This window comes from Streptomyces sp. NPDC018263 (genome assembly GCF_055562575.1).
Genome location: NZ_JBVHFA010000006.1, coordinates 1 through 227,171, shown reverse-complemented (window position 1 = coordinate 227,171; position 227,171 = coordinate 1). Strand labels below are relative to the sequence as shown.

The window sequence follows — 227,171 nt, the reverse complement described above, 5'->3', positions numbered from 1 at the left end:
CGACATGGCCCAGGTGCAGGGACTCGATCAGGGCCGCCATCGTGGGCAGGCCGAAGTGCGCCGGGAGGGTGCGGGCCAGCTCGGTCGGACCGCCCCGGCCGTCCGCCGCGCGGGCCGCGTGCCAGAGGGCCTCCTCGGCCAGGCCCCAGCCGCCGCCCCAGTCCCCGGAGATCCGGCCGAGCGCCGGGAAGCGTGCCGTACGGCCGTCGGGGCGCATGCCGACGCAGTTGATGCCGGCGCCGCACACCACGGCCACGCCCCGCGGCTCGGCAACCCCGGCGCGCAGGACGGCGAAGGTGTCGTTGCGCACCGCCACCGACGCGCCCCACGCCCGCGCGGTCACCGCCGCCGCCAACTCCTCCTCCTCCACCGGGAGATCGGCGTTGGCCAGACAGGCCGAGACGTGCGAGACGGACGAGATCCCCGCCCCGGCCAGCGCCCGTTCCACCGGCTCGGCCAGCGCCTCCATCGCCCGGTCCACGCCCACCGTCGGGGGCCGGAAGCCGCCGCCGCGTGCCGTGGCCAGCACTTCACCGGCCGCGTCGACCACGGCCACGTCGGTCTTGCTGTTGCCCGCGTCGACGGCGAGGACGGTCCCGGTCAGGCCCACGCCAGGTGCTCCCGGTTGTGCGCGAGCAGGAGGTCGGTGAGCGTCTCGGCGTACGCGTACTGGCCCACCAGCGGATGCGCCAGCAGCGCCCGGAACACCCGGTCCCGGCCGCCGCGCAGGGCCGCGTCCAGCGCGAGTTCCTCGTACGCCGTCACGTTCGCCATCAGCCCCGCGAACAGCGGGTCGACGCCCGGCACCGGGAGCGGCTTCGCCCCGGCCGGGCCCACCGCGGCGGGCACCTCGATCACCGCGTCGTCGGGGAGGAACGGCAGCGTGCCGCTGTTGACCGTGTTCACCACCTGGTACGGGCTGCCCCCGCCGCCCAGCAGGGCCGCCGCCACGTCCACGGCCGCCTCCGAGTAGAAGGCCCCGCCGCGCCGGGCCAGCAGCGCGGGCTTCTCGTCCAGCGCCGGGTCGGCGTACATCGCCAGCAGCTCCCGCTCCAGCGCCGCGACCTCGGCCGCCCGCGAGGGCTTCACCCGCTGCTCGCCCACCACCTCGTCGTGCAGGTAGTAGTAGCGCAGGTAGTACGACGGGATCGCGCCCAGCCGCTCCAGCAGCGGGCGCGGCAGCCGCAGGTCGGCGGCGACGGCGTCGCCGTGCTCGGCCAGCAGGCGGGGGAGCACGTCCTCGCCGCCGGGGCCGCCGAGGCGTACGGCGGTCTCCCAGGTGAGGTGGTTGAGGCCGACGTGGTCGAGGTGGACCTCGCCCGGCTCGGTGCCGAGCAGCGCGGCGAACTTCCGCTGGAGGCCGATCGCCACGTTGCACAGGCCGACCGCGCGGTGGCCCTCCTTCAGGAGGGCGCGGGTGACGATGCCGACCGGGTTGGTGAAGTCGATGATCCACGCGTCCGGGCTGGCCCGCCGGACCCGCTCCGCGATGTCCAGCACCACCGGCACCGTGCGCAGCGCCTTGGCGAGGCCGCCCGCGCCGGTCGTCTCCTGGCCCAGGCATCCGCACTCCAGCGGCCAGGTCTCGTCCCGCTCGCGCGCCGCCTGCCCGCCCACCCGGAGCTGGAGCAGCACGGCGTCCGCGTCCGCCACCCCGGCGTCCAGGTCGGAGGTGGTGACCACCCGGCCGGGATGCCCCTGCCGGGCGAAGATGCGGCGGGCCAGTGCGCCCACCAGCTCCAGCCGGTCCGCCGCCGGGTCCACCAGCACCAGCTCGGTCACCGGCAGTGTGTCCCGCAGCCGGGCGAAGCCATCGACGAGTTCCGGGGTGTAGGTCGAACCTCCGCCGACCACGGTCAGTCTCACGGGCGACTCTCCCTCGCGTACGACGGGCTCCTCGGCCAGCAGGAACCTAGGGCCTGTCTTCCGGATCCTGCCGGGGTCGCGGGGTCTGGCACGCACATCTGCGGCGTTGTCGTCACTCGCCGACGCTCCGCGTCGACTCCCTCCTCCGCCTTGCATCTGCACGCACCAGACCCCGCTCGGGTCAGCCTAGACGGCGCCGTCTCCCCGATCCGGCCTGATCCGGAAGACAGGCCCAGGCGCAGGCGGGAGAGTCCGTCAACGAAGCGAGCCCCCGCGGTTCGTACCGCGGGGGCTCGCTCGGGGGGTCGCTACTTCACCGGGGGCTTCGGCGTGGTGAGCGGGTTGGTGGCCAGCGACTGCGGGGAGGTGGCGTTGTTGAACGCCGAGGGCGCCGCCACGCTCGCCGAGGGGTCGGGGGTCTCGTCCTCCAGGGGAGCGGCCGTGGCACCGCCGACGATCGGGATGCTCGCCCGGTCGAAGGCTCGCTTGATCCGCCAGCGCAGCTCGCGCTCGACCGACACCGACTTGCCCGGCATGGTCTTGGCGGAGACCCGGATGACCATGGAGTCGATCAGCACGCTGTCCAGGCCCAGCACCTCGATCGGGCTCCAGAGCAGCTCGTTCCACGGCTCCTCCTTGCCCATCTTCTCGGCGACCTCGTCCAGCACCGACTTGACCTTGTCCAGGTCCTCGTCGGCGCGGACGGTGACGTCCACGCCCGCCGTGGCCCAGCCCTGGGAGAGGTTGCCGATGCGCTTGACCTCGCCGTTGCGGACGTACCAGATCTCGCCGTTGTCGCCGCGCAGCTTGGTCACGCGGAGGCCGACCTCGACCACCTCGCCGGTCGCGACCCCGGCGTCGACGGTGTCGCCGACGCCGTACTGGTCCTCGATGATCATGAAGACGCCGGACAGGAAGTCGGTGACCAGGTTCCGGGCGCCGAAACCGATCGCCACACCGGCGACACCGGCCGAGGCGAGCAGCGGGGCCAGGTTGATCTTGAAGGTGGAGAGCACCATCAGGGCGGCCGTGCCGAGGATGACGAAGGAGGCCACCGAGCGCAGGACCGAGCCGATGGCCGCCGAGCGCTGACGGCGCCGCTCGTTGTTGACCAGCAGGCCGCCCAGCGCGGTGTGGTCCACCGCCTGCACGGTGCGGTTCATCCGCTCGATCAGCTTGGTGATGGCCCGGCGCACCACGGCGCGCAGCGCGACGGCGATGACCACGATCAGCAGGATCTGCAGGCCCATCGCCAGCCAGGTCGACCAGTTCTGCTCGACCCAGCTCGCCGCGTTCGCCGCGTTCTCCTGGGCGTCCTGGAGCGAGGGCACGGCCGGGTCCGAGCCCGATGGCGAGGGAGACGGCGAGACTCCGGCGGCCAGCAGGGCGACGGGCAGGGACACGGCGGGTACCTCCATGGTGCTGCGATCCGCGCCGGCGGGGGCGGCCAAGGTCACGGAAAGGTCACCGGGCGGACGGAACCACCACACTAACGGGGCATCGCGCACCCATTCGCCGCTTCTCCGGAGGCTCCCTGCCCCGCCCGCGCCTGAACAGGCCCTGCGGACCGGACGGTGCCGCTCATGTGGTCGAAAACACTTCGAGCCCGTTACCGGCACATGGTGGCGCTCGGAGCAGGCATGAGGGGAGACTGAACCAGATCGTCCCGGCGCGAGCCACGCGCCGCCGACGCCCAAGGAGGCCCCTGTGCCGCATGTCCTGGTCCTCAACGCGTCGTACGAGCCCCTCGGCGTCGTACCGCTCCGCCGCGCGCTCGTCCTCGTCCTGGAGAACAAGGCCGTCTCCCTCGAGGAATCGGGCGCCTTTCTGCACAGCGCGTCCGTCACAGTCCCCGCACCCAGCGTGGTCCGGCTCAAGCGTTTCGTGCGGGTTCCCTACCGGGGGCCCGTTCCACTGACCCGGCGCGCGCTGTTCGCGCGGGACGGGGGCCGGTGCGCGTACTGCGGTGGCGTCGCAACCAGCGTCGACCACGTCATCCCGCGCTCACGCGGGGGCAAGCACGTCTGGGACAACGTGGTGGCCTCCTGCCGCCGCTGCAACCACGTCAAGGCCGACCGCCACCTGGTCGAACTCGGCTGGCGCCTGCGCCATCAGCCCGCCCCGCCCACGGGCCTCGCCTGGCGCATCATCGGCACCGGCCACCGCGACCCCCGCTGGCTCCCGTACCTCCAGCCGTACGGCGCGGAGGCCGCCCTGGCCCGGATCGACGGGATCTCGGCGTGACGGCCCGGGTGACGCGATGAGCGGGACGCAGAGCGCGGGGGCCCTTCCGGCGGGCTGGCCGGAAGGCGCCTGGCCGCCCGGCACCCGGGTGCGGGTGATCAAGGACCCCGACTGGGACGGCCCGTACCCGGTGGAGTTCTCCGGCACGATCACCGCGACGCGGCTCCCCTTCCCGGTGCGCGGCGGCCGAGGCCGCGACGGTGAGCTGGTCTACATGGTGCGTTTCGACGAGCCACAGCCCGACAGCCACGGTCTCGGCCCCTACCGGGGCGGCGAGGTCTGGAGCCGTCACCTGGTCACGGAGAACCCCGCCTGACCCGCACGAGGCCCGCCCCGCCTGCGGACGGCTCGGTCACGGCACCCGAATACCCTCCGGCCGGGAGCCTCGGACCGCGTACAGGACGGTGCCCGCCGCGAAGGCCGTCATGGCGGCCGCCCAGGCGGCCGGCTGGGCACCCGGCTGCACCGGCCAGGCCCAGAGGGCGGCCGCCCGGCCGTGCGCGCCGGAGGAGGCCAGGTAGACGGCGGACACGTAGCCGAAGGCGGGGAGCCAGCTCAGCCGGGCTCCGAGGACCACGGCGGCGAGGGCGACGAGGCCCACGCAGCCCAGGATGTTGCGGATCATCGCCGGGGGCCCGAAGGTCTCCGTGTGCCCGGCGACGACCGGTGTCAGCAGCGCCGAGGCGAGCGCGGTCAGGGCGAGGAGATGAGCCAGCCGCCGGGGCCACCAGGGGCGTACCGCCGTACGGTCCAGTTCGTCGCAGTCGCTGCGCAGGCTCGTGCCGATCACGGCGGTGGCCAGCAGCGGGGCCAGCGCGACGACGGGCACCCGGCGGTAGGGGTCCAGGTACGCGTCCAGGGCCCCGGCCGCCCATACGGCGAAGCCGGTGGTCACGGCGAGGGCGGCCAGGGTCAGGGGGAGGGCGCGGGAGCGGGCGTAGAGCGCGAGAGCGGGGTTCACAGGGACGGCACCGCCTTGTCGTCGCAGGAGTTCCGGGCAGTGAAGTAGGCGGAGAGCCAGGCACGGCGCCGCTCCTCGTCCATGTCGGCCAGCTTCGCCCGGGCGGCCCGGTGGGCGCGCCGTTGGGCGGCCGGCGCGAGGGCGTCGAAGTGGCGTTGCCGGGGGTTCGGCGCCAGATACGCCTCCACGGCGTCGTCCGCGAGTATCCGTCCGGGCCCGTCGCCGCACTCGCCGCGCAGGGACATCACCGCCTCCCACGCGTACTGCTCCGGATCGGTCAGTCGCCCCCGGACGACCGACCAGCCGAAGGGTGCCGGCGTCGGCAGCGGGGCCGCGTCGGCACTCTCGGATTCCTGGTCCGACCAGCGCGCGGGGAGGCCGTGCACGCCGCGCAGCTTTCCGGTGACCCCGGACAGGGCAGCGCGGACCTCGGGGAGCAGCCCGGAGTAGCGGGCGTTGACGCAGATGACCGGCGCGGTGGAGGTGTCGCACACCTGGCGGTGGGTGAGCGGGTCCGGCCGCCACGGGCCGTGCCCGGTGGACAGGAGCAGCGCGGCGGCCAGAGCGACGGCCAGCGGCAGCAGGGCGGTCGCCCGGCGCCGGGCCGCCTGGGCCAGGGTGAGGGCCAGGGCGAGGCCGAGCGTCCAGAGGGCCATCGCCAGGGGCTGCCACCACAGCGGCAGCACATTCGCGGCCAGGTACGACGCCGGATCGAGCGCCCACCCCTGACCGGCGGCCAGACCCAGGCCCACGTACCCGGCCACGCCCAGCAGGGGGGCCGCGAGCGGGGTGGACACGTCCCGGCCGACCAGATGCCCGGCCGGCGCGGCGGCGGCCAGGGCGGCGGCGTCCCCCGGCACCAGAGTGAGACGGGGGCTGTCGCCCACGGAGTACGCCCAGGTGGCGAGGGAGGCGGCGGTCACCGCCACGAGGTAGCCGGTGGCCACCCACAACGCCACCGGCAGGGCGGAGGCCAGCAGCCGGGTGAGCGGCGGGCGGACGGCGGTGCCCCACAGCTCCTCGGTACGACGGCGTCGCTCGCGGCCGCCCTGCCAGCAGCCGGCCGCGGCGGCCAGGGGCATGCCGATCAGCAGGGAGTGGTGGAGCTGCGCGGCGGTCTCCGCCCAGCCGCCCTGCCAGGTGTCGGCCGACGCGGTGAGCAGGACCGAGAGGACCAGCAGGACGGCGGCACCGGCCCAGGGGGCGAAACCCCGGAAGACCTCGGGGCGCAAGGGATGAGCGGTCATCGCACGGTCTCCCGTCCGGGGGTGGCCCGGTGGGCCCGCAGCGCCGCCGTGTAGCCGCGCTCGATCGGGTGGTCGCCGGGGCCGTCCGAGGTCTCGCCGAGCCCGGTCAGGGAGGCGGGCGTGCCCCGGTACGCGATCCGGCCCCCGTCCAGCAGGGTGACCTCCGTACAGGCGGCGGCGACGTCCTCCACCAGGTGGGTGGAGACCACCACCGTGGCCGAGGTGCCGAGTTCGCGGAGCAGTTCGCGGAACTCCACCCGCTGCTCGGGGTCGAGACCGGCGGTGGGTTCGTCCAGCAGCAGCACGCTCGGGTCGTTGACGACGGCCTGGGCGATGCCGACCCGGCGGACCATGCCCCCGGACAGCGTCCGCATCTTCGCGTCGGCCCGGTCCGCGAGGCCGACCCGCCGCACGGCGCGGTCCACGGCGGCCGGAACCCGGTCGGCCGGGACCTCCTTCAGCCAGGCCACGTAGGTCACGAACTCCCGCACGGTGAAGGCCGGGTAGTAGCCGAACTCCTGCGGGAGATAGCCGAGTCGGCGCCGTATCTCGGAGCGCTCGCGCGGGTCGGCGCTGTCCCGGCCGAGCAGCTCCACCCGGCCGGCCGAGGGGCGGCCCACGGTGGCGAGCACCCGGATCAGCGAGGTCTTCCCGGCACCGTTCGGCCCGAGCAGACCGTGGACGCCGGTGCCCAGCTCCAGATCGACGGAGTCGAGGGCGACGGTTCTGCGATGCCGGACGCACAGCCCGGTGACGCGGAGGGACAAGGGGACTCCTGGGAGAGGGGGTTCAGTGGGTGCGGTCGTACGCCGTGCGGCGGGCCGCAAGCAGCAGGGCGCTCAGGGCGACCGCCGCCGCCCACGCGGACTGGGCCGGGGCGCCGTCGAGGCAGCGGGCCAGCCGGGCGCCGATCTCGCCCGGCGACGGCGCGAGCACCGCGCACAGCCAGCCGCCCGCCGTCACGGCGGACGCGGTGCGGAAGCCGGTGAGCGGGCCCAGCGCCAGGGTGGCCAGCGTCAGCGCCAGCCCCGGCAGCAGCCACGCGGCGGCGGCCGGGACGCCGGAGGCGGGCAGCAGCAGCCCGGTGAGGGTCAGCACCGGCAGGCTCACCGCGAGCACGGCCGCCGTACGGGTCAGGGCCAGCCGGAGCCCGCCGCCGGGTGTGGAGGCGGCCAGCTCGTGCAGCGGGTCGGCGTGCGGGCCGTAGGACAGCGCGACCCCGGCCACCGGCACCACCGGGGCGAGCGCCAGCAGCAGCGTCCGCGCCTCCGGCCCGCCCCGGAACTGGCCCAGCAGCAGCGCGGCCCCGGCCACCCCCAGCAGCGCCACCGACCAGGCGCCGCGCACGGCCGGACCGGCGGCCCACAGCAGCCGGGCGAGCCGGGACACCCGCACCTCCGGTACGGCGGAGGCCAGCACGGAGGCCCGTACGTCCGTCAGCACCGCCCCCGCCGCAGTGCGCCGTACGGCCGCCGAGACGCGGGACGTGCAGCCCGCGCAGGACTCCAGGTGCTTCTCCAGGGACCAGGCGTCCGGCTCCGGCAGGGAGCCGTCGGCGTACCGGGCCGCCTGGGCCTCGCTCGCGTGCCACTGCCTGCTCATGCCGGGCCTCCCAGCGGGGACGGGTTCAACTGGGCCAGCGCGGCCCGCAGTTCGGTACGGGCGCGCCGGGCGCGGGACTTGACCGTGCCCTCGGGTATGCCGAGCAGCCGGGCCGTCTCGCGGGTGGTCAGGCCGTCGACCACGGTCGCGCGCAGCACCTCGCGCAGCTCGGGGGAGATCCGGTCCAGGGCGGTGCCGACATCGCCGTACTCCAGCCCGGCCAGCACCCGGTCCTCGGCGGACGGCACGGCGGCCGGCTCCGGCTCCGGCGCGGCCCGCGTGCTGCGCTCCTGGGCGCGGCGGGCGTCGATCAGACGGCGGGCCGCGATCGTCCACAGCCAGCCGCCCGCCTCCGCGCCCCGGTGCCCGGCGGCCGAGCGCCACACCGTGACGAAGGTGTCCTGGAGCACCTCCCGGACCACCTCCGGGTCGGCGCAGCGCCGGGCCAGCCGGGCGTGCAGCCAGCCCGCGTGCCGGTCGTACAGGTCGGCGAGCGCGGCCTGGTCGCCCGCCGCGACGGCCCTGAGCAGGGCGCCGTCGTCCTTCTCCCGGTGGGCCCCCATGGGGCGGAACAGTCTCACACCCCCTCTATCGCCCCGCCCCCGAGCGGTGGATCACTCTCGTGTGCGGGCGTGGCATTCGTGTCGCTGGGTAGGGCTGGGTAATCCGGCAAAACGCACCCGCCCCCGTGACCAAGGAGGCTCTCGTGGCCGCAGCGGTTCACCTGTTCCTGCCCGCCCAGTGGAAACCCGAGGCGGAGACGCCCGCCGACCGCGCGTTCAGCGCGGAGAGCGCCTGTGTGGAGGCGCCGCTGACCAGCGAGCCGCCGCTGCCCGGCACCGAGCCGCTGACCAGCGAGCCCCCGCTCGCCGACACCGTCCCGCTCACCGGTGACGCCGACCCCGTCCCGGTCCGCTTCGGCCCGGCCGAGTAGATGGCCGCGGCGCTGGACGACGACGAGCTGCGCGCGCTCGCGGAGCTGCACGGCGTAGCCACCTCCTACAGCCCCTCCCCGGAGATCATCGTCGCGGTGCCCGCCCCCGCCGTGATCGCCGCCCTGGCCGCCCTGGACGTCGACGCGAGCACCTCGGACGCCGTCCGTACCGCGCTCGCCGAGCGGGAGCGCGAGCTGCGGGAGCGGCTGCTGCCGCCCACCGTGGTCCGCTGGACCGGCCGGGCCGCCGCCGGCACCCCCGCCCTCCCGGACCCCTTCGACGTCCTGCCGCCCGGCACCCGGCTGGAGATCGACACCGAGCAGGGCGAGCGGCACACCTCCCTCGACGGCCTCCCCACCGGCGTCCACCACGTCACCGCCACCGCCCCCGACGGACGCACCGGCCACGCCCACCTCATCGTCGCCCCCGAGCGCCTGCCCGCCCCCACGGGCCGCTCCTACGGCCTGCTCGCCCAGCTCTACTCCGTGCTCTCGCACCGCTCCTGGGGCATGGGCGACCTCGGGGACCTCGCCGAGCTGGCCGCCTGGGCCGGGCGGACCCACGGCGCGGGATTCGTGCAGGTCAACCCGTTGCACGCGGCAGTGCCCGGCGCCCCCACCGACCCCTCCCCGTACCGCCCGTCCTCCCGCCGCTTCCCCGACCCGGTGCACCTGCGCGTCGAGGACGTCCCGGAGTATTCCTACGCCGAGCTGAACCCCCGGCTGCGCGAGCGGGCCGAGCGGCTGCGCGCCGACGTGCTCGACAAGGGCGCCCTCATCGACCGCGACGCGGTGTGGGAGCTGAAGCGCCAGGCGCTGGAACAGGTCGTACGGGTCCCGCTCGGCCCCGGCCGGCAGGCCGCGTACGACGCGTTCCGCGCGGAGGAGGGCCAGGCGCTGGAGGACCACGCCACCTGGTACGCGCTGGCCGAGGAGCACGGCCCCGACTGGCGGACCTGGCCCGAGCCGCTGCGCGACCCCCGCTCGGCGGAGACCGCGCGCGCCCGCGCCCGCCTCGCCGACCGGGTCGAGTTCCACACCCGCCTCGCCTGGCTCACCGACGGCCAGCTCCGCGCCGCCCAGCGGGCCGCGACGGAGGCCGGGATGCCGATCGGGATCGTGCACGACCTCGCGGTCGGCGTGCACCCGGTCGGCGCCGACGCCTGGTCCCAGCAGGACCACTTCGCCGCCGGGATGTCGGTCGGCGCCCCGCCCGACGCCTTCAACGCGCGCGGCCAGGACTGGGGCCTGCCGCCCTGGCGCCCCGACCGGCTCGCGGAGTCCGGCCACCTCCCGTACCGGCTGCTGCTGCGCGCCCTGTTCCGGTACGCGGGCGCGCTGCGCATCGACCACGTCATGGGCCTGTTCCGGCTCTGGTGGGTGCCCGAGGGCAGCCCGCCCACGGACGGCACCTACGTCCGCTACGACGCCGAGGCGATGCTCGCCCTGCTCGCGCTGGAGGCGTCCCGCGCGGGCGCGCTGGTGATCGGGGAGGACCTGGGCACCGTCGAGCCCGGCGTACGCGAGACGCTCCAGCGGCGCGGGGTGCTGGGCACCTCCGTGCTGTGGTTCGAGCGGGACTGGACCGGCGACGGCCGCCCGCTGCCCCCGGAGAGCTGGCGCGAGGACTGCCTGGCCACCGCGACCACCCACGACCTGCCGCCCACGGCCGCCCGGCTCACCGGGGAGCACGTCGACCTGCGCGAGAAGCTCGGCCTGCTGGTCAAGTCCGGCGCGGACGAGCGGGCGGACGCGGTCGCGGACACCGCCGAGTGGCTGGCCCTGCTCGGCAGCCTCGGCCTGCTGGACGCCCCGGCCGCCGGGCCGCCCGGCAGCGACGAGGAGGCCGAGATCCAGGGCTTCCACCGGTTCCTGCTGCGCACCCCGGCCCGGCTGGTCGGCGTCTGGCTCCCGGACGGCGTCGGGGACCGGCGCCCGCAGAACGTGCCCGGCACCTGGGACCAGTACCCGAACTGGCGCCTGCCGGTGTCCGACCCCCAGGGGCGGCCGGTACCGCTGGAGGAGCTGACGGCGTCCCCGAGGCTCGGTGCGCTGCTCGCGGCGGTGCGGGCGGGGCTGGGGCACAGCGGACCCTGAGGGGCCGTCGTGGCCGCGCGTACGGCACCCCGGACGCGCGGCCGGTACGGCGGTTCGCTAACTTGGGGAGCGTGGACAAGAAGAACGCCCTGCGCGCCGGAGCCCTGGCGGCCGGCACGACGCTGATGATGCTGCTCATGTCGTCCCCCGCGCTCGCGCTCAGCCGCGACGACGGCGACGACCCCGGCCCCGGTCTCTCCGCCTGGGAGACCATCGGCCTCTACGTGCTGATCCCGTTGGGCCTGTTCGTCGTCATCGCCGGTCTGGTGATGGTGCTGGACAAGTCGCGGTCGGCCTCGTCCAAGAGCTGACGGACCCCACGGTCCCGACCGCCGGGGGCGCCGGTCCTCCCGCCTCGCGCGGGGCTGGACGGCGCCCCCGGCGTACTTGTTTCCCCGTTCCCCCGAGGAGCCGCGGATGGCAGGCACCGACGGCGTCGTCGTAGTGGGCTGCGGCCCGACCGGACTGCTCCTCGCCGGTGACCTGGCCGAGGCGGGCATCCCGGTCACCGTGCTGGAGAAGCGGCCGCCCGGCATCAGCAACCTCACCCGCGCCTTCGCGCTGCACGCCCGCACGCTGGAGCAGCTCGACATGCGGGGCCTCGCCGACGAACTCGAGTCCCTCGGCCACCCGATGACCCGGCTCGGCCTCTTCGACGGACTCACCCTCGACCTCTCCGACCTCCCCACCCGCTTCCCGCACGTCCTGGTGATCCCGCAGTACGAGGTCGAACGGGTGCTTCAGCGGCGGGCGCGGGAGGCGGGCGCCGAGTTCGTCCACGAGGCCGAGGTGACCGCGCTGACCCAGGACGCGTCCGGCGTGACGGTCCTCGGGCGGGGCATGGAGCCGCTGCGGGCCTCGTACGTCGTCGGGGCGGACGGGATGCGGAGCGCGGTACGGGAGGCGGTGGGCCTTCCCTTCCCCGGACGCTCCGTCATCCGCTCGGTCGTCCTCGCGGACGTACGCCTCCTGGAGGACCCGCCGGGCCTGCTCACCGCGGGCACGACGGGGGACGCCTTCGCGTTGTTGATCCCCTTCGGCGACGGCTACCACCGGGTCGTCGGCTGGCGGCGCTCCCACGACGTGCCCGACGACGCCCCGCTCGACCTCGCCGAGATCCAGGACATCGTCCGCGCCGCCCTCGGCCGGGACTACGGCATGCGCGACCCCCGCTGGCTGTCCCGCTTCCACAGCGACGAACGCCAGGCCCCTTCGTACCGCGTGGGCCGCGTCTTCCTCGCCGGCGACGCCGCCCACGTCCACTCCCCGGCAGGCGGCCAGGGCATGAACACGGGCCTCCAGGACGCGGCGAACCTGAGCTGGAAACTGGCCGCGGTCCTGAACGGCCGCGCGGACGCGTCCCTCCTGGACACGTACGACACCGAACGCCACCCGGTGGGCCGCACCGTCCTCCGCAGCAGCGGCACCCTGATCCGCCTGGCGATGGCGAACCGCCCCTGGACGCGGGCACTCAGATCCGCTCTGGCGACACTGGTCACCCACGTCCCCGCCCTGCGCCGCAGGGCCCTCCACCAGGTAACGGGCCTCGCCTACTCCTACGGCCCCGGCCCCCTGACCGGCAAACGAGCCCCCGACATCCCCCTACCGGGCAACACCCGCCTCTACGAAGCCCTACGCCCGGGCAACTTCGTCCTGCTGACCCAGACCCCCTACGAGGACACGACCCGCCCCCACCTCACCACCTCGGAGTGGGCGGGCCCGCAAACCCTCCTGATCCGCCCGGACGGCCACATCGCCTGGGCGGGGAAGTCCCCGTCGTCAACGGAACTGGAAAAGGCCCTACTTACCCACGTGGGCCCACCGGATCATCCGACCCGAATCTCATAACGAAGCCGCTGCCGACTACCGGGCATCACGATGAGGTCGGCCTGCACGGCCAGGTCCCGCTCATCGAAGGTGGCCCTGCTCAATCGCAACACAGGCTCGTGCTCCCCCAGCCGCAGCGCCTCCCGCTCCTCCGAAGAGGGCATCCCCGCGGCGACGTCCTCCCGCACCCGAACCCCCCGATGCCCCAGCTCGGCCAGCACCCGCACCGCCCCACCGGGAATCTTCCCCCGCCCGGCAAGAGGGGTCCCCCGAGCGATGGCGACGGGATAGTAGCTGTCGGTCAACTCGCAGGCGGCACCGTCCAGCTCGATCACCCGCCGCCGTACGACCACGACCTCCCCGACCCCCACCCCCAGCATCCCTGCAACCTCCTCCGAGGCCCCCACCTCCCCGGCGAACACGATCCGCTGACTCCCCTTTCCCCCCTTGGCCGCAGCCTCAGCCGCCCAGACATCCCCCTGCGCGGACGCCTGCGGGGTCAGATACGGCATCGACGTACTGGTCCAGGTGCTGTCGCTCACTGTGCCTCCCAAAAAAAGGGGGCGCCCGGCACAGTGCCGGGCGCCCCTCTCCACTGCCGGCCGGTTACGCCGAAGCCGCGTCCGCCCGCTGGGCCCTCAACGCCCGCTCCACGCCCGCGCGGGACTCGGAGATCAGGCGGCGGAGGGCCGGGGTGGGGTCTACGGACGTGAGCCACGCGTCCGTCTTGCGGAGCGTCTCCTCGGAGACCTGGACCGACGGGTACAGGCCGACCGCGATCTGCTGGGCCATTTCGTGGGAGCGGGAGTCCCAGGCCGCCTTGACGGAGTCGAAGTAGCGGTCGGTGTAGGGCGCGAGGAGTTCGCGCTGGTCGGTCTGGACGAAGCCGCCGATGACCGCTTCCTGGACGGCGTTGGGGAGCTTGTCGGACTCCACGACCGAGGCCCATGCCTCGGCCTTCGCCTCGGCGGTGGGGCGGGCCGCGCGGGCGGTGGCCGCGTGGCGTTCGCCGGCGGCGGTGCGGTCGCGCTCGTACTCGGCGGCGATCTCCGCCTCGTCGAAGCGGCCGACCGCGGCGAGGCGCTCCACGAACGCCCAGCGCAGCTCGGTGTCGACGGCGAGGCCCTCGACCGTCTGCGAGCCGTCGAGCAGTGCCTCCAGCAGGTCGAGCTGCTCCGGCGTACGGGCCGTCGCCGCGAACGCGCGGGCCCAGGCGAGCTGGTGGTCGCTGCCCGGCTCGGCCGTGCGCAGGTGCGCCAGCGTCGCCTCGGTCCAGCGGGTCAGCAGGGCCTCGCGGGCCGCCGGGTCGGCGTACAGGTCGATCGCCAGCTTGGCCTGCCGGTGCAGGGACTGCACGACACCGATGTCGGACTCCTTGCCGATGCCGGACAGCACCAGCGAGAGGTAGTCACGGGTGGCCAGCTCGCCGTCCCGCGTCATGTCCCAGGCGGAGGCCCAGCTCAGCGCGCGCGGCAGCGACTCCGCGAAGTCGCCGAGGTGCTCGGTGACGACCGCGAGGGACTCCTCGTCCATGCGGACCTTCGCGTACGACAGGTCGTCGTCGTTGAGCAGGATCACGGCCGGCCGGCGGACGCCGGTCAGCTCGGGCACGGCCGTCAGCTCGCCGTCCACATCCAGCTCGACCCGCTTCACCCGGACCAGCTTGCCCGCCTCGTCCAGGTCGTACAGGCCGATCGCGATGCGGTGCGGACGCAGCGTCGGCTCGCCCTTGGCGCCCACGGGGAGCGCGGGGGCCTCCTGGCGGACCGCGAAGGAGGTGATCACACCGTCCGCGTCGGTCTCCAGCTCGGGACGGAGGACGTTGATCCCCGCCGTCTCCAGCCACGCCTTGGACCAGGTCTTCAAGTCGCGCCCGGAGGTCTCCTCCAGCGCGCCCAGCAGATCCGACAGCCGCGTGTTGCCGAACGCGTGCCGCTTGAAGTACGCCTGCACGCCCCGGAAGAACTCGTCCTCACCGACGTACGCCACGAGCTGCTTCAGCACCGAGGCGCCCTTGGCGTAGGTGATGCCGTCGAAGTTGACCAGGACGTCGTCCAGGTCCCGGATCTCGGCCATGATCGGGTGCGTGGAGGGGAGCTGGTCCTGGCGGTACGCCCACGTCTTCATCGAGTTGGCGAACGTCGTCCACGCGTGCGGCCAGCGCGAGCCGGGCGCCGACGCCTGGCAGGCGATGGAGGTGAAGGTGGCGAACGACTCGTTCAGCCACAGGTCGTTCCACCACTCCATGGTGACCAGGTCGCCGAACCACATGTGCGCCAGCTCGTGCAGGATCGTCTCCGCGCGCACCTCGTACGCCGCGTCGGTCACCTTGGACCGGAAGACGTACTGGTCGCGGATGGTCACCGCGCCCGCGTTCTCCATCGCGCCCGCGTTGAACTCCGGCACGAAGAGCTGGTCGTACTTCTCGAACGGGTACGCGTAGTCGAACTTCTCCTGGAACCAGTCGAAGCCCTGCCGGGTGACCTCGAAGATCGCGTCGGAGTCGAGGTGTTCGGCGAGCGAGGGCCGGCAGTAGATGCCGAGCGGCACGGACTGCCCGTCCCTCTCGTACACGCTGTGCACCGAGTGGTACGGGCCCACGATCAGCGCGGTGATGTACGTCGAGATGCGCGGGGTCGGCGCGAACGCCCAGACGTTGTCCTTGGGCTCCGGCGTCGGGGAGTTGGAGATCACCGTCCAGCCCTCGGGCGCGGTCACCGTGAACCGGAACGTCGCCTTGAGGTCCGGCTGCTCGAAGTTGGCGAACACCCGCCGCGCGTCCGGCACCTCGAACTGCGTGTACAGGTAAGCCTGCTCGTCGACCGGGTCCACGAACCGGTGCAGACCCTCACCGGTGTTGGTGTACGCGCAGTCGGCCACCACCCGCAGGATGTTGCGGCCCTGGAGCAGACCGGGCAGCGCGATCCGGGACTCCTTGAAGACCTCCGCCGGGTCCAGCGCGTCCCCGTTCAGCGTCACCTCGCGTACGGCCGGTGCCACCAGGTCGATGAAGGACTCGGCGCCGGACTCGGCCACGTCGAAGCGGACCGTGGTGACGGACCGGAAGGTGCCCCCCTCCTGCGCGCCGGAGAGGTCGAGATCGATCTCGTACGAGTCGACGCTGAGCAGGTCGGCCCGCTGCTGCGCCTCTTCCCGAGTCAGGTTTGTGCCAGGCACGCGGTCATCTCCTCGTTATGTGTGGGTTGCGCCATCCTTCCACGAGAGATCCGCGAACGCGATGTCCTTGTCCCGCCGGTCACGGGGCCTTCGCGGGACCAGCCTGGGACGCATGACGACACACGCCACGACCCTTCACACCGCGCGCGCCGTCGCGGCACCGGTCCTCGCGGAACTGCGCGCCTCGGACGACGCCGGACGCCCACCGACCGCCGTCACCGACCTGGAAGGCGGCGCCCCGCTGCGCTGCTGTCTGCGCCGGAGCGAGCCGGGGGAGCGCATCGCCCTCGTCTCCTACGCGCCCCTGCGCCGCTGGGCGTTGGACACCGGCGCGGAACCGGGGGCGTACGACGAACAGGGCCCGGTGTTCATCCACGCCGACCCCTGCGGCGGACCGGCGCCCGGGGACGACCGCCCCTTCACGGACGCCCACCGCGTCCTGCGCCGCTACTCCCACGACGGCCGCATCCTCGGTGGCCGCCTGGTCACCCCGGCCGAGGACTTCGAGGCCGCCCTGAGCGAGGCGTTCACCGACCCGGAGGTGGCGCTGGTGCACATCAGGGCGGTGGAGTACGGCTGCTTCCTGTACGAGGTGCGCAGGCCGTGAAAAAAGGGGGGCGGGCCGCAGATCGGCACGCCCCCCCGGAGGCGGACTCAGCTCTTCAGCTCGGCCGCCACCAGCTCCGCGATCTGCACCGCGTTCAGCGCGGCACCCTTGCGGAGGTTGTCGTTGGAGATGAACAGCGCGAGGCCGTGCTCCACCGTCTCGTCGGCACGGATGCGGCCCACGTACGACGGGTCCTGGCCGGCCGCCTGGAGCGGGGTCGGGATCTCGGACAGGGCGACACCCGGCGCCTGCGCCAGCAGCTCGGTCGCGCGCTCGACGGAGAGGGGACGGGCGAAGCGGGCGTTGACCTGGAGGGAGTGGCCGGAGAAGACGGGCACGCGCACACAGGTGCCGGAGACCTTCAGCCCGGGGATCTCCAGGATCTTGCGGGACTCGTTGCGGAGCTTCTGCTCCTCGTCGGTCTCGCCCAGGCCGTCGTCCACGATGGAACCGGCCAGCGGGAGCACGTTGAAGGCGATCGGGCGCTTGTAGACGCCCGGCTCGGGGAAGTCCACCGCGTCGCCGTCGTGGGTCAGCTTGTCGGCGTCGGCGACGACCTTCTGCGCCTGCCCGTGCAGCTCGGCCACGCCCGCGAGCCCTGAGCCGGAGACCGCCTGGTAGGTGGCGACGACCAGCGCCTCGAGACCGGCCTCGTCGTGCAGCGGGCGCAGCACCGGCATCGCGGCCATCGTGGTGCAGTTCGGGTTGGCGATGATGCCCTTGGGGCGGTCCGCGATGGCGTGCGGGTTCACCTCGGAGACCACCAGGGGCACCTCGGGGTCCCGGCGCCAGGCCGAGGAGTTGTCGATCACGACCGGGCCCTGCGCGGCGACCTTCTCCGCGAGCGCCTTGGAGGTGGCGCCGCCGGCCGAGAAGAGCACGATGTCGAGGCCGGAGTAGTCGGCGGCCGAGGCGTCCTCCACCGTCACACCGTCCAGCACGGTCCCGGCCGAGCGGGCGGAGGCGAACAGGCGCAGCTCGGTGACCGGGAAGTCCCGCTCCTTGAGGATCTTGCGCATGACCGTGCCGACCTGACCGGTGGCTCCGACGATTCCGACCCTCACGACGACTCCCTCTGTCTGTCCCAGTACCGGGTCACTTGCTTGACCGGCACTTTTCCATCATGCGGCCGACACAGGGCCGCGTGTCCAATCCTTTGTACGGGTGTGCCCGATGTGAGGGACACCCGTACCCGGCGGACGGTTCCGGACCTGCGGTCCCGCGCGGGGGGCGGCCGCAGAAGTTCCCTCCCCCGGACCCGCCGGCCGCAAGCCGTGCTGTCCGGTCCCTGCCCGTCCGGCCCACCGCCATACGGAGGTGTGACGTACGCCGCACACGCCGAAGGGGCGGGCGCCCACCAGGACGCCCGCCCCCTCGGTCACCGCGTCACACCGCTACGGCGTGACGCTGCCGATCTGCACACTCGCCGTGCCCGCGACCGTGCCGCGCGCGTTCACGAGCTGGACGCGGCCGAAGAACTCGCGGCCGGCCGGGGCCTCGGCGGCGGCCGTGACCTGGGCGGTCACCGTGGTGGAAGCGCCCGTGGCGAGCTTCACCGGGGCCGAGCCGTCGACCGTGACCGCGCCGAGGGTGTCGGAGAAGAACACGTCCCGGTAGTCGTAGTCGGTGGAACCGGCCGGGACGGCGTAGCCCACGACCTCGACCGTGTACGTGCCCGCGGCGGGGGACGGGACGGAGACCGCCTCCTCCGAGTCGCCGTCGGCGGACTGGCCGACCAGCTTGCCCGCGGCGTCGTAGACCGCGAGGTCGAGGTCGGCGGCCGGGTCCGAGACCTTGCCGATGGCCACGTCCAGCGACTTGGCGCCGGCCGGGACGTCGACCGTGGTGGTCGCGGTCTCGCCCTCCTTGATCGCCGGGCGGGCGGCCTTCGCGGAGCCGAGCGGGCCGCCGACCAGCTTGCCGTCGAGCGCGGCGTACTTGTTGGTGACCTTCCAGGACGCGGTGGCCGGGACGCCCGCCTTGGCCTCGGGCACGGTCACGGTCTCCGGGTCGAAGACCGCGCCGAGCACGGAGACGTCCAGCTTGTAGGGGTTGTCCAGCAGGGGAGAGGTGCGGCGCGCCTCGACCTCGACCTCCCAGACACCGGCCTGCGGGTCGGCGTAGGAGCGCACGTCCGGCTTGCAGCCGTTGCCGTCGAGGTAGTTGTTGTAGCAGTACGGGGTGCTGGTGTTGTCGACCGGCGTTCCGTAGGGGTGGATGGCGATGAACCGGGTCTGGCTGCCGGACTTCAGGCCGCCGATGGCCACCTCCAGCGACTTGGCGCCCTCGGGCACGGTCAGGAAGTACGACCGGGTGCTGTTGCGCTGCACCGAGGAGGAGAAGGAGCGGGTGTAGTCCACCGGGCTCGCCACCACGACCGTGGTGAGGATCTGCTTGTCGACGCCCACGGTCAGCGGGTCGTCCACGCGCAGGATCGCGCTCTTGAGCCCGGCCGACTTCGGCGCGGCCTCCACCTTGACGGTGACCGGCTGGTTCAGCGGCAGCTTCACCAGCGGGCTGCCGACGACGCGGTAGGTGTGCTCCGGGTCGTTGGCGAAGCTCAGCAGGTGCCAGACCGCGCGGTCGGCGCCGGTGGTGCGGGTGACCGTGACCTCGTACGTCTTGCGCTGGCCGGACTTCAGGCCGCCCTCGCGGTCGTAGAGGCCGGTGCCGAAGCCGGGGGTCTTCAGGGCGTCGTCGATCGCGGTGTCGACCGGGGCCTTCACCGTGTACTCGTGCGCCGAGGCGCCGAGGCGGATCGCGGTCCAGGCGTCCACCACGTCGATCAGGCCGGAGCCCTCCTCGTACGCCTGCGCGCCCTTGATGTGGTGCGCGGTCGAGGTGAGCGCGGTGCGCAGCACGGCCGGGGTGAGGTCGATGTTCTTCTGCTTGGCGGCACTGAGCAGCAGGGCGCTCGCGCCGGCCGCCTGCGGGGAGGCCATCGAGGTGCCCTGGAGCATCGAGTAGCCGGCGGGCAGGGTGTAGCCCGCCTCGGCGACCGGGGAGCCGGGCAGCCAGGTCTGGGTGGTGTTGATCGCGGCGCCGGGCGCCGTGATGGTCGGCGTGAAGCCGCCGTCCTCACGCGGGCCGCGCGAGGAGAACGGCATCAGGGCGTACGGGGTTTCCACCGCCGAGCCGTAGTTCGCCGCCCAGGTCTCCTTGGAGATGGCGGCGCCGACCGAGATCACCTTGTCGGCGAGGCCGGGGTCGCCGATGGTGTTGGCGCCGGGGCCGGAGTTGCCGGCCGAGATGACGAGCTGGACGCCGTAGGTGTCGATGAGCCGGGTGTACAGCGCGGCGCGGGCGTTGTTGCCGTCGTTCAGCGCCGGCAGACCGCCGATGGACATGTTGACGATGTCCACGCCCCGGTTGGTCACCAGGTCGATCATGCCCTCGGTGAGGGCGACGTTGGTGCAGCCCCCGGACCAGGTGCAGGCGCGCGAGGAGACGATCTTGGCGCCGGGCGCGGCACCGTTCATCTTCCCGCCGAACAGCCCGTTGGCCGCGGTGATGCCCGCGACATGCGTGCCGTGCTCGGACTCGATGACACCGATGTTGACGTAGTCGGCCTTGGCGCCCGAGGAGTTGTAGACGACGTCCTTGCGGATCTCGACCACGAACGGGATGCGCTCGACGACGTCCGTCTTCGGGTCGTCGGTGCCGAAGTAGCCGATCTGGTAGCCGTCCTTGTACGGCTTCATCGGCGCGTTGTTCGTGAAGTCCAGGTCGTCGTCGGTGTCGACGCGGACCGTGCCGGTGGCCGGGTCGTACAGCACGCCCCAGGCGTCGGTGGTGTCACCGTCGCGGTTGAGGTCGCCCTTCATGTCGCCGCCGGTGGTGGCGGACTCGTACAGGTAGTTGAACCTGTACGCGCCGGCCGGGGCCGTGAAGGTCTGCGCGCTCGCGCCGGAGCCGACGGAGAAGTACGGGCCGGAGACCGCCGCGGTCATCCGCCGCCAGGTGCCGTCGCCGTCGCTCACCGGGTCGGTGGCGGTGACCCAGTCCACGATCTTGCGCTCACCGGTGGTGGTCTTCTGGAGCGCCGGGTGGCCGAGGTCCACCCCGGAGTCCAGGATGCCGATGGTGACCCCGCGCCCGTCCGCCTTGGGATGGTCCTCGACGAAGTCGACGGCACCGGTCTCGAAGGACGGGTTGTACGGGTTCTTCGCCGGGGTCTTGTCGCCGGGCGCCGGGTAAGCGGCGGCCGTACGGGCGTTCCCGGCGTCCTTCGCGGTGTCCGCGCCCGGCGCCGGGTCGTCCAGCGGGATCTCCTGGCGCAGGTCGATCGCCTGCACCGAGGACAGCTTGGCCGCGGCGGCGATGACCGAGTCCGCCTTGGCGGTCGGGACGGTGGCGCGGACGTAGCCGACCTTGTCGAAGGTGCGGCCCACGGTGCCGGCGGCGTCGAGCTGGGAGGCGACCTGCTCGGTGGAGCCCGGCGCGGTGGCGATCATCATCGTGACGCTCTTGGCGCCGTCCGCCTTGGCCTCCGCGAGCCGGTCGGCGTCGTCCGCGCCGAGCTTGCGGGGCGCGGGCTTGGCGCCGGGGTCGGCGGCCTGGGCGGGCGGCGCTTCGGCGGCCAGCGCCATCGGCACGGGGCCGGCCGCGCAGAGGGCGGCGACCACACCGGCGGCCAGCGTCAGGCGCGCCAGGCGTCTCGGGCCGGGTATCGGGTCACGGTCGGGGGAGTGGGTCATCGCATCCCTTAGTCGGTGAGGGTTGTCCGCGAGGTCCGTTGCCGGACCAGCGCAGCCTTTCCCAAGCGACCGGTTTTTGGGGTTCGTTGACCGAATCGAGATCCATGTATGGGGAAAACCCGCGATGCGATGTGTGCGGTTGGGGACCGAATAAGACCGAATTCACTCGGTTCCCGCGCGGGCCGCGCTAACGTCCCGACATGCGACGCAAGTTGAGGGTGGCGGCCTACGCCGTGTGTGTCCGCGACGGCCGGCTCCTGCTCGCCCGCTCACCCGCGCGGGGCGGCGGCCACGAGTGGGTACTGCCGGGCGGCGGCGCCGAGTTCGGCGAGGACCCGTACGACACCGTGCGCCGCGAGGTGACCGAGGAGACCGGCTACCGGGTGGAGGTGACCGACCTGCTCGGCGTCGACACCAACCGGGCGGTGCTCCCCGGCCGCTTCCCCGCCCGCGCCGTCGACCACCACGGCATACGGCTGCTCTACGCCGCGCGCGTCACGGGCGGCGAACTCCGCCACGAGGTGGGCGGCTCCACCGACCTCGCCGCCTGGCACGATCTGGCCGCCGTGCCGGAGCTGACCCGTGTCTCCCTGATCGACACCGCCCTCGGCCTGTGGCGCGAACGGCCGCCCACCGGCCGCCTGGACGCGCTGGGCGAGCCCGGCTAGCGGGGCAGTACCACCACGTACGCGGCCGGGTCGCGGTCCCCGGCGGCCATCAGGGCCGTGCGGACCACCGCGGCCTGCTGCTCGGCGGACTCCCGCAGCTTCCTCGGGGTGATGTGGACGACCGTGATGCCGAGCCGCTCCAGGTGCTCGCGCTTGCGGGCGTACTCCGACCAGGTCGCGTCCTCGTCCTGGCGCGGGGCGCGGGTGTCCAGCTCGACGGCGACCGCCTGCTCGGGCCAGTAGGCGTCCAGGCCGCCCAGATGGGGGCCGCCGGGCAGGCGCAGGTCGACGTTCCACACCGGGTCGGGGAGCCCGTACCCGGTGACCATCCGGTACAGCCGGTCCTCGGCGGCCGCGCGGCCCTCGGCCACCAGCGAGTCCACCGCCTCCACCACATGGGCCCGGCCCATCAGCCTGGCCTCGGTCAGCTCCCGCACCAGCGCGGCCGGATCGCAGTGTCCGTCGCGCACCGCCTCGGCCAGCAGCCGCCGTACCGTGTCCGCGTCCGTCAGGTGGGCCACCGCGTCCGCCACCGCCCGCGCGACCGGCGCCACCGGCAGGCCCGCGACCGGCCGGGCCGCCGGGAGGTCGGAGGTGCGCACCACGCGCACATACCCGGTCGAGCGCAGCCGGCGCAGCCTCGGGACCAGGACGTCGACGCGCTCCAGCGAGAGCAGCGGGGGAGCGGACGGCAGACCGTGCAGGGCGAGGGCGGCGAGGCCGGTGAGCATCGCCTCGGCGTAGGTCCCCCGGTGCGGGTCGCCCGCGCCCGGCTGGGCGGGCACACCGGGCGTCGACTCGCGGGAGGCGTACAGCAGCGCGCCGTGCAGGCGCTCCTCGCTCGTGGGCGACCCGGAGTGCAGCAGGACCACGTTGGGCAGCAGCAGCCGCCAGGGGCCGTCGGTGCGGCACCGCTCGTTCAGCTCGGCCGTCGTCACCCCGTGGGTGCGCAACTGGGCGGCGGTGAGGACCCGGCGGTGGACCTCGGTCAGGTGGCGGAGGGGGCGGGGGGAGAGCGGGGTGTCGTGCGTCATGGCTCTGGAATGCCCTACTTCCGGCCCACCCGTAACCGCTGTTACACGGCCGTCGAAAAATGCGGACAACACGGCACTAAAGGACGAGTGTTCGGATGCCGAGTAGGCGGCGAAAACCCCTGGTCCGATCGGGGTGGACCAGGGGTTACGGGCCGCCGTGCCCGGATTCCGTAACGGTCACCGGGCGCCGAAGCTCAGGCCAAAGATCAGGCGCCGGCGTCGCACTCCTGTGCGCGCAACGCCCGTGCCAGGTCGTCCCGCGCCTCCAGCACCAGCCGCCGCAGCGCCGGGGCCGCGTCCGCGTGCCCGGCCAGCCACGCGTCCGTCGCCGCCAGCGTCTCCGGGCGGTCCTGGTGGGCCGGGAACAGGCCGTTGACGATGTGCATGGCGATCTGGATCGACCGCTCCCGCCACACCCGCTCCAGCACCGCGAAGTACTTCTCCGCGTACGGCGCCGTCAGCTCCTGCTGGCCCGGCCGGTCGAAGCCCGAGAGGGTCGCCTCCACCAGCGCGTTGGACAGCGCGTCCGACTCCACGACCTGCGCCCACGCCTGCGCCTTGACCGCCGCCGAGGGCCGGGCGGCCAGGCAGCGCACCTGGTGCCGCTTGCCCGAGGCGGTGTCGTCGCGGGCCAGTTCGGCCGCGAGCACCTCCTCGTCGGCCACCCCGTGCGCGGCGAGCGGCTCCAGGAACGCCCAGCGCAGCTCCTGGTCCACGGTGAGGCCCTCGACCGTCTCGGTGCCGTCCAGCAGGTCCTTCAGCAGGGCGAGGTCGGCGGCGCCGGTGGCGACCGTGGCGAAGAAGCGCGCCCAGGCCAACTGCGCCTCACCGCCCGGCTCGGCCGCCCGCAGCTCCTTCAGCGCGCCCTGCGCCAGCAGTTCGCCGCCCGTGGCCCGCCACTCGGGGGCCGCGTACCGCTCCAGAGCGGTGCCGGCCCAGGCGTGCAGCATCTGGAGCACGCCGATGTCGGACTCCCGGCCCGCGAACCGCAGCACCAGCGCCACGAACTCCCGCGCGGGCAGCAGCCCGTCCCGCGTCAGGTTCCACAGCGCCGACCAGCACAGGGCGCGGGCCAGGGGGTCGGCCAGGTCACCGAGGTGGTCGCGGAGGGTGGCGAGCGAGGTCTCGTCGAAACGGATCTTGCAGTAGGTGAGGTCGTCGTCGTTGACCAGCACCAGGTCGGGCGCCTCGGCGCCGGCCAGCTCCGGCAGCACCGTGCGCGGGCCCTCGACGTCGGCCTCGACGCTCCGGTACCGCTCCAGCGCGCCTGACTCGCCCAGCCGGTACAGACCCACCCGCACCCGGTGCGGGCGCAGCTCGGGGTGGGACTCGGGGGCCTCCTGGAGCACGGTCAGCTCGTCGATCCGGCCCTCGTCGTCCAGCAGCACCTGCGGAGTGAGGGAGTTGACCCCGGCCGTCTGGAGCCAGGCCGCCGACCACGCCGTCATGTCCCGGCCGCTGGTCTCGCCCAGCACCGACAGCAGGTCCGCCAACCGGGTGTTGCCGTAGGCGTGCCGCTTGAAGTAGCGCCGGGCGCCCTCCAGGAAGGCGTCCTGGCCGACGTAGGCCACCAGTTGCTTGAGGACGGAGGCGCCCTTGGCGTAGGTGATGCCGTCGAAGTTGAGCTTGGCGTCCTGGAGGTCGCGGATGTCGGCGGTGATCGGGTGCGTGGAGGGGAGCTGGTCCGCGCGGTACGCCCACGCCTTGCGGCGGTTGGCGAACGTCGTCCACGCGTCCTTGAAGCGGGTCGCGCCCACGCTGCCGAAGGTGCCCATGAAGTCCGCGAAGGACTCCTTCAGCCACAGGTCGTCCCACCAGACCATGGTGACCAGGTCGCCGAACCACATGTGCGCCATCTCGTGCAGGATGACGTTCGCCCGCGCCTCGTACGACGCCTGCGTGACCCTGCCCCGGAAGATGTACTCCTCCCGGAAGGTCACCAGTCCGGGGTTCTCCATCGCGCCGAGGTTGTACTCCGGCACGAACGCCTGGTCGTACTTCCCGAAGGGGTACGGGTAGTCGAAGTTCTCGTGGAAGAAGTCCAGCCCCTGCTTGGTGATCAGGAAGATGTCGTCGGCGTCGAAGTAGGGCGCCAGGCCCTTGCGGCACATCGCCCCGAGCGGGATCTCCAGCTTGGACCCGTCCTCCAGCACGCGCTCGTAGGAGTCGGTCACATAGTGGTACGGGCCCGCCACCACGCAGGTGATGTACGTGGAGATCGGCTTGGTCTCCGCGAACCGCCAGACCCCGTCGGTGAGTTCACCGGCGCCGTTGCTCCACACCGTCCAGCCCTCGGGCGCGCGGACCTCGAAGCGGAAGGGCGCCTTGAGGTCGGGCTGCTCGAAGCCCGCGAACACCCGCCGGGAGTCGGCCGGTTCGTACTGCGTGTAGAGGTAGACCTCGCCGTCCTCGGGGTCCACGAAGCGGTGGAGCCCCTCGCCGGTGCGGGAGTAGGCGCACTGCGCGTCCACGACCAGCTCGTTGTCGGCGGCCAGGTCCTCCAGCGTGATCCGGGCGCCGTCGAACACCTCGCCCGGGTCGAGGTCGCGGCCGTTGAGCGACACCGCGGTCACGCCCGGCGCGATCAGGTCGGCGAAGCTCGTCGCGCCCGGCTCGGCGCAGCGGAAGCGGATCGTGGTCACCGAGCGGAAGGTCCGCGGCTCGCCGTCGGTCTCGCCCACGGCGGAGCGCAGGTCCAGCGCCACGTCGTACCCGTCGACGGACAGCAGGGCGGCCCGCTCACGGGCCTCGTCGCGGGACAGATTCTCACCGGGCACGGGCGGCACTCCCTTGTGGTCGCATGACTCAGGCACTGAACGGCACGATCCTGCCATGCGGCCCTGACCGGCGGCATCGGGGAATTGCGCGGCCGAAGGCGCTGTTGCCGCTGGGAAAGACCTTCTCGCGAGGAGAGACATGTCCGAGACCGCGACCACGTCGGGCAAGACCCCGGTGGACTTCTGGTTCGACCCGCTCTGCCCCTGGGCCTGGATGACCTCCCGCTGGGTGCTGGAGGTGGAGAAGGTCCGGGACATCGAGGTGCGCTGGCACATCATGAGCCTCGCCGTCCTCAACGAGGACCGCATCGACGAGCTGCCCGAGGAGTACCGGGAGATGCTCGCCACCAAGGCGTGGCAGCCGGTCCGGGTGGTCACCGCCGCCTGGCAGAAGCACGGCGCGGACGTGCTCGGCCCGCTGTACACCGCGCTCGGCACCCGTATCCACAACGAGGGCGAGGGTCCGAGCCGCGAGGCCGTCGTGGGCGCGCTCGCCGAGGTCGGCCTGCCCGCCGACCTGATCGACTACTTCGACCAGACCGACTTCGAGTTCGACGCCGAGCTGCGCGCCTCCCACAAGGAGGGCATCGAGAAGGTCGGCCAGGACGTGGGCACCCCGGTCATCGCGGTCCCCGGCCCGGACGGCGAGCAGATCGCCTTCTTCGGCCCGGTCGTCACCCCGGCGCCCAAGGGCGAGGAGGCGGCCCGCCTGTGGGACGGCACCCTCGCGGTCGCCTCGGTGCCGGGCTTCTACGAGCTGAAGCGCACCCGCACGGCCGGCCCGGACTTCAGCAACCTCTAGCCGTCGCGCAGCCGTCGCGTGAAGAAGCCCCCCGGTGAGTCACGTCCTCACCGGGGGGCTTCCTTCATCCGCCCGCCGGGTGAAGGTTGAGAAGACGATCACGAGGCGGGACGCTCACAGAACTTCAGGGGGCGAGCAGCAGCACGTCCGCGCGGGACTTGGCGGCCGTGTAGCGCCGGGCCACGTCCTGCCAGTTCACGACCTGCCACATCGCCTCGATGAAGTCGACCTTCTGGTTCTTGTACTGGAGGTAGAAGGCGTGCTCCCAGGCGTCGAAGACCAGCACCGGGGTGGAGCCCTGGCCGACGTTGCCCTGGTGGTCGTAGACCTGCTCCACGATCAGCCGCCCGCTCAGCGGCTCGTACGCCAGCACGCCCCAGCCGGAGCCCTGGGTGGTGGCCGACGCCTTGGTCAACTGGGCCTTGAAGGCCGCGAACGAACCGAACGACTCCTTGATCGCGTCCGCCAGCTCACCCACGCCGTCCCGCTCCAGCGGCTCACCGCCGCCGTCCTTCGGGCCGGTCATGTTCTGCCAGTAGATGCTGTGCAGGATGTGCCCGGACAGGTGGAAGGCGAGGTTCTTCTCCAGCCCGTTCACCGAGCCCCAGGCGTCCTTGTCCCGCGCCTCGGCGAGCTGCTCCAGGGTGTCGTTGGCGCCCTTCACATAGGCCGCGTGGTGCTTGTCGTGGTGCAGCTCGATGATCTCGGGGCTGATGACGGGCGCGAGCGCGGCGTAGTCGTAGGGCAGTTCGGGCAGCGTGTAGACGGACATGGACGGGTCCCCTCCGAGCCTTATTGCAACTTACTTGCAACTACACGCTAGCAACAAAAAGCTGCCCGCGGGCAAGGGGGTACGCGAAAGCCCCCACGTGTCGGGCACGTGGGGGCCTACGTCAGGGGGGCTCAGCCGCGGGCGCGCGCCCGCTGCCAGACGTAACCGCCCGCCGCCAGGGCCAGGGTCAGGCCGCCGGTGGAGTAGAGCTGGACGCGGGTGCCGGGCTGCTGGGCCATCAGGACCAGGATCACCACCATGCCGAGCAGCGCGGCCCAGGTCAGCCACGGGAACGCCCACATCCGCACGGCGGGCGCCGGGTCACCGGCGCGCTCGGCGCGGCGGCGCAGCAGGAGCTGGGAGGCGCCGACGAACATCCAGACCACCAGGATGACCGCGCCGATCATGTTCAGCAGCCACATGAACACGTCGTCCGGGCGCCAGTAGCTCAGCAGCACACAGCCGAAGCCGAACACCGACGAGACCAGCACCGCGATCCGGGGCACCCCGCCGGACACCTTCGCCAGCACCCTCGGGCCGAGACCCCGCTGGACCAGGGAGTGCAGCATGCGCGAGGAGCCGTAGATGTTGGCGTTCATCGCGGAGAGCAGGGCGGCCAGCACCACGACGTCCATCACGCGGCCGGCGCCGGGGATGCCGAGGCTGTCCAGGGTGGCGACGTACGGGCCGCGCTCCACGACCTCCTTGGAGTCCCACGGCACGAGGGTGACCACGACGGCCATCGAGCCGATGTAGAACAGCGCGATCCGCCACATCGTGGTGCGCACCGCGTCCGCCACACCCCGCACCGGGTCCTCGGACTCGGCGGCCGCGATGGTCACCGTCTCCAGACCGCCGTACGCGAACACCGACGCGAGCAGGCCGAGGACCAGGCCCTCGCCGCCGCCCGGCAGAAAGTCGGTGAGGTGGGAGGCGCCGGGGGAGTGGGTGCCGGGCAGCACGCCCGCGATGGCCAGCACGCCCAGCAGCAGGAACGCGCAGATCGCGGCGACCTTCAGGGCGGCGAACCAGAACTCGAACTCGCCGAAGTTCTTCACCGCGGTCAGATTGGCGCCGCAGAAGATCAGCATGAACAGCGCGACCCAGGCCCACTGCGGGGTCCCCGGCAGCCAGCCGCTGACGATCTTCCCGGCGCCGATGCCCTCCAGGCCGACCACCGTGCACTGCATGACCCAGAACGACCAGCCGACCGTGAACCCGGCCCACGGCCCGATCGCCCGCTCGGCGTGCGCGGAGAACGAACCGGAGGAGGGGTACGCCGAGGACAGCTCGCCCAGCATCCGCATCACCAGCAGGACCAGCAGGCCGGAGAGGGTGTAGGCGACGACGATGGACGGTCCCGCCGCGGCGATGCCGGCGCCGGAGCCGACGAACAGCCCCGCGCCGATCACCCCGCCGAGCGCGATCATGGACAGGTGGCGCTGTTTGAGGCCGGAGGAGAGCGGGACGCCCTGCTTCTGCTCCTGGGGCGCTTGCGTGGTGGTGCTGGGCATCGGCGCGGCTCGTCCAGTGCGGTAGGTGGGTAAAAACTCCCCCAGTCTGGGCGAAGCCGGCCGGACCCCATGATGGGTGTCCGGTATGCGGACAGTCCACTTACGGAATGCTTACGTCCGCTTACCGGGCGGCGGGGCGCCCGGTGACCGGAGTCACGCCGTTCCCGGTGTAAGCCGCATCCTTTGTGTGAAGCCCACCAAGCCCCTGTTCACGCCTTTGTCGAGCACAGACGGTGATCGGCGCGTGCGGGCCGGTATAGCGTCACGGTGTTGTCCCCTGCCCCTGTTCCTGCCCCTGCCCACAGACCCGCGGAGTCCCCATGAGCACCGCCAGCGTCACCGCTCGGCCCGGCGCCGTCCTCGCCGACCTCCTTCCCTCCTCGCGCGTGCGCGACGCCGCCCTCGTGCTCGGGGGCGCGGCGCTCACCGGTCTCGCCGCCCAGATCGCGGTGCCGGTGCCCGGCTCCCCGGTGCCGGTGACGGGACAGACCTTCGCCGCGCTGCTGGTCGGCACCACGCTCGGCGCCCGCCGGGGCGTCGCCGCCCTCGCGCTGTACGCCGCCGCGGGCCTCGCCGGTGTGCCGTGGTTCGCCCAGGGCGGCTCCGGCACCTCCGTCTCCTTCGGCTACGTCATCGGCATGCTCCTCGCCGCCGCGGCCGTAGGCGCCCTGGCCCGCCGGGGCGCGGACCGCTCCCCGCTCCGCATGGCCGGCACGATGCTCCTCGGCGAGGCGATCATCTACGCGGTGGGCGTCCCCTACCTGGCCTTCGCGGCCCACATGTCCGCCACGGCGGCCATCGCGGCGGGCCTGACCCCCTTCCTCATCGGCGACGCCCTGAAGGCGGCCCTGGCGATGGGCGCGATGCCCACGGCATGGAAGCTGCTGAAGCGCTGACTCCAGGCATGGAAAAAGCCCCAGGACCTGTGCTGGTCCTGGGGCTTTTTCCGTGGGTCAGCGCGCGCCGGCGCCGAAGCGGGTGCCGGCGGCCGGGAGGCCACCGGTTCCGGGCTGGTACGCCGTGACCGCGGCGGAGGTGCCGCCGGCGGTCACGTTGGACAGCGGCAGCGCGTACAGGGCGCCGTAGCTGCTGGGACCGTACGGCATGCCGACGTACAGCTTGGTGCCGGTGAACCAGATGCTGGAGCCCAGCTTCTGGTTGGCGCCCGGGGTGCCGGGGATGCCGGCGCTGTCACCGACCTGAATCCAGCGGTCGCTCGCGCCCGGCGCACCGAGCAGGGGGAACGTCTGGACGGCGCCGGCGGCGGCGGCCGAGCCCACGGCCTCGCCGGTGATGCCGACGGCGAGCCTCATCGTCGCGGCGGTGCCGACCGCGCGGGGCGCGGTGTTGGTGACGGCCAGGGTGGAACCGAACCGGTCGCCGGCCTCGGCGCCACCGGCGACATCGTCGGTGCTGGTGCCCGCGTCGATCTCGTTGAGCTGGGTGAAGGTGCCCGCGGCCTTGACCTGGAAGACGATCGCGTTACCGGCGTCGGCCTTGTTCGCCCCGTCGATGGTCAGGTCCTCGCCGGGTGAGCCGATCACGAGGAGCGAGTCGGTGGCCGCGGCGGAACCGGACGGCCGGTAGGGGGCCAGGGCGATGGAGTTGCCGAACAGGTCCCCGGCCTCGGCGCCACCGGCGACCGTGTCGAGGTCCTGGTCCAGTCCGAACCGGCCGGTCGGGCGGCCCTCGGAGTTCAGGGTGTGGGAGAGGACGACGACGTTGCCCGCGTCCTGGTCGCCGCCGATGACGTCGTTGGGCGCGCCGACGGCGATGAAGTTCGGGTCGGCGGCTACGACGCTGCCGAACCGGTCACCCGCCTCCACCCCGCCCGGGACACCGGTGCTGTCCTGGTCGAAGGCGATGTTGGTGGTGCCGTGGACGTAGAAGACCGAACCCGCGTCCGCGACGGTGCCGAGGTCCTCGCCCGGGTTGCCGATCACGATGTAGGGCTCGCCCGCGGCCGTGGTGCCCGCGGCCAGGGCCTTGCCCATGGCGTCACCGGTCTCGGCCGTGCTGGCCAGGAGCGATCCGGTGCCGGCGCCCTGCTCGAAGTGGGTGTCCTTGGTGGCACCCGTGCCGATGCCGCCCGACGCGCCGTGCAGCACGTCGACCATGCCCGCGTCCGTCGCGGTGCCCAGGTCCTCGCCCGGGGTGCCCACCACGAGGTCGGTGCAGCCGTCCTCGTCGTAGTCGACGGTCGCGATGGCGGTGCCGAACCCGTCGCTGGGCTCGGAGCCGCCCGACACCCAGTCCAGGTCCTGGTTGACCTCGGTGGTGCCCTTGCCGCCGCCGTAGACGATGCGGACCAGACCGGCCTTGGCGTCCCCGCCGACACTCGCCTCGGGGTCCGCGATGGCGATGTCCTCGACGCCGTCACAGTTGAAGTCGGTGATCCGGGTCGCGTTGACCTTCGAGCCGACCCAGCTCGCCAGGTCGTCGACCCGGGTGCTGACGCCGTCGGTGCGCGTCTCGGTGCTGTCGATGCCGAAGCAACCGCCCTGGTAGGAGCGGCTGCTCAGCGCGACGAGCGCAGGCTGGCCGGTGGTGCGGACCAGCGGGCCGCCGGTGTCGCCGGCGCAGAGGGAGACGCCGTTCTTGCCGGTGACGGCGGCGGTGGTGGCGTCGGTGGCGCCCACGGTGAACGTGCCCGTGTGCAGCTTCAGCGGCGCCCACTCGTCCTGCGTGCGGCCGTAGCCGGCGGCCTGCAGGTCCTCTCCCGTGGTGGCGGCCGTGGTGGCCAGCGGGAGGGGGGCCACGGAGGTGACGGGACGGCTCAGACGGGCCAGGACCACGTCGCGGTCCGTGCGGGGCACCAGCTCGACGACGTTGCGGACGACACCCTGAGTGGTGGTCAGGTCGGTGCGGCCGATGGTGGCGGTGGTCTTCAGCGCGGGCGCGCCGGCCGGCACGCTGAGGCCGGCCGCCGGGTCACTGACGAAGCAACTCGCCGCGGTGAGCAGCCACTCGGTGTCGACGAGCACGCCGGAGCAGGCGCGGGTGCCGTTGCCGATGTCCAGGCGGGCGGTGTAGCCGTAGGACGTGTCGGAGGGCACGGTGCCGGTGACGGCCTGGGCCGGGGCGGCGCTCAGGACGAAGGGTGCCGCGACAAGAGCGGCGGCCAGCGCGGCGAGCCGTACTGGTCTGGTGTTTCGGGTGGCCATGTTTTCCCTTTTACGGGGTCTGCGGGTCCGGGTGCGCGCCGGAGAGCAGAGCCGGCTGATGGAGGACGTGTGCGGAGGGTCAGGCGGAGGTGCGGATCTCCACGAGCATGAACTCGCGGCCCTGCTCGTCCGCGCTCTCGCCCACCGGCGTCCAACTGTTCTTGTCGATGTCGTAGGACTGCTCCTCGGTGCCGACCGTCATGTCGACCTGGGCCGAGTAGTCGTTGCCCTTGATGCCGTAGACCGAGGGAATCTCCAGCGTCAGCCAGCCGGAGTTGCCGGTGACCCGGAAGCAGACCTTGTCCTTGCTGCGCGCCCAGACCTCCATGAGGCCGGGCTGGCTGTCGCACGGGGCGAGCACGATGTGCCCGTCACCCCGCTTGAGGGTGATGCCCTGCTCCGCGAGGATCTTGTCGGCCTGGGGGTAGTTGAAGTCTTCGACGGCGGAGCCGGGTGCGGTGCCGGCGACGGGGGTGATCGACCCGGTGTCCGTGCCGGCGTGTGCGCCGCTCACGGCCAGCCAGGCCAGAGCGCCGGCCGCCGCGGCGCCCAGAGCGCGCCGCACGAGTCTTGTCCGCCTCGGCTGCTGTCGAAGTGCGGTACGTGCCTTCATCACAGTCCTAGTCGTCGGTTCCGGTGATTGGCCCGGAACGTGGAATGACAGCGGGAAGTGAAGGCGCCGTCCGGCCGGAGGTGCAACCCACGGAATTGCAAAATTCCGTCGGCTTCCCTGCGTGCGGAAAACGCTTTGCGTGCGTGCATACGCGAGATCCCCCCGGATCGGCGGCCTTCAATGGCCGCGGAAATAAAAGTCCAAAGAGTTCGTCATTCGCTTTGTCGTGCACGGACGGAAGCGGGCGACAAGATCCTTGGCCGGGTCATGGAACCGCATCATCCGGTCTTTGTCCAGCTTCAGACATACCGTCAAAACGGCACATAGGGCGGCAGTTGCCTGTGTACTGGCTCACGGTTGTGTGCAGATCCGGTCGACCTCGTGCGAGGGGCGGAGGGGAGGGTGGCGAAAAAGTGACGTATCGAATTGCCCGGATTGGCGGGCCTGGAAGTTCTGCTGGGGATTTTGATCGGTATCACCGTCTTTGCTGCCGTCGATCTTCTGGATTCGGTAAACGAACTCGGTCTCTCGTATGAATTCGCAAGTGCTCGTGTGATTCTTGGGCGCCGATTGGACCGCAGGGTTGTGAGTTGCCCGTGGGGGGTCCATCCAAGGGTGAGAAATGGAGACGTGGTCAGCAGATGAGCGTGAAGCAGTGGAGCCGGCGGAATTTCCTTCGCTCGGTCGTCGGTGGGGGCACCGCGATGGTGGCGGTCTCCGCCCTCGGATTCGACCTCGTCTCGGCCGCGCCCGCGCTGGCGGCCGACGATCCCGACGCGAGCACGCTGCCGGACACGGACAGAGCGAAGGTCGTGCAGGCGTGGCAGACGGGGGGCACGGCCACCCGTGACGCGGCCGCCCGGGCCCTCGTCGGCACCGACGCCGACATCCAGGATTTCCTGGCCAACGTGCTGCCGGGCAAGGTGGCCGAGGACAACCGCGTCGCCGTGATGAAGGCCATCGGGTGGGGCGGCATCGGCGTACGCGCAGCGGCGATCACCGCGCTGGCGGGCACCGACGCGGACGTGCGAGCCTTCCTCGACTCCGGTTTCCAGGCGCCCCTGAACGACGACAAGCGGGTCGCCGTCCTGACGCTGATGAACAACGGCGGCAAGGCGGTGCAGACCGCCGCCCAGAACGCGCTGAACGCCGGTACCACCGAGGCGCTGGACACGTTCCTCGCACAGGGCCAGTACACCGCCCGCCAGGAGGACGAGCGGTTCACCGTCCTGCAGATCCTCGCCACGGCCGGGCCCGAGGTGAAGACGACCGGGCAGCGCGCGCTCAACGGCACGGTGGACGACGTCCACGAGTGGCTCAAGACGGGCCAGCACGTCTCCCGTGCCCGGGACCTGGAGACGCTCACCGTCACCCAGCTCGTCAACGTGGTCAAGTGGGCCGGGGCCCAGGCCCGGAGGGAGACGGACGCCGCCAAGGAGGCGTCGGAACGGGCGCAGGAAGCCGCGGCGCAGGCCAAGGCGGCCGCTCAGAAGGCGGCGGCCGAGGCCGAGGCGGCGAAGGCGGACGTACTGAAGTCCGGTGCGGCGGCGAACCGGGCGGCGGAGGCCGCCAAGGGAGCGGCGGAGGCCGCCCGCGTCGCCATCGGAGCCTCCAACACCGCGGTGTCCGCCGCGCGTAACGCCGCGTCGGCGGCGTCGGCCGCCGCTGCCGCCGCCGCGGCAGCGGGACAGGCGGCCGCGAGGGCCTACAACGCCGCCACCGCCGCGTCCAAGGACGCGAGCAAGGCGAACGACGCCAAGAACGCGGCGGTCGCCGCCCGTAACGCCGCGGCCAGTGCCCGCAAGATCGCTGATGTCACCGATGCCGCGAAGAACGCCGCGGCGCAGGCGAAGGCCGCCGGTAACGCCGCCGCGGCGACCGCCCAGGATGCGGCCGCCGCCGCCAGCGCCGCGGCGGCGGCAGCCGTCTCCGCCGGCGCGGCCACCGCCCAGGCGAACCGCGCGAAGGCCGCCGCCGCCACCGCGAACGCCGCCGCGGCCCAGGCCACCGCTGCCGCGAACCGCGCGGCGAGCCTCGCCGACACGGCGGCCACGGCCGCCGGTCAGGCACGCGACGCGGCCAGGGCCGCCGCCGATCACGCCGACGCCGCCGCGGACGCGGCCGACGACGCGGCGGCGCACGCGGGTGAGGCGCTCGACTACGCCAACAAGTCCACCCAGCACGCGAACGCCGCGATCGCGGCCGCCAACCTCGCCTCGCAGTCGGTGGAGAACGCCCGGAACGTGGAGCAGGCGGCCCGGGACGCCGAGGCCGCCAAGATCGCGGGCGACCAGGACCAGGGCATCGACCAGGCCAAGCTGCTGGCCGCGGACGAACAGCTCCGCCTCGACCAGCAGTTGACGACGCTCACGGAGTCCCAGCGCACCACCCAGGAGACCAAGGACCTGCTCGCCCAGGCCAAGACGGCGTACGACAGCGGCGATCACCCGACCGCCGTCGTGCACGGCCGCAAGGCGGCGATGAACCTGCTCTCCAGCCAGGGCACCTGGACGCGCTCCTCGGCGGAGTTCGCCCTGTCCGGCGGCGACAGCGACGTCCTGGCGTGGCTGGACGCGGACCGGCAACTGGCCCAGGATCAGGACGACCGCGAGACCGTGCTGGGCCTGGCACAGGTCGGCTCGGTGACGGTGGCCGACGCCTGCCTGGCGACGCTGCGGCAGAACGACCCCGCTGTCGTACGGACGTTCCTCACCAAGGACATCATCGACATCCAGGCCGATGACTACCGCGCAGCCGTTCTCCGCACCATGAACGGGGCCGGACCGGCCGTCACCGCCGCGGGCAACGCCGCTCTGAACGACGGCAGCATGCAGGCCCTGCGGGACTTCGTCCTCGGGGGCTTCCGCACGGCTCAGTTCGAGGACGACCGGGTCGCCACTCTCTCGATCATGAACGGTGCCGGCGCCAACGTCACGGCCGGCGGCCAGGTGGTCATGCAGGGTGCCTCCTGGATGCGGCGCGAGTTCGTGCACCGCATCCAGCACAAGGCCGCCCAACTGGACCATGACACCGCCACCCACGTGGCGGCCGTCCTCGCCGCCATCGCGAACGCGGCGCACATCGCAGCGAAGGCCCAGCAGGACGCGGCGACGGCCAGCCAGGCAGCGGCCCTGGCCCGCAACGCGGCGGCGGAAGCGGCCGACTGGGCCCAGAAGGCGCAGGACTCGGCGGATCAGGCCGCCGATTACGCCCAGGAAGCCCTGGCCAACGCCAACGACGCGGACCAGTCCGCCGCCGCGGCGGCGGCGTCGGCCACGAAGGCGGCCAACGCGGCTGCCACCGCACGGGGCGCCGCCCGCCAGGCCAATTACTACGCGAACCAGGCCGTGGCGTCCGCCCGCGTGGCTGTGGCCTCCTCGGACAGCGCCCAGGCATCGGCCGCCAGCGCTCGTCAGTCCAAGCTCGACGCGCAAGCGGACGCCGACACCGCCGCCAAGGCGGCCAGCGACGCGACGGCGATCGCATACGAGAAGCGCCGGCAGGAGCAGATAGCCAAGGCGGCGGAGGCGAAGCAGAAGGCTCTCGACGCCCAGGAGAGCGGCGTCAACCCCGCGGACACCTCGGAGAACGACCGCATCGACGCCCCCGGCAAGGACGAGCAGGACAAGGAGGAGATGCGGGAGTTCGCCGAGGCCCTGCACTGGGTCAGCTTCGGCCTCGGTGTCGCCTCGGCCGCATGCCTCCTCATCCCGGGCGCCGAGGAGCTGTCACTGCCTCTGGGAATGGCCTCGGTGGCGGTCATAGGTATCCAGGCCGGCATCTACGCGTACACCGACGGGTTCGGCAGCAGCAAGTTCCAGGCTGCCGCCGGGACCTTCGCGCTCGGTGTGCTCACCGAAGGCATGAGCGCCCCGATCGAGGCGGCTGCGGAAGGCACGAAGGTGATCGCCTCGGCCGTCGGCACCAAGCTGGTCACGCCGATCGTCGAGTGGTTCGAGGACTGACGGGTCCGGTTGACCTGCGGCTGTGAAAGTGTCTGACTGCGCGGGCCGGTCGTGCCGCGCGGCCAGGCGGTTCGTCCAAGGAGTGTTTGCTGTGGATTCGGATGTGCTGCCGGTGGTGGTGTGGTGGGCTGCCGCCGTGGTGGCGGCGATCGTCTATCTGGCCGTGTACCCGCGGTTGATGCCGACGCCGAAGACGACACGGTCGGTCCTGGTGGGGCCCTTGATGATCGGTGTGCTGGTGGCGGTCTTCTACGCCAGGGACTGCCGCGACGCTCCGGCGTACCTGGGGGCGTTCACCGGGGTGATGATCGGTCTTCCGCTGGCCATCGCCGGTCAGCACAAGAGCCTGGTCCCTCGGGTCGTGGCCCGGGAGGCGGGTGTGCCGAAAGACGATCTGCCGTCTCTTCCCGTGTCCTTGAAGATCAGGATCCTCGTCACTCTGCCGTTCATGACCTGCCTGGGGATCTGGCTCGGTATACGGTCCGGCGGATGATCAGTCGGCGACACCGCACAACGTGAGACGCGACACCGCACAACGGAAGCACGACGGAAGCACCACGGAAGAGGGGAGGAAGCCCGCACCGGGCCTCCTCCCCTCTCACGTGTCTCGCCGCGTCAGCGCGACCGTCAGCCGACCGCCACCTCGTCCGCCTGCTCCTCCGCCACCGCCGGAGCCTTCCGCCCGGCGGCGACCTTCTCCTTGACCAGAGCGGTGACGATCACCACCGCGGCCACGCCGAGGGACAGCAGCACGGTCGTACGGCCACTGCTCTCGCCCTCCGTGTCGGTCAGCATGTAGCCGAGGACGAAGAGGATCATCGCGGCCGTGGCCCACGTCAGGTACGGGTACAGCCACATCTTCACGACGAGCTTCTCCGGCGCCTCCCGCTGGATGATCTTCCGCATCCGGAGCTGCGAGAAGCAGATGACCAGCCAGACGAAGAGCGCGACCGCGCCGCTGGAGTTGACCAGGAAGAGGAAGACCGAGTCGGGGAACTTGTAGTTGAAGAACACCGCGACGAAGCCGAACAGCACCGAGGACAGGATCGCGGCCATCGGCACACCGCGGGAGTTGGTCTTCGCGAACATCTTCGGCGCGTCACCCCGCTCACCGAGCGAGAACGCCATGCGGGACGCGGTGTACAGACCCGAGTTCAGACAGGACAGCACCGAGGTCAGCACGATGAAGTTCATGATCTCACCGGCGTGCGCGATACCGAGGGAGTTCAGCGCGGCGACGTAGGAACCGTCGGTCTTGATCGACGGGTCGTTCCACGGCAGCAGCGAGACCACGACGAGGATCGAGCCCAGGTAGAACACCGCGATGCGCCAGATGATGCTGTTGGTCGACTTGGTGACCGCACGCTGCGGGTTCTCCGACTCACCGGCCGCCAGCGTGGCGATCTCGGAGCCCATGAAGGAGAAGACGACCAGCAGCACACCGGTGAGGATCGCGCCCGGCCCGTGCGGCAGGAAGCCCCCGTGCGCGGTCAGGTTGGACAGGCTCGCCTTGTCGCTGTGGACACCCGGCAGCACACCGAAGATCGCCAGCAGGCCGACCACGATGAACGCGCCGATCGCGACGACCTTGATCCCGGCGAACCAGAACTCGAACTCACCGTAGGAGCCCACCGAGACCAGGTTGGTGGCCGTGAGCACCAGCATCACGATCAGCGCCCAGCCCCACTGCGGGACGGCCGGTATCCAGCCCTCCAGGATCTTGGCGCCGGCCGTCGCCTCGACGGCGAGCACCACGACCCAGAAGAACCAGTACAGCCAGCCGATGGAGAACCCGGCCCAGCGGCCGAGCGCACGGTCGGCGTGCGCGGAGAACGACCCGGAGGTCGGGTTCGCGGCGGACATCTCGCCGAGCATCCGCATCACGAGGACGACGAGCGTGCCGACGAGGGCGTAGGACAGCAGGATGCCGGGGCCCGCCGTGGCGATACCCGTGCTGGAGCCGACGAAAAGGCCGGCACCGATCACACCTCCGATGGCGATCATCGAAAGGTGGCGGTTCTTGAGACCTGCTTGCAGCCCGGAACCATGGGACATGGAGGGAATTCCTTTGCGCCAGGTGGAGCGGTTCCCGTACCGACGCCGAAACAGTCGTACGGCGTCGTACGGGGTCTCGCACGAGCGGTGTACGAGGCGGTCCAGTGAATCTGAGGGGAACGAAATCGGGAACCTCTGAATCCGGATTGTTACTTGAGGTTTCCTTGAGGTTCTATGGCCTGTCTCACATATCTCCGATCGAACCCGGAGCTGCTGCCCGGAATCGGGCGTGACACACTCGGTCCATGCGCGTGTATCTCGGCTCCGACCATGCGGGCTACGAACTCAAGAACCACCTCGTCGAGTGGCTGAAGGCGGCGGGGCACGAGCCCGTCGACTGCGGGCCGCACATCTACGACGCCCAGGACGACTACCCGCCCTTCTGCCTCCGGGCGGCTGAGCGCACGGTGGCCGACCCCGGCTCCCTCGGCGTCGTCATCGGCGGCTCCGGCAACGGCGAGCAGATCGCCGCGAACAAGGTCAAGGGGGTGCGCGCCGTCCTCGCCTGGAGCGAGGCGACCGCCGCACTCGGCCGCGAGCACAACGACGCCAACGTCATCGCCGTCGGCGCCCGGCAGCACACCGAGGACGAGGCGACCAAGTTCGTCGAGATCTTCCTGAACACCCCGTTCACCGGCGAGGAGCGCCACGCCCGCCGCATCGACATGCTGACGGAGTACGAGAACACCGGCGACCTCCCGCCCATCCCGGCACACCACCCCCAGCAGTAACGCCTTGCCGCCCCCGCCGTGCCGATACGGCGGGGGCCCCTGTCATCCCAGGAAGGACCCGGCCGTGCCGGAAGGGCACACGATCCACCGGCTGGCGCGGGACTACGCCGAGCGCTTCGCCGGCACCGCCCCGCTGGTGACCAGCCCGCAGGGCAAGTTCGCCGACGCCGCCGAGCTGCTGACCGGCGCCGGGCTGACCACCACCGACGCCCACGGCAAGCACCTCTTCCTCGGCTTCCGCGACAGCGACTGGGTCCACATCCACCTCGGCCTCTTCGGCAAGGTCGCCTTCGGCCCGGCCCCCGCGCCCCCGCCCACCGACACCGTCCGCCTCCGCCTGGCCAACGACACCGGGTACGTCGACCTGCGCGGCCCCACCACGTGCGCGCTGATCACCGACGCCGAGAAGAGCGCCGTCCACGACCGCCTCGGCCCCGACCCGCTGCGCCCCGACGCCGACCCGGCCGCCGCCTGGGAGCGGATCAGGCGCAGCCGCACCTCGGTCGCCGCCCTGCTGATGGACCAGAAGGTCATCGCCGGCGTCGGCAACGTCTACCGCGCCGAGGTCCTCTTCCGGCACGGCATCGACCCCTACCGCGCCGGCCGCGACCTCACCCGGTCCGAGTGGGACGCGATCTGGGCCGACCTGGTGGCGCTGATGCGCGAGGGCGTACGCCTGGGCCGCATCGACACCGTCCGCCCCGAGCACACCCCCGACGCGATGGGCCGCCCGCCCCGCGTCGACGACCACGGCGGCGAGGTCTACGTCTACCGCCGGGCCACCCTGCCCTGTCACGTCTGCGGCTCCGAGATCCGTACCGCCGGCCTCGCCGCCCGCAACCTCTTCTGGTGCCCGGCCTGCCAGCTCCGCTGACCTCGTGCGCCCCGTGCGCCTCCGTGAACCGGTCGTGCGCCCCGTTCTGTCCTGCGGGTAAGCGCAGCCTGCCGCCCGGAAGGGCCGGGAATTTCCGCCGGGTGGCAGCGCGGACGGCCTCCCGTGCCGTTCACTGTGTACTCGGACCGCGTGGTCGAAACGCGAAGTGAGCCCCGCACGGGGGACAAGTGGGACCTCCCGTGCCATGCGGCCGGCTGGATGGATAGGGTCCCGAACTGATGGCAGCAGGACGAGAACGGCGCGCGAAGGCCGAGACGTTCACGGCCCGGTGGAAGATGGAGTGGCACCGGGTCCGCGTCGCGCTGCGCAGAAGCGCGGTCGACTACTTCCGCGGCGACGGCCCCGACTGGATCGCCCTGGTCGGCCTGCTCCTCACCATTCCCGCGCTCATGGCCCTCACACTGGCCAACTCCGTCTGGTGCTCCCCGGCCACCCTGGTCATCCCGATCGTCGCGGGCGGCCTGGTACTGCGCCCCGCCAGCCTGCTCGGCCTGTACGCCACGGCCGCCGCCGCCCTCATCGTGGAGTCGGTGCGGCTCGGCCCGTACACCGAGGGCCCCTCCAGGGTCACCCCCGGCATCGTGCTGGTCGTCGCCGCCTGCGGGTTCTTCGGGCTGCTGACCGCGCAGTTCCGCAGCCGGGTCGGCGTGCCCTGGCGGCGCGGCGGCACCATGCTCTTCGACCTGCGCGAACGCATCCGCGCCCAGAGCGAGTTGCCCAAGCTGCCCAGGGGCTGGCACCACGAGATGGCCCTGCGTCCGGCGGGCGGCCAGTCCTTCTCCGGTGACTTCGTCGTCGCCGCCCGCACCAACGGCGGCCGCACCCTGGAGGTCGTCCTCACCGACGTCTCCGGCAAGGGCATGGACGCCGGTTCCCGCGCCCTGCTGCTGTCCGGTGCCTTCGGCGGCCTGCTCGGCTCGCTGCCCCCGCACTCCTTCCTGCCCGCCGCCAACGGCTACCTGCTCCGCCAGGACTGGGACGAGGGCTTCGCCACCTCCATCCACCTGGTGCTCGACCTCGACTCCGGCGACTACGAGCTGTACTCCGCGGGCCACCCGCCGGGCCTCCAGCTCAGCGCGGGCACCGGCCGCTGGGAGGAGAAGGCCGCCGAGGGCCCGCTCCTCGGGGTGTACGACGGGGGGCAGTTCGACTCCACCAAGGGCACCCTGCGCCCCGGAGACGTCCTGATGCTCTTCACCGACGGCCTGGTGGAAGCCAGTGACCGGGACATCGCCGAGGGCATCGACCGCCTCACCGGCGAGGCCGACCGCTATGTCGCCGGCGGCTTCCACGGCGCCGCCTGGCACCTCATCGAGGCCGTCGCCAAGGACGTCAACGACGACCGCGCGCTGCTGCTGATCTGCCGCGAGGCGTCCGCGCCCGTCCGCTGAAACCCCGGTGCGAGACTGGGCCGATGACTGCGCTCACCCTGGCCCAGGTCGAGGACCTCGCCCGCCGCGCCCACGCCGGCCAGACCGACAAGGCGGGCCGCCCGTACGCCGAACACCTCGCGGCCGTCGCCGAGGGCGTCCGGGTACGCGGCGGTGACGAGGAGCAGATCGCGGCGGCCTGGCTGCACGACGCCGTCGAGGACGACGCGCTCACCGAGGAGTGGCTCGCCGGCGCCGCCCTCACCCCGCGCACCAAGGCCATCGTGCTGGCCCTGACCAAGCGCCCCGGCGAGCCGCCCGAGGAGTACGCCCGCCGCATCCTCGACACCCCGGGCGCCGCCCTGGTCAAGCACGCCGACCTCGCCCACAACGCCGACCCGGCCCGTCTCGCGGTACTGGACGAGCCGACCCGAACGCGACTGGCCGAGAAGTACACGCGGATGCGCGCACTGCTCGGCCAGGTCTGAGAGGGTCGGCGCTACACGCCGGCCTTCTCCCGTACGGGCTGCTTCTGCCCGCCGTGTTGACGCTCCCGCGCCTGCTGGGCGGGGTCCTGCCTGAACGCCCACTCCATCTTCGGCTCCATCACGCACCGGAACACCCGCCGCACCGGAGCCGTGCACAGCAGCGTGACGACGGTGACCGCGAACGAGGTCACCAGCAGCGCGCCGAGCGGGCTGTGCAGCCAGTGGGCGTCGTACCAGCCGTCCCAGCGGGTGTACTTGAGGACGAAGCCGTGCAGGAGATAGCCGCAGATCGTCCCCGCACCCAGCGAGGTGAACCACATCCGGCGCCCTGGCACCCAGGCCAGGAAGCAGGCCGTCAGCACCACCGAGCAGGCGAACAGGGCCAGCGTCATCAGCGGGCCGGTCCACCACGGGGCGCCCATCTCCTGGGCGGCGTCCCGGCGGTAGAACCAGCCGAAGTCGATGTGCGGCACCACCAGCCACGCCACGGCCAGCGCGCCCGCGACGACCGGCACCGAGGCGACGCGCATCGCGCGGCTGCGCACCATCCGGAAGTGCTCGGGCTTCAGGCACAGCCCCAGCACGAAGCACGGCAGGAACTGCAACAGCCGCTGGAAGTCCAGGTCGTTGCTGATCGCGGGGGAGACGGTCGCCAGCATGGCGATCGCGAGGGCCAGCGGCAGCGGCCACCGCACGACCTTCCACAGCGGGGTCGTCAGCCGCCACACGAACAGCGCCACCAGAAACCAGGACAGGAAGTACGGGTCGAGCAGGGTGATCCCGGTCTCGCCGTCCTGGCCGAAGTGGTCGCGGAAGAGGGAGTAGACCGTCTCGAAGACGACGTACGGCACCGCGACGCCGGTGATCAGCCGCTTCAGCCGGTCCGGGCGCATGTCGAAACTGCGCGAGAAGTAGCCGGAGATGATGATGAACGCCGGCATGTGGAAGGTGTACACGAAGATGTACAGCGATCGGAGGATGCGGCTGTCGGCGTACAGCGCCTCCCATGAGTGCCCCATCGCCACCAGCACGATCGCCAGGTATTTGGCGTTGTCGAAGAACGAGTCGCGCTGCTTGGCGGATCTCTCCGGCACCGGCTGGACAGCCGGGAGCGTCGGCGCGCGGGTCTGACCGGGGGACGGGGAGGCGTCGAACATCTCAGGCACCCTAGCCTCGCGTGTGGGAGTCCGTAAAACCATCGAGGTCATTCACGTTTATCGACTCCGGATACCCGGGAAATCGCGCAACTTACCTGCGGGACCGGGGTGATGACGGGCACAATAGAGCGGTTCTTTGCCCCTCGATGTACCGATTCATCCCTCCGAATCGGGTCATGGCCGACCGGTCCCCGCTCAATTCGAATTACCCGTCCCGACGGCCCGCGCGGCGATGTGTGGGTATGGAAATGATGTTGGGCAATTACCGTCGCCATAGCCCCTGATGAGGCATCGAATTGGCGGCCGGGACGACCCCCGTGCCGGGACGGGTGGCCGACGATGTGTCACTAGCCGCATACAGAGGGCTGGTTGGTGGCACGATGGTTCTGGCGGAGGTGTGCTGCACGGTGCCTCCAGGCCGGGAGAGCGAACCGACCGAGGGTGTGATCAGTTGTGGCCATTTCACTGTCCGTGGTGCTGCTGTTGGCGATCATCCTGGTGGTGTTGATGCGGGGAGGGAACATCAAGGCCGGCCCGGCCATCGTGGCGATCCTCTTCGGCTTCTTCCTCGCCTCCACCGGGATGGCGCCCTCCATCAGCCGCTTCCTCAACTCGATAGCGGAGATGGTCAACTCCATCAGCTTCTGAGGCGGCGCGAAACGACTCAGGGGCCCGGCGCCGCCGTGAACGGCGGCCGGGCCCCTGAGCCATGAAGAGCGGGCGACGGGAATCGAACCCGCGTAGCTAGTTTGGAAGACTAGGGCTCTACCATTGAGCTACGCCCGCGAGAGCGCGCCACGCGTCGGTGACCGCGGCACTGGAGGCATCCTAGCTGAGCCCCCGGCGTGCGGGCCAACCTGGTGCGGCGACGCGCCCGGCCGGGGCATGTACCCTACGACTCGCACCAGACGGGGTGTGGCGCAGCTTGGTAGCGCGTCCGCTTTGGGAGCGGAAGGCCGTGGGTTCAAATCCCGCCACCCCGACCACTGGCTCACGGTGTCGTGAAGATCGCCTTTTGGGGCGCTGACCGGCTGCGGTTACTATGCAAGCTGCGCGCCCGTGTGTCCGGCCTCATGGCCTGCTACTTCCTCCGGGCGGCTATCCGCCGGGGCTGTCTGGCTCCGGCAGAACCCAAGATGTCAGCCACAAGGAGACCGAACCGTGAAGAGCGCCGTGGAGACCCTGAACCCGACTCGGGTTCGGCTCACTGTCGAGGTGCCCTTCGAGGAGCTCAAGGACAGCCTCGACGCGGCGTACCAGAAGATCAACCAGCAGGTCACGGTGAAGGGCTTCCGCAAGGGCAAGATCCCGGCCCGGGTCATCGACCAGCGGTTCGGTCGTGGTGCGGTGCTCGAGGAGGCCGTCAACGACGCGCTCCCGAAGTTCTACACCGAGGCGGTCAACGAGGCCGAGCTGACCCCGCTGGGCCAGCCCGAGGTCGACATCACCGAGCTGAAGGACGGCGAGACGCTGAACTTCACCGCCGAGGTCGACATCCGCCCGACCCTGGAGATCCCGGACTACTCCGGCATCGAGGTCGAGGTCGACGCCATCGAGGTCAGCGACGAGGACGTCGAGAAGTCGGTCGAGCAGCTCCGTGAGCGCTTCGCCTCCACCTCCCCGGTCGAGCGTGCCGCCGAGGACGGCGACGTCGTGACGATCGACCTGGAGGCCAAGGTCGACGGCGAGGTGCTGGAGGACGGCGTCGCCAGCGGCGTGTCCTACACCATCGGCTCCGGCGAGCTGCTCGACGGCATCGACGAGGCCGTCAAGGGCCTGTCCGCCGGCGAGGAGGCCACCTTCACCTCCGAGCTGAAGGGCGGCTCCGCCGCCGGCCGCGAGGCCGAGGTCACCGTCAAGGTCACCCAGGTCGCCGCCCGCGAACTGCCCGAGCTGGACGACGACTTCGCGCAGCTCGCGTCCGAGTTCGACACCCTGGACGAGCTGAAGGCCGACAGCACCAAGCGGCTGGCCAGCATGAAGCAGTACGACCAGGCCACCCAGGCCCAGGAGCGCGTGCTCGACAAGCTCCTCGAGCTGGTCGAGGTCCCCGTCCCCGAGAAGCTCCTCGAGGACGAGGTCAACACCCGCAAGCACAACCTGGAGCACCACCAGCTCGGCCAGATGGGCCTGACCCTCGACAAGTACCTGGAGATCCAGGGCAAGACCGCCGAGGAGTTCGACACCGAGACCCGTGAGGCCGCGGTCAAGGGCATCAAGACCCAGTTCGTCCTCGACGAGCTGGTGAAGAAGGAGAACCTGGGCGTCAACCAGGAGGAGCTCACCGAGCACCTCATGCGCCGCGCCGCCTCCTCCGGCATGTCCCCCGACCAGTTCGCCCAGGCCGTCGTCGAGGGCGGCCAGGTTCCGCTGCTCGTCGGCGAGGTCGCCCGCGGCAAGGCCCTGGCCGTCGTGGTCGAGGCCGCCACCGTCAAGGACACCAACGGCGAGATCGTCGACCTGGACGACGAGGACGAGGAGACCGAGGCGACCGAGGAGACCACCGAGGTCACCGAGGCCGCCGAGGAGAAGACCGAGGGCTGAGCCCCGGGCATCTCGACCTGACAGCAGGCCCCCGGGAGCGTGTCTCCCGGGGGCCTGCTGCATCACCACTCAGCACTACGCCCCCGGCGAACACCTGCTTCCGCGGGATTCACCGGGGGGACCAGAGCGTTAGGGTCCATGAATACGGGGGGCAGGGGAGTCAGCCGACCCCGCCAAGCCCCCGGCAGGACGACGTGAGACGGCCCGGCGCCGTCGTAAGACGAGCAGGTGGATACGTGACGAATCTGATGCCTACCGCCGCCGGCGAGCCCTCCATCGGTGGTGGCCTCGGCGACCAGGTCTACAACCGGCTGCTGGGCGAGCGGATCATCTTCCTCGGCCAGCAGGTCGACGACGACATCGCCAACAAGATCACCGCACAGTTGCTCCTCCTCGCCGCCGACCCCGAGAAGGACATCTACCTCTACATCAACAGCCCCGGCGGCTCGGTGACGGCCGGCATGGCGATCTACGACACCATGCAGTACATCCCGAACGACGTGGTCACCATCGCCATGGGCATGGCCGCCTCGATGGGCCAGTTCCTGCTCACCGGCGGCGCGGCCGGCAAGCGCTTCGCGCTGCCGCACGCGGACATCATGATGCACCAGGGCTCCGCGGGCCTCGGCGGTACCGTCTCGGACATCAAGATCCAGGCCGAGTACCTGCTGCGTACGAAGAAGCGCATGTCCGAGCTGACCGCCCAGCACTCCGGTCAGACGGTGGAGGCGATCATCCGCGACGGCGACCGCGACCGCTGGTTCACCCCGGAAGAGGCCAAGGAGTACGGTCTCATCGACGAGATCATCACGCACGCCTCGGGTGTCCCGGGAGGCGGCGGCACCGGCGCCTGAGCGGCCCGGCCACGCCCCGCACGCACGCCACCGACAGCTCCCAGCACGCCACCAGGACGGTGAACACCCCATGAACGACTTCCCCGGCGCCGCCAGCGGCATGTACGAGGGCCCGCGCCCCGACAGCCGTTACATCATCCCCCGCTTCGTCGAGCGCACTTCCCAGGGCGTCCGCGAGTACGACCCGTACGCGAAGCTCTTCGAGGAGCGCGTGATCTTCCTGGGCGTCCAGATCGACGACGCCTCGGCCAACGACGTCATGGCGCAGCTCCTGTGCCTGGAGTCGATGGACCCCGACCGGGACATCTCGATCTACATCAACAGCCCCGGCGGTGACATGACGGCCCTCACGGCCATCTACGACACCATGCAGTTCGTGAAGCCGGACATCCAGACGGTGTGCATGGGCCAGGCCGCCTCGGCCGCGGCCATCCTGCTCGCCGCCGGCACCCCCGGCAAGCGCATGGCGCTGCCGAACTCGCGCGTGCTGATCCACCAGCCGGCGGGCTCCACCGGGCGCGGTCAGCTCTCCGACCTGGAGATCATCGCCAAGGAGTTCACCCGGATGCGTGAGCAGCTCGAGGACATGCTGGCGAAGCACTCCAACCAGCCGCTGGACAAGATCCGCGAGGACATCGAGCGCGACAAGATCCTCACGGCCGAGGAGGCGCTCCAGTACGGCCTCGTCGACCAGATCATCTCCACCCGCAAGATGAACAACGAAGCGGTCCGCTGACCGCGGTTGCGCACTTCCGGGCCCTCTTGGCAGGGTGCACGTCAAAGTGAACCCTGCCAAGGGGGGCCCGAACACGGGGCCCGGCAAGGTACCGTCGACATAAGGCAGCACCAGGAGTCGTTGGACCCGTTCTGTGTCCAGTCGTCTCCCAGGCGAAGGGGAAGCACACCGTGGCACGCATCGGTGACGGCGGCGATCTGCTCAAGTGCTCGTTCTGCGGCAAGAGCCAGAAGCAGGTCAAGAAGCTCATCGCAGGTCCCGGTGTGTACATCTGTGACGAATGCATCGACCTCTGCAACGAGATCATCGAGGAAGAGCTCGCGGAGACCAGCGAGGTGCGCTGGGAGGAACTCCCCAAGCCGCGCGAGATCTACGAGTTCCTCGAAAGCTACGTGGTCGGCCAGGAAGCGGCCAAGAAGGCCCTCTCCGTCGCGGTGTACAACCACTACAAGCGGGTCCAGGCCGGTGAGAACGGCGGCGGCCAGAGCCGCGAGGACGCCATCGAGCTGGCCAAGTCCAACATCCTCCTGCTCGGCCCCACCGGCTCCGGCAAGACGCTGCTCGCCCAGACCCTGGCCCGCATGCTCAACGTCCCCTTCGCCATCGCGGACGCCACCGCGCTGACCGAGGCGGGCTATGTCGGCGAGGACGTCGAGAACATCCTGCTGAAGCTCATCCAGGCCGCCGACTACGACGTCAAGAAGGCCGAGACGGGCATCATCTACATCGACGAGATCGACAAGGTCGCCCGCAAGAGCGAAAACCCGTCGATCACCCGCGATGTGAGCGGCGAGGGCGTCCAGCAGGCCCTGCTGAAGATCCTGGAGGGCACCACCGCCTCGGTGCCGCCGCAGGGCGGACGCAAGCACCCGCACCAGGAGTTCATCCAGATCGACACGACGAACGTGCTGTTCATCGTGGGCGGTGCCTTCTCCGGCCTGGAGAAGATCATCGAGGCGCGGGCCGGCGCGAAGGGCATCGGCTTCGGCGCCACCATCCGCTCCAAGCGCGAGCTGGCCGCCAAGGACATCTTCGAGGACATCATGCCCGAGGACCTGGTGAAGTTCGGGATGATCCCCGAGTTCATCGGCCGTCTCCCGGTCATCACCTCGGTGCACAACCTCGACCGCGAGGCCCTGCTGAAGATCCTGGTCGAGCCGCGCAACGCGCTGGTCAAGCAGTACCAGCGCCTTTTTGAACTCGACGGCGTGGAGCTGGACTTCGAGCGTGAGGCGCTGGAGGCCATCGCCGACCAGGCCATCCTCCGCCAGACCGGCGCGCGCGGCCTGCGCGCCATCATGGAGGAGGTGCTGATGTCGGTGATGTACGAGGTGCCGTCCCGCAAGGACGTGGCCCGCGTGGTCATCACCGCCGACGTCGTGCACTCCAACGTCAACCCGACGCTGATCCCGCGCGACTCCCGAGGGCGCGGCCAGGGCGAGCAGAAGACCGCGTAACGCCGGCAGTACGGAAGAAGGGCCCCGGCCGACCGGCCGGGGCCCTCCTTCATGCCTGGTGTCACGCCTTGACGCGGACCGCCGAGCGGAACTTGGCGGTCAGCTCCGCGTCCGTCGCCGGGTCGCTGCTGCGGCCCGCCGCCAGGGTCGCGATGTCCATCGGCATCACGAAACCGACGGTGCTGTGGTCGCCCCACACGCAGAAGGAGAACGTCATCTCCTTGGGCACGCCCTCACCGCTGCCCGACGTGTCGCCCTTGGCCTGCTGGCACTTGAGGACGGCGGCGTCCCCGAGCGCCTCCGGCTCGTACCGCTTCGGCTCGCCGATCAGCTCGTACTTGTGCTCGGCGTCCTTGCTGCTCTGGTCCTTCATGTACGCGAACAGCCCGTCGACCGTCTTCTCCGGGCCCGCGATCTTGCCGTACACCCCGCCGAACTCGATGACCTTCTTGCTCAGCGGGTTGTCGACGTTCCCGGCCGCGTACTCGGCGCTGACGTCCTTCGGGTCCTCCACGCCCCAGTTCTCGGCGTCCTTCAGGTCGTCCTGGGTCATCGCGCCGTTGTCGCTCTTGCCCTTCTTGTACTCCGAGAGCACCGTCGAGGGCGTGACGAGCTTGTGCGGGCCGTCGTCGGCGACCTCGCCGCCACCGCTGCCGCCGCTGGCCAGGAAGTAGACGCCCACCGCCACGGCGGCCACCACGGCCACCGCGCCGATGATCAGCCCGTTCCGCTTGGAGCTGTTGCGGCCCTGCACCGGCGGCTGCGGGGAGCCGTAGGGGACCTGCCCGTAGGGGGCCTGCGGGGGCTGCTGCCCGTAGGGGTTCTGCGGGGGCTGGGCGTAGGGGCCCGGCTGCTGGGGCACGCCCTGCTGCTGCGGGTACCCGTAGGGGGCCTGCGGCGGGGCCGGGGGACCGGGCGGGGGCGGCGGGGACTGCGGGTAGCCGTAGCCCGGCCGAGGCGCCTGCGGGGGCTGCCCGTACGGGCCGGGGTTCCCGTAGGGGCCGGGCTGGGCCGGGGGCTGCTGCCCGTAGGGGCCGGGCTGACCAGCCTGACCGTAAGGGCCCGGCTGCGGGGGCTGACCGCCGTACGGGCCCGGCTGGTTGCTGCTCATGGCTGGGTTCCCCTCCAGATGTTCAGGTGTTGCCGCCATCCTTGCCCAGGGGAGGAGAACAGGTGGCACCGGGGGCCGCACCGTTACAGAACAAACGCGTTTCGGGAGCACCCCGCGGCACCTCTAAACTGACCCCCGTGACCGAGAACGCTCAGCAGCAGCCATCAGCGCCCGAGACCGAACTGCCGACCCAGTACGCGCCGGCCGACGTAGAGGGGCCGCTGTACGAGCGCTGGGTGGAGCGGGGCTACTTCGAGGCCGACGAGAAGAGCGACAAGCCGCCCTTCACCGTCGTCATCCCCCCGCCCAACGTCACCGGCAGCCTCCACCTGGGCCACGCCTTCGAGCACACCATCATCGACGCCCTGACCCGCCGCAAGCGGATGCAGGGCTACGAGACCCTGTGGCAGCCGGGCATGGACCACGCCGGCATCGCCACCCAGAACGTCGTCGAGCGCGAGCTGGGCAAGGAGGGCAAGTCCCGCCACGACCTCGGCCGTGAGGCGTTCGTCGACCGCGTCTGGCAGTGGAAGGGCGAGTCCGGCGGCCAGATCTCCGGCCAGATGCGCCGCCTCGGCGACGGTGTCGCCTGGTCCCGTGAGCGCTTCACCATGGACGAGGGCCTCTCCCAGGCCGTCCAGACCATCTTCAAGCGCCTCTACGACGACGAGCTGATCTACCGCGCCGAGCGCATCATCAACTGGTGCCCGCGCTGCCTCACCGCGATCTCCGACATCGAGGTCGAGTACCAGGACGACGACGGCGAGCTCGTCTCCATCAAGTACGGCGAGGGCGACGAGACGCTGGTCGTCGCCACCACCCGCGCCGAGACCATGCTCGGTGACACGGCCGTCGCCGTTCACCCCGAGGACGAGCGCTACAAGCACCTCGTCGGCAAGCTCATCAAGCTGCCGCTGACCGACCGCTCCATCCCGGTCGTCGCCGACGAGCACGTCGACCCCGAGTTCGGCACCGGCGCCGTCAAGGTGACCCCGGCGCACGACCCGAACGACTTCGAGATCGGCCAGCGCCACGACCTGCCGTCCATCACCGTCATGGACGAGCACGCCGTCATCACCGCCCACGGCCCCTTCCAGGGCCTGGACCGCCTGGAGGCCCGCTCCGCCATCGTCGCCGCGCTGCGCGCCGAGGGCCGGATCGTCGCCGAGAAGCGGCCCTACGTCCACTCGGTCGGCCACTGCTCGCGCTGCAAGACCACCATCGAGCCGCGCCTGTCCATGCAGTGGTGGGTCAAGGTCGGCCCGCTCGCCAAGGCCGCCGGTGACGCGGTCCGCGAGGGCAAGGTCAAGATCCACCCGCAGGAGATGGAGAAGCGGTACTTCGACTGGGTCGACAACCTCCACGACTGGTGCATCTCGCGCCAGCTCTGGTGGGGCCACCGCATCCCGGTCTGGTACGGCCCCGACGGCGAGGTCGTCTGTGTCGGCCCCGACGAGCAGCCGCCGACGGGCGAGGGCTGGCACCAGGACACCGACGTCCTCGACACCTGGTTCTCCTCCGGCCTGTGGCCCTTCTCCACCCTGGGCTGGCCCGAGCAGACCGAGTCGCTCGCGAAGTTCTACCCGAACTCCGTGCTGGTCACCGGCTACGACATCCTCTTCTTCTGGGTCGCCCGGATGATGATGTTCGGCCTCTACGCGATGGACGGCACCCCGCCGTTCCACACCATCGCCCTGCACGGCATGGTCCGCGACCAGTTCGGCAAGAAGATGTCGAAGTCCTTCGGCAACGCGGTCAACCCGCTGGACTGGATGGACAAGTACGGCTCCGACGCGCTCCGCTTCACCCTCGCGCGCGGTGCCAACCCCGGCGTCGACGTGCCGATCGGCGAGGACTGGGTCCAGGGCTCGCGGAACTTCGCCAACAAGATCTGGAACGCGACCCGCTTCGCGCTGATGAACGGCGCGACCGTCGAGGGGCCGCTGCCGGACGCGTCCGCGATGTCCGCCACCGACCGCTGGATTCTCTCCCGCCTCAACTCGGTCGTGGCCGAGGTCGACGCGTACTACGAGGACTACCAGTTCGCGAAGCTGTCCGACGCGCTGTTCCACTTCGCGTGGGACGAGGTCTTCGACTGGTACGTCGAGCTGTCCAAGACGACCTTCCAGGCGGGCGGGGAGGCGGCCGAGGTCTCCAAGCGGGTCCTCGGTGAGGTCCTCGACGTCACGCTGAAGCTGCTGCACCCGGTGGTCCCGTTCGTCACGGAGACGCTGTGGACGACGCTGACGGGCGGGGAGTCGCTGGTCATCGCCGAGTGGCCGGCGGACTCGGGCTTCCGGGACGCTTCGGCCGAGCGGGAGATCGAGTCCCTCCAGTCGGTCATCACCGAGGTCCGCCGGTTCCGCGCCGACCAGGGCCTCCAGCCGGGCCAGCGGGTCCCGGCCCGCCTCACCCTGACCGGTACGGCGCTCGCCCCGCACGAGGCGGCGATCCGTCAGCTCCTCCGTCTCCAGCCGGAGGGTGATTCCTTCACGGCGACGGCCACCCTGCCGGTCGCCGGGGCGGAGGTCGCGCTCGACCTCTCCGGCACGATCGACGTCGCGGCGGAGCGCAAGCGCCTCGCGAAGGACCTCGCGGCCGCGGAGAAGGAGAAGGCCGCCGCCACGGCCAAGCTCGGCAACGAGGCGTTCCTGGCGAAGGCCCCGGACGCGGTGGTGGACAAGATCCGCGGCCGCCTGGCCAAGGCCGAGGAAGACATGCGTCGCCTCCAGTCCCAGTTGGACCGCCTGCCGCAGGCGTAAGCGAACGTACGACGAGGAAGCCCCCGGTGCTCTGCTTGCGCCGGGGGCTTCCCGCCGTCGTGCCGCTGCGCCCACCCGTGCCGCCCCAGCGGCACGACTGCCCGCAGCTAGGTGCGAGGTGGGCAACCGCTCCAGCGAGCCTGAGCTGCGCCTACCCAGGGGCGCGGGGAACTGCGCGACAAGCCACGACGGCGCCGCGGCCGGACACAGCAGGCGTACGCGAGTGGACCACCACGCGCGAGACAGCACCCGCTCCGTAGACTGGGCGGCGTGAGCGACTCGCCCGGTAACAACGACACGCCCGACCCCCTCGCCGACTTCGACGACATCGTCGCCGAGGAGACCGACCGCGACCCCGACCTCGCCGTGATCGAGGCCGGCAGCCGCACCCTGCGTACCCAGGGCGGCCCGCCGGAGGCCGACGTACCGGCCCGGCCCGAGGACCCCGAGGTGGACCGCGCCCTGCGCGCGGTCGAGACCGAGCTGGCCACCCGCTGGGGCGAGACCAAGCTGGAGCCTTCCGTCACCCGGATCGCCGCCCTGATGGACGTACTGGGCGACCCCCAGCGCACGTACCCCTCCATCCACATCACCGGCACCAACGGCAAGACCTCCACCGCCCGCATGATCGAGGCCCTGCTCGGCGCCTTCGAACTGCGCACCGGCCGCTACACCAGCCCCCACGTGCAGTCGGTGACCGAGCGCATCAGCCTGGACGGCGCCCCGATCAGCGCCGAGCGCTTCATCGAGACGTACGACGACATCAAGCCGTACGTCGAGATGGTCGACACCGCCCAGGAGCACCGCCTCTCCTTCTTCGAGGTGCTCACCGGCATGGCGTACGCCGCCTTCGCGGACGCGCCCGTGGACGTCGCCGTGGTCGAGGTCGGCATGGGCGGAAGCTGGGACGCGACCAACGTGATCGACGGTGATGTCGCCGTGGTCATGCCCATCTCGCTGGACCACACCGACCGCCTGGGCGGCACGCCCGAGCTGATCGCCACCGAGAAGGCCGGCATCATCAAGCCGGACTCGACCGTGATCATGGCCCAGCAGCCGGTCGACGCGGCCCAGGTGCTGCTGAAGAAGGCCGTCGAGGAGAACGCCACCGTGGCCCGCGAGGGCATGGAGTTCGGCGTGGTGGACCGCCAGGTCGCCGTCGGCGGCCAGTTGCTCACCCTGCGCGGGCTGGGCGGCGAGTACCCCGAGGTCTACCTCCCGCTGCACGGCGCCCACCAGGCGCACAACGCGGCCGTCGCCCTCGCCGCCGTCGAGGCGTTCTTCGGCGTCGGCGCCGAGCGTGCCGAGCCGCTGGACATCGACACCGTGCGCAAGGCGTTCGCCGCCGTCTCCTCGCCGGGCCGCCTGGAGATCGTCCGCCGCTCGCCCACCGTGGTGCTGGACGCCGCGCACAACCCGGCAGGCGCCGAGGCGACCGCCGAGGCGGTGCGGGAGTCGTTCGACTTCAGCCGGCTGATCGGTGTGGTCGGCGCGAGCGCGGACAAGAACGTGCGCGGACTGCTGGAGGCGTTCGAGCCGATCTTCGCGGAGGTCGTCGTCACGCAGAACTCCAGCCACCGCGCGATGGACGCGGACGAACTGGCCGGCATCGCCGTCGAGGTGTTCGGCGAGGACCGGGTCCAGGTCGAGCCCCGGCTGCCGGAGGCGCTGGAGGCCGCGATCACGCTGGCCGAGGAGGAGGGCGAGTTCGCCGGCGGCGGCGTACTGGTCACCGGTTCGGTCATCACGGTGGGCGAGGCGCGCCTGCTGCTTCGGAAGGGCTGAGGTAAACCGCTCGTGCGTACGCTCTGTTCATCGACGCTGATCGGCGAGTTCTTCGTCATCGGGTTCGCCGGTCTGGTCGCCATGAAGGACCCCTCGCTGGCCATGTCCACGGTGTGGTGGGTGTGCGGGGCCGCCATGGTGCTGTCCGTGCTGCTGTGCGGCATGGTGACCCGGCCGGGCGGCGTCGTCCTCGGCTGGGCCCTCCAGCTCGCCCTGATCGCCTCGGGCTTCTTCGTCCCGATGATGTACTTCATGGGCGCCGTCTTCGCGGCCCTGTGGTGGGCCTCGGTCCACTACGGCCGCAAGGTCGACCAGGCCAAGGCCCGCTTCGCGGCGGCCGCGCAGTAGGGCTCTGTCAGTACCGGGTGCTTCACTGCGTGTGGCACCCGGACCGTCCCCGCTCTCGCGGGGGTGATCCCGGCTTTCCCTCGTGCTCACCGGACTGCTGGTCGTGGTCCCCGCCCGCGCGGGGTTGTCCGTCGTGGTCCGGGTGCCGCCCGCCATGGCCCAGGCGGTAGCCTCAGGCCAGTCGCACAAATTCCTGACCTGCAAGGAGCCGCACACCATGACCCAGCGCACTCTCGTCCTCCTGAAGCCGGACGCCGTCCGTCGTGGTCTGGTTGGCGAGATCATCGGCCGTATCGAGCGCAAGGCCGACTGGCGGATCGCCGCGTTGGAGCTGCGGAACCTGGACCGGGGTCTGCTGGAGCAGCACTACGCCGAGCACGTGGGCCGCCCGTTCTACGAGCCCCTCGTCGAGTTCATGTCCTCCGGTCCCGTCGTCGCGATGATCGTCGAGGGGGAGCGGGTCATCGAGGGTGTGCGGCAGCTCGCCGGGCCGACGGACCCGATCGCGGCGGCTCCCGGTTCGATCCGGGGCGACTTCGGGGTCATCGTGCGCGAGAACCTGATCCACGCCTCGGACTCGGAGGAGTCCGCCGAGCGCGAGGTGAAGATTTTCTTTCCGGGTCGTGACTGACCGGTGCGGTGATGGCCTGTCGGGGCCACGCCGTGAGGAGTTTCAGGGAATTTTTTTCTGAGGGGCCGTCAGGCCTCCCGGATATCCCGCCACCGGGCGGCCGTACCATTTCGGCCGTCCCTCGGCATATGCGTTGGCGTTCGGGGGAACGCATGCCCCCGATGGACCGTCTCCACAAGCGAGGCGGCGCGCCATCTGCTGACAATGGGCGAAGACCCTCGCGCGGTGTTCGTGCAGGCGCGTCTACGATGGAAGCCTTCACGTCACCGCACCCACCTCGCCGACCTGAAAAGCCCTCAAAAGCTTCCAGGGAAGGCCCGTCGAATCCTGATGGGGAACTCAATGTCGTTCATCGGCCGTGACATGGCTGTCGACCTCGGGACCGCCAACACGCTGGTGTACGTCAGGGGTCGCGGGATCGTACTCAACGAGCCGTCCGTCGTGGCGATCAACACCAACACCGGTGGAATCCTCGCGGTCGGCGCCGAAGCGAAGAAGATGATCGGCCGTACGCCGGGCAACATCGTCGCCGTGCGGCCGCTGAAGGACGGCGTGATCGCCGACTTCGAGATCACCGAGCGGATGCTCCGCTACTTCATCCTGAAGATCCACAAGCGGCGGTATCTGGCCCGGCCTCGGGTCGTCGTCTGCGTGCCCTCGGGCATCACCGGCGTCGAGCGGCGCGCCGTCATCGAAGCCTCCTCCCAGGCGGGCGCCCGCCAGGTGCACATCATCGAGGAGCCCATGGCCGCTGCCATCGGCTCCGGCCTGCCGGTCCACGAGGCCACGGGCAACATGGTGGTGGACATCGGCGGCGGCACCACGGAGGTGGCGGTCATCTCCCTCGGCGGCATCGTCACCGCCCAGTCCATCCGCGTCGCGGGTGACGAACTGGACAACGCGATCATCCAGTACATCAAGAAGGAGTACAGCCTTCTGCTGGGTGAGCGGACGGCCGAACAGATCAAGATCACGATCGGTTCGGCGTACGACCTCGACTCCGACGAGCACACCGAAGTCCGCGGCCGGGACCTGGTGTCCGGGCTGCCCAAGACCGTCGTCATCTCCGCGGCTGAGGTGCGCAAGGCGATCGAGGAACCGGTCAACGCGATCGTCGACGCCGTCAAGACGACCCTGGACAAGTGCCCGCCGGAGCTGTCCGGCGACATCATGGACCGGGGCATCGTGCTGACCGGCGGCGGCGCCCTGCTGCGCGGCCTCGACGAGCGGCTGCGCCGGGAGACCGGCATGCCGATCCACATCGCCGAGGACCCGCTCGACAGCGTCGCGCTCGGCTCCGGCAAGTGCGTCGAGGAGTTCGAGGCACTGCAGCAGGTGCTCGACGCCCAGCCGCGCCGATGACATGACACTTCGATTCCGCCGTACGAGACGTTCTGCTCTCGTGCGGCGGATCGTTGATATAGAGGCATAAGCTCCCCCAACGGACCCCCTTCGATTCGCGCATCGGCAACGGCGCTTTATCGGGGGTCCCCGAATTCCTATAGAGGAAGGGCACGGCCGCCGCACGTGAGGGACACGAAAGAGAGCCGGCTGCTCCTGGTCCTGCTGATCGCCATCGCGTTCGCGCTGATCACGGTGGACATCCGCGGAGGCCGGAACTCCCCGGTCGACGGAGCCCGGCAGGCCGCGGCCGCGGCCTTCGGCCCGATCGAGAACGGAATGTCCACGGCGGTGGACCCGGTGGGCAACGCCGTCTCCGCCGTCCGGGACTCCGGAGACCGCCATGACCGGCTCGCCGTCATGGAGAAGGAGAACGCGGCGCTCAAGGCCAAGCTGGGCAGTGACGACCGCACCCGCAGCCGCCTGAACCAGCTCGACAGGATGCTGAAGGTCGCCGGCCAGGGCCAATACCGCATCAAGGGCGCCCAGGTCATCGCCATAGGAGCGGCCCAGGGCTTCTCCTGGACCATCACCATCGACGCGGGCGCGGACGACGGCATCAGGCGGGACATGACCGTACTGAACGGTGACGGCCTGGTCGGCCGCGTCACCACGGTCGGCCCCGACACCGCCACCGTGCTGCTCGCCAACGATCCCGACTTCACCGTCGGCACCCGGATGGAGGCGGGCGACGAACTCGGCTTCGCCTCCGGCCAGGGCGACCGCCCGCTGCGCGTCGAACTCCTCAACGGCAAGGCGGAGGTGAAGAAGGGCGACCGGCTCGTCACCTTCGGCTCCCAGGCCGACAAGCCGTTCGTGCCCGGCGTCCCGGTCGGCGTGGTCTCCCGCGTCGACCCCTCCGGCGGCGGTCTGACCCGCACGCTCTACGTCACCCCGTACGTCGGCTTCAGCAAGCTCGACATCGTCGGCGTGGTCGTCGCGGGACCGAAGAAGGACCCGCGCGACGAGGTCCTCCCGGCCAAGCCCAAGCCGGTCCCGACGCCCACGGTGACCGTCACGGTCACCCCCTCGGCGGACGGCTCCGCGCCGGACGACACCGACACCGACGGCCAGCAGCAGTAGGAGCTGAACCCCCATGCGCCTCAACCGCGTCCTGCTCTCCACCGTGCTGGTGGTCGTCGCCCTGGTGATCCAGGTGAGTGTCCTGGCCCGTCTGCACCTGCCTGGTGCCGTGCCCGACCTGCTGCTCCTGACCGTCCTCGGCCTCGCCCTGGTGTACGGCCATGTCGGCGGCGCCCTGGTCGGCTTCGGCGCCGGACTCCTCGCGGACCTCGCCCCGCCCGCCGACCACGCGGCCGGCCGCTACGCCCTGGTGCTGTGCGTCATCGGCTACTTCGCCGGGCTGGTCAAGCCCGAGACCGGCCGGCTGAAGTCCGCGACGGGCCCGATGGCCGTCGTGGTCGCCGCCGCGATCGGCTCCACCCTGCTCTACGCGGGCGTCGGCGCCCTGGTCGGCGACACCGCGGCCCGCCATGTCGGCCTGCCCGGCCTGCTGTTCTCGGCCGCGCTGTACGACCTGCTGCTGGCCCCCTTCGTGGTGCCCGGCGTGATGTGGCTGGCCCGCCGCGCGGACAACGACCCGCTGGCCGAGTCCGGCCCCGCCGCCAAGGCCGGGAACATCTCCTCGGGTTGGCTCTCCTCCGGCACCGGTCTGCGCATCGGCTCCCAGCGGGGCTTCGGCGCGCTGAAGGCCAAGGCCCGCACCCGCTCGGCCCGCGTCGGCCGGATCAAGGGGGTCAAGCGGCTGTGACAGCCCCCGAGCTTCTTAGCCGTCCGCACATCAGTTCCCGCGCTGAGAGGGGGAGTCAGCAGCAGTGACCAATATTCCGGAGACCGGGCGGACCCCACGGGTCCAGATCCGGCTGGTCGTCATCCAGATCCTCGTGCTCTCCCTGCTCGGCACCCTCGGCGGCCGGCTGTGGTACCTCCAGATCCGCGAGGGCGCCGCGTACCAGAAGGAGGCGTCCGGCAACCACGTCCAGCAGGTCGTGGACCCCGCCGTACGCGGTGACATCCTGGACGCGCGCGGTGTCCCGCTCGCGGACAACGAGACGCGGCTCGTCGTCTCCGCCTCCCGCACCGACCTGCTCAAGCAGAAGGACGACGGCAAGGGCGTGCTGGCCAAGCTCGCCGCCGTCCTCGGCCTGAAGCCGGAGGAGGTGCAGCAGAAGGTCCGGCTGTGCGACGCCAAGACCCCCCAGCCCTGCTGGAACGGCTCGCCGTACCAGCCGATCCCGATCACCGACGAGGCCACGCCCAAGCAGGCCCTCCAGATCCGGGAGCGCGCCGAGGACTTCCCCGGCATCACCGCCGAGCCCGAGGCGGTCCGCCGGTACGGCGCGCCGGGCAAGGCCAACACCTCCCAGGTCCTCGGGTACCTCTCCCCGGTCACCGACGAGGAGATCCAGAAGGCCAAGGACACCGACTCGCCCTACCTGCGCTCCGACATGGTCGGCCGCTCCGGCCTGGAGCGTCAGTACGACAAGGAGCTGCGCGGCAAGGCCGGCGTCACGCGGTACGAGGTGGACAACCTCGGCCGGGTCATCGGCAAGGCGCAGGCCGATCCGGCGGAGTCCGGCTCCAACCTGGTCACCAGCATCGACTCCCGCATCCAGCGGGTCACCGAGTTCGAGCTGGACAAGGCGATGAAGGTCGCCCGGCAGCAGTTCGACAAGATCACCGGCACCAACTACAAGGCGGACTCCGGTGCCGCCGTGGTGATGGAGGCCAAGACGGGCCGCATCGTCGCCATGGCCTCGGCGCCGGACTACGACCCGAACGTCTGGGTCGGCGGCATCTCCGCCAAGGACTACCAGGCCCTCACCGGCAAGAACTCCGACTATCCGCTGCTGAACCGGGCCATCCAGGGCCAGGCCGCACCGGGCTCGACCTTCAAGGTGATCTCCACGGCCGCCGCAGTCGAGGCGGGGTACGACTTCAACGGCCGCTACCCGTGCACGAGTTCGTACTCGGTGGGCGGCCAGGTCTTCAAGAACTTCGAGGGCGAGAGCTTCGGCCCGATCCCGCTGGGCCGGGCGCTGGAGGTCTCCTGCGACACCGTCTTCTACTACCTCTCCGACCAGGAGTGGAAGAAGGACGGCGGCATCAACCCGAAGAAGGGTCAGCCCAAGGACTTCTTCTACAAGGCCGCCCACCAGTTCGGCCTCGGCAAGGAGACCGGCGTCGACCTGCCCAACGAGGTCACCGGCCGCGTCCCGGACCGCCAGTGGAAGCTGGACTACTGGAAGGCCAACAAGGACGCCTGGTGCAAGTACGGCAAGAAGGACGGGTCGTACGTCGAGAAGATCGCCTACGAGAACTGCCTCGAGGGCAACAAGATGCGTGAGGGCGACTCGATCAACTACTCCATCGGCCAGGGCGACACCCTCGTCACGCCGATCCAGGAGGCCGTGATCTACGGCGCCGTCGCCAACGGCGGCACGATGTACCACCCGAGCATCGGCAAGGCGGTCATCAGCGCGGACGGCAAGTCGGTGCGCGAGCTGAAGCCCAGGCCGTCGGGCAAGCTGCCGGTCAGCAAGGCCACCCTCAAGGGCATGGACGAAGCCTTCGCCGGCGTCATCACCCGAGGCACCGCCGCGTGGAAGTTCGGCGGCTGGCCGCAGGACAAGATCCCGCTGCACGGCAAGACCGGTACGGCGGAGGTCTACGGCAAGCAGACCACCTCCTGGCTGGCGACCTACTCCAAGGACTACACGGTGATCATGACGATCGCCCAGGCCGGTACGGGTTCCGGAGCCTCCGGTGAGGCCGTGCGCAACATCTACAGCGCGCTGTACGGCGTCCAGGGCGACGGCTCGATCGACAACAAGAAGGCGATGCTGCCGCAGCCGCAGCAGACCCTCCCGAAGATCCGCCCCGACGGCACGGTGGTCTCGCCCAAGGTGAGCAAGGACCCGGCCAAGGACGTCGAGGCCGCGCAGAAGAACAACACCAGCAACGGCGCGGACCAGCCCGCCGCCACCTCGCCCTCGCCCAACACCAACAGCAACACCCGCAGGCGGCCCCGCCGGAGGGGGAGCCGGAGGACGCGCACATGACCGGCAACACCTTCTCCGTCTCCGGATACGGTCCCCGGCGGGCCGGCTGGACCAGGATCTTCGCCCGTGACTCGCTGGCCCGCAGGATGGACTGGCCGATACTGCTGGCGGCGCTCGCGCTGTCGCTGATCGGCTCCCTGCTGGTGTTCTCGGCGACCCGCAACCGCACCGAGATCAACCAGGGCGACCCGTACTACTTCCTGCTCCGGCACTTCATGAACACCGGCATCGGGCTCGCCCTGATGATCGGCACCCTGTGGCTGGGCCACCGCGGCCTGCGCAACGCGGTGCCGATCCTCTACGGCCTGTCGGTGGCCGGCATCCTCGCGGTGCTCACCCCGCTGGGCTCCACCGTCAACGGCGCCCACTCCTGGATCGTGTTCGGCGGCGGCTTCTCGATCCAGCCCTCGGAGTTCGTGAAGATCACGATCATCCTGGGCATGGCGATGCTGCTGTCCGCGCGGGTCGACGCGGGCGACAAGGCGTACCCGGACCACCGCACGGTGCTCCAGGCGCTCGGGCTGGCGGCGGTGCCGATCCTGATCGTGCTGCTCATGCCCGACCTGGGATCGGTCATGGTGATGGTGATCATCATCCTGGGCGTGCTGCTCGCCTCCGGCGCCTCCAACCGCTGGGTGTTCGGCCTCATCTCGGCCGGCGCCATCGGTGCCGTCGCGGTGTGGCAGCTCCACATCCTGGACGACTACCAGATCAACCGGTTCGCGGCCTTCGCCAACCCGGAGCTGGACCCGGCGGGCGTGGGCTACAACACCAACCAGGCGCGTATCGCCATCGGTTCGGGCGGGCTGACCGGGTCCGGGCTGTTCCACGGCTCGCAGACCACGGGCCAGTTCGTGCCGGAGCAGCAGACCGACTTCGTCTTCACCGTGGCGGGTGAGGAACTCGGCTTCCTCGGGGCCGGCCTGATAATCCTTCTCCTCGGCGTCATCCTGTGGCGCGCCTGCCGCATCGCCCGCGACTCGACCGAGCTGTACGGCACGATCGTGGCCGCCGGCATCGTCGCCTGGTTCGCCTTCCAGGTGTTCGAGAACGTCGGCATGACCCTCGGCATCATGCCGGTCACGGGTCTGCCCCTGCCCTTCGTCTCCTACGGCGGCTCATCGATGTTCGCGGTATGGATCGCGGTGGGGCTGCTGCAGTCGATCAGAGTGCAGCGGCCGATGTCGGCGTGAGCCTCCGGCGGTTCGGCGGTCGGGTGCGGGCGGCGGTGTGATCAGGCGCCCTCGCTCCCGGCTCGGTCCTCGGGCCCGGTCCGGTTTTCCCTTCGGGGAGACCGGGACCGGGCCCGACGCGTTTCCGGGAGCGTCTGCCGCCTCCACCGGTCCGGGGGCTGGTTGGGATCGTCGACGCGTTCTAGATTCGGTTCATGGCGGACGTGAAGCGGGAGATCGAGCGGAAGTACGAGGCCGTCCAGGGCGGGCTGCCCGAGCTGGCCGGGGCCGGGGCCGTGGCGGACGTCGTCGACAGAGGTGTGGTCGAGCTGGACGCCGTCTACTACGACACCGCCGACGAGCGGCTCGGCGCCGCCTCGCTCACCCTGCGCCGCCGTACCGGGGGCGCGGACGCCGGGTGGCATCTGAAGTTCCCGGTCGCTCCCGGCGTCCGGGACGAGATCCGGGCCCCGCTGTCGGACACCGTGCCCGAGGAGATCGCCGCCCTGGTCCGCTCACGCGTCCGGGGCGCCGGGCTGGTCTCCGTGGTGCGGCTGCGGTCCGCCCGCGACGTACGGCACCTGGTCGGCGCGGACGGCGCGCTGCTGGCCGAGGCGAGCGTGGACACCGTGACCGCCGAGCGGCTCAACCGCGCGGGCGGCACCGCCCGCTGGACCGAGATCGAGGTGGAGCTGGCCGACGGCGCCGACCCGGCCGTACTGGACGCCGTGGAGGAGCGGCTCGCCGGGGCGGGGGTGCGGCCGTCGAAGGCGGCGTCCAAGGTGGCCGAGGCGCTGCGCCGTACCGGTGGCTCCCGTGCCCGGTCCGCGGGGCGGGCGGCGGAGCCGGTGACGGCGGGGGACCACGTCCTCGCGTACCTCCGCGAGCAGCGCGAGGCGATCCTCGCCCGCGACCCCGGTGTCCGCCGGGACCTGCCGGACTCCGTGCACCAGATGCGGGTCGCCACCCGCAGGCTCCGCTCCGCCTTCCGCAGCTTCGGCTCGGTGCTGGACCGGGACGCCACCGCGCCGGTCGCCGCCGAGCTGAAGTGGCTGGCGCGCGAGCTCGGCACCGGCCGGGACCAGGAGGTGCTGGCGGAACGGCTGACGGACGCCCTGGACGCCGTCCCGCCCGGCGAGGTCACCGGCCCGGTCCGCGAGCGCCTCGACTCCTGGGCCACCGCCCGGCACGGCAGCACCCGCGCCCATCTGCTCGGGGTGCTGGACTCCGCCCGCTACCTCGCCCTGCTGGACAGCCTCGACACCCTGCTCGCGGACCCGCCGCTGCGGAAAAGGGCGGCGAAGAAGCCGCGCAAGGTGCTCACCCGCGCCCTGAGGAAGGAGGGCGCCGAGCTGGCCCGGCTGGTGACGGCCGCGCTGGACCTGCCGCCCGGCGAGGAGCGCGACCACGCCCTGCACCAGGCCCGTAAGCGGGCCAAGCGCGCCCGGTACGCCGCCGAGGCGGCCGTCCCCGCGCTTCGGGGTGCCGCCCGCGCCCCGGCCCGCGCGGCGAAGAAGCTGACGAGCCTGCTCGGCGAGCACCAGGACAGCGTGCTGGCCCGGCAGACCCTGCGCGAGCTGGCGGCGGTGGCGCACGCGGCGGGGGAGAGCGCGTTCACGTACGGGGTGCTGTACGAGCGGGAGGAGCGGGCGGCCCGGCGTACGGAGGAGAAGCTGCCCGCCACGTGGGAGAAGGCCCGGTCGGTGTTCCCGCGTTGAGATCGGCGTACGGGGGAGGCGCCCGGACGGGTTAGGCTTGATGGTCACCCTTCCAGCCTCCGGCCGGGAGTGCCCTTTAGTCAGCTCACGAAGGTAATGCCGCGATGTCTGTCGAGTCGGTCTTCCCGCAGCTCGAAGCCTTGCTCCCGCATGTGCAGAAGCCGATCCAGTACGTCGGCGGAGAACTGAACTCCACGGTCAAGCCCTGGGACGAGGCCGAGGTCCGCTGGGCCCTGATGTACCCGGACGCCTACGAGGTCGGTCTGCCCAACCAGGGCGTCATGATCCTCTACGAGGTACTGAACGAGCAGCGGGGCGTCCTCGCCGAGCGCACGTACAGCGTGTGGCCGGACCTGGAGGCGCTGATGCGGGAGCACGGCGTCCCGCAGTTCACGGTGGACAGCCACCGCCCGGTGAAGGCGTTCGACGTGTTCGGCCTGAGCTTCTCCACCGAGCTGGGCTACACCAACATGCTCACGGCGCTGGAGCTGGCGGGCATCCCGCTGGAGTCCAAGGACCGCACGGTCGACGACCCGATCGTCCTCGCGGGCGGCCACGCGGCCTTCAACCCCGAGCCGATCGCGGACTTCATCGACGCGGCGATCATCGGCGACGGCGAGCAGGCCGTGCTGGACATGACGGAGATCATCCGCAAGTGGAAGGCGGAGGGCGGCCCGGGTGGCCGCGAGGAGGTGCTGCTGCGCCTGGCGAAGACGGGCGCGGTGTACATCCCGGCCTTCTACGACGTGGAGTACCTGCCCGACGGCCGTATCGCCCGTGTCGTCCCCAACCGCTCGGGTGTGCCGTGGCGCGTGTCGAAGCACACGGTGATGGACCTGGACGAGTGGCCGTACCCGAAGCAGCCGCTGGTGCCGCTGGCGGAGACGGTGCATGAGCGGATGTCGGTCGAGATCTTCCGCGGCTGCACGCGGGGCTGCCGGTTCTGCCAGGCGGGCATGATCACCCGTCCGGTGCGCGAGCGCTCCATCACCGGCATCGGTGACATGGTCGAGAAGGGGCTCAACGCGACCGGCTTCGAGGAGGTCGGCCTGCTGTCGCTGTCCTCCGCGGACCACTCGGAGATCGGCGACATCGCCAAGGGTCTGGCCGACCGCTACGCGGACGACAAGATCGGCCTCTCGCTGCCCTCCACCCGGGTCGACGCGTTCAACGTCGACCTGGCCAACGAGCTGACCCGCAACGGCCGGCGCTCGGGTCTCACCTTCGCCCCCGAGGGCGGCTCCGAGCGCATGCGCAAGGTCATCAACAAGATGGTCTCGGAGGAGGACCTGATCCGCACGGTCGCCACCGCGTACGGCAACGGCTGGCGTCAGGTGAAGCTGTACTTCATGTGCGGCCTGCCGACCGAGACGGACGACGACGTCCTCCAGATCGCCGACATGGCGACCCATGTGATCCAGAAGGGCCGCGAGGTCTCCGGCTCGGGTGACATCCGCTGCACGGTCTCCATCGGCGGCTTCGTCCCCAAGCCCCACACCCCCTTCCAGTGGGCTCCGCAGCTCTCCGCCGAGGAGACGGACGCCCGCCTGCAGAAGCTCCGCGACAAGATCCGGGGCGACAAGAAGTACGGCCGCTCCATCGGCTTCCGCTACCACGACGGCAAGCCCGGCATCGTCGAGGGCCTGCTCTCGCGCGGCGACCGGCGCGTGGGCGCGGTCATCCGCGCGGTCTACGAGGACGGCGGCCGCTTCGACGGCTGGCGCGAGCACTTCTCCTACGACCGCTGGATGGGCTGCGCGGACAAGGCGCTGGCCGAGTTCGGCGTCGACGTCGACTGGTACACCACCCGCGAGCGCTCCTACGAGGAGGTCCTCCCCTGGGACCACCTCGACTCCGGCCTCGACAAGGACTGGCTCTGGGAGGACTGGCAGGACGCCCTCGACGAGACCGAGGTCGAGGACTGCCGCTGGACCCCCTGCTTCGACTGCGGAGTCTGCCCCCAGATGGACACCCACATCCAGATCGGCCCCACGGGCAAGAAGCTGCTCCCCCTGGCAGTGAAGAACACCGCCCCGACCCCGGGCGGCCACTCCCACTGAGCGGCGGCGCATACGACGAAGGGGCCCACCGGAATATCCGGTGGGCCCCTTCGTGGTTCGGCGTCAGACCGCCGGGGCGTACTTCGGGTTGGGGCCGTACTCGTTGGCCTCCGGCTTGCCCTCCGAGGCGAGGAAGATGAGCAGGATGATGAAGCCGACCAGCGGGATCAGCGAGATCAGGACCCACCAGCCGGAGCGGCCCGTGTCGTGCAGGCGGCGGACCGCGACGGCGAGACCCGGGATGAGCAGGGCCAGGCCGTAGACGAGCTGGAGGACCTGGGTGTCCAGGGCGGCGTCCACGATCGCCAGCACGATGCTGATGATCAGGTTGAACAGGAAGAACATCCAGTATTCCTTGCGCCGCGCGCGACCGCTGAACACCGCGTACTTCTTGAGCACGTCCACGTACCAGTGCATTTGTCGTCCCCCCAGGGAAGTGCGTGATTGGCCTCCCATGGAACCAGCAGCCCTGGCCGGAATCCATAGCTTTGGCGTGGTCAGATCAAGGCGTTACGCGCCCGCAGCCGTACGGTGATCAAACCCGTCCGTCACACCGTGCCGGCGACGGCCAGCCGGGCGTCCAGCCAGTCGAAGACCCGCTCCTCGAACAGCGCCCGCCCCAGCGGCTCACAGTGCAGATGCGCCCCCTCCTCCTCGGTGAAGCGCACCAGTTCCTTGGGGCCGGGCAGCGCGTCGTACAACTGCTCGGACGCGCCGGGCCAGAAGTGCTCGCCCTCCGGGTCGGTGATCAGCAGCGGGGTGGTGATGTGGTCCACCACGCGGGTGAGGTCGTGCCGGGAGACCTCGGTCAGCAGGTCGTACCGCGAGACCTCGCACAGCAGGTCGTAGGGCTTCTCCACCCCGTACGGCTTGGCCCGCCAGCGCCACGTCGCGGCCAGCGCCGGGTTCTGCTCCAGCGCCTCCCCGATGATCGCGTCGAAGGCGTCCCGGTCCCCGCTCTCCCACAGCGCCCGCAGGTCCGGCCCGAGGTGCTGCCACCAGCTCTCCGCCACCCGCACCACCCCCGGATCGGCGACCGCCGCCGCCAGCCGGTGCTCGAAGGCCAGCGCGCGCGGCACCCAGTACCCGGCCTGGCTGATCCCGGCCAGCGCGATCCGGCGCGGGTCCACATCGAGGCGGGCGAGGAGGAAGTCCACGACCGGAGTGATGACGTTCTCCCAGTCCGGCCGGAAGGTGACCCCGCGCTCGAAGAGCATCGACTGCTGACCGGGCCCGTCGAACAGCAGGACGCGATACCCCCGCTCCACCGCCGGGGCACCGAGCAGCGTCCAGGTCGCGCTCAGCGGACCGTCACTGCCGTTGTTGGCGATCAGCGTCGGCAGCGGCTCGTCCGTGCCGGGCGGGCTGACCAGATAGCCGGGGAGCGTCGTGCCCTCGTACGGGATCGACACCGGCTCGGCGGGCGGGTCCAGGGCCAGCAGGAACCGGTCGAGGCAGGCCCGGTGCTCGGTGAACGCCTCCGCCGCCCGCTTCTCCGCGTCCGGTACCGCGTCCACACCCACCATCGCGGTGCCCAGATAGCCGGCCGCGCGCAACCAGCCCTCGCGGGCGCTCACCGGGTGCCCGGCCGCCGCGCACTCCTCCGCCTCCACCCGGACGCGGCGGCCCAGATGCAGCCACGCGTCGAACCACGCCTGGCCGTCGCCGTCCGCCACCGACGTGGCGGTGCTGAGCACTTCGCCCGCGTCGGCCCCCTGCCGCCACACCGAACCGAGGGCGAGCAGGATCTCGAAGTTGAACTGGTCGTTCTCGCTGAAGCGATACGTCATGACGGCTCCCGGACACGCCGAGCGAACCCCTAGCTGGTCCGGACCGCACCTCCCACGGTAGGTGGCCGTCCGCCACCGCGCACCACGGGCGGGCGGCGTGCGGGCGAGGGGGCGCGGCGTGACGATGGAACAGGGGGCGGGCCGCGACGGCACACCTCACGAGAGGACGTCCTCATGGTTGAGCAGGCGACCGCGGAACAGGCCGCGACCGGCAGGAAGAAGCCGCCCGGGACCGCGAGCGTGTTCCTCTCCTTCGCCCCCTGGATCATCTTCGGCGTGGTGGCCAGCCCCAGCACCTGGGAGTACGCGGCCCTCGCCGCCCTGGTCGCGGCCCTCGTGCTGTCCGCCCAGGATCTGCTGCACGGCAAGATCCGCGTCCTCGACGCGGCCGGCATCGTGTTCTTCGCCGTACTCTCCGTCCTCGCCCTGGCCCTGAACCGCCCGGACCTGCTCTGGCTGGAGACCTACGCCCAGGTCATCTCCAACGGCCTGGTCGCCGTCGTCGCGTTCGCCTCGCTGCTGTACGACCCCTTCACCGCGCAGTACGCCCGCGAGTCGACCCCGCGCCAGTACTGGGACTCGCCCGTCTTCCGGCACATCAACCGGGTGCTCACCACGTACTGGGGCGTCACCTTCGCCATCATGACCGCCTCCACCTGGCTGGCCATCCACTTCCCCGGCCAGGACGACTGGTTCAACTGGGTCATCCCCGTCGTCCTGCTGGTCATCGCGGTGAAGTTCACCCAGCGCTACCCGGAGACGTACAAGTCCCGGGCGGTTCCAGCGAGCTGAAAAGGCATCCAGAACCGCGTCGGCGGCGTCCATGAGGGTATGGACCTCGACAAGCCGCCCGCACCACAGCCCTCGGAGGGCTGCCTCGTCGTCGCCCTCCGGCTGCCCGTCCGGATCGTCGTGCTGGTGCTCGTGGTGCCGGTGCGGCTGGCGTGGGACGCGCTGGCCGCGGCCGGACGGTTCCTGCACGCCACCGTGCTGCGTCCCCTCGGCCGCGCCCTGCTGTGGGTCGGCCGCGCCCTCTTCGTCTGGCCCTTCGTCGCGCTGTGGCGCTGGGTACTGGTCCCGGCCGGGACCGCACTGAGGTGGCTCTGGAACGTCCTGGTCGTCACGCCGCTGACCTGGGCCTACGTCCATCTCCTGACCCCGCTGGGCCACGGGCTGCGCTGGGCCGCGCGGGGTGTGTTCACCTACCTGCTGGCACCGGTCGGCCGGGGCGTGGCCTGGCTCGCGCGGGGTGTCGGCGCCCTGCTCGCCGCCGTCGGGTCCGGCCTCTTCACCGGCGCCGCCTGGCTCGTGCGGTACCTGCTCGTCGTCCCCGGCCGGTGGCTGTACGTCCAGGTGCTGAGCCCCGTCGGGCGGGCGCTGCTGTGGGTGGCCGAGGCCCTGGTCGCCGGCGCCGGGGCGGTTCTGTACTGGACGGCCCGCGTCCTGTTCGTGCTGCCCGCCCTCGCCCTGTGGCGCTGGGTGCTGGCCCCCGTCGGCCGGGTGCTGGCCGTGCTCGCGCGTGAGGTCGTCGACGCGCTCGGGCACGCCTGGCGGATCGCCGGTCACCTCTCCCGCGTCGTGGGCCGTGCCCTCGGGACCCTCTTCCGGTGGATCTTCGTGGAGCCCGCCCGCTGGGTGTACCGGACCGTCCTCACTCCGGTCGGACACGTCGTACGGGACGCGGTGCTGCGGCCCGCCGCCCGGGCCGCGCGCGAGGTCGGCCGGGTCGCCCGGCTCACCCTCGCCGCCGCCCGCGACACCCTGCGCGAGACCCGGCGGGACGTGCGCCGGGCCCTCTTCGGGGAGCCCCGGCAGCAGGTCGCGGCGGACCGGCGGGAACCTCCGGCGCTCGATCCACGTACTCTTGGTAGCAGTACGACCGTTCTCACGAAGGACTAGGACACTGGGCAAGCGACAGCCCGAAGGCCCGCCGCCCGCACCCGCGGTGCAGCGCATCCGACTGCGTTACACCAAGCGCGGCCGCCTCCGGTTCACCAGCCACCGCGACTTCCAGCGCGCCTTCGAGCGCGCGTTGCGCCGCGCCGAGGTACCCATGGCGTACTCGGCGGGGTTCACGCCGCACCCGAAGGTGTCGTACGCCAATGCCGCACCCACCGGCACGGGCAGTGAGGCGGAATACCTGGAGATCGCGCTGACCGCACCGCGCGACCCCGCCACCCTGCGCGCGCTGCTCGACGAGTCGATGCCCGCCGGGCTCGACATCGTCGACGCCGTGGAGGGCCGCACCTCGGGGCTGGCCGACCGGCTCACCGCCTCCGTGTGGGAACTGCGGCTGGACGGCGTGACCCCCGAGGAGGCCGAGGCCGCCACCGACGCCTTCATGGCGGCGGAGACGGTTCAGGTGCAGCGGATGGCCAAGAACGGCGTCCGCACCTTCGACGCCCGCGCCGCCGTCGTCACCCTGGAAACGCGGGACGAGCCGGCTGATAGGCCCAGCGACCGGCCCTGTGCGATACTGCGCCTGGTTGTTCGGCACGTGACGCCTGCCGTACGACCCGACGACGTCCTGTCCGGTCTTCGCGCCGTGGCCGACCTGGCGCCGCCGGTCCCCGCAGCGGTGACCAGGCTGGCGCAGGGGCTGTTCGATGAAGAGACCGGCACGGTGACCGACCCGCTCGCGCCCGACCGCGAGGCAGCCACGGACCCGAAGGCCGAACCGGCTGCCGCCGCGACGGCGCCGGTGCCGGAAGGTCCCGCGTAGGGACGCACGCCGTAGCGCCGCCCTCTGATCCGGGAGCCACCTGGATCGGGCAGCGCACCGACCAGAAGACTTTCGCCAGGCCGTACCGACAAGGCGTACGGAACCGGCGAGACAGGACACAGAGTGCTCCCGTGCGGCGCCCGCGCCCCGGACGGCGGCCACCGCGCATCGCGCGGGCCGCGGACGTCAGCGGTGGCCGGTTCTTTCGCGAGACCGGCCCCGGACCAGGCGCGGCGACCCGGGAGCTCCGACGGGAGAAATGCCCGCATGCTCGAACCGACCGAGCCCAACGAGGGCTCCGAACCGAACACCCCCAGCGACACGCTGCCCCCGCGCAGGCGTCGCCGCGCCGCGTCCCGCCCGGCGGGTTCGCCCGCCGCCGGAACCGGCACCACCGAGACCACCGCGCAGCCCGAGGCCGCCGCCCCGGCACCGCAGGCCGAGCCTGCAGAGGCCCCCGAGGCCCCCGCCGAGACAACACCGCGCCCGCGCCGCCGCACCACCCGCCGCGCCTCCGCGCCCGCCGGGACCCCGGCGGCCGCCGAGGCCGCCACGGTCACCGAGCCGGCCGTACCGGCCGCGTCCGCCTCCGAACAGGCCGACACCGCCGACACCGCCGCCGGGACCACCGCGCCCGCACCGCGCCGCACCCGCCGCCGGGCCTCCGCGCCCGCCGGGTCGCCCACGCAGGTCACCGCCGAGGACAACAAGGCCGAGGAGGCCGACGTGGCCCAGGACACCGAGGACAACAAGGCCGCCGAGCCGGCCGGGTCCACCGCCGAGGCCCCCGCCGCGCGTCCGCGCCGCCGCGCCACCCGGCGCGCCTCCGCCCCGGCCGGCGCGCCGAAGGCCGCCGAGACGCCCGCCGCCGAGACGCCCGAGGCCGAGAAGCCCGCCGTCGAGCAGCCCGCCGAGCCGGTGCCGGCCGCCGAGACCGAGGCTCCGGCCGCGCGTCCGCGCCGTCGGGCGACCCGCCGTACCTCCGCGCCCGCCGCCGAGGCCGCCGTCGCCGAGACCCCGGCCGCCGAGGCCGAGCCGGTCGCGGAAGCCGCGCCCGAGGCCGAGGCCGCTCCGGCCGGCCGGACGCGCCGTCGGGCGACGCGCCGGGCCTCCGCGCCCACCGAGACCCCGGCCGCCGACACCGTGGCCGCCGAAGCCCCCGCCGCCGAGGCGGAGCCGGTCGCGGAGGCCGAGCCGGTCGCCGAAGCCGCGCCCGAGACCGAGGCCGGCCCCGGCCGTGCCCGCCGTCGCGCCACCCGCCGGGCCTCCGCGCCCGCCGGTGCCCCGGCCGCCGCCGAGGAGAAGCCCGAGGCCGCCGCCGAGCCCGAGCCGCGCCCCGCCCGCAAGGCGACGCAGTCCGAGCCGGCCGAGCCCGAGGGCGGCCGCCGCCGTCGCCGCGCCGTGCGCCAGGCCGCCGGCGGGTTCTCCGCGCCCGCCCCCGCCGAGGGCGACGCCCCCCGCCGTACCGCCCGGCCCGCCGTGGCCACCTTCCAGGCGCCGGTCTTCACCGAGCCGAGGTTCCAGACCCCGCAGCGCGCCGCCGCCGAAGCCGCGGCGCAGGCCGCCGGTGTCCAGGAGCCCGAGAAGGCCGAGGAGACCGAGAAGCCCGAGGAGACCACCCCCGCTCCCGAGGCCGCCGCCACCGACGAGCGCGACAACGGCCGCCGTCGTCGGCGCCGCCGCGGCGCCCCCGCCGAGGAGACCCGCGCCGTCGAGGAGAAGCCGGAGCCGGTCGAGGAGCCCGTCGAGGACGAGGACGACTCCGACGACGCCGAGGGCTCGGACGACTCCGGTTCCCGCCGCCGTCGCCGCCGGGGCGGCCGTCGCCGCCGCCGTGGCGACGCCTACGACGGTGACGACAACGGCGAGACCACCGACGAAGCCGACTCCGCCGACCTGGCCGCCGAGCAGGCGGAGCAGGACGCCGAGGACACCGCCGAGCAGGAGGACGAGGACGCCGAGGAGGCGGACGAGGCGCGGGGCGAGGAGTCCGGCGGCTCCAGCTCCAGCCGTCGCCGCCGGCGCCGTCGCCGTCGCGCCGGTGACTCCGGTGGCGACGCCGAGCCGGCGTCCACGGACGACCCCGAGCGCACCGTCGTCAAGGTCCGCGAGCCCCGCAAGGCCGCCGAGCCGTCCGACGAGGTCCAGTCCATCAAGGGCTCGACCCGCCTGGAGGCCAAGAAGCAGCGCCGCCGCGAGGGCCGCGAGCAGGGCCGCCGCCGCGTGCCGATCATCACCGAGGCCGAGTTCCTGGCCCGTCGCGAGGCCGTCGAGCGTGTGATGGTCGTGCGCCAGCACGGCGAGCGCACCCAGATCGGCGTCCTGGAGGACGGGGTGCTCGTCGAGCACTACGTCAACAAGGAGCAGGCCACCTCGTACGTCGGCAACGTCTACCTGGGCAAGGTCCAGAACGTGCTGCCGTCCATGGAGGCCGCCTTCATCGACATCGGCAAGGGCCGCAACGCCGTCCTGTACGCCGGTGAGGTCAACTTCGAGGCGCTCGGCATGGCCAACGGGCCGCGTCGCATCGAGTCCGCCCTCAAGTCCGGCCAGCCGGTCCTGGTCCAGGTGACCAAGGACCCGATCGGCCACAAGGGCGCCCGCCTCACCAGCCAGGTCTCCCTGCCGGGCCGCTACCTCGTGTACGTCCCCGAGGGCTCGATGACCGGCATCAGCCGCAAGCTGCCCGACACCGAGCGGGCCCGGCTGAAGACCATCCTCAAGAAGATCGTCCCCGAGGACGCGGGCGTCATCGTGCGCACCGCCGCCGAGGGCGCGAGCGAGGACGAGCTGCGCCGTGACGTCGAGCGGCTCCAGGCGCAGTGGGAGGAGATCAAGAAGAAGGCGAAGACGGGCAACGCCCCGGCGCTGCTGTACGGCGAGCCGGACATGACCGTCCGCGTCGTCCGCGACATCTTCAACGAGGACTTCTCCAAGGTCATCGTCAGCGGTGACGAAGCCTGGTCGACGATCCACGGCTATGTCTCCCACGTCGCCCCCGACCTCACCGACCGGCTCCAGAAGTGGACCGGTGAGGCCGACGTCTTCGCCACGTACCGGATCGACGAGCAGCTCGCCAAGGCGCTGGACCGCAAGGTCTGGCTGCCCAGCGGCGGTTCGCTGGTGATCGACCGGACCGAGGCGATGGTCGTGGTCGACGTCAACACGGGCAAGTTCACCGGCCAGGGCGGCAACCTGGAGGAGACGGTCACCAGGAACAACCTGGAGGCGGCCGAGGAGATCGTGCGCCAGCTCCGGCTGCGCGACCTCGGCGGCATCATCGTCATCGACTTCATCGACATGGTGCTGGAGTCCAACCGGGACCTGGTGCTGCGCCGCCTGCTGGAGTGCCTGGGCCGGGACCGGACCAAGCACCAGGTGGCCGAGGTGACCTCGCTGGGCCTGGTGCAGATGACCCGCAAGCGGGTCGGCCAGGGCCTGCTGGAGTCCTTCTCCGAGAACTGCGTCCACTGCAACGGCCGCGGTGTCATCGTGCACATGGAGCAGCCCACCTCCGTCGGTGGCGGCGGTGGCGGCAAGCGCAAGAAGCGCGGCCGCGGCGACGGGCCGGTCCACGAGCACGAGACCGCCGCGCCGGTGGAGACCGAGACGGTCGACGAGGTGGCCGCCGAGGCCGCCGAGCCGGTCGCGCTGCCCGAGCCGGACTTCACCCCGGACGAGGAGCTGTACAGCTCCGTCGCCGAGGCGGAGGCGGCTGCCGGACGCGGTCGCTCGCGCCGCAAGGCCGGCCGCCGGGCCTCGGCCCCGGCCGGTGCGCCGAAGGAGGGCAGCCGCCGCTCCGCCGAGCGGGCCGAGCGGTTCGAGCGGGCCGCCGAGGAGGCGCCGACCGCCGCGTCGGTCACCGCCGAGGAGGCCGCTGCCACCCCCGTGGTGCCGGAGCCGGCCGCCGAGGCGCACGCCGAGCCGATGGCCGCCGAGGACCCGGTGGTCGCGCCGGAGCTCGCCGAGGAGGCCGCGCCCAAGGGCCGCGCCCGTCGCCGGGTCACCCGCAAGGTGTCGGCGCCCGCCGGTTCGCCGGCCGGGGCCGAGGCCGCCGTGGTGACCGTCGCGGAGTCCGCGCCGGTGGCCGAGCCGGAGCCGCAGCCGGAGGCCGCCCCGGCGGCTGAGGAGAGCGCCGCCCCGGCCCGTCCGCGCCGCCGCGCGGTGCGCAAGGCCACCGCGCCGACCGCGTCGGAGGAGACGGCCGTCCTGGTCGTCCCGTCGTCCGCGCCGGAGCAGCCGGCCGCCGAGCAGCCGGCCGCCGCCGAGGAGCCCGCCGCCGAGGCGGAGTCCGAGGAGGCCGCGCCCGCCAAGAAGACCGCCCGCAAGGCGGCCAAGAAGGCACCGGCGAAGAAGACGGCCGCGAAGAAGGCCGCGCCCGCCAAGAAGACGGCGGCCGCGAAGAAGACCGCCGCCAAGACGACGACGGCGAAGAAGACGACGGCCAAGAAGGCGGCCAAGACCGCCAAGACGGCCGCCAAGTCGACGGCGAAGAAGACCACCACGGTCCCCGCGCCGGACGACGAGAGCTGAACCGAACACCCCTCGTGTGGTCCTGTCGCTCGCGACAGGGCCACACGGCTTTTCCCCCCCCACCCCCCGCGCACCGGGGAAGTCGCCCCGGAACCGGGGAAGTTAAGGAGAGCCCGCGATGATAGGTCTCGTGCTGGCGGCCGGCGCCGGACGGCGTCTGCGTCCCTACACCGACACCCTGCCCAAGGCCCTGGTGCCGGTGGGGCCGGAGGGCGACGAGGAGTCGCTGACGGTGCTGGACCTGACGCTGGGGAACTTCGCCGAGGTCGGCCTGACCGAGGTCGGTGTCATCGTCGGCTACCGCAAGGAGGCCGTGTACGAGCGCCGGGCGGCCCTTGAGGCGAAGTACGGCCTGAAGATCACGCTGATCGACAACGACAAGGCCGAGGAGTGGAACAACGCCTACTCCCTGTGGTGCGGCCGGGACGCGCTGAAGGACGGCGTGATCCTCGCCAACGGCGACACCGTGCACCCGGTCTCGGTCGAGAAGACCCTGCTGGCCGCCCGCGGCGACGGCAAGAAGATCATCCTCGCGCTGGACACCGTGAAGTCCCTGGCGGACGAGGAGATGAAGGTCGTCGTGGACCCCGACAAGGGCGTCCAGCGGATCACCAAGCTGATGGACCCGGCCGAGGCGACCGGCGAGTACATCGGTGTCACCCTCATCGAGGGCGACGCGGCCGAGGAGCTGGCCGACGCGCTGCGCGCCACCTTCGAGCGCGACCCGCAGCTCTACTACGAGGACGGCTACCAGGAGCTGGTGAACCGCGGCTTCAAGATCGACGTCCAGCCCATCGGTGACGTCTCCTGGGTCGAGATCGACAACCACGACGACCTCGCCAAGGGACGGGAGATCGCGTGCCGATACTGACCCGGCTCATCCCCTCGCCGGTCGTCGTCGACATCCGCCCAGGTGCCCTCGCCGACCTGGCGAGCATCCTCGCCGACCAGCGCATCTCGCACTCCGGCCGCCTCGCCGTCGCCGTCAGCGGCGGCTCCGGTGCCCGGCTGCGCGAGCGGGTCGCCCCGCAGTTGCCGGGCGCGACCTGGTACGAGGTCGGCGGCGGCACGCTGGACGACGCCGTGCGGCTGGCCGACGAGATGAAGTCCGGCCGGTACGACGCCGTGGTCGGGCTCGGCGGCGGGAAGGTCATCGACTGCGCCAAGTACGCGGCGGCCCGTATCGGCCTGCCGCTGGTCGCGGTCGCCACCAACCTCTCCCACGACGGCATCTGCTCGCCGGTGTCCATCCTGGACAACGACGCGGGCCGGGGCTCGTACGGCGTGCCCACGCCCATCGCGCTGCTGATCGACACCGACATCATCCGCGAGACCCCGGTGCGCTTCGTGCGCTCGGGCATCGGGGACGCGGTGTCGAACATCTCGGCCGTCGCGGACTGGGAGCTGGCCAACCGGGTCAACGGCGAGAAGATCGACGGCCTCGCCGCCGCCATGGCCCGCCAGGCGGGCGAGGCGGTGCTCCGGCACCCCGGCGGCTGCGGCGACGACGCGTTCCTCGCGGTGCTCGCCGAGGGTCTGGTGCTGTCCGGCATCGCGATGTCGATCGCCGGCCACACCCGGCCGTCCTCCGGCGCCTGCCACGAGATCAGCCACGCGCTCGACCTGCTCTTCCCCGAGCGGGCCGCCAGCCACGGCGAGCAGGTGGGCCTCGGCGCCGCCTTCGCCATGCATCTGCGCGGCGACCACGAGGGCTCGTTCCTCATGGCCGCCTCGCTGCGCAGGCACGGGCTGCCGGTGCTGGCGGAGGAGATCGGGTTCAGTGTGGACGAGTTCGTCCGGGCCGTGGAGTTCGCGCCGCAGACCCGTCCCGGCCGGTACACGATCCTGGAGCACCTGGACCTGTCCCCGGAGCAGATCAGGCAGGCGTACGCCGACTACACGGCGTCGCTGGAGCGCTGAGCCCCCGCTGCTCAGGGCCCGGTTTGACCCGTACGGAACGCCCCCGTACTCTTGACCGTCGGCGTGTCATTTGAACATGCCACATCCCCGTAAACCTTCTCCTTCCGGCCGCCTGGGTGCGGTCGGGAGAGGTCGTTCCTGGTGTTCTGCCGGTCCGGCTGGCCTGCGGGGGTGCCGTCCTTCGAGCGAAAGTGAGATCCGCGTGTACGCCATCGTGCGCAGCGGTGGTCGCCAGCACAAGGTTGCTGTCGGCGACATCGTTGAGGTTGACAAGATTTCCACGGCCAATGTCGGCGACACGGTCGAGCTTTCGACCCTGCTCGTTGTCGACGGTGACTCCGTGACCAGCGACCCGTGGGTGCTGGCCGGCATCAAGGTCCAGGCCGAGGTCGTGGACCACCACAAGGGCCAGAAGATCGACATTCTGCGCTACAAGAACAAGACCGGCTACCGCCGCCGTCAGGGCCACCGCCAGCAGTACACGGCGATCAAGGTCACTGAGATCCCCGCGGCTGCGAAGTAAGGGACTGAGAAGACATGGCACACAAGAAGGGCGCATCGTCCACCCGGAACGGGCGCGACTCCAATGCCCAGCGGCTCGGCGTGAAGCGCTTCGGCGGTCAGGTCGTCAGCGCTGGTGAGATCCTCATCCGCCAGCGCGGCACCCACTTCCACCCCGGTGCGGGCGTCGGCCGTGGCGGCGACGACACGCTGTTCGCCCTGCTCCCCGGTGCGGTGGAGTTCGGTACCCACCGCGGCCGCAAGGTCGTGAACATCGTTCCGGTCGCCTGAATCACCGATTCACGGCCGCGAGCGTAAAAGCCGCGCGAGGCGGACCTCACTTCCCGGTCGGGAAGGCGGGTCCGCCTTTCGCGTGTTGACATAGGTATTACCCGTACTTTTCTGGAGGCACCGAACCATGACCACCTTCGTGGACCGCGTCGAACTGCATGTCGCCGCGGGTAACGGAGGCCACGGCTGTGCCTCCGTCCACCGTGAGAAGTTCAAGCCGCTGGGCGGTCCGGACGGCGGCAACGGCGGGCGGGGCGGCGACGTCATCCTGACCGTCGACCAGTCCGTGACCACGCTGCTCGACTACCACCACTCCCCGCACCGCAAGGCCACCAACGGCAAGCCCGGCGAGGGCGGCCACCGCTCCGGCAAGGAGGGCCAGGACCTGGTCCTGCCCGTCCCCGACGGCACGGTCGTCCTGGACAAGGCCGGCAACGTACTGGCCGACCTCATCGGCCACGGCACCTCCTACGTCGCCGCGCAGGGCGGCCGGGGCGGCCTCGGCAACGCGGCGCTCGCCAGCGCCCGCCGCAAGGCCCCCGGCTTCGCGCTGCTCGGTGAGCCCGGTGACCTCCAGGACGTGGTCCTGGAGCTGAAGACCGTCGCCGACGTGGCCCTGGTCGGCTACCCGAGCGCGGGCAAGTCCTCGCTGATCTCGGTGCTCAGCGCCGCCAAGCCGAAGATCGCGGACTACCCCTTCACCACCCTGGTGCCCAACCTCGGTGTGGTGACCGCCGGTTCGACCGTCTACACCATCGCCGACGTGCCCGGCCTGATCCCCGGCGCCAGCCAGGGCAAGGGCCTGGGCCTTGAGTTCCTGCGCCACGTGGAGCGCTGCTCCGTGCTGGTGCACGTGCTGGACACCGCCACCCTGGAGTCCGACCGCGACCCGCTCTCCGACCTCGACACCATCGAGGAGGAGCTGCGCAGCTACGGCGGTCTTGAGGACCGGCCCCGGATCGTCGTCCTCAACAAGATCGACGTGCCCGACGGCAAGGACCTCGCGGAGATGGTCCGCCCCGACCTGGAGGCGCGCGGCTACCGTGTCTTCGAGGTCTCCGCGGTGGCCCACACCGGCCTGCGCGAGCTGACCTTCGCCCTCGGTGACCTGGTCGGCCAGGCGCGCGCCGCCAAGCCGCAGGAGGAGGCGACGCGCATCGTCATCCGGCCCAAGGCCGTGGACGACGCGGGCTTCACCGTCACCCGCGAGGAGCTGGACGGCGAGCCGGTGTACCGGGTGCGCGGCGAGAAGCCGGAGCGCTGGGTGCGCCAGACCGACTTCAACAACGACGAGGCCGTCGGCTACCTCGCCGACCGCCTCAACCGCCTCGGCGTCGAGGACCGGCTGACGAAGGCGGGCGCCCGCGCGGGCGACGCCGTCGCCATCGGCCCGGAGGAGAACGCGGTCGTCTTCGACTGGGAGCCCACCGTCACCGCCGGCGCCGAGATGCTCGGCCGCCGCGGCGAGGACCACCGCTTCGAGGAGGAGCGCCCGGCGGCCCAGCGCCGCAGGGACCGCCAGGCGGAACGGGACGAGGCGCAGAAGGAGTTCGACGACTTCGAGCCCTTCTAGAGGCGGGCTTTCCGGGGTTCGGCGTCATCATCTGGTTGCCGGACCCCGGAAGAGTGTGTCCGGACGGCGCGGAGTACAACTTTTCCCAGGGCTCGTGAGTCTTCGCTGGGACAACTGAGGTTTCGGCCGCTCGGCCGCTCTTCACCCGTGGATGGAAAGCACATAGATGAAAATCTCCTTCATTGTCAGCAATCTCTGCCATATCGGCGGCGTGGTGACCGCGACGCAGAACCTCGCCGGGGCCTTGGCGGAGAAGCACGACGTGGAGATTGTCTGCCTGCGCAAGTCGCGTGACGAGTCGTACTTTCCGCTCGACCCCCGGGTGAAGGTCACGGTCCTGACCGACCTGCGCGGCAACTCCCCAGTCTCCGACCTGGACAACCCGCTGGTCGAGGAGTTCCCCAAGGTCTATCTCTACCCGCCGAGCGAGAAGAAGCCCTGGATCAGCCGGCTCGCCGAGCTGAGACTGCTGGAGTGGCTCGCCACCACCGACGCCGACGTGGTCATCAGCTCCAACCCGCGGATCACGATCATGCTCAGCCACGGACGCAAGGACTACCTGCGCCTGGCCCAGGAGCACTCCATGCCCGCGATCTACGCGGACTGGGAGCAGAAGCCGCTCTTCCGCACCTACCACCTCCTGGACGCGGTCTCCGTCCTCACACCGGAGGAGCAGCGCACCCTGGGCGGCCTCGTCCCCGGCGTGCGCAACCGGCTGGAGGTCATGCCGAACTGCGTGCCGGCCTCCGAGTCCCGCTCGACCGGCGACAACAAGGTCATCGTCACGGCCGGGCTGCTCAAGGAGCACAAGAACTTCGTCATGGCCATCGAGGCGTTCGCGCCCGTGGTCGCCAAGCACCCCGACTGGAAGCTGCACATCTACGGCGACGGTCCGGAGAAGGCCAAGCTCCGCAAGCGGATCGAGGAACTCGGCCTCTACAACGAGGTCCTGCTGATGGGCCCCGCCACCCCGGTGTCCCCGGAGTTCGCCAAGGGCTCCGTGTTCCTGATGCCGTCCACGCGTGAGCCGTTCGGCAACGTCATCGTCGAGGCGATGGCTTCCGCCCTCCCCGTCGTCAGCAACGACGCCGACCACGGCCCGCGCAACATCCTCACCGAGGGCGAGGACGGCTTCATCGTCCCCAAGGGCGACGTCGCCGCGATGACCGACGCCATCATGCGGCTGGTCGAGGACGACGAGCTCCGCAAGAGCATGGGCCGGGCCGCGCTGCGCAACGCCGAGCGGTTCCACGAGACGGCCAGCCGCGAGCGGTACGAGGCGATCCTGGACCGTGCCCTGGCCCGCCGCCGACTGCCGGCGACCGCCACCGCCCGGGTCGAGGGCGACGGCTCCGTCACGCTCACCGTCGACCGGATGCCCACCGACCTCGGCGACATCGAGATCATCTGCCGCAAGGCCGGCGAAGAGGGTGCCGAGCACCGCTTCGCGCTGTCGCCCGCAGGCGTCGCCGTCGTGCCGTGGCACGACGGACTGCCCGCCGGTGACTGGGAGGTGTCCGTGGGCAACCGGGACGGCCTGGAGACGCCGCTGACGACGGACGGGTTCGGTATCGACTCCCGGGACCTGCCGTCGGTGCCACTGCCGCGCACCGACGGCCCCGCCCTCGAACTGCTGCTGCCGCGCCGCAAGGACGACGGCCGGCTGCTGATCCGCAGCCTGCGCAAGGAGCGCCACGCCGAGGTCGGGCGGCTCACGGTCGACGGCATGACGCTGCGCGTGGACACGGCCGTCTGGGGAACCGACACCTCGAGCCCCGTGATCGAGGCGACCCGGCGCGGCAAGAACTCCCGTACGGTCGTCTTCGAGGCGCGTCCGGCGGCAGACGGGACCCTGACCGTGGACATCGACAGCCGGTTGTTGGTCGACGCCCACAACGGCAAGGAGACCATCTGGGACCTGTGGGTCCGGCCTGCCAAGGGTGCCGAGCGGCTCCCGCTGAGCAAGCTCGCCACCGACGTGCTCAACCCCACCGCCGTGTTCACCTATCCGCGGCCCGTCCAGAAGGCCGACGCCCCCGTGGCGCCGAGCCCGCTGGCCAAGCAGATCGGCCGGGTCAAGCGCAAGGTGACCGGCAAGGCGGCGCCCCGGCCCGCCAAGGGCGTCGAGGTGCGCCCGTACTTCAACAGCTCCGCGCAGTTGTCGGTGAAGACGGTCACCCTCTGACCCGCTGACCGCCACCGGACCGCGAGAGGGGCCGCCCACCGTCAAGGTGGGCGGCCCCTCTCGCCGTTGTCGACCGGGCTACCGGCCCAGCCTGCTGTCGAACTCGCGCGCCTGCTCCAGCATCCGGTCGACGACACGGCCGGAGGCGTGACCGTCGTCCAGGTCGCAGAACAGCTCGTGGAAGCGGTCGTACTGGGGACGGTACTTCTCCGCCACCTGGTCGATGTCGCGGATCGCGTCGATCAGCTCGTCCGACGTGCGGATCAGCGGTCCCGGCGCGTCGTTCTCGAAGTCGAAGTAGAAGCCGCGCAGGGTGTCCCGGTAGTGCTCCAGGTCGTAAGTGAAGAAGAGCATCGGGCGGCGCAGGTGGGCGTAGTCGAACATCACCGACGAGTAGTCGGTGATCATCAGGTCCGCCGCCAGGTACAGGTCCGCGATGTCCGGGTACTCCGAGACGTCGTACACGAACCCGTTGCCCGCGCCGGGGATGCTGTCCACGACGTTGGAGTGACGGCGGATCATCAGGACGTGGTCGTCGCCGAGCCGGCGCTGGGCTTCTTCCAGGTCCAGCCGCAGCTCGAAGCGGAACTGTCCCACGCGGTGGGCGAGATCGTCACGCCACGTCGGCGCGTACAGGACGACCTTCTTGCCCTCGGGGATGCCGATGCGGCGCCGGATCTCGGCGGCTCGCTCGTCGCGGTCGGGGGAGTAGAGGTAGTCGTTGCGGGGGTAGCCCGTCTCCACGATCTCGCCGTCGAAAGCCATGGCGCGCTTCAGGATCGGCGTGCTGAAGCGGTTGGAGGAGACCAGCATCGACCAGTTGGCCGCCTCCTGGCGCAGTTGCTCGTGGTAATCCGGGTTGAACTTCGGCGCGTCGATGTCGAGGCCGATCTTCTTCAGCATCGTGCCGTGCCAGGTCTCCACGACGACCTGCTCGGGACGGCGCTCGATCCAGTGCGGCAGGTGGGCGTTGGTGACGATGTACCGGCAGCGCGCCAGCGCGTCGTACCACTCGGCGCTCTGGAAGCGGACCGGGCGGACGGTGGGAGGCAGGTCCACCTGGCCGTCCCGCACCAGCCACAGCTGCTCCAGGTCCGAGCCCCGGCGCACCAGTTCCTCGTGCATGGCGCGCGGGCTGTCGGAGTACTGCTTGCCGTTGTAACTGATGAACAGCACGGCCTCGCGCAGCGGCTTGGTACGGCCGGCCTCGTAGACCTCGCTGCGCAGCCGCGTCTGGTGGTAGGCGCCGCGCTCCTCCAGCGTCAGGTCGGGCAGGCAGTGCAACTGGGCGTGATCGAACCAACGGGCCTCGAAGTCGTAGGCGCGGCCGTCGTGTTCGCCGGAGACCGGCAGCTTGGCGGAGGTGTGGCGGTCCAGCACGCAGGGGACGTCCGTGCCGCCGCCCGGCGGCCGCAGGAACATGTTCCAGCGCCCGGTCTTGAGCGGCAGGTTGTGCGAGGACCCGGACATCCGCGACGGCGTGAAGCGGGCCTCGAAGTGGCCGGTCTCGTCGGCAGTCAGCGCGACGGTCTTCTCGTCGAAGTAGTCACGCGCGCTGATCAGGAACGACCAGCCGGTGATGTCGCGCGGGGCCACGCCCCGCACGATGTAGGCGCCATCGGTCCAGCGCACGTCGGTGATGCGGGCGCGCAGGCTGCGGCCGGTCAGCTTCAGGTAACCGGTGCTGCCGGCGATTGCCGCCAGCTCGAAGCGGTCGGCGTCCTCACCCAGCGAGGCCGGGAGTCGCACCTGGAAGTCCGACAGGGCGTCGGCGACGACCGTGCCGAACTTGCGCTGCTTGCCCTCGGGACCGGTGGCGACCAGCTCCGTCGACCAGGCGCGCGTAGCGACCCGGGCCGGGTCGGCGCCACCGGTGGAGACGTCGGTGCCGGTGGCGTCGATGTGCTCAGGCAGCAGGGCGACGTCCTGCAGCGGGACCCGGACCACGAACGGCGTGCGCTTGCCCGTGGATTCGCCCAGCGTCACCGGGTAGTCCAGCCGCTCACCGCTCTTGCGGTTGGTGACGGTCAGCGCTACTCGCTCGTTCGCCGTGAGGGGTACCCGGATCTCACCCGTCAGCTCCAGCACGTCACCCTCCGCACGGGTGCCGGTGATCAGCGCCCGCACGCGCTCGATACGCAGCTTGAGGGTGCCGGTCGCGGTGCTGGGCAGCAGTCGGAAGTCCTCGTCCAGCCACTGGTAGGTGGCGTGGTTCGGGGCGGCGGCGCCACTGGTGTGCAGGGCGCGGGTACGCACCAGGCCCGCTGAGGCGATGCCGATGCCCAGGTGGTAGGTGCCCTCCCGCCACGTCTTGTCGCGCCGCAGCCGCGCCGGGTCCAGCTCGTACTCCCAGCCGGACCAGTCGTAGTTGTAGTGGCGCTGGTTCGACAGCGCCGTGTACTCGGGGGTGTACACGTTGCGCAGCGGCACCACGGTACGGCGGCGCGAGCCGTCGCGCTTGATCGCCAGCACCTTGATGGCGCTGCGCGGCGTGGACTGGTCGAGCCGGTTGATGTACGCGTAGCCGGCCAGGTGCAGCTTGCCGTCGCGCCAGCTCACCTCGCGCAGCGGGGCGACCGCTCTCATGTCGGTGTCGATGCGCAGGGCACTCTTGGAGAGCTTGACCTTGCTGTTCTGCAACGCGGAGAAGTTGGCGTACTTGCGCAGCAGACCGTTGATGGTCACGCGGTCACCGCGCCGCTCGGACTCGAACAGCTCCAGCAGTTCGGTGAGGGCGTGCTTGCGGACCAGCAGCCACTTCACGCGTGCGGGCGTGGGCAGCTCCATCACCAGGGCCGGGTCGACCTGGTCGAGGTAGGCGTTGACCACACGGAAGAACTCGTTCCGGTAGTCCTCCTTGCCCTCGGCCAGAACATTGAGGAAGATCCGCAGGTCGCCGGTGAGGACCGTGCGGTCGTACTGGCGCTTCATCTCGGCCGCGCTCTCCTCCGGGCGGCCGGCGAAGAAGCGGCTGACCGACTCCACGGCGGCCGTGCGGTCGCGCACGGCCTTCGGCTCGGAGCGGCGCTGCGTGATGGACGGGGCTGCCTCGCCGTCGCGCAGCCGCCAGTAGTACGTCGGGGCGCTGATCACGTCGACCGAGCGGGCCAGGTACTGGGCCGGGACGATCACCGGGGTGTCCTCGTACAGGACGCCCTCGGGGAAGCGGAAGTCGTGCTGCTCCCAGAAGGAGCGGCGGAACACCTTGTTGCAGGCGATCCGGTCGGTCAGCAGCCGCAGGTCCCGGGTGACGTGCGTGCCCTGCACAGCACCGCGGGAGAGGATGCGGTGCATCGGGGACTGCCAGATCTTGCTGCTGTTGATGTGCAGCACATTGCCGGTTACGAAGTCCGAGCCGGACTCGTCCAGGCTCGCCAGCATCAGCCGGTAGGCGTCGGAGGGTATGACGTCGTCACTGTCGACGAAGGCTATGAACTCGCTCTGCGGCGCCAGGTTCTCCAGACCGGTGTTGCGGGCGGCGCCCAGGCCGCCGTTCTCCCGGGTTATCAGCCGGAACCGCGAGTCCTTCGCGGCGTACTCCTTGGCGATCGTGGCCGAACCGTCCGGGGAGCCGTCGTCCACCATCAGGACTTCGAAGTCCGGGAACGTCTGTGCCGCGAGCGAGTCGAGGCACGCGGGCAGATAGCGCTCCACGTTGTAGATCGGGACGATGACACTGAGCCGAGGGGCCATGGCTTCTTGGATCTCCTTCAGAGGGTCAGGCCCGCTCGACCAGCGCGAGCGCCTGGGCGGGGGTCGGGGCGTGGGTACGTTCGGCAAAGGGAATGAGAGGCAGCGGTTCCGTCTCACCGAGGAAGACGCTCCGGACCACTCGTTCGGCTGCCTGTCCGTCGTCGAACTCGCAGAAGCGCCGGCGGAAGTCCGCGCGGCGGGCGGTCGCTTCCGCTCCCTCGTACTCGTCCGTCCCGAGGAGCCTGATCAGCTCCGCCTGCGAGGTGGCCACCGCACCGGGCGGCTCCTCCATCAGGTTGAAGTAGGTGCCGCGCACCGCCGAGTAGATGTCCCAGTCGGACGCGTAGATGATGACCGGCCGGTCCAGCACCGCGTAGTCGAACATCGCGGAGGAGTAGTCCGTGATCAGGGCGTCCGCGGCGAGGTACAGCTCCTCCACGCGCGGGTGGCCCGAGACATCGACGATGCGGCCGCTGCGGCGCAGCTCCTCCACGTGCGGGGAGTTGCCGTAGAAGTAGTGGCCGCGCACCATCAGCGTGACGTCCGGGCCGAGTTCGTCGGCGAGCCGGACCAGGTCGAGGCTGGGGGTGAAGCCGGCCTGGTACTCGCGGTGGGTCGGCATGTAGAGGAACGCCCGCGTGCCGTCGGCCAGTTCGAGGGAGGCACGGGCCCGGCGCACGTCCTCGGCGGTGGCGTTGACGAGGATGTCGTTGCGCGGGTAGCCGGTCTCCAGCGAGACGTACGAGCAGGGGTAGACCCGCTCCCACACCGTGGTGGAGAACCGGTTGGAGCTGAGGCTGAAGTCCCAGCGGTCGCAGCGCTCCAGAAGCTTGTCGAAGCTCATGTTGGTGGACGCCGGGTACTTGCGCTGGTCCAGGCCCATGGTCTTGAGCGGGGTGCCGTGGTGGGTCTGGAGGTGGATCTGGCCCTCGCGCTTGACCACGCTGTCCGCGAAGTTCACGTTGTTCACGAGGTACTTGGCGCGGGCCACCGCCGACCAGTAGGCGCTGGAGCCGACGCGGACGAATTCGACGCCCGCGGGCACCTTGTCCACCGCGTCCGGCTGGACCGCCCACACCCGGCGCACGTTCGGTGCCAGCCGGGCGAGTTCGGCGTCGATGGCCGCCGGGTTGCAGGAGACGCTGCGGCTCCAGTAGGCGGAGAAGACCGCGAGGTTCTCGTCCAGCGGCAGCTTGAGCTGGGACTGGTAGTACACGCCCATCGCGTTGCGCTTGGACTGGTTGACGGTGCGGCGGGCGCGCCGCTTGACCGCCTGGCGCATCTTCACCGCGCCGAGGGCGCTCACCATGGTGAGGTAGGAACCGCGTTCCAGCATGGCGTACTTGGTGCCGAGGTTGCCCTGGGGACGCTCGAAGCCACGGGGGAGCCGCTTGCGGTAGTCGGCGGAGGCGCGGCGGAAGAACTCGGCCCGCGCGTTCTGCGGCAGCCGGCCCGGCTTGGTCAGGACGGTGAGGAAGTGGTCCACCATCTTGCGGAACAACGGCCCGCGCCACTCGTCGAGTTCGGGGTGGGCGTCGATGAAGTCGAAGACCCGGCCGTACTGGTCGAAGACGTCGAAGTGCTTGCGGCTGACCGTCTTGAGGATGTTGCCGCCCTCGCGGCGCTGGCGGTACATCACGCAGACCCGGTCCAGCAGGGCGATGTGCTCGGCGCTGATCATCGAGCAGAACGTCCAGGGAGCGTCCTCGTAGTAGCCGGGCGGGAAGCTCAGGCCCATACGGAGGACGAAGTCGCGCCGGTACGCCTTGTTCCAGACGATCTGGAGCAGGTCCAGCAGCTCGGGCCGCTCGGACAGCGGGAAGGACTCCGGGCCGTCGGGGCGGAGCAGCTCGGCGCGCATGTTCGGGCGGACCCTGCCGTCCCAGTAGCTGCGCGCGTAGTCGTAGACGAGTATCTCGGGATTGTCCGCGGCCTCTAGCCGCTCGGCTATCGCCCGCAGCGAGCCCTCGGTGAGGGTGTCGTCGCTGTCGAGGAACAGGAGGTACTCGCCCGTCGCCTGGTCCATGCCCGCATTGCGCGCACGGCCGAGGCCCACGTTCTCCGTGAGGTGAATCACGCGGATGCGCGGGTCCCGCGCCGCGTATTCGTCCAGAATGGCGCCCGAGGCGTCCGGCGAGCAGTCGTCGACAGCGATGACCTCGAAGTCCGGATAGTCCTGTTCGAGGATCGAGTCGAGGCACTCCGCCAGGTATGCCTGCACCTTGTACGCGGGTACGACGAGAGAGAGTTTGGGCATCCTTTACAACCTGTTCCGAGAACCGATCACGTGAGCGTGGGCCGGGACCGGAGTGAACTGGGAGTGAACTCTGTCCGCCGACGGGCCCAATCGTGCCGCCGCCACAGAGTACAAGGACGCTCCCGCAGCGCGAATCGCTGCTTTCCGCTTCGCGGAGTGGTCCATCTCATATCTCCGCTCACATCCTGTTTAGGGATGTCCGTCACGGGATGTCGGATTCGATTTTCCCGGGGCCATCAAGGAGTCTGCTGCCGGTAGTGAACTTCGAGGAGGCCCTGGAATGAGCTGGCTGGTCACGGGAGGCGCCGGATACATCGGCTCGCACGTGGTGCGCGCGATGACGGCGGGCGGCGAGAGCGTCGTCGTGTACGACGACCTGTCGACGGGCAGTGCCGACCGGGTGCCCGCAGGGGTGCCGCTGGTGGTGGGCAGCGTGCTGGACCGGGAACTCGTCGAAAGCACTCTCCGCGAGCACGGCGTGACCGGAGTGGTGCACATCGCCGCCAAGAAGCAGGTGGGGGAGTCGGTCGAGCGTCCGCTCCACTACTACCGCGAGAACGTGACGGGTCTGCAGACCCTGCTGGCCGCCATGACGGCCACCGGCGTGCAGCGGATCGTCTTCTCCTCCTCCGCCGCCGTGTACGGCATGCCCGACGTGGACCTCGTGACCGAGGACACGCCGTGCGCCCCCATGAGCCCCTACGGGGAGACCAAGCTCGTCGGTGAGTGGCTCATCGCGGCCGCCGCCCGGGCCCACGGCCTGCGCGCCGTCAGCCTGCGCTACTTCAACGTCGCCGGAGCGGCCGCGCCCGAACTCTCCGACGAGGGTGTGTTCAACCTCATCCCCATGGTCTTCGAGCGCCTGGAGGCGTCCGAGGCCCCCCGCATCTTCGGCGACGACTACGCCACCGAGGACGGCACCTGCGTACGGGACTACATCCACGTCCAGGACATCGCCTCCGCCCACCAGGCCGCCGCCGTCCGGCTGCGCGAGGCCCCCGAGGGCACCTCGCTGGTCCTCAACATCGGCCGGGGCGAGGGTAGTTCGGTCCGCGAGATGGTGGACCGCATCCTCAAGACCACCGGTAACGAGGACGTCACCCCCGAGGTCACCGAGCGCCGCGCCGGCGACCCCGCCCGGGTGGTGGCCGCCGCGAGCCGCATCCACGCCGAGCTGGGCTGGACGGCCCGGCACGGCCTGGACGAGATGATCGACTCCGCCTGGCAGGGCTGGCGCCACCGCCACGGCTGATCCCGGTACGCCGAGAAGCGCCGGTGCGGAAGTCCGCACCGGCGCTTCACCGTATTCGCACCTCGGGATTCACACCTTCAGATCCGCCGCATCGCCCATCACCACCACCGGATGCCGCTTCGGGTCCAGCGTGCGCAGCAGATACTCCATGTCGGCCTTCGACTGGCTCACGCACGCCGACGTACCGCTGCCGTGGTCCATGTGCAGCCAGATGTTGCCGCCCTTGGACTGCCCCTGCGGGCGCGTCTGGTCGTTGGGCGGGGTGCCCCTGACGCGGTTGTAGTCGATGGCGATGACGAGGTCGAAGTCGTGCCAGTACGACTTCTTCCAGTAGCGCGGCGCCTGGAAGGCGGCGGACTCGGTGTAGGGCAGCTTGGCCCCCGGCTGGGCCAGCACCCCGCCGGCGTCGCTGAGGGTGAACACGCCGACCGGGCTGCGCAGATCGTCCTCGTGGTGGTCGGTCGTCCAGCCCTTGCGGCCGTTGTGGGTGGCCCAGGCGCGCTCCCGCGTCCAGGTCGACCCCTGCTTCGTGTACAGCGCCGCGTCCGAGTCGGCCGAGTTGCGCCCCTTGCCGGAGACCACCAGCACCTGCTGGGACTCTGCCGGCACCCGCTTCCACAGCCGGTCACCGACGCCGGGCACCCGCTTCAGGCCGGCCTCGGGGGCCTTCCTGTCGTCCTGGGCGTGCGCGGCACCCGAGTCGCCCTTCTCCGGCTTCTCGGACTTGTCCGGGCCCCCGCACCCCGTCGCCCCGAGGACGAGCAACGCCCCGCCCACCGCAGCCGCAACCGCTCGCACCGCACCGCCTTTTCGCATGAGCTCCATGGTCGCAGAACGTGCCCCGTCCGCACGCCGTACCTTCACCGCACCCGTCGTCCGCCTGCTGAAACCCCCATGCGGCGGCCGCAGGCATTCCCGTAGATTGCGGGCACACGGACCGGGGCGAAGAGGAGACGCGGGCAAGGTGGCAAGCGCAAGGCAGACCGTGGGTGAGGCCCGGCGGATCGTCGTCAAGGTGGGGTCCTCCTCGCTGACCACCGCCGCGGGCGGACTCGACGCGGACCGCGTGGACGCGCTGGTCGACGTGCTGGCGAAGGCGCGCGGCGGGGAGAAGGAGATCGTGCTGGTCTCCTCCGGTGCCATCGCCGCCGGACTCGCCCCCCTCGGCCTGGACCGCCGGCCCAGGGACCTCGCCCGCCAGCAGGCCGCCGCCAGCGTCGGCCAGGGCCTGCTGGTCGCCCGCTACACCGCCTCCTTCGCCCGCTACGGCGTCCGCGTCGGCCAAGTCCTGCTCACCAGCGACGACATGAGCCGCCGCGCCCACCACCGCAACGCCTCCCGCACCCTGGACAAGCTGCTGGCGATGGGCGCCTTCCCGATCGTCAACGAGAACGACACGGTCGCCACCGACGAGATCCGCTTCGGCGACAACGACCGCCTGGCCGCCCTCGTCGCCCACCTCGTCCACGCCGACCTGCTGGTCCTCCTCTCCGACGTCGACGGCGTCTACGACGGCGACCCCGCCCGCCCCGGCACCTCCCGCATCGCCGAGGTGCGCGGCCCGGCCGACCTCGACGGGGTCGAGATCGGCAGCGCGGGCAGGGCGGGAGTCGGCACCGGGGGCATGGTCACCAAGGTCGAGGCCGCCCGGATCGCCGCCGCCGCGGGCATCCCCGTGGTGCTCACCAACGCCGTGCACGCCGCCGACGCCCTCGCCGGCGGCGACACCGGCACCTGCTTCCACCCCACCGGCAAGCGCTCGGCGGGCCGGCTGCTCTGGCTCCAGCACGCCTCCACCCCGCAGGGCTCCCTCACCCTGGACGACGGCGCGGTGCGCGCGGTGGTCGAGCGGCACAGCTCGCTGCTGCCGGCCGGGATCGCCGCCGTCACCGGCGAGTTCAGCGCCGGGGACCCGGTGGAGCTGCGGGACCGGGCCGGGCACGCGGTGGCGCGGGGGCTGGTGAACTTCGACGCCCGGGAGCTGCCCCAACTGCTCGGGCGTTCGACCCGCGAGCTGGCACGCGAGCTGGGCCCGGCCTACGAACGCGAGGTCGTCCACCGGGACGACCTGGTACTCCTCCACCCCTGACCGCCGCCCCCGCGCCGGAAAAGCCGGGCCGGCCGGACGACCCCGGTGGGGGACGTTCCGTAAAAGTGCCACGCGGAGCCCTGCGGCCTGCTCAACTTTGTTGCGGGGGCGTGTTGAAGGGACACGCTCCGTCAAGGGGCCATGCGTGAAGGAGGCCGTCGTGAGACGAGTCCGTCCTGGGGCGGCGTCCCGCGGTGCTCTGACGAGCGTCGCGGCGGGGGACACCTACGAGGAGCCCAAGGACCTGCCCCGCCTGTGGCACGTCACCCTCAGCGTCTCCGGGGAACGTGTCCCCGTAACGGATCTGCGGCGGGCCCTGGAGCAGCTCGCGCACGACCATCCCTTCCTCCTGACCAGCAGATACGCCGGTGACCACGCGGAGATCCGGTACTGGGAGGAGGCCCGCGACCTGCACGACGCGGCCGCCGTCGCGCTGCGGCTGTGGGGCGAGCACCGGCAGACCGCCGGGCTGCCGCCCTGGGAGATCGTGGGCCTGGAGGTCATCGACCGCGAGACCTACCACCAGCGCATCGCCGAGGGCTACGGGCCCGCACCGGCCACCCCCGTAGGGGTCCACCCCTTCTGAGGGCGCCTTTTGTCCCGTCTCGCGGTGTGAAACAGCCCCTAGGGGCCGAAGGCTCCGCACTACCCTTCCCCCATGACCACGCTCTCCCCGTACGACTCCCTCTCGCCGGTCACGCAGGCCGCCTACCGGGCCAGGGCGGCCGCCGCCGACCTCGCGCCGCTCCCGCGCGCCGACAAGGACGACGCGCTGCTCGCCGTCGCGGACGCGCTGGAGGTCCGCACCGCCGAGATCGTGGCCGCCAACGCCCGTGACGTGGCCAAGGCGCGGGAGAACGGCACGGCCGAGTCCGTCGTGGACCGGCTCACCCTCACCCCGGAGCGGGTCCGCGCCATCGCCGCCGACGTGCGCGACGTGGCGAAGCTGCCCGACCCGGTCGGCGAGGTCGTCCGGGGCAACACGCTGCCCAACGGCATCGACCTGCGCCAGGTCCGCGTGCCCCTCGGCGTCGTCGGCATCATCTACGAGGCCCGCCCCAACGTCACCGTCGATGCCGCCGCGCTCTGCCTGAAGTCCGGCAACGCCGTCCTGCTGCGCGGCTCCGCCTCCGCCTACGAGTCCAACACCGCGCTGGTCCGGGTGATCCGGGACGCCGTCGGGGGCGCCGGACTGCCCGCCGACGCCGTACAGCTCGTGCCGGGGGAGAGCCGGGAGAGCGTGCGCGAGCTGATGCGCGCCCGCGGCCTGGTCGACGTGCTCATCCCGCGCGGTGGCGCCTCCCTCATCCAGACCGTGGTCAGCGAGTCCACCGTCCCCGTCATCGAGACCGGCACCGGCAACTGCCACGTCTACGTGGACGCCGACGCCGACATCGACATGGCGATCGACATCCTGGTCAACTCCAAGGCCCAGCGGGTCAGCGTCTGCAACGCCGCCGAGACCCTGCTGGTCCACCAGGACATCGCCGCCGCCTTCCTGCCCCGCGCCCTGGACGCCCTGGCCGAGGCCGGGGTCACCGTGCACGCCGACCCGCGCGTGCTGGCCCACGCCGAGGGCACCAGGGCGACCGTGGTGGAGGCCGTACCGGAGGACTGGGAGACCGAGTACCTGTCGTACGACATCGCCGCCGCCGTGGTGGACTCCCTCGACAAGGCCGTGGAGCACATCCGGCTGTGGAGCTCCGGGCACACCGAGGCGATCGTCACCACCAGTCAGCAGGCGGCCCGGCGCTTCACCCGTCTGGTGGACTCCACCACGGTCGCCGTGAACGCCTCCACCCGCTTCACCGACGGCGGCCAGTTCGGCTTCGGCGCGGAGATCGGCATCTCCACCCAGAAGCTGCACGCCCGTGGCCCCATGGGCCTTCCGGAGCTGACCAGCACCAAGTACATCGTCACCGGCGACGGCCACGTACGCCCCTGAGCATCTCCACGGGAAGGCCACGCGAAGGCCACGGGACGGCGGACGAATTTCCGTACCGTCTGCCCAAATTGACCCCCCAGGTCTACTCTGGAGCCGTGCCGGAGGACGTGGGGGGCACGCCGTTCCCTGACGGCTGGGAGCCCGACGACGACCACGACCGCGGAATGTCGGACGAAGAGTTCGCCTCCGTGGTGTTCGACGCGGCCTTCGTCGCCGCCGCCACCGTCCACGAACCGACCGCGGTGGAGCGCCTCCTCGCCGCCGCCGAGGCACGAGCCGAGGCGTTGGAGGCGGACGGCCGCCGCACCCACGCCCCCGCCGACCCCTACGACGAGGGCTACGGCCCCGACGGCAGCGGTTTCGGCCACGACCTGGACGACGACGACCTCGACGGCCGCTACGCCCACGACGGCCACGAGGGCCCCCTCGCGGGGCTGCGCTGGCACCGGCCCGTGGCCTGGCTGCTCGCCGTGGTGATGGGCGTCGGCATGGTCGCGCTGGCCTTCGCCGCCGTCTACCGGGGTGCCTCCTCGGGCACCCGTGACCAGGTGCCCGCCCCCGCGTCCACCGGCCTCGGCCGGGACGGCGCGGCCGTGCCCTCCCTGACCGCCGAACAGTCCCGGCCTGCCGTCTCCGCGATCCCGCCCGCCCCCTGACGTCGGCCCGGCGTCCGCCCTGCGTTTTTGGTCGGAACCTGTCAGAAGTTGTCGCGTACCAGCGCGTTTACCCGAGCCCGCCGCGACCTACTCTGAAGGTATGGGCGGGCCTGGAGACCCACCGGAGGGCACCCCCGAGGGCGCCCCCGGCGGTGCCGAGGACGAGTACCGATCCGTCGTCTTCGACGAGTCGTTCGTCCGCGCTGCCCGGCTCCAGGAGTCCTCCGCCCGCGAACGCGTCAGCGACCACGCCCCCGCCGTACGCCGCCGCCCGCCCCTGCGCCGGGGCATCACCCGGCAGGCGGCGGTGCTCCTGCTGCTGCTCGCCGTGGCCTTCGGCACCGCCGTCTTCATGGGCTTCCGCCACCCGTACGGCGCAGCCCCCGTGAAGAGATCCACCGAACCGCTGCGCATGAGCGTCGTCCCCCTCGCCCCGCGCGGCCCGGTGCCCGGCGCCCCCGACGCCCGGGCGCTGTACGCGAGCAGCCCCGCCGCCCGGTTCGCGGTGGGCCTCGCCGGGATGCCGCTGCCCCCCTCCCGGCCCACCCCGCACTTCTCCGACAGCCAGGTCCTCGCGGCCCTCGACACGGCCCGCAAGTACGTCCTGCACTCCGCGCTCGACCCCGACGTGCTCACCGGCCGCCAGGTACGCCCCGTACGGGCCCTGATCGCCGCCGACCAGCTCGACCAGTTCGACCGGAGCATGGACGCCCCGGCGGCCGACGGCAGGCACGCGCCCACCGGCTGGATGGTCCGCTTCGACCCCGCCCGCACCGCCCTCGCCACCGGCGACGTCCGCACCCGCGGCGCCCTGAGAGTGACCGAGACCGACGCCGCCACCCTCCAGGTCGTGGCCGACGGCACCTTCGTCTACGCCGTGCGCGCCGCCGGCACCGAGGGGCGGACCCCGGTGTCGCTGTTCACCGTCCGCCGCGAGCTGACCTTCCGCTTCGACCGCGAGACCCTGCGCATCGGCCAGACCCGGCTGACCTCGTCCACCACCCAAGGGGGCCCGCTGTCCTGCGACGCGGACACCAGCGCCTATCTGCGGCCCCTGCTGGCCGGCGAGCGCGCCAAGGCGGGCGGACCCCCCGGCACCGACCCCTACGGGACCGGCGCCCCCGCCCTGTGCGGCACGCTCGCCGACACCGCCCAGCCGCACGTGTGAGCGCGGGGGCGGGGCGGCTCAGCCCTCCGCCGGGGCGTCCTTCGCGGGACCGTCCTTCGGGGGCTGCCCGGCGAAGCCGTTGAAGCCCCGCTTCATCCGGCCGCCCAGGTCGCCCGCGCCGCCCGCGAGGTCCGACACCAGCTTCATCAGCGGGTCCTTGCTGGTGCGCACCTCGCTCGCGTAGCTCGCGGCGGACTGGCGGAAGGACTCCCCGACCCGGGCGTCCTTGTCGTCCTCGCGGCGCGGGTAGTGGCCGTCCATGATCCGCTGGAAGTCGCGCGAGCCGGCCCACTTCTTCAGCTCGGCCGCGCGGATCGTGGTGAAGGGGTGCGAGCGGGGCAGCACGTTGAGGATCTTCAGCACCGAGTCGCGGAGGTCGCCCCCGGCCTCGTACTCCTCGGCCTGCTCCAGGAAGGCGTCCACGTTCATCTCGTGCAGGTGGTTGCCGCCCGCGATCTTCATCAGGCCGCGCATCGACGCCCGCAGATCCTGGCCCACCAGCAGCCCGGCCCGGTCGGCCGACAGCTCGGACTTGCGGAACCACTCCCGCAGCGCCGTCACGATCGCCATGATCGCCACATTGCCCAGCGGAATCCACGCCACCTTCAGCGCCAGCGAGGTCAGGAACAGCAGCACCGTGCGGTACACGGAGTGCCCGGACAGCGCGTGGCCCACCTCGTGGCCGACGACCGCCCGCATCTCCTCCTCGTCCAGCAGCTCCACCAGGCCGGTGGTCACCACGATCACCGGCTCGTCCAGGCCGATGCACATCGCGTTCGGCTTCGGGTCCTGCGTGACGTACATCGCCGGGACCCTGTCCAGGTCGAGGATGTAGCAGGCGTCCCGGAGCATGTCGTTCAGGTGGGCGAACTGGCGGTCGGAGACCCGGACCGAGTCGGACAGGAGCAGCAGCTTCAGGCTCCGCTCGGGCAGCAGCCCGCTCAGCGCCTTGAACACCGTGTCGAAACCGGTCAGTTTGCGCAGCGCCACCAGCGCGGAGCGGTCCGCCGGATGCTCGTAGGCGCGCGAGGAGATGCCCGGAAAGCGGCTGCGGTGCCGGCCCGGCACCCGCTCGTGGCCGGTCTGCTCGTGGCGGTCGTCGGACATGTCTTCCCCCTGCGTCTCGGAAACCCGCTGCGCCCCCCGGACCGGGCCCAGCCTAGGCGGATATACCGTGGACGGGCAGCACCCCCGAAGGAGTCATGTCATGGAGCACCACCCCGCAGCCGCCTGGCTGACCGAGGCCGCGTCGAGCGCCGCCCAGCAGCAGGGACCGGGCAGCCTGCTCCGGATCGTGCTGATCGTCATGGTCGTGGGCTGCGCGCTGACCGGCTGGTTCCTCCTGCGCGGCTACAAGCAGAAGGACGACTGACGCCCTCCGGAAGGTTCCCGCGGGCACCGCACGCCCCTTTGGCCGGAGTCGACGTGATCGCCGAGGGGGTGCCCGCTTACGATGGGCAGACGTCTTTATCCCGCCCACACGCGATAGGTCACGCCGAAGATGAGCCTCCACAGCACCGCTGCCCAGTTGGTCACTCTCGCCGCCGAGGGCGCAGAGCACGGCGGCAACCACAACAGCCTGAACCCCGCGATCACCGGCGGCGGCGCCCTGTTCATCCTGCTGCTCCTGCTGTGGATCACCACCCGCTTCAACCGCGACCGCTGAAGCCCCGGCCGGTCCCCGGCGAGAAGCCGCAGGCCGGGCCGGTAGGGTCTGCACGCATGGGAGAGCAGGACATGCCTACCGGTCCGGCGGAGGGCACCGCCGACGAACGGCCGCGGAGCGCGGCGGACCACGGTCCCGCCGGCACCGGCCGGCGCAGGCTCGGCGTCATGGGCGGCACCTTCGACCCGATCCACCACGGGCACCTCGTGGCGGCCAGTGAGGTCGCCGCCCGGTTCCGGCTGGACGAGGTGGTGTTCGTGCCCACCGGCCAGCCCTGGCAGAAGTCGCACCGGGCCGTCTCCCCGGCCGAGGACCGCTATCTGATGACGGTCATCGCCACCGCGGAGAACCCGCAGTTCTCCGTCAGCCGCATCGACATCGACCGCGGCGGCCCCACCTACACCGTGGACACGCTGCGCGACCTGCGCGCCCTCAACCCCGACACCGACCTGTTCTTCATCACCGGTGCCGACGCCCTCGCCCAGTTGCTCACCTGGCGCGACTCCGAGGAACTCTTCTCCCTCGCCCACTTCGTCGGCGTCACCCGCCCCGGCCACCAGTTGACCGACGCCGGCCTGCCGGCGGGCGGTGTCTCCCTGGTCGAGGTGCCCGCGCTGGCCATCTCCTCCACCGAGTGCCGGGCGAGAGTCGCCAAGGGGGACCCCATCTGGTACATGGTCCCGGACGGGGTCGTCCGCTACATCGACAAGCGCGAGCTGTACCGCGGCGAGTGAGCCGAGAGGGGCACCGGTGAACGACCGATACGAAGCTGGGTACGGCGACGACAGTCACGGAGGGGACCAGTACGAGATCGTCGGCTACGACGACTACGGCCGCCCGGTGTACCAACAGGTCCCGTCACGCCAACAGCAGCCGCAGCAGCAGGCGTACGACCCCTACGGGCAGCAACAGGGCTACGCCCGGGGCGGTTACGACACCGGACAGCAGCAGCCCATACCGCAGGGCTACGACCCCTACGGGACCCAGCACGCCCCCTACGACCCGTACGGGACCAACGCCCAGGACCCCGCCCCCGGTTACGACCCCTACGGGCAGACCGCGACCAGCGGACAGCAGCCGAGGGTCACCGAGCAGACGGCGTACATCCCGCAGCAGACGCAGCCCGGCGAGGACGTGAAGAGGCCCGCCCCGGCCAAGGGCCAAGAGGCGGGCGAGGACGGGGAGTTCGCGTTCGTCGAGGAGCCGGACGGCGAGTCCGAGGACGTCATCGACTGGCTGAAGTTCACCGAGAACCGCACCGAGCGCCGTGAGGAGGCCCGCCGCCGCGCCCGCAGCCGCGTCATCGCCCTCGGCGTGGTCCTCGCCCTGGTCGTCGCCGGCGGTGTCGGCTACCTCTGGTACGCGGGGAAGCTGCCCGGCGTCTCCTCGCCCGGCTCCGCCACCGGCACCACCGTCGCCGCGGGCGCCCAGAAGCGCGACGTGATCGTGGTCCACCTGCACGACACCGGCAAGCGCGACACCTCCACCCTGCTGCTCGTCGACAACACCACCACCCGGCGCGGCACCACCGTCCTGCTGCCCAACTCCCTGGCGCTGACCGACGATTCGGGCACCACCACCACGCTCGCCAAGTCGGTGGACGACGACGGCTCCTCCGGCACCCGCGACCAGCTCGACACCGTCCTCGGCACCGACATCCAGGGCACCTGGCGGCTGGACACCCCCTACCTCCAGAACCTCGTGGAGCTGGTCGGCAACATCGAGATCGACACCGACACCGACGTGCCCGACCCGGACGCCAAGAAGAAGGGCGCCGCCCCGCTGGTGCACCAGGGCAGGGCGCAGACCCTCAGCGGCAAGATGGCCGTCGCCTACGCCACCTACCGGGGGCCCGGCGAGACCGAGAACGCCCAGCTCAAGCGGTTCGGTGAGGTCATGCAGGGCGCGCTGCGCAAGCTGTCGTCCGACCCGGCGGCCGCGACGACCACCGTGCAGACCCTCGCGCAGATCCTCGACCCGCCGCTCACCGACAACGACCTCGGCACCTTCCTCGCCAAACTGGCCGACCTCGCCAAGGACGGCAAGTACCGGACGGTTCCCCTGCCGGTGCAGAGCGACGGCACCCTGACCGCCGGGACCAGCGACAGCGTGGTCAAGAACATCCTGGGCGGCACCGCCAAGAGCCCCGACGCCGGCTCCGCGGTCCGGGTCGCCGTACAGAACGCCACCGGGGCCAAGGACGACACCGAGAAGGCACGCGTGACCCTGCTGGGCGGCGGATTCGGGTTCATCGAGGGCGGCACCGCCTCCGGCGCCCGGGCCACGTCCGAGGTGGTCTACTCCGACGCCGCCGACAAGCAGAACGCCACCGAGGTCGCCAAGACCCTGGGCCTGCCCGCGGGCGCCGTGACCAAGGGCGCGGTCTCCTCCGGCGCCGACGTCCTCGTCGTCCTCGGCCAGGACTACCGGCCCGCCGCCTCCTGAAACCACGCGGCACACCCCACGTGAGCACCGGAACACGTGGGGTGGGCCCGGCCGCGCGTGAGACCCTTGGAGTCCCGGTGCCTTCCGGAAAATGCGCCCCGCGCCCGGCCGGCCCGCCCGAAGTCTTCGACAACGCACCCCGTCTCCGAACGAAAGCCGCACAGTGACCGCCACCGACCGTTCCCTCGAACTCATCAACACCGCCGCCCAGGCGGCCGCCGACAAGCTCGCCCACGACGTCATCGCCTACGACGTCAGCGACGTGCTGTCGATCACGGACGCGTTCCTGCTGGCCTCCGCGCCGAACGACCGCCAGGTCCGGGCGATCGTCGACGAGATCGAGGAGCGCCTGCAGAAGGAGCTCGGCGCCAAGCCCGTCCGCCGCGAGGGCGACCGCGAGTCCCGCTGGATCCTGCTGGACTACGTCGACATCGTCGTCCACGTCCAGCACAGCGAGGAGCGCGTCTTCTACGCCCTGGAGCGCCTGTGGAAGGACTGCCCCGAGCTGGAGCTGCCCGAGGAGGCCCGCGCCACCCGCGGCAAGGCCGAGGAGCACGCCAAGCTGCACGGGGACGAGGCCGGTGACGAGCCCGGCCAGGAGCGCTGATGAGCGCCACCGGTGAGGTGACCGACCGGCCGGGCCGGGGCCGCCGCGTCATCCTGTGGCGGCACGGCCAGACCGCGTGGAACGTCGAGCGCCGCTTCCAGGGCACCACGGACGTGGAGCTGACGGAGACCGGCGTCGCCCAGGCCCGCCGGGCAGCCCGGCAGCTCGCCTCGCTGCGGCCCGACGCGATCATCGCCTCGGACCTCAAGCGCGCCTCGGACACCGCCGACGAGCTGGCCGCCCTCACCGGCCTCGACGTCCACCGCGACGAGGCGCTGCGGGAGACCTACGCGGGCGTCTGGCAGGGCCTGACGCACGAGGAGATCATCGCCAGGTTCGGCGACGACTACGCCGCCTGGAAGCGCGGCGAGCCGGTCCGGCGCGGCGGTGGCGAGCTGGAGACCGAGGTCGCCGACCGTGCCGCCCCCGTCGTGCTGCGGCACGTGGAGAAGCTGCCCGAGGACGGCACCCTCGTGGTGGTCAGCCACGGCGGCACCATCCGTACGACCATCGGCCGGCTGCTCGGCCTGGAGTCGCACCACTGGGAGAGCCTCGGTGGCCTCACCAACTGCTGCTGGTCGGTGCTCGGCGAGGGCGCCCGCGGCTGGCGGCTGCTGGAGCACAACGCCGGCACCCTGCCCGAGCCGGTCCTCGGCGACGACGACTGAGCCGCGCCGAAGCCCGCAGGTGGGGGCGCCGGGACCCGGATTTCACTTTCCGGCAGGTCGCAGGCTAAAGTTCTTCTTGTTCGGCCCGCGGAGCGGGAGGAACGCGAGGGGCTATAGCTCAGTTGGTAGAGCGCCTGCATGGCATGCAGGAGGTCAGGAGTTCAATTCTCCTTAGCTCCACAGATCGGCACTCCTGGTGAGTGATCAGAGATCGGTGATGAAGATCCCGTCCCTTCGAGGGGCGGGATCTTCTGTTTGTCCCCCGCTTGAGTCGTTCGTGTTCCATGGTCGTATACCTCTGGGAACGGTCTTCGCCCAGGGGCGACCGTGTCCGGACCGGTACTGAGGCGTCGCTGACCGTGCAGGCCCGGCCGTGGCAGAATCAGACGGCCGGAAGGGGGCTCGGCCCGACGGGAGGGAGTGGCGATGCCTGCGCGCATCCTTGGAGGTTCCGCGCGTGTGGCCTGCGGCCATAGCTGGAGCTGAGCGATGGGTGCACACAGGCGGAAGTGCGACTGGTGCGGGAGCGGCACCCCGATCGTCCGCGACATGGAGCCGATCAACCCCGACTACCAGTACTGGTGCGAGGAATGCGCCCGGGCGCTGATCATAAAAGGCGACCCCATCGAGACGTACCGCGAACTCGAGGGGGAACCGATCTACGGCCGGCTGCTGGAGGAGCACTGCACGCTCAAGCGGTTCTACTCCTTCGTCACGGCGTAACCGACAGCACGGCATCGCGACGTAACGGACATCACGGAACCGATTTGGTGTTCCACCCCCGGTTCCGTGTAATGTTGGCATCGCCGCCGGGGAAACCGGGCGGAAAACAACAAGGGGCTATAGCTCAGTTGGTAGAGCGCCTGCATGGCATGCAGGAGGTCAGGAGTTCAATTCTCCTTAGCTCCACAGAAAGCGAAGGCGGACCGTCGTAAAGGCGGTCCGCCTTCGTCGTGTTGGCCGTTCGCTGTCTGCGGCTGGGCGGGCCGTCCTTTCCGGGCGGCCCGCCCTTTCGCGTCAGCGGCCCAGCGCGCGCCGTCCCCGGCCCTGGGAGACCACGGGCAGGTTCCGTGCGGGCGCCTGGCCGCGGGTGTCCTCCTCGATGCGCAGGGCGAGCGCCGGGCAGCGGCGTACCGCGCGCAGCGCCTTCGCCTCCGCATAGCGCGGGACCTGGGCCTGGGCGACCGTCGGGAAGCCGTCAGCGCCCAGCTCGAAGACCTCCGGGAGGATGTCCGCGCAGAGCCCGTGGCCCCGGCACAGGGTCCAGTCGACGTAGATCTTCTGGCGGCTGCCGCCCGAGTCCTCCGGCGCCGCGCCGCCCGTGATCCCGGCGGGGAGCTGACCGCCCTCGAACAGCGGCAGCACGCCCTCCACGGGGCGGCCGCAGCCGTTGCCGAGGACATGGGCGGCCAGGTCGTCCGTGAACGCCTTGATGGTCGACTCCAGGAACATCGCCGAGCCGTCCGGGTGCGAACACGCCCCGCGCCGCTTCACGTTCTTGGCGACCTGCTTCAGTGCCTCCAGCGCGGCCGGGCCGCCGCCGTTGATGATGTCCTCCATGCCCCGCGCGGCGGCGGGCAGCCCGAGGTAGCACGGGCCGCACTGGCCCGCGCTTTCGTCGGCCAGCCACTGCGCCACCCGCAGCGACTCGCCCAGCGGGCACGTCTCCTGACTGATCGGCAGGATCGCGCCCGCGCCCAGCGCGCCGCCCACCGCGTCCAGCGAGTTGCGGGAGACGACCGCCTCGTTCACCGTCGCCGCGTCGATCCACTTGCCGTGGTAGCCGCCGGTCAGCACGCCCTGCGGCACCGGCGGAGCGCCGGCCAACTGCAGGATGTAGCGCAGCGGCACACCCGTGGGGGCCTCGATCACCATCGGGCGGGCGACCGCGCCCGACACCGTCAGCATCACCGTGCCCGGCTCGTCGTACAGACCGGTGTTGCCGTAGCGCTCGGGGCCGATGCGGGCGGCGATGGCCAACTGGGCGAAGGTCTCCGCGTTGGAGAGCAGGGTGGGGGCCCCGCCGACGCCGCTCTGCGAGGCGCTGATCTTGCGGCCGGGCGGGATGGCCGGACCGCCGTCCACCGAGCGGATCAGGGAGGCGGCGGCGCCGGTGACCATGCGGACCGGGTTGCGCTGCACCCAGGCGCGCAGGGCCGAGCGGCGCGAGTTGCTCAGGCCGCGCTCGGCGAGGGCCGCCTCCATCGAGCGCTGGGTGGACTCGCGGGTCACGCCGATCACCAGCGTCCGCGCGCCCATCGCCTCGGCGCACAGCAGCGCGCCGTCCAGGATGAGGTGCGGGGCCCGGTTGATCAGCACCGTGTCCTTGCGGCAGGCGGGCTCGTCCTCGCTGCCGTTGACCACGACGACCGGGCGTACGCCCTTCTTGATCGCCGACTCGGCGACCGAGCGGAGTTTCTTGTGGAAGGGGAAGCCCGCGCCGCCGCGCCCCTTGAGATGGATCTTCTCGGCGAGCTGCGCGAGCTGCTCACCGCCGAGCGGTTCGAGCGGCCCGTGCACCTTGAGATGCATGGGCAGGTCGAGCCGCTCCACAAGGTCGAAACCCGACGTGAGCTGGGGAAGTCCGACCACGCGGACCTCGGGGACGTCGGGAAGGGCCTCGTTCACCTATGGCCTCCGGAAGGCGTGTTCCAGGGCTCGCCCGAACCCGGCGCGTCGTATCCGGCGCCGGGGACCGCTTCAGAGGCGGGACCGCTGTTGAACGTTTCGGAGGAGTTGTACGTCCCGTAGCGGGCGTTCGTCTCACCGGTGTTGTACACATCACTTCCGCCGTATCCGGGGGTGCCCGGATTGCCATAGGCGGGGATGTTGTATCCGGTGTCCTGGAGCGGGTCGTAGGAGGAGGGCGGGGCCTCGCCGACCGGGGGCGGGGACGGCACCGGCCAGCTCGGCGCCGGGCCGGCGCTGTTCACCGTCGGCAGGGGGGCGCCCGGTGCGTTCGCGGTGCGGTAGGCGGCGGCGAAACCGGGGTCCGGGGCGGGGGTGGCGGGGGACTGGTACAGCGGGCCGGAGGGGGTCTCGGGGGCGCGGCGGGGCTCGCGGCGGTTGTCGAAGCCCGGCTCGTTGCGGCGGCTCCGGCTCGCCTCCAGGCGGTCCAGGTCGGAGGGCTCGCCGCCGCCGAAGAGGCCGACCATGCGGTCGGCGAGCCGGCGCTTGACCGGGCGGGGGGCGGCGCGCAGCGCCAGACCGGCCATCACGCCGAGCAGGGAGAGGCCGTAGAGGATCACGAAGACCGGCTTGGCCTGGCGGCCCGCGTACAGCCCGTGCACCAGGGCCGCGCACCACGCCGGGTAGGCGAGCATGTGCATCGCCCGCCAGCGGGCGGCCACCGGGGCCGGGGTGGCGAAGTTGCTGCGCAGGGCGCCGGTGACGCCGACGAAGACCATCAGCAGGCCGGCCAGGGAGCCCAGGCCGATCAGACCGCCGCTGCCGGTGATGCCGAGGGAGAAGGGGATGAGGGCCGCGATGAGCTGGGTGTGGTCCAGCGCGATCTTGGTGGTGATGTGCAGCAGCAGGAACGCGATCGAGGCGACCGCCGTCGTCCGGTGCACCGCCTGGCCGATGATCCGCTGGCGGGTGTTGAGCAGCACCCGGTCCTGGGCGACCAGACCCCAGATGACCGAGCAGCTCAGCGAGACGAGGGACAGCACGCCCGCGCCGAAGTTCAGGAACTCTTGGAACTGACTGCCTCCCACCAGCACGACCACCGGTATGAGCAGCAGGGCGACAGCGGACGCCACGCCGTAGGCCGACCGGCCGGGCTTGGGGAGCGAGCTGTTACTACGACGAGGGTTCATGGGGGCAACTCCGAGCAGTTTCGGGAAGGCGGTCCCGCTGCCGAACTCTAGGTGGAGCCATACCGATCAGTACGAGGTTTGAGTTATTGCGTTGTTATCAAAGGACGAATCACCTGCGGCGTCGTCCCTTAGTGACTGTTACGCGAAGTAATCCTTGACCCGGATTCAGATCTGGCGGCCGTACGGACATGTCTCACCTGCATACGCACGTGCGTCGCGGCTTGCTCAAGGGCTGCGGTACCCTAGCGCCATGCGTGCTGTACGCCTTCTGCTTAGCGAGCCGCGCTGATCAGTACCGACCACCGGTCGCACCGGACGGTCGGCATCGGCGCGGCGTCCCCTCCTGTGTGAGGGGCTTTTTCGTTTCCGCGGGCAGATCTCCGCGGGCAGAGACGATCGATGGAGCTTTGAGGATCATGAGCGAGACGAACCCCGCCGCCACCGCTGCCGCGTCGGCGGAGGCCGCGCCGCACCGCTACACGGCCGCCCTGGCGGCCGAGATCGAGGCACGCTGGCAGGACTTCTGGGACGTCGACGGCACCTACGCCGCGCCGAACCCCACCGGCGACCTGGCGGACGACGCCGCGCTGGCGGCGAAGCCCAAGAAGTTCATCATGGACATGTTCCCCTACCCCTCCGGCGCGGGCCTGCACGTCGGCCACCCGCTGGGGTACATCGCCACCGACGTCTACGCCCGCTTCCAGCGCATGACCGGGCACAACGTCCTGCACACCCTGGGCTTCGACGCCTTCGGCCTGCCCGCCGAGCAGTACGCGGTGCAGACCGGCACGCACCCCCGCGTGTCCACCGAGGCCAACATGGAGAACATGAAGGCCCAGCTCCGCCGGCTGGGCCTCGGCCACGACAAGCGCCGGTCGTTCGCCACGATCGACCCGGAGTACTACAAGTGGACCCAGTGGATCTTCGTCCAGATCTTCAACTCCTGGTACGACGACGAGGCCGGCAAGGCCCGCCCGATCTCCGAGCTGGTCGCCCTCTTCGAGTCCGGTGAGCGCCCCGTACCGGGCCACACGCGCGCGTGGAGCGAGCTGACCGCCGCCGAGCGCGCCGACGTGCTGGGCGAGTTCCGGCTGGCCTACGCCTCCGACGCGCCGGTCAACTGGTGCCCGGGCCTGGGCACCGTGCTGGCCAACGAGGAGGTCACCGCCGACGGCCGCTCCGAGCGCGGCAACTTCCCGGTCTTCAAGGCCAAGCTGCGCCAGTGGAACATGCGCATCACCGCCTACGCCGACCGCCTGCTGGACGACCTGGACGGGCTGGACTGGCCCGAGGCCATCAAGCTCCAGCAGCGCAACTGGATCGGCCGCAGCGAGGGCGCCCGCGTCGACTTCCCCGTCGACGGCGAGCGCATCACCGTCTTCACCACCCGCCCCGACACCCTGTTCGGCGCCACCTACATGGTGCTGGCGCCCGAGCACCCGCTGGTGGAGAAGTTCACCCCCGAGGCGTGGCCCGAGGGCACCCACGAGGCGTGGACCGGCGGGTACGCCACCCCGGCCGAGGCCGTCGCCGCCTACCGCGCGCAGGCCGCCGCCAAGTCCGACGTGGAGCGCCAGGCCGAGGCCAAGGACAAGACCGGCGTCTTCACCGGTGTGTTCGCGGTCAACCCGGTCAACGGCGAGCGGGTCCCGGTCTTCATCGCCGACTACGTCCTCATGGGCTACGGCACCGGCGCCATCATGGCCGTCCCCGCGCACGACACGCGTGACTTCGCGTTCGCCCGCGCCTTCGAGCTGCCGATCCGCTGCGTGGTCGAGCCCACCGACGGCCGCGGCACCGACACCTCCACCTGGGACGACGCGTTCGCCTCCTACGACGCCAAGCTGGTCAACTCCGCCGGCGAGTCCGTCACCCTGGACGGCCTGGCCGTCCCCGAGGCCAAGGCCCGCATCACCGAGTGGCTGTCCGAGGCCGGCATCGGCGAGGGCACCGTCAACTTCCGGCTGCGCGACTGGCTGTTCAGCCGCCAGCGCTACTGGGGCGAGCCCTTCCCGATCGTCTACGACGAGGACGGCATCGCCCACGCGCTGCCCGAGTCGATGCTCCCGCTGGAGCTGCCCGAGGTCGAGGACTACAGCCCGCGCACCTTCGAGCCCGACGACGCCGACACCCAGCCCGAGACCCCGCTCTCGCGCAACGACGAGTGGGTCCACGTCACCCTGGACCTGGGCGACGGGCGTGGTCCCCGCAAGTACCGCCGCGAGACCAACACCATGCCCAACTGGGCCGGTTCCTGCTGGTACGAGTTCCGCTACCTGGACCCGCACAACGACCGCGAACTGGTCGACCCCGCCGTCGAGCAGTACTGGATGGGCCCCCGCGAGGGCATGCCGCACGGCGGTGTCGACCTGTACGTCGGCGGCGCCGAGCACGCCGTGCTGCACCTGCTGTACGCCCGCTTCTGGTCCAAGGTCCTGTTCGACCTGGGGCACGTCTCGTCCGCCGAGCCGTTCCACAAGCTGTACAACCAGGGCATGATCCAGGCGTACGTCTACCGCGACAGCCGGGGCATCGCCGTCCCCGCCGCCGAGGTCGAGGAGCGCGACGGCGCCTTCTATCACCAGGGCGAGAAGGTCTCCCGGCTGCTCGGCAAGATGGGCAAGTCCCTGAAGAACGCCGTCACCCCGGACGAGATCGCCGCCGAGTACGGCGCCGACACCCTGCGCCTGTACGAGATGGCGATGGGCCCCCTGGACGTCTCCCGCCCCTGGGACACCCGCGCGGTCGTCGGCCAGTTCCGGCTGCTCCAGCGGCTGTGGCGCAACATCGTCGACGAGAGCACCGGCGCCCCCACCGTCACCGACGCCGAGCCCGACGAGGACACCCTGCGCGCCCTCAACAAGGCGATCGACGGCGTGGGCCAGGACCTGGAGGGGCTGCGCTTCAACACGGCCATCGCCAAGGTCACCGAGCTGAACAACCACCTGACCAAGGCGTACGGCAGCGGCGGGGCCCTGCCCCGCACGGTCGCCGAGCCGCTGGTGCTGCTGATCGCCCCGCTGGCCCCGCACATCGCGGAGGAGCTGTGGCGCAAGCTGGGCCACACCGACTCCGTCGTCCACCAGGACTTCCCGGTGGCCGACCCGCGTTACCTGGTCGACGACACCGTGACCTGCGTCGTGCAGATCAAGGGCAAGGTCAAGGCCCGCCTGGAGGTGCCGCCGGGCATCTCCGACGAGGAGCTGGAGAAGGCCGCGCTGGGGGACGAGAAGGTCGTCGCCGCGCTGGGTGGCGCGCCGATCCGCAAGGTGATCGTGCGGGCGCCGAAGCTGGTGAACATCGTCAGCGGCTGAGGGGTCGTGCCTCGCTGAGGGGGCGTGCCTCGCTGAGCGCCGGGTGCTCATGGTGCCGGGCCGAGTGTCGGGGTGATCCCCTACGGGCAGGTTCCGGGTTCCGAGGGAACCCGGGGCCTGCCCACTGCGTTTACCGTGGAGAGCGAGCGGCGCAGAGCGAGGCGGCTCGGAGCCGCGCCTGAGGAGGAACGCGTCATGGAAGCAGTGATCACCGTGTTCGCCGTGCTCTTCGTGCTGCTCGTCGTCCTCGGCACCTACGCCACGGTGAAGGCGGTCGGCGCCGCCAAGCGCAGTGTGGACCGCACCATTGCCCAGGGCCGGCGGACGGTCGAGGACCACACCCTGCGCGCCAAGTCGCTCACCCGGCCCGGACCCGCCGGGGAGATCGCCCAGCTCCGGCTCACCCTGCGCACCTCGATGCGCGCCACCCAGGACGCGCTGTACGCGGGCCCGGCCGAGGACGCCTCGCTGAAGGAGTCCCTCGGCCTGTTCGAGCGCCTCAGCACGCACGGCCGCGAGCTGGACGTCGTACTCAAGCACCTGGAGTCCGAGCCCGACCGCGCCACCCTCGCCGCCCGCCTGCCCGAGCTGCGCACCCGCACCGAGCGCATCACCGCCTCCGCCGACTCCCTGCGCTGGGCCGCCCGCGACCGCGCGAGCCGCTTCGCCGAGGACGACCTCGACGCCCTCAGCTCCCAGATCGACATCGAGGCGGGCGCCCTGCGGCACTGGACCACCCACACCTCGGCGCAGACCACCGCCCCCTGGCCCGAGGCCCCGGCGGGCACCGACGAAGCCGCCGCCCGCCGTCAGACCTGGCCCCCGGCGCCGGAAGGCCGCCCCGAACCGGAGGACCGGGCCGCCATCACCCCGCCCGCCGCCCGGCCCGCCTACCCCTGGCAGAAGAAGCCGCGCCCGGAGAGCACCGCCTGACCACCGGCGCCCGGCTCCGGGGCTGGACTGCCGTGCCGGAGCCACGGCAGGTAACCTCCAGCTCATGTCCCGCCATGTCGCTATCGTCACCGATTCAACGGCCTACCTGCCGCCGGGGCTGATGGAGCGCCACGGCATCACCTCGGTGCCGCTGACCGTGGTCCTCGGCGACCAGGCGCTCGAAGAGGGCACCGAGATCTCCACCCGCTCCCTGGCCCAGGCCCTCCAGAAGCGGCGCCCGGTCACCACCTCCCGCCCCAGTCCCGAGGAGTTCGCCCGCACCTACCGCGAGGTCGCGGACACGGGCGCGGACGGCATCGTCTCCCTGCACCTGTCCGCCGAGCTGTCCGGCACCTACGACGCGGCCGTCCTGGCCGCCCGCGAGGCACCGGTACCGGTCCGGGTCGTCGACACCGGCATGGTCGCCATGGCCCTCGGCTTCTGCGCCCTGTCCGCCGCCGAGGCCGCGGAGGCGGACGGCACGGTCGACGAGGCGGTGACCGCCGCCGAGAAGCGCGCCGCGGGCACCTCCGCCCACTTCTACGTCGACACCCTCGACTACCTCCGCCGGGGCGGCCGCATCGGCACCGCCCAGGCCCTGCTCGGCTCCGCCCTCGCGGTCAAGCCCCTGCTCCGGCTGGAGAACGGGCGCATCGAGCTGCTGGAGAAGGTGCGTACGGCCTCGAAGGCGATCGCCCGGCTGGAGGAGATCGTGGTGGAGCGGGCGGGCGGGGCGGAGGTGGATATCGCTGTCCACCACTTGTCCGCGCCTGAGCGGGCTGGGGTGTTGGCGGAACGGTTGCGTGAACGGGTGTCCGGGCTGGCGGAGTTGCATGTCAGTGAGGTGGGGGCGGTGATCGGGGCGCATACGGGGCCCGGGTTGCTGGGGGTTGTGGTTTCGCCTCGGTGACGGGTGACGGGTGACGGGTGACGGGTGACGGGTGACGGGTGACGGGTGCCGGTGGCGCTTGGGTGTTCGGTTGGGGCGGGCGTGGCTCGTGTGGGTGAGGGAGTTATCCACAATGGCGAGCTTTTCCACGGTAATTGACCAAGATCCACTTTTTCTGGCGAGGTGTCCGATCCTCGGGTCATGACACTTCGATCACTGACCCGTGCGGCCACTCCGACCAGCGGTCCCGGCAGGGGACCTTCCTCCGACAGCCGTGTGCGATACCGGCGTCCCACTGAGCGGGTGCGCGGGCGGCATCGTGCGCCGGTGCCTGGGGAGGAGGTGCGGCGGCGGGCCGGGCAGTTGTTCGGCGAGGCTCCGGGGGAGTCGGGGAGCGGGCCGCCGGGGGGCTTGGACGCGGGGGTTCGGGGTGCGCGGGTTCTCGGGGCGCGGGGTCCGGGTGCGGGGGTCCACGGTGCGGGGGGTCTGGGTGCAGGGACTCTGGGTGCAGGAGCTGTGGGTGGCGAGGGCCGACTCGGCGATACCGGTCGGCGGGAGCGGATCGTGCTCGCGCTGCGGGACCGGGTGCCGATGTGGGTGCAGGCGCGGAGTGGGGTGGAGCGGCGGGGGGTGCTGGCGCTCGGGGTGGTGCTGGTGCTGGCCGCTGTGCTGGCCGGGCAGCACTTCTGGGCGGGGCGCACGGAGAGTGTGAGCGCGCCTCAGGTGGTGCGGGAGGCTCCGGCGACCCGGGAGAAGGGGCCGGATCTGCCGGGGGCCGTTTCCGTCTCCGGGTCCGCTTCGCCGGGTGCGCAGATCGTGGTGGACGTCAGCGGCAAGGTGCGTGATCCGGGGATTCGGCGGCTGCCGTCGGGGTCGCGGGTGGCGGACGCGCTGAAGGCTGCCGGGGGAGTGCGGCCGGGGGTACGGGCGGAGGGGCTGAACCGGGCCCGCTTCCTGGTGGACGGGGAGCAGATCGTGGTGGGCGCGTCGGGTGCTCCGCCTCCGTTGGGGGCGGGTGCGGGGGCGCCGGCCGCTGGGGGTCCCTCGGCGCCGGTCTCGCTGGGCGCGGCGACTGTGGAGCAGCTCGACACGCTGCCCGGTGTCGGCCCGGTGCTGGCCCAGCGCATCATCGACTACCGCACCCAGCACGGCGGTTTCCGCTCGGTGGACGAGCTGCGCCAGGTGGACGGCATCGGGGACCGGCGCTTCTCGGATCTCCGGGCACGGGTGGGGCCGTGAGGGGCGAGTCCGGGTCCGGGTCCGGCTGGAGGGGTGATGCCCATCCTCCGGGTGTGAGGGCCGAGTTCGAGTCCGGCTGGATGGACCCTGCCCGCCTTCCGGGCGTGGGGGCCGGGGCCGGGACCGGCTGGACGGACACCGCCCGCCTTCCGGCTGTGAGGGCCGGGGGCGACTCCGGCTGGACGGACACCGCCCACCTTCCGGCCGTAAGGGCCAAGGTCGACTCCGGCTGGAAGGGGGACGCCCATCCACGTCAGGAGGGCCCGGTCGATCTGCGGCTCGTGGGTCCCGCCCTCGCCGCTTGGGCCACGGCGGCGCTGGTCCTGGACGTTCCGCTCATGTGGAGCCTCGGGGCGGCGGGCGTTTGCCTGGTCGTCGGGGCCGCGCTGCTCCGGGCGGGCTCCGGCCGGTATCGCGCCCCGGTCGCGGCGGTGTTGCTGTGTGTCGCCGCGTCCGCCGTCTCGGCGGGGCTGCACGGGGCCGACGTGCGGCGCGGGCCGGTGCCTGAGGTGGCGCGGCGGTTCGGCACGGTGGCGGTCGAGGTGGAGCTGACCGGGGACCCGTGGCTGAGCAAGCCTCGGGTGCGGGGGGATCGTGCGGCGCCGGTGGGGGTGCTGGCGCGGGGTGAGGTGCGGAGGGTGGGGGCGGAGGGGGTGGGGGGAGGGGAGGGGGCCCTCACCCGAAGCCCCGTACTCCTCGTCGTGGACGCCGACGTACCGGCCCCCGGAGCCCACGGCGGCGCGACCGGGGCCCGTGCCGGCTGGCTCCGCCTGCTCCCCTCCACCCGCCTCCGCCTGACCGGCAGGCTGGCACCTCCCACCATGGCCGGTGACCGCACGGCCGCCGTCCTGCGCGTACGAAGCTGGCCGCCACCGGGAATCGCGGCGGGCCCGAGCGCACCCCAACGCCTGGCGGGCCGACTCCGAGCCGGACTGCGCGAGGCGACCGAGGAACTCCCCCAGGACCCCCGTGCGCTGCTCCCCGGCCTGGTCGTCGGAGACACCTCACGCATCACCCCCGACCTGGACGACGCCTTCAAGGCGACCGACCTCGCGCACACCCTGGCCGTCTCCGGCAGCAACCTCACGATCCTGCTGGCCATGCTCATCGGCCCACCCGGCATGGCCGGCCTCGCCGAACGCCGGGGCATCGCGCCCTTCCTGGGCCTGTCCCTGCGCACCACGGCTCTTCTCGCGGGCGCGCTGACCGTGGCGTTCGTGATCGTGTGCCGCCCCGACCCCAGCGTGCTGCGCGCGGCGGCGTGCGGTTCGGTCGCGCTGCTGGCCCTGGCGACCGGCCGCCGCAGATCCCTCCTGCCGGCGCTGGCCACGGCCGTACTGCTGCTCGTCCTGTACGACCCCTGGCTCAGCCGGAGTTACGGCTTCGTCCTCTCGGTGCTGGCGACCGGCGCGCTGCTTCTGCTGGCGCCGCGCTGGAGCGAGGCCCTGCTGCGGCGCGGGGTGCCCGCCCGGCTGGCGGAGGGGCTGGCGGCGGCCGCGGCGGCGCAGGCGGCGTGCGCGCCGGTCGTGGCGGTGCTGTCGGCGCGGGTGAGCCTGGTCGCGGTGCCGTGCAACCTGCTGGTGGAGCTGGCGGTGGCCCCCGCGACCGTGCTCGGGTTCGCGGCGCTGGCGGCGGCACCGGTGGCGATGCCGTTGGCCAAGGCGCTGGCCTGGTGTGCGAGTTGGCCCGCCGGATGGATCGCCACCGTGGCCCGTACCGGAGCGGCACAGCCCGGCGCGGGCGTGGACTGGCCGGGAAGCTGGGCGGGGGCGCTGCTGCTGGCCGCCGTCACCGTGGCCCTTGTCCTCCTCGGGCGGCGCCTGATCCGCCACCCCTGGTGGTGCGGAGCCCTCGCTCTGCTCCTCCTGCTGGTGGTCGTACGCCCCGCTCCGCTGACCCGCGCCGTCACCGGCTGGCCCCCGCCCGACTGGCGGTTCGCCATGTGCGACGTCGGCCAGGGCGATGCCACCGTACTGTCCGCCGGACCCGGCACCGCCGTCGTCGTGGACGCCGGACCCGACCCGGCACCGGTCGACCGCTGCCTGCGCGAGCTGGGCATCACCCGCATCCCCCTCGTCGTCCTCACCCACTTCCACGCCGACCACGTAGGGGGGCTTTCCGGGGTACTGAGGGGCCGCTCGGTGGCCGCGATCGAGACCACGGGTTTTGCCGAACCCGCTGACCAGGCCGAGTCCGTACGCCGCGAGGCCGCCGCCCACCACGTCCCCCTCACCACGGCAGCGGCGGGCGAGGAACGCCGAGTCGGCCCCCTCACCTGGCGCGTCCTGTGGCCACGGCCCGACGCGCTGCCCCCGGACGGTCCGAACGACGCCAGCATCACTCTCCTCGTCCGCACCGCGGGTCTCCGCCTGCTCCTCCTCGGCGACCTCGAACCCCCCGCCCAACGCGAACTCCTCCATACCCCCCAGGCAGTTGACCTGTCCCACGTGGACGTCCTGAAGGTCGCCCACCACGGCTCGGCCTACCAGGACCCGGCCCTCCTCCACCTCGCAGCTCCCCGAGTGGCCCTAATTTCTTGTGGCACCAACAACCCGTACCACCACCCCGCCCCCACCACCCTGGCCGCCCTCCGCACCGCCGGAGCCACGGTGCTGCGCACGGACCGGGACGGCGCGCTCGCCCTGACCGGGGCGGGCGGACCACACGGTGGGATGAAGGTGATGCGGAACTGAGCGCCGGCCCGCCTCGCCGGGCTCAGGCACCGTCCGGAGACGACGGGATCACAGTCAGCCCCTCGGGGTCCTCGGCCACCCAGGTCGGGCCGCCACCCGCGTGAGGGCGAAGGATGTACCGGGAGCCGCGCCGGACATCGGTCACGATGGCCTTCCTGCCGGTGGCCCCGTCGCGTACCACGTCACCCACCCAGGGCTTGCCGTCCTTCACTGCCCCTCCACCCACAGCTCGCCCCACACCTGTTTGCCCCACGCGTACATCTCGGTGCCCCACCGGTCGGTCAGCCTGTCCACGATCAGGAGGCCGCGCCCCCGTAACGGGTCGCCGGTGAACTCGGTCCGGAGGATCGGCAGCACCTTCGAGCGGTCGACCACCCCCAGCCGGACCACGTTCGCCGCGGGCCGCCCGACGATCACCCGGATCGACGCGCACCGTGCGTACTCGACGGCGTTCGCCACCAGCTCCGACACGACGGTGACGGCGTCCTCGACCAGCCCGTCCATGCGCCACGCCCCAAGAGCGGTCCGAACCAGCCTGCGCGCCTCGGCGGCGCTTTCCGGTTGCCGGGGGAGTGTCTGGGAGTACCCGGGGTGCCCTGTGGGGCGGGGTGTGACGGTCACTGTCATGGGGACCTCGTCCGCTGTCGAACGTCCAGGAGACCGCCGGCTGCATGTCACATGCCGGGCCCTCGGCAGGAGATGGCCCGCGCAGCAAGCGGTGTGAAGTGACCGTAGGGAAGGCGCGAAAGATGCCTCAACGAGTTTCTACCGTTTTCTACGGGGACTACCCAAGGTGGGTGATGGCGCTGGTGATCAGATCCCGCGCGGCACTGCCGTAGACCGCCATGCCGGCCATTTCCTTGCTGGCCCTGACGTACTGCTCGACCTCCCCGGGAGCCGTGATCTTGACAGCCGCCGACAGCAGCTCGACATGCACGCGGGCGTCGTCGAAGACGTTGAAGGTCTCCAGGGTCCAGAGCTGCCGTGCGGCGGAGAAGGGGATCACGCCGAGGCTGACCGAAGGCAGGGACATCAGCGTGAGCAGATACCCCAGTTGGCCCGCCATGGTCTCGGGGTCGCCGACCCGGTACCGGAGGACCGATTCCTCCACCAGTACGGAGAACCGGTTGCCGTTGACGAACAGCACCTGGGAGCGCCGCATCCGGGCATCAACGGCCTCCGCCACGTCGTTCGGCGTGCGGTGGAACCGGGAGATCGAGTTGAGGAGCGCGGTGGCGTACGACGGGGTCTGGAGGAGTCCGGGGACCACGGTGGAGCAGTAGATCCTGAACAGCCGCGTGCGCTCGTACAGTTCGACCCGGGACTCCTGGAGATGCCGCAGGCCGGTGCGCTGTACGCGGCGCCACTCCATGTACATCGAGTCGGCGGACTGGGCGGAGGCCACCAGGTCGTCGGCCAGGCTCTCGGCTCCACAGGCCGCGCACCAGACCCGGATGTCCGCCGTGCCGGGAGGGGTACGGGCGTGCTCGATGCGGGAGATCTTCGAGGGGTACCAGTCCAGCCGCCGTGCAAGCTCGGTGGCCGTCAGCCCCGCCTCTTTACGGATCTCCCGCAGACGGGCGGCCAGTTGTTGCCGGGCAGCTTGTACGGCAGCCGTCGGTGACTCGGTCATGCCTCGCTCAGGTGAGGTAGCGGTCGTGCGGGAGGGCGCGGGTCCAGATGTTCTCGAACGCCTCGGAGACGTTCTTGATCAGGGCGGGGTCTTCGCTGAGGGTGTGGCCGACGAAGGCGCCGTCGCCGGAGAAGAGGCCGAACCGGATCAGGTCCGTGTCGAAGAGCCACAGGTCGTTGCCGGGTATCAGCAGATCCGAGGCCATCCTTCTGGGGAGCCACCGCACCTCCTCGCCCGCCATGACGTTCTGGAACGTACACGCGTGCTCGTAGCGGATGTACTCCGACAGCGGCTCGGAGACGACCCGCGCCCGGCGTACCCGCACACCCCGCCGCACGGCCTCGGCGACGGAGGAGTGGAAGTCGTTCCACCACTCGTCCCGGTTCTCCCGACTGTGCCGCCGGCCGGCTCGCCATGCGGCGAAGTCCTCGTCCTCGTCCGCGACTCCGTAGACGTCACGGGTCTCCAGGTGGACGGCACTGTGCCGACAGCGGGCGAGCAGTTCAGCGAACGGCGGGACCGTCTGCGACATCACACGCCTCCCTGATCGCAGCCACCATGCGCGCGGGCAGCCGGACGACGGCTTCGGTCTCCGGAATGCCACCGGTCTGAAGGCACTCCCGCTCCGTCTCGGCGTCCGCCTTCCACCCCTGAATGACGAAGTCCCCGCTCTTCTTGTCGACCCAGACGGTCGGGCAGTTGTCCCCGTTGGTGTTCGGGTCCTTGGCGATGAAGCGTAACGACATGGCTATCCCCAACCCTTTCAGCTTCTACAGACTTCTACGACCGTCACCTATAGGGGCGTTGGGGTCAAGACCGCCAGAACGCGAAATGGCTTCCCCGACTCCCCGGTCTACGCCGGGAGCTGCTGGCGAAGTTCCGGCTCTTCTACTGGGCCACCGCGCTGTCATCCGGGCCGGACGACTTCCCCAGCTTCCTGGCCTTCGCGGACCACGAACGCATCCTCTTCGGCAGCGGCTTCCCCTACGCCCCCGCCCCCGTCGCGGCCGCGTTCAACCGGCTGCTGGACACGCGCAGCGGTCTCACGGACGAGCAGAAGACCGCCTTCGACCACGGCAACGCCAAAAGGATCTTCGGCTGAGGCTGCCCCGCGATGCACCGATGCCCCACAGGGCGGCCGGTGAAGTGGTCAGCGCGCGAGGCGGGGGAAGAGCGCCTCGGCGTTGCCGCGGTCGACGGCCTCGGCCTGGCCGGGGGTGAAGTCCGGGTAGGTCTCCAGGAAGTGGTTGTAGTAGGTGCCGGCCTCCGTCGGGGCGAAGGGCCAGTCGCTGCCGTAGAGGACGTGGCCGGGCTCCGCGAAGGCGAGCAGGGCCGGCAGGGCGGAGGGGCTCGCGGACAGGGCGGTGTCGAAGTAGAACCGCTTCAGGTCGCGCAGGATGTCCTCGGCCTTGCGCTCCCGGTCCACGACCGTGGAGGTCAGGCCGGTGAACCGGTACGCGGCGTAGGGCAGGAAGCCGCCGCCGTGGGACAGGATGACGCGGAGGTCGCGGTACCGGTCCATCACCCCGTTCAGCACCATGTTCAGCGCGGTGCGGGTGGTGTCGAAGACGTAGTCCGCGAGCGGGGCGGGGGTGCCGGGCAGCAGCGGCATCGGGGGCTGCGCGGGGTGGACGAAGACGTTCGCGGCGCGGCGGTCCAGCTCGGCCCACAGCGGCTCGAAGTCCGGGTCGCCGAGGTACTTGCCGTGGGCGTTGGACATCAGGACCACACCGTCGGCCCCGAGGACGTCGAGCGCGTACACGGCCTCCGCCACAGCGGCGTCCACGTCCGGCAGCGGGATGCTGGCGAAGTGGCCGAAGCGGTCCGGGTGGTCCTTGACGACCTCGGCGCCGTACTCGTTGACGGCGCGGGCCAGGCCGCGGGCGTCGGCGTCGTCACCGAGGTGGACGCCGGGCGAGGTGACGGACATGACGCCGGTGGCGATGCCCTGCTGGTCCATCATCGCGATCGCGCTCTCGGGGCTCCAGGCGGGGATGGCCCAGCCGCCGGAGTTCAGACCGCGCGCGGCCAGGGTGTCGGCCCAGACCGGCGGAACGATGTGGTTGTGGACATCGATGCGTGCGGGGAAGTCCATGACTCAAAGCCTCCTAAAGCTTAGCTTGCTAACGACTTCATTTAGTAAGCTAACAGTCATGCGAGACACGAGCAAGCGCGAAGAGGACGAGGCGGGCGTACGGGAGCTGGCGCAGGCCGCCGACCGGCTGTTCTACGCCATGCGCCGCTCCCGGGCGGCCACCATGGGCCGCGCCGGGACCGGCCTGTCCATGGCCCAGCTCACCCTGCTGGAACCGCTGGCCGCGGACGCGGAGGGCGAGGGGCTGCCGGTCGGTCGCCTCGCCGTCACCGCCGAGGTCAGCGTCCCCACCGCCACCCGGATGCTCAAGCAGCTCGAAACGGCGGGCGTGGTCACCCGGCAGCGCTCCCCGCACGACGAACGCCAGGTCCTCGTCCGCCTCACCGCCGACGGCGCCGACCGCCTCGCCGCCATGCGCGCCGAACTCCGCTCACGCCAGTCCGAGGCCCTCTCCCGCTTCACCCCCACCGAACGCCACGAACTCGCCGCCCAGCTCCAGCGGTTGGCCGCCGTCATCGGCGACACGGTGCCCCAGCCGGGCGACGCGTAGCGCACCACACGGCCGTGCCCGCGCCTGTCGTCGCGCTGTCGGCCGGGCCGGGTGACTGTCGGCCCCGTGTCGGAGCCTTGTCGGCCGGGCTTGCGAGCTTGGGCCCATGAGCATTCACGTCACGATCATCGGCGCGGGACTCGGCGGCCTCACCCTCGCCCGCGTTCTGCACGTCCACGGCATCCGGTCCACCGTCTACGAGGCGGAGACCTCCCCCACGGCACGCGCACAGGGCGGCCTTCTCGACATCCGGGACTACAACGGCCAGCCCGCGCTGCGGGACGCCGGTCTGTACGACGAGTTCCGCGCCCTCGTCCTCGAAGGGCGCCAGGCCACGCGCGTCCTGAGCCGGGAGGGCGAGGTGCTGCTGGACCTGCCCGACGACGGTACGGGCACCAACCCCGAGGTCCCGCGCGGCGAACTGCGGCAGATGCTGCTCGACTCGCTGCCGGCCGGCACCGTGCGGTGGGGCCACAAGGTCACCGGAGTCCGGAGGCTCGGCGGCGGCCGTCACGAGGTGGCCTTCGCCGACGGCACCACCGTCGAGACGGAGCTGCTGGTGGGCGCGGACGGCGCGTGGTCGCGGGTACGGCCGCTGCTGTCCGCCACGACGCCCGAGTACACCGGCGTCTCCTTCGTGGAGACCCATCTGCTCGACGCCGACACCCGGCACCCGGAGAGCGCCAAGCTCGTCTGCGACGGGTCCACGATGATCCTCGCGCCCGGCAAGGGCGTCCTGGTGCACCGGGAGCGGGACGGGAACCTGCACACCTGGGTGATGCTCGTCCGGCCGTGCGACTGGTTCGACGGGATCGACTTCTCCGACTCCGCCGCCGCGCTCGCGCACATCGCGCACGAGTTCGACGACTGGGCTCCGCAGCTCACCGCGCTCATCGCCGACGGCGACACCGCGCCGGTGCTGCGCCAGATCCACGCCCTGCCCGCCGAGCACCGCTGGGACCGCACACCGGGCGTGACGCTGCTCGGCGACGCCGCCCACCTCACCGCCCCGAACGGCGAGGGCGCCAACCTCGCCCTCTACGACGGCGCCGAACTCGGCAAGGCCATCGCCGCGCACCCGGGCGACATGGAGGCCGCGCTCACCGCGTACGAGCGGGAGATGTTCCCGCGCAGTGCCGCCGCCGCGCTGGAGGGGGCCGATCTCCACGAGATGCTGGGCGAGGACACGCCGTACCACCTGATCAGCATGTTCACGGAGTAGCGGGTCACCGCACACTGGCCGCATGAACCCCACCCGGACCGACGCCTACCTCCGGCGCCTCGGCGCGGAGCGCCCCGCGCGCGCCACCACCGAAGCCCTGCGGGACCTGCACCTGCGCCATCTGCGCGCCGTGCCCTTCGAGAACCTCTCGATCCACCTGGGCGAGCCGGTCGTCCTCGACGAAGAAGCCTTGCTGGACAAGGTGGTCGCGCGTCGCCGGGGCGGCTTCTGCTACGAACTCAACGGCGCCTTCGGCCTGTTGCTGACCTCGCTCGGTTACGAGGTTCAGCTTCTCGCGGGACGGGTGCACGGGGACGAGGGCCTCGGGATTCCGTACGACCACCTCGCCCTGCGGGTGCGCACCGTGGACGGGGGTGACCTGGTCGCCGACGTGGGGTTCGGGGCACACAGCCACGGCCCGCTGGACTTCGGTGAGCGCGGGGATCAGGCGGACCCCGGCGGGACGTTCCGGGTGGTGGAGGCCGGTGAGGACCTGGACGTCCTCCGGGGCGGCAGGCCCCAGTACCGGCTTGAGCAACGCCCCCGCGCGCTGCCCGACTTCCGTGCCGGAGCCTGGTGGCACTCCACCTCGCCCGAGTCGCACTTCACCCGTTCCCTGGTCTGCTCCCGGATCACGGAGGACGGCGGCCGGATCACCCTCAGCGGCCGGACGTCGACGACCACGGGCGCGGCGGGGCGGAAGGAGGTGCGTGAACTGGGCACGGACGAGGAGGTGCTCGCGATGTACCGGGACGCGTTCGGGATCGCGCTGAGCGCCGTCCCCACGGTGCGCGACTTCGGGCGGGGCGGCCAATTCGGGTGACTTCCGGCGCATGGGCCGTACCTCCGTGATGTGGGCCCGTTTTGCTCGAAAGCCGCATCGGTGATCGAATGACTCTTCGGCAATTGCAGAATGTCGAGGCGCACAGGAGTGGCGTACATGTTCGGCCGGTGGCTGGAGAAACGAACGGACCGGACGAACCGGACGAGTCCACTGGCGGCGGTCCGCACCCCGGCCGACGCGGGAGTACTGAGCTGCCGGGTGCTCGATCCCGTCAACCAGCCGGTCGCCGCAGCGGAGTTCACCGTCAGCGACAGCCTCGGCCGCAAGGTCGTCACGGGCGGCACCGATCCGTACGGCTCCTTCATGGCGACCGTCCCGGCCGGCGAGTACCGGCTCGCGGTGTCCGCCGAGGGGTACACGCCCTACCGCGCCACGGCGATGGTCGCGGAGAACTCCCTCGCCTCGCTCGGTGACGTGACCCTCCAGGTGGCGCCGCCGGCCGAGCCGCCGATGCGGGGCGACTGGGACATCGACCCCGTCCACTCCTCCATCGTCTTCACCGCCCGGCACATCGGACTGGCCCGTATCCACGGCCGGTTCAACTCCTTCGCGGGCGCGGTACGGATCGCGGACCGGGTGGAGGACTCGGCGATGCACGTGGTGATCGACGCCGCCTCCATCGACACCGGGGTCCGGATGCGCGACGACCACCTGCGCTCGCCCGACTTCCTGGACGTGGGGCGGTATCCGACGCTGGAGTTCTACAGCGAGCGGTTCGTCCGGCGGGGCGGCAACCGCTGGGCCGTCACCGGCGCGCTCTCGCTGCACGGGGTGACCCGCACCGTCACCCTCGACACCGAGTACCTCGGCCTCGGCAACGGCATGGAGGGCGAGACCCGCGCCGCCTGCCGGGCCACCACCGAACTCCACCGCGACGACTACACGATCAACTGGCAGACCCTGCTGGCCCGTGGCATCGCGGCGATCGGGCCGAGCATCCGGGTCGACCTGGACGTGCAGGTCGTGCCGCGCGTGCTCACGCGCTGAGCGTCCCGTCGGGCGACCTCGACGGTGCCCACCCCGCGTCCCGGCCCCCTTGCCGTACCGGACAATGGCCCGGTGAGTGATGTGAGACATGTGCTGGTGCTGCCCGACCGCGACGCCGCCGAGGAGGCGGCCGAGGCGCTCGCGGCGCGGTTCGGCGTCGACGAGGAGCCCCGGCTCGTCCGGGACGCGCTGGCCGGCGAGGACGACGCGGAGGACGCCCAGTGGCTGCTGGTCCTGCGCGACGAGGCGGCCCGGCTGGACCCCGCCGAACTGGACGCCTTCGCGGCCGAGTGGGAGGGCTGGCGCGAGGAGCCGTGAGCCGGCGCCGCCCCACACCGACGCGTCCGCGTCTGCCGCCTCCGCCCCCGCGCCCCCCGCGCCCCTGACCTCCCTCTCAGGGTCGGCTCAGGGACCGGCCAGGGTGCGCGGCCCGCTTCGTTGTCGGTGCCGCGTGGGATGCTGTCAGTGATGGCAAGAAAGACTGCGAATGACGACCCTCTCGCCCCGGTGACCCTTGCCGTGGGCCAGGAGGACCTCCTGCTCGACCGTGCCGTGCGGGAGGTGGTGGCCGCCGCCCGGGCCGCCGACGCCGACACGGACGTACGCGACCTCACCCCGGACCAGTTGCAGCCCGGCACCCTCGCCGAGCTGACCAGTCCCTCGCTCTTCGCCGAGCGCAAAGTCGTGGTCGTACGCAACGCACAGGACCTCTCTGCCGACACGGTCAAGGACGTCAAGGCGTACCTCGGCTCGCCCGCCGAGGAGATCACGCTCGTCCTGCTGCACGCGGGTGGTGCGAAGGGCAAGGGCCTGCTGGACGCGGCCCGCAAGGTGGGCGCCCGTGAGGTGGCCTGCCCGAAGATGACCAAGCCGGCCGACCGGCTGGCGTTCGTGAGGGGGGAGTTCCGGGAGTTCGGGCGGTCCGCGACGCCCGAGGCGTGCCAGGCGCTGGTCGACGCGATCGGCAGCGACCTGCGCGAACTGGCCTCGGCCGCGGCCCAGCTCGTGGCCGACGTCGAGGGCACGATCGACGAGGCCGTGGTCGGCCGGTACTACACCGGCCGCGCCGAGGCGTCGAGCTTCACCGTCGCCGACCGGGCGGTGGAGGGGCGTACGGCGGAGGCGCTGGAGGCGCTGCGCTGGTCGCTGTCGACCGGGGTGGCACCGGTGCTGATCACCAGTGCGCTGGCCCAGGGTGTGCGGGCCATCGGCAAGCTGTCCTCGGCGCGCGGGGGCCGGCCGGCCGACCTCGCCCGTGAGCTGGGGATGCCGCCGTGGAAGATCGACCGGGTCCGCCAGCAGATGCGGGGCTGGACGCCGGACGGGGTGTCCGTGGCGCTGCGCGCGGTCGCGGAGGCCGACGCGGGGGTGAAGGGCGGCAGTGACGACCCGGAGTACGCGCTGGAGAAGGCGGTCGTGACCATCGCCCGGGCGGCCCGCTCCCGAGGGCGGATGTAGCGGTACATGCCGAAGGCCCCGGCGTCTCCCTGGGAAGGGAAGGACACCGGGGCCTTGGGACCAAGATGCTGAAGCCACACCCGCGTGGCGAACGCAGGCCGCGTGTGGCTTCGGGATGCCGGACGGGAGCGGATAGAGAGGGCCCGCTCTGAGTCCCTCCGGCGGTCAGATCAGAAGGAGGTTCAGCCCTTGAGGTCCGCGACCTTGGCCGAGAGCGCCGACTTCTTGTTGGCGGCCTGGTTCTTGTGGATGACGCCCTTCGAGACGGCCTTGTCGAGCTGACGCGCGGCAGCGCGCTGGTACTCGGTGGCCTTCTCGACGTCACCCGCGGCAGCGGCCTCGCGGGCCTTGCGGATCGCGGTCTTCAGGGAGGACTTGACGGCCTTGTTGCGCAGCCGAGCCTTCTCGTTGGTCTTGATCCGCTTGATCTGGGACTTGATGTTCGCCACGAAAGGAGCCTTTACAGGTTCAGGCACGGGCCCGCGAAGGGTCCGCGCCGGTGATCCAGAAATTTGTCGTCGCGCCTCGCGCTGAGAGGGCATGAGGCACAGCGCTCTACAGTACCAGCGGCCCCGGCGACGGCCCAAAACGCTTCCCGGTCGTTCCCCGTGGGACCATGGAAGCTACGTATAGATCCGACCCGAGGCATAAGGCGCCTCAAGAGACAGGACCCTGCGTGCCCGCGACCCCTAACAACGTGCCCGAGCCGAGCCGTACCGCCCCGGCGCTGATCCGCAACTTCTGCATCATCGCGCACATCGACCACGGCAAGTCCACGCTCGCCGACCGGATGCTCCAGCTCACCGGCGTCGTCGAGCAGCGGCAGATGCGTGCTCAGTACCTCGACCGGATGGACATCGAGCGCGAGCGCGGCATCACGATCAAGTCCCAGGCGGTGCGTCTGCCCTGGGCCCCCACCGAGGGCCCCGACCAGGGCACGACGCACATCCTCAACATGATCGACACGCCGGGCCACGTCGACTTCACCTATGAGGTCTCGCGGTCGCTGGCCGCCTGTGAGGGCACCGTCCTCCTCGTCGACGCCGCCCAGGGCATCGAGGCGCAGACCCTCGCCAACCTGTACCTGGCGATGGAGAACGACCTCAAGATCATCCCGGTGCTGAACAAGATCGACCTGCCGGCCGCGCAGCCGGAGAAGTTCGCCGAGGAGCTGGCGAACCTGGTCGGCTGCGACCCCGACGACGTGCTGAAGGTCTCCGCGAAGACCGGTCTCGGTGTCGAGGCGCTGCTGGACCGGGTCGTGCAGGAGATCCCGGCCCCGGTCGGGAACGCGGACGCCCCCGCCCGCGCGATGATCTTCGACTCGGTCTACGACTCCTACCGCGGTGTCGTGACGTACGTGCGTGTCATCGACGGCCAGCTCAACAAGCGTGAGCGCATCCGGATGATGTCCACCGGCGCCACCCACGAGCTGCTGGAGATCGGCGTCAGCTCGCCGGAGATGCTCCCGGCCGACGGTCTCGGCGTCGGTGAGGTGGGCTACCTGATCACCGGCGTGAAGGACGTCCGCCAGTCCAAGGTCGGTGACACCGTCACCAGCCAGGCCAAGGGCGCCACCGAGGCGCTCGGCGGCTACAAGGACCCGAAGCCGATGGTCTTCTCGGGCCTGTATCCGCTGGACGGCTCCGACTACCCCGAGCTGCGCGAGGCGCTGGACAAGCTCCAGCTCAACGACGCCGCCCTGGTCTACGAGCCGGAGACCTCCGCCGCCCTCGGCTTCGGCTTCCGCGTCGGCTTCCTCGGCCTGCTGCACCTGGACGTGATCCGGGAGCGCCTGGAGCGCGAGTTCGGCCTCGACCTCATCGCCACCGCGCCCAACGTGGTCTACCGCGTGGTCATGGAGGACGGCACCGAGCACACGGTGACCAACCCGAGCGAGTTCCCCGAGGGCAAGATCGCCGACGTGTACGAGCCGGTCGTGCGGGCCACGATCCTCGCGCCGAGCGAGTTCATCGGCTCGATCATGGAGCTGTGCCAGACCCGGCGCGGCACCCTGCTCGGCATGGACTACCTCTCCGAGGACCGGGTCGAGATCCGCTACACGCTGCCGCTCGCGGAGATCGTGTTCGACTTCTTCGACCAGCTCAAGTCCAAGACCCGCGGCTACGCCTCGCTGGACTACGAGCCCACCGGCGAGCAGAGCAGCTCCCTGGTCAAGGTCGACATCCTGCTGCACGGCGACAAGGTGGACGCCTTCTCGGCGGTCACCCACAAGGACCAGGCGTACGCCTACGGTGTCCGGCTCGTCGCCAAGCTGCGCGAGCTGATCCCGCGGCAGGCGTTCGAGGTGCCGATCCAGGCCGCCATCGGCTCGCGGGTCATCGCCCGCGAGACCATCCGTGCCATCCGCAAGGACGTCCTCGCCAAGTGCTACGGCGGTGACATCTCCCGTAAGCGGAAGCTGCTGGAGAAGCAGAAGGAGGGCAAGAAGCGGATGAAGATGGTGGGTTCCGTGGAGGTTCCCCAGGAGGCGTTCATCGCGGTGCTCTCCAGCGACGACGGCGCCGGAAGCTCGGGCAAGGGCAAGAAGTAGCCCTCGGCCGCGCCGAGTTGTCGGAGCGAAACGGGCGAAGCGGGGCCCGCCGTACACACGTACGGCGGGCCCCCGCGCGTATCGGTGGCCGTGCGGGGGCGGATCTCGATGGGGTTGCGGTGCCAAGTGACAGGCCGTGGCCCCTTACGCGGTGGCCGGTCGCCCCTTACCCTGATCCCTGCTCGCTAGTTACTCGCGGGTTAAACAACAGCTTCGAAGCAGCGTGAGTCCACCCAGCCGCACCGAGTCAGCCGCACCGTCGCGGGCCCCGGAGGATGTCGTGAGCGACACACAGACCCTGATCGAGAACCGTCCGCCGTCCGTCGCGGCCCTCTTCCTGGAGCGCGTGGCGGCCACACCGGACGCCGAGGCATACCGTTACCCGGTCCCGGCGGCCTCCGGCGAGGGCCCCGACGAGTGGCGGTCGCTGACCTGGGGCCAGGCGGCGGAGCGGGTGTACGCGATCGCGGCCGGCCTGATCGAGCTGGGGATCGGGTCCGAGCAGCGGGTGGCGCTCGCCTCCTCGACCCGCGTCGAGTGGATTCTGGCCGACCTCGGCATCATGTGCGCGGGCGGTGCCACCACCACCGTCTACCCGCAGACCAACGCCGACGAGTCGGCGTTCATCCTGTCCGACTCCGAGAGCCGGGTGCTGATCGCGGAGGACGCCGCCCAGGTCGCCAAGGCGCTGGAGCGGCGGGCCGAGCTGCCCGCGCTGACCAAGGTCGTCGTGATCGACCCGGCGGGCGCCGAGACCGGTGACTGGGTGATCACCCTCGCCGAGCTGGAGAAGCGCGGCACCGCCTACCTGGAGCAGCACCCCGAGCTGATCAAGGAGCGGGTCGGCGCGATCACCCGCGACCAGCTCGCCACCCTCATCTACACCTCCGGCACCACCGGCCGCCCCAAGGGTGTGCGGCTGCCGCACGACAACTGGGCCTACATGGCGCGGGCCATCGGTTCGACCGACCTGGTCTCCGCCGACGACGTCCAGTACCTCTGGCTGCCGCTCGCCCACGTCTTCGGCAAGGTGCTCACCTCCGGCCAGATCGAGGTCGGCCACGTCACCGCGGTCGACGGCCGCGTGGACAAGATCATCGAGAACCTGCCCGTGGTCCGGCCGACCTACATGGCCGCCGTGCCGCGCATCTTCGAGAAGGTCTACAACGGCGTCGCCGCCAAGGCCCGCGAGGGCGGCGCGGCCAAGTACAAGATCTTCCAGTGGGCCGCCGAGGTCGCCCGCGAGTACGCCAAGGCGTCCCAGGACAGCTTCCGCCGCACCGGCACCCCCTCGGTGCCGTTCGCGCTGGCCGCCAAGCACAAGGCCGCCGACGCCCTGGTCTACGGCAAGCTGCGCGAGGCGTTCGGCGGCAGACTGCGCGCCTGCGTCTCCGGTGCCTCCGCGCTCGCCCCCGAGATCGGCTACTTCTTCGCGGGCGCCGGCATCCACATCCTGGAGGGGTACGGCCTCACCGAGACCTCCGCCGCCTCCTTCGTGAACCCCGGCGAGGCGTACCGCACCGGCACGGTCGGCAAGCCGCTGCCCGGCTGCGAGGTGCGCATCGCGGACGACGGCGAGATCCTGCTGCGCGGCCCCGGCGTCATGGAGGGCTACCACCAGCAGCCCGAGAAGACCGCCGAGGTGCTGGAGTCCGACGGCTGGTTCCACACCGGCGACATCGGCGAGCTGTCCGCCGACGGCTATCTGCGCATCACCGACCGCAAGAAGGACCTCATCAAGACCTCGGGCGGCAAGTACGTCGCGCCCGCCGAGGTCGAGGGCCAGTTCAAGGCGGTCTGCCCCTACGTCTCCAACATCCTGGTGCACGGCGCCGACCGGAACTACTGCACGGCCCTCATCGCGCTCGACGAGCCCACGATCCTCCAGTGGGCCGCCGACAACGGCCTGGAGGGCAAGTCGTACGCCGAGGTCGTCGCCGCGCCGCAGACCGTCGAGCTGGTCGACGGGTACGTGAAGCAGCTCAACGAGGGCCTCCAGCGCTGGCAGACCATCAAGAAGTTCCGGCTGCTGCCGCGCGACCTCGACGTGGAGCACGGCGAGATCACGCCGAGCCTGAAGCTGAAGCGGCCCGTGGTCGAGCGGGAGTACAAGGGTCTGATCGACGAGATGTACAACGGGACCCGCGAGGCGTGAGCAGCACCCGCCGGGGTGGTTTTTCGGCCGCCCCGGCGGGTTCTCTTTCGGCCATGACCACAATTGAGCGTGTTCTGGCCGGGCGGTAGCGCAGTTCGCCGTCACGAGCGTTCACTTCGGTGACTCGGTGCTTATGCGCCCCGCCTGTCTGTCACCCTGGCCGCATGGACATGGCGGCCATACCCGTGCAGCGGGCGGGCGGCGCCGGAGCGGACGAGGCGCCGGCGCCCCCCGGCACGTGCCCGCTCGCCGAGGGCCGCGCCACCCTCCCCGGCGGCCCCGCCGCCCCCGGCTCCGCCCGCGCCCTGGTCCGCGCCGCTTTCGCCGACTGGGCCGGCCTCGGCCTCACCGGCCCCGGCGGCGCCGCCCGGCTCGGCGAGGACGCCACCGCCGTCGTCAGCGAACTCGTCACCAACGCCGTCGTCCACGCCGGCACCGAGGTCGAGGTCGACTGGCGGCTGGAGGAGAGCGGCGCCTTCGTCGTGGAGGTCCACGACCAGCACCCCGCCCGCGCCCCGCGCGACCCCGCCGACGACGCCCCGTACGAGACCCCCGAGCACGGGCGCGGGCTGCGCCTGGTCGCCACCCTCGCCGAGTCCTGGGGCGTCACCTACCGCACCGGCCGCAAGACCGTCTGGGCCCGGCTGCCGCCCGGCGGCACCGAGGAGCCGGACGGCCCGGCGCCCGCCCCCGCCCTGGTCGCCGCCGAGGCCCTCGCCCCGCAGCCGCAGCGCGCCGCGGGCGACCGGGACTGGCTCGGCCGGGGCGCGCTCTCCTTCCTCGCCGAAGCCTCCGACCTGCTCGCCGGACAGCTCGACGAGAACCTGGTCGCCGCCCTCACCGGCCAGTTGATCGTGCCCCGGCTCGCGGACTGGTGCGCGATCTGGCTGGAGGACGAGGCGACCGTACGCGGCGGCGGCGACGGCCCCGCCCGCGTCTGGCACACCAGCGAGGCCCGCATCGAGGACCTCCAGCGCGTTCTGGAGAAGGAACCCCCGCGCTCCCGCCACACCGTGCGCTCCGGCCCCGAGCCCTACCCCTGGCCCGGCACCGCGCTCGGCCCCGAGGGCAGCCACGGCGCCGCCCTCGCCTACCGGCTGATCGCCGGCGGCCGCCCGCTCGGCACCCTCCTCATCGGCCGCTGCGGACTGCTCGGCTTCCCCGAAGAGGTCACCGGCCTGATCGAGGACCTCGGCCGCCGGGTCGCCCTCGCCATCGGCGCCGCCCGCCAGTACGCCCGCCAGGCCACCATCAGCGCCGTCCTCCAGCGCGGCCTGCTGCCCGGCGCGGTCGCCGAGATCCCCGGCATGACCAGCGCCCTGGTCTACGAACCCCGCGACCAGGGCGGCCCCAGCGGCGACTTCTACGACCTCTTCCCGGCCGGACACGGCCGCTGGTGCTTCGCCGTCGGCGACGTCCAGGGCAAGGGCCCCGAGGCCGCCGTCGTCATCGGCCTCGCCCGCCCCTGGCTCCGGCTGCTCGCCCGCGAGGGATACGGCGTCGCGGACGTCCTCGACCGCCTCAACCAGCTCCTCCTGGACGACGCCACCGAGGCCGCCGACGCCGCCGCCCGCGCCCTCATCGCCGCCGGAGGCGGACCCTTCGCCCCCGGCGACGGCCCGCAGACCCGGTTCCTGTCCCTGCTCTACGGCGAGCTGACCCCGGTCGACGGCGGCGTGCGCTGCACCCTCGCCTCCGCCGGGCACCCGCTGCCCCTGGTGCTGCGCCCCGACGGCCGGGTCAGCACCGCCGCCCGGCCGCAGACCCTGCTCGGTGTCGTCGAGGACGAGACCTACACCAGCGAGACCATCGAGCTGCGTCCCGGCGACAGCCTGCTGTGCGTCACCGACGGGGTCACCGAGCGCCGCTCCGGCACCGACCAGTTCGACGACGGCGACGGCCTCGCCCGCGCCCTCTCCGGCTGCACCGGCCTGAGCGCCGAGCACATCGCGGACCGCATCCGCGCCCTCGTGCACGGCTTCGGCGAGGACGCACCCGAGGACGATCTCGCCCTGCTGGTGCTCCAAGCACAGTGAAGGCGCCCAGTGAAGGCGCCCGGTGAAGGCGCCGTGAACCGGGTCCCGCGCGGTGCGGGACAATGGAGGACATGCCTTCCGCACTCCCCGACGGCGAGTCCGTCCCCGACGACGGCGCGCTGCCCGCCGCCGCGCTCGCCGGTGCCGCCGAGCGGCCCCTCGGGTTCTATCTCCACGTCCCGTACTGCGCGACCCGCTGCGGCTACTGCGACTTCAACACCTACACCGCCCCCGAGCTGCGCGGCACGGGCGGCGTCCTCGCCTCGCGGGACAACTACGCGGACATGGTCGTGGAGGAGATCCGGCTCGCCCGCAAGGTGCTCGGCGACGACCCCCGCGAGGTCCGTACGGTCTTCGTCGGCGGCGGTACGCCCACCCTGCTGGCCGCCGGTGACCTCGTGCGGATGCTGGGCGCGATCCGGGACGAGTTCGGCCTCGCACCCGACGCCGAGATCACCACCGAGGCCAACCCGGACTCCGTCGACCCGGCCTACCTGGCCACCCTGCGCGAGGGCGGCTTCAACCGGCTCTCCTTCGGCATGCAGAGCGCCAAGCCGCACGTCCTGCGGATCCTCGACCGCACCCACACCCCCGGCCGCCCCGAGGCATGCGTGGCCGAGGCCCGCGCGGCCGGGTTCGAGCACGTCAACCTCGACCTGATCTACGGCACCCCCGGCGAGTCCGACGACGACTGGCGCGCCTCCCTCGAAGCGGCGCTCGGCGCGGGCCCCGACCACATCAGCGCCTACGCCCTGATCGTCGAGGAGGGCACCCAGCTCGCCCGGCGCATCCGGCGCGGCGAGGTCCCGATGACCGACGACGACGTGCACGCCGACCGGTACCTCATCGCCGAGGAACTGCTCACCGCGGCGGGCATGCACTGGTACGAGGTCTCCAACTGGGCCACCACCGAGGCGGCCCGCTGCGTGCACAACGAGCTGTACTGGCGTGGCGCCGACTGGTGGGGCGCCGGCCCCGGCGCCCACAGCCACGTCGGCGGCGTGCGCTGGTGGAACGTCAAGCACCCCGGCGCCTACGCCGCCGCCCTCGCCGCGGGCCGCACTCCCGGCGCCGGCCGCGAACTCCTCTCCGACGAGGACCGCCGCGTCGAACGCGTCCTCCTGGAACTCCGCCTGCGCGACGGCGTCCCGCTGTCCCTCCTGAAGCCGGCCGGCCTGGCCGCCGCCACCCGCGCCCTCACCGACGGCCTCCTCCGCCCCGACCGCCACGCCGAGGGCCACGCGGCCCTCACCCTGCGGGGACGGCTGCTGGCGGACGCGGTCGTGCGGGACCTGGTGGACTGAGGGGCCGGCCCGCTACGCCTCGGCCGTGACGAAGTCGATCAGTTCCTCCACCCGGCCCAGCAGCTCCGGCTCCAGGTCCCGGTAGGACGTCACCTTCGCCAGGATCGCCTGCCACACCGCACCGGTGTTCTCCGGCCAGCCGAGGGCCTTGCAGACGCCCTTCTTCCAGTCCTGGCCGTGGGGGACGCGGGGCCAGGCGGGGATGCCGACGGCGGCGGGCTTCACCGCCTCCCAGATGTCGATGTAGGGGTGGCCGACCACCAGGGCGTGGTCGCTGGTGACCGACTCGGCGATGCGCCACTCCTTGGTGCCGGGCCGGAGGTGGTCCACCAGGACGCCCAGGCGGGCGTCCGCGTCCGGGGCGAATTCGGCCACGATGGCGGGCAGGTCGTCCACGCCTCCCAGGTACTCCACGACCACGCCCTCGATGCGCAGGTCGTCGCCCCAGACCTTCTCGACCAGCTCGGCGTCGTGCCTGCCCTCGACGTAGATCCGGCCGGGACGGGCCACGCGGGCGCGGGCGCCGGGGACGGCCACCGAGCCGGAGGCGGTGCGGGCGGGCTTCACCGGGGCGGCGGCGGACGGGCGGACCAGGGTGACCGGGCGGCCCTCCAGCAGAAAGCCGCGCGGCTCCAGCGGGAACACCCGGTGCTTGCCGAAGCGGTCCTCCAGCGTCACCGTGCCCGCCTCGCAGCGGATCACCGCCCCGCAGAACCCGGTACTGGGCTCCTCCACCACCAGTCCCGCCTCCGCCGCCACCTCGGGCACGGGCTGCGGCTTCTTCCAGGGGGCGGTCAGGTCGGGGGAGTAGTCGCGCATTCCGCAGACGATAGGAGAAGTCGCGGCGCGGCACTCAGGACACGCCGAAACGTGCTGCCAGGGCGTCGCGTTGGCGCCGTACGAAGGCCGCGTCGACCACCGCTCCGTGACCGGGCACGTACAGCGCGTCCTCGCCGCCGAGGGCCAGCAGCCGGTCCAGCGCGTCCGGCCAGCGCGACGGCACCGCGTCCGGGCCCGCCTGCGGCTCACCGGACTCCTCGACCAGGTCGCCGCAGAAGACGACCTCGGGGGAGCCGGGCACCAGCACCGCGAGATCGTGGGCGGTGTGTCCGGGCCCGACGTTGGCCAGCAGCGCCTGGCGGCCGCCGCCGAGGTCGAGCGTCCACTCGCCGGACACCAGGTGCGCGGGCGGCGCCAGGGCGCGTACGGCGGCCTCCGCCTCCCCGGCCGGGACCCCGTACTCGACGGCGTCGCGGCGCAGGGCCTCCCGCTCGTGGCGGAAGACCACGTCGAGACCGACCGCGCCGTAGACCTCCGCCCCGGCGAAGGCGGGGGCGCCCAGGACATGATCGAAGTGCGGGTGGGTCAGCGCGAGATGGGTCACATCGCGTCCGGCCAGCGTCCGCGCCGCGGACCGCAGCGCGGCCCCCTCCGCGAGGCTCGACCCCGCGTCCACCACCAGTGCCGTGCCCGCGCCCACGACCAGCCCCACCGTGCAGTCCCAGCCCGGCAGCCGGCACCGGCCCACCCCCTCGGCCAAGCGCTCCCACCCGAGGTCTTCCCAAGTCACGGTCATGCCCGCACGCTAGCCGGGAAGGAGCCGGGGACAAGCCGGGCGGACCGCACCGACCTTGCCCGGTGAGTACCCCACGGCCGTACACTGGCCGGGGAAGTCTGGCACTCGCACGCGCAGAGTGCCAGGCGGGAGACCGTAAGGGCCGTGGGGCGACGTGACGGAGGTGCGCATGCTGAGCGAACGCAGGCTGCAGGTACTGCGCGCCATCGTGCAGGACTACGTCGGCACCGAGGAGCCCGTCGGCTCCAAGGCCCTCACCGAGCGGCACAGCCTCGGCGTCTCCCCGGCCACCGTGCGCAACGACATGGCCGCGCTGGAGGAGGAGGGGTTCATCGCCCAGCCGCACACCAGCGCCGGGCGCATCCCCACCGACAAGGGCTACCGGCTCTTCGTCGACAAACTCGCCGGTGTGAAGCCGATGACGGCGCCCGAGCGGCGCGCGATCCAGAACTTCCTGGAGGGCGCGGTCGACCTGGACGACGTCGTGGCCCGCACCGTCCGGCTGCTCGCGCAGCTCACCCGGCAGGTCGCCGTCGTGCAGTACCCCTCGCTGACCCGGTCCACCGTGCGGCATGTGGAACTGCTCTCACTCGCGCCCGCCCGCGTGATGCTCGTGCTGATCACCGACACCGGCCGGGTCGAGCAGCGGATGGTCGACTGCCCCGCCCCGTTCGGCGAGGCACCGCTCGCGGACCTGCGCGCGCGGCTCAACAGCAAGGTGGCCGGGCGCCGGTTCAGCGACGTACCGCGACTGGTCGAGGACCTCCCCGATGCCTTCGAGGCGGAGGATCGCGGTACGGTCTCCACAGTGCTCTCCACTCTGCTGGAGACACTGGTCGAGGAGAACGAGGAACGGCTGATGATCGGCGGCACCGCCAATCTCACCCGTTTCGGACATGACTTCCCCCTGGTGATCCGGCCCGTGCTGGAAGCCCTGGAGGAACAGGTCGTGCTCCTCAAACTCCTCGGCGAAGCCAAAGATCCGGGCGTGACCGTGCGTATCGGGCACGAGAACGCCCACGAAGGACTCAACTCCACGTCCGTCGTGTCGGTCGGCTACGGTTCGGGCGGCGAGGCGGTTGCCAAGCTCGGCGTGGTCGGACCGACCCGCATGGACTATCCGGGAACGATGGGAGCGGTACGCGCAGTGGCACGGTACGTCGGACAGATCCTGGCGGAGTCGTAAGTGGCCACGGATTACTACGCCGTTCTCGGCGTGCGCCGCGACGCGTCGCAGGATGAGATCAAGAAGGCGTTCCGCAGGCTCGCGCGCGAGCTGCATCCGGACGTCAATCCCGATCCGAAGACCCAGGAGCGGTTCAAGGAGATCAACGCCGCCTACGAGGTGCTCTCGGACCCGCAGAAGAAGCAGGTCTACGACCTCGGCGGCGACCCCCTCTCGCAGGCCGGCGGCGCCGGTGGCGCGGGCGGCTTCGGGGCCGGCGGCTTCGGCAACTTCTCCGACATCATGGACGCGTTCTTCGGTACGGCGTCCCAGCGCGGCCCGCGCTCGCGCACCCGGCGCGGCCAGGACGCCATGATCCGGATCGAGGTCGAGCTGGACGAGGCGGCCTTCGGTACGACCAAGGACATCCAGGTCGACACCGCGGTCGTGTGCAACACGTGCAGCGGCGAGGGCGCCGCCCCCGGCACCTCCGCGCAGACCTGTGACATGTGCCGCGGCCGCGGCGAGGTCTCCCAGGTCACCCGGTCCTTCCTGGGCCAGGTCATGACCTCCCGCCCCTGCCCGCAGTGCCAGGGCTTCGGCACCGTGGTCCCGACCCCGTGCCCCGAGTGCGCGGGTGACGGCCGGGTCCGCTCCCGGCGCACGCTGACCGTGAAGATCCCCGCCGGTGTCGACAACGGCACCCGCATCCAGCTCGCGGGCGAGGGCGAGGTCGGCCCCGGCGGCGGCCCCGCCGGTGACCTGTACGTCGAGATCCACGAGCTGCCGCACTCCACCTTCCAGCGGCGCGGCGACGACCTGCACTGCACGGTCACCATCCCGATGACGGCCGCGGCCCTCGGCACCAAGGTGCCGCTGGAGACGCTGGACGGCATGGAGGAGGTCGACATCCGGCCCGGCACCCAGTCCGGCCAGTCGATCCCGCTGCACAACCGGGGCGTCACGCATCTGCGCGGCGGCGGCCGGGGCGACCTGATCGTGCACGTCGAGGTCACCACCCCGACCAAGCTCGACGCCGAGCAGGAGCGGGTGCTGCGGGAGCTGTCCAAGCTGCGCGGCGAGGAGCGGCCCACCGGGCAGTTCCAGCCCGGCCAGCAGGGGCTGTTCTCCCGGCTGAAGGACGCGTTCAACGGACGCTGACGGCGGGGGGCGCCGCGTGCGCCCCCACGCCCGGGCCGGATTCGGACTTGTCCGGCCGACATGAAACCATGCGGGCATGTCCTCCGCACTGGCCGATCTCGTCGTGCATCCGATCGTGCAGGCCCCCATGGCGGGCGGTGTCGCCGTGCCGGAACTGGCCGCCGCCGTCTCCGAGGCCGGAGGGCTCGGTTTCCTCGCCGCCGGCTACAAGACCGCCGACGGCATGTACCGCGAGATCAAACGGCTGCGCGGGCTGACCAGCCGCCCCTTCGGCGTCAACCTCTTCCTGCCCCAGCCCGCCCACGCCGAGTCCGGCGCCGTCGAGCTGTACGCGCAGCAACTGGCCGGTGAGGCCGCCTGGTACGAGACCGAGACCGGCGACCCCGACGGCGGCCGCGACGACGGCTACGACGCCAAGCTCGCCGTCCTGCTGGACGATCCCGTCGCCGCCGTCTCCTTCCACTTCGGCGTGCCCGACCCGGAGGTGCTGGCGGCGCTGCGCCGGGCCGGGACCGTCACCCTGGTCACCGCCACCACCGTCGAGGAGGCCCGCGCGGTCGAGCGGGCCGGGGCGGACGCGGTGATCGCGCAGGGCGTCGAGGCGGGCGGCCACCAGGGCACCCACCGCGACCTCGCGGAGAACGACGGCACCGGCCTCGGCCTGCTGTCCCTGGTCACCCAGGTCGCGCAGGCCGTCGAGATCCCGGTCGTCGCCGCCGGAGGCATCATGCGCGGCGCCCAGATCGCCGCCGTCCTCGCCGCCGGGGCCACCGCGGCCCAGCTCGGCACCGCCTTCCTGGCCACCCCCGAGTCCGGCGCCCCCGAGGTCCACAAGCGGGCGCTGACCGACCCGGTGTTCCCGCGCACCGAGCTGACCCGCGCCTTCTCCGGACGCCCGGCGCGCGCCCTGACCAACCGCTTCCTGCGCGAGCACGGGCCGTACGCGCCCGCCGCCTACCCCGACGTGCACCACCTGACCGCACCGCTGCGCAAGGCCGCCACCGCCGCCGGGGACGCCCAGGGCATGTCGCTCTGGGCGGGCCAGGGCCACCGGCTGGCCAGGCCGCTGCCCGCGGCCGAACTCGTCCGCACCCTCGCCGCCGAACTCAACCTCGTACGGGGCGAGTCGGGGCGCCAGTACCGACCCGTCCGAGCCCAGGGAGGGGACGCGCGATGACCGCGCCCGTCTTCGTCGTCGACCATTTCCGCACGGACGGCACCCGGTACGTGCTCGACGGACCCGAGGGCCGGCACGCCGTCTCGGTGAAGCGGCTGGAGCCCGGCGAGGAGGTCGTCCTCACCGACGGCGCCGGACGCTACGCGGTCTGCCGGGTCACCGGCACCGAGGGCAAGGACCGGCTGATCGTCGATCTGCCCGAGGTGCGCGAGGAGTCCGAGCCCCGGCCGCGTATCACCGTGGTGCAGGCGCTGCCCAAGGGCGACCGGGGCGAACTCGCCGTGGAGACCATGACGGAGACCGGGGTCGACCGGATCGTGCCCTGGCAGGCGTCGCGCTGCATCACCCAGTGGAAGGGCGAGCGGGGGCTGAAGGCGCTGGGCAAGTGGCGCTCCACCGCCCGCGAGGCGGGCAAGCAGTCGCGCCGGGTGCGCTTCCCCGAGGTCGCGGACGCCGCCTCCACCAAGCAGGTCGCCGCGCTGCTCGCGCAGGCCGACTTCGCCGCCGTGCTGCACTCCGACTTCGCGCACGAGTCGGTTCCGCTGGCCACCGCCGAGCTGCCCGCCGAGGGTGAGATCGTGCTGGTCGTCGGACCCGAAGGGGGCGTCTCCCGCGACGAGTTGGCGCTCTTCGAGGAGGCCGGCGCCCGTGCCTGCGTCCTCGGCCCGTCCGTCCTGCGCACCTCCACGGCCGGCACCGCCGCGACCGCCCTCCTGCTCGGCCGCACCGGACGCTGGTCCTGAAAACCCCGCGCCGCACGTTCGGGTGACTGGCCGTATGCGGCCTTCCGTCGTGGGGGTGTCGGTGGGACGCTGGGGTGTATGGGGGCTTCGAGGTGGAATCGGCCGCGGGCCGGACGGATGCTGGCCGCCGGGGGACTCGCGGTGCTCGCCGTCGGTGCGGTGACGGCATGTGATCCGGGGGAGCTGGGGGCGGCCTCGGTCGCCTACACCACCGACTCGACGGCCACCGACGCGCTGAACAAGCGTGGTGTGGACGTGAGTTGGCTGACCTGTACCGGGCGGCAGGACGGCGGGTCCTCGGCCAGTGGGTCGCCGAGCGAGTCGACCGTGGTCACCGTCGACTGCCAGGGCAAGACCAGGGACGGGCGGGACATCACCGTCACCGGCAAGGTGACCCGCGCGGTGAACGGGGCCTGTGTGCGCGGGAATCTCGTCGCCAAGGTCGGCGGGCGCCAGGTCTTCCAGGTGAGCGGGCTCGGCGACTGCGACGCGACCCCGGCCTACACCCCGCCCGCCACCTACCGGCCGCCCGGGCAGTCCCGGCCCACGGTGACCGTCACTGTCACCCGCACCCTGTGGTGCGAGAACGATCCCTCGTGCCGGCCGGTCCAGGGCAAGTAGGAGGAGTGATCAATTCCGGTGCCGGGTGCGGACGTTCGCGCGTAGGGTGATCGCGTGAATCACGGTGCTGCCACGGAAAACGCCGCCTCGTACCTCCGATTTCCGCATGTGCGGGGGGACTTGGTCACCTTCACCGCCGAGGACGACGTCTGGGTGGCCCCGCTGGACGGCGGCCGTGCCTGGCGGGTCAGCGCCGACGGCGTCCCCGTCAACCACCCCCGTATCTCGCCCGACGGCACCACCCTCGCCTGGACCTCACGGCGCGACGGCGCCCCCGAGGTGTACACCGCACCCGTGGACGGCGGACCCTCCCGGCGCCTGACCCACTGGGGCAACGCCCGCACCCAGGTCCGCGACTGGACCCCGGACGGCGAGGTGCTGGCGATCAGCGCGGCCGGACGGCACAGCACCCGCCACAGTTGGGCCCGTACCGTCCCGCTCGACGGCGGCCCGGCCGCCACCCTCCCGTACGGGCCCGTCGGCGCCGTCGCCCACGGTCCGCACACCGTGCTGCTGTCCGCCCAGATGAACCGGGACGCCTCCGCGTGGAAGCGCTACCGGGGCGGCACCGCCGGCAAGCTGTGGATCGACCGGGACGGCGACGGCGAGTTCGTCCGGCTGCACGAGGAGCTGGACGGCAACCTCGAGTACCCCTCCTGGGTCGGCGACCGCCTCGCGTTCCTCTCCGACCACGAGGGCACCGGCGCCCTGTACTCCTCCCTCGCCGACGGCTCCGACCTGCGCCGTCACACCCCGCTCGGCGGCTTCTACGCCCGGCACGCCGCGAGCGACGGCACCCGTGTGGTCTATGTCAGCGCCGGACAGCTCTGGGTGCTGGACGACCTCGACGGCGCCGAGCCGCGCCGCCCCGGCATCCGGCTCGGCGGCCCCCGTACCGACCTCCAGCCCTTCGTGCTGGACGCCGCCCGCTGGCTGGACTCCGCCACCCCCGACCACACCGGGCGCGGCAGCGCGGTCGCCGTGCGCGGCACCGTCCACTGGGTCACCCACCGCGCCGGACCGGCCCGTGCGCTGGCCGCCGAGCCCGGCGTACGGGCGCGGCTGCCGCGCACCTTCCGGGCGGGCGGCGAGGAGTGGGTGGTGTGGGTGACCGACGCCGAGGGCGACGACGCGCTGGAGTTCGCCCCCGCCACCGGCCTCGCCCCGGGCACCGCCCCACGCCGCCTGGGCGCCGGACAGCTCGGCCGCGTGCTCGAACTGGCCATGTCCCCGGACGGCACCCGCGCCGCCGTCGCCTCCCACGACGGCCGGCTGCTGCTGGTCGAGCGGGAGACCGGCGAGATCCGCGAGGTCGACCGCAGCGAGGACGGCGACCCGCACGGCCTGGCCTTCTCACCCGACTCCGGCTGGCTCGCCTGGGCCCACCCCGGCCCGCGCCCGCTCTCCCAGATCCGGCTCGCCGCCACCACCGACCTCACCGTCACCGAGGCCACCCCGCTGCGCTTCGCCGACTACGAGCCCGTCTTCACCCTCGACGGCCGCTACCTCGCCTTCCTCTCCAACCGCGCCTTCGACCCGGTCTTCGACACCCACGTCTTCGACCTGGCCTTCGTGGCGGGCGCCCGCCCGCACCTCATCACCCTGGCCGCCACCACGCCCTCGCCCTTCGGCCCGCAGCGCCACGGCCGCCCCTTCGGCACCCCCGACCGGGACGAGACCCCCGGCGCCGAGGGCACCCCCGTCACCCGCGTCGACCTCGACGGGCTCGCCGACCGCATCGTGCCCTTCCCCGTCGAGGCCGCCCGGTACGGCAACCTGCGCGCCGCCAAGGACGGCCTGCTCTGGCTGCGCCACCCGGTGCGCGGCGTCCTCGGCGCCTCCCGCGCCACCCCGGACGCCCCCGACCCCAAGACGGAGCTGGAGCGCTACGACCTCGGCCAGCACCGGCTGGAGCACCTGGCCGCCGACGCCGACGAGTTCGAGGTCAGCGGCGACGGCCGCCGCGTCCTGCTGTGGTCAGACGGCAGGCTCCGCGTCGTCCCCGCCGACCGCCGCGCCTCCGACGACGAGGACGGCGACGCCCGCGTCACCGTCGACCTCGGCCGCATCCGGCACACCGTCGACCCCGTCGCCGAGTGGCGGCAGATGTACGACGAGACCGGCCGGCTCATGCGGGACAACTTCTGGCGCCCCGACATGGGCGGCGTCGACTGGGACGGCGTCCTGGAGCGCTACCGTCCCGTCCTCGAACGCGTCGCCACCCATGACGACCTCGTGGACCTCCTCTGGGAGGTGCACGGCGAACTCGGCGCCTCCCACGCCTATGTCATGCCGCACGGAAGCTGGGGCGAGGGCGCCCGCCAGGGGCTGCTCGGCGCCGACATCTCCCGTCATGAGGACGGCAGTTGGCGCGTCGACCGGGTGCTGCCCTCGGAGACCTCCGACCCCGAGGCCCGCTCCCCCCTCGCCGCGCCCGGAGTCGCCGTACGCCCCGGCGACACCCTCCTCGCCATCGGCGGCCACCCCGTCGACCCGGTGACCGGCCCCGGCCCGCTGCTGCTGGGCACCGCGGGGAAGCCCGTGGAGCTGACCGTCGCCCCGGCCGGCGGCGGCGAGCCCCGGCACGCGGTCGTCGTCCCGCTCGCCGACGAGGAGCCGCTGCGCTACCACGCCTGGGTCGCCGGCCGCCGCGCCCACGTCCACGAACGCTCCGGCGGCCGCCTCGGCTACCTCCACGTCCCCGACATGCAGGCCCCCGGCTGGGCCCAGATCCACCGCGACCTGCGCGTCGAGGTCACCCGCGAGGGTCTGGTCGTCGACGTCCGCGAGAACCGGGGCGGCAACACCTCCCAGCTCATCGTGGAGAAGCTCGCCCGCCGCATCGTCGGCTGGGACCTCCCCCGGGGCATGCGCCCCGAGAGCTACCCCCAGGACGCCCCCCGAGGCCCCGTAGTGGCCGTGGCCGACGAGTTCTCCGGCTCCGACGGCGACATCGTCAACGCCGCGATCCGCGCCCTCGGCATCGGCCCGGTGGTAGGCACCCGCACCTGGGGCGGAGTCATCGGCATCGACAGCCGCTACACCCTGGTCGACGGCACGGTCATCACCCAGCCCAAGTACGCCTTCTGGCTGGAGGGCGCAGGCTGGGACGTGGAGAACCACGGGGTGGACCCCGACGTGGAGATCCCGATGCGCCCCCAGGACTGGGCACGGGACGAGGACCCCCAGTTGAACAAGGCAATAGACCTGGCGCTGGAAGCACTGGAGAGGCAGCCCGCAAAAACACCGCCCACTTTGCCAACCTCTTAGGGGCGCGGGGCTGTGTCGATCAGCGGCTCCGCCGCGGGGCGCGAGCAACCACAACGCACCCCGCACCCGAACGACTAGGATGCCGGAGGCAAAGATCATCGGCGAAAGCGAGCGCAGCTAAATGGCCGGCGAACCCCAAGAAGACTGCCTCTTCTGCAACATCATCGCGGGCAAAGTCCCCGCAGACGTGGTCAGGGAGACCGACACCACCCTCGCCTTCCGGGACATCAACCCCCAGGCCCCCACCCACATCCTGGTGATCCCCAAGGCCCACTACAAGAACGCCGCAGAACTCGCCGCAGAAGCCCCGCAGCTCGCAGCAGACGTACTGGCAGAGACCCGCGGAGTCGCCGAAGGCGAGTCGCTGGAGAGCTACCGCACCGTCTTCAACACCGGCAGCGGCGCCGGCCAGACCGTCTGGCACGCCCACGCGCACGTCCTCGGCGGCCGCGGCCTGAACTGGCCCCCCGGATAACCCCTGATGTCCGTACGCGAGTTGGTCGTCCTCGGCACCGCCAGCCAGGTCCCGACCCGGCACCGCAACCACAACGGCTATCTGCTGCGCTGGGACGGCGAGGGCATCCTCTTCGACCCCGGCGAGGGAACCCAGCGGCAGATGCTGCGCGCCGGGGTCGCCGCACACGACCTGAACCGGATCTGCGTCACCCACTTCCACGGTGACCACAGCCTGGGCCTGGCCGGGGTGATCCAGCGGATCAACCTCGACCGGGTGCCGCACGAGATCACCGCGCACTACCCGCGCTCCGGGCAGCGCTTCTTCGACCGGCTCCGGTACGCCACCGCCTACCGGGAGACGGTCGACCTGGTCGAGGCCCCCGTCGACACCGACGGCCCCCAGGCCATCACCCCCTCCTACACGCTGGAGGCGTACGGCCTCTCCCACCCGGTGGAGTCCTACGGCTACCGGCTTGTCGAGCCCGACCGGCTCCGGATGCTGCCAGACCGCCTCGCCGCGCACGGCATCGCGGGCCCCGACGTGGGCCGTATCCAGCGGGAGGGCTCGCTCGGCGGGGTCGCGCTGGAGGAGGTCAGCGAGACGCGGCGCGGGCAGCGGTTCGCGTTCGTGATGGACACCCGGCTCTGCCCCGGCGTGCACGCCCTCGCCGACGGCTGCGACCTGCTCGTCATCGAGTCCACCTTCCTGGACGAGGACGTGACGCTGGCCGAGGAACACGGCCACCTGACGGCCGGGCAGGCGGCGACCGTGGCCCGCGACGCCGGGGTGCGGCACCTCGTCCTCACCCACTTCAGCCAGCGCTACTCCGACCCCGCCGAGTTCGAGCGGCAGGCCCGGGCCGCCGGGTTCACCGGCGAGCTGACCGTGGCCCGCGACCTGGACCGGGTACCGCTCCCCAAGCGCGGCTGAGCGTCGGGGCGCGGGCGTACGATATTTCGATGCCCCTCCCCAAAGCTGAACTGCACCTGCACATCGAAGGCACGCTGGAGCCGGAACTTGCGTTCCGTCTGGCCGAGCGCAACGGCGTCGAGCTTCCCTATGCCGACACCGAAGCGCTGCGCCACGCGTACCGGTTCGAGGACCTCCAGTCCTTCCTGAACCTGTACTACGAGCTGATGGCCGTCCTGCGCACCGAGCGGGACTTCGAGGAGCTGGCCGACGCCTACCTGGCCCGCGCCGCCGCGCAGGGTGTGCGGCACGCGGAGATCTTCTTCGACCCGCAGGCCCACCTCGCGCGCGGGGTGGAGATGGGGACCGTGGTCGAGGGGCTGTGGCGGGCGCTGGGCCGCAGCGAGGAGACCCACGGCGTCTCCACGAAGCTGATCATGTGCTTCCTGCGCGACGAGTCCGCCGAGTCGGCGCTCGCCACGCTGGACGCCGCCAAGCCGTACCTGGACCGGATCACCGGGGTCGGCCTGGACTCCGCCGAGGTGGGCCACCCGCCGGTGAAGTTCCGCGAGGTCTACGCCGCCGCCGCCGCGCTCGGCCTGCGGCGCGTGGCGCACGCCGGTGAGGAGGGGCCGCCGGAGTACGTCGTCCAGGCCCTCGACCTGCTCGGGGTGGAGCGGATCGACCACGGGCTGCGCTCCGTGGAGGACCCGGCGCTGGTCGAGCGGCTGGTCCGGGACCGCATCCCGCTGACCCTGTGCCCGCTGTCCAACGTCCGCCTGCGCACCATCGACACGCTGGCCGACCACCCGCTCCCGGCGATGCTGGAGGCGGGGCTGATGTGCACGGTGAACTCCGACGACCCCGCCTACTTCGGCGGCTACGCGGGCGACAACTTCACCGCCGTCCAGCAGACCCTCGGCCTGAGCGAGGACCGGCTGCGCGAGCTGGCCCGCAACTCCTTCCTCGCCTCCTTCCTGGAGGACGACGAGCCCCGCCGGGCGCGGTACCTGGCGGAGGTCGAGGCGTACGAATTCCCGGACGCGCGGGCGTAGTCACGCGGGGACGGTCGCGTCGGAGGTGTCGGTGAAGGGGATCTGCACGACGGGGATGCCCTTGGCGGACAGATCCCGGACGGTGGCCCCGCCGACCGTGACCGGCGTGTCCCTGACGGCGACGTCGGTGACGGCCAGGTTCGGCACGGGCGCCGGGCGCAGGGAGATCTCCACCACCCGCAGGCGGCGGGGTGCCGTGCGCAGCGCGACCGCGGCCATCGGCACCGCCGCCAGCAGCAGTATCGCCGCCAGGATCTCGCCCATCACCGGGAAGCCCGCGTGGGCGGACAGCAGGCTGCCGGTCAGCGGTCCGGCCGCCGTGCCCAGCGACGCGGCGGAGCCGACCAGGACCGCCCAGCGGCCGCGGGTGTCGAGCGCGGCGGCCAGGCTGATCACGTAGGACAGCACCACCGGGTAGCAGAGGTTCCACGCGATCTCGCCCAGCGCGAAGGACGGCAGGTCGGTGGCCGAGGCGCTGAGCGCGACGCAGCCCGCGATCAGCGCCGTGCCCAGACCGATCGGCAGCGCGCGGCCCAGCCGGGGGCCCAGCGCGCCCGCGCCGACCACGCCGAGCAGCCCGGCGCCGAGCGCTATGGCGAACACCGCGCCGACCGTGATCTCGGTGAGGTGCGCCTGCCCGAGGCCGATGCGCCCGCTGACGCCCCACAGCGCGTTCTGCGCCAGCGACCAGCACGGCATCGTCGCGGCCAGCAGCATTCCGGCCCGGCGGTGGGGGAGCGGCCGGCGTATGCCGTCGAAACCGGCCGCCGGGGCGGTACGGGCGGGCAGCCGGCCGGTGAACGGCCACACCGCGAGCGCGGTCAGCGCGACCGCGCCGAGCGGCAGCCCGTGCCCCGGACCGAGGCGCGGGATCGTCAGATAGAGGGCGCCCGCCAGGGCCGAGACCACCAGCAGCCCGGACGTGGTGGCCCGGTGCGGATCGCGTCCGGCGGCGATGCCGCTCGCGGCGACCGCCGTCATCGTGCCCGAGCCGAACCCGCCGACGACCGCGCCCACCACCACGGCGGGGACGGAGTCGGTGAGGGCGGCCGAGCCGTAGCCGAGGGCGGCCAGGACGAGCCCCAGCCGGGCCAGCGCGCGGGCGCCGAACCGGTCCACGCGGGCGGCCAGCGTGAACCCGGCCGAGGCCGAACTCAGCAGCAGGGCACTGCCGATGGCACCGGCCTGCGTGGCGGACAGCGGCAGCGCGCTGTCGAGACGGCCGACCGTGGTCGGCAGCAGATACGAGGCGAGGTACCCGGCCGTGAAAAGGGCGACGAGGGGCCAGGGCATGGAGCGGGGGGCGAACACGGGCGTTCCCAGGGCAGGCGTGAGCGACAGCTCGACGAGGAGTGAAAGAGGGGGGAAGGCGACGGCCGTCTGTTCGACGGGAGCGCGCGAGCAAGTTGTATCAAGCACGCGGTTTCGAGAAGAAGCCGGGCCGATGTGATTCAGATCACTATCACGTTTGGGCCGTGTCCCGGCGGGTAAGCACGTTTGATTTCGCGCTCGAACGCTCGGACGGTGATCGCACAGAACTCCGGGATGGGTTATGGTTGTTCACGTCGCGGTCGCCGTAACTCCCGGTGGCGGACAGTGCGTTGGTGGTCCAAGGAAAGACGCCCCGCTTCCTGCGGGGAAATGCAGGTGCAAGGCCTGCCCGGCGCTCCGAACAGAGCCCCATCCCGCCTCCGGGCGGGGTGGGGCTCTTCGTTGCGCGCCCCCGCTCCGCGCCCGCCTGCTTCCGCGCACTCCCCGGTACTCCCGCCTTCCGTGCGCACGCCGCCCTGCGTTCCGCCCATGGACGGCCCAGGTGGCCGCGCTCGCGGGCGTCGACCTCGACCGTGATGCGCTCGCCCGTCTCCACGAGCGCCGGGCGTCGGACGACGGCGCCCTGCGCGACCGCGACGACAGCGCGGCGATGCGCGTCGCGCACCCGGACCGGCGGACGCCGGTGATGCCCCGCTGGTGACCCGGCGCGACCCCGCGAGCCCCCTGGAACCATCGGATTCCGGCCGCCGAAGCCTCGGTCACCGGCCGGTCGGTGGTGCACACTGGCCAGATCCGTACCACGTCAGGGAGCCCGCACTGATGCCGTCCCACGCGATCGCCGGAGAGGAAACCGGAGGCGACCCGGAGCACCTCACCCAGACAGCGCGCCACCAGGCCCAGGTCGACCCGCTGGCCGCGCTGCGCGCACCCGGCGATCCGCCCTGGGACGTCTATCTCACCGGCACCGTCTTCCTCGACATCGTCTTCACCGGCCTGGACACCGCCCCCGTGCGCGGTACCGAGTCCTGGGCGCGCGGGATGGGCTCCAGCCCCGGCGGCGTCGCCAACATGGCCGCCGCGCTGGCCCGCCTCGGCCTGCGCACCTCGCTGGCGGCGGCCTTCGGGGACGACCACTACGGGGAGTACTGCTGGGACGCGCTCGCGCGGGGCGAGGGCATCGACCTCACCCCCTCGCGCACGGTGCCCGGCTGGCACTCGCCGGTGACCGTCTCCATGGCGTACGAGGGGGAGCGCACGATGATCTCCCACGGGCACGAGCCGCCGCCGGAGGAGCCCGCGCCCGACTGCCCGCCGCCCGCGCGTGCCGCCGTCGCCTCCCTCACGCCGGGGCGCCGGGCGCCCTGGATCGCGCAGGCCGCCCGTAAGGGGACCCGGATCTTCGCCGACGTCGGGTGGGACGACACCGGTGCGTGGGACCTGGCCGGGCTCGCCGACCTGGAGCACTGCGAGGCGTTCCTGCCCAACGCGGAGGAGGCGATGCGGTACACCGGCTCCACCTGCCCCAAGGCGGCCGCGCACGCCCTCACCGAACACGTACCGGTCGCGGTCGTCACCCTCGGCGCGGAGGGCGCGTACGCGGTGGACCGGCGCACCGGCGAGACCGCCGAGGTGCCCGCCATCGCGGTGGAGGCCCTCGACCCCACCGGCGCCGGGGACGTCTTCGTGGCCGGCTTCGTCACCGGCACCCTCGCCGGCTGGCCCCTCGCCGACCGCCTCGCCCTCGCCGGCCTCACCGCCGCCCTCTCCGTCCAGGAGTTCGGCGGCTCCCTCTCCGCCCCCGGCTGGTCCGAGATCGGCGCCTGGTGGCGCCGGGTGCAGTCCCTCGACACCCAGAACCCCGCCGCCCTGCGCCGCTACGCCTTCCTGGACCCCCTGATCCCCACCCACCTAGACCGCCCCTGGCCCCTCCGCCGAGCAGTCCCCACGATCGGCTTCGGCCGCAATGCGTAACGCCTACGGCGACCCGACCGAGGGACTCGCCACCCGAGCCGCCCCCCTGCCGACCAAGAAGCCGAATGCCGGTCGGCGCCCCACCCCGGCCGCCCTGCGTCGCTCGCCGTCCGACGAGTCCAGGCGCAGGCGGCCGCGAGGCGGTCCGTCGAAGCAGCGGTGGCACGGTTTGACTGTGCCTGGCCGCGTCATCGCACCGTAGGGACCAGGCTCGCGCGGACCGGCCGTGCCGGACCACGGAGGCGCGGACCGACAGCACCTGCTCCGCCACAGGCGCTCGGCACCTGCCGGGAGCCACACGTTGCCCGCTCCGCCACCCGCCCAGGCGCCGCAGGCACTCTCGTGGGTGAAAAGCGCTGCGGGGTTGACGGGGGAGCGGCGTAGGCTGGAGGGGCCGAGGTCGCCGTTGGGGGTGGCCGGGATGAGGAGGAATCGCAGGCCATCAGCGCCGGCCCATGACTCAGACACCGACAGCTCACACCTCCGCGCAGGACCAGGCGAGAGCACGGATCAGCGTTCCCGCACAGCACCCGATGGTGACCGTGCTGGGCTCCGGCGACTCCCTCCTGCGCGTGATCGAGAAGGCTTTCCCGGCGGCCGACATCCATGTCCGGGGCAATGAGATCAGCGCGGTCGGCGACCCGGCGGAAGTCGCCCTGATCCAGCGTGTGTTCGACGAGATGATGCTGGTGCTCCGCACCGGGCAGCCGATGACGGAGGATGCGGTGGAACGCTCGATCGCCATGCTCAAGGCGAGCGAAAGCGGGACGAGCGACGGTCCCGAGACCCCGGCCGAGGTGCTGACGCAGAACATCCTGTCCTCGCGCGGCCGCACCATCCGCCCCAAGACCCTGAACCAGAAGCGCTACGTCGACGCCATCGACAAGCACACCATCGTCTTCGGCATCGGCCCCGCCGGTACCGGCAAGACCTACCTCGCCATGGCGAAGGCCGTGCAGGCGCTCCAGTCCAAGCAGGTCAACCGCATCATCCTGACCCGCCCCGCGGTCGAGGCCGGCGAACGCCTCGGCTTCCTCCCCGGCACCCTGTACGAGAAGATCGACCCGTACCTGCGCCCGCTCTACGACGCGCTGCACGACATGCTCGACCCCGACTCGATCCCGCGTCTGATGGCGGCGGGCACGATCGAGGTCGCCCCCCTGGCGTACATGCGCGGCAGAACCCTGAACGACGCCTTCATCATCCTGGACGAGGCCCAGAACACCAGCCCCGAGCAGATGAAGATGTTCCTCACCCGCCTCGGCTTCGACTCGAAGATCGTCATCACCGGTGACGTCACCCAGGTCGACCTCCCCGGCGGCACCAAGAGCGGTCTGCGTCAGGTGCAGGACATCCTGGAGGGCGTCGAGGACGTCCACTTCTCCCGGCTCTCCTCCCAGGACGTCGTCCGGCACAAGCTCGTGGGCCGTATCGTCGACGCGTACGAGAAGTACGACAACGGCCAGGGCACGGGCAGATCCGGTGCCAAGGGCTCCAAGGGGAAGTAGACCAGCACGACCATGTCGATCGACGTCAACAACGAATCCGGCACCGAGGTGGACGAGCAGGCGGTCCTCGACATCGCCCGCTACGCGCTCGCCCGGATGCGCATCCACCCGCTCTCCGAACTGTCGGTGATCGTCGTGGACGCCGATGCCATGGAGCAGCTCCACATCCAGTGGATGGACCTGCCGGGACCGACGGACGTCATGTCGTTCCCGATGGACGAGCTGCGGCCGCCGGGCAAGGACGACGAGGAGCCCCCGCAGGGCCTCCTCGGCGACATCGTCCTGTGCCCGGAGGTCGCGGCCCAGCAGGGCAAGGACGCGCCCACCCAGCACTCCATGGACGAGGAACTCCAGCTCCTCACCGTCCACGGCGTGCTGCACCTCCTCGGCTACGACCACGAGGAGCCGGACGAGAAGGCCGAGATGTTCGGCCTCCAGGCCGCCATCGTCGACGGCTGGCGGGCCGAGCGCGGCCTCACCGGGCCGTCCCCGGCGCCGACCGTCTCGTAGGGCGGCCGGTACCTCGATGAGTCCGCAGATCGTGATCGGCGCGGTCGCGCTGATCGTCGTGGCCTGGCTCGCCGCCTGCGCCGAGGCGGGCATCGCCCGCGTCTCCAGCTTCCGCGCCGAGGAGGCCGTCAAGGCCGGCCGCCGGGGCAGCGCCAAGCTGGCGCAGGTCGCCGCCGACCCCACCCGCTATCTCAACGTGGCGCTGCTGCTCCGCGTCGCCTGCGAGATGGCCGCCGCCGCCCTCGTCACCTACGCCTGCCTGCGCGCCTTCGACGCCACCTGGCAGGCCCTGCTGGTCGCCATCGCCGTGATGGTGCTGGTGTCGTACGTCGCCGTCGGCGTCTCGCCCCGCACCATCGGCCGCCAGCATCCGCTGAGCACCGCCACCGCGGCCGCCTACGTGCTGCTGCCGCTGGCCCGCGTGATGGGCCCGGTGCCCTCGCTGCTGATCCTCATCGGCAACGCGCTCACCCCCGGCAAGGGCTTCCGGCGCGGCCCCTTCGCCTCCGAGGCGGAGCTGCGCGCGATGGTCGACCTCGCCGAGCAGGAGTCGCTGATCGAGGACGAGGAGCGCCGCATGGTGCACTCCGTGTTCGAGCTGGGCGACACCCTGGTCCGCGAGGTGATGGTCCCGCGCACCGACCTCGTCGTCATCGAGCGGTACAAGACCATCCGGCAGGCCCTGACCCTCGCCCTGCGCTCCGGGTTCTCCCGCATCCCGGTCACCGGGGAGAGCGAGGACGACATCGTCGGCATCGTGTATCTCAAGGACCTGGTCCGCAAGACGCACATCAACCGCGACGCCGAGAACGACCTGGTCTCCACCGCGATGCGCCCCGCCGTCTTCGTCCCCGACACCAAGAACGCGGGCGACCTGCTGCGCGAGATGCAGAAGGAACGCAACCACGTCGCCGTCGTCATCGACGAGTACGGCGGCACGGCCGGGATCGTCACCATCGAGGACATCCTGGAGGAGATCGTCGGCGAGATCACCGACGAGTACGACCGTGAACTCCCGCCCGTGGAGGACCTCGGCGAGGGCCGCCACCGGGTCACCGCCCGCCTGGACATCACCGACCTCGGCGAGCTGTACGGGCTGGAGGAGTACGACGACGAGGACGTGGAAACCGTAGGCGGACTGCTCGCGAAGGCCCTGGGCCGCGTGCCCATCGCCGGCGCGAGCGCCGAGGTCGAACTGCCCGACGGGCGACGGCTGAAGCTGACCGCCGAGGCCGCCGCCGGTCGCCGGAACAAGATCGTGACGGTACTGGTCGAGCCCGCCGGGGTCCCGGCGCGGGAGGAGAGCACGGAATGAAGCCCCAGGAGCTGCGCGCCCTCTGCCTGTCCTTCAACGCGGCGAAGGAGGAGTTCCCCTTCAACCCGGACACCTCGGTCTTCAAGGTGCTGGGCAAGATGTTCGCCCTCGCGGCACTGGACGCGCGGCCCCTGACGGTCAACCTCAAGTGCGACCCGGAGGACGCCCCGCGCCTCCGCGCCGACCACGAGGGCCTGATCGTGCCGGGCTATCACATGAACAAGCGGCACTGGAACACCGTCACGGTGGACACCGGCTCCGGCTCCGGCCTGCCCGACGCCCTCGTCAAGGAACTGGTCGAGGACTCCTACGACCTCGTCGTCGCGGGCCTGCCGAGGGCCGAGCGGCTGAAACTCGACCGCCCCTGAAAACCCCTACGGGTGCGCCCTGACTCCGTGTCAGAATCCGCCGCATGAGCCCTCGCTACCCGCGCCCCGGAGACCGTATCGGCGTGACCTCGCCCTCCAGTGGCGTCCCGGACGCCCTGCGCGGCCGGCTCGACGTGGCCGTGGCCGACCTGAGGGAGCGCGGGTACGAGGTGACGGTGGGCCGGTGCATGGACGGCTCCGGCCACCTCAGCGCCCCGGCCGCCGAGCGGGCCGCCGAACTCACCGCGATGCTCACCGACCCCGAGATCCGCGCCGTGGTGCCCCCGTGGGGCGGCGAGACCGGCATCGACCTGCTGCCGCTGCTGGACTTCGCGGAGATCGGGCGGGCCGAGCCGACCTGGGTCGTCGGCTACTCCGACGTCTCCGGCCTGCTCGCGCCCCTGACCCTGCTGTCCGGCTGGGCCACCGTGCACGGCAACAACCTCATGGACACCCCCTACGGGACACCCGGGGGCCTGCTGTCCTGGCCGGAAGTCGTCGAGGCGCCGCAGGGCGGCCCGTTCACCCAGACCCCGCCCGGCCGCCACCGCTCCGGCGGCTGGGACGACTTCGCCCGCCACCCCGAGGTCCGCGATCCGGGCTTGGACACCGAGGGCACCTGGACCCGGCTGGACGGCACCGGGGACGTGGACGTGAGCGGGCGCCTGATCGGCGGCTGCGTCGAGATCCTGGCCAACCTCGCGGGGACGCCGTACCTGGACACCGCCGGACTCGCGCCCGGTGAACCGCTGTTGGTCTATGTGGAAGCCTGCGAGGACAGCGCGTTCTCCATCTGCCGGAACCTGCACGGGATGCGGCTCGCCGGGTTCTTCGACCGGGCCGCCGCGATCCTGGTCGGCCGCACCAAGGCCCCGGACAGCTCCACCCTGACCCAGCACGAGGCGGTGCTCGACGCGCTCGGCCCGCTGGGCGTGCCGATCGTCGCCGACGTGGAGTGCGGGCATGTCGCCCCGTATCTGCCGCTGGTCAACGGCGCGCGCGGCCGCGTCGAGCACACGGCCGCGCGCAGCGCGATCACCCAGACCCTGGACTGAGGGTCACGCCCTTACGGGACGCAGCCCGAGGGCGATCAGGACGGCCGCGCCGAGCACGACCACCGCGTCCAGCGCGATCACCGTGTGGACCCCGGCCAGCAGGTCGCCGGAGGTGGTGGCCAGCACGCCCAGCAGGGGCACGCCGACGGTGAGGCCGACCTGCTGGGTGGAGGTCACCAGCCCGGTGGCCAGCCCCTGTTCACCGTCCGGCACGCCCGAGGTGACGGTCAGGCCGTACGAGACGATCGCGCCGAGGTGGCACATGCTGGCCAGGGACACGGCGGTCACGGCCGGCCACACCGACCAGCCCTCGGCGTTCAGCGGCAGCAGGGCGGCGACCAGGAGGCCCTGCCCGGTCAGCGAGCCGACCAGCACCCGGCGCGCGCCGAACCGGCCGATCACCCGCGGCGCGAAGACGCCCGCCACCGCCGACAGCACGCCCTGCACCCCGAAGACCAGCCCGGTCTCGAACGCCGTCAGCCGCAGCACCTCCTGGAGGTACAGGGTCAGCACGAACACCACGGTCGACATCATCGAGAACGTCACCAGCCCGCCCAGGTTGCCCCACGCCACCGTCCGGCGGCGCAGCATCGGCAGCGAGACCAGCGGCGCGGCCGTACGGGACTCGATCACGGTGAACGCGGTCAGCAGCGCGAGCCCCGCCACCAGGGCGGTCAGCACGTCCGGGTGGCCGAAGCCCCGGTCGGCGGCGGTGGACAGCGCGTAGACCAGGGACAGCAGGCCGGTGGTGACGGTGACCGCGCCGGGCACGTCCAGCCGGGGGCGCTCCGGGGTGCGGGACTCGGGCAGCAGGCCCGGCGCCAGCGGCAGCACGATCAGCGCGAACACCGCCAGCAGCGCCATCGTGGAGCGCCAGCCGAGAGTGTCGGTCAGCACCCCGCCCGCGACCATGCCGATGGTGAAGCCCAGCGACAGCAGCGTGCCGGAGATGCCGAGCGCGCGGTCGCGGGCCGGGCCCTCGGGGAAAGTGGTCGTCAGCAGCGACATGCCGGTCGGCACGATCGCCGCCGCGCCGAGCCCCTGGAGGGCGCGGCCGGTGAGGAAGGACGCCGGGTCCCAGGCCAGCGCCGCCAGCAGCGAGGCGGCGCCGAACAGGGCGAGACCGGTGAGGAACAGCTTGCGGCGGCCGTAGAGGTCGCCGACGCGGCCGAACAGCAGCAGGAAGCCGCCGGAGGGCAGCGCGAACGCGGTGACCGCCCACTGCAGCGCCGAGCGGCTCATGCCGAGGCCGGTGCCCAGCTCGGGCAGCGCCACGTTCAGCACCGAGAAGTCGAGGGCGACCATGAACTGGGCCGCGCACAGCACGAACAGGACGAGCCGGTCCCGCGCCGAGAGCCGGACGGGGCCGACGGGCGGGCCGGTGGGGGGAGTTACGGGGACTGGGGTGTCGATCGCCATGGCAAAGAGCTTCCGACGGCCGGAAGAAACGTGGGGAGTCGGAACTTATGGTGGTGGTGGCACCACCAGACACGGCGACGAGGGGGAGCGGGACGTGGCTGCGACGGCGGGTACGGCGAGCGTGCCGAGAAGCGAACGGCGCAGTGAACGGCGCAGTGAGCTGCGGGAGTTCCTGATGACCCGGCGCGCCCGGATCACCCCGCAGGAGGCCGGACTGCCCTTCGGCGGACCCCGGCGCCGCACGCCCGGTCTGCGCCGGGAGGAGGTCGCGGTGCTGGCCGGGGTGGGCGCCTCCTGGTACCAGTGGCTGGAGCAGGGGCGGGACATCTCCGTCTCCCCGCAGGTGCTCGACGCGGTCTCGCGGGTGCTGCGGCTGAGCGACGCCGAGCGGCGGCACCTGTACCTGCTGGCGGGGCTCAACCCGCCCGCGCCCGACCTCGTCTCGTCCCGTCGGGACATGTGCGACGGGCTGCGACGGCTGATCGACACCTGGATGCCGTATCCGGCGCACATCATGGACCGCTACTACAACTGCGTGATGTACAACGCGGCGGCGACCGCGGTGTTCGGCATGGGGGAGGGTTCCACCCCCCGGAACTGCCTGGTCGACTTCTTCGCCGACCCGCTGTTCCGCAGCCGCACCCTGAGCTGGGAGACCAACGCGCGTACGGTCGTCGCGCAGTTCCGGGCCGCCTGCGCTGCGCACCCCGACGACGAGGGGTTCCGGGCGGTGCTGGACGAAGTGAGCGCTCTGAGCCCGGAGTTCAACGCCCTGTGGGCCGAGCGGGACATCGAGGACCAGGGGCAGATCCGCAAGGAGCTGATGCATCCCCGTGCCGGGCTGCTGGCCGTGGAGTCCACCGCCATGCAGGTGCCGGCCCGGCCCGACCTGCTGATCGTGCTGCACACCCCGCTGCCGGAGGCGGACACCGCGGCGAAGCTGGAGTGGCTGGCGAACGGGTCCGAGGGGGTTCGTATGCTCGGGGCATGAGCGAGAACGAGCTTGACCCCGAGGACCGCAAGATCGTGACCCTGGCCCGGTCGGTACGGGCCCGGAACGGCGTCCCGGAGGGGGCCGCCGTACGGGACTCCACCGGGCGGACGTACGCGGCCGGTTCCGTGTCCCTCCCCTCGCTCCAGCTCAGCGCCCTGCGCACGGCTGTCGCCATGGCGGTGGCGTCCGGAGCGGAGTCCCTGGAGGCGGCGGCCGTCGTCAGCGAGGCGGAGGGTGTCCCGGCGGAGGACCTGGCCGCCGTGGGCGACCTCGGGGGCATGGGTACGCCCGTACTGCTCGCCGGTGCTGACGGAGTTGTCAGGTCGAAGGCCACGACTGACTGACATCGAGCGACCGTGGACCGGTTACAGCGCGTCCGGTCCCCGCTCGCCCGTCCTCACCCGCACGACCGTCTCCACCGGTACCGACCACACCTTGCCGTCGCCGATCTTGCCCGTCCTCGCGGCCCGCACGATCGCGTCGATCGCGTCCTCGGTCACCGCGTCCTCGACGACCAGCTCCAGGCGGACCTTGGGGACGAGATCGACCACGTACTCCGCGCCCCGGTAGACCTCGGTGTGGCCGCGCTGGCGGCCGTAGCCGCTGGCCTCGGTGACGGTGAGGCCGTCGATGCCGAGGTCGCGGAGGGCGGACTTCACCTCGTCCAGGCGGTAGGGCTTCACGACGGCGGTGATCAGCTTCATAGGGGGCTCTCGGCTTTCCGGACGGGGGCGCCATGGCCCAGGACCCCGTGATCGTAGGCCGTCTCGGCGTGCACCGTAAGGTCGAGCCCGGTGCGCTCCTCCTCCTCGCTCGCGCGCAGCCCCAGCGTGCGGTCCAGCAGCCTGCCGAGCCCGTACGTCACCGCGAAGGCGTACCCGGCGACCGCGAGGACCGCGACGAGCTGCCGGCCCAGCAGCGCGAGCCCGCCGCCGTACAGCAGCCCCTCCGGGCCGCCGGTCATGGCCCTGTCCGCGAACAGGCCGATCAGCAGCGTGCCGATCACCCCGCCGACCAGGTGGACGCCGACGACGTCGAGGGAGTCGTCGTAGTTCAGCTTGAACTTCCAGCCCACCGCGTACGAGCAGACCACCCCCGCCGCCAGGCCGACGACCAGCGCGCCCAGCAGTGAGACCGTGCCGCAGGACGGGGTGATGGCGACCAGGCCCGCGACCGCGCCGGAGGCGGCGCCCAGGGTGGTGGGGTGGCCGTCCCGCTTCTGCTCGACCAGGAGCCAGCCCAGCAAGCCGGTGCAGCCGGCGGCCATGGTGTTGAGGAAGGCGGCCGCCGCGAGGCCGTTCGCGCCGAGCGCGGAGCCCGCGTTGAAGCCGAACCAGCCGAACCAGAGCAGTCCGGCACCGAGCATGACCATGGGAAGGCTGTGCGGGCGCATGGCGTCCTTCTTGAAGCCCAGCCGGGGTCCGAGCACCAGACACAGCGCGAGCCCCGAGGCCCCGGACGTGATCTCCACCGGCAGACCGCCCGCGAAGTCCAGCGCCCCCAGCTTCGCGCCGATCCACCCTCCCGGCCCCCACACCCAGTGCGTGACCGGAACGTATACGAGCAGCGTCCACACCGGCACCAGCACCAGCCACGCCCCGAACCGGGTGCGGTCCGCGACCGCGCCGCTGATCAGGGCGGCCGTGATGACGGCGAAGGTGAGCTGGAAGGTGGCGAAGAGCAGGGTGGGGACCGTGCCGTGCAGACTGGCCGGGCCCACCCCGGCCATGCCCGCGTTCTCCAGCCCGCCGAGCAGGCCGCCGCCGAGGTCACCGGTGAAGGCGAGGGAGTAGCCGGCCGCCAGCCAGACCACGGTGACCAGGGCGATGGACACGAAGCTCATCATCAGCATGTTGAGGACGCTCTTCGCGCGGACCATGCCGCCGTAGAACAGGGCCAGGCCCGGTGTCATCAGCAGCACCAGGGCGGTGGCGGCGAGCAGCCAGGCGGTGTCACCGGTGTCCGCGTGGGCGGCGGCGAGGGTCACGGGCGTCTCCAGTGATCCGGGGGAGCGGGCTCGTCAGAGGGTCACGGGTGCGCGTTTCCGGTCGCCTACAGGGGCGTTTCCGGGGTGTTTCGGCCCGCTCCGGGAGCCTGAGACGCTGGTCGCGGGGGTGTGGCGGACGCCCGTGCGGCACGGGCTCGCGGATCAGGGAGAATGGTCGGCATGAGCGTTCGTACCCAGTCATCCGAGCGGTCGGGCGAGAATGCCCACCGCGCAGGCTTCGCGTGCTTCGTGGGCCGTCCCAACGCGGGCAAGTCCACCCTCACGAACGCTCTGGTCGGGCAGAAGGTGGCCATCACCGCCGACCAGCCGCAGACCACCCGGCACACCGTGCGCGGCATCGTGCACCGGGACGACGCCCAGTTGATCCTGGTCGACACCCCCGGCCTCCACAAGCCGCGCACCCTGCTGGGCGAGCGGCTCAACGACGTGGTGCGCACCACCTGGGCCGAGGTCGACGTGATCGGCTTCTGCCTCCCGGCGAACGAGAAGATCGGCCCCGGCGACCGCTTCATCGCCAAGGAGCTGGCCGGGATCAAGAAGACCCCCAAGGTCGCCATCGTCACCAAGACCGACCTGGTCGACTCCAAGACCCTCGCCGAGCAGCTCATCGCCATCGACCAGCTCGGCAAGGAGCTGGGCTTCGAGTGGGCCGAGATCGTGCCGGTCTCCGCGACCGGCGGCAAGCAGGTGGGCCTGCTGGCCGACCTGATCGTGCCGCTGCTCCCCGAGGGCCCGGCGCTCTACCCCGAGGGCGACCTCACCGACGAGCCCGAGCAGGTCATGATCGCGGAGCTGATCCGCGAGGCCGCGCTGGAGGGCGTGCGCGACGAGCTGCCGCACTCCATCGCCGTCGTCGTGGAGGAGATGCTCCCGCGCGAGGACCGCCCGGCCGACAAGCCGCTGCTCGACATCCACGCCAACGTCTACATCGAGCGGCCCAGCCAGAAGGGGATCATCATCGGCCCCAAGGGCAAGCGGCTGAAGGACGTGGGCATCAAGTCCCGCAAGCAGATCGAGGCCCTGCTCGGCACGCCCGTCTTCCTCGACCTCCATGTGAAGGTCGCCAAGGACTGGCAGCGCGACCCCAAGCAGCTCCGCAAGCTCGGGTTCTGAGCCCTGCCCCTTCGACTGGTCAGCGCTGCGCCCGCAGCAGGTCCCGGTACCAGCGGTACGACGCCTTCGGGGTGCGCCGCAGCGTGGCGAAGTCCACGTCCACCAGGCCGAAGCGGCGGGCGTAGCCCTCGGCCCACTCGAAGTTGTCCAGCAGCGACCAGACGAAGTAGCCGCGCACGTCGACCCCTTCGGCGAGCGCGGCGTGCACCGCGCGGACATGGCCGTCCAGGTAGGCGATGCGGTCCTGGTCGTCCAGCCCCTCGTACGAGCAGCCGTTCTCGGTGATGACGAGGGGCGGGAGCCGGTCGCCGTAGCGGTCCCGGAGCCCGGTCAGCAGGCCGGTCAGCGCCTCGGGGACGACCGGCCAGCCGAAGTCGGTCACCGGGACACCCTCGAACTCCCGCAGTGAGAAGGGGAGTCCGCCGGGCAGGCTCACCCCGCCGAACTCGGTGGGGTTCTCCTCCGGGGCGCCCACGCGCGCCGGGGCGTAGTAGTTGATCCCGTACCAGTCGAGCGGCTCCGCGATGATCCGCAGGTCGTCCTCCGCGCCCTCGGGCATCAGCGCGGCCGTGCCGTCGGGGTACTGGCCCAGCAGGACGGGCTCCGCGAAGAGGCGGTTGAGGAGCAGGTCGTAGAAGACGGCCGCCTCCACGTCCGCCGGGTCGGCGGAGGCGGGCTCCACGGGGGAGTGGGAGTTGGCGATGCCGATGCCGCTCTTCCCGGCCGCGCGCAGCGCTTGTACCGCCAGGCCGTGCGCGAGGAGCTGGTGGTGGGCGGCGGGGAGCGCGTCGAAGAGCAGGGCGCGACCGGGGGCGTGGGTGCCGAGGGCGTGGCCCAGCAGGGTGTGCTCGGCGGGCTCGTTGAGGGTGATCCAGCGGGGCACGCGGTCCCCGAGCCGGTCCGCGACACCGAAGGCGTGGTCCGCGAACCGGTACGCGGTGTCCCGGTCCAGCCAGTCGAGACCGGCCGGCAGATCCCAGTGGAACAGCGTCGGCACCGGCTGGACCCCCGCCTCGCACAGCGCGTCCACCAGCCGGTCGTAGAAGTCCAGACCGCCCGGGGAGTTCACGCGCGGCCACGAGACCGAGAAGCGGTACGCGTCCACGCCGAGGCCGGCCAGCAGGGCCACGTCCTCCGGGTAGCGGTGGTAGTGGTCGCAGGCCACGGCGGCCGTCGACCCGTCCTTCACCCGGCCGGGCTCGGCGGTGAACACGTCCCACACCGAGGGTTCGCGCAGGTCGGCGGCGCCCTCGATCTGGTGCGCGGAGGTCGACACCCCCCACAGGAAGCCGTCGGGGAAGCGGGGGAGAGGGCCGTGCGCGTCCGTCACCATGGCCCGGATCATCCGCACCGGGCCCCCACCGCGTCAACGCCGCGTCGCTCCGGGCCGACGAGACACCCCCTAGGCCCCCTCCTTCAATACGCGCGACACCAGCTCCCGCTGCGCCTCGGTCAGCCGGGGGTCGGCCGCGTGGACGGTGTGGCCGTCCACCGTGATCTCGTAGTGGAAGCCGTCGGGGACGCCCGGAACCGGGGTGCCCGGCGCGGCGGCCAGGGCCTGGTCGGCCAGGGCCTGGTCGGCCAGGGTGCGCCACTCCGCCGCGTCGGCCCGCCCCGAGGTGTCCACCTCGGCCTGCCGCTCGATGCCCGCGAAGCCGCCCGTACGCCGTACTTGGATACGCATGGCCCCAGTGTCCGGCACGACGGCTACAGCGTCTCCACCCCCACTTCCTCCCACGCCTTCTCCACCGCCTGGAGTTCGCCGCCCGCGCCGAACCGCTCGCGGGCGGCCCGCACGGTCAGGGTGGCGAAGTCGGCGAACTGGGCGTCCTCCTTGAGCTTGCCGCCGGTCAGCACGTCGTACCAGATCTGGCCGGTCTTCTCCCAGGCGTAGCCGCCGATCGCGGTGGCCGCGATGTAGAAGGCGTGGTTGGGGATGCCGGAGTTGATGTGCACGCCGCCGTTGTCCCGCCCGGTGTGCACGTAGTGCTGCATGTCGGCCGGCTGGGGGTCCTTGCCGAGCACGTCGTCGTCGTAGGCGGTGCCCGGTGCCTTCATCGAGCGCAGGGCCTGGCCCTGGACGCGCGGGGCGAGCAGTCCGGCGCCGATCAGCCAGTCCGCGTCGGCGGCGGTCTGGCGGAGCGTGTACTGCTTGATCAGCGAGCCGAACACGTCGGACAGCGACTCGTTGAGCGCGCCGGACTGGCCGAAGTAGGCGAGGTTGGCGGTGTACTGCGTGACGCCGTGGGTGAGTTCGTGGCCGATGACGTCGACCGGGATGGTGAAGTCGAGGAAGATCTCGCCGTCCCCGTCGCCGAACACCATCTGCTCGCCGTTCCAGAAGGCGTTGTCGTAGTCCTTGTCGAAGTGGACCGTGGCGTTGAGCGGGAGGCCCCGGCCGTCGATGGAGTGGCGGCCGTACACCTTCAGATACAGCTCGAAGGTGGCGCCCAGGCCCGCGTAGGCCCGGTTGACCGTGGCGTCGGAGCCGGGCTCGGAGCCCTCGGCGCGGACCTTCCTGCCGGGGAGGTCCTGTTTGTGCCCGGCGTCGAAGATCGTCCGGTTCGGCTGGTCCCCCTCGGCGGGCGCGGCCGTGTCGGCGGCAGCCGCCTGCCGGTCGATCACGGTGGTCAGCCGGCGGCGGGTGCGCTCCAGCGCGTCCCGCTCCAGGGAGCGGCGGGCCGGGCCGGACAGGGCCGGGTCGGAGTCGCGCGCGAGCTTGTCGAGGAGGTGCGGCGGCACGATCGTGCAGAAGACGGGCTCATGGCCCCCGTTGGTCGTCATGCCAATAAATGGTCGCACCGAGCGATGTCAAAGTCACTAGCTGTAACCGTGATTGATGAAATACGGTGATATCTCTCGTCACTCCCCGTCACTGAGTGGTATGGACCCCTCGACAAGGTCCCGCGTCACCCATTCCGGTTCCGCATGCTGATACGCCCCCGCGTGCCCGGCGGGCCTCGGCTAGGCTGCACAGCATCATGCGTTTCGGGCTGCTTCTCCTTAGCTGCCGCGGCGAGGGTCTGTAAGCAAGGCCGACTCCCTCCCCGCGGTGCTTTTGGCGTTGCGTCGTCGGCCGTCCCAAGGACTTTCCGAGGAGCCCACGCGATCATGGCGAACCGCCAGCAGCCCAGCCCGATGCCGTTCCAGCGCTACGGCCAGTACGAGCAGGTCGACATCCCCGACCGCACCTGGCCCGGCAAGCGCGTCACCGCAGCCCCCCGCTGGCTCTCCACCGACCTGCGCGACGGCAACCAGGCCCTGATCGACCCGATGTCGCCCGAGCGCAAGCGCCGGATGTTCGACCAACTGGTCAAGATGGGCTACAAGGAGATCGAGGTCGGCTTCCCCGCCTCCGGCCAGACCGACTTCGACTTCGTACGCTCCATCATCGAGGAAGAGGGCGCGATCCCCGAGGACGTGACGATCTCCGTCCTCACCCAGGCCCGCGAGGACCTGATCGAGCGGACCGTGGAGTCCCTGAAGGGCGCCCGCCGCGCCACCGTCCACCTGTACAACGCCACCGCGCCCGTCTTCCGCCGGGTGGTCTTCCGGGGCTCCAAGGAGGACATCAAGCAGATCGCCGTCGACGGCACCCGCCTGGTCGTGGAGTACGCGGAGAAGCTGCTGGGCCCCGAGGCTGACGGTACGACGTTCGGCTACCAGTACAGCCCGGAGATCTTCACCGATACCGAGCTGGACTTCGCCCTGGAGGTCTGCGAGGCGGTGATGGACGTCTACCAGCCCGGTCCGGGCCGCGAGATCATCCTCAACCTGCCTGCCACGGTGGAGCGTTCGACCCCGTCCACGCACGCCGACCGGTTCGAGTGGATGCACCGCAACCTCTCCCGCCGTGAGCACGTCGTCCTGTCCGTGCACCCGCACAACGACCGGGGCACCGCCGTCGCCGCCGCCGAGCTGGCGCTGATGGCCGGCGCCGACCGCGTCGAGGGCTGCCTGTTCGGGCAGGGCGAGCGCACCGGCAACGTCGACCTGGTCACCCTGGGCATGAACCTGTTCTCGCAGGGCGTCGACCCGCAGATCGACTTCTCCGACATCGACGAGATCCGTCGTACGTGGGAGTACTGCAACCAGATGGAGGTCCACCCGCGCCACCCCTACGTGGGCGACCTGGTCTACACGTCCTTCTCCGGCTCCCACCAGGACGCCATCAAGAAGGGCTTCGACGCGATGGAGGCGGACGCGGCGGCGCGGGGTGTCGGCGTGGGCGAGCTGGAGTGGGCGGTGCCGTACCTGCCCATCGACCCCAAGGACGTCGGCCGCTCCTACGAGGCCGTGATCCGGGTCAACTCGCAGTCCGGCAAGGGCGGTGTGTCGTACGTCCTGAAGAACGACCACAAGCTGGAACTGCCGCGCCGGATGCAGATCGAGTTCTCGAAGATCATCCAGGCCAAGACGGACGCCGAGGGCGGCGAGATCACCCCGCGCGACATCTGGGCCGCGTTCCAGGACGAGTACCTGCCGAACCCGCAGAACCCGTGGGGCCGCATCCAGGTCCGTACCGGCCAGTCGACCACCGACACGGACGGCGTGGACACGCTGACCGTGGAGGCGACGGTGGACGGTGTGGACACCGTGCTGACCGGTAGCGGCAACGGCCCGATCTCGGCGTTCTTCGACGCGCTGCAGTCGGTCGGCGTGGACGTACGCCTGCTGGACTACCAGGAGCACACGATGAGCGAGGGCGCGTCCGCGCAGGCCGCCTCCTACATCGAGTGCGCGGTCGGCGACAAGGTGCTGTGGGGCATCGGCATCGACGCGAACACGACACGTGCGTCGCTGAAGGCGGTCGTCTCCGCGGTGAACCGCGCGACCCGCTGACCCCGCCCCGACCCGGCGCTTCGGTGCCCCGGCCGCTGAACCAGGCGGCCGGGGCACCGTCGTCTTCCGGCCAGGGAACGCCGCAGGTCACGGACCGGTCTCGTCCGTAGGGCTGACTCGGGCTCCGTGATGTGGCTAACATCACGCCAGCGCGGCGACGTGGCCGCGTGGTGACGTGCGGAGGTGCGACGTGCTGCCAGTACGGGGACGAGACGGCCGAGCCACCTGGTTCGTCCGGCGCATCCTGGGCTCCCGCACCGCCTGGACGCCCCAGGGCGACGGGGAGTTCTTCTGCCCCGGCTGCGGCGGCGACCGCAACTACCAGCGCCTCGCCGGCCGTACGCGCCTCACCGTGCTCGGGGTGCCCGTGCTGGCGCGCGGGACGACCGGGCCGGTAGTGGAGTGCGCCTCCTGTCTGCACCGCTTCGGCGTGGAGACCCTGGACCACCCCACCACCCGCCGCCTCTCCGTCCTGCTCCGCGACGCCGTCCACGCCGTCGCCGTCTCCGTGCTGGCCGCCGGGGGCACCGGGTCGCGGGCCGCGCTGGAGACGGCAGCCGAGACCGTCCGCGCGGCGGGCTGCGAGGAGGAGGCGGCGGAACGTCTCGCCATGACCCTCGACGGCGGCGATCCCCGCACCCCCCTGACCGCCCTCGCCCCTCACCTCGCCGCCCCCGGCCGCGAGTCCCTGCTCCTGGACGCCGCCCTCATCGCCCTCGCGGACGGCCCCTACACCCCCGCCGAACACACCGCCCTCACCACGGTGGGCGAGGCCCTGCTGCTCCCCGCCGAGGTGGTCGAACGGGTCCTCGCCGCGGCCCGCATGCCGTCCTGACCAGGAGAGACGTGACGCGCGGGCCCCCTTGGGCGACATCGCCGAGAGGCGCCGACTCCGCCGGCCTCGACAGACCTCGACCTGACCCCGGACTCTCGATGAGTGAGCGCACCAGTGATCACTAAATCGGGTGGCATATGCGGACTTTGCTATGCCTGAGGGGAGTTTCTCCGCATCCTGGAGGTGTCATCACCGCGAGATCACGGAGGACTTGGAACCATGACCACCACCGCGCAGGACATCATTTCCGTCAGGCTTGAGCGCGCGTTCGACGCCTACGACGGCAACAAGGACGGCTACCTGGACTGGTCGGACTACCAGCAGCTCGGCGACCGCTACATCAAGGCGTACGCGCTCGACAAGGACGACCGGCGGGCCCACGCCATCATGGCGTTCACCCAGATGTCCTGGCTGGAGCTGCTGCGGCACTCGGGGGCGGACACGGACCGGCTGACGAAGGAGCAGTTCGTCACGGCCAACCGGCTCGCGGCCGTCGACACCAGCCGGGTCAACGTGGCGGAGGGCAACGCGCACGCGATCTTCGATGTCATCGACGTGGACGGTGACAACGAGATCAGCAAGAACGACTTCGCCCGCTTCCTGCGGGACGTGTGGCGCAGCGAGGCGCCGGACGCGATGGACTCGTTCGCCAGGCTGGACACCGACGGCGACGGTGCGATCTCCCGCCAGGAGTTCATCCGCGCGATGCGCGAGTACTACTTCTCCAGCGACCCCGACGCGCCGGGCAGCCTGTTCTTCGGGCGCCCCTGACCTAGGTCCCGGCCTAGGACTTCCGGCCGTTACGCGGCTCCCGTGCCCCGCTCTACCGTCCTCGGCATGGACGACACCGGGGTACTGGACGAGGCGTTGGAGCGGTTGCACGGGGCGGGGCCGGAGCGGAGGGGCCGGCTCACCAACCATGCGCCGATGGCCGTGGAGGCACTGGTCGCGCGGGGGCAGGGGGCGGGCGTACACCGGTGGGTGGGCCGGTACGCGGGGAAGCTGGAGGAGTTCCCGGCCGGGGTGGAGCGGGTGACCGACGCCAACTGGGCGTCCGCGCTGGGGGATGCGCGGAGAGTCGCCGACTGGATCGGGTACTTCCAGGGGGAGACGGGGGAGCGGGGATGGCGTGAGGTACTCGCGGAGTGGTGGCCAAGGTTGCTGCCCGGCCTGTACGGGGGGTCCGCGCATCCGGTGATCCGGGTGGGGCACGCGGTGCGGACGCTACTGGCGGCCGAGACCGGACCACGGGTGAACGAGCTCGCGCACGGGCTGGGTTACTGGGCCGCTCGGCACCGGCCCGTCACCGGCCTCACCCCGCTGCCCGGTGCGGAGGGTGCCGCCGAAGCGCTGGACGCGGTACGCCCCATCGCCGTACGGGACGGCGGTTTCCCCGCCCGGCTGGACCGCGTGACGGGCCTGCCCGTCTGGGCGGCGGACGTCTCCGCCCCGGAGGAGGCCCACCGCCGCCTCACCGAACTGGTACGCGCCGCCACCCACCGCTACGCGACCCACGCCCACGGCGAGCCCACGATGCTGGTGCACGCGGCGACGGCCCCCAACGCCGTGCTGCGCACCCTGCCCGCGCTCCCGAAGGACCTGTGGGTCCCGAGCATGCGCGCCGCCTGGACGGCCTCGGCGGCGGTCACGGCGATGTACGCCCCCGACGAGCCCCTTCCCTGTGCCCCGCCGGGCCCCCTCGCCCCCGAGGAGCTCTCCGAGCGAGCCCTGGCCCACGGAGACGAGCACGTCATCAAACTGACGGACACGGCACTGGACGTGGGCGACGAGCATGCCTTCGCGGCGGCGCTCCGGGCGATCGAACTGAGTGACCCCCTCGTCTGAGGATGTGGCCCGCTCCGTCACCTGCCGGGGGCCGTAGGACCAGGGCACTCCCAGCGGACCTCGCCGTCCTGGCGCTCCGGGGTGGGGGCGAGGCCCGCCGCCCTCGCCACGGCCGCCGAGGCGTGGTGGTCGGGGTGGATGTGGGCGGTGATGCTCCGCACCGGGTACGCGGTGAGCCACGCGACCAGCGCCACGGCCGCCTCCTTGGCGATGCCCCGCCCCTGCCAGGGGGTGCCCACCACCCACGCGATCTCAGCCGTACCGTTCGCTGCGCTGAGCGTCGCTTGGACGGTGCCGGTCAGGCGGGAGTCCTCGCGCAGCAGGAGCACCCAGTTCAGCCAGGTCACCTCGGGGTCGGGCGAGCCGGCGACGAGTCGGCGGTACCGGGTGGTGAGCGCGTCCGGGGTGTACGGGGTCCCGCCGGTGAAGTGGTGCAGGGCGGGGTCGGCCAGTACCCCGGCCATCTCCCCGGCGTGCTCGACCCGCAGGGGCAGCAGGTCGAGCCGTGCGGTGCGGATGTCAGCGCCGGATGCTGTCAAGGAAGTCGGCCCAGGCGGAGTTGCTGAGGAGGAGTACGGGGCTGTCTTTGACCTTGCTGTCCCGTGCGAGGACTCCTTCGGCGACTTCTATGCAGTTGCCGCCCTCACCGTTGCTGTAGCTGCTCTTGCGCCAGCGGACGTTGGTCAGCTCGTGCTCGCGCATCGGGAGTTCTCCGCTCGGGCCGAGTCGATGAAGTGGGCCCACGCGGTGGGGGCGATGAGGAGTACGGCGCCGTCCTTGACCTTGCTGTCACGTACGGGGACAGCGCCGGGGACTTCGGTGGCTACCTCGACGCAGTTGCCGCCGTCGCCGTTGCTGTAGCTGCTCTTGTGCCAGCGGGCGTTGGTCAGGTCGAACTCGCGCATCGTCTGTGGTCCTCAGCCGCCGATTCGATCAGGTCCAGGGACATCTCCGGCGACAGCGCAGCGCCCCTGAGCAGATCGTATGCGCCCTGTGCCCTCTTCACCACGGCCGGGTCGTCGACCAAGGTCCCCGAAAACGAGGTCTCTGTATAGGCGACGGGCGGCGCGTCGTTGAACTCCATGAGCCGCAATGAGCCGTTGTTGGCGGGGGCTCCCGTCTTGAACGGGAAGACCTGCAACAGCACCCTTCGCTGCCGGGACAGCTCTGCCAAGTGGTCCAGCGCCTCCGCGGCGACCGTTGCCCCACCGACGGCGGTGCGGAGCGCGCCCTCGTGGACGATCGCCCAATACCTGGGGCGTGCAGCGTCCTTGAGGATGGCCGAGCGCTCCACTCGGGCGGTCACTCTCTCGGCGATGAACTCATCGGTGGCAAAGGGATGCGTCGCCAGGATCAGGGCTCGTGCGTAACCGGGCGTCTGGAGAAGCCCCGGCACGACGGTCGGCTCGAACTCGCAGATCGTTGTCGCCAACTGCTCCAGGTCGACAACGCCCGCGAAGTAATCCGCATACCTCGGATCATCGATCAGCTTCCTGCACAGCCGCTCGAAAATACCGTCGGTTTGCAGCACCTCGTCGATCCGCTGGGCCACATCCAACTGCGGCTTCCTGATCGCCTGCTCGAACTGCCCGATGTACCCGCCGGAGACGAAAACCTTCGCCCCCAACTCCGTTTGAGTGAGCCCCGCCTCCTCGCGGCGACGCTTCAGCTCGGTGCCGAAGAACTCCCAGACCGCCTGACGTGAACCGTTGGCCACGGCCAACCCCCTTGTGCTGCCACGTGCTTGTAGGGCTCAGGCCCCTTCCGAGTCTAGTTCTGGAGCGTCACCGTGGGGACACGAAGCGTGAAGAACGTGACGGAAGGGAAGTGATGCGGACAGTGAACACACAGGATTCAGCGGACCGGGTCGAGGAAGCGGAGCGAACCCTCGAGGAATTGCGGACCGCATTGGAGAAGGTCGGGATCAAGTTGCCTTCGCTCGGGCTGGATCCCGTCTCGCTGGCCTGCGAGGCCCCGATCCCGCTGGTGGAGCTGGGGCGGTGCTCGGTGCAGACGGCCGCGCAGCTCGTAGCGGCGCTGCGATGAACGCGGTGCGACCGCCGCTGGGCTCGTACGCGTGGGACACCGGGACGAACAAGGTGGGGGTGGTCATGGGACACCAGGGACCGTACGTGCAGCTCAGACCACTGGGCGGCGGCCGGGAGTGGGACGTGCCGCCGGACCGGGTGCGGGCGGCGACGCCCGCGGAGCGGATCAGCGCGGCGACGGCGTACGCGAACGCCCGCAGCAGAGGCGAGGTGCCGTGACGGGGGATGCCCCGCACAAGGCAAAGCGGCCTCCCCCTGGACCGGAGTCCGGAGAAGGCCGCTTGCCCGAGGGATCAGGTCAGTTGAGGACCGCGATGCCGTCCGTCGTGACCGTCGGACGACCCGACGTGCCGACGACCACGATCTTCAGGGTGTGCTGGGCCGCGCTGCTCCAGGTCCTGGTCCACATCGCCTGGCGGTAGGCCGTGGTGGCGGACTTGAGGTCGACGGTGGCCTGGTAGGTGCCGTCGACGTAGATCTTGACCGCGCCGGAGGTGCTCGCGCGCGAGGCGATCCACGCGACCGAACGGCCGTTGAAGGTCCAGGTCAGCGAGGCGTTGGCGGTACCGGAGCTGGCGGAGTAGCCGCCCAGGTAGCTGCTGCTGGACCGCTTGGTCCAGGTGCCGGTGGCCTTGGCGGAACTCTCCTGGAGCAGGGTGGCGGTCCGGGTGACCGAGGCGGTCGCCGTGTTGCCGGCCAGGTCGGTGGCGGTGAGGCCGAACTTGGTCGCCGTCGCCGACTTGGCCGTCGTGGACCAGCTCGTGGAGGTGGCCGTCAGGGTCTTGGCGGTCGGCGAGGTCGCGGCCTGGGAGCGCAGCCCGGTGTCGTCGGCCGCCTTCCAGGTCACCGTCACCGGGATGCCCGCCGTGTTGACCGTGCCCTTGCCCAACTGCGCGGTCGGCGCGGTCGGGTAGGTGGGCCGCGTGGTGTCGGCGGTCACCGTGACGGCGGCCGAGGTGGTGGTCTTGCCGGAGACGTGGGTCGCCCGCACCTGGACCGAGTGACGGCCCGAGGTCAGCTTGACCGGGGCCGACGTGGCGGTGCCCGCGACCTTGACGACGGAGGTGCCGTCCACGAGGACCTCCGCGGCCGAGAGCAGCGAGGCCGGCGTGGACGTGGACCAGCGCACGGTCGCCGTGGTGCCGGTGACGTACCCGGTGCTCGAACGCACCGCGCCCGACGCGGAGTCCACGCTGGTGACCCCGACCCCGGCCGGGGGACCGGCCGCGTAGGAGCGGATGGTGGCGAGCTTGGCGTAGAGCTGGTTGCCGGGGCAGTCGGTGGCGTACCCGTTGCGGTGCCCGGAGACGGCGTTCAGGGTGTACGAGTTGCCGAACGTGAAGCCGTAGCTGTCCTTGGCGCCCTCGGTCAGGGAGCTGGTCCCGGTGGGGCTGACGCCCGACATGCCGAGCTTCCACGCCGCGATCCGGGAGATCGCGGTCACCATGGCCTGGCTCGGCGTCGCACCCACGATGGTGCTCGCCGTGGAGTCACCGCCGCTGAGGTCGGTGTACGTGCCGATCGCGGCGATGCCCATCGAGTCCGTGTTGAACCCGTAGGTCTGCGCGCCGATCACCGGCATCGCGGCGCCGCCGAAGCGTCCCTCGAAGATCGTGCCGCACTTGTCGACCAGGAAGTTGTAGCCCAGGTCGCGCCAGCCCTGGTGCAGGTGCAGCGCGTACAGGCTGCGCACGATCGAGGGCGAGTCGGCGCAGGAGTAGGCGTTGGTGGTGTCGGTGTGGTGGACGAACACCGCCTTCACGGTGTGGCCGTAGTCCGGGTAACCGGTGTCGCGGGCGCACTCGTCCGCGCCCCAGCCCGCCCGCGTGACGAACGGGGGAGCGGGCACCTTCGTCGCCGGAGGCTGCGCGGGCAGCGGGCTCGGCACCGTGTGCGGCACCGCCGAGGCGCTCGCGCACGAGGGGTACGCGGCCGCCAGCGAGGGCAGGTAGCCCGGCGCGGTGGGCGACGCGCTGGTCGGCGGCGCCGTCGAGGTGGGCGCGGTGGGTGAGGCGGGAGCGGTCGTCCCGGCGTCGGAGCTCTGGCTCTGCGAGGGCTCGGCGGTCGGGGTGGGCGGGGGTGTGGTCTCGGCCGGCGTCTCCGTGGCGGAGTCGGTGGGCACGGGCGTGGTCTGCGCCGGGTCGTCCGAGGGAGTCTGCTCCGGGACGGAGGTCGTCGCGGGGTCGGTCGGCTGGTCGGTCGGGGTCTCCTCGCCGTCGCCGGGCATCGCGTAGGCGGCCGGGTCCATCGCGGGGGTGGTGGAGCCGCCCTCGCCGGGGTCCACCAGGTCGACGGTCAGACCCTTCGGCAGCGCCTTGCCGTCCGCCTTCACCTGCACACCGTCGGAGGGTCCGGCCCACAGCGGGGCGGTGCCGCCGCGCACTCCGGCCCGGTCGCGCTCGGCGGGGTCGGGCTGCGCGTCCCCGGCGCCCAGCGCCTGCCAGTCGGACCACTTGCCGGTCGCCGAGGACCGGGTACGCACCCGTACCGTCCCGTCGAGACGCACGCTCGGGTCCTGCCAGCTCACCGCCAGCATCCGGAACGCCTTGGTCGAGCGGGCCGCGAGCGCGCGCTCACCCGACGAACCGGTCAGGTCCAGCGACGCCACCGAGGTGTGCACCACCTGCGGACCCTCCGCCGCCGTGCCGTCGTCCGAGGTGGCGCGGAGGGCGACGACCGCGCCCGTCCCCGCCACCAGCACGGTCCCGGCGGCGAGCCATATCCCGGCCCGTCTCCCCCGCGGCGCCCGCGCGCCGCCTGCCTCTGTTCTCATGTCCAGCCTCTCCCCTTGCCGCCACCGGCGGCTCCGTGCGCACACCTGCGTCACGTCCAGCCGGATCGTAGAGCCGGGCGTGGGGCCGGTCACAGCCGGGGGCGGATAACCGGAGGGACGCCTTCGCCGCGCCGGGCGTGGGCGAGAATGGACGGCATGAGTCTGTTCCGCGACGACGGCATCGTGCTGCGCACCCAGAAGCTGGGCGAGGCGGACCGGATCATCACCCTGCTGACCCGCGGCCACGGCCGGGTGCGGGCCGTGGCGCGCGGGGTACGGCGCACGAAGTCGAAGTTCGGCGCCCGCCTGGAGCCGTTCTCCCACGTCGACGTGCAGTTCTTCGCGCGGGGCAGCGAGCTGGTCGGGCGCGGGCTGCCGCTGTGCACCCAGAGCGAGACGATCGCCCCCTACGGCGGCGGCATCGTCACCGACTACTCCCGCTACACCGCCGGGACCGCCATGCTGGAGACGGCCGAACGGTTCACCGACCACGAGGGCGAGCCCGCCGTACAGCAGTACCTGCTCCTGGTCGGTGGCCTGCGCACCCTCGCACGCGGCGAGCACGCCTCCAACCTGGTCCTGGACGCCTTCCTGCTGCGCTCGCTCGCGGTCAACGGCTACGCGCCGACCTTCGGCGACTGCGCGCGGTGCGGGATGCCGGGGCCGAACCGGTTCTTCTCGGTCGCCTCGGGCGGCTCGGTGTGCGTGGACTGCCGGGTGCCGGGCAGCGTGGTCCCCTCACCCCAGACCCTGATGCTGCTGGGCGCCCTCCTTACGGGAGACTGGGAGACCGCGGACGCGGCCGAGGCGCGGCACGTCCGCGAGGGGAGCGGCCTGGTGTCCGCCTACCTGCACTGGCACCTGGAACGGGGTCTGCGCTCCCTGCGGTACGTAGAGAAGTAAGCGAAGCAGCAAGCACGGCTGAGGAGACGAGAAGCATGGTCGTACGCGGATTTCTGGGGGGCCGGCGCCGGGAGTACCAGGCGCCGGAACCGCACCCGTCCGGCGCCCGCGCGCCGAAGCTTCCCGGTGAGCTGGTCCCCGAGCACGTGGCGATCGTCATGGACGGCAACGGGCGCTGGGCCAAGGAGCGGGGGCTGCCGCGTACCGAGGGGCACAAGGTGGGCGCCGAGCAGGTGCTCGACGTGCTCCAGGGGGCGATCGAGGCGGGCGTCCGCAACATCTCGCTCTACGCCTTCTCCACCGAGAACTGGAAGCGGTCGCCCGACGAGGTCCGCTTCCTGATGAACTTCAACCGCGACTTCATCCGCAAGTCCCGCGACCAGCTCGACGCGCTGGGCATCCGGGTGCGGTGGGTCGGGCGCATGCCCAAGCTGTGGAAGTCGGTGGCGAAGGAACTCCAGGTCGCGCAGGAGCAGACCAAGGACAACGACCTCCTCACCCTGTACTTCTGCATGAACTACGGCGGCCGCGCCGAGATCGCCGACGCCGCGCAGGCCATCGCCGAGGACGTGAAGGCGGGCCGCCTGGACCCGGCCAAGGTCACCGAGAAGACCATCCAGAAGTACCTGTACTACCCCGACATGCCCGACGTCGACCTCTTCCTCCGCCCCTCCGGCGAACAGCGCACCTCCAACTACCTGCTCTGGCAGAGCGCCTACGCGGAGATGGTCTTCCAGGACGTGCTGTGGCCCGACTTCGACCGGCGTGACCTCTGGCGCGCGTGCGTCGAATTCGCCTCGCGTGACCGGCGGTTCGGGGGAGCGGTGCCGAACGAGGAGCTGCTGGCGATGGAGGCGGCGATGAAGGGCCGCGCCGAAGGCAGTTGACCGCTGGCGCTGATATCCCGCCCCATGGACATGGACTTGGACATGGGCTTGGACATGGTCATGGACTTGGGGCGGGAGGCCGTCCGGGAAGCCGTTTTGCTCCCTGGCCCGCACGGCCGACCTGATCGGGCCGTGGGGCGTCCGGCCGGTGTACCGGGATACCCCGTCTTCCGGATCAGCCCCAGGTCTGTCCCACGTCCGGCGGGGACCAGGGAAGGTCAGATGTTCTCGGTGGCGCAGTCCGCGCAGGTGCCGAAGATCTCCACCGTGTGGGCGACGTTCACGTAGCCGTGTTCGGAGGCGATGGCCTCGGCCCACTTCTCGACGGCGGGACCTTCCACTTCGACCGCCTTGCCGCAGGTGCGGCAGACCAGGTGGTGGTGGTGTTCGCCCGTCGAGCAGCGGCGGTAGACCGACTCTCCGTCCGAGGTGCGCAGCACGTCGACCTCGCCGGCCTCCGCCAGGGACTGGAGGGTGCGGTAGACGGTGGTGAGCCCGACCGAGTCGCCCTTGTGCTTGAGCATGTCGTGGAGATCCTGCGCGCTGCGGAACTCGTCGACCTCGTCGAGGGCCGCCGCCACCGCCGCGCGCTGCTTCGTCGCGCGGCCCTTCACGGGCGGTCCAGCGGTCGTCACCGGGTGCCTCCTCATGTCTGCGCCTCTGACCGGCCCATTGTGCCAGCCTCGGCCCCCGGCGGTCAGACGCGAAAGCGCCTGCGGCGGTTCGGGGGGCCCGGGCCGTGCCCAAGACGGGCGGGTTGCGCCCTCGGCGGGCCCCGGCCGGGAGCATGCGCCCGGCCGGGGCGGGGAGTGGGACCGGGCGCGGCCCCCCTGCCGTGCGGGGTGGGCTTTCTGGCCCCCGTGGGTCCGGTTCACCGGGGCTTGCCTCCGGCCGACCGGGAGTGCGGGGAGCATGCGCCGGAGCGGGACCGGGACCGGGCGCGGCCCCGGGGCCTGTCGCGCGGCGTCGGCTCTGTAGCCCCCTTGGGTCCTCCGGCCGCCCGGGTAGCGGGAGCGGCGCCCGGCCGGGGGGTGCGGTGAGTCGGGGGCATCCAGTGCGGGCCCACCGGCGGCGCCGACACGGCTACGTGAGGGCGGCTTGCGGCCGCCCGGCCCTCGGGAGGTCGACCCTTGGGGTCCGCACCCGTCCGTCTGACGGGACCCGGGGTCAGACGCCGACCTCGTCCCCCGCCTGCCGGGTCGCCGGGATCGCGCACTCGACCGGGTCCCCGGCGGGCCGGGTCGCTCGGGCGCGGCGGCGGGCCAGGGGAGCGGCCAGGACGGTCATGAGAGCGAACGCGGCGATGACGAGCAGGACGATCGTCGCGCCCGGGGGGACGTCCTCGTAGAACGAGGTGATCGTGCCGCCGATGGACACCGTCACGCCCAGGGCCACCGCTATGGCGAACGTCGCCGCGAAGCTGCGGGTGAGCTGCTGGGCCGCGGCCACCGGCACGACCATCAGCGCCGACACCAGGATCAGGCCGACCACACGCATCGCCACGGTGACGGTGACCGCCGCGGTGACCGCGACGAGCAGGTTCAGCGCGCGCACCGGCAGCCCGGTGACCCGCGCGAACTCCTCGTCCTGGCTGACGGCGAACAACTGCCGCCGCAGCCCCAGTGTCACCGCGACCACGGCCGCGCCGAGCACGACGATCGCGGTCACGTCGGCCGGCGCCACCGTGGACAGCGAGCCGAAGAGATACGACGTGAGGTTCGCGTTGGACCCGCCCGGCGCGAGGTTGACGAAGAGCACCCCGCCCGCCATACCGCCGTAGAAGAGCATGGCGAGCGCTATGTCGCCCCGCGTCCTGCCGTACCAGCGGATCAGCTCCATCAGCACCGACCCCGCCACGGAGACGAGGGTCGCCATCCACACCGGCGACGAGTTCAGCAGGAAGCCGAGGCCGACGCCGGTCATCGCCACGTGCCCGATGCCGTCGCCCATCAGCGGCTGGCGGCGCTGCACGAGGTAGATGCCGATCGCCGGGGCGATGATCCCGACCAGGACGGCCGCGAGCAGCGCCCGCTGCATGAAGGCGTAGTTCAGGAAGTCCATCAGCTCAGCAGTCCCGTACGGATCGGTTCGGCGCCCTCGTGCGGATGCACGTGGTCGTGGCCGGGCAGGGCGTGCTGGCCGACGGCCTTCGGCGGCGGCCCGTCGTGCAGCACGCAGCCGTCCCGCAGCACCACCGCGCGGTCGATCAGCGGCTCCAGCGGGCCCAGTTCGTGCAGCACCAGCAGAACGGTCGCCCCGGCGCCGACCTGCTCGCGCAGGGTCGCGGCCAGCACCTCCTGGCTGGCGAGGTCGACGCCGGCCATCGGCTCGTCCATGATCAAAAGCTCGGGCTCGGACACCAGCGCCCGGGCGATCAGCACCCGCTGGTGCTGGCCCCCGGAGAGCGCCGTCACCGAGTCCTTGGCCCGGTCCGCCATGCCGACCAGCTCCAGCGCCCGCTCCACCGCCTCCCGGTCCGCCTTGCGGAAGAACCCGAAGCGGGTCCGCGCCAGCCGCCCCGAGGACACGACCTCGGAGACCGTGGCCGGTACGCCACCAGCGGCGGAGGTGCGCTGGGGGACGTAGCCGACGCGGGCCCACTGGCGGAAGGACCGCAACGGCGTCCCGAACAGCTCGACCGCACCGGAGGTGGCCGGCACCTGCCCGATCGCCGTCCGCACGGCCGTGGACTTGCCCGAACCGTTGGCCCCGAGCAGCGCCACGACCTCACCGGGCCGCACACTCAGGTCGATGCCCCGCAGCACCGGCCGTCCGCCCAGCTCGGCCCGCACGTCCCGCAGGGTCAGCACGGGCGCCGACTCCCGCTCCGCGCCGGTCACTTGGCCGGTCACTCGGACCCCAGCGCGCTCTGGAGGGCCTTGAGGTTGGCCCGCTGGACAGCGAGGTAGTCCTGGCCGCGCGACTTCTTGGTGATGCCCTCGATCGGGTCGAGCACATCGGTCTTCAGCCCCGCGTCCCCGGCGACGGTCTTCGCGGTCTTGTCGCTGACCAGCGTCTCGTAGAACACGGTGGAGACCCCGTCCGCCTTGGCCAGCTTCTGGAGCTCCCGCACCCGGGCCCCGCTCGGCTCGGACTCCGGGTCGAGGCCGCTGATCGCCTCCTCGGTGAGGCCGTAGCGCTCGGCGAGGTAACCGAAGGCCGCATGGGTCGTGATGAAGACCTTGGACTTCGTGTGCGCCAGGCCCTCCTTGAAGTCGGTGTTCAGCTCGTCCAACTGCTTCACCAGGGCCGCGGTGTTCTTCTTGTAGTCCGCCGCGTGATCCGGGTCCGCCTTCTCGAAGGCCCGGCCGACACCCTGGGCCACCTCGGCGTACCGCACCGGGTCGAGCCAGATGTGCGGGTCCTTGCCGTTCTCGCCCTCGTGGTCGTGGTCCGCGTGCTCGTCCTCGTGCTCGGCGGCATGGCCGCCGACCTCGGTGCCGTGGTCCTCCATCGTGGTCAGCGTGGCCGCGTCGATCTTCGTCTTCACCGGCGACTGGTCCACCGCCTTGTCCACCGACGGCTGGACGCCCTTCAGGTAGAGGACGGCGTCCGAGCGCTCCAGACCGCCTATCTGCTGCGGGCTGATCTCCAGGTCGTGCGGCTCCTGGCCCGGCGAGGTGAGGGTGGTCACGTGCACGTGGTCCCCGCCGATCCGCTCCGCGAGGTAGGCCATCGGATAGAAGGAGGCGACGACGTCGAACTTCCCCGTGTCCCCCGAAGCGGCGCTGCTGTCCGAGCAGGCGGACAGCGTCCCCAGCCCCAGCGCGGTGACGGCCGCTATCGCGGACCCGGATATGAGGCGTCGTCGTACGTTCATGACAGTCATTTTCAACAAAGTTGGAAACGATTGTCAACAAGCTGACCCTATGGAACCGGCGACGCGGATTCTCCAGGTCGGCTTGGTAAGGGTTCGGGCGGGCTTCGACGGCTTCGGGAGGGGGGTCGGCGGGGGCCGATTTGGCCGTGAGGGAGCATGCGCCGGTAACCTGAATCATTCGCTGGAAGCATCTCGCTTCAACGCCCGTCGTCGTAATGAAGAGAGCACCGTGGCCGCCGACAAGATCGACACCATCGTCAGCCTGAGCAAGCGCCGTGGCTTCGTTTTCCCCTGCAGTGAGATCTACGGCGGACAGCGTGCCGCCTGGGACTACGGACCGCTGGGTGTCGAGCTCAAGGAGAACATCAAGCGTCAGTGGTGGCGCTACATGGTGACGTCGCGCGAGGACGTGGTCGGTATCGACTCGTCCGTCATCCTGGCCCCCGAGGTCTGGGTCGCCTCCGGTCACGTCGCCACCTTCACGGACCCGCTGACCGAGTGCACCTCGTGTCACAAGCGGTTCCGCGCGGACCACCTGGAAGAGGCGTACGAGGAGAAGAAGGGTCACGCCCCGGCGAACGGCCTGGCCGACCTCAACTGCCCCAACTGCGGCAACAAGGGCACCTTCACCGAGCCCAAGCAGTTCTCCGGCCTGCTCTCCACCCACCTCGGCCCGACCCAGGACTCCGGCTCCGTCGCCTACCTGCGTCCCGAGACCGCCCAGGGCATCTTCACCAACTTCGCCCAGGTGCAGACCACTTCGCGCCGTAAGCCGCCCTTCGGCATCGCCCAGATGGGCAAGTCCTTCCGCAACGAGATCACGCCCGGCAACTTCATCTTCCGGACCCGCGAGTTCGAGCAGATGGAGATGGAGTTCTTCGTCAAGCCGGGCGAGGACGAGGAGTGGCAGGAGTACTGGATGCAGCAGCGCTGGAACTGGTACACCAACCTCGGCCTGCGCGAGGAGAACATGCGCTGGTTCGAGCACCCGAAGGAGAAGCTCTCCCACTACTCCAAGCGCACCGCCGACATCGAGTACCGCTTCTCGTTCGGCGGCTCGGAGTGGGGCGAGCTGGAGGGTGTCGCCAACCGTACGGACTACGACCTCGGTGCTCACGCCAAGGCGTCCGGCCAGGACCTCTCCTACTTCGACCAGGAGGCCGGCGAGCGCTGGACCCCCTACGTCATCGAGCCCGCCGCCGGTGTCGGCCGCACCATGCTGGCCTTCCTCCTCGACGCCTACACCGAGGACGAGGCGCCCAACGCCAAGGGCAAGATGGAGAAGCGCGTCGTGCTCCGCCTCGACCACCGCCTCGCGCCGGTCAAGGTCGCGGTGCTCCCGCTCTCCCGCAACCCCGAGCTGTCTCCGAAGGCCAAGGGCCTGGCCCAGGCGCTGCGCCAGAACTGGAACATCGACTTCGACGACGCCGGCGCCATCGGCCGCCGCTACCGTCGCCAGGACGAGATCGGTACTCCCTTCTGCGTGACCGTCGACTTCGACACGCTCGAGGACAACGCGGTGACCGTGCGCGAGCGCGACACCATGAAGCAGGAGCGGGTCTCCCTCGACCAGATCGAGGGTTACCTCGCCGCCCGTCTGATCGGCGCCTGACCTTCGCATTTCCGCCCACCCTCCTGCCCGGTCCTCCGGGTCGGAGGGTGGGCTTTGTCGTGTCTGGAGGTGGTCTACCCGGAATCTTCTGACAACTAACAACTGACAGATATTGAATTCTGTCAGCCCACGTGCCAGGCTGGACGCATGACGATCCCCACGCGAAATCTCGGAAACACCGGCCCCCAGGTCTCCGCCCTCGGCCTCGGCTGCATGGGCATGTCCGGTATGTACGGAGAAGCGGACCGCCCGGAGGCCATCCGCACGGTGCACGCCGCCCTGGAATCAGGCGTCACCCTCCTCGACACCGGCGACTTCTACGCCATGGGTCACAACGAAATGCTGGTCGGCGAGGCCCTGCGCACCGCCCCGGCCCACCTCCGTGACAATGCGGTGCTGAGCGTGAAGTTCGGCGCCCTGCGCGACCCGGACGGTGCCTGGCTCGGCTTCGACGGCCGGCCCGCGGCGGTGAAGACCTTCGCCGCCTACTCCCTCCAGCGCCTCGGCGTGGACCACATCGACATCTACCGCCCCTCCCGCCTCGACCCGGACGTCCCGATCGAGGAGACGGTCGGCGCGGTCGCGGAACTGGTGGAGAAGGGGTGGGTGAAGCACATCGGCCTCAGCGAGGTCGGCCCCGACACCATCCGCCGGGCCGCCGCCACCGCCCCGATCTCCGACCTCCAGATCGAGTACGCGCTGATCTCGCGCGGCATCGAGCGGGAGATCCTCCCCACCCTGCGCGAGCTGGGCATCGGCGTCACGGCGTACGGCGTGCTCTCCCGCGGTCTGCTCTCCAACCACATCTCCGCCGACCGCGCCTTCGCCGCCACCGACTTCCGCGCCTTCTCGCCCCGCTTCCAGGGGGAGAACTTCCGGCACAACCTGGGCCTCGTCGACTCCCTCCGCAAGATCGCGGAACAGAAGGGGGCCACGGTCGCGCAGATCGCCATCGCCTGGGTCCTCGCCCAGGGCGCCGACATCGTGCCGGTGATCGGCTCCCGAACCCCCGAGCGGCTGTCCGAGGCGCTGGGCGCACTGGACATCACCCTGGACGCGGCCGACCTCGCCGCCATCGAGGAGGCCGTCCCGGCCGACGCGGCCGCCGGCGAGCGGTACGCGCCCGCGCAGATGGCCATGCTGGACAGCGAGCGATGAGCGCGAACCGGTGACCGGCGCGCCGGGTACGGTCTAGGCATGGCAGCGACCGAGACCCTGACCGCCGAGCGCATCCTCGAAGCGACCGAGGAGGTGCTGCGCCGCCACGGCCCGGCCAAGGCCACCGTGGTGGACGTGGCCCGCGCTCTCGGCGTCAGCCACGGCAGCGTCTACCGCCACTTCCGCACCAAGGCGGCGCTGCGCGAGGCGGTCACCAAGCGCTGGCTGGACCGTACCTCGGAGCGGCTCGCGGTCATCGCCGGCGAGGAGACCCCCGTCGAGCGGCGGCTGCGGGACTGGCTCGCCGCCCTGTTCGAGGCCAAGCGGCACAAGGCGGGTGACGATCCCGAACTGTTCGCCACCTACAGCGTGCTGGCCGAGGAGAGCGGGGCGACGGTCGGTGAGCACATCACCGACCTCACCGCCCAGCTCGCCCGGATCATCGAGGACGGTGCCGAGTCCGGCACCTTCCGCGCCGCGGACCCGGCCGCCGAGGCCCGCGCCGTCTTCCAGGCCACCGCCCGTTTCCACGACCCCTGTTACGCACGCGAATGGCAGCAGCCCGGAATCGAGGAGGACTTCACGGTGATCGTGGACCTGTTGATACGTGGGCTGGGCGCTCCCGCCCGGCCGTGAGCCTCGTCAGGTCGTGGCCAGCTTCGGGCCCTGATTCCGGTCAGGCCGTGACGCGCCAGAAGTCCCGCATCACGGCGGGCGGGGTCGGACCGGTCATGGCGACCTGGGTGAGCAGGACGGTCACCTTGCCGGTGGCCGGGACCAGATGAGCCGCGGTGCCGGTGCCACCGACCCAGCCGTAGCGGCCGGGCACGTGCCACGGTTCGGTCCGGTCGATGTCGACCGAGCCGCCGTAGCCCCAGCCCTGGCCCTCCAGGAAGAGCGGGCTGCTCTTCCGCTGGGCCGGGGTGAGCTGGTCGCTGGTCATCCGGGCGACGGACTCCGGCGAGAGCAGCCTGCGGCCACCGCCCTCACCGCCCGCTTCTCCACCGGCCAGCAGCATCTGTGCGAAGGCCAGGTAGTCGTCGGCGGTGGAGACCAGGCCACCGGCGCCGGAGGGGAAGGCGGGGAGCCGGTCCCAGCCGCCGTCGAAGGCTTCGGCCACGTCCAGAGTGCCGTCGGGGCCGGGCTGGTAGGCGGTGGGCAGCCGGTGCAGGTCCCCTTCGGGCACGGAGAAGCCCGTGTCCTTCATGCCGAGCGGCTCGAAGATCCGCTCGGCCAGGAAGTCCGGCAGCGTCCGGCCCGTCGCCCGGGCGATCAGGGCGCCCTGGAGATCGGAGGAGGTGTTGTAGAGCCAGGCTTCACCGGGCTGGTGGAGGAGCGGCACCTTGGCGAGTTCGGCCAGCAGCTCGTCCATGGCGGGCACCGCGTGCGGGGCGAAACCCCCGCGCTGGAGCTCGAACAGCGGGGCCACGGCGGGCAGCGAGAAGTCCGGCGGGAACCCCCACCCGCACCGGGAACTGAGCACGTGTTCCACGGTGATGGGCCGCTCGGCCGGCACCAGGTCGTCCACCGGCGACTCGGGCGTGCGCACCACCATCGGCGCGGCCAGCTCGGGCAGCCAGCGCGACACCGGGTCGTCCAGCCCGACCAGCCCCTCGTCGACGAGCATCATCAGCGCGGCGGCGGTCACGGGCTTGGTGATCGAGGCGAGCCGGAACAGCGAGTCCCGTTCCAGCGGCACGGTCCGGCCGGTGTCCGTGTGCCCGACGGCCACCGCCTCCACCTCGTCCCCCCGGGCGACGAGGCCGACCGCTCCGGGAAGGCTCCCGTCGTCCACGTACCGGCGCAGGGTGTCGTGCAGTGCGGTCATGGGGCTGGCCTTCCGGTCGGCGCGGGTCGTCATGGGGTACGACTCCCACGGCGCCGTGAATTCATCGCCGGGCCGGGTCCAGGGTCGCCTGGTGGGCCTCGGCCAGATGCTCCGTCGCCGGGTGCTCGTCCGTCGGCGTCCAGGGCAGGTGCCGGGTGCCCCGGCTCCAGCCGCAGGTGCCGCAGCCGAAGGTCCGCTGGAGTCCGGCCCGCTCCACCCGTACGACGTGTTCCCGGCCGTGCCGGTCCCATCTGCGCACGCTGGTCCCGATTCTGTTGTCGGTCATGCCCGGAGTGTGCGGCACGCGGGGCGGGGCGGGGGGCGGAAGTCCGGGTGGGAACTGTCACACGGTTCCGGCTCAACCGCCTCGCGGGGCAGGCGCAGGCTCAGCAGGCCGGTGGCGAGGACCGCCGCGAGCTGGGTGGCCAGGACGATCAGCAGGGCGTCCCGCATGCCGAGGTGCGGGACCAGGGTGAGGAAGAGGGCGCCCAGGGTGGCCACCCCCAGGGCGAACGACGCCTGCTGGGTCGTCGCCAGTACCCCGCTGCCCACCCCGGCACGGGCGGACGGGACCTCGGAGAGCACGATCCGCAGCAGGTTAGGGAGCTGGAGCGCCTGACCCGCTCCGGCGACGGCCGCGCCGGGCAGCAGGCCGGCGAGCCCCAGGCCGGGCCAGTCCCGCCACACGGCCAGCACGATCAGCAGCACCCCCACGCCCTGGAGCACCGCCCCGGCGCCCACCACCCGCGTACCGAAGCGGGCGATCAGCCGGGGCCCCGCCAGCGAGACGAGGAGGAAGGAGACCGCCATCGGCGCCAGCGCCAGACCCGCACGTACCGGACCCAGACCCGCGCCCTGTTGGAGGCCCAGCGCGATGACGAACATGAACCCACTGAATCCCAGGCAGAACGGCACCACGATCAGCAGCCCCCGGCGCAGCGACAGGGTGGCGAACAGACTCGGCGGCAGCAGCGGGGTGCGGCCCAGCCGGTCCAGGCGCCGTTCCACCGTCCAGAACGCCCACCCCGCCACCGGGAACACGGCCAGCGAGACCCACGTCCACAGCGGCCAGCCCGTCGCGCGGCCCTCGGTCAGCGGGGCGAGCAGCGCCAGCAGGGCCACCGCCAGCAGGACGGTGCCGGGGACGTCGACCGGCTCGGGGTGCCGGGCGCGGGTGTCGGGGACGTGGCGGACGGCGAGGATCAGACCGAGCACGACCACGGGCACGTTCACCAGGAAGATCGAGCGCCAGCCGGTGCCGGCGATGTCCGCCGCGACCAGGACGCCGCCCAGGATCTGGCCCACCACCATGGACAGGCCCGCCGTCGCGCCGTACAGGCTCATCGCGCGGGCGCGGCGGGCACCGGCGGTGGTGGACTGGATGGTGGCGAGCACCTGCGGCAGCATCAGCGCGGCCGACGCGCCCTGCGCGGCCCGCGCCGCGACCAGGGTCCACGCGTCCGGGGCCAGCCCGCACGCCAGCGAGGTCAGTCCGAAGGCGGCCATGCCGCCGATGAACAGCCGGCGCCTGCCGAACAGGTCACCCAGGCGCCCGCCGAGTACGAGCAGCACGGCGTACGTGACGCCGTACCCGGCCACGACCAGTTCCAGCAGGGACTCGCTCGCGGAGAGGTCGCTGCCGATGGCGGGAAGGGCGACGTTGACGATGAAGAAGTCGACCAGGGGGAGCGAGGCGGCCAGCAGGACGGTCACCAGGCCCGCCCCGCTCAGGGTGGGCGCCGCCGCCGGAGCGCGTACGGACGGCGCGGTGGAGAGGGTGGTCTCGGTCATGCCACCGAGCCTGCGCCCGCCCTCAGACGGGTACCAGAGTGTGCCGATCCTGGTACCGGAAGTACCCGCCAATGCCCTCGGCCGGCCCTTGTCCCGCCTGGAGCCTGGTAGTGGCGGGCGCTCATCCTGGTGGCAGGAGTACCTGGCAACGGTGTCCGGACGGAGGCACCCTGGAAGCATGACGACCATGGCCCAGGAGAGCGCCGCCCCCGAGGTGAAGGGCGCGGAGATCCGGCGTCACGAGCTGGCCGCGTTCCTGCGCAGCCGCCGCGAGCGGATCACCCCGGAGCAGGTGGGGCTGCCGCGCGGGGCCCGGCGGCGTACGCCGGGTCTGCGCCGGGAGGAGGTCGCGCAGCTCTCCGCGGTGGGCGTGACCTGGTACACCTGGCTCGAACAGGCCCGCAACATCCAGGTGTCCGTACAGGTGCTCGACGCCCTCGCGCGCACCCTGATGCTGGACCCCAGCGAGCGCGCCCACCTGTTCCAGTTGGCCGGGGCCGCCGACCCGACGCCCGCCGCGGTCTGCCCCAGCATCACGCCGGCGCTGCGCGCGACCCTGCGCCAGATGGAGCCGTTCCCGGCGGCGGTGCAGAACAGCCGGTACGACATCCTGGCCTACAACCGCACCTACGCCCGGCTGCTGTGCGACATGGACGCCGTCCCGCCCGAGGACCGCAACTGCGTCCTCCTCGCCTACTCCCACCCCGAGTGGCGCTCCTCCATCGTCCACCTGGACGAGGCCCTGCGGCTGATGGCGGCCCGCCTGCGCGCCTCCCTCGCCGGACACCTGGGCGAACCCGCCTGGAAGATGCTCCTCAAGCGCCTCCAGGCATACCCGGAGTTCCGCGAACACTGGGAGCGCTACGAGGTGGTGGGCAGCCGCTCCAAGACCAAGGAGTTCCTCAACCGCCACGTCGGCCACCTCACCCTGGAACACACCGACCTCTGGCTCTCCCCGGACCCCGGTCCGCGCATCGTGATCTACCCGCCGAAGAACGAGGAGTCCCGCGAACGCCTGGAGAAGCTGCACGCGATGGCGCTGGAGGGCTGAGCCCGGAGGATCAGCCGGACGTCCCCACGGGTTGCCGCACCTCCGCGGTCTCCAGCCGCTGAGCCGTCCGCTCCGCTGTCCCGTGGGCCCAGCGGCCGCTGGTGAGGAGGCCGAGGAGGAGGACCGCCGCGCCGCAGGCGGTCAGAATCCACCAGCCGGGGCGGGCGGCGGAGACGAAGGTGTCGCGGTAGAGGGAGGTGCCGATACCCGCCGCCAGGACCGCGCCGACGACGGCGACGCCGAGCGTCTGGCCGAGCTGGCGGCTGGTGGAGGCGACCGCCGCAGCGACGCCCGCCTGGGCGCGGGGCATGCCGGAGACGGCGGTGTTGGTGATGGGGGCGTTGACGAAGCCGAAGCCGACGCCGAAGAGGACGTAGCCGAGGAAGAGGGTGACGTTGGAGGTCTCGGCCTCGAAGAGGGCGAAGAGCAGGCCGCTCACCGTCATCGCCGCGCCCGCGATCAGCAGGGACAGGCGCGGGCCACGGCTGCCGACCAGCCGTCCGGACAGCGGGGCGCACAGCAGGGTCGGCACCGCCATGGGCAGCATCCACAGGCCGGCGTGCAGGGCGTCGAGACCGCGTACGTTCTGGAGATACAGCGTGGACAGGAAGAGGAACCCGCCCAGCGCGGCGAAGGCGCTCACCGCTATCCCCGTCGCCCCGCTGAACGGCGCGGAATGGAAGAAGCGCAGGTCGATGAGGGGTTCGGGGCGCCGGGGCTCATAGACGAGGAGGGCGAGCAGGGCGGCGACGGCCACCGCGGCGAAGGGGAGCACCTCGGTGGGGCCGGCGTTCGGCGCCTCGATGATCGCGTACGTCAGCGAGCCGAAGAGGGCGATCACCAGCACCTGGCCGACCGGGTCCGGGCGGCGTGGCCGGGGTGCGCGGGACTCGGGGACGAAGCGCAGGGTGAGCAGCAGGGCGGCGAGACCGACCGGCAGGTTGACCCAGAAGATCGCGCGCCAGCCGACCGACTCCACCAGCAGGCCGCCGGCCAGCGGACCGGCGGCCATGGAGATGCCCACCACCGCGCCCCACACGCCGATCGCCCGCGCCCGTTCGCGCGGGTCGGTGAAGGTGTTGGTGATGATCGACATGGCGACCGGGTTGAGCATCGAGCCGCCGACCGCCTGGACCATGCGGAACACCACGAGGAGTTCCAGGTTCGGCGCGAGCGAGCACAGCAGGGAACCGGCGGTGAAGATCACCAGTCCCGCCATGAAGACCCGTTTGCGGCCGATCCGGTCCGCCGTGGACCCCGCCAGCATCAGCAGCGAGGCCAGCACCAGCGTGTAGGCGTCGATCGTCCACTGGAGACCGGAGGTGGTGGCGTGCAGCTCGCGCTGCATCGAGGGCAGCGCGACGTTCAGGGCGGTGTTGTCCAGGCTCACGATCAGCAGGCTCATGCAGCAGATCGAGAGCACCAGCATCCGCCGCCGGTGACTCGGCTCGGGCATGCGTCCCATCGTACGCTTCGATAGTGCGGCTAACTAATGACCCCTACATGATCCGGGCCGTACCCGTACATGATCGGTCCCGTAGGGGGAGGGGCACGGGTGAGGTGAGGGACAATGGACGACGCCCATGCCGTACATCCGTCCCGGAGCCCCCTGATGACCCAGCCGCTGTCCATCGGCCCGCACGCCGTGGTGCCGCCCGTCGTGCTCGCACCCATGGCCGGGATCACCAACGCCCCCTTCCGCACCCTGTGCCGGGAGTTCAGCGGGGGCAAGGGGCTGTTCGTCAGCGAGATGATCACCACGCGGGCGCTGGTCGAGCGCAACGAGAAGACCATGCAGCTCATCCGGTTCGACGAGACCGAGAAGCCGCGCTCGATCCAGTTGTACGGCGTCGACCCGGCCACCGTCGGCAAGGCCGTCCGCATGATCGCGGAAGAGGGCCTGGCCGACCACATCGACCTGAACTTCGGCTGCCCGGTCCCCAAGGTCACCCGTAAGGGAGGCGGCTCCGCGCTGCCGTACAAGCGGAACCTGCTGCGGTCGATCCTGCGCGAGGCCGTCTCCGGGGCGGGCGACCTGCCGGTCACCATGAAGATGCGCAAGGGCATCGACGACGACCACATCACCTACCTCGACGCCGGCCGTATCGCCGTCGAGGAGGGCGTCACCGCCATCGCCCTGCACGGCCGCACCGCCGCCCAGCACTACGGCGGGACCGCCGACTGGAGCGCCATCGCCCGGCTGAAGGAGCACGTCCCGGAGATCCCGGTGCTCGGCAACGGCGACATCTGGTCCGCCGACGACGCGCTGCGCATGGTCCGCGAGACCGGCTGCGACGGCGTGGTCGTCGGCCGCGGCTGCCTCGGCCGGCCCTGGCTCTTCGCCGACCTGGTCGCCGCCTTCGAGGGCCGCGACGACTTCCAGCGGCCCGTACTGCGCGAGGTCGCCGACGTGATGGTGCGGCACGCCACGCTGCTCGGCGAGTGGCTCGGCGACGAGGCACGCGGTGTCATCGACTTCCGCAAGCACGTCGCCTGGTACCTCAAGGGCTTCGCGGTCGGCTCCGAGATGCGCAAGCGGCTCGCCATCACCTCCTCGCTGGAGGAACTGCGCGCGGGCCTGGACGAACTGGACCTCGACCAGGCGTGGCCGACCGGCGCCGACGGCCCGCGCGGGCGCACCTCCGGCAACAACCGGGTGGTCCTGCCGGACGGCTGGCTGAAGGACCCGTACGACTGCGCGGGTGTCGGCGAGGACGCCGAGCTGGACACCTCCGGCGGCTGAGCAACCACCGGGGCCGGGCCCCTGAGGGACCGGCCCCACCCGTAGGACCCCTACGGATCAGCCCTTCTTCGGGTGCGGAGTGGACCCGTACGCGGTCAGGAAGCGGTCGCGGAAGAGGTTCATCTTCCACACCGGCGCGTCGTGCGCGGGCCGCAGACCGTCCGTCCAGCCCCACTCACCGATCTTGTTGAGCACCTTCGGGTCCTTGGCGACGATCGAGATCGGTACGTCCCTGCTGGCGTGGTTGCCGCTGACGCGGGCGATGGGCTGGTGGTCGCCGAGGAAGACCAGCACCGTGTCCTTGGTGCCGTACCGCTCCAGCCACTCGGTGAGCGCGGTGACCGAGTACTGGATCGACTTGCCGTACTCCTGGCGGGACTTGGTGGTGTCCGCGATCACGTCGGCCGGGTCGTTGCCCGCCGCCTCGATGCCCTTGAAGACCGAGCCGTCGCCCAGCTCGTCCCAGCCGACCATCTTCGGGATCGGGCCCCAGGGCTGGTGACTCGAGGTCAGGATGACCTCCGACATCACCGGCTTGTCGTGCTTCCTGCCGTGCACCCGCTGCTGGAACTGCTCCAGCGTGTACTGGTCCGGCATCGTGGACCAACTGAACTTCGGTCCCTTGTAGCCGAGTTCGAAGGCGTTGTAGACCTTGTCCAGCCCGAAGAAGCTCTGTTCGGGCCACGCCTTCTGCACGCCCGGCATCACACCGACCGTGTCCCAGGCGCCGGACTTCTTGAACACCTTGGTCAGGCTGAGGTGGTCGCTCGCCATCACCGTGCGGTAGCGCTGCTGGTTGCTCACCCACAGACCGGACAGGGTGGTGGAGTGGCCGAGCCAACTGCTGCCGCCGTACGTCGCGGAGGTCAGCCAGCCGCTCCTGGCGTGGTAACCCGCCTTCTTCAGCGCCTCGGTGCGCACGGCGAGGGTCTTGTCCACGCCGGGCGCCATGATCGGGTCCTCGATCGCGCTGCGGCCGTAGCTCTCGATGAAGGTGAAGATCACGTCCTTGCCGCGCAGGTCGGGTACGAGCTGGGCGGGCGGGGTCGCGCCGAACGCGTCCACCTTGGCGACCTTCTGGAACGCGGCCTCGTCCTTCAGCGTGTCCGACACCCGCTCGGTCTGGCTCTGCAAGGTGACGGCGGCGCTGTCGGTGGCGAGCGGCACACCCGCGAGCTGCACCCCGAAGGAGGAGCAGGTGATCCACACGACGCCCGCGACCAGCGTGCCCCTGGTCGCGGCGGCCGGGTGCCGGGCGAGGACGTTGCTGAGGCGTACGACGGCGTAGGCCAGCGAGGCGAACAGCAGCAGGACCAGCACGATCAGACCGGCGGTCGCGGCGAGCGTGGCCGCTCCGCCGAGCGAGTCCTCCAGGTACGACCGCGCGTCGCCCAACAGGCTCCAGTCCAGGACCAGGTTGAAGGTCCGGCCCAGGTACTGCTTGAAGCCCATGTCGAGCCAGTTCAGCACCGTCAGCGCGGCGAGCGCGACACCGCTGGCCGCCGCGAGCACGACCCGGGGCTTCCTGGGCAGCGCGAGCAGGACGGCCGCGCCGACGATCGCCTCCCCGGGCAGCCGGACGAACGTGGCGGGCCCGAGGCCGACGATGGTCGCCGGCATCACGAGGGTGCAGACGACGAGTACGGCGGCGAGGACGGTGACGGTCCGCGAGAGGACGCGGGCCCCCTGGGGGTGCTCCGCCTGCCAGCGGGTGAGGCGGGCGAAGCGCGGTCCGGCGGGGGTGCCCCGGTTGCCCTTGGGGGCGGGGTCAGGGCCGGCGCCGGGGCCGGGCTGGGGAGTGAGGTCTGCGTCGGGCTCGGTCTCAGGGGTGCCGTCGGGGCGGGCCTTGGCGTCGGGCGCGCGGCCCGGCTTCGCCTCCGGGCCAGAGGCAGGGCCAGAGTCGGGGACGGTCTCGGGGACATCCTCCCCGCCCCCATGAGCCTTTGCCCCCGACGCCCCGGCGTCACCACCGACCGCGCGGTCCCCGCTCTTCCCCTGCTCGACAAGGGTCTCGGTGGCCGCCGAGGGCCCGCCCCCCGGCGCCTCGGGTGACGTTTGCGTGTTCTTCTGCTGAGGCAACCCGAGGGTCCTTCCGCGCGAGGCCGGTGACGACGGAGGCGGCGGGCCACGCTGGGGAGGCTGGGCAGAACCGTTGGAGGCCGGTCCGCCTGGCCCGCCGACCTTCCGTACGGTCCGCCGCGGGCCGGTGTTCACGACCTACGGCAAATACCGGGCAAACGCCCGGTCAAGGCCGGTGTCAGGCGCCTCCCACCGCGGTGAGCAGGGCGAGCGGCGCGGCAGCCGAACGGGACTCCCGCACACACGCGTGCGGGTACGGTACCGGCTCGGGGTGGGTGTCCCGGCCGTAACCCGCCAGCACTTCGGGAAGCCGGTGCCCGGCGGTGGCCGCCGCCTCCACCAGGCCACGGGCCACCGCGCGGGCCTCGTCGTGCAGCCCGTAGCGGGCGAGACCCAGCGTGATCAGCGCGTTGTCGTGCGGCCAGACCGAGCCCCGGTGGTAGGAGAGCGGGTGATAGGCGGCCTGCCCGGCGGCGAGCGTGCGCACACCCCAGCCCGAGAAGAAGTCCGGCTCCAGCAGCCTCCGCCCGACGGCCTCCCCGTACTCCTTGTCCAGCAGCCCCGACCACAGCAGGTGCCCGGCGTCCGAGGCGAGTGCGTCTATCCGGTGCCCGTCGCCGTCCAACGCCAGGGCAGGGAAAGCCTGTTCGGGCAGCCAGAAGTCCCGCTGGAAGCGGTCGCGCAGGTCGGCCGCCGCCTGCTCCAGCAGGGCCGCGTACGTCCCGTCGTCCCACACCGTCCGCGCCAGCCACGCCGTACGGCGCAGCGCGTCGTACGCGTACCCCTGCGCGCCCGCCGCCATCACCGCGCCGCTCGGCCGGGTGCCGTCGGCGCGGCAGATCGCGCCGGGCGAGTCCTTCCAGTTCTGGTTGGCGAGACCGCCCTCGTCGGCCCGGTACACGAGGTAGCCGCGCGCGATCAGCCCGCCGTGGTCCAGCATCCAGCCGACGGCCGCGCGGGCGTGCCGCTCCAGCCGCCGGGCCAGGGCCGTGTCACCGGTGCGCTCGGTGTAGGCGCCGAGCAGGACCAGGAAGAGCGGGGTGGCGTCGACCGAGCCGTAGTAACGCCCGTACGGCACCTGCCCGAAGTGGGCCAGCTCGCCGTGCCGGACCTCGTGCACGATCTTGCCGGGCTGGGCGACCGGGGAGGCGCTGTCGGCGGTGGCCTGGGTGGCGGCCAGCGCGGGGAGCGTGGCGGCGGCCAACCGCGGGCGGTACGGCAGCGCGAACAGCGAGGTGAGCAGGGCGTCCCGGCCGAGCAGCGTGAGGAACCAGGGCGCGCCCCCGGCCGGCACCCGCAGCCCCTCCCCGTCCGGGCCGCGCGCCGGCACCTGGAGCGCGGCCAGGTCGGACAGCCCGCGCACACAGGCGGCCGCCAACTCCGGCCAGGCGGTCGGGAAGGCGACGCCCTCCATGAACTCCTCCTCCGCCGAACGGAGTTCACCGCTCACAGCAGCAGGGGAGCGGGGCACACGCACCGCGCGCCGGTCACCGTGCGGGCGGGCCACCACCCGCAGCAGCAGCTCCGCCTCGCCGTGCGGGCCGAGTTCGAGCGTCCACACCAGCCGCCGGGCACCGGTACCGGTCTCCTCCACCGCCTCCGGAGCCGGGTCGGCGGTGATGGTCGTACAGGATTGCCACTCGCCGCGCCGGTATGTGAACTCGATGCCGTCATCGAGGACTTGGCGCCCGCGCACGGCACCCGGCTTGACGTAGGTGCGGTGGTCGGAGCGCAGCTCGAACTGGTCGGTGAAGTCGGCGTCGACGGTGAGCGCCAGCCGTACCGTGGTGGCCACCGGAAGGTTGCCGGTGATGCGCACCGACTCCACGAACGAGCTGTCTCCCACGGCCTGTTCACGCCACAACGTGTACGCGGGCGGCTCCTGGCGCCCACCGCGCGGCACCAGTGCGCAGCGAGCCGTGTCGCCCTCACCGACCGGGCGCAGCACCTCCGGCACCGCGCCGTCGACGGTGAGCTGCCAGCGGCTCAAGTGCCGTGCGTCGCGCACGAAAAGCCCGTCCACCTGGCCTCCGCCGCGCACCCCGCCGATGTCACCCCGGTCGCCCACGGCGGCGAACGTGCCTCCCCGTACCAGCAGATGAGTCATCCCCGGTCCCCTCCCTCTTCCCCGGACTCCACAGTCCCGTCGTGCAGCAGGTCCAATGTCAGTGCGGCGGTCCAGCCGAATCCCGGCGCCCCGCACGCGTCGCCGGTGTCCGGGTCGACGTACTCCGCGAACCCGGAGTCCCCGGCCGTGCGCAGGAAGGCGGTGCGCAGGGCGTCGGCCGCCGCCGTCTCGCCGTGCGCGCGCAGCCCGCGCTCCACCAGCCAGGCGGTGTTGAACCAGGCCGGGCCGCGCCAGTACCGGTTGGACTCGAAGGCCGGTCCGCGCCGGTCGTAGCTGGGGACGAGCCCGGTGCGCGCGGCGAAGTGCGGGCCGCGCAGGGTGACGGTCAGCGCCCGGATCACCTCGCGGGGGAGGCCGGGCAGCAGCAGCGGGACCAGGCCCGACACGCTCCGCTCGCGGATCGGACCGCCGCGCAGGTCCCGGCACAGGAACATCCCGGACGCGCCGTCCCACAGTCGCTCCACCAGCGCCGCCGTCAGCCGCTCGGCGCGTGCGTGCCGGGCGGCGCCCGAGGTGCCCAACTCGGCGGCGATGCGGGCGAGTGCGTGCTCGGAGGCGATCAGCAGGGCGTTGAAGGAGGGGTCCTCCACGGCGAACCCCCCGGCGCCGTCCGCGTATCCGCGATCCCGGTACTCGGCCGCGAGACGCACGTACCGCCCGTAGTCCAGATCGGTCGGCCGGTCCCCGACGGCCCCGTGCACGAGGTCGGCGCGGCGGAAGGAACCGGCCGCAGCCGGGGTCACACGGGCCAACGGGCCGTCCCAGCAAGGGCTGTTGTCCATACCCTGCTCCCACGGGTGCACCACCGACACCAGCCCGCCCCCGCCCAGGTCCCGGCGGTGCAGCAGATACCGGTGCCAGGCGGCCAGCCGGGGATACACCCGCGCCAGGAACCCGCGCGCCCGTGACAGCCCGGGGTCGGCCCGGTGCACCAGCCACGCGGCCAGCGCGTGCACGGGTGGCTGCACGATGCCGGACGTCTGTACGGTGCGCGGGGCGCCCGCGGCCCGCCCGGTGGTGGAGGAGCGCCAGAAGTCGGGGCTGGGGAAGTAGGCGTCGAGCGGCACGGAGGGGGAGAAGACGATGTGCGGCACCCGCCCGTCCCCCCACTGCGCAGCGAGCAGCGTCTCCAGCTCCGTCTGCGCCCGCAGCGGCGACAGGTGCCTGAGCCCGATGGCGATGAACGCCGAGTCCCAGGACCACTGGTGCGGATACAGGTACCGGGAGGGGACCGTCGAGGTACCCGTCCAGTTGGCTGCCAGCACACGGGCCGCCCTGACGTGCAGCGATGCGGCCGGGGGCGCGGTGGAGCGCGGATCGTATGCGATCCCGCGTCCGGTGACACGGGCTGTGAGCTGGGCGGTGCGATCCACTGGGGGCTCCCCGAAGACGTCCGGCCGGACCTGGTTCGGTTGTGTCTATCGCAGGGTTACGCCTATTTAACACGCAAAACTCAATATGTAATGCAAACTTGAGGAACACAAGGGGGTGGCATGACCGGAAAGCCCGGCAGTACGGCCAGGGGCGGCGCTCAGACGAGCGCCGGTGACCTGCTCGACCTCGTGCGCAGCGGGCGGGCCGTCACACGCGGCGCGCTCCAGCAGATGACCGGTCTCTCCCGTGCCACGGTCGGCCAGCGCCTGGACCGGCTGTTCCGGGCGGGCTGGCTGCGCGAGGGCGCGGGCGGCCCGGTGGACTCCCCGCTCGGCGGACGCCCCGCCATCACCCTGGAGTTCGACGGCTCGCACGCCGTGGTCCTCGCCGCCGACCTCGACACCCGGCACGCCCGCGCGGCCCTGCTCACCCTGACCGGCGAGATCCTCGCCGAACGGTCCGGCGCCCTGGTGGTGGAGGACGGCCCCGAGGTGGTCCTCGACGGCCTCGGCCGCTGGTTCGCCGAGCTGCTCACCGAGACCGGGCACGCCCCGGAGGCGGTCTGCGGGATCGGCCTCGGGGTGCCGGGCCCGGTGGACAGCGAGACCGGGCGGGTGGTCCAGCCGCCGATGATGTCCGGCTGGGACGGCTACGACATAAGGGGCCGCCTCTCCCGCGCCTTCACCGAGCACGCCGGTACCGGTACTGGTATCGGTACCAGTACCGACACCAGTACCGGACTGGCCCCGGTCCCGGTACTGGTCGACAACGACGCCAACCTGATGGCGTACGGGGAGCAGCGCACCGGATACCAGGACTGCCGGGCCTTTGTACTGGTCAAGGTCAGTACCGGTATCGGCGCCGGAGTCGTGGTCGACGGCGCGATCTACCGGGGCGTGGACGGCGGCGCGGGCGACCTCGGGCACATCCGGGTCGGCTCCGAGGCGCTGTGCCGCTGCGGCTCGTACGGCTGTCTGGCGGCTGTCGCCAGTGGCGGCGCGGTGGCCCGGCGGCTGACGGAGGCGGGCGTGCCGGCCGCCTCCGGCTCGGACGTACGGGAACTGCTGGCCGCCGGGCACCCGGAGGCGGCGGCCCTGGCACGGGAGGCCGGACGCCGCGTCGGGGACGTACTGGCGACCGTCGTCACCCTGCTCAACCCCGGTGTGCTGATGATCGCGGGCGACCTCGCCGGTACACCCTTCCTGACCGGGGTGCGCGAACTGCTCTACCAGCGGGCGCTGCCCCGCTCCACCGCCCACCTCGACGTGCTCACCGCGAAGCTGGGGGAGCGGGCGGCGCTGATCGGCGCGGGGGCACTGGTGGTGGAGCATCTGTACGCGCCGGAGCGGGTGGAGGAGCGGCTCTCCGCGCTGGGGGTGTGACGGCCGCGTTTCGCGCCCGGAACAGCGTCCGCATGGTGAAATTCCGTGCCGTGTGGCAGCGTGATTCTCGCCACCCTTGATAAGGGGTGCGCTCAGATGAGCGGATCACGAGCGGCTGCACTTCTCCAAAGAGTGGCACTCGGTGCCACCCTGTCGGCGTTCATTGATCGAAATCAAGCGTGCCGATCAGCGCTCACATGAGCGGGATGGCCGCGTCGCCGTCCGCCCGTCCGTTCAAGAAGTGAACACTCGCGTGGCCCCGGCCTTGCCATGCCTTTGCTTTAGATCCTGTGGCAGACGGCTGGTTACAGGCTTATGACGCACGACTGGACGTACCAAGACGCCTTCGATCTGGGTATGTTCCTCGCCGTCAGGGCAGCCACCGTGGCCTCAAGGAGTCGAGACCCGTGTCGGAAAACAAAGAGCCTCACGTAGCGAAGTTCGTCTACGACTTCACCGAGGGCAACAAGGACCTCAAGGACCTGCTCGGTGGCAAGGGTGCCAACCTCGCCGAGATGACCAACCTCGGGCTGCCGGTCCCCCCCGGCTTCACCATCACCACCGAGGCGTGCAAGGTCTACCTCGACAGCGGCGAGGAGCCCGCGGCACTGCGTGACGAGGTGAGCGCACACCTCGACGCGCTGGAGCAGCGCATGGGCAAGAAGCTCGGCCAGGCCGACGACCCGCTGCTGGTCTCGGTCCGCTCGGGCGCCAAGTTCTCCATGCCCGGCATGATGGACACCGTCCTGAACATCGGCCTGTCCGACAAGTCGGTGAAGGGCCTGGCCAAGCAGGCCGGCGACGAGCGCTTCGCGTGGGACTCCTACCGGCGCCTCATCCAGATGTTCGGCAAGACCGTCCTCGGCGTCGACGGCGAGCTGTTCGAGGACGCGCTGGAGAAGGCCAAGGAGACCAAGGGCGTCCAGGTCGACACCGAGCTGGACGCGGCCGACCTGAAGAAGCTGGTCACCGCCTTCAAGAAGACGGTGAAGACCGAGGCCGGCCGGGACTTCCCGCAGGACCCGCGCGAGCAGATGGACCTCGCGATCAAGGCCGTCTTCGAGTCCTGGAACGGCGACCGCGCCAAGCTCTACCGACGCCAGGAGCGCATCCCCGGCGACCTCGGCACCGCGGTCAACATCTGCTCCATGGTCTTCGGCAACCTCGGCCCCGACTCGGGCACCGGCGTCGCCTTCACCCGCGACCCCGCCTCCGGGCACCAGGGCGTCTACGGCGACTACCTCCAGAACGCCCAGGGCGAGGACGTGGTCGCGGGCATCCGCAACACCGTGCCGCTCGCGGAGCTGGAGAACATCGACAAGGCGTCGTACGACCAGCTCATGCAGATCATGGAGACGCTGGAGAACCACTACAAGGATCTCTGCGACATCGAGTTCACCATCGAGCGCGGCAAGCTGTGGATGCTCCAGACCCGTGTGGGCAAGCGCACCGCGGGCGCGGCGTTCCGGATCGCCACCCAGCTCGTGGACCAGGGTCTGATCGACGAGACCGAGGCGCTCCAGCGCGTCACCGGCGCGCAGTTGGCGCAGCTCATGTTCCCCCGCTTCGACGAGGACGCGCGGGCCGAGCAGGTCGGGCGCGGCATCGCCGCCTCGCCGGGCGCGGCGGTCGGCAAGGCGGTCTTCGACTCGTACACCGCGGTCAAGTGGTCCCGTTCGGGCGAGAAGGTCATCCTGGTACGCCGGGAGACCAATCCCGACGACCTGGACGGCATGATCGCGGCCGAGGGCATCCTCACCTCGCGCGGCGGCAAGACCTCCCACGCGGCCGTGGTCGCGCGCGGCATGGGCAAGACCTGTGTCTGCGGCGCGGAGGAGCTGGAGGTCGACACCAAGCGGCGCCGGATGATCGTGCCGGGCGGGCATGTGGTGGAGGAGGGCGACGTCATCTCCATCGACGGCTCCTCCGGCAAGGTGTACCTCGGTGAGGTGCCGGTGGTCCCCTCGCCCGTGGTGGAGTACTTCGAGGGCCGGATGCACCCGGGCGCCGACGACGCCGACGAGCTGGTCGAGGCCGTGCACCGGATGATGGCCTTCGCCGACCGCAAGCGCCGCCTGCGGGTACGGGCCAACGCCGACAACGCCGAGGACGCGCTGCGCGCCCGTCGCTTCGGCGCGCAGGGCATCGGGCTGTGCCGTACCGAGCACATGTTCCTCGGGGACCGGCGTGAGCTGGTCGAGCGGCTGATCCTGGCCGACACGGAGGTGGAGCGCGAGGAGTCGCTGAAGCAGTTGCTCCCGCTGCAGAAGCAGGACTTCGTGGAGCTGTTCGAGGCGATGGACGGGCTGCCGGTGACGGTACGTCTGCTCGACCCGCCGCTGCACGAGTTCCTCCCCGACATCACCGAGCTGTCGGTCCGCGTGGCCCTCGCCGAGTCCCGGCAGGAGCCGCACGAGAACGAACTCCGCCTCCTCCAGGCCGTGCACCGCCTCCACGAGCAGAACCCGATGCTGGGCCTGCGCGGTGTGCGCCTCGGCCTGGTGATCCCCGGTCTGTTCACCATGCAGGTCCGCGCCATCGCGGAGGCGGCCGCCGAGCGCAAGACCGCCAAGGGCGACCCGCGCGCCGAGATCATGATCCCGCTGGTCGGTACGGTCCAGGAGCTGGAGATCGTCCGCGACGAGGCCGACCAGGTCATCGCGGAGGTCGAGGCGGCGACGGGTACGAAGCTGAAGCTGGCCATCGGCACGATGATCGAGCTGCCGCGCGCCGCGCTGACCGCCGGTCAGATCGCCGAGGCCGCGGAGTTCTTCTCCTTCGGCACGAACGACCTCACGCAGACGGTGTGGGGCTTCAGCCGGGACGACGTGGAGGCTTCGTTCTTCACGGCGTACCTGGAGAAGGGCATCTTCGGGGTGTCGCCGTTCGAGACGATCGACAAGGACGGCGTCGGCTCCCTGGTGAAGTCGGCGGCGCAGGCGGGCCGCTCGACCCGCCCCGACCTCAAGCTCGGCGTCTGCGGCGAGCACGGCGGCGACCCGGAGTCCGTCCACTTCTTCCACGAGGTCGGTCTCGACTACGTCTCCTGCTCCCCGTTCCGCATCCCGGTGGCCCGCCTGGAGGCCGGCCGCGCGGCGACGCAGTCCACGGGCAGCGACCACCGCTGACCCCCCATCCCCGGAGCCCTTCGTCGGTCCCCGACCCTCACCACCGATCGCCGGAGGGCTCTGGCACCAAAAAGAGAGGCGGCACCCTGTGCGGGGGTGCCGCCTCTTTGGGTGCCATGGCGCTGATCAGACAAAACCCAGTGCCGACGCTCAGGAGCCCCGGAGGTCGCCCCTCTTTCGCCGGATCACCGCAGCCAGCCACCCCCACCACAGCAACAGGCCGGTCAGCACCACCGACACCCGTGTCCAGCGTGGACGCTCCCGCAGCCAAAATCCCGTTGTTCTGTGCTGCCTGAGGTACTACCCCGTCAGCTCAGGGTGTCAGGGCCGAGGTGTGGCCCGGGGTCATTCCTCCGCGAACAGATCCTCGGCGCGGGTCGCGTGTACGGCCCGCTGGGCCCAGAGTTCGAGTTGGGCCGGATCGTCGCAAGTGGTCACGCGCTCGCGCACCTCCTCGGGCACAGGCACCTCCCGCCACTCCAGCACGCGCAGCACCATCTCCGCCTTGGCCTGGGCCCGGCCCTGCTCCCGCCCCTCCTCCCGTACCTGTTCCGCCAGCGGGTGGCGCCAGAAGTACTGGATCGCGGTCATCAGGTCCCTCCACATCTGCTTCGCCTGGGGGTCGGCCAGGCATGAGTCGACGAACTGTACGAAGACCGCGGCGCTGTCCGGGTCGATGGTCTTCAGGGCGGTGGCGAGTGACTCCAGTATGGGCGCGGCCTGTGGTCCGCGGCCGTGTGTCATGGCGGAAAGCACCGCGAGGGGGACATCCCGTTCGGCCTGTCGCTCGTCCGTGATCACCGGGACGTTGTCCGGGCCCAGGACGAGGGGGCGCACGGTCAGCGAGTGCCAGCCGGGGAAGCCGAGGCGGATGGGCTGGGCGGCCCACCGGGCGGTCGCGCTGTTCTGGGTGATGACGATGAGCACCGGCTCGCAGCGGTACTTCTCGTACAGGTACGACAGGTAGTACGGCCAACTGCCCCGCTTACGGTCGTCCACCTTGCCCTGGGACTCGACCACGAGGAGATACGTGCCCTCATCGGTCTCGGCGCGCAGCAGCGTGTCCACGCGGCGCTCGACCGGCTCGATCTCGGTGAGATCGACGTTCAGCGCGGCGATCTCGTGCGGTTCGGGGAACGGGACGTGCAGCACTCGTTGCAACGCCCGGGTCAGCAGGGCGGGGTCCTTCTGGAAGATGCGGTGCAACGCCTCGTGTGACGAGCCGACCATCAGCTCTCCTTTCGTACGACGTGCACAACGAGCCACGTCGCCGAGGGTTAGGGCTGGGTTCAGGCCGGCCAGCTGCCCGTCAGGTGGGCGAAGACCACCACGTTGCCCTGGTAGCCGGTGGACTTGGAGTAGCCGCCGCCGCACGTGATCACCCGGAGTTCCGGGCGCGACGAGGCGCCGTAGACCTTCTCGTCGGGGAAGTTCTTCGCCGAGTACACCTCCACCGCGTCCACCGTGAAGACCGCCGTCGTGGCGTCCTCGCGGTCGACCTCGATGGTGGCGCCGCGCTTCAGGGCGCCGAGGTCGTAGAAGACGGCCGGGCCCTGGGTGTTGTCGACGTGGCCGGCGACGACGGCGGTGCCGGTGTCGCCGGGGGTGGTGCCGGCCTCGTACCAGCCGGCGAGGTTCTTCTCGGCGGGGGGAGGCACGTCCAGGCTGCCCGAGGAGGTCAGGGCTAGGCCCATCAGAGGAGCGTCCACCCGGATCGCGGGGATGCGGATACGGGTAGGCGGGGACGCCACCAAGGGTGGAGCCCCACCGCGTTCGCCACCAGGATCGGGGCGGCCCTCGGCGGCGGACGGCTGTGGGGGCGTACCGGTATCGGTACCGGTACCGAGCAGCCAGACACCGGTACCGAGCGCGACCACCGTGACGGCGGCTATGGCGGTGTCGCCGATCCTGCGCATGGGAACCCCTTCCCGGAGACGACCCTTGAGGGAAGGCCCGCCCCCTAGGGGTCACGAGGGGCATCGGACCCTTAGGGGGCGGGGCTTCGCGGTACCGGCGACGGACAGCGGAGGGTGTCCGTCAGATCCTGTCGCCTCTCGCCCGGCGATGCAGGAGCCAGGTACCGCCCGCGGCGGCGACGGCCAGAGCCGCCACACCCGCCGTGGTCTGCATGGGGCCGGGGCCCAAGGCGCCGCCGGCCCCCGTCTTCACACTGCCGTGCGGCTGCACCTGCCCGTGCGCCCCGGCCATGGTCACCTTGAGATCCCCCGTGACCTGCTTCTCGCCCTCCGCGCACCGCGCGACGATCTCGTAGGTACCCGGCTGCGCCCCCGCCGGTACCTGGAACTGCCCGATCGCCTCGCCCTCGTGCGTGGTCGGCGCCAGCGCGAACGTCCCCGCGCCCACCGCCCCCGCGTCACCGACCGCCGCGCCCTTCTCCCCGCAGGCCGCCGTGTTCACCGTGACCTGGCTGCCGGGCAGCGCGGTGGACGGGTACACCTGGAGGCTGCCGACCCGAAGGGGTGTCAGGTGCGCCGCGCTCGCGTGGGCCGGAGCGGTGCCGAGCCCGGCCGCGGCTACGGCCAGCGCGGTACCGGTCAGCAGGCGGGCGGTGCGTCGCATGGTGCTCCCCAGAGCTTGTCCGACTCGTGTTCCGTGTGGTCCAGGGGCGTGCCCCTGCCCTCCCGAGGTAAAGGCCACGGCGCCCGGTCCGCCTCCCGAGCCGCCGCCCCCGCTGCGGTGAACGGGTGGCCCGCGCCGCCCCCGCACGGGTGAGGCGACACGACGTAACAGCAGGTCAGGGGCCCACAAGAGGTGCGGAGCCAAGTGCACACGAATGGCGTGCGGCCGGGGGGAACGCGAAGACGGTGCGCCGGAAGCCCGACGCACCGTCAGTCACCACAAAGGCGCGGCTAGCTCACGTTCACCGCGCTCCACGCCGCCGCGACCGCGTTGTACTCCGCGCTCCCGGCCCCGTACAGGTCCTTCGCCGCGTTCAGGGTCGCCGTGCGGGCGCCCGCGTACTTGGTGGAGGAGGTCATGTACACCGTCAGCGCGCGGTACCAGATCTTGCCGACCTTGTCCCGGCCGATGCCGGTCACCGACTGGCCGTTCGCGGTCGGGGAGTCGTACGAGACGCCGTTGATGGTCTTCGCGCCGCTGCCCTCGGCGAGCAGGTACGCGAAGTGGTTGGCGACGCCGGAGGAGTAGTGCACGTCCAGGTTGCCGAGCGAACTGCTCCAGTAGTCGGCCGAGTTGCCGTCCTTGGAGGGCTTGTCCATGAAGCGCAGCGCGGCCTTGCCGAAGCCGGGCTTCACGATGCGCTCACCGATGAGGTAGTCGCCCTGGTCGGTGCCGTTGCCCGCGTGCCACTCGACCATCGTGCCGAGGATGTCCGAGGTCGCCTCGTTCAGGCCGCCGGACTCGCCGGAGTACGTCAGCGCGGCCGTCTTGGAGGTGACGCCGTGCGTCATCTCGTGCCCGGCCACGTCCAGCGCGACCAGCGGGCCGAAGGTGGTGCCGTCACCGTCGCCGTAGGTCATGCAGAAGCAACTGTCGTCCCAGAAGGCATTGTTGTAGTTGCTGCCGTAGTGGACGCGGTTGTACGAGCCCTTGCCGTCGCCCGCGATGCCGCTCCGGCCGTGGACGTCCTTGTAGTAGTCCCAGGTCCGGTCGGTGCCGTACTGGGCGTCGACGGCCGCCGAGGCACGGTCGGCGGTGGTGCCGGTGCCCCAGTGGTTGTCGGTGTCGGTGAACACCGTCGAGGGGGCGCGGCTCAGGCAGATCCCGAGGATGCACAGGTCGGTCTTGTTGGCCGCGTCGCCGGTGTACGTGTTGCCCCGCGTCGCGTCCTTGAGCTGGTACGCCGACCCCGACTGGGTGGTCTGGAGCGGAACCGTGCCGCTGTACAGCGACTGGCCGTCGCCCGCCGCCGTCTCGATGCTGTCCCACGCGTCGATCCGGGCGCCGGTGCGGGCGTCGGTCAGCACGGTACGGCCCACCGGGTTGCCCAGGGTGTCCAGGCCGGCCGCGTTGGTGCGCCAGGCCAGTCTCGGCTTGCCGTGCAGGGCGTCGACGACCAGCTCCGGTTTGGCCTTGGCCTGCGTCAGCTTCCGGGGGCTCGCGGCGCGCAGCGCGTCCACCGCGATCCCGGCCGCCTTCGAACCGCTCAGCTTCGGGGTGATGGTGGGCAGTTCGAGCGGAGTACGGGTGGCGCGGTCGGCGCCGCGGTAGCCGCCGCCGGAGTTCATGTGCACCACGAAGTCCCCGCCGAGCACGGGGAGTCGGTGGTACGTGCGGTCGTAACGGACGTGCTGCGTACCGTCCTTGTCGACGATCACGTCCCGGACACTGGTGCCCTGGTCGGCGGTGAGGCCGAGGCTCGCGGCATGCGCCACGAGGAGGGAGGCCGCGTCCGCGAGCGTGGTCGCCCGCTTCGGCCCGGCGTCGGCCTGGGCGGCGGGGGAGAGGGCGGTGACCAGCAAGGTTGCCGCCGCCGCTGCGGCGGTGGCGGTGGCAAGACGACGGGACCCGCGGACGTGCTGCCGTATCCGGCTCATCGGTCTCCTTGGGTGAGGCGCCTGGGAGGCGTGGGGGTGGCGCTGACGCCCTAGATTTAAGAGGGCATGACATGTCATGTCCATAGCGCCGTCAGGGGGCCTGATGGCGTTCTCGTGGAGATCCACTACGGGGCGTGAGGCGGCGTGGAGATCCCTCAGGGGGCCGGTGACCTAGGGGGCGCTCGCCAACGCCCGCTGCACGCCCCGCTCGCGCGGCCCCAGGAACTCCGGGGCGGGGTGGAACGTCGCGTCCAGTGCCGCCTTGCCCGCCGCGAAGACCTCCCGCGTGCCGCCGTAGTACCAGGTGGCGTCGTGTTTGTCGTTCACACCGACGCCGTACGACGAGACGCCCGCCGCTTCGCAGAGGGCCACCGCGCGGCGGATGTGGAAGGTCTGGCTGATCAGGACGGCCTGGCGGACGCCGAAGACGCGGCGGGCGCGGACGCAGGAGTCCCAGGTGTCGAAGCCCGCGTAGTCGCTGACGATGCGTCGGGCGGGAACGCCGTGGCGGCTGAGATAGGTGCGCATCGCGCTCGGCTCGTCGTAGTCCTCGCGGCTGTTGTCGCCGGTGACCAGGACCGCCTCGACGCGGCCGGCGCGGTACAGGCGCGCCGCCGCGTCCAGGCGGTGGGCCAGGTACGGGGACGGCCCGCCCTTCCACAGACCGGCGCCGAAGACCACCGCGACCTCGGTGTGCGGCACGTCGGAGGCCGTGCGCAGCCGGTCCGCCGTGGAGACGTACAGCCAGGCCGACGGCAGCAGCGCGAGCACACACCCCGCGACCACGCCCCGCACCAGCCGTCGGCGCCCCCGCACCGTGCGCGGCAGCCTGGGTCGGCCGATTCTCATCCCGCTCCCTGTGTTCGATCCCCGTGCCGGATGACGTGAATCGCGGCCGTGCGGTTCACTCCACACCCTCAGTCCCCCCGCTCCACCCCCGTCGCATCCCCGCATAGCGCGACAATTCCGTCATCCCTGCCGCGCGATGTCCGTACCGGCGCTTACTGTCGAGGCATGGAAGGCACCGCACACCCCTCGGCCTACGACCCGACCTCCGTCGAACGCTGGGCACCCGAACCCGACAAACGCCCCGGCCGCACCGCCTTCCAGCGCGACCGCGCCCGCATCCTGCACTCCGCCGCGCTGCGCCGCCTCGCGGGCAAGACCCAGGTCGTCACGCCCGGCACCCGCGGCCACGCCTGGGACGCCAGCCCCCGCACCCGCCTCACCCACTCCCTGGAGTGCGCCCAGGTCGGCCGCGAACTGGGCGCGGCCCTCGGCTGCGACCCCGACCTCGTCGAAGCCGCCTGCCTCGCGCACGATCTCGGCCATCCCCCCTTCGGCCACAATGGCGAACAGGCGCTGAACGAGTTCGCGGACGACATCGGCGGCTTCGAGGGCAACGCCCAGTCCCTCAGGCTCCTCACCCGCATCGAGCCCAAGCGCTTCACCCCCGAGGGCTCCGTCGGCCTCAACCTCACCCGCGCCACCCTCGACGCCGCCACCAAGTACCCCTGGCCGCGCGGCGCCCACCCCACCGACCCGGCGTCCCCCAAGTTCGGCGTCTACGACGACGACCGCCCCGTCTTCGACTGGGTCCGCAAGGACGCCCCCGGCACCCGCACCTGCTTCGAGGCGCAGGTCATGGACTGGGCCGACGACGTCGCGTACTCGGTGCACGACGTCGAGGACGGCCTGCACGCCGGCCACGTCGACCCGGACTGCCTGCACGCCGCCCCCGAGCGGGAGGCGGTCTTCGAGGTCGCCATCGGCCGCTACGTCCCCGCCGACACCGACCCCGCCGAACTCGCCGAGGCCCTCGACCGGCTCCAGGACCAGGAATGGTGGCCGCACGGCTACGACGGCACCGCGGTCGCCCAGTCCCGGCTCAAGGACGCCACCAGCCAGCTCATCGGCCGCTTCTGCCTCGCCGCCGAGTCCGCCACCCGCGCCGCGTACGGCACCGGCCGCCTCACCCGGTACGGCGCCGAACTCGTCGTACCCCGCGAGGCGCGCATGGAGTGCGCGGTGCTCAAGGCGGTCGCGGACCGGTACGTGATGCAGCGCGCGGAGCAGGAACTGCTCCGCGCCGATCAGCGCATCGTCGTCGCCGAGCTGGCCGAGGCGCTCACCCGGCGCGCGCCGGACGGGCTGGAACCGCAGTTCAGGGCGCTGTTCGACACGGCGGAGAGCGACCAGGCGCGCAAGCGGGTGATCGTGGACCAGATCGCTTCGCTGACCGACGCGTCCGCCCGCACCCTGCACGCCAGGCTCACCGGGCATATGTAGCGGGGAAATGACGGGAGGTGGCCCGTTTCCGGCCACCCCCCTTCCCGCACCACGCCGCGTGCGGGACGCTCGCCTGACGGCGGCATCGTTACGAGGAGGCATCAAGTGGTCGACGCGGATCAGACGTTCGTCATCGTCGGAGGCGGGCTCGCCGGAGCGAAAGCGGCCGAGACGCTCCGCGCGGAAGGGTTCACCGGCCGCGTGATACTGATCTGCGACGAGCTGGACCACCCCTACGAGCGTCCGCCGCTGTCCAAGGGCCACCTGCTCGGCAAGGAGGAGCGCGACAGCGTCTTCGTCCACGAGCCCGCCTGGTACGCCCGGAACGACGTCGAGCTGCACCTCGGCCAGACCGTCGACGCGATCGACCGCGAGGCCAGGACCGTCCGCCTCGGCGACGACGGCACCCTGATCCGCTACGACAAGCTGCTGCTCGTCACCGGCGCCGAACCCCGCCGCCTCGACGTCCCCGGCACCGACCTCGCGGGCGTCCACCACCTGCGCCGCCTCGCCCACGCCGAGCGACTCAAGGGTGTCCTGGCCGCCCTCGGCCGGGACAACGGCCACCTGGTGATCGCGGGCGCCGGCTGGATCGGCCTGGAGGTCGCCGCGGCCGCCCGCGAGTACGGCGCCGAGGTCACCGTGATCGAACCGGAGCCCGCCCCGCTGTACGGCGCCCTCGGCCCCGAACTGGGCAACCTCTTCGCCGAGCTGCACCGCGAGCACGGCGTCCGCTTCCACTTCGGCGTCCGGCTCACCGAGATCATCGGCCAGGACGGCATGGTCCTCGCCGTTCGCACCGACGACGGCGAGGAACACCCCGCGCACGACGTCCTCGCCGCCATCGGCGCCGCCCCCCGCACCGGCCTCGCCGAGGCGGCCGGCCTGGAACTGGCCGGCCCGGCGGCCGGGGGAGGCATCGTTGTGGACGAGCGCCTGCGCACCTCCGACCCCCACATCCACGCCGCCGGCGACGTGGCGAACTTCCCGCTCCTCGGCACCCGGCTGCGCGTCGAGCACTGGGCCAACGCGCTCAACGGCGGCCCCGCCGCCGCCCGCGCGATGCTCGGCCAGGACGTCGGCTACGACCGCGTCCCCTACTTCTTCTCCGACCAGTACGACTTGGGGCTGGAGTACAGCGGCTGGGCACCCCCCGGCTCCTACGACCAGGTCGTCATCCGGGGCGACGCGGGCAAGCGCGAGTTCATCGCCTTCTGGGTGCGCGAGGGCCGGGTGCTCGCCGGGATGAGCGTGAACGTGTGGGACGTCACAGAACACATCCAGCGCCTCATCCGTTCCGGCGCCGAGGTGGACGTGGAGGCCCTCGCCGACCCGCACGTCCCGCTCGCGAACCTGGTGCCCTGAGGGCCGGGCGCGCGGGGAGTGTCCTCCGGCCCCCGTAGAATTCATCCGTGGCAGGACGGATCAACGACGAGGACGTGAAGGCGGTACGGGACGCGGTCCCGATCGACGCCGTGGTCTCCGAGTACCTCCAGCTTCGCAACGCGGGCGGCGGCAACCTCAAGGGCCTCTGCCCCTTCCACGACGAGAAGTCGCCGTCCTTCCAGGTCAGCCCGAGCAAGGGGCTCTTCCACTGCTTCGGCTGCCAGGAGGGCGGCGACACCATCACCTTCGTGATGAAGGTGGACCACCTCTCCTTCTCCGAGGCCGTCGAGCGCCTCGCGGGCCAGGCCGGGATCACGCTGCGCTACGAGGAGGGCGGCTACAACCCCGCCCACCAGCGCGGCGAACGCATCCGCCTGGTCGAGGCCCACAAGATCGCCGCCCAGTGGTACGCCGAGCAGCTCGCCACCAGCCCCGAGGCCGACACCGGCCGGATCTTCCTCGCCGAACGCGGCTTCGACCAGGCCGCCGCCGTCCACTTCGGCGTCGGCTACAGCCCCCAGGGCTGGGACCACCTCACCCGCTACCTGCGCGGCAAGGGCTTCAGCGACAAGGAACTGATCCTCTCCGGGCTCGCCCAGGACGGCCGCCGCGGCCCCATCGACCGCTTCCGGGGCCGTCTGATGTGGCCCATCCGGGACATCGGCGGCGAGGTCGTCGGCTTCGGCGCCCGCAAGCTCTACGAGTCCGACAACGGGCCCAAGTACCTCAACACCCCCGACACCGCGATCTACAAGAAGTCCCAGGTCCTGTACGGCATCGACCTCGCCAAGCAGCAGATCGCCAAGTCCAGCCGGGCCGTCGTCGTCGAGGGCTACACCGACGTCATGGCCTGCCACCTCGCCGGGGTCACCACCGCCATCGCCACCTGCGGCACCGCCTTCGGCGGCGACCACATCAAGATCCTGCGCCGGCTGCTGATGGACAACGGCTCGGCCCGCGTGATCTTCACCTTCGACGGCGACGCGGCCGGGCAGAAGGCCGCGCTGCGCGCCTTCGAGGACGACCAGAAGTTCGCCGCGGAGACCTACATCGCCGTCGCCCCCGACGGCATGGACCCCTGCGAACTCCGCCTCGCCAAGGGCGACGAGGCCGTCGCCGACCTGGTCCAGCCCCGCACCCCGCTCTTCGAGTTCGCGCTGCGGCAGATCGTCGCCCGCTACGACCTCGACACCCCGGCCGGCCGCGCCGCCGCCCTGGACGAGGCCGCGCCGGTCGTCGCCCGGATCAAGAACAGCGGTGCCCAGCACGAGGTCGCCGTCGACCTCGCGGGCATGCTCGGCATCCTCGACACCCAGTTCGTGGTCAAGCGCGTCGCCCAGCTCGCCCGCTGGGCCCGCGACCGCGGCGGCAAGGGCGCCGCCCCGCAGGCGCAGTCCCGCACCCCCCAGCAGAGCTGGGAGGCCGCGCCCCGCGCCACCGGCGGCCCCGCCCTCACCCTGCGCAACCCGGTCTATGCCACCGAGCGCGAACTCCTCAAACTCGCCCTCCAGCGCCCGGAGTTGGTCTCTCCCGCCTTCGACGCCTACGGCCTGGACGAGTTCACCGCACCCCCCTACCAGGCCGTCCGCCAGGCCATCGCGGAGGCCGGCGGCGCCGAGTTCGGCACCCAGGACCCCCAGGAGTACGTGGTCCGCGTCCGCGAGGCCGCCCCCGACGACACCGTCCGCGCCATGGTCACCGAGCTGGCCGTGGAGACGATCATGCGCCGTACGGTCGACGAGACGTACGCGGGCATGGTGCTGGTGCAGATCAGGCGCCGTGCCGTCACCCGCCGCCTCACCGAGCTGCAGTCCACCCTGACCCGTCTCGGCAACACCGATCCGGCCCAGTCGGCGGCCGTCCAGAACGAGATGATGGTGCTCACCCGGTACGACCGGGCACTCCAGCACGAGGGTCCGACCGCTCTCTGAACCTCCCCCGGCGTCCCAGGATCACCACGCCGTCACGGACCGGAAGCAAAAAGTCACCGCACGACTCTCGTGGCGAAGATGTGTCGTACCCCACACTGGGGGCGGTGCCCGAGTCCCCGGAGCGCAGGCCGTCGATTTCGCGCTCCGCCGCGCCGCTGCCGCACACCCCCCGGAGCAGCGATCATCCTGGAGGTCGCCCCCGTGCAGACCCACACCCTCACGCAGATGGCCCGTAGCGCCCACGGCGGTGCCGAGCCGGGCCTGCTCGGGGCCGTGCCCGCGCAGAGCCACGGCGCCCCCGAGAGGGCCCCGGAACCCACGCCGGAGGATGCTCCCGAGCCGCCCGCCGAGGCGCTGACCGGCGACGACGAGCCGGTGGCGCCCGTACGCGGCGCCTTGCGCACCGAGAGCGGCGGGCCCTCCGCCGACCTGTTCCGCCAGTACCTCCGCGAGATCGGCCGCATCCCCTTGCTCACCGCCGCCGAGGAGGTCGAACTCGCCCGCCGGGTGGAGGCCGGCCTCTTCGCCGAGGAGAAGCTCAGCACCACGCCCGTGCTCGACAGCGGGCTCGCGCTCGACCTCGACCGGATCGTCGTCATGGGCCGCATGGCCAAGCGCCGCCTCATCGAGGCCAACCTGCGCCTCGTCGTCTCCGTCGCCAAGCGGTACGTGGGGCGCGGGCTGACCATGCTCGACCTGGTCCAGGAGGGCAACCTCGGGCTCATCCGCGCGGTGGAGAAGTTCGACTACGCACGCGGGTACAAGTTCTCGACGTACGCCACGTGGTGGATTCGGCAGGCGATGTCGCGGGCGCTCGCGGACCAGGCCCGCACGATACGGGTGCCCGTGCATGTGGTGGAGCTGATCAACCGGGTCGTCCGGGTGCAGCGGCGGATGTTGCAGGAGCGGGGCTACGAGCCGACCCCCGAGGAGGTGGGCGCCCACCTCGAACTCCCGCCGGAGCGCGTGCGGGAGGTCTTGCGGCTGGCCCAGGAGCCCGTGTCTCTCCACGCCCCGGTGGGGGAGGAGGACGAGGTCGCCCTCGGGGACCTCATCGAGGACGGGGACGCGGCAAGTCCCGTGGAATCGGCGGCGTTTCTGCTGCTGCGGCAGCATCTGGAGGCTGTGCTGTCGACGCTGGGGGAGCGGGAGCGGAAGGTGGTTCAGCTCCGGTACGGGTTGGCGGACGGCCGCCCTCGCACCTTGGAGGAGATCGGCCGGCTCTTCGGGGTCACGCGCGAGCGCATACGCCAGATCGAGTCCAAGACCTTGAGCAAGCTCCGGGACCACGCGTACGCGGATCAACTCCGGGGCTATCTGGACTGATTCCGGCCCGTCGCGCGGTTCCCCGTGCCTCCGGGGAACCGCGCGACAGCCTCTTGCCTAGTCGACCTCGGCCACCGCCTGCGCGAACTGGGCCTTGTACAACCGGGCGTACGCGCCATCGGCCGCCAACAGCTCGGTGTGCGCGCCCTGTTCGACGATCGCGCCGTTCTCCATCACCAGGATCGTGTCCGCGTCCCGGATCGTGGAGAGACGGTGGGCGATGACGAACGAGGTGCGGCCGTCGGCCAGTTTGGCCATCGCCTTCTGGATCAGCACCTCCGTCCGCGTGTCCACGGAACTCGTCGCCTCGTCCAGAACGAGGATCACCGGCTCGGAGAGGAACGCCCGCGCGATCGTGATGAGCTGCTTCTCACCGGCGCTGACCCCCGTCCCCTCGTCGTCGATCACCGTGTCGTACCCGTCGGGCAGCGTCCGGACGAACCGGTCCGCGTGGGCGGCCCGCGCGGCCTCCTCGATCTCGCCGCGGGTGACCTCGCGCGAGGCCCCGTAGGCGATGTTCTCCGCGATGGTGCCGCCGAACAGCCAGGTGTCCTGGAGGACCATGCCGATCCCGGCCCGCAGGTCGTCGCGGGACATGGTGCGGATGTCCACCCCGTCGAGGGAGATCCGGCCCCCCGTGACGTCGTAGAACCGCATCAGCAGGTTGACCAGCGTGGTCTTGCCCGCGCCGGTCGGCCCGACGATGGCCACCGTCTGGCCCGGCTCCACGGTGAGCGAGAGGTCCTCGATCAGCGGCTTCTCCGGGTCGTAGCGGAAGGACACGTGGTCCAGCTCCACCCGGCCGCGCCGCTCGGCGGGACGCACTCCCGGCACCGGGTCCGCCTCCTGCTCCTCGGCGTCCAGCAGCTCGAACACCCGCTCCGCCGAGGCGACCCCGGACTGCACCAGGTTGGCCATGGAGGCGAGCTGGGTCAGCGGCATCGAGAACTGGCGGGAGTACTGGATGAACGCCTGCACGTCACCGATGGACAGCGTGCCCGAGGCCACCCGCAGACCGCCGACGACGGCGACCAGCACGTAGTTCAGGTTGGACACGAACATCATCAGCGGCTGCATGACCCCGCTGTGGAACTGCGCCTTGAAGGCGGCCTCGTACAGCTCGTCGTTCTGCTCGGCGAACTGCTTCGCCGACTGCTCCTGGCGGCCGAACACCTTCACCAGGGTGTGCCCGGTGTACATCTCCTCGATGTGGGCGTTCAGCGTGCCGGTGGTGCGCCACTGCTGCACGAAGTGCGGCTGGGACCGCTTGCCGACCCGGGTGGCCACCACGAAGGACAGCGGCACCGTCACCAGCGCGACCAGCGCGAGCAGCCAGGAGACGTAGAACATCATCACCAGCACGCCGATGACGGTCAGCACCGCGTTGATCAACTGGCCCATCGACTGCTGGAGCGTCTGCCCGATGTTGTCGATGTCGTTGGTGGCGCGGGAGAGCACCTCACCGCGCTGCCGCTTGTCGAAGTAGGACAGCGGCAGCCGCGACAGCTTGGCCTGCACCTGCTCGCGCAGCCGGTACATCGTGCGGTTCACGGCCCGGTTGACCAGCCGGGTCGCCACCGCCATCAGCAGACCCGCGACCAGGAAGACCCCGAGCGCCAGCAGCAGCACCCGCCCGACCGCGTCGAAGTCGATGCCCTGGCCGGGCGTGAAGTCGGTGCTGCGCAGCATGTCCGCGACGGAGCCCTGGCCCCGCGCGCGCAGCGAGTCCAGCACCTGCTCCTTGGACGCCCCCGCTGGCATCCGCCGGCCCACGATGCCGGCGAACACCAGGTCGGTGGCCTTACCCAGGATCTTCGGGCCGATCACGTTCAGCGCCACGCTGATCACCACACAGGCCAGCAGCCCGTAGATGGTGCCCCGTTCGGGCCGGAACTGGGAGACCAGCCGCCTGCCCGAGTTCTTGAAGTCCATCGACCGCTGGTCGGGTCCGCCCCCGGCCATCATGCGTCCCATGGGACCGGCCATCAGGCGGCCTCCGCTTCCGTCAACTGGGAGAGCACGATCTCCCGGTACGTCTCATTGCCCGCCATCAGCTCGTGGTGGCGGCCGGAGCCCACCACCCGGCCCTCGTCCAGCACGATGATCCGGTCCGCGTCACGGATGGTCGCCACCCGCTGGGCCACGATCACCACGGTGGCGTCCGCCGTCTCCCGGCCGAGCGCCGCGCGCAGCGCCGCGTCGGTGGCGTAGTCGAGCGCGGAGAACGAGTCGTCGAAGAGGTAGATCTCCGGACGCTGGACCAGCGTGCGGGCGATGGCCAGACGCTGGCGCTGACCGCCCGACACATTGGTGCCGCCCTGCGAGATGGGAGCCTCGAGACCGCCGTCGAGCCGCTCCACGAACTCCTTGGCTTGCGCGGTCTCCAGCGCGGCCCACAGTTCGTCGTCAGTGGCGTCCGGCTTGCCGTAGCGCAGGTTGCTGCCGACGGTGCCGGCGAACAGGTACGGCTTCTGCGGGACCAGGCTCACGGTGCGGGCCAGCAGGGCCGGGTCGGCCTCGCGGACGTCCACGCCGTCCACCAGGACCTCGCCCTCGGTGGCGTCGAACAGCCGGGGGACCAGGCCGAGCAGGGTCGACTTGCCGCTGCCGGTCGAGCCGATCACGGCCGTGGTCTCGCCCGCGCGGGCCACCAGGTCGATGGAACGCAGCACCGGCTCCTCGGCACCCGGATAGCGGAAGCCCGCGTTCCGGATCTCCAGATGTCCGCGCCCGCGCAGCTCGGTGACCGGCGCCGCCGGCGGCACGACGCTGGACTCGGTGTCCAGCACCTCCTGGATGCGCTCGGCACACACCTCCGCGCGCGGCACCATCATGAACATGAAGGTGGCCATCATCACGGCCATGACGATCTGCATCAGATAGGCGAGAAACGCGGTCAGGTCACCGATCTGCATCCCGCCGCTGTCGATGCGGTGCGCGCCGAACCACACCACGGCGATGGACGACACGTTCACCACGGTCATCACCATGGGGAACATCAGCGCCAGCATCCGGCCGGTGGCGAGCTGCATCTCGGTCAGGTCGCCGTTGGCCTTCCCGAACCGCCCCTGCTCGTACTCGTCGCGGACGAAGGCGCGGATCACACGGTTGCCGGTGATCTGCTCGCGCAGCACCCGGTTCACGGTGTCCAGGCGGGTCTGCATCGACCGGAACAGCGGCCGCAGCCGGCGCACGATCAGTGCCACGCAGATGCCCAGCAGCGGCACCACCGCGATCAGCACGGCGGCCAGCGGCACGTCGAGGCCGAGGGCCAGCACGATGCCGCCGACGCACATGATGGGCGCCGACACCATCAGCGTGAACGTCAGCAGGACCAGCATCTGGACCTGCTGCACGTCATTGGTGGTACGGGTGATCAGCGACGGCGCGCCGAAGTGGCCCAGTTCCCGCGAGGAGAAGGACTGCACCCGGTCGAAGACCGCGCCACGCAGGTCCCGGCCGAGCGCGGAGGCGGTACGGGCGCCGTAGTACACGGCGCCGATGTTGCAGACCACCTGGACCAGCGAGATGCCGATCATCAGGGCGCCGAACGACAGGATGTAACCCGTGTCACCCTCCACGACACCGTTGTCGATGATGTGTGCGTTGAGGGTGGGCAGGTACAGCGTGGCGCTGGTCTGGAGAAGCTGGAGCACCACCAGCAGGGCGATGGGTTTCTTGTAGGGCCTGAGACAGGTCCGCAGAAGTCGTATGAGCACGCTTGTCTCTCGGAGTCGGCGGTGGGGCGGTGGAACTGCCCATGGCCCTATCGTCGTGCACTCCACCGGTGTTACCTCAACCGATTAACCCATCGGGTGCCCCGCCGACTCCGCCCGGTACGGAGGGTCACGCCCGGAACGCCCCCGGATGCGTCTGCTCCCGCACCGCCACGTACTGCTGGCGCACCGCCTGTCCCACGGCCAGGTCGTCACCCGGCTCCAGCACCTGCGCGGCCGCCCCTTGCCAGGCGGGCGGGGTGCGCGGGTCCAGGGTGCCCTGGGCGGCCCCGAGGGCCCACGCCGCCTGGCGGGCGGCGCCGATCGCGGCGTAGTCGGCGGGCTGCGGCACGACCACCTGCACCCCGAACAGCGACGGTGCGAGGGCCTGTACGGCGGGCAGCTCGGCCGCCTGTCCCAGCAGGAAGATCCGGCGCACCGCGACCCCCCGGCCGCGCAGCACGTCCAGCGCGTCCGCGAGCCCGCACAGCATGCCCTCGAAGGACGCCCGCGCCAGGTGCATCGCCTTCATCGACTCCCGGCGCAGCCCGGCCAGCGTGCCCGCGGTGTGCGGCAGGCTGGGGGTGCGCTCACCCTCCAGGTAGGGGAGCAGGACCAGGCCGTGCGAGCCGGGCGTGGACTGGAGCGCCAGCTCGGACAGGGCCTCAAGGTCGGGCAGGCCCAGCAGTTCGGCGGTGCCGCGCAGGGCCCGTACGGCGTTCAGCGTGGTGACGACCGGGAGGTGCATGCCGGTGGCGTCGGCGAGGGAGGTGATCATCCCGCTCTGGTCGGCCAGCGCCTCGGTGTGCACGGCCATCACCGAGCCGGACGCGCCCAGCGAGACCACCGCGTCGCCCAGCCCGATCCCGAGGCCGAACGCGGCGGCCATCGTCTCGCCCGTACCGGCGGAGATCAGCAGCCCTTCCGGGGTGGTGCCCGCGGCCTCGGCCGGGCCGATCACCTCGGGCAGCGCCACCTGGTGGCCGAGCGCCAGCTCGACCAGGTCGGGCCGGTAGGCGCCGGTGGCGGCGGACCAGTACCCGGTGCCCGAGGCGCCGCCCCGGTCGGTGGTCCGGCGCACCGGACGGCCCAGCAACTGCCAGACCAGCCAGTCGTGCGCCTGGAGCAGCACGGCGGTACGGCTGGCGTTCTCCGGCTCGTTCTTCGCCAGCCAGCGCAGCTTGCTCACCGGCCGGGTGGCCTGCGGCACACAGCCCACCGCCTGCGCCCACGCCTCCCGGCCGCCGAGCGCGTCGATCAGGTCGGCGGCGGCCACCTGGGCCCGCTTGTCGGCCCCGGCCATCGCCGGGCGCACGGTGTTGCCCTGCGCGTCCAGCGGGACCACGGCGCCCGCCTGCGTGGAGACGCCGATGGCCTGCACGCCCTCCAGCAGCCCGCCGCCCGCGGCCTCCCCCAGGGAGAGCAGCCACGCCTGCGGGTCGACGTCACTGGGGCGCGGGGCGCCGTCCGGCACGTCCAGCGGATGCGGGGCGTACCCCTGACGCAGCACGGCCCCCGTGTCCGTGTCGCAGACCACGATGCGAGTGAATGCGGGCGAACTGTCCAACCCGGCGACTATCCCCATGGCTCAAATTCTGCCGCAGAGCGCGGGCTGCTCCGCCCGGTACGCCCGTGCCCCCTAAAGCCGCGGCTCAGGGGGCACGTGTGCGGGGTGGCCGGTTCAGGGGTGGCTGGTGCCCCAGTCGTCCTCGGCCGGCCGGCCGTGGCCGTTGCGTCCCAGCCGGGAGCGGACGCGGTCGGTGAACGACTCGGGGACGTGGTCCCCGACCTTCTCGCTGACCGTGTGCAGCGCCTTGCCCGCGTAGACCTTGCCCTGCTGGGCGGCGGTCTCGGCAGAGTTGCGCACGGCGGGGTTCTGCGCGAACCCGCGAGCGGCCTTCTTGATCTGCTCGTAGCGCTGCTGGCCGGCGCGTGCTCCGAGTACGTATCCGACGGCCAGTCCGGCGACGAACGTGAGCCGGTAGCGCATGTGGGCCACCCTTCCTTGCGTAGTCCCTGACGGGGGTCTGTGAGGCTGTGCCGGCGCCCGAGGGGAACCGATTGGCGGAGCACCCCCCTGCTTGCGCTAATGTATGTGTCGCAGCGAGCGCCCGCCCCCTGGCGAATACCCAGGTGGATGCGTTCGATGCAGACGAAGCGATCCCCTGTAGCTCAATTGGCAGAGCAGCCGGCTGTTAACCGGCAGGTTACTGGTTCGAGTCCAGTCGGGGGAGCTTCGGTCCTCCGTAGCTCAATTGGCAGAGCAGCCGGCTGTTAACCGGCAGGTTACTGGTTCGAGTCCAGTCGGGGGAGCGCGTTGAACGACGGTGGACGAGGACCCTGCGGGGTCCTTTTTCATGTCCGGGAGTCTCTGGGCGAGCTGGGAGAGTCGTTCCAGGTCAGGGAAGCAGCGCGGAAGCCGACCATCCGAAGCAGGAGATCGTATGAGCGGCTATGCTGCGGCAGACGGCGCGCACAGTTGTACGCGACACGCCGCGAGGGGCGGTAGCTCAGCCGGTTAGAGCAGCGGACTCATAATCCGTCGGCCGTGGGTTCGAGTCCCACCCGCCCCACCCAAGCAGTCGTTCGGAGAACGCCATCTAGCAGGTAACGAGCGCCCCTTGCGGGTTTAGACCAGCAGGGGCGCTCAGTCGCTTTCGTCCTCTTGCGTGAGCGATGCGTGAGCGGCAGTGTGCGAAGGCAGTAGGCGCCGGGCGTGGGGGACGATGCTCTCCGCGTTGCGTGCCACCTCTTCTCCGCCGCCAGCGTGGATCAACGTTGCGGCAACGTGCCTCTGCTCACGCAGGTTGATCGGCGGCAGGTCCGCCTCGCGGCAGAGTCGCCTGAACGCGTCGGACACCTTCTCCGATTCTGGGAGGCGAGGCCACGTGAACCTGGGCCAGTGGGTGAACACGGCCGTCAGCGGCTTCGTCGCCCTGTGCGCGATCATGTTCCTCGTGACCTGCCACCGGCCCGCGCCATGGCGCGGGTCCGGGGTGGGCTGGTACGTCATGGCGTTCGCCGCTACGACTGCGGCCCCCGCTCTCCTCCGGGAGGCGGGGGCCGCAGTCGTGCGTCTGGGCGGGAGTCATGACCAAACGGGACGGCCGTTCTCCCACAGGGCGGCCACGTGCGCCGCGAACCGGTCGTACAGGCCGTCATCGCCGAGACGCCGCAGGTGCAGCATGGGCGACTCGTGCCCCAGCAGGTTCGAGATGTGAGGCGTGACCAGCATCTGATCGTCGAAGGTGAACACCGACAGCGCGATGTGCTCGTCACTGAACTTGGATTCGATACCCGGCGTCTCACGTAGCTTGCTCAGGGCGTCAAGTGTGATGCGGATACGGGTGCCCACGGTGAGCGGCACACCCTCGACGTCCTCCCGTCGCCGGGTGACCTCGGAGTCGGGGTCGCCGAGAATGAACCGGATCGAGCAGCCGTCCTCACTCTTACGCTTCAGCCGGTCAGCCAGTCGCGGGTGGTCCTGCCACAGGAAGTAGTTCGTGTACCCGGCGAAACAGATCCGCCGTGACGCGCTGTCGATGAGGCTCGCCCAAACTGATGTCGGGCAGGCATTTCGGTAGGGGTAGGCGGACACGATCTCCCGGTCCGGGCCCGTCTTGACGGTTGACCGCACGACCTTTGGCCACAGCATGTCCGCGCTCACTCCCAACGCCGTCGCAACTTCCACACGGGTTCGGGGATGAGGTACCCGTGTCGGGTCGGATAGCCACCGCTCGGCGGTCTTCACCGTGACGCCGACCTTACGGGCGAGCTTCCCCACCGTCAGATCAGCGCCCGCCATAGCGTCACGTAATGCAGTATTCAAGGATCCCCCGAGGACGTTTCGGCTTTCCAGGACGCTAGGACCAACTCGGCCTGGCCGTCCCCCGCTCGGCCGTAGAAACGTCCCGCGCACAGGAGCACGTTAGGCGCATGACGGATACCGGGGCGTCGGACTCCGCGACTACACCCGCGAATCGACCGGCCGCCGGGTTCCCCGCAGACCCGCTTCCGCTGCTTGGCGTCCACACCCAAGGCGACATGTACCGGTACCGGGGAGCCCTGCGGGCAGTGTCTCGCCGACCACGCGTTACCGCTCTGGCCGTACAAGCCATCAACTGCGCACCCTGCCACGACCGGGACTACTTGCGGGATTGCAGCTATCGGCGGCGGCCCGCACCAGCTCCGCGTCACCGCACTCGCTGCGGCAAGGGGGCTGCTGATGCTGTGCGAGCGGCGCACCGCCCATCCCACAAGTTCCCGCCCGTAGTCACCGGGCGGGTCCCGCGCCTTCAAGTGGGGGCGCCCCACAGCCTGGAGGACACCATGACCGTCGCCGCGTTGGACCTTGCCTCAGGCACACGGACCCGGAACCCACAGGAACTCCTCGACGCGGTCGCCCCGCACATCACCGAGCTGACCGTCAACATCTTCGACTCGGGCATGACCCTCTGGGACCGGGAGATCGCGCTGCTTCTGCGGGACCACACCATGGTCCGCAACATGGCCGAGCGCATCCTCGGCAACGCCGTCATGTACGTCATGGGCTCCATCGAGAACCCTGGTGTGCACCTCGGCGTCGGCAAGCTCGTGGACATCGGCGTTCACCAGCTCATCCTTGACACGCCTGTCTGGTGGGGGCTGTGCCGCCTGTACAACGGCGGCCGGTACAAGCACCACGCCCCGTTCATCGAGCGGCGCAGCGACGGCCTGTGCCTGCGCACCGGCAACTTCCTGAAGTCCCAGGGCTGGGACATCGACGAAGAACTGTGGGCGATCGACGGCGCGGACTGCTCGCCCTGCGACGACAAGGTCCCCGACAGTCACTGACCCCACTACTGTCGACCCCTGCCCTCGCCACCCGGAGGGCAGGGACCCTCTCTCCTTCGACCGGAGGACGGCAGTGCCAGTACCCCACGACATCCCCGCCGAGACTGAACTCTGGGACGCCTACGCCAAGAGCGCGTTCGATGCCGCCGCCGAGCCCTCGTTCCACTGGACGCAGTACGCCGGCCACGGGCCCGGCCCCGAACTCCTCGGCGCACCCGAGTCCGTCTTGGAGATCGGCTGCGGCACCGGCCGTGCCCTCGCCCACCTCGCGCAGCAGGGCGTGAAGGCCACCGGCGTGGACCTGTCGCCGCGCATGGTTGAGCTGGCCGGCGAACGGTGGGCATCGCTCGGCGTTCGGATCGAGCAAGCAGAGGTCCTCGACTGGCTCGCCACTGACACCAGCCAGTACGACGCCGTGTACTCCATCTTTGGCGCGGCCTGGTTCACCGACCCGTCCCGGCTGTTTCCGCTCGTCCGCGAGCGACTGACACCGGGCGGCGTGTTCGTCTTCTCCCAGCCGCCGGCCATCCCCGGCGCGTATGGCCCCCAGGGCATGTACAAGGGCGGTTTCGCCGGCAAGGCGATGTTCACCTACCGGTACAGCTACAAGCCCGCCGTGTGGGAGCGCCACCTGTTGCGAGCGGGCTTCTCCACAGCGAAGACCAAGATCGTGGACGCGCCGAAGGAGGGGCATATCGGCACCCTCATCGTGGGCGCACGAGCCTGAGCACCCACAGACTCCGGCGCTATCAGGCGTCGGAAGCACCACCCCATCAGATCGAGTGACAGGGGAGCGGAGGTCCCCCGGGGGCAGTTTTCGCGGGTGTGGGTGTGCGGTGTCCGGCCGGTGCCGTGGGAGCGTTGGTGGCGGTCCCACGGCTGGGCCCTCATGGCAGTGCGGTGGGTCGGTTACCGGGCGGAGCCTCAGGTGGCCTGATCGATCGTGACGTTGAGCTGTTTCATCAGCGGCTGGTCGCTCTGGGCGCTGTAGTCGCTGATCGAGATCAGTTGGTTCAGTTCGGGCATGTAGCCGGCGGCGACGCCGCGCGGGATGTCGTGCCTGACCGCGAGGAAGCCCCTCAGCGTGCGGCGTGTGCCGTCCTTGGCGTATGCCGTGATCACGGTCGGCTGGAACTCCTCGAGGCCGCGCTCGTCCATGTCGTCGGCGTTCATGAAGACGAGCGTGCGCAGATTGTGGATGCCCCGGTAGCGGTCGTTGTCGGTGTAGATCGTGGTGTTCCACTGGTCGTGGGAGCGCATCGCGCCCAGGACGAGCCGTCCGTCGCGGGGCACCACGTCGGGCAGGGGGGCGTGCGAGAACTCGGCGCGCCCGCTGGGGGTGAGGAAGACCAGCTCGCGGGCGGGCTGTTTGATCCGGAAGCCCATCGGCTGTCTGACGCGCCGGTTGAAGTCCTCGAAGCCGTCCAGGACTTCGGACATGGTGTCGCGGATACGGTCGTAGTCCTCGACGTACCACTCCCAGGGGGTCCCCGAGTCCGGCAGCGCCGCCCGGGCGAGGCCGGCGATGATCGCGGGCTCGGAGAGCAGGTGCGGCGAGGCCGGGTGCCGGTTGCCCTGCGAGAGGTGGACCATCGAGTCGCCGTCCTCGACCGACAGACGCTGCAGGCCACTCCTCTGGATGTCCTTCTCGGTACGGCCCAGGCACGGCAGGATCAGCGCGCGCCTGCCGTGGACGATGTGGCTGCGGTTGAGTTTGGTGCTGACGTAAACGGTCAGATCCACCTTCCGCAACGCCGCGTAGGTGTACCTGGTGTCGGGCAGCGCGAGCGCGAAGTTGCCCGCCATGCCGACGAAGACCTTGATGTCGCCGCGGGCCATCGCCTCGACGGTGCCGAGGACGTCCAGCCCCTTCTCGTACGGCGGGTCGATCCCGCAGACCTCGGCGAGCCTGTCGAGGAACTCCGGGGTGGGGGCGTTGGTGATGCCGCAGGTGCGGTTGCCCTGCACGTTGCTGTGGCCGCGGTTGGGCGCGGCGCCGGCGCCCTCGCGGCCGATGTTGCCGCGCAGCAGCAGCACGTTGATCATCTCGCGGATGGTGTCGACGGCGTGCTCGTGCTGGTTGACGCCGAGGCCCCAGGTGATGATCGACCGGTCGGCCCCGCGGTAGATCGCGGCGGCCTTGAGGATGTCCGCCTTGGCCACCCCCGACTGGTGGACGATCTCGTCCCAGGAAGTGTCCTCGACCAGCCTCCGGTAGGCGTCGAAGCCGCTCGTGTGGCGTTCCAGGAACTCCCTGTCGATCGCGTGGCCGTCCGTCTCGGACATCTCCAGCGTGGCCTTGGCGATACCGCGCATCAGCGCCATGTCGCCGGCGGCCCGCGGCTGGATGTCGAGATTGCTGGTCGGGGTGGCGCGGAAGGTCGCCATCGCCAGGATGTCGTGCGGGATGATCGTGCGGGTGGCGCCCGCCTCGATCTGCGGGTTGATGTGGACGATCTTCTTGCCCGCGCGGTAGAGCTGCGCCAGCGGGGTGAGCATGCGCGGCGCGTTGGAGGCGGCGTTGATGCCGACCACGAAGACGGCGTCCGCCGCCTCCCAGTCCCCCAGGTCCACGGTGGCCTTGCCGGTGCCGAGCGCGGCCAGCATCGCGCGGCTGCCGGCCTCGGTGCACAGGTTGGCGCAGTCGGGCTGGTTGTTGGTGCCGAGTTCGCGGGACATGAGCTGGTAGAGGAAGGAAGCCTCGTTGCCCAGCCGTCCCGAGGTGTAGTACGACGCCTGGTTCGGGTTCTCCATGGCGCGGACGGTGTCTCCGAAGAGCTTGAAGGCGTCCGCCCAGCGGATCGGCACGTAATGGTCGGTCTCCGGGTCGTAGACCATCGGCTCCGTCAGCCGGCCCTCCGCCTCGAGGTCGTGGTCGCTCCAGTCGAACAGCGAGGTGACGGTGTGCTTCGCGAAGAACTCGCGGGTGACACGCTTGCCCGTCATCTCCCACGTGGTGTGCTTGATGCCGTTCTCGCAGAGGTCCAGCGCCAGGCCCTTGGTGTCGGGCCACGCGCAGCCCGGGCAGTCGAAGCCGCCCTTGTCCTCCTGGTTCATCTTCAGCATCTCGAGCGAGCCCGGCACGACCTCGCGCTCGTCGACGAGGAACTCGGTGACGGCCGCGGCCGCGCCCCAGCCCGCCGCCGGATGCGTGTACGGCTTCGACCTGGGCGGACCCTTCGGCGCGGGGCCCACGCGCGGCTCCAGTGGCTCACCGGCGGCGGCCGCCTCCTGCCGTGCGATCTCGGCGTCGCCTTCGAAAATCTCATGCTCGCCCATAAATATCCCCTTTGTGCCGTTTCCGGCTTAGAGGCTATATCCGCGTCGCGTGGTGAGCAGCGGTAATCGCGGTCAGGTCGACACGGAGAGTCGTCGGCGGCGTCAGGGGGCGGAGCGGAATGCCTTTCCGCAGGTGAGGCGCGTCACCGATGCGGGTTCGAGTCCCACTCGGGTGCCTCCTGGTCGACGTACGCCGGAGACACCGCGGCAGTGGTCAGGCGGTGGGCGCTGCCCGTGCCGTCGGCCGGAACCGCGTAGAGGTCGGCGCCGTAGTCGCCGGGGAGGGCGTAGACCACGGTGTGATCGTCGCGCCAGACCAACTGGTCGTCCACGCTGCGGGGTTCGGCGAGGCGGGTTTCGCGGGCGGTGTTCAGGTTCAGGACGTACAGGTGCCAGGGGGCGTCCTTCGGGGCGCCCTTGACGCGTTTCTTGTAGGCGATGCGGGTGCCGTCCGGGGAGAGGGAGGGACATTCGACGTTCGGGTGCAGCGTGGTGAGCGTGCGGGTGCGCAGGTCGCCGCGGACCAGGTAGGTGCTGCCGCCCGTCGCCATGGTGGCGTAGAAGGTGCGGTCGTCGGCGGCGAAGGTCACGCCCCAGAAGTTCACGTCCGCCGCACGGTACGGGTGGCCGTCCTTGACGATCCGGTACGCCTCCAGGGTCGGGGTCAGCCTGCCGGTACGGGTGTCGACGATCGCCGCCCGGGTGGAGAAGGCGGTACCGGCGTACGAGTCGCCGCCGACGAACGCCGCCCAGGCGGCGTACCGGCCGCTGGGGGAGACCCGGGCGCGCGAGGGGATGCCGGGTACGTCGTAGTGGGCCCGCTCCTTCAGGTGCGCGTCGAGGATCACCGCGCGGTAGGTGTCCTGGAGCTGTCCGTGCACCGCCCGCAGGCACACTGCGGTGCCCGAAGCGGCGTAGAAGCGGAGGCACTTGACGCCGGACGCGATGCGGGGGCCGGACGGGTCGGCGGCGGGGGCCGACACCAGCTCGTCGCGGTGCGGGCCCCACGCCATGTTCCGGAAGACCACGCGGGGGCCGCCGCCGGTCAGCGTGACCCGTCCGGCGGTGATCCGCGGACCTCCCGGGCGGGCCTGGTCGTGCCGGCCGGCGCGGGCCGAGGCGTGCAGCACGGAAGCCGCCGCGACAGCTACCAGGACGACGAGGGCCGATACCAGGATCAGAACGCGCGAACGCAGGGTCATGCGGGCCTTCCGGGGCGGGGGAGACGGGGCGCGGGGGTGCCCGGGGTCAGGCCGGCCTTCCCGGTACCGGGATGCAGGGCGACGGCTACCAGGCTGCGCAGCGCCGGTACCGGGATCAGGACGCGGGAACGCAGGGCCGTGCCGACCGCGCCAGTATCGGGATGCGGGGCGACGGCCACCAGGCTGCGCAGCGCCGGCACCAGGATCAGGACGCGGGGACGCAGGGTCATGCCCGGCTCTCCCGGACATCCGGCCGCAGCGCCAACGCGACCGAGCCGCACACTGCCAGCGCCACGGCCGAGCCGGTGAGGGCCGTGCGGTCGCCCCACGCCGTCCAGGCCGCGCCGAAGGACAGGGAACAGGTGAAGCGGGCCAGCGCCTGGCCCGTCTGGACCAGCGCGAGGCCGGACGAGCGCAGCTCCGGCGGCACGCTGTCGGCGGCCGCCGCCATCAGTACCCCGTCGGTTGCCGCGTAGAAGGCGCCGTGCAGGAGGAGGACGGCGTACGGCAGGGCGGGGCCGTGCCAGGAGGAGAGCAGCAGGCCGTACGCCAGGAGCAGGGCGAGGTGGCCGGCGAGGAACACCCGCCAGCGGCCGACCCGGTCGGCGAGACGGCCCAGCGGCACCGCCAGCAGCAGGAACGCCGCCGCCGTGCCGAGCGGCAGCAGGGCGAACCAGCGGTCCGGCACGCCGAGCCGCCGTTGCAGCAGCAGGTAGACGAACGAGTCGCTGACCGTGGCGAGTCCGAGCAGGAGGGCGCAGACGGTGAGGCGTCGCAGGTCACGGCGGCGCAGGAGGGCGAAGGCGGCGCGCAGGGTGGCACCGGTGGCGCCCTGGGTACGAGGAGTGGCCGCGCCTCCCGGTACGAAGAGCACCAGTACCAGGACACCCACCACCGCCACGCAGAAGCTCACGGTGAACACCGCGTCGTAGCCGTCGACCGTGGCCCGCAGGACGAGGAAGGCGGCCAGTGGGCCGAGCAGCGCGCCCGCGGTGTCCATCGCCCGGTGCACACCGAAGGCCCGCCCTCGGGTCTCGGGGGTGCTGGACAGGGAGATCAGCGCGTCGCGCGGGGCGGTGCGCAGGCCCTTGCCGGTGCGGTCGACGGCCAGGACGAGGCCGATCGGGGTGAGCGTCTGGGCCACCAGCAGCAGCGGCTTGCAGACCGCCGACAGGGCGTACCCCGTGCCCGCCACCCACTTGTGGCGCCCGCCGCCCCGGTCGGCGAGGTGGCCGCCGGTCAGCCGGACCAGCGCCGAGACGCCGTTGTAGATCCCGTCGAGCAGTCCGAAGCCCAGCGGGGACAGGCCGAGGCCGGCCACCAGGTACAGGGGCAGCACGGCGGTGACCATCTCGGAGGAGACGTCGGTGACCAGGCTGACCGTGCCGAGCGCCAGCACGGTGGGCGCGACCGCGGGGAGGCGCCGCCCGGCACGGGGCCGGACGGCGTCCGCCGCGGACGCCGTCCGGGGTGCCCCGGCGCGGCTGTCCGCTACGTACATGTCACGGAGTCCAGATGCCGGTGATGTCCTGGGCGGAGGCGGCGTTGCCGGCGTGCGGCAGGCCGTGCATGTCCTCCAGCGTGCGCAGCAGGTCGTAGTGGTTGTACGTGGTCGACGAGGTCGAGCCCGCCGTCACGCGCTGCCCGTACAGCACCGTCGGGATGCGGTTGCCGCTGAGCCGGTTGTCCTCGTCGAAGGTGACGACGAGGAGGCTGTTGTGGGTCTTCGCCCAAGTCGCGTACGCGCCGAGCTTGTTCTTCAGCCAGGTGTCGCCGGTGGACACGGAGCAGTCGTGCATGTCGCTGCACAGGTTCGGGACGACGAACGAGACCTGGGGGAGCGTCGAGTAGTCCGTCGGGAACTGCGCGAACGTCTTGGCGCTGGACGTCGGTACGTTGCTGAAGCCGAACCACGGGTTGTGCTTGCGGGCGTAGTCGCCGCTGCCGCACGTGGTCGAACCCTGGCTGGGCAGCGTCTCGTTGTAGCTGGCCCACGACTTGCCCGCGCCGATCAGCTCCGAGGCGAGGTTGGGCGCGGAGGAGAAGCCGGGGGTGTAGCAACTGTCGTCGGTGATGCCCTGGGTGGAACCGGAGAACAGGGCGAAGTAGTTGGGCTGGCTGGGGTGGGTCTCGGCGTAGGACGCGGTCAGGCTCGCGCCGCCGGTGCGCAGTGAGTTGATGTACGGCGCGCTGGAGGAGCCGATCACCTGGCTGTAGGCGTGGTTCTCGAAGACCACGACGACCGTGTGGTCCGGGGTCGGCACCGCGGCCGCGGCCTGGGCGGGCGACGACCCGCCGAGCCCCGACCACAGCCCGGCCGCGGCGGCGACGAGAGCGAGAGCGGACGCCACGGCGGCACGGCCGCGACGGGGGACGTTTCTGCCGGACACTTCTGACCTCCGGTGGCAAGCGGGGCATGGGCGGCATGAGCATGTGCGCGCCAACCGAGCCGTGCCTGACGGCACCCGTCCCGACAGATGAAGACCGGGTGAACGCCTGCCCGCGAGAGCGGCCGGGGGCGGCCGGAAAGTCCGTGTCGCCGTCCGCCCGGACGGGCATACTCCCCGCACCGATTCCGGTGCGCGCCCGAGGGGGCGTTCCGTGTGGGGGCCGAGGCCGACCGGGGGGAACTGGACAGTGCGCGCGACCGCGGAATTGTCGGGTACGGATCTGACGGCGAGCATCGACCGCGCGCTCGGCTGTCTGCGGCACACCTTCCGTACGGTGCCCGGCGCGGCGGGCTGGTACCACTACCTGGACGATCCGAGCCCCGGCGTCACGGCGTCGGCCGTGGGGCTGTTCTGCTTCAGCGTGGCCGGGGTCCCCTTCGAGCGGACGCCGGACGTGGTGGCCTACCTGCTGAGTCAGCAGCGGGCCTCGGACGACAGCACCGACGGGGGCTGGTCGGTCCGTACGACGAACGGTTTCCCGATAGCGGAGGCCACGGCGTGGGTGGTGCGCGCGCTGAGCCGGCCGGGCACCGGAGTGCTGGGCGGTGAGGCGCTGGCGCGCGGCGCGGAATGGCTCCGGGCGAACCAGAACGTCGACTTCGGCTGGGGCTCGTACCTCGGGCAGCCCTCCCGCGTCTTCCACACGGCGCTGAACATGCTGGCGCTCCAGGAGAGCGGGGCCGGGGCCGACGCGCTGGCCGGGGCGCAGCGCTGGCTCATCGACGGGCAGAACGCCCGTACGCCGGCCTGGGGGCCCACCCCCGGCGCCGAGCCCACGATGCTGCACACCAGCATCGCCCTGCTGGCACTGTCCCGGACACCCGGAGCGCTCAGCGCCAACACCATGCGCCAGACGGCGGAGTGGCTGCTGGAGCGGATCGAGCCGGGCGTCCACGTCGAGCGCAGTACGACGGTGGAGGAGTACGACGTCCCCTACGCGGACGGCGACATCCAGGCCGTATTCCAGAACTCGCTGCCCCACTTCGCCGGACCGCTGGCCCTCTCCGCGATCCTCTCGACCGGTGTGGTCGACCCCTTGCAGCAGAAGGTGTTCGACTCGGTCGACGCGATCATGGAGACCCAGCTCGAAGGCGGCCACTGGGAGTTGCCGCGCAGTCCGATGAGACCGTCGGTGTGGGCGTTGTGGCCCTTCGTCTCCGCGCTGTCCTCGGCGCGCTCGGCCATTCTCTCCACCCCGCGCAGCAAGGCCGCGCTGCTCTTCCCCGGCTGTGCCATCGTCCAGAGCGAGGACGTGGCCCAGGATCTGACCAGACGGCTGCTGATCCAGAACGCGTTGTTCGACTGGATCAGGAACCGCAAGGTCGTGCTCGCCCTGTGGCTCGTCGCCGCCGTGGCGACCGGGGTGCCCGTGGCGCTGCTGCTCGCGGGAACGTTCTCGGTGAAGGACTTCCTCACCGCACTGATCTTCCCGGTGCTGCTCATGGTCTTCCAGGTCATCTGGGACCGGCGGGCCGCGCGCGCCGGAGCGAGCGGATGAGCGCCGGGACGCGCCGTGGGTTACGGGAGGGGCTGCCCGTGCTGCCGGCCGGGGAGCCCGCCGCGTGTGAAATGTGCGACGAGGTCCGTGCGTTCGGGGCGCACGCGACCGGAAGCTTCGTTCCGGAGCGGGTGCCGGTGGGCGGCCCGCGTGTCCGGCGGCAGGGCTTCTCCCGCCTGATCCGGCGTACCGGGGCGGTCGACGTACTGGCCGGACTCGGCTCGCTGCTGCCGGGATACGCGCTGATCGTGCCGCACCGGCACACCGCGAGCCTCGGCGAGCTGGCGGCCGGGGAGCTGGCTGAGGCGTTCTCCGTCGCCTGGGAGTACGCCGCCCTGGTCGAGAAGGAGCTCGGCCGTGCCACCGTGCTGGTGGAGCACGGTTCCTCCGGTGCGACCGGCAGCCGGGGCGGGTCCTGCATCGTACATTCGCACCTCCATATATTTCCGCTTCTCAACGCGGCGCATTCTGCCCGGTTCGTGGCGCCGGGAAGTCGGAAAAGCTCCGAGTTCGCCGATATCGTTGACAGTGCGCGGCGCGGAGAAAACTATTACTTCTGCACATGGAAACGTGACGAGGTGTATCTGTTGGCCGATCCTGATCTCCCCTCGCAGTTCGCGCGCCGCGTCTGGTCGGAAACGCTGGAGCTGCCTCACCTGTGGGACTGGGCGGCCTTTCCGTTCCTGGACCACTGTGCGGACACGGCGTGGCGGCTGGGCGGCTCGGCGGATTCCCCCGAGGAGCAGCGGATGCGCGAGACCCTCTTCGCCTACGGGGCCGCGGCGGCCGGTTACGCGGAACGGACCCGGCGCTTCCCCGCCGGTTCGTCGATGCCGCAGGACATCGCCGCGTTCGCCCGCTCCCACGAGGGGCCGCTGCTGGACGCGGGCTCGGGGGCCGGCCGGGATGCGACGGCCTTCGCGGACGCGGGCAAGGAGGTGATCGCCCTGGACGCCTGCCTCCCCCTGCTCGACCTGGCTCCGGCGCATCCCCGGGTCCGCAGGGTGAGCGGTGATGTGCGGGCCCTTCCGCTGGCCGGTGCATCGGTGGGCAGCGTCTGGTGTTCGGCGGTGCTTCTCCATCTGCCGCCGCCGCAATTACTCAGGGCACTGGCCGAATTCCATCGTGTACTGCGGCCCGGAGGCGTCGCGCATATTTCGGTCAAGGAAGGCGAGGGGCACGCCTCTTTGCCCATAGGGGCGGACAGTACGTTTCTCCGGCATTTCTTCTACTACCGCATGGACGACCTGGTCGAGCTTGCCCGGCAGGCGCGGTTGGAAGTGGTGCGGTCCTGGGTCGAGGAGGAGCAGGATTCCTCCGAGGACATGCAGCGCTGGGTCAAATTCTGGCTGCGGAAGACGGAGTGATTCCGTCCCCCGCTCCGGCCGGGCGGCCGCCGGTGCTGCCCCATCTGCACCTCCACCTCGAACCCGAGGAGCGCAAGCGCCGACAACTCGGCCTGCCCGGCCGGGACTTCGGTGACCGTCACCTGTTCTTCGAGGCGCACCGGACGGACCGCGCGGACGCTCTTCCGGTCACGGGCCAGGACCTCCGGCGCTTCCTCGCCGACGTGCACACCGAGCAGCGTGAACAGGGCGTCGACCACGCGGAGTTACGGCTCTCCCCGCGCCGCTTCCTGCGCGACGGCATGACCTGGCAGGAGTTCACCGACACCGTCCAGGACTGCCTGGCCGCCCTGCGGGACCCCGTGGTGCGGGCCGTCCTGCTCGTCAACCGGGACAGCCCCGCACCGTTCCTCGCCAGGGTCACCGAGCGGATCGCCCGACTGCCCCCGGTGTTCACCGGCATCGACCTCGCCGGTGACGAACTCCGGCACCCCGGCATACGACATGCCGTCCCCCTCTTCCGTGCCGCGGCCGACGCCGGGCTGGGCCGGACCGTCCACGCCGGCGAGTTCGGTCCCGCCGAGCACATCTGGCGGGCGCTCGACGAACTGGGCGCCCAGCGCATCGGCCACGGGGTGTCGGCGGCCACCAGCTCCGCCCTGCTCCGGCGGATGGCCCGCGACGGGACCCTGCTGGAGGTTTCCCTGACCTCCAACGTGGCCCTGGGCGCCGTCCCCGGACCGGCCGCTCACCCGCTCCCCGCGTTCCTGGAGGCGGGAGTTCCGGTCGCCCTCAACTCCGATGTGCCGCTCCACACCGGCCGGACCCTGACCGATGAACTCCGCCTCGCGGCAGACGTCCTGGGGACGGCTCCCGAGGCGATCCGGGACCTCCAGGCGCGTGCCGCCCGGCACCGCTTCAGCCGTCGGCCGCCGGCGGGGGCTCCCCGACGTTCCGGCTCAGCATCGTCGCCCCCAGCAGGGTCAGGGTGTGGATGACGGAGTTTCCGTGACGGTGGCTGGTGATGAGGCCGGCGTCGCGGAGGGCGGTGGTGTGGTGGGTGGCGGTGGCGGGGGTGACGCCGGCGCGGTGGGCGGCTTCGGTGGTGGTGGCACCGGCGGCCGCCGCGCGCAGGACCCTTGCTCTCGCTCGGCCCAGGAGGATCTCCAGGGAGGGTGAGCCCGCGGTGGGGCGGGGCGGCTCGTGGTGGAGGGAGTAGGCGAGGACCGGCGGGAGGGCGGGGTCGGCCAGGGAGACCGGGCCCTTCCAGCAGAAGTACGAGGGGATCAGCAGCAGGCCCCGGCCCTGGAGGCGGATGTCGTGCTCCGTCGGGTAGGCGCCGATCTCCAGCCGGGGGTGCTGCCAGCGCACCGCCGGGCCGAGGCCGCCCAGGAGGCCCTCGGTGCCGCCGTCGAGCGAGTGCCGGGCCAGCCGGACGCGCTCGGTGTGCACGCCCTCGTGCATCCACTCCTCGTGCGGCTCGATCACCGCGCGGTGGTAGGCCCGCAGCACGTTCACCAGCTCGGTGCGCGGCCCCTTCTCCGGCAGCCTGGCGAGGTGCGGGGGTACGCGTCTGATCCGGGCCAGCGCCGCCAGTTCCGCCGCCACCCGGGCCGGAGGCGTCGCCAGGATCGCCTTGAGCCCCGCCTCCAGGCCGGCGACGCCCTCCAGCGGGGTGAGGAAGTCCGGCCAGTACGACGCGCGTGGATACAGCGGGAGCAGGAGCTGCCGTACCGCGCTCTGCAGCCCCGCCTCCCGTAACCGCTCATGGGCCGTGCGGTACCAGTGCGCGTAGGCCCAGCGGCCGGCCGGCGTCTGGAAGCGGTGGAGGCTCGCGGCGATCTCCCACAGGGCGTGCGGGGCGGCGGCGACCCGTGTCCTGGCCAGATCCTCGGCCGAGAAGTGAAAGCGAAGCACGCTCAACACCCTTTCCACCGGCGTCATTTGACCCTCTTCGAATGAGCATGACAGCCGCATGCGCACACCGGAGCATGAACTCGCTCCGCCGCACCGATCCCCGAGGCCCCACCCGCCCCTTCCGCACACCGAAGGAACCCGATGGCGAAGATCCTCACCCACCCGGCCGCGGCGGCGGCCCTGTTCGCGGCCCTCGCCGTCTCGGCGCCCGCCGCCGCGTCGGCCGCCCCCGCCAACGCTTCTATGGCGGCCACCAGTTGCTACGGCGGTGCCGTCACCGTCAGCTACGGCGACGCCGTCGAGTTCGGCCCCTACACCACCACCTCCCGCTGCGCCGACATCAACCTCCGCATGGTCGGCGGCGACGCCGAATTCGTCTGGGCCTGCGTGAAGTTCACCCGCGTCGGCGAGTGCAATTACTGGACCAAGGTCGGCTCGAGCTGGAAGACCATCGCCACCGACGTCAAGGACGGCAGCACGTTCACCGTCCCCCTGGGCGTCGACCTCGAAGGCTCCTCCGCGCGCGTCCAGATCGCCTTCTGAACACCCGCAAGGACCCCGACTCCCGCTCTCCTCAAGTGATCGGACCCGACATGACCCGCACCCGGAGAACCGCGGCCGTCCTCGCCGCCACCACCGCCCTGCTCGCCGCCGGCGCCACCGCCCCGGCCGTCGCCCGGCCCGAGAAGGCCGCCGCCGCCACCTCCTGCTACGGCGGCGCCGTGTCCCTCACCTACCGCTACTCCACCGCCGCTGTCGAGTACGGCACCTACACGACCACCTCGCGCTGCTCCGACATCAACATCAAGCTCAGCAGCTCGGCCACCGGCTTCCTGGACGCCTGCGTCGTCTTCGTGGACCACACCACGCTGTGCAACCACGACAACACCTACTCGACCTTCGGCCCCCAGTGGGCGACCGTCGCCACCGACGTCAAGGACGGCACCCGCTTCAAGCTCCGCGTGCACGCCTACGACACCGACGCCCAGAACGTCCCGTTCCAGCTCGCCTTCTGACCGCAGACGCCTTCTGACCGCAGACGCCTTCTGACCGGAAACACAAGGGAGTTCACGATGACCTTCGTTCCGAACCGCCGCACCGTCCTGCGCGGCACCCTCGCCGCCACCGCGGGCGTCTTCGCCGGGCCCGTCCTGCTCTCGGGCAGCGCGCAGGCGTACAACTGGACGCGCACCATGAACCAGGGCGCCACCGGTGCCGACGTGACCGAGCTGCAGATCCGGGTGGCCGGCTGGGCGGCGGACTCCCCCTCGCAGTCACGGGTGAGCATCGACGGCGACTTCGGTCCGGGCACGGCCGCCGCGGTGCGCCGCTTCCAGGCCGCGTACGGTCTCTCCGTCGACGGCAGCGCCGGACCGGCCACCCAGGCACAGCTCAACGCCCTTGAGCAGTCGGACGGTTCGACCGCGCACTTCAACTGGAGCGAGTTCTACGACCGTTCGAGCGGCAACTTCAACGGCGGCAAGGTGAGCGCGGCCGCCGTCAAGGAGAACGCCCGCCGGGCCATGTACAAGCTGGAGGCGCTGCGCAAGAAGCTCGGCAACGTACCGATCACCGTCAACTCCGGCTTCCGCAGCATCGCGCACAACGCCGAGATCGGCGGCGCCAGCGACAGCATGCACCTCTACGGCACCGCGGCCGACCTCGACGTGCCCGGCGTCGCCAACCGCACCGTCTACCAGAAGGCCGAGACCTGCGGCTTCTCCGGCCTGGAGCGGTACGACGTCGACCACCAGCACGTCGACAGCCGCGCCGACCTCGGCCGCTCCTGGTGGTGGGAGAGCGGCACCATCTGATCCGCCGCAGCCCGGGGCCGGGGACCGCACGAGGTCCCCGGCCCCCCCCCCCCCCCCCCCGGGGGGGGCCCCCCCCCCCCGGGCCCCCCCCCCCCCCCCCCCCACCCCCGGGGCGCCCGCGGCGCCCCCGCGGACGCGCCCGCCGGGGGGAACGCCCCCCCCC

At 71.6% G+C, this 227,171-nt stretch carries 191 protein-coding genes, 7 tRNA genes and 2 pseudogenes (1 of these 200 running past the window's edge); 123 read left to right on the top strand and 77 right to left on the bottom strand.

All coding sequences use genetic code 11. From position 1 onward, the window contains the following. The 3 genes from ACZ3HQ_RS19115 to ACZ3HQ_RS19105 form a co-directional block, all read right to left on the bottom strand. On the bottom strand, positions 1-610 hold the 5' portion of the coding sequence (locus ACZ3HQ_RS19115) for an N-acetylglucosamine kinase (RefSeq protein WP_467512360.1). Its footprint begins 371 nt before the window's first position; the window shows 610 of its 981 coding nt (coding positions 1-610); its start codon is at positions 608-610; its stop codon lies beyond the left edge, outside the window. Then, on the bottom strand, positions 601-1,866 hold the full coding sequence (locus tag ACZ3HQ_RS19110) for a 6-phospho-beta-glucosidase (RefSeq protein ID WP_467512358.1): 1,266 nt from the start codon (positions 1,864-1,866) through the stop codon (positions 601-603). The genes ACZ3HQ_RS19115 and ACZ3HQ_RS19110 overlap by 10 nt, the downstream gene beginning before the upstream one ends. Positions 1,867-2,174: 308 nt before the next feature. Next, positions 2,175-3,284 carry a mechanosensitive ion channel family protein gene (locus tag ACZ3HQ_RS19105; protein WP_467512356.1) on the bottom strand — a complete coding sequence of 370 codons (1,110 nt, stop codon included), beginning with the start codon at positions 3,282-3,284 and terminating at the stop codon, positions 2,175-2,177. Between the two features lie 289 nt (positions 3,285-3,573). Between ACZ3HQ_RS19105 and ACZ3HQ_RS19100 the strand changes: the two genes are divergently transcribed. Both ACZ3HQ_RS19100 and ACZ3HQ_RS19095 read left to right on the top strand, forming a co-directional pair. Then, complete coding sequence (locus ACZ3HQ_RS19100) at positions 3,574-4,110, top strand: HNH endonuclease (RefSeq protein ID WP_467512354.1); 537 nt, start codon at positions 3,574-3,576, stop codon at positions 4,108-4,110. Between the two features lie 16 nt (positions 4,111-4,126). After that, positions 4,127-4,426, top strand: coding sequence for a ferrous iron transport protein A (locus ACZ3HQ_RS19095; protein ID WP_467512352.1), 300 nt, complete (start codon positions 4,127-4,129; stop codon positions 4,424-4,426). Between the two features lie 36 nt (positions 4,427-4,462). On the opposite strand, the gene ACZ3HQ_RS19090 is transcribed toward ACZ3HQ_RS19095, so the two are convergent. Genes ACZ3HQ_RS19090 through ACZ3HQ_RS19070 form a run of 5 tightly spaced genes read right to left on the bottom strand, consistent with a single transcriptional unit; the run spans position 4,463 to position 8,483 of the window. Next, the gene (locus ACZ3HQ_RS19090; RefSeq protein WP_467512350.1) at positions 4,463-5,071 is read right to left on the bottom strand and encodes a hypothetical protein; all 609 of its coding nucleotides are present in this window, start codon (positions 5,069-5,071) and stop codon (positions 4,463-4,465) included. After that, positions 5,068-6,318, bottom strand: a complete 1,251-nt coding sequence (locus ACZ3HQ_RS19085) for a hypothetical protein (RefSeq protein ID WP_467512348.1) — start codon at positions 6,316-6,318, stop codon at positions 5,068-5,070. Before ACZ3HQ_RS19085 ends, ACZ3HQ_RS19090 begins: the two co-directional genes overlap by 4 nt. After that, a complete protein-coding gene (locus ACZ3HQ_RS19080) occupies positions 6,315-7,085 on the bottom strand; it encodes an ABC transporter ATP-binding protein (RefSeq protein ID WP_467512346.1) in 771 nt (256 codons plus the stop codon). The genes ACZ3HQ_RS19085 and ACZ3HQ_RS19080 overlap by 4 nt, the downstream gene beginning before the upstream one ends. 22 nt (positions 7,086-7,107) lie before the next feature. Beyond that, a complete protein-coding gene (locus ACZ3HQ_RS19075; protein ID WP_467512344.1) occupies positions 7,108-7,920 on the bottom strand; it encodes a zf-HC2 domain-containing protein in 813 nt (270 codons plus the stop codon). Then, the gene (locus ACZ3HQ_RS19070; protein ID WP_467512816.1) at positions 7,917-8,483 is read right to left on the bottom strand and encodes an RNA polymerase sigma factor; all 567 of its coding nucleotides are present in this window, start codon (positions 8,481-8,483) and stop codon (positions 7,917-7,919) included. Before ACZ3HQ_RS19070 ends, ACZ3HQ_RS19075 begins: the two co-directional genes overlap by 4 nt. Positions 8,484-8,626: 143 nt before the next feature. Between ACZ3HQ_RS19070 and ACZ3HQ_RS19065 the strand changes: the two genes are divergently transcribed. The 4 genes from ACZ3HQ_RS19065 to ACZ3HQ_RS19050 all read left to right on the top strand — a co-directional run bounded on the left by ACZ3HQ_RS19065 (position 8,627) and on the right by ACZ3HQ_RS19050 (position 12,799). After that, positions 8,627-8,854, top strand: a complete 228-nt coding sequence (locus ACZ3HQ_RS19065) for a hypothetical protein (protein WP_467512342.1) — start codon at positions 8,627-8,629, stop codon at positions 8,852-8,854. Beyond that, complete coding sequence (malQ, locus tag ACZ3HQ_RS19060; protein ID WP_467512340.1) at positions 8,855-10,951, top strand: 4-alpha-glucanotransferase; 2,097 nt, start codon at positions 8,855-8,857, stop codon at positions 10,949-10,951. It abuts the gene before it with no gap. 71 nt (positions 10,952-11,022) lie between these two features. Then, positions 11,023-11,262: a hypothetical protein gene (locus ACZ3HQ_RS19055; protein WP_467512338.1), complete on the top strand. Its 240-nt coding sequence runs from the start codon at positions 11,023-11,025 to the stop codon at positions 11,260-11,262. 106 nt (positions 11,263-11,368) lie between these two features. Next, complete coding sequence (locus ACZ3HQ_RS19050; RefSeq protein ID WP_467512336.1) at positions 11,369-12,799, top strand: FAD-dependent monooxygenase; 1,431 nt, start codon at positions 11,369-11,371, stop codon at positions 12,797-12,799. On the opposite strand, the gene ACZ3HQ_RS19045 is transcribed toward ACZ3HQ_RS19050, so the two are convergent. Both ACZ3HQ_RS19045 and pepN (ACZ3HQ_RS19040) read right to left on the bottom strand, forming a co-directional pair. Beyond that, positions 12,778-13,320: a UTRA domain-containing protein gene (locus ACZ3HQ_RS19045; RefSeq protein WP_467512334.1), complete on the bottom strand. Its 543-nt coding sequence runs from the start codon at positions 13,318-13,320 to the stop codon at positions 12,778-12,780. The two genes, ACZ3HQ_RS19050 and ACZ3HQ_RS19045, sit on opposite strands and share 22 nt — an antisense overlap. 64 nt (positions 13,321-13,384) lie before the next feature. After that, entirely contained in the window at positions 13,385-15,955 is a 2,571-nt protein-coding gene (gene pepN / locus ACZ3HQ_RS19040; RefSeq protein WP_467512332.1) for an aminopeptidase N, read from the bottom strand. 112 nt (positions 15,956-16,067) lie between these two features. Here pepN (ACZ3HQ_RS19040) and ACZ3HQ_RS19035 point away from each other — a divergent pair, with 112 nt between their 5' ends. Then, complete coding sequence (locus tag ACZ3HQ_RS19035) at positions 16,068-16,562, top strand: DUF1203 domain-containing protein (protein ID WP_467512330.1); 495 nt, start codon at positions 16,068-16,070, stop codon at positions 16,560-16,562. Between the two features lie 47 nt (positions 16,563-16,609). On the opposite strand, the gene ACZ3HQ_RS19030 is transcribed toward ACZ3HQ_RS19035, so the two are convergent. Further along, positions 16,610-17,626 (bottom strand): aspartate-semialdehyde dehydrogenase, encoded by a 1,017-nt coding sequence (locus ACZ3HQ_RS19030; protein WP_467512329.1) that lies wholly within the window; start codon positions 17,624-17,626, stop codon positions 16,610-16,612. A gap of 330 nt (positions 17,627-17,956) precedes the next feature. Then, the gene (locus ACZ3HQ_RS19025) at positions 17,957-21,259 is read right to left on the bottom strand and encodes a S8 family serine peptidase (protein WP_467512327.1); all 3,303 of its coding nucleotides are present in this window, start codon (positions 21,257-21,259) and stop codon (positions 17,957-17,959) included. A 200-nt stretch (positions 21,260-21,459) separates the two neighbouring features. Between ACZ3HQ_RS19025 and ACZ3HQ_RS19020 the strand changes: the two genes are divergently transcribed. Further along, positions 21,460-21,927, top strand: coding sequence for an NUDIX hydrolase (locus tag ACZ3HQ_RS19020; protein WP_467512325.1), 468 nt, complete (start codon positions 21,460-21,462; stop codon positions 21,925-21,927). On the opposite strand, the gene ACZ3HQ_RS19015 is transcribed toward ACZ3HQ_RS19020, so the two are convergent. Beyond that, on the bottom strand, positions 21,924-22,961 hold the full coding sequence (locus ACZ3HQ_RS19015; protein ID WP_467512323.1) for a hypothetical protein: 1,038 nt from the start codon (positions 22,959-22,961) through the stop codon (positions 21,924-21,926). The two genes, ACZ3HQ_RS19020 and ACZ3HQ_RS19015, sit on opposite strands and share 4 nt — an antisense overlap. 206 nt (positions 22,962-23,167) lie before the next feature. Next, positions 23,168-25,738: an aminopeptidase N gene (gene pepN / locus ACZ3HQ_RS19010; RefSeq protein WP_467512321.1), complete on the bottom strand. Its 2,571-nt coding sequence runs from the start codon at positions 25,736-25,738 to the stop codon at positions 23,168-23,170. Between the two features lie 139 nt (positions 25,739-25,877). Between pepN (ACZ3HQ_RS19010) and ACZ3HQ_RS19005 the strand changes: the two genes are divergently transcribed. Next, on the top strand, positions 25,878-26,540 hold the full coding sequence (locus tag ACZ3HQ_RS19005; protein ID WP_467512319.1) for a mycothiol-dependent nitroreductase Rv2466c family protein: 663 nt from the start codon (positions 25,878-25,880) through the stop codon (positions 26,538-26,540). A 124-nt stretch (positions 26,541-26,664) separates the two neighbouring features. Here ACZ3HQ_RS19005 and ACZ3HQ_RS19000 read toward each other — a convergent pair whose 3' ends face one another. Further along, a complete protein-coding gene (locus ACZ3HQ_RS19000) occupies positions 26,665-27,312 on the bottom strand; it encodes a superoxide dismutase (protein ID WP_450250140.1) in 648 nt (215 codons plus the stop codon). 131 nt (positions 27,313-27,443) lie between these two features. Next, positions 27,444-28,826, bottom strand: a complete 1,383-nt coding sequence (locus ACZ3HQ_RS18995; RefSeq protein ID WP_467512316.1) for an amino acid permease — start codon at positions 28,824-28,826, stop codon at positions 27,444-27,446. A 320-nt stretch (positions 28,827-29,146) separates the two neighbouring features. Between ACZ3HQ_RS18995 and ACZ3HQ_RS18990 the strand changes: the two genes are divergently transcribed. Continuing rightward, positions 29,147-29,722 carry a biotin transporter BioY gene (locus ACZ3HQ_RS18990; RefSeq protein ID WP_467512314.1) on the top strand — a complete coding sequence of 192 codons (576 nt, stop codon included), beginning with the start codon at positions 29,147-29,149 and terminating at the stop codon, positions 29,720-29,722. A 57-nt stretch (positions 29,723-29,779) separates the two neighbouring features. Here the strand turns inward: ACZ3HQ_RS18990 and ACZ3HQ_RS18985 are convergent, their stop codons facing one another. Together ACZ3HQ_RS18985 and ACZ3HQ_RS18980 are read right to left on the bottom strand one after the other, a co-directional pair. Continuing rightward, positions 29,780-31,990, bottom strand: a complete 2,211-nt coding sequence (locus tag ACZ3HQ_RS18985; RefSeq protein ID WP_467512312.1) for a trypsin-like serine protease — start codon at positions 31,988-31,990, stop codon at positions 29,780-29,782. A 79-nt stretch (positions 31,991-32,069) separates the two neighbouring features. After that, positions 32,070-32,555 (bottom strand): hypothetical protein, encoded by a 486-nt coding sequence (locus tag ACZ3HQ_RS18980; RefSeq protein WP_467512310.1) that lies wholly within the window; start codon positions 32,553-32,555, stop codon positions 32,070-32,072. Positions 32,556-33,244: 689 nt separating this feature from the next. Between ACZ3HQ_RS18980 and ACZ3HQ_RS18975 the strand changes: the two genes are divergently transcribed. Beyond that, positions 33,245-36,568 carry an ALF repeat-containing protein gene (locus tag ACZ3HQ_RS18975; RefSeq protein ID WP_467512308.1) on the top strand — a complete coding sequence of 1,108 codons (3,324 nt, stop codon included), beginning with the start codon at positions 33,245-33,247 and terminating at the stop codon, positions 36,566-36,568. A gap of 91 nt (positions 36,569-36,659) precedes the next feature. Then, positions 36,660-37,061, top strand: coding sequence for a hypothetical protein (locus tag ACZ3HQ_RS18970; protein ID WP_467512306.1), 402 nt, complete (start codon positions 36,660-36,662; stop codon positions 37,059-37,061). A 134-nt stretch (positions 37,062-37,195) separates the two neighbouring features. On the opposite strand, the gene ACZ3HQ_RS18965 is transcribed toward ACZ3HQ_RS18970, so the two are convergent. Next, positions 37,196-38,623 carry an amino acid permease gene (locus tag ACZ3HQ_RS18965; RefSeq protein ID WP_467512304.1) on the bottom strand — a complete coding sequence of 476 codons (1,428 nt, stop codon included), beginning with the start codon at positions 38,621-38,623 and terminating at the stop codon, positions 37,196-37,198. Between the two features lie 245 nt (positions 38,624-38,868). Here ACZ3HQ_RS18965 and ACZ3HQ_RS18960 point away from each other — a divergent pair, with 245 nt between their 5' ends. The 4 genes from ACZ3HQ_RS18960 to ACZ3HQ_RS18945 all read left to right on the top strand — a co-directional run bounded on the left by ACZ3HQ_RS18960 (position 38,869) and on the right by ACZ3HQ_RS18945 (position 42,107). Then, positions 38,869-39,354 carry a ribose-5-phosphate isomerase gene (locus ACZ3HQ_RS18960; RefSeq protein ID WP_467512302.1) on the top strand — a complete coding sequence of 162 codons (486 nt, stop codon included), beginning with the start codon at positions 38,869-38,871 and terminating at the stop codon, positions 39,352-39,354. Positions 39,355-39,418: 64 nt separating this feature from the next. Continuing rightward, positions 39,419-40,228: an Fpg/Nei family DNA glycosylase gene (locus ACZ3HQ_RS18955; protein WP_467512300.1), complete on the top strand. Its 810-nt coding sequence runs from the start codon at positions 39,419-39,421 to the stop codon at positions 40,226-40,228. 239 nt (positions 40,229-40,467) lie between these two features. Further along, complete coding sequence (locus tag ACZ3HQ_RS18950) at positions 40,468-41,640, top strand: PP2C family protein-serine/threonine phosphatase (protein ID WP_366572722.1); 1,173 nt, start codon at positions 40,468-40,470, stop codon at positions 41,638-41,640. A gap of 23 nt (positions 41,641-41,663) precedes the next feature. Further along, on the top strand, positions 41,664-42,107 hold the full coding sequence (locus ACZ3HQ_RS18945) for an HD domain-containing protein (RefSeq protein WP_467512297.1): 444 nt from the start codon (positions 41,664-41,666) through the stop codon (positions 42,105-42,107). A gap of 11 nt (positions 42,108-42,118) precedes the next feature. Here ACZ3HQ_RS18945 and ACZ3HQ_RS18940 read toward each other — a convergent pair whose 3' ends face one another. Further along, the gene (locus ACZ3HQ_RS18940; protein WP_467512295.1) at positions 42,119-43,264 is read right to left on the bottom strand and encodes an acyltransferase family protein; all 1,146 of its coding nucleotides are present in this window, start codon (positions 43,262-43,264) and stop codon (positions 42,119-42,121) included. Between the two features lie 453 nt (positions 43,265-43,717). On the opposite strand from ACZ3HQ_RS18940, the gene ACZ3HQ_RS18935 reads away from it, so the two are divergent. Then, complete coding sequence (locus ACZ3HQ_RS18935) at positions 43,718-43,912, top strand: hypothetical protein (protein ID WP_030814126.1); 195 nt, start codon at positions 43,718-43,720, stop codon at positions 43,910-43,912. 67 nt (positions 43,913-43,979) lie between these two features. Here ACZ3HQ_RS18935 and ACZ3HQ_RS18930 read toward each other — a convergent pair. Next, positions 43,980-44,050, bottom strand: a tRNA-Gly gene (locus tag ACZ3HQ_RS18930). Between the two features lie 123 nt (positions 44,051-44,173). On the opposite strand from ACZ3HQ_RS18930, the gene ACZ3HQ_RS18925 reads away from it, so the two are divergent. The 5 genes from ACZ3HQ_RS18925 (at position 44,174) to clpX (ending at position 48,855) form a co-directional block, all read left to right on the top strand. Continuing rightward, positions 44,174-44,250 (top strand) — tRNA-Pro (locus ACZ3HQ_RS18925). Positions 44,251-44,425: 175 nt separating this feature from the next. Next, entirely contained in the window at positions 44,426-45,808 is a 1,383-nt protein-coding gene (tig, locus tag ACZ3HQ_RS18920) for a trigger factor (RefSeq protein ID WP_467512293.1), read from the top strand. A 248-nt stretch (positions 45,809-46,056) separates the two neighbouring features. Next, positions 46,057-46,662 carry an ATP-dependent Clp protease proteolytic subunit gene (locus tag ACZ3HQ_RS18915; RefSeq protein ID WP_031182283.1) on the top strand — a complete coding sequence of 202 codons (606 nt, stop codon included), beginning with the start codon at positions 46,057-46,059 and terminating at the stop codon, positions 46,660-46,662. Positions 46,663-46,732: 70 nt separating this feature from the next. Next, positions 46,733-47,398: an ATP-dependent Clp protease proteolytic subunit gene (locus tag ACZ3HQ_RS18910; RefSeq protein WP_161189721.1), complete on the top strand. Its 666-nt coding sequence runs from the start codon at positions 46,733-46,735 to the stop codon at positions 47,396-47,398. A 170-nt stretch (positions 47,399-47,568) separates the two neighbouring features. Beyond that, positions 47,569-48,855, top strand: coding sequence for an ATP-dependent Clp protease ATP-binding subunit ClpX (gene clpX / locus ACZ3HQ_RS18905; protein WP_164190954.1), 1,287 nt, complete (start codon positions 47,569-47,571; stop codon positions 48,853-48,855). A gap of 61 nt (positions 48,856-48,916) precedes the next feature. On the opposite strand, the gene ACZ3HQ_RS18900 is transcribed toward clpX, so the two are convergent. Next, a complete protein-coding gene (locus tag ACZ3HQ_RS18900; protein ID WP_467512290.1) occupies positions 48,917-49,966 on the bottom strand; it encodes a hypothetical protein in 1,050 nt (349 codons plus the stop codon). Positions 49,967-50,103: 137 nt separating this feature from the next. On the opposite strand from ACZ3HQ_RS18900, the gene ACZ3HQ_RS18895 reads away from it, so the two are divergent. The 11 genes from ACZ3HQ_RS18895 to ACZ3HQ_RS18845 all read left to right on the top strand — a co-directional run bounded on the left by ACZ3HQ_RS18895 (position 50,104) and on the right by ACZ3HQ_RS18845 (position 65,925). Further along, positions 50,104-52,728, top strand: coding sequence for a valine--tRNA ligase (locus ACZ3HQ_RS18895; RefSeq protein WP_467512288.1), 2,625 nt, complete (start codon positions 50,104-50,106; stop codon positions 52,726-52,728). 270 nt (positions 52,729-52,998) lie between these two features. Beyond that, positions 52,999-54,513 (top strand): bifunctional tetrahydrofolate synthase/dihydrofolate synthase, encoded by a 1,515-nt coding sequence (gene folC / locus ACZ3HQ_RS18890; protein ID WP_467512286.1) that lies wholly within the window; start codon positions 52,999-53,001, stop codon positions 54,511-54,513. A gap of 12 nt (positions 54,514-54,525) precedes the next feature. Beyond that, positions 54,526-54,861, top strand: a complete 336-nt coding sequence (locus ACZ3HQ_RS18885; RefSeq protein WP_467512284.1) for a DUF4233 domain-containing protein — start codon at positions 54,526-54,528, stop codon at positions 54,859-54,861. 217 nt (positions 54,862-55,078) lie between these two features. Continuing rightward, positions 55,079-55,492: a nucleoside-diphosphate kinase gene (gene ndk / locus ACZ3HQ_RS18880; RefSeq protein WP_467512815.1), complete on the top strand. Its 414-nt coding sequence runs from the start codon at positions 55,079-55,081 to the stop codon at positions 55,490-55,492. A 342-nt stretch (positions 55,493-55,834) separates the two neighbouring features. Further along, the gene (locus ACZ3HQ_RS18875) at positions 55,835-56,854 is read left to right on the top strand and encodes a rod shape-determining protein (protein WP_020940056.1); all 1,020 of its coding nucleotides are present in this window, start codon (positions 55,835-55,837) and stop codon (positions 56,852-56,854) included. A 165-nt stretch (positions 56,855-57,019) separates the two neighbouring features. Beyond that, positions 57,020-57,976 (top strand): rod shape-determining protein MreC, encoded by a 957-nt coding sequence (gene mreC, locus ACZ3HQ_RS18870; protein WP_467512282.1) that lies wholly within the window; start codon positions 57,020-57,022, stop codon positions 57,974-57,976. A 13-nt stretch (positions 57,977-57,989) separates the two neighbouring features. Further along, positions 57,990-58,664 (top strand): rod shape-determining protein MreD, encoded by a 675-nt coding sequence (mreD, locus tag ACZ3HQ_RS18865; RefSeq protein WP_030814149.1) that lies wholly within the window; start codon positions 57,990-57,992, stop codon positions 58,662-58,664. Positions 58,665-58,728: 64 nt separating this feature from the next. After that, positions 58,729-60,975 carry a penicillin-binding protein 2 gene (gene mrdA, locus ACZ3HQ_RS18860; protein WP_467512280.1) on the top strand — a complete coding sequence of 749 codons (2,247 nt, stop codon included), beginning with the start codon at positions 58,729-58,731 and terminating at the stop codon, positions 60,973-60,975. Next, positions 60,972-62,168 (top strand): rod shape-determining protein RodA, encoded by a 1,197-nt coding sequence (gene rodA / locus ACZ3HQ_RS18855; protein WP_467512278.1) that lies wholly within the window; start codon positions 60,972-60,974, stop codon positions 62,166-62,168. Before mrdA ends, rodA begins: the two co-directional genes overlap by 4 nt. A gap of 194 nt (positions 62,169-62,362) precedes the next feature. Next, positions 62,363-63,865, top strand: coding sequence for a CYTH and CHAD domain-containing protein (locus ACZ3HQ_RS18850; protein ID WP_467512276.1), 1,503 nt, complete (start codon positions 62,363-62,365; stop codon positions 63,863-63,865). 104 nt (positions 63,866-63,969) lie between these two features. Then, positions 63,970-65,925 (top strand): TIGR03960 family B12-binding radical SAM protein, encoded by a 1,956-nt coding sequence (locus ACZ3HQ_RS18845; protein ID WP_467512274.1) that lies wholly within the window; start codon positions 63,970-63,972, stop codon positions 65,923-65,925. 63 nt (positions 65,926-65,988) lie between these two features. Here the strand turns inward: ACZ3HQ_RS18845 and ACZ3HQ_RS18840 are convergent, their stop codons facing one another. Both ACZ3HQ_RS18840 and ACZ3HQ_RS18835 read right to left on the bottom strand, forming a co-directional pair. Next, positions 65,989-66,342, bottom strand: coding sequence for a DUF805 domain-containing protein (locus ACZ3HQ_RS18840; RefSeq protein WP_467512272.1), 354 nt, complete (start codon positions 66,340-66,342; stop codon positions 65,989-65,991). A gap of 131 nt (positions 66,343-66,473) precedes the next feature. Next, on the bottom strand, positions 66,474-67,715 hold the full coding sequence (locus tag ACZ3HQ_RS18835; RefSeq protein WP_467512270.1) for an alpha/beta hydrolase family protein: 1,242 nt from the start codon (positions 67,713-67,715) through the stop codon (positions 66,474-66,476). 174 nt (positions 67,716-67,889) lie between these two features. Between ACZ3HQ_RS18835 and ACZ3HQ_RS18830 the strand changes: the two genes are divergently transcribed. The 10 genes from ACZ3HQ_RS18830 (at position 67,890) to ACZ3HQ_RS18785 (ending at position 81,440) form a co-directional block, all read left to right on the top strand. Further along, a complete protein-coding gene (locus ACZ3HQ_RS18830) occupies positions 67,890-68,507 on the top strand; it encodes a hypothetical protein (protein ID WP_467512268.1) in 618 nt (205 codons plus the stop codon). A 39-nt stretch (positions 68,508-68,546) separates the two neighbouring features. Further along, positions 68,547-69,614 (top strand): hypothetical protein, encoded by a 1,068-nt coding sequence (locus tag ACZ3HQ_RS18825; protein ID WP_467512266.1) that lies wholly within the window; start codon positions 68,547-68,549, stop codon positions 69,612-69,614. Positions 69,615-69,660: 46 nt separating this feature from the next. Continuing rightward, complete coding sequence (locus ACZ3HQ_RS18820; RefSeq protein ID WP_467512264.1) at positions 69,661-70,437, top strand: TIGR03936 family radical SAM-associated protein; 777 nt, start codon at positions 69,661-69,663, stop codon at positions 70,435-70,437. A gap of 267 nt (positions 70,438-70,704) precedes the next feature. Next, the gene (locus ACZ3HQ_RS18815) at positions 70,705-74,970 is read left to right on the top strand and encodes an Rne/Rng family ribonuclease (RefSeq protein WP_467512262.1); all 4,266 of its coding nucleotides are present in this window, start codon (positions 70,705-70,707) and stop codon (positions 74,968-74,970) included. A 118-nt stretch (positions 74,971-75,088) separates the two neighbouring features. Next, a complete protein-coding gene (locus ACZ3HQ_RS18810) occupies positions 75,089-75,841 on the top strand; it encodes a phosphocholine cytidylyltransferase family protein (RefSeq protein WP_467512260.1) in 753 nt (250 codons plus the stop codon). After that, on the top strand, positions 75,829-76,890 hold the full coding sequence (locus tag ACZ3HQ_RS18805) for an iron-containing alcohol dehydrogenase family protein (RefSeq protein ID WP_467512258.1): 1,062 nt from the start codon (positions 75,829-75,831) through the stop codon (positions 76,888-76,890). The genes ACZ3HQ_RS18810 and ACZ3HQ_RS18805 overlap by 13 nt, the downstream gene beginning before the upstream one ends. 202 nt (positions 76,891-77,092) lie before the next feature. After that, positions 77,093-77,413 carry a 50S ribosomal protein L21 gene (gene rplU, locus ACZ3HQ_RS18800; RefSeq protein ID WP_030815038.1) on the top strand — a complete coding sequence of 107 codons (321 nt, stop codon included), beginning with the start codon at positions 77,093-77,095 and terminating at the stop codon, positions 77,411-77,413. A gap of 14 nt (positions 77,414-77,427) precedes the next feature. Further along, positions 77,428-77,682, top strand: a complete 255-nt coding sequence (gene rpmA, locus ACZ3HQ_RS18795; protein WP_031183638.1) for a 50S ribosomal protein L27 — start codon at positions 77,428-77,430, stop codon at positions 77,680-77,682. 127 nt (positions 77,683-77,809) lie between these two features. Continuing rightward, entirely contained in the window at positions 77,810-79,255 is a 1,446-nt protein-coding gene (gene obgE, locus ACZ3HQ_RS18790; protein WP_467512256.1) for a GTPase ObgE, read from the top strand. A gap of 214 nt (positions 79,256-79,469) precedes the next feature. After that, entirely contained in the window at positions 79,470-81,440 is a 1,971-nt protein-coding gene (locus ACZ3HQ_RS18785; protein WP_467512254.1) for a glycosyltransferase, read from the top strand. Between the two features lie 78 nt (positions 81,441-81,518). Here the strand turns inward: ACZ3HQ_RS18785 and ACZ3HQ_RS18780 are convergent, their stop codons facing one another. Together ACZ3HQ_RS18780 and ACZ3HQ_RS18775 are read right to left on the bottom strand one after the other, a co-directional pair. After that, positions 81,519-85,133 (bottom strand): bifunctional glycosyltransferase/CDP-glycerol:glycerophosphate glycerophosphotransferase, encoded by a 3,615-nt coding sequence (locus ACZ3HQ_RS18780; protein WP_467512252.1) that lies wholly within the window; start codon positions 85,131-85,133, stop codon positions 81,519-81,521. Positions 85,134-85,158: 25 nt separating this feature from the next. After that, positions 85,159-87,390 (bottom strand): bifunctional glycosyltransferase/CDP-glycerol:glycerophosphate glycerophosphotransferase, encoded by a 2,232-nt coding sequence (locus ACZ3HQ_RS18775; RefSeq protein ID WP_467512250.1) that lies wholly within the window; start codon positions 87,388-87,390, stop codon positions 85,159-85,161. Positions 87,391-87,670: 280 nt separating this feature from the next. Here ACZ3HQ_RS18775 and galE point away from each other — a divergent pair, with 280 nt between their 5' ends. After that, on the top strand, positions 87,671-88,642 hold the full coding sequence (galE, locus tag ACZ3HQ_RS18770) for a UDP-glucose 4-epimerase GalE (RefSeq protein ID WP_467512248.1): 972 nt from the start codon (positions 87,671-87,673) through the stop codon (positions 88,640-88,642). Positions 88,643-88,711: 69 nt separating this feature from the next. Here the strand turns inward: galE and ACZ3HQ_RS18765 are convergent, their stop codons facing one another. Next, the gene (locus ACZ3HQ_RS18765; RefSeq protein WP_467512246.1) at positions 88,712-89,458 is read right to left on the bottom strand and encodes a hypothetical protein; all 747 of its coding nucleotides are present in this window, start codon (positions 89,456-89,458) and stop codon (positions 88,712-88,714) included. A 169-nt stretch (positions 89,459-89,627) separates the two neighbouring features. Between ACZ3HQ_RS18765 and proB the strand changes: the two genes are divergently transcribed. From proB to ACZ3HQ_RS18740, 5 genes are all read left to right on the top strand, one after another. Continuing rightward, positions 89,628-90,731, top strand: a complete 1,104-nt coding sequence (gene proB / locus ACZ3HQ_RS18760) for a glutamate 5-kinase (RefSeq protein ID WP_467512813.1) — start codon at positions 89,628-89,630, stop codon at positions 90,729-90,731. Between the two features lie 160 nt (positions 90,732-90,891). Beyond that, positions 90,892-91,317: a hypothetical protein gene (locus ACZ3HQ_RS18755; RefSeq protein WP_350900097.1), complete on the top strand. Its 426-nt coding sequence runs from the start codon at positions 90,892-90,894 to the stop codon at positions 91,315-91,317. Positions 91,318-91,389: 72 nt separating this feature from the next. Then, entirely contained in the window at positions 91,390-92,676 is a 1,287-nt protein-coding gene (locus tag ACZ3HQ_RS18750) for a glutamate-5-semialdehyde dehydrogenase (protein WP_467512244.1), read from the top strand. A 95-nt stretch (positions 92,677-92,771) separates the two neighbouring features. Continuing rightward, on the top strand, positions 92,772-93,332 hold the full coding sequence (locus ACZ3HQ_RS18745) for an SCO2584 family spore wall biosynthesis protein (RefSeq protein ID WP_467512242.1): 561 nt from the start codon (positions 92,772-92,774) through the stop codon (positions 93,330-93,332). Positions 93,333-93,432: 100 nt separating this feature from the next. Next, complete coding sequence (locus ACZ3HQ_RS18740) at positions 93,433-94,500, top strand: SCO2583 family membrane protein (protein ID WP_467512240.1); 1,068 nt, start codon at positions 93,433-93,435, stop codon at positions 94,498-94,500. Between the two features lie 18 nt (positions 94,501-94,518). Here the strand turns inward: ACZ3HQ_RS18740 and ACZ3HQ_RS18735 are convergent, their stop codons facing one another. Continuing rightward, complete coding sequence (locus tag ACZ3HQ_RS18735; protein WP_467512238.1) at positions 94,519-95,607, bottom strand: M48 family metallopeptidase; 1,089 nt, start codon at positions 95,605-95,607, stop codon at positions 94,519-94,521. 100 nt (positions 95,608-95,707) lie between these two features. On the opposite strand from ACZ3HQ_RS18735, the gene ACZ3HQ_RS18730 reads away from it, so the two are divergent. The 9 genes from ACZ3HQ_RS18730 (at position 95,708) to ACZ3HQ_RS18690 (ending at position 100,795) form a co-directional block, all read left to right on the top strand. Next, positions 95,708-95,872 (top strand): hypothetical protein, encoded by a 165-nt coding sequence (locus ACZ3HQ_RS18730; protein ID WP_466447850.1) that lies wholly within the window; start codon positions 95,708-95,710, stop codon positions 95,870-95,872. A 129-nt stretch (positions 95,873-96,001) separates the two neighbouring features. After that, positions 96,002-96,166: a hypothetical protein gene (locus ACZ3HQ_RS18725; RefSeq protein ID WP_030814997.1), complete on the top strand. Its 165-nt coding sequence runs from the start codon at positions 96,002-96,004 to the stop codon at positions 96,164-96,166. 56 nt (positions 96,167-96,222) lie between these two features. Further along, positions 96,223-96,900 carry a nicotinate-nucleotide adenylyltransferase gene (gene nadD, locus ACZ3HQ_RS18720; RefSeq protein ID WP_467512236.1) on the top strand — a complete coding sequence of 226 codons (678 nt, stop codon included), beginning with the start codon at positions 96,223-96,225 and terminating at the stop codon, positions 96,898-96,900. Between the two features lie 16 nt (positions 96,901-96,916). Next, positions 96,917-98,611: a LytR C-terminal domain-containing protein gene (locus ACZ3HQ_RS18715; RefSeq protein WP_467512234.1), complete on the top strand. Its 1,695-nt coding sequence runs from the start codon at positions 96,917-96,919 to the stop codon at positions 98,609-98,611. A 163-nt stretch (positions 98,612-98,774) separates the two neighbouring features. Further along, positions 98,775-99,218 carry a ribosome silencing factor gene (rsfS, locus tag ACZ3HQ_RS18710; RefSeq protein WP_467512232.1) on the top strand — a complete coding sequence of 148 codons (444 nt, stop codon included), beginning with the start codon at positions 98,775-98,777 and terminating at the stop codon, positions 99,216-99,218. Beyond that, positions 99,218-99,886, top strand: coding sequence for a histidine phosphatase family protein (locus tag ACZ3HQ_RS18705; RefSeq protein WP_467512230.1), 669 nt, complete (start codon positions 99,218-99,220; stop codon positions 99,884-99,886). Before rsfS ends, ACZ3HQ_RS18705 begins: the two co-directional genes overlap by 1 nt. Positions 99,887-99,993: 107 nt before the next feature. Continuing rightward, positions 99,994-100,066, top strand: a tRNA-Ala gene (locus ACZ3HQ_RS18700). 309 nt (positions 100,067-100,375) lie between these two features. Further along, the gene (locus ACZ3HQ_RS18695; RefSeq protein ID WP_006136074.1) at positions 100,376-100,609 is read left to right on the top strand and encodes a hypothetical protein; all 234 of its coding nucleotides are present in this window, start codon (positions 100,376-100,378) and stop codon (positions 100,607-100,609) included. A gap of 113 nt (positions 100,610-100,722) precedes the next feature. Next, positions 100,723-100,795: transfer RNA gene (locus ACZ3HQ_RS18690), tRNA-Ala, on the top strand. A 108-nt stretch (positions 100,796-100,903) separates the two neighbouring features. Here the strand turns inward: ACZ3HQ_RS18690 and ACZ3HQ_RS18685 are convergent. Beyond that, positions 100,904-102,514, bottom strand: coding sequence for an NADH-ubiquinone oxidoreductase-F iron-sulfur binding region domain-containing protein (locus ACZ3HQ_RS18685; protein ID WP_467512228.1), 1,611 nt, complete (start codon positions 102,512-102,514; stop codon positions 100,904-100,906). Next, complete coding sequence (locus ACZ3HQ_RS18680; RefSeq protein ID WP_467512226.1) at positions 102,511-103,704, bottom strand: cytochrome b/b6 domain-containing protein; 1,194 nt, start codon at positions 103,702-103,704, stop codon at positions 102,511-102,513. The genes ACZ3HQ_RS18685 and ACZ3HQ_RS18680 overlap by 4 nt, the downstream gene beginning before the upstream one ends. 416 nt (positions 103,705-104,120) lie before the next feature. Between ACZ3HQ_RS18680 and leuS the strand changes: the two genes are divergently transcribed. The 5 genes from leuS to ACZ3HQ_RS18655 all read left to right on the top strand — a co-directional run bounded on the left by leuS (position 104,121) and on the right by ACZ3HQ_RS18655 (position 112,772). Continuing rightward, positions 104,121-107,018 (top strand): leucine--tRNA ligase, encoded by a 2,898-nt coding sequence (leuS, locus tag ACZ3HQ_RS18675; protein ID WP_467512224.1) that lies wholly within the window; start codon positions 104,121-104,123, stop codon positions 107,016-107,018. A gap of 195 nt (positions 107,019-107,213) precedes the next feature. Next, positions 107,214-107,951: a hypothetical protein gene (locus tag ACZ3HQ_RS18670; RefSeq protein ID WP_467512222.1), complete on the top strand. Its 738-nt coding sequence runs from the start codon at positions 107,214-107,216 to the stop codon at positions 107,949-107,951. Between the two features lie 64 nt (positions 107,952-108,015). After that, positions 108,016-108,861, top strand: a complete 846-nt coding sequence (locus ACZ3HQ_RS18665; protein ID WP_467512220.1) for a DegV family protein — start codon at positions 108,016-108,018, stop codon at positions 108,859-108,861. Between the two features lie 543 nt (positions 108,862-109,404). After that, positions 109,405-110,079 carry a ComEA family DNA-binding protein gene (locus ACZ3HQ_RS18660; RefSeq protein WP_467512218.1) on the top strand — a complete coding sequence of 225 codons (675 nt, stop codon included), beginning with the start codon at positions 109,405-109,407 and terminating at the stop codon, positions 110,077-110,079. Positions 110,080-110,159: 80 nt separating this feature from the next. Then, positions 110,160-112,772 carry a ComEC/Rec2 family competence protein gene (locus tag ACZ3HQ_RS18655; protein ID WP_467512811.1) on the top strand — a complete coding sequence of 871 codons (2,613 nt, stop codon included), beginning with the start codon at positions 110,160-110,162 and terminating at the stop codon, positions 112,770-112,772. A gap of 207 nt (positions 112,773-112,979) precedes the next feature. On the opposite strand, the gene ACZ3HQ_RS18650 is transcribed toward ACZ3HQ_RS18655, so the two are convergent. From ACZ3HQ_RS18650 to ACZ3HQ_RS18635, 4 genes are all read right to left on the bottom strand, one after another. Beyond that, positions 112,980-113,399, bottom strand: coding sequence for an ATP-binding protein (locus tag ACZ3HQ_RS18650; RefSeq protein ID WP_467512216.1), 420 nt, complete (start codon positions 113,397-113,399; stop codon positions 112,980-112,982). Between the two features lie 157 nt (positions 113,400-113,556). Beyond that, entirely contained in the window at positions 113,557-114,405 is an 849-nt protein-coding gene (locus ACZ3HQ_RS18645) for a helix-turn-helix domain-containing protein (protein WP_467512214.1), read from the bottom strand. 7 nt (positions 114,406-114,412) lie between these two features. Next, positions 114,413-114,937: a DUF6879 family protein gene (locus tag ACZ3HQ_RS18640; protein WP_467512212.1), complete on the bottom strand. Its 525-nt coding sequence runs from the start codon at positions 114,935-114,937 to the stop codon at positions 114,413-114,415. Continuing rightward, a complete protein-coding gene (locus ACZ3HQ_RS18635) occupies positions 114,909-115,151 on the bottom strand; it encodes a hypothetical protein (protein ID WP_467512210.1) in 243 nt (80 codons plus the stop codon). The genes ACZ3HQ_RS18640 and ACZ3HQ_RS18635 overlap by 29 nt, the downstream gene beginning before the upstream one ends. A 107-nt stretch (positions 115,152-115,258) precedes the next feature. Between ACZ3HQ_RS18635 and ACZ3HQ_RS18630 the strand changes: the two are divergent. After that, positions 115,259-115,507 (top strand): annotated as a pseudogene (locus ACZ3HQ_RS18630) (amidohydrolase family protein); the annotation flags it as partial. 48 nt (positions 115,508-115,555) lie between these two features. On the opposite strand, the gene ACZ3HQ_RS18625 reads toward ACZ3HQ_RS18630, so the two are convergent. Further along, the gene (locus ACZ3HQ_RS18625) at positions 115,556-116,500 is read right to left on the bottom strand and encodes an amidohydrolase family protein (protein WP_467512208.1); all 945 of its coding nucleotides are present in this window, start codon (positions 116,498-116,500) and stop codon (positions 115,556-115,558) included. Positions 116,501-116,558: 58 nt separating this feature from the next. Here ACZ3HQ_RS18625 and ACZ3HQ_RS18620 point away from each other — a divergent pair, with 58 nt between their 5' ends. The 6 genes from ACZ3HQ_RS18620 to holA all read left to right on the top strand — a co-directional run bounded on the left by ACZ3HQ_RS18620 (position 116,559) and on the right by holA (position 121,561). Further along, positions 116,559-117,050: a MarR family winged helix-turn-helix transcriptional regulator gene (locus ACZ3HQ_RS18620; RefSeq protein ID WP_467512206.1), complete on the top strand. Its 492-nt coding sequence runs from the start codon at positions 116,559-116,561 to the stop codon at positions 117,048-117,050. Between the two features lie 106 nt (positions 117,051-117,156). Beyond that, positions 117,157-118,272: an FAD-dependent oxidoreductase gene (locus ACZ3HQ_RS18615; protein WP_467512204.1), complete on the top strand. Its 1,116-nt coding sequence runs from the start codon at positions 117,157-117,159 to the stop codon at positions 118,270-118,272. Positions 118,273-118,294: 22 nt separating this feature from the next. After that, positions 118,295-119,095: an arylamine N-acetyltransferase family protein gene (locus tag ACZ3HQ_RS18610; protein ID WP_467512202.1), complete on the top strand. Its 801-nt coding sequence runs from the start codon at positions 118,295-118,297 to the stop codon at positions 119,093-119,095. Between the two features lie 117 nt (positions 119,096-119,212). Beyond that, on the top strand, positions 119,213-120,103 hold the full coding sequence (locus ACZ3HQ_RS18605) for a YceI family protein (protein WP_467512200.1): 891 nt from the start codon (positions 119,213-119,215) through the stop codon (positions 120,101-120,103). 72 nt (positions 120,104-120,175) lie between these two features. Next, positions 120,176-120,421: a hypothetical protein gene (locus ACZ3HQ_RS18600; RefSeq protein WP_467512198.1), complete on the top strand. Its 246-nt coding sequence runs from the start codon at positions 120,176-120,178 to the stop codon at positions 120,419-120,421. 150 nt (positions 120,422-120,571) lie between these two features. Further along, positions 120,572-121,561: a DNA polymerase III subunit delta gene (holA, locus tag ACZ3HQ_RS18595; protein WP_467512196.1), complete on the top strand. Its 990-nt coding sequence runs from the start codon at positions 120,572-120,574 to the stop codon at positions 121,559-121,561. 182 nt (positions 121,562-121,743) lie between these two features. Here holA and rpsT read toward each other — a convergent pair whose 3' ends face one another. After that, on the bottom strand, positions 121,744-122,010 hold the full coding sequence (gene rpsT / locus ACZ3HQ_RS18590) for a 30S ribosomal protein S20 (protein ID WP_030814907.1): 267 nt from the start codon (positions 122,008-122,010) through the stop codon (positions 121,744-121,746). A gap of 227 nt (positions 122,011-122,237) precedes the next feature. Here rpsT and lepA point away from each other — a divergent pair, with 227 nt between their 5' ends. The 4 genes from lepA to hemW all read left to right on the top strand — a co-directional run bounded on the left by lepA (position 122,238) and on the right by hemW (position 129,610). Further along, positions 122,238-124,115, top strand: a complete 1,878-nt coding sequence (gene lepA, locus ACZ3HQ_RS18585) for a translation elongation factor 4 (protein ID WP_467512194.1) — start codon at positions 122,238-122,240, stop codon at positions 124,113-124,115. Positions 124,116-124,395: 280 nt separating this feature from the next. Next, on the top strand, positions 124,396-126,270 hold the full coding sequence (locus ACZ3HQ_RS18580; RefSeq protein WP_467512192.1) for an AMP-dependent synthetase/ligase: 1,875 nt from the start codon (positions 124,396-124,398) through the stop codon (positions 126,268-126,270). 170 nt (positions 126,271-126,440) lie between these two features. After that, the gene (locus ACZ3HQ_RS18575; RefSeq protein WP_467512810.1) at positions 126,441-128,306 is read left to right on the top strand and encodes a SpoIIE family protein phosphatase; all 1,866 of its coding nucleotides are present in this window, start codon (positions 126,441-126,443) and stop codon (positions 128,304-128,306) included. 71 nt (positions 128,307-128,377) lie between these two features. Continuing rightward, a complete protein-coding gene (gene hemW, locus ACZ3HQ_RS18570) occupies positions 128,378-129,610 on the top strand; it encodes a radical SAM family heme chaperone HemW (RefSeq protein WP_467512190.1) in 1,233 nt (410 codons plus the stop codon). A gap of 12 nt (positions 129,611-129,622) precedes the next feature. Here the strand turns inward: hemW and ACZ3HQ_RS18565 are convergent, their stop codons facing one another. Beyond that, positions 129,623-130,429, bottom strand: a complete 807-nt coding sequence (locus tag ACZ3HQ_RS18565) for a DUF3097 domain-containing protein (protein WP_467512189.1) — start codon at positions 130,427-130,429, stop codon at positions 129,623-129,625. 34 nt (positions 130,430-130,463) lie between these two features. After that, positions 130,464-131,186: an MBL fold metallo-hydrolase gene (locus ACZ3HQ_RS18560; protein ID WP_467512187.1), complete on the bottom strand. Its 723-nt coding sequence runs from the start codon at positions 131,184-131,186 to the stop codon at positions 130,464-130,466. Positions 131,187-131,355: 169 nt separating this feature from the next. On the opposite strand from ACZ3HQ_RS18560, the gene hrcA reads away from it, so the two are divergent. From hrcA to ACZ3HQ_RS18515, 9 genes are all read left to right on the top strand, one after another. Continuing rightward, on the top strand, positions 131,356-132,372 hold the full coding sequence (hrcA, locus tag ACZ3HQ_RS18555) for a heat-inducible transcriptional repressor HrcA (protein WP_135785882.1): 1,017 nt from the start codon (positions 131,356-131,358) through the stop codon (positions 132,370-132,372). Next, complete coding sequence (dnaJ, locus tag ACZ3HQ_RS18550; RefSeq protein ID WP_030814887.1) at positions 132,373-133,512, top strand: molecular chaperone DnaJ; 1,140 nt, start codon at positions 132,373-132,375, stop codon at positions 133,510-133,512. Positions 133,513-133,588: 76 nt separating this feature from the next. Next, the gene (locus tag ACZ3HQ_RS18545; protein WP_467512185.1) at positions 133,589-134,689 is read left to right on the top strand and encodes a nitronate monooxygenase; all 1,101 of its coding nucleotides are present in this window, start codon (positions 133,589-133,591) and stop codon (positions 134,687-134,689) included. After that, complete coding sequence (locus ACZ3HQ_RS18540) at positions 134,686-135,432, top strand: 16S rRNA (uracil(1498)-N(3))-methyltransferase (RefSeq protein WP_467512183.1); 747 nt, start codon at positions 134,686-134,688, stop codon at positions 135,430-135,432. Before ACZ3HQ_RS18545 ends, ACZ3HQ_RS18540 begins: the two co-directional genes overlap by 4 nt. 78 nt (positions 135,433-135,510) lie before the next feature. Then, positions 135,511-136,053 (top strand): hypothetical protein, encoded by a 543-nt coding sequence (locus tag ACZ3HQ_RS18535; RefSeq protein ID WP_467512181.1) that lies wholly within the window; start codon positions 135,511-135,513, stop codon positions 136,051-136,053. Between the two features lie 54 nt (positions 136,054-136,107). After that, positions 136,108-139,323: a S41 family peptidase gene (locus ACZ3HQ_RS18530; RefSeq protein ID WP_467512179.1), complete on the top strand. Its 3,216-nt coding sequence runs from the start codon at positions 136,108-136,110 to the stop codon at positions 139,321-139,323. 121 nt (positions 139,324-139,444) lie between these two features. Beyond that, positions 139,445-139,798 carry a histidine triad nucleotide-binding protein gene (locus ACZ3HQ_RS18525; protein WP_467512177.1) on the top strand — a complete coding sequence of 118 codons (354 nt, stop codon included), beginning with the start codon at positions 139,445-139,447 and terminating at the stop codon, positions 139,796-139,798. A 6-nt stretch (positions 139,799-139,804) separates the two neighbouring features. Beyond that, complete coding sequence (locus ACZ3HQ_RS18520) at positions 139,805-140,710, top strand: ribonuclease Z (protein ID WP_467512175.1); 906 nt, start codon at positions 139,805-139,807, stop codon at positions 140,708-140,710. 29 nt (positions 140,711-140,739) lie between these two features. Continuing rightward, a complete protein-coding gene (locus tag ACZ3HQ_RS18515; RefSeq protein WP_467512173.1) occupies positions 140,740-141,744 on the top strand; it encodes an adenosine deaminase in 1,005 nt (334 codons plus the stop codon). Here the strand turns inward: ACZ3HQ_RS18515 and ACZ3HQ_RS18510 are convergent, their stop codons facing one another. Continuing rightward, positions 141,745-143,055 carry an MFS transporter gene (locus ACZ3HQ_RS18510; protein ID WP_467512171.1) on the bottom strand — a complete coding sequence of 437 codons (1,311 nt, stop codon included), beginning with the start codon at positions 143,053-143,055 and terminating at the stop codon, positions 141,745-141,747. A gap of 517 nt (positions 143,056-143,572) precedes the next feature. Between ACZ3HQ_RS18510 and ACZ3HQ_RS18505 the strand changes: the two are divergent. From ACZ3HQ_RS18505 to ACZ3HQ_RS18475, 7 genes and pseudogenes are all read left to right on the top strand, one after another. Beyond that, positions 143,573-143,716, top strand: a pseudogene (locus tag ACZ3HQ_RS18505) (glucarate dehydratase); the annotation flags it as partial. 116 nt (positions 143,717-143,832) lie between these two features. Next, positions 143,833-144,987, top strand: a complete 1,155-nt coding sequence (locus ACZ3HQ_RS18500; RefSeq protein ID WP_467512808.1) for a carbohydrate kinase family protein — start codon at positions 143,833-143,835, stop codon at positions 144,985-144,987. Between the two features lie 455 nt (positions 144,988-145,442). Beyond that, positions 145,443-146,495, top strand: coding sequence for a PhoH family protein (locus ACZ3HQ_RS18495; protein WP_467512169.1), 1,053 nt, complete (start codon positions 145,443-145,445; stop codon positions 146,493-146,495). Positions 146,496-146,507: 12 nt separating this feature from the next. Continuing rightward, the gene (gene ybeY / locus ACZ3HQ_RS18490) at positions 146,508-147,005 is read left to right on the top strand and encodes an rRNA maturation RNase YbeY (protein ID WP_030814839.1); all 498 of its coding nucleotides are present in this window, start codon (positions 146,508-146,510) and stop codon (positions 147,003-147,005) included. 16 nt (positions 147,006-147,021) lie between these two features. Next, positions 147,022-148,320: a hemolysin family protein gene (locus ACZ3HQ_RS18485; protein WP_467512167.1), complete on the top strand. Its 1,299-nt coding sequence runs from the start codon at positions 147,022-147,024 to the stop codon at positions 148,318-148,320. Beyond that, positions 148,317-148,688, top strand: a complete 372-nt coding sequence (locus tag ACZ3HQ_RS18480; protein ID WP_467512165.1) for an MmcQ/YjbR family DNA-binding protein — start codon at positions 148,317-148,319, stop codon at positions 148,686-148,688. The genes ACZ3HQ_RS18485 and ACZ3HQ_RS18480 overlap by 4 nt, the downstream gene beginning before the upstream one ends. 44 nt (positions 148,689-148,732) lie before the next feature. Then, positions 148,733-149,743, top strand: a complete 1,011-nt coding sequence (locus tag ACZ3HQ_RS18475) for a S66 family peptidase (protein ID WP_467512163.1) — start codon at positions 148,733-148,735, stop codon at positions 149,741-149,743. A gap of 3 nt (positions 149,744-149,746) precedes the next feature. Here the strand turns inward: ACZ3HQ_RS18475 and ACZ3HQ_RS18470 are convergent, their stop codons facing one another. Then, positions 149,747-151,162, bottom strand: coding sequence for an MFS transporter (locus ACZ3HQ_RS18470; RefSeq protein WP_467512161.1), 1,416 nt, complete (start codon positions 151,160-151,162; stop codon positions 149,747-149,749). A 175-nt stretch (positions 151,163-151,337) separates the two neighbouring features. Here ACZ3HQ_RS18470 and ACZ3HQ_RS18465 point away from each other — a divergent pair, with 175 nt between their 5' ends. Beyond that, positions 151,338-152,153 carry a helix-turn-helix transcriptional regulator gene (locus tag ACZ3HQ_RS18465; RefSeq protein ID WP_467512806.1) on the top strand — a complete coding sequence of 272 codons (816 nt, stop codon included), beginning with the start codon at positions 151,338-151,340 and terminating at the stop codon, positions 152,151-152,153. Next, the gene (locus ACZ3HQ_RS18460) at positions 152,150-152,500 is read left to right on the top strand and encodes a cytidine deaminase (RefSeq protein ID WP_467512159.1); all 351 of its coding nucleotides are present in this window, start codon (positions 152,150-152,152) and stop codon (positions 152,498-152,500) included. Before ACZ3HQ_RS18465 ends, ACZ3HQ_RS18460 begins: the two co-directional genes overlap by 4 nt. A gap of 21 nt (positions 152,501-152,521) precedes the next feature. Here the strand turns inward: ACZ3HQ_RS18460 and ACZ3HQ_RS18455 are convergent, their stop codons facing one another. Continuing rightward, positions 152,522-152,860 (bottom strand): P-II family nitrogen regulator, encoded by a 339-nt coding sequence (locus ACZ3HQ_RS18455; protein ID WP_467512157.1) that lies wholly within the window; start codon positions 152,858-152,860, stop codon positions 152,522-152,524. Then, a complete protein-coding gene (locus ACZ3HQ_RS18450) occupies positions 152,857-154,143 on the bottom strand; it encodes an ammonium transporter (RefSeq protein ID WP_467512155.1) in 1,287 nt (428 codons plus the stop codon). Before ACZ3HQ_RS18450 ends, ACZ3HQ_RS18455 begins: the two co-directional genes overlap by 4 nt. A 180-nt stretch (positions 154,144-154,323) precedes the next feature. On the opposite strand from ACZ3HQ_RS18450, the gene era reads away from it, so the two are divergent. Beyond that, positions 154,324-155,277, top strand: coding sequence for a GTPase Era (era, locus tag ACZ3HQ_RS18445; protein ID WP_030814808.1), 954 nt, complete (start codon positions 154,324-154,326; stop codon positions 155,275-155,277). A 19-nt stretch (positions 155,278-155,296) separates the two neighbouring features. Here the strand turns inward: era and ACZ3HQ_RS18440 are convergent, their stop codons facing one another. The 3 genes from ACZ3HQ_RS18440 to ACZ3HQ_RS18430 all read right to left on the bottom strand — a co-directional run bounded on the left by ACZ3HQ_RS18440 (position 155,297) and on the right by ACZ3HQ_RS18430 (position 158,061). Then, positions 155,297-156,610 (bottom strand): GH1 family beta-glucosidase, encoded by a 1,314-nt coding sequence (locus ACZ3HQ_RS18440; RefSeq protein WP_467512152.1) that lies wholly within the window; start codon positions 156,608-156,610, stop codon positions 155,297-155,299. A gap of 69 nt (positions 156,611-156,679) precedes the next feature. Beyond that, positions 156,680-156,961 carry a protealysin inhibitor emfourin gene (locus tag ACZ3HQ_RS18435; protein WP_467512150.1) on the bottom strand — a complete coding sequence of 94 codons (282 nt, stop codon included), beginning with the start codon at positions 156,959-156,961 and terminating at the stop codon, positions 156,680-156,682. 23 nt (positions 156,962-156,984) lie between these two features. Then, a complete protein-coding gene (locus tag ACZ3HQ_RS18430) occupies positions 156,985-158,061 on the bottom strand; it encodes a M4 family metallopeptidase (protein WP_467512148.1) in 1,077 nt (358 codons plus the stop codon). A 327-nt stretch (positions 158,062-158,388) separates the two neighbouring features. Here ACZ3HQ_RS18430 and leuA point away from each other — a divergent pair, with 327 nt between their 5' ends. The 4 genes from leuA to ACZ3HQ_RS18410 all read left to right on the top strand — a co-directional run bounded on the left by leuA (position 158,389) and on the right by ACZ3HQ_RS18410 (position 162,799). After that, positions 158,389-160,119, top strand: coding sequence for a 2-isopropylmalate synthase (gene leuA, locus ACZ3HQ_RS18425; protein WP_467512146.1), 1,731 nt, complete (start codon positions 158,389-158,391; stop codon positions 160,117-160,119). Positions 160,120-160,309: 190 nt separating this feature from the next. After that, the gene (locus tag ACZ3HQ_RS18420; protein WP_467512144.1) at positions 160,310-160,954 is read left to right on the top strand and encodes a TerB family tellurite resistance protein; all 645 of its coding nucleotides are present in this window, start codon (positions 160,310-160,312) and stop codon (positions 160,952-160,954) included. Between the two features lie 219 nt (positions 160,955-161,173). Continuing rightward, positions 161,174-161,725: an EF-hand domain-containing protein gene (locus tag ACZ3HQ_RS18415; RefSeq protein WP_467512142.1), complete on the top strand. Its 552-nt coding sequence runs from the start codon at positions 161,174-161,176 to the stop codon at positions 161,723-161,725. 66 nt (positions 161,726-161,791) lie between these two features. Then, the gene (locus ACZ3HQ_RS18410; protein WP_467512140.1) at positions 161,792-162,799 is read left to right on the top strand and encodes a questin oxidase family protein; all 1,008 of its coding nucleotides are present in this window, start codon (positions 161,792-161,794) and stop codon (positions 162,797-162,799) included. 17 nt (positions 162,800-162,816) lie between these two features. Here ACZ3HQ_RS18410 and ACZ3HQ_RS18405 read toward each other — a convergent pair whose 3' ends face one another. The 4 genes from ACZ3HQ_RS18405 to ACZ3HQ_RS18390 are packed head-to-tail and all read right to left on the bottom strand — an operon-like array spanning position 162,817 to position 164,516. Continuing rightward, complete coding sequence (locus tag ACZ3HQ_RS18405; RefSeq protein WP_467512138.1) at positions 162,817-163,338, bottom strand: GNAT family N-acetyltransferase; 522 nt, start codon at positions 163,336-163,338, stop codon at positions 162,817-162,819. Beyond that, positions 163,319-163,501, bottom strand: coding sequence for a DUF397 domain-containing protein (locus ACZ3HQ_RS18400; protein ID WP_467512136.1), 183 nt, complete (start codon positions 163,499-163,501; stop codon positions 163,319-163,321). Before ACZ3HQ_RS18400 ends, ACZ3HQ_RS18405 begins: the two co-directional genes overlap by 20 nt. Further along, a complete protein-coding gene (locus ACZ3HQ_RS18395; protein ID WP_467512134.1) occupies positions 163,483-163,704 on the bottom strand; it encodes a DUF397 domain-containing protein in 222 nt (73 codons plus the stop codon). Before ACZ3HQ_RS18395 ends, ACZ3HQ_RS18400 begins: the two co-directional genes overlap by 19 nt. Next, entirely contained in the window at positions 163,686-164,516 is an 831-nt protein-coding gene (locus ACZ3HQ_RS18390) for a helix-turn-helix domain-containing protein (protein ID WP_467512132.1), read from the bottom strand. The genes ACZ3HQ_RS18395 and ACZ3HQ_RS18390 overlap by 19 nt, the downstream gene beginning before the upstream one ends. A 113-nt stretch (positions 164,517-164,629) precedes the next feature. Between ACZ3HQ_RS18390 and ACZ3HQ_RS18385 the strand changes: the two genes are divergently transcribed. Both ACZ3HQ_RS18385 and ACZ3HQ_RS18380 read left to right on the top strand, forming a co-directional pair. Continuing rightward, positions 164,630-164,845 carry a hypothetical protein gene (locus tag ACZ3HQ_RS18385; protein ID WP_467512130.1) on the top strand — a complete coding sequence of 72 codons (216 nt, stop codon included), beginning with the start codon at positions 164,630-164,632 and terminating at the stop codon, positions 164,843-164,845. 5 nt (positions 164,846-164,850) lie between these two features. Beyond that, on the top strand, positions 164,851-165,066 hold the full coding sequence (locus tag ACZ3HQ_RS18380; RefSeq protein WP_467512804.1) for a hypothetical protein: 216 nt from the start codon (positions 164,851-164,853) through the stop codon (positions 165,064-165,066). A 79-nt stretch (positions 165,067-165,145) separates the two neighbouring features. Here ACZ3HQ_RS18380 and ACZ3HQ_RS18375 read toward each other — a convergent pair whose 3' ends face one another. After that, positions 165,146-167,620 carry a peptidoglycan recognition protein family protein gene (locus ACZ3HQ_RS18375; RefSeq protein ID WP_467512128.1) on the bottom strand — a complete coding sequence of 825 codons (2,475 nt, stop codon included), beginning with the start codon at positions 167,618-167,620 and terminating at the stop codon, positions 165,146-165,148. 156 nt (positions 167,621-167,776) lie between these two features. On the opposite strand from ACZ3HQ_RS18375, the gene recO reads away from it, so the two are divergent. Both recO and ACZ3HQ_RS18365 read left to right on the top strand, forming a co-directional pair. Next, positions 167,777-168,523 carry a DNA repair protein RecO gene (gene recO / locus ACZ3HQ_RS18370; RefSeq protein WP_030814776.1) on the top strand — a complete coding sequence of 249 codons (747 nt, stop codon included), beginning with the start codon at positions 167,777-167,779 and terminating at the stop codon, positions 168,521-168,523. Positions 168,524-168,558: 35 nt separating this feature from the next. Then, the gene (locus ACZ3HQ_RS18365) at positions 168,559-169,410 is read left to right on the top strand and encodes an isoprenyl transferase (RefSeq protein WP_030814774.1); all 852 of its coding nucleotides are present in this window, start codon (positions 168,559-168,561) and stop codon (positions 169,408-169,410) included. A 218-nt stretch (positions 169,411-169,628) separates the two neighbouring features. Here the strand turns inward: ACZ3HQ_RS18365 and ACZ3HQ_RS18360 are convergent, their stop codons facing one another. The 4 genes from ACZ3HQ_RS18360 to ACZ3HQ_RS18345 form a co-directional block, all read right to left on the bottom strand. After that, complete coding sequence (locus ACZ3HQ_RS18360; RefSeq protein ID WP_467512125.1) at positions 169,629-170,045, bottom strand: Fur family transcriptional regulator; 417 nt, start codon at positions 170,043-170,045, stop codon at positions 169,629-169,631. A gap of 532 nt (positions 170,046-170,577) precedes the next feature. Continuing rightward, complete coding sequence (locus ACZ3HQ_RS18355; protein WP_467512123.1) at positions 170,578-171,471, bottom strand: metal ABC transporter permease; 894 nt, start codon at positions 171,469-171,471, stop codon at positions 170,578-170,580. Further along, positions 171,471-172,262: a metal ABC transporter ATP-binding protein gene (locus tag ACZ3HQ_RS18350; RefSeq protein WP_467512121.1), complete on the bottom strand. Its 792-nt coding sequence runs from the start codon at positions 172,260-172,262 to the stop codon at positions 171,471-171,473. Before ACZ3HQ_RS18350 ends, ACZ3HQ_RS18355 begins: the two co-directional genes overlap by 1 nt. Then, positions 172,259-173,230: a metal ABC transporter substrate-binding protein gene (locus ACZ3HQ_RS18345; protein ID WP_467512119.1), complete on the bottom strand. Its 972-nt coding sequence runs from the start codon at positions 173,228-173,230 to the stop codon at positions 172,259-172,261. The genes ACZ3HQ_RS18350 and ACZ3HQ_RS18345 overlap by 4 nt, the downstream gene beginning before the upstream one ends. Before the next feature lie 229 nt (positions 173,231-173,459). On the opposite strand from ACZ3HQ_RS18345, the gene ACZ3HQ_RS18340 reads away from it, so the two are divergent. The 3 genes from ACZ3HQ_RS18340 to ACZ3HQ_RS18330 all read left to right on the top strand — a co-directional run bounded on the left by ACZ3HQ_RS18340 (position 173,460) and on the right by ACZ3HQ_RS18330 (position 176,636). Next, positions 173,460-174,842 carry a glycine--tRNA ligase gene (locus tag ACZ3HQ_RS18340; protein ID WP_086692524.1) on the top strand — a complete coding sequence of 461 codons (1,383 nt, stop codon included), beginning with the start codon at positions 173,460-173,462 and terminating at the stop codon, positions 174,840-174,842. A gap of 147 nt (positions 174,843-174,989) precedes the next feature. Further along, a complete protein-coding gene (locus ACZ3HQ_RS18335; RefSeq protein ID WP_467512117.1) occupies positions 174,990-176,000 on the top strand; it encodes an aldo/keto reductase in 1,011 nt (336 codons plus the stop codon). A gap of 39 nt (positions 176,001-176,039) precedes the next feature. After that, entirely contained in the window at positions 176,040-176,636 is a 597-nt protein-coding gene (locus tag ACZ3HQ_RS18330) for a TetR/AcrR family transcriptional regulator (protein ID WP_467512115.1), read from the top strand. Positions 176,637-176,676: 40 nt separating this feature from the next. Here the strand turns inward: ACZ3HQ_RS18330 and ACZ3HQ_RS18325 are convergent, their stop codons facing one another. The 3 genes from ACZ3HQ_RS18325 to ACZ3HQ_RS18315 form a co-directional block, all read right to left on the bottom strand. Continuing rightward, on the bottom strand, positions 176,677-177,828 hold the full coding sequence (locus tag ACZ3HQ_RS18325; RefSeq protein ID WP_467512802.1) for a serine hydrolase domain-containing protein: 1,152 nt from the start codon (positions 177,826-177,828) through the stop codon (positions 176,677-176,679). A 61-nt stretch (positions 177,829-177,889) separates the two neighbouring features. Further along, positions 177,890-178,114, bottom strand: coding sequence for a hypothetical protein (locus ACZ3HQ_RS18320; RefSeq protein WP_030816124.1), 225 nt, complete (start codon positions 178,112-178,114; stop codon positions 177,890-177,892). Beyond that, a complete protein-coding gene (locus ACZ3HQ_RS18315; RefSeq protein WP_467512113.1) occupies positions 178,111-179,619 on the bottom strand; it encodes an MFS transporter in 1,509 nt (502 codons plus the stop codon). Before ACZ3HQ_RS18315 ends, ACZ3HQ_RS18320 begins: the two co-directional genes overlap by 4 nt. A 178-nt stretch (positions 179,620-179,797) precedes the next feature. Between ACZ3HQ_RS18315 and ACZ3HQ_RS18310 the strand changes: the two genes are divergently transcribed. Then, positions 179,798-180,670 (top strand): helix-turn-helix transcriptional regulator, encoded by an 873-nt coding sequence (locus tag ACZ3HQ_RS18310; RefSeq protein ID WP_467512111.1) that lies wholly within the window; start codon positions 179,798-179,800, stop codon positions 180,668-180,670. Positions 180,671-180,680: 10 nt separating this feature from the next. Here ACZ3HQ_RS18310 and ACZ3HQ_RS18305 read toward each other — a convergent pair whose 3' ends face one another. Beyond that, entirely contained in the window at positions 180,681-182,126 is a 1,446-nt protein-coding gene (locus tag ACZ3HQ_RS18305; RefSeq protein WP_467512109.1) for an MFS transporter, read from the bottom strand. 156 nt (positions 182,127-182,282) lie between these two features. Between ACZ3HQ_RS18305 and dusB the strand changes: the two genes are divergently transcribed. Continuing rightward, entirely contained in the window at positions 182,283-183,413 is a 1,131-nt protein-coding gene (gene dusB, locus ACZ3HQ_RS18300) for a tRNA dihydrouridine synthase DusB (protein ID WP_467512107.1), read from the top strand. Positions 183,414-183,470: 57 nt separating this feature from the next. Here the strand turns inward: dusB and ACZ3HQ_RS18295 are convergent, their stop codons facing one another. The 3 genes from ACZ3HQ_RS18295 to ACZ3HQ_RS18285 all read right to left on the bottom strand — a co-directional run bounded on the left by ACZ3HQ_RS18295 (position 183,471) and on the right by ACZ3HQ_RS18285 (position 188,993). Next, positions 183,471-185,033, bottom strand: coding sequence for a sulfatase-like hydrolase/transferase (locus ACZ3HQ_RS18295; protein ID WP_467512800.1), 1,563 nt, complete (start codon positions 185,031-185,033; stop codon positions 183,471-183,473). A 637-nt stretch (positions 185,034-185,670) separates the two neighbouring features. Continuing rightward, positions 185,671-187,599 carry an amylo-alpha-1,6-glucosidase gene (locus ACZ3HQ_RS18290; protein ID WP_467512105.1) on the bottom strand — a complete coding sequence of 643 codons (1,929 nt, stop codon included), beginning with the start codon at positions 187,597-187,599 and terminating at the stop codon, positions 185,671-185,673. Further along, complete coding sequence (locus ACZ3HQ_RS18285; RefSeq protein ID WP_467512103.1) at positions 187,596-188,993, bottom strand: MGH1-like glycoside hydrolase domain-containing protein; 1,398 nt, start codon at positions 188,991-188,993, stop codon at positions 187,596-187,598. Before ACZ3HQ_RS18285 ends, ACZ3HQ_RS18290 begins: the two co-directional genes overlap by 4 nt. A gap of 120 nt (positions 188,994-189,113) precedes the next feature. Here ACZ3HQ_RS18285 and ACZ3HQ_RS18280 point away from each other — a divergent pair, with 120 nt between their 5' ends. Continuing rightward, complete coding sequence (locus tag ACZ3HQ_RS18280; protein ID WP_467512101.1) at positions 189,114-190,376, top strand: ROK family transcriptional regulator; 1,263 nt, start codon at positions 189,114-189,116, stop codon at positions 190,374-190,376. Positions 190,377-190,783: 407 nt separating this feature from the next. Then, a complete protein-coding gene (gene ppdK / locus ACZ3HQ_RS18275; RefSeq protein ID WP_467512099.1) occupies positions 190,784-193,504 on the top strand; it encodes a pyruvate, phosphate dikinase in 2,721 nt (906 codons plus the stop codon). Between the two features lie 345 nt (positions 193,505-193,849). On the opposite strand, the gene ACZ3HQ_RS18270 is transcribed toward ppdK, so the two are convergent. From ACZ3HQ_RS18270 to ACZ3HQ_RS18250, 5 genes are all read right to left on the bottom strand, one after another. Next, positions 193,850-194,734, bottom strand: coding sequence for an RpnC/YadD family protein (locus tag ACZ3HQ_RS18270; RefSeq protein WP_467512097.1), 885 nt, complete (start codon positions 194,732-194,734; stop codon positions 193,850-193,852). A gap of 59 nt (positions 194,735-194,793) precedes the next feature. Further along, positions 194,794-195,420 (bottom strand): class F sortase, encoded by a 627-nt coding sequence (locus ACZ3HQ_RS18265; protein ID WP_467512095.1) that lies wholly within the window; start codon positions 195,418-195,420, stop codon positions 194,794-194,796. A gap of 121 nt (positions 195,421-195,541) precedes the next feature. Next, positions 195,542-196,084, bottom strand: a complete 543-nt coding sequence (locus ACZ3HQ_RS18260) for a hypothetical protein (protein ID WP_467512093.1) — start codon at positions 196,082-196,084, stop codon at positions 195,542-195,544. Between the two features lie 290 nt (positions 196,085-196,374). After that, positions 196,375-198,021, bottom strand: coding sequence for a M4 family metallopeptidase (locus ACZ3HQ_RS18255; RefSeq protein WP_467512091.1), 1,647 nt, complete (start codon positions 198,019-198,021; stop codon positions 196,375-196,377). Between the two features lie 171 nt (positions 198,022-198,192). Then, positions 198,193-198,870, bottom strand: coding sequence for a SanA/YdcF family protein (locus ACZ3HQ_RS18250; protein WP_467512089.1), 678 nt, complete (start codon positions 198,868-198,870; stop codon positions 198,193-198,195). Positions 198,871-199,035: 165 nt separating this feature from the next. On the opposite strand from ACZ3HQ_RS18250, the gene ACZ3HQ_RS18245 reads away from it, so the two are divergent. The 4 genes from ACZ3HQ_RS18245 (at position 199,036) to ACZ3HQ_RS18230 (ending at position 204,953) form a co-directional block, all read left to right on the top strand. Then, complete coding sequence (locus ACZ3HQ_RS18245; RefSeq protein ID WP_467512087.1) at positions 199,036-200,310, top strand: deoxyguanosinetriphosphate triphosphohydrolase; 1,275 nt, start codon at positions 199,036-199,038, stop codon at positions 200,308-200,310. Positions 200,311-200,415: 105 nt separating this feature from the next. Beyond that, positions 200,416-201,675: an NAD(P)/FAD-dependent oxidoreductase gene (locus tag ACZ3HQ_RS18240; RefSeq protein ID WP_467512085.1), complete on the top strand. Its 1,260-nt coding sequence runs from the start codon at positions 200,416-200,418 to the stop codon at positions 201,673-201,675. Between the two features lie 47 nt (positions 201,676-201,722). Next, the gene (gene dnaG, locus ACZ3HQ_RS18235) at positions 201,723-203,627 is read left to right on the top strand and encodes a DNA primase (RefSeq protein WP_467512083.1); all 1,905 of its coding nucleotides are present in this window, start codon (positions 201,723-201,725) and stop codon (positions 203,625-203,627) included. Between the two features lie 78 nt (positions 203,628-203,705). Beyond that, positions 203,706-204,953 (top strand): RNA polymerase sigma factor, encoded by a 1,248-nt coding sequence (locus ACZ3HQ_RS18230; protein WP_467512081.1) that lies wholly within the window; start codon positions 203,706-203,708, stop codon positions 204,951-204,953. A gap of 57 nt (positions 204,954-205,010) precedes the next feature. On the opposite strand, the gene ACZ3HQ_RS18225 is transcribed toward ACZ3HQ_RS18230, so the two are convergent. The 4 genes from ACZ3HQ_RS18225 to ACZ3HQ_RS18210 form a co-directional block, all read right to left on the bottom strand. Continuing rightward, positions 205,011-206,939 carry an ABC transporter ATP-binding protein gene (locus ACZ3HQ_RS18225; protein ID WP_467512079.1) on the bottom strand — a complete coding sequence of 643 codons (1,929 nt, stop codon included), beginning with the start codon at positions 206,937-206,939 and terminating at the stop codon, positions 205,011-205,013. Further along, the gene (locus ACZ3HQ_RS18220) at positions 206,939-208,672 is read right to left on the bottom strand and encodes an ABC transporter ATP-binding protein (RefSeq protein WP_467512077.1); all 1,734 of its coding nucleotides are present in this window, start codon (positions 208,670-208,672) and stop codon (positions 206,939-206,941) included. The genes ACZ3HQ_RS18225 and ACZ3HQ_RS18220 overlap by 1 nt, the downstream gene beginning before the upstream one ends. Before the next feature lie 127 nt (positions 208,673-208,799). Continuing rightward, positions 208,800-210,254 (bottom strand): xylulokinase, encoded by a 1,455-nt coding sequence (locus ACZ3HQ_RS18215; RefSeq protein ID WP_467512075.1) that lies wholly within the window; start codon positions 210,252-210,254, stop codon positions 208,800-208,802. 96 nt (positions 210,255-210,350) lie between these two features. After that, the gene (locus tag ACZ3HQ_RS18210; protein WP_350899871.1) at positions 210,351-210,659 is read right to left on the bottom strand and encodes a YtxH domain-containing protein; all 309 of its coding nucleotides are present in this window, start codon (positions 210,657-210,659) and stop codon (positions 210,351-210,353) included. 171 nt (positions 210,660-210,830) lie between these two features. Between ACZ3HQ_RS18210 and ACZ3HQ_RS18205 the strand changes: the two genes are divergently transcribed. The 3 genes from ACZ3HQ_RS18205 (at position 210,831) to ACZ3HQ_RS18195 (ending at position 211,242) form a co-directional block, all read left to right on the top strand. Continuing rightward, positions 210,831-210,903, top strand: a tRNA-Asn gene (locus ACZ3HQ_RS18205). 6 nt (positions 210,904-210,909) lie between these two features. Then, a tRNA-Asn gene (locus ACZ3HQ_RS18200) sits at positions 210,910-210,982 on the top strand. Between the two features lie 186 nt (positions 210,983-211,168). After that, a tRNA-Ile gene (locus tag ACZ3HQ_RS18195) sits at positions 211,169-211,242 on the top strand. 515 nt (positions 211,243-211,757) lie between these two features. On the opposite strand, the gene ACZ3HQ_RS18190 is transcribed toward ACZ3HQ_RS18195, so the two are convergent. Further along, positions 211,758-212,474, bottom strand: coding sequence for a DUF5919 domain-containing protein (locus ACZ3HQ_RS18190; RefSeq protein WP_467512073.1), 717 nt, complete (start codon positions 212,472-212,474; stop codon positions 211,758-211,760). A 524-nt stretch (positions 212,475-212,998) separates the two neighbouring features. On the opposite strand from ACZ3HQ_RS18190, the gene ACZ3HQ_RS18185 reads away from it, so the two are divergent. Together ACZ3HQ_RS18185 and ACZ3HQ_RS18180 are read left to right on the top strand one after the other, a co-directional pair. Then, positions 212,999-213,502: a hypothetical protein gene (locus ACZ3HQ_RS18185; RefSeq protein ID WP_467512071.1), complete on the top strand. Its 504-nt coding sequence runs from the start codon at positions 212,999-213,001 to the stop codon at positions 213,500-213,502. 73 nt (positions 213,503-213,575) lie between these two features. Next, entirely contained in the window at positions 213,576-214,229 is a 654-nt protein-coding gene (locus ACZ3HQ_RS18180; RefSeq protein WP_467512069.1) for a class I SAM-dependent methyltransferase, read from the top strand. Between the two features lie 197 nt (positions 214,230-214,426). On the opposite strand, the gene ACZ3HQ_RS18175 is transcribed toward ACZ3HQ_RS18180, so the two are convergent. From ACZ3HQ_RS18175 to ACZ3HQ_RS18155, 5 genes are all read right to left on the bottom strand, one after another. After that, a complete protein-coding gene (locus ACZ3HQ_RS18175; protein ID WP_467512067.1) occupies positions 214,427-216,781 on the bottom strand; it encodes an FdhF/YdeP family oxidoreductase in 2,355 nt (784 codons plus the stop codon). A 143-nt stretch (positions 216,782-216,924) separates the two neighbouring features. Further along, entirely contained in the window at positions 216,925-217,983 is a 1,059-nt protein-coding gene (locus tag ACZ3HQ_RS18170) for a TolB family protein (RefSeq protein ID WP_467512065.1), read from the bottom strand. After that, positions 217,980-218,213 (bottom strand): hypothetical protein, encoded by a 234-nt coding sequence (locus tag ACZ3HQ_RS18165; protein WP_467512063.1) that lies wholly within the window; start codon positions 218,211-218,213, stop codon positions 217,980-217,982. The genes ACZ3HQ_RS18170 and ACZ3HQ_RS18165 overlap by 4 nt, the downstream gene beginning before the upstream one ends. Continuing rightward, positions 218,210-219,484, bottom strand: a complete 1,275-nt coding sequence (locus tag ACZ3HQ_RS18160; protein ID WP_467512061.1) for an MFS transporter — start codon at positions 219,482-219,484, stop codon at positions 218,210-218,212. The genes ACZ3HQ_RS18165 and ACZ3HQ_RS18160 overlap by 4 nt, the downstream gene beginning before the upstream one ends. A gap of 1 nt (position 219,485) precedes the next feature. Next, positions 219,486-220,373, bottom strand: a complete 888-nt coding sequence (locus ACZ3HQ_RS18155) for an alkaline phosphatase family protein (protein WP_467512059.1) — start codon at positions 220,371-220,373, stop codon at positions 219,486-219,488. 247 nt (positions 220,374-220,620) lie between these two features. Between ACZ3HQ_RS18155 and ACZ3HQ_RS18150 the strand changes: the two genes are divergently transcribed. Genes ACZ3HQ_RS18150 through ACZ3HQ_RS18140 form a run of 3 tightly spaced genes read left to right on the top strand, consistent with a single transcriptional unit; the run spans position 220,621 to position 224,275 of the window. Further along, a complete protein-coding gene (locus ACZ3HQ_RS18150) occupies positions 220,621-221,931 on the top strand; it encodes a prenyltransferase/squalene oxidase repeat-containing protein (RefSeq protein WP_467512057.1) in 1,311 nt (436 codons plus the stop codon). After that, entirely contained in the window at positions 221,928-223,298 is a 1,371-nt protein-coding gene (locus tag ACZ3HQ_RS18145; RefSeq protein ID WP_467512055.1) for a methyltransferase domain-containing protein, read from the top strand. The genes ACZ3HQ_RS18150 and ACZ3HQ_RS18145 overlap by 4 nt, the downstream gene beginning before the upstream one ends. Beyond that, positions 223,295-224,275 (top strand): amidohydrolase family protein, encoded by a 981-nt coding sequence (locus tag ACZ3HQ_RS18140; RefSeq protein ID WP_467512053.1) that lies wholly within the window; start codon positions 223,295-223,297, stop codon positions 224,273-224,275. The genes ACZ3HQ_RS18145 and ACZ3HQ_RS18140 overlap by 4 nt, the downstream gene beginning before the upstream one ends. Here the strand turns inward: ACZ3HQ_RS18140 and ACZ3HQ_RS18135 are convergent. Then, positions 224,196-225,194 (bottom strand): ArsR family transcriptional regulator, encoded by a 999-nt coding sequence (locus ACZ3HQ_RS18135; RefSeq protein WP_467512052.1) that lies wholly within the window; start codon positions 225,192-225,194, stop codon positions 224,196-224,198. The two genes, ACZ3HQ_RS18140 and ACZ3HQ_RS18135, sit on opposite strands and share 80 nt — an antisense overlap. 141 nt (positions 225,195-225,335) lie before the next feature. Here ACZ3HQ_RS18135 and ACZ3HQ_RS18130 point away from each other — a divergent pair, with 141 nt between their 5' ends. The 3 genes from ACZ3HQ_RS18130 to ACZ3HQ_RS18120 are packed head-to-tail and all read left to right on the top strand — an operon-like array spanning position 225,336 to position 227,008. After that, positions 225,336-225,737 carry a hypothetical protein gene (locus ACZ3HQ_RS18130; protein WP_467512050.1) on the top strand — a complete coding sequence of 134 codons (402 nt, stop codon included), beginning with the start codon at positions 225,336-225,338 and terminating at the stop codon, positions 225,735-225,737. A 50-nt stretch (positions 225,738-225,787) separates the two neighbouring features. Continuing rightward, positions 225,788-226,210: a hypothetical protein gene (locus ACZ3HQ_RS18125; RefSeq protein WP_467512048.1), complete on the top strand. Its 423-nt coding sequence runs from the start codon at positions 225,788-225,790 to the stop codon at positions 226,208-226,210. Positions 226,211-226,267: 57 nt separating this feature from the next. Then, a complete protein-coding gene (locus tag ACZ3HQ_RS18120; protein WP_467512046.1) occupies positions 226,268-227,008 on the top strand; it encodes a D-Ala-D-Ala carboxypeptidase family metallohydrolase in 741 nt (246 codons plus the stop codon). The last annotated feature ends 163 nt before the right edge of the window (positions 227,009-227,171 follow it).

What these genes read in the sequence shown, in the direction of transcription:
- ACZ3HQ_RS18830 (WP_467512268.1), top strand. Translation starts at nt 67,890, where the DNA reads ATGGTTGAGCAGGCGACCGCGGAACAGGCCGCGACCGGCAGGAAGAAG.
- ACZ3HQ_RS18705 (WP_467512230.1), top strand. Translation starts at nt 99,218, where the DNA reads ATGAGCGCCACCGGTGAGGTGACCGACCGGCCGGGCCGGGGCCGCCGC.
- ACZ3HQ_RS18680 (WP_467512226.1), bottom strand. Translation starts at nt 103,704, where the DNA reads ATGAACCCTCGTCGTAGTAACAGCTCGCTCCCCAAGCCCGGCCGGTCG.
- ACZ3HQ_RS18950 (WP_366572722.1), top strand. Translation starts at nt 40,468, where the DNA reads ATGGCAGCAGGACGAGAACGGCGCGCGAAGGCCGAGACGTTCACGGCC.
- ACZ3HQ_RS18230 (WP_467512081.1), top strand. Translation starts at nt 203,706, where the DNA reads ATGTGTCGTACCCCACACTGGGGGCGGTGCCCGAGTCCCCGGAGCGCA.
- ACZ3HQ_RS18315 (WP_467512113.1), bottom strand. Translation starts at nt 179,619, where the DNA reads ATGACCGAGACCACCCTCTCCACCGCGCCGTCCGTACGCGCTCCGGCG.
- ACZ3HQ_RS18355 (WP_467512123.1), bottom strand. Translation starts at nt 171,471, where the DNA reads ATGGACTTCCTGAACTACGCCTTCATGCAGCGGGCGCTGCTCGCGGCC.
- ACZ3HQ_RS18665 (WP_467512220.1), top strand. Translation starts at nt 108,016, where the DNA reads ATGTCCCGCCATGTCGCTATCGTCACCGATTCAACGGCCTACCTGCCG.
- ACZ3HQ_RS18775 (WP_467512250.1), bottom strand. Translation starts at nt 87,390, where the DNA reads ATGCCCAAACTCTCTCTCGTCGTACCCGCGTACAAGGTGCAGGCATAC.
- ACZ3HQ_RS18280 (WP_467512101.1), top strand. Translation starts at nt 189,114, where the DNA reads ATGACCGGAAAGCCCGGCAGTACGGCCAGGGGCGGCGCTCAGACGAGC.
- ACZ3HQ_RS18835 (WP_467512270.1), bottom strand. Translation starts at nt 67,715, where the DNA reads ATGACGTATCGCTTCAGCGAGAACGACCAGTTCAACTTCGAGATCCTG.
- ACZ3HQ_RS18175 (WP_467512067.1), bottom strand. Translation starts at nt 216,781, where the DNA reads ATGGGCGAGCATGAGATTTTCGAAGGCGACGCCGAGATCGCACGGCAG.
- ACZ3HQ_RS18515 (WP_467512173.1), top strand. Translation starts at nt 140,740, where the DNA reads ATGCCCCTCCCCAAAGCTGAACTGCACCTGCACATCGAAGGCACGCTG.
- ACZ3HQ_RS18560 (WP_467512187.1), bottom strand. Translation starts at nt 131,186, where the DNA reads ATGACCGTGACTTGGGAAGACCTCGGGTGGGAGCGCTTGGCCGAGGGG.
- ACZ3HQ_RS18670 (WP_467512222.1), top strand. Translation starts at nt 107,214, where the DNA reads ATGGAAGCAGTGATCACCGTGTTCGCCGTGCTCTTCGTGCTGCTCGTC.
- ACZ3HQ_RS18610 (WP_467512202.1), top strand. Translation starts at nt 118,295, where the DNA reads ATGAACCCCACCCGGACCGACGCCTACCTCCGGCGCCTCGGCGCGGAG.
- ACZ3HQ_RS18430 (WP_467512148.1), bottom strand. Translation starts at nt 158,061, where the DNA reads ATGACGACCAACGGGGGCCATGAGCCCGTCTTCTGCACGATCGTGCCG.
- ACZ3HQ_RS18120 (WP_467512046.1), top strand. Translation starts at nt 226,268, where the DNA reads ATGACCTTCGTTCCGAACCGCCGCACCGTCCTGCGCGGCACCCTCGCC.
- ACZ3HQ_RS18465 (WP_467512806.1), top strand. Translation starts at nt 151,338, where the DNA reads ATGACCCGGCGCGCCCGGATCACCCCGCAGGAGGCCGGACTGCCCTTC.
- recO (WP_030814776.1), top strand. Translation starts at nt 167,777, where the DNA reads ATGAGTCTGTTCCGCGACGACGGCATCGTGCTGCGCACCCAGAAGCTG.
- ACZ3HQ_RS18415 (WP_467512142.1), top strand. Translation starts at nt 161,174, where the DNA reads ATGACCACCACCGCGCAGGACATCATTTCCGTCAGGCTTGAGCGCGCG.
- ACZ3HQ_RS18385 (WP_467512130.1), top strand. Translation starts at nt 164,630, where the DNA reads ATGCGGACAGTGAACACACAGGATTCAGCGGACCGGGTCGAGGAAGCG.
- ACZ3HQ_RS18165 (WP_467512063.1), bottom strand. Translation starts at nt 218,213, where the DNA reads ATGACCCTGCGTCCCCGCGTCCTGATCCTGGTGCCGGCGCTGCGCAGC.
- ACZ3HQ_RS18620 (WP_467512206.1), top strand. Translation starts at nt 116,559, where the DNA reads ATGCGAGACACGAGCAAGCGCGAAGAGGACGAGGCGGGCGTACGGGAG.
- hrcA (WP_135785882.1), top strand. Translation starts at nt 131,356, where the DNA reads ATGCTGAGCGAACGCAGGCTGCAGGTACTGCGCGCCATCGTGCAGGAC.
- ACZ3HQ_RS18395 (WP_467512134.1), bottom strand. Translation starts at nt 163,704, where the DNA reads ATGCGCGAGTTCGACCTGACCAACGCCCGCTGGCACAAGAGCAGCTAC.
- ACZ3HQ_RS18320 (WP_030816124.1), bottom strand. Translation starts at nt 178,114, where the DNA reads ATGACCGACAACAGAATCGGGACCAGCGTGCGCAGATGGGACCGGCAC.
- ACZ3HQ_RS18900 (WP_467512290.1), bottom strand. Translation starts at nt 49,966, where the DNA reads ATGAGCAGCAACCAGCCGGGCCCGTACGGCGGTCAGCCCCCGCAGCCG.
- ACZ3HQ_RS18565 (WP_467512189.1), bottom strand. Translation starts at nt 130,429, where the DNA reads ATGCGCGACTACTCCCCCGACCTGACCGCCCCCTGGAAGAAGCCGCAG.
- ACZ3HQ_RS18270 (WP_467512097.1), bottom strand. Translation starts at nt 194,734, where the DNA reads ATGGTCGGCTCGTCACACGAGGCGTTGCACCGCATCTTCCAGAAGGAC.
- ACZ3HQ_RS19015 (WP_467512323.1), bottom strand. Translation starts at nt 22,961, where the DNA reads ATGACGCACGACACCCCGCTCTCCCCCCGCCCCCTCCGCCACCTGACC.
- ACZ3HQ_RS18325 (WP_467512802.1), bottom strand. Translation starts at nt 177,828, where the DNA reads ATGACCGCACTGCACGACACCCTGCGCCGGTACGTGGACGACGGGAGC.
- ACZ3HQ_RS18255 (WP_467512091.1), bottom strand. Translation starts at nt 198,021, where the DNA reads ATGAGCCGGATACGGCAGCACGTCCGCGGGTCCCGTCGTCTTGCCACC.
- ACZ3HQ_RS18520 (WP_467512175.1), top strand. Translation starts at nt 139,805, where the DNA reads ATGTCCGTACGCGAGTTGGTCGTCCTCGGCACCGCCAGCCAGGTCCCG.
- ACZ3HQ_RS18845 (WP_467512274.1), top strand. Translation starts at nt 63,970, where the DNA reads ATGTCTGTCGAGTCGGTCTTCCCGCAGCTCGAAGCCTTGCTCCCGCAT.
- ACZ3HQ_RS18250 (WP_467512089.1), bottom strand. Translation starts at nt 198,870, where the DNA reads ATGAGAATCGGCCGACCCAGGCTGCCGCGCACGGTGCGGGGGCGCCGA.
- ACZ3HQ_RS19085 (WP_467512348.1), bottom strand. Translation starts at nt 6,318, where the DNA reads ATGACCGCTCATCCCTTGCGCCCCGAGGTCTTCCGGGGTTTCGCCCCC.
- ACZ3HQ_RS18245 (WP_467512087.1), top strand. Translation starts at nt 199,036, where the DNA reads ATGGAAGGCACCGCACACCCCTCGGCCTACGACCCGACCTCCGTCGAA.
- ACZ3HQ_RS18965 (WP_467512304.1), bottom strand. Translation starts at nt 38,623, where the DNA reads ATGTCCCATGGTTCCGGGCTGCAAGCAGGTCTCAAGAACCGCCACCTT.
- ACZ3HQ_RS18435 (WP_467512150.1), bottom strand. Translation starts at nt 156,961, where the DNA reads ATGCGTATCCAAGTACGGCGTACGGGCGGCTTCGCGGGCATCGAGCGG.
- ACZ3HQ_RS18840 (WP_467512272.1), bottom strand. Translation starts at nt 66,342, where the DNA reads ATGCACTGGTACGTGGACGTGCTCAAGAAGTACGCGGTGTTCAGCGGT.
- ACZ3HQ_RS18655 (WP_467512811.1), top strand. Translation starts at nt 110,160, where the DNA reads ATGGACCCTGCCCGCCTTCCGGGCGTGGGGGCCGGGGCCGGGACCGGC.
- ACZ3HQ_RS18940 (WP_467512295.1), bottom strand. Translation starts at nt 43,264, where the DNA reads ATGTTCGACGCCTCCCCGTCCCCCGGTCAGACCCGCGCGCCGACGCTC.
- ACZ3HQ_RS18495 (WP_467512169.1), top strand. Translation starts at nt 145,443, where the DNA reads ATGACTCAGACACCGACAGCTCACACCTCCGCGCAGGACCAGGCGAGA.
- ACZ3HQ_RS18735 (WP_467512238.1), bottom strand. Translation starts at nt 95,607, where the DNA reads ATGTCCGACGACCGCCACGAGCAGACCGGCCACGAGCGGGTGCCGGGC.
- ACZ3HQ_RS19035 (WP_467512330.1), top strand. Translation starts at nt 16,068, where the DNA reads ATGACGACACACGCCACGACCCTTCACACCGCGCGCGCCGTCGCGGCA.
- ACZ3HQ_RS18170 (WP_467512065.1), bottom strand. Translation starts at nt 217,983, where the DNA reads ATGACCCTGCGTTCGCGCGTTCTGATCCTGGTATCGGCCCTCGTCGTC.
- obgE (WP_467512256.1), top strand. Translation starts at nt 77,810, where the DNA reads ATGACCACCTTCGTGGACCGCGTCGAACTGCATGTCGCCGCGGGTAAC.
- ACZ3HQ_RS18145 (WP_467512055.1), top strand. Translation starts at nt 221,928, where the DNA reads ATGAGCGCCGGGACGCGCCGTGGGTTACGGGAGGGGCTGCCCGTGCTG.
- ACZ3HQ_RS18645 (WP_467512214.1), bottom strand. Translation starts at nt 114,405, where the DNA reads ATGACCGAGTCACCGACGGCTGCCGTACAAGCTGCCCGGCAACAACTG.
- ACZ3HQ_RS19050 (WP_467512336.1), top strand. Translation starts at nt 11,369, where the DNA reads ATGGCAGGCACCGACGGCGTCGTCGTAGTGGGCTGCGGCCCGACCGGA.
- ACZ3HQ_RS18850 (WP_467512276.1), top strand. Translation starts at nt 62,363, where the DNA reads ATGGCGGACGTGAAGCGGGAGATCGAGCGGAAGTACGAGGCCGTCCAG.
- ACZ3HQ_RS18460 (WP_467512159.1), top strand. Translation starts at nt 152,150, where the DNA reads ATGAGCGAGAACGAGCTTGACCCCGAGGACCGCAAGATCGTGACCCTG.
- ACZ3HQ_RS18455 (WP_467512157.1), bottom strand. Translation starts at nt 152,860, where the DNA reads ATGAAGCTGATCACCGCCGTCGTGAAGCCCTACCGCCTGGACGAGGTG.
- ACZ3HQ_RS18375 (WP_467512128.1), bottom strand. Translation starts at nt 167,620, where the DNA reads ATGAGAACAGAGGCAGGCGGCGCGCGGGCGCCGCGGGGGAGACGGGCC.
- ACZ3HQ_RS18365 (WP_030814774.1), top strand. Translation starts at nt 168,559, where the DNA reads ATGGTCGTACGCGGATTTCTGGGGGGCCGGCGCCGGGAGTACCAGGCG.
- ACZ3HQ_RS18125 (WP_467512048.1), top strand. Translation starts at nt 225,788, where the DNA reads ATGACCCGCACCCGGAGAACCGCGGCCGTCCTCGCCGCCACCACCGCC.
- galE (WP_467512248.1), top strand. Translation starts at nt 87,671, where the DNA reads ATGAGCTGGCTGGTCACGGGAGGCGCCGGATACATCGGCTCGCACGTG.
- ACZ3HQ_RS19075 (WP_467512344.1), bottom strand. Translation starts at nt 7,920, where the DNA reads ATGAGCAGGCAGTGGCACGCGAGCGAGGCCCAGGCGGCCCGGTACGCC.
- ACZ3HQ_RS18990 (WP_467512314.1), top strand. Translation starts at nt 29,147, where the DNA reads ATGAGCACCGCCAGCGTCACCGCTCGGCCCGGCGCCGTCCTCGCCGAC.
- ACZ3HQ_RS19070 (WP_467512816.1), bottom strand. Translation starts at nt 8,483, where the DNA reads ATGGGGGCCCACCGGGAGAAGGACGACGGCGCCCTGCTCAGGGCCGTC.
- ACZ3HQ_RS18215 (WP_467512075.1), bottom strand. Translation starts at nt 210,254, where the DNA reads ATGGGGATAGTCGCCGGGTTGGACAGTTCGCCCGCATTCACTCGCATC.
- ACZ3HQ_RS18225 (WP_467512079.1), bottom strand. Translation starts at nt 206,939, where the DNA reads ATGGCCGGTCCCATGGGACGCATGATGGCCGGGGGCGGACCCGACCAG.
- ybeY (WP_030814839.1), top strand. Translation starts at nt 146,508, where the DNA reads ATGTCGATCGACGTCAACAACGAATCCGGCACCGAGGTGGACGAGCAG.
- ACZ3HQ_RS18995 (WP_467512316.1), bottom strand. Translation starts at nt 28,826, where the DNA reads ATGCCCAGCACCACCACGCAAGCGCCCCAGGAGCAGAAGCAGGGCGTC.
- ACZ3HQ_RS18295 (WP_467512800.1), bottom strand. Translation starts at nt 185,033, where the DNA reads ATGCCGGCGACCATCGTCGGCCTCGGGCCCGCCACGTTCGTCCGGCTG.
- ACZ3HQ_RS18130 (WP_467512050.1), top strand. Translation starts at nt 225,336, where the DNA reads ATGGCGAAGATCCTCACCCACCCGGCCGCGGCGGCGGCCCTGTTCGCG.
- holA (WP_467512196.1), top strand. Translation starts at nt 120,572, where the DNA reads ATGGCAAGAAAGACTGCGAATGACGACCCTCTCGCCCCGGTGACCCTT.
- ndk (WP_467512815.1), top strand. Translation starts at nt 55,079, where the DNA reads ATGACCCAGCGCACTCTCGTCCTCCTGAAGCCGGACGCCGTCCGTCGT.
- ACZ3HQ_RS18625 (WP_467512208.1), bottom strand. Translation starts at nt 116,500, where the DNA reads ATGGACTTCCCCGCACGCATCGATGTCCACAACCACATCGTTCCGCCG.
- ACZ3HQ_RS18740 (WP_467512240.1), top strand. Translation starts at nt 93,433, where the DNA reads ATGGGCGGGCCTGGAGACCCACCGGAGGGCACCCCCGAGGGCGCCCCC.
- ACZ3HQ_RS18540 (WP_467512183.1), top strand. Translation starts at nt 134,686, where the DNA reads ATGACCGCGCCCGTCTTCGTCGTCGACCATTTCCGCACGGACGGCACC.
- ACZ3HQ_RS18525 (WP_467512177.1), top strand. Translation starts at nt 139,445, where the DNA reads ATGGCCGGCGAACCCCAAGAAGACTGCCTCTTCTGCAACATCATCGCG.
- ACZ3HQ_RS18945 (WP_467512297.1), top strand. Translation starts at nt 41,664, where the DNA reads ATGACTGCGCTCACCCTGGCCCAGGTCGAGGACCTCGCCCGCCGCGCC.
- leuA (WP_467512146.1), top strand. Translation starts at nt 158,389, where the DNA reads ATGGCGAACCGCCAGCAGCCCAGCCCGATGCCGTTCCAGCGCTACGGC.
- mreD (WP_030814149.1), top strand. Translation starts at nt 57,990, where the DNA reads ATGCGCCTCAACCGCGTCCTGCTCTCCACCGTGCTGGTGGTCGTCGCC.
- ACZ3HQ_RS18535 (WP_467512181.1), top strand. Translation starts at nt 135,511, where the DNA reads ATGGGGGCTTCGAGGTGGAATCGGCCGCGGGCCGGACGGATGCTGGCC.
- ACZ3HQ_RS18875 (WP_020940056.1), top strand. Translation starts at nt 55,835, where the DNA reads ATGTCGTTCATCGGCCGTGACATGGCTGTCGACCTCGGGACCGCCAAC.
- leuS (WP_467512224.1), top strand. Translation starts at nt 104,121, where the DNA reads ATGAGCGAGACGAACCCCGCCGCCACCGCTGCCGCGTCGGCGGAGGCC.
- era (WP_030814808.1), top strand. Translation starts at nt 154,324, where the DNA reads ATGAGCGTTCGTACCCAGTCATCCGAGCGGTCGGGCGAGAATGCCCAC.
- rpmA (WP_031183638.1), top strand. Translation starts at nt 77,428, where the DNA reads ATGGCACACAAGAAGGGCGCATCGTCCACCCGGAACGGGCGCGACTCC.
- dusB (WP_467512107.1), top strand. Translation starts at nt 182,283, where the DNA reads ATGACCCAGCCGCTGTCCATCGGCCCGCACGCCGTGGTGCCGCCCGTC.
- ACZ3HQ_RS18910 (WP_161189721.1), top strand. Translation starts at nt 46,733, where the DNA reads ATGAACGACTTCCCCGGCGCCGCCAGCGGCATGTACGAGGGCCCGCGC.
- ACZ3HQ_RS18310 (WP_467512111.1), top strand. Translation starts at nt 179,798, where the DNA reads ATGACGACCATGGCCCAGGAGAGCGCCGCCCCCGAGGTGAAGGGCGCG.
- ACZ3HQ_RS18545 (WP_467512185.1), top strand. Translation starts at nt 133,589, where the DNA reads ATGTCCTCCGCACTGGCCGATCTCGTCGTGCATCCGATCGTGCAGGCC.
- ACZ3HQ_RS19005 (WP_467512319.1), top strand. Translation starts at nt 25,878, where the DNA reads ATGTCCGAGACCGCGACCACGTCGGGCAAGACCCCGGTGGACTTCTGG.
- ACZ3HQ_RS19000 (WP_450250140.1), bottom strand. Translation starts at nt 27,312, where the DNA reads ATGTCCGTCTACACGCTGCCCGAACTGCCCTACGACTACGCCGCGCTC.
- ACZ3HQ_RS18695 (WP_006136074.1), top strand. Translation starts at nt 100,376, where the DNA reads ATGGGTGCACACAGGCGGAAGTGCGACTGGTGCGGGAGCGGCACCCCG.
- ACZ3HQ_RS18330 (WP_467512115.1), top strand. Translation starts at nt 176,040, where the DNA reads ATGGCAGCGACCGAGACCCTGACCGCCGAGCGCATCCTCGAAGCGACC.
- ACZ3HQ_RS18635 (WP_467512210.1), bottom strand. Translation starts at nt 115,151, where the DNA reads ATGTCGTTACGCTTCATCGCCAAGGACCCGAACACCAACGGGGACAAC.
- ACZ3HQ_RS18615 (WP_467512204.1), top strand. Translation starts at nt 117,157, where the DNA reads ATGAGCATTCACGTCACGATCATCGGCGCGGGACTCGGCGGCCTCACC.
- ACZ3HQ_RS18975 (WP_467512308.1), top strand. Translation starts at nt 33,245, where the DNA reads ATGAGCGTGAAGCAGTGGAGCCGGCGGAATTTCCTTCGCTCGGTCGTC.
- ACZ3HQ_RS18190 (WP_467512073.1), bottom strand. Translation starts at nt 212,474, where the DNA reads ATGGCGGGCGCTGATCTGACGGTGGGGAAGCTCGCCCGTAAGGTCGGC.
- ACZ3HQ_RS18650 (WP_467512216.1), bottom strand. Translation starts at nt 113,399, where the DNA reads ATGACAGTGACCGTCACACCCCGCCCCACAGGGCACCCCGGGTACTCC.
- ACZ3HQ_RS18335 (WP_467512117.1), top strand. Translation starts at nt 174,990, where the DNA reads ATGACGATCCCCACGCGAAATCTCGGAAACACCGGCCCCCAGGTCTCC.
- ACZ3HQ_RS18985 (WP_467512312.1), bottom strand. Translation starts at nt 31,990, where the DNA reads ATGGCCACCCGAAACACCAGACCAGTACGGCTCGCCGCGCTGGCCGCC.
- ACZ3HQ_RS18305 (WP_467512109.1), bottom strand. Translation starts at nt 182,126, where the DNA reads ATGCCCGAGCCGAGTCACCGGCGGCGGATGCTGGTGCTCTCGATCTGC.
- ACZ3HQ_RS18725 (WP_030814997.1), top strand. Translation starts at nt 96,002, where the DNA reads ATGAGCCTCCACAGCACCGCTGCCCAGTTGGTCACTCTCGCCGCCGAG.
- ACZ3HQ_RS18290 (WP_467512105.1), bottom strand. Translation starts at nt 187,599, where the DNA reads ATGACTCATCTGCTGGTACGGGGAGGCACGTTCGCCGCCGTGGGCGAC.
- ACZ3HQ_RS19020 (WP_467512325.1), top strand. Translation starts at nt 21,460, where the DNA reads ATGCGACGCAAGTTGAGGGTGGCGGCCTACGCCGTGTGTGTCCGCGAC.
- ACZ3HQ_RS18825 (WP_467512266.1), top strand. Translation starts at nt 68,547, where the DNA reads ATGGACCTCGACAAGCCGCCCGCACCACAGCCCTCGGAGGGCTGCCTC.
- ACZ3HQ_RS18470 (WP_467512161.1), bottom strand. Translation starts at nt 151,162, where the DNA reads ATGGCGATCGACACCCCAGTCCCCGTAACTCCCCCCACCGGCCCGCCC.
- ACZ3HQ_RS18475 (WP_467512163.1), top strand. Translation starts at nt 148,733, where the DNA reads ATGAGCCCTCGCTACCCGCGCCCCGGAGACCGTATCGGCGTGACCTCG.
- ACZ3HQ_RS19095 (WP_467512352.1), top strand. Translation starts at nt 4,127, where the DNA reads ATGAGCGGGACGCAGAGCGCGGGGGCCCTTCCGGCGGGCTGGCCGGAA.
- ACZ3HQ_RS18485 (WP_467512167.1), top strand. Translation starts at nt 147,022, where the DNA reads ATGAGTCCGCAGATCGTGATCGGCGCGGTCGCGCTGATCGTCGTGGCC.
- ACZ3HQ_RS18440 (WP_467512152.1), bottom strand. Translation starts at nt 156,610, where the DNA reads ATGGTGACGGACGCGCACGGCCCTCTCCCCCGCTTCCCCGACGGCTTC.
- ACZ3HQ_RS18960 (WP_467512302.1), top strand. Translation starts at nt 38,869, where the DNA reads ATGCGCGTGTATCTCGGCTCCGACCATGCGGGCTACGAACTCAAGAAC.
- nadD (WP_467512236.1), top strand. Translation starts at nt 96,223, where the DNA reads ATGGGAGAGCAGGACATGCCTACCGGTCCGGCGGAGGGCACCGCCGAC.
- ACZ3HQ_RS18765 (WP_467512246.1), bottom strand. Translation starts at nt 89,458, where the DNA reads ATGCGAAAAGGCGGTGCGGTGCGAGCGGTTGCGGCTGCGGTGGGCGGG.
- ACZ3HQ_RS18640 (WP_467512212.1), bottom strand. Translation starts at nt 114,937, where the DNA reads ATGTCGCAGACGGTCCCGCCGTTCGCTGAACTGCTCGCCCGCTGTCGG.
- ACZ3HQ_RS18410 (WP_467512140.1), top strand. Translation starts at nt 161,792, where the DNA reads ATGGACGACACCGGGGTACTGGACGAGGCGTTGGAGCGGTTGCACGGG.
- ACZ3HQ_RS18480 (WP_467512165.1), top strand. Translation starts at nt 148,317, where the DNA reads ATGAAGCCCCAGGAGCTGCGCGCCCTCTGCCTGTCCTTCAACGCGGCG.
- ACZ3HQ_RS18260 (WP_467512093.1), bottom strand. Translation starts at nt 196,084, where the DNA reads ATGCGACGCACCGCCCGCCTGCTGACCGGTACCGCGCTGGCCGTAGCC.
- ACZ3HQ_RS19105 (WP_467512356.1), bottom strand. Translation starts at nt 3,284, where the DNA reads ATGGAGGTACCCGCCGTGTCCCTGCCCGTCGCCCTGCTGGCCGCCGGA.
- ACZ3HQ_RS18730 (WP_466447850.1), top strand. Translation starts at nt 95,708, where the DNA reads ATGGAGCACCACCCCGCAGCCGCCTGGCTGACCGAGGCCGCGTCGAGC.
- ACZ3HQ_RS18810 (WP_467512260.1), top strand. Translation starts at nt 75,089, where the DNA reads ATGATAGGTCTCGTGCTGGCGGCCGGCGCCGGACGGCGTCTGCGTCCC.
- ACZ3HQ_RS18185 (WP_467512071.1), top strand. Translation starts at nt 212,999, where the DNA reads ATGACCGTCGCCGCGTTGGACCTTGCCTCAGGCACACGGACCCGGAAC.
- ACZ3HQ_RS18265 (WP_467512095.1), bottom strand. Translation starts at nt 195,420, where the DNA reads ATGCGCAGGATCGGCGACACCGCCATAGCCGCCGTCACGGTGGTCGCG.
- ACZ3HQ_RS18210 (WP_350899871.1), bottom strand. Translation starts at nt 210,659, where the DNA reads ATGCGCTACCGGCTCACGTTCGTCGCCGGACTGGCCGTCGGATACGTA.
- ACZ3HQ_RS18345 (WP_467512119.1), bottom strand. Translation starts at nt 173,230, where the DNA reads ATGAACGTACGACGACGCCTCATATCCGGGTCCGCGATAGCGGCCGTC.
- ACZ3HQ_RS18815 (WP_467512262.1), top strand. Translation starts at nt 70,705, where the DNA reads ATGCTCGAACCGACCGAGCCCAACGAGGGCTCCGAACCGAACACCCCC.
- ACZ3HQ_RS18605 (WP_467512200.1), top strand. Translation starts at nt 119,213, where the DNA reads ATGTTCGGCCGGTGGCTGGAGAAACGAACGGACCGGACGAACCGGACG.
- rodA (WP_467512278.1), top strand. Translation starts at nt 60,972, where the DNA reads ATGACCGGCAACACCTTCTCCGTCTCCGGATACGGTCCCCGGCGGGCC.
- hemW (WP_467512190.1), top strand. Translation starts at nt 128,378, where the DNA reads ATGCCTTCCGCACTCCCCGACGGCGAGTCCGTCCCCGACGACGGCGCG.
- ACZ3HQ_RS19025 (WP_467512327.1), bottom strand. Translation starts at nt 21,259, where the DNA reads ATGACCCACTCCCCCGACCGTGACCCGATACCCGGCCCGAGACGCCTG.
- ACZ3HQ_RS18160 (WP_467512061.1), bottom strand. Translation starts at nt 219,484, where the DNA reads ATGTACGTAGCGGACAGCCGCGCCGGGGCACCCCGGACGGCGTCCGCG.
- ACZ3HQ_RS18750 (WP_467512244.1), top strand. Translation starts at nt 91,390, where the DNA reads ATGACCACGCTCTCCCCGTACGACTCCCTCTCGCCGGTCACGCAGGCC.
- malQ (WP_467512340.1), top strand. Translation starts at nt 8,855, where the DNA reads ATGGCCGCGGCGCTGGACGACGACGAGCTGCGCGCGCTCGCGGAGCTG.
- ACZ3HQ_RS18780 (WP_467512252.1), bottom strand. Translation starts at nt 85,133, where the DNA reads ATGGCCCCTCGGCTCAGTGTCATCGTCCCGATCTACAACGTGGAGCGC.
- ACZ3HQ_RS18915 (WP_031182283.1), top strand. Translation starts at nt 46,057, where the DNA reads ATGCCTACCGCCGCCGGCGAGCCCTCCATCGGTGGTGGCCTCGGCGAC.
- ACZ3HQ_RS18575 (WP_467512810.1), top strand. Translation starts at nt 126,441, where the DNA reads ATGGCGGCCATACCCGTGCAGCGGGCGGGCGGCGCCGGAGCGGACGAG.
- ACZ3HQ_RS18400 (WP_467512136.1), bottom strand. Translation starts at nt 163,501, where the DNA reads ATGCGCGAGCACGAGCTGACCAACGTCCGCTGGCGCAAGAGCAGCTAC.